Source organism: Bradyrhizobium liaoningense, assembly GCF_018130825.1.
GTDB classification, from domain to species: domain Bacteria; phylum Pseudomonadota; class Alphaproteobacteria; order Rhizobiales; family Xanthobacteraceae; genus Bradyrhizobium; species Bradyrhizobium liaoningense_B.
This window is the reverse complement of sequence record NZ_JAFCJS010000002.1, coordinates 519,045-748,486: the sequence shown is the minus strand read 5'-3', so window position 1 is coordinate 748,486 and position 229,442 is coordinate 519,045. Positions and strand designations below refer to the sequence as shown.

Sequence of the window (229,442 nt, the reverse complement as noted above, 5' to 3'; positions counted from 1 at the left end):
GCACCCCGGCAGCCCGGATGCGGCCTATGCGCAGTACCTGATCGCCGCCTCGCATTACGACCAGATCCCGGACATCAGCCGCGACCAGAGCCGCACCGAGAAGGCGATCGCCTCGCTGGAAGAGGTGGTGCGCAAATATCCGACGTCCGAATATGCGACCTCCGCCAAGGCCAAGATCGAGGGCGCCCGCGACCAGCTCGCCGGCAAGGAAATGAACGTCGGCCGCTACTACGCGCAGAAGCGCGACTACACCGCCGCGATCAACCGCTACAAGGCCGTCGTCACCCAGTACCAGACCACGCGCCATGTCGAGGAGGCGCTCTACCGGCTGACCGAAGCCTATATGGCGATCGGCATCGTCGGGGAGGCACAGACCGCAGCCGCCGTGCTCGGGCACAATTTTCCTGACAGCCGCTGGTACAAGGACGCCTATAATCTTGTAAAATCGGGTGGTCTCGAACCGAGCGAGAATCAGGGGTCCTGGATCAGCAAGACCTTCAAGAAGATGGGCCTCGGCTAGGAAATTTTGGGGTTCCATGCTGGCGCGTCTGTCGATCCGTGACATCGTCCTGATCGAACGGCTCGATATCGAATTCGCCACCGGCCTTGCGGTTTTGACCGGCGAGACCGGGGCGGGCAAATCCATCCTGCTCGATGCCTTTGCGCTGGCGCTCGGCGGCCGCGGCGATGCCGGCCTCGTGCGCCACGGTGCGGAGCAGGGGCAGGTCACCGCCGTCTTCGATGTCCCGAAGAATCACCCCGCGACGAGGATCCTCGCCGAGAACGGGCTGGACGACGCGAGCGTTGCAGATTCTTGCGAGATGATTCTGCGCCGGGTGCAGCTCGCCGATGGCCGCACCCGCGCATTCATCAACGACCAGTCGATCAGCGTGCAGACGCTGAAGGCGGTCGGCGCCGCGCTGGTCGAGATCCATGGCCAGCATGACGAGCGCGCGCTGGTCGATGCCGCCACGCACCGCCGTCTGCTCGACGCCTTCGCCGGTCTGGAGAGGGACGTCGCGGCCGTCGAAGAGCTGTGGGATGCCCGCCGCACCGCCAATACCGCTCTGGAAGAGCATCGCGCCGGCATGGAGCGCGCCGCGCGCGAGGCCGACTATTTGCGCCACGCCTCCGACGAGCTGAAGCGGCTCGCGCCGAAGGAGGGCGAGGAGACGTCGCTGGCCCACCGCCGGACCACGATGATGCAGGGCGAGAAGATCGCCTCCGATTTGCGCGAGGCGCAGGAGGCTGTCGGCGGCAATCATTCGCCGGTTGCGGCACTGTCGGCGGCGGTGCGCCGGCTGGAGCGCCGCGGCGTCAACTCGCCGGCGCTGGTCGAGCCCGCGGTGAAGGCGATCGACGCCGCGATCAATGCGCTGGAGGAAGCCGACCAGCATCTGCAGGCTGCGCTGGCCGCAACCGATTTCGATCCGGCCGAGCTCGAACGCATCGAGGAACGGCTGTTCGCCCTGCGCGCCGCCTCGCGCAAATATTCGACCCCGGTCGACCTGCTGGCGGCGCTGGCCGCCCAATACGCCGCCGACGTCGTGCTGATCGATGCCGGCGCCTCGCGCTTGAAGAAGCTGGAGCAGGCCGCGATCGAGGCCGACGCGCTCTATGCCGCTGCCGCCAAGAAGCTGTCGCTGGCGCGACAAAAGTCGGCGGAAAAGCTCAACAAGGCCGTCAATGCCGAACTCGCGCCGCTCAAGCTCGAACGCGCCAAGTTCATGACCCAGGTTGCGACCGACGAGGCCGCGCCGGGTCCGCAAGGGTTCGACCGCGTCGAGTTCTGGGTGCAGACCAATCCGGGCACCAAGCCGGGGCCGATGATGAAGGTTGCCTCCGGCGGCGAGCTGTCGCGCTTCCTGCTGGCGCTCAAGGTCGTGTTGTCCGACCGCGGCTCGGCGCCGACGCTGGTGTTCGACGAGATCGACACCGGCGTGGGCGGCGCGGTTGCGGATGCCATCGGCGGGCGCCTGGCGCGGCTTGCCGGCAAGGTGCAGGTGATGGCCGTGACCCACGCCCCGCAGGTCGCCGCGCGGGCCGATCAGCATCTGCTCATCTCCAAGGACGCCCTCGACAAGGGCAAACGCGTCGCCACCCGCGTCAATGCGCTCGCCGCCGACCACCGCCGCGAGGAGATCGCCCGCATGCTCGCCGGCGCCGAGATCACCGCCGAGGCGAGGGCGGCGGCGGAGCGGCTGCTCAAGGCGGCGACGGCCTAGACTTCCGTGTCCCGGACGCGCGCAGCGCGAGCCGGGACCCAGAATGCCTCGTCACATGGGCCCCGGCTCTGCAGAGCACCACTTCGCGCTGCGCTGCGTCCGGGGCACGAGATTTCCACACGCCTTTACCGTGCTACCCGCTCCGTCGTATCCAAGCACCATGGCAAGAGCAGCAAAATCGAAACCGCTTCGCGACGTCGCCGATCTCACCAAGGCACAGGCCAAGGTCGAGCACATGCGGCTGTCACTCGAGATCGAGGGGCACAACGAGCGCTACTATCAGGAGGACGCGCCCACCGTCACCGACGCCGAGTATGACGCTCTGCGTCAGCGCCTCAACGCGATCGAAAAGCGCTTTCCGGAATTCGTCAGCGCAGAGTCGCCCTCGCAGAAGGTCGGCGCGGCACCGTCCGGGCGCTTCAGGAAGGTGCGCCACTCCGTGCCCATGCTGTCGCTCGACAACGCCTTCGCCGAAGAAGATGTGCGCGACTTCGTCGGCCGCATCGTGCGTTTCCTGAAGCTCGACGACGACAAGGTCAATTTCTCGGCCGAGCCCAAGATCGACGGCCTCTCGATGTCGCTGCGCTACGAGGGCGGCGAGCTCGTCACCGCGGCGACGCGCGGCGACGGTGCGGAAGGCGAGGACGTCACCGCCAATATCCGCACCCTCGAAGATGTGCCGCAGAAGTTGAAGGGCCGCAACGTCCCCGACATCTGCGAGGTGCGCGGCGAGGTCTATATGACCAAGAAGGCCTTCCTCGCGCTCAACGAGCGGCAGAAGGCTGCCGGCGACACCATCTTCGCAAATCCGCGCAATTCGGCCGCGGGCTCTCTGCGGCAGAAAGATCCGACCATCACCGCCTCGCGCCCGCTCGGCTTCTTCGCCTATGCCTGGGGCCAGATGAGCGCGATGCCGGAAGCAACGCAGAGCGGCATGATCGGCTGGTTCGAGCGCTGCGGCTTCAAGACCAATCCGCTGACCAAGCTGTGCCATTCGGTCGAGGAGCTGATCGCATTCCATCAGCGGATCGAGGAAGAACGCGCCGAACTCGACTACGACATCGACGGCGTCGTCTACAAGGTCGACCGCATCGACTGGCAGGAGCGGCTCGGCTTCGTCTCGCGTACGCCGCGCTGGGGCATCGCGCACAAATTCCCCGCCGAGCGCGCCATGACGGTGCTGCGCGACATCGAGATCCAGGTCGGCCGCACCGGCTCGTTCACGCCGGTCGGCAAGCTCGAGCCGGTCGGTGTCGGCGGCGTGATCGTGCAGAACGTCACGCTGCACAACGAGGACTACATCAAGGGCATCGGCAACAAGGGCGAGGTGCTGCGCGAGGGCCGCGATATCAGAATCGGCGACACCGTCGTGATCCAGCGCGCCGGCGACGTCATCCCGCAGGTGGTCGACGTGGTCCTCGACAAGCGGCCGAAAGGCGCGAAGGAATTCCAGTTCCCGAAGAAGTGTCCGTGCCCGCTGCACACCGACGTCACGCGCGAGGAGACCGCGGCGGGCGAAGAGGGCTCGCGCGCACGCTGCACCGGCGAGTTCGCCTGCCCCTATCAGAAGATCGAGCACCTCAAATTGTTCGTGTCGCGCCGCGCCTTCGACATCGACGGTCTTGGCGAGAAGCAGCTCCAGTATTTCTTCGACGAAGAATGGGTCAGGGAGCCCGCCGACATCTTCACGCTGGAGAAGCGCAATTCGAAGCTCAAGCTCGAGGAGATCGAGGGCTACGGCGCGACCTCGGTGCGCAATCTGTTTGGCGCGATCGAGAGCCGGCGCAAGATCGCGCTGGAGCGTTTCGTCTATGCGCTCGGCATGCGCCATGTCGGCGAGACCACGGCGCTGGCGCTGGCACGCGGCTATGGCTCCTGGGACGCCTTCCATGACGCCTGCCTCAAGGTCGCCAAGGGCGATGAGGAGGCGATGGCGGATATGGACGCGCTCGACCAGATCGGCGACACCGTGATCAAGAGCATCGCCGATTATTTCGGCGAGAGCCACAACCGCGGCATTGTCGAGCGCCTGACCAGGGAGGTCGAGATCGTCGACGCCGAGAAGCCGAAGAGCAACTCGCCCGTCGCCGGCAAGACCGTGGTCTTCACGGGCTCGCTGGAGAAGATGACGCGGGATGAAGCCAAGGCGACCGCGGAGCGGCTGGGTGCGAAAGTGTCAGGCTCGGTGTCGAAGAAGACCGATCTCGTCGTCGCCGGCCCCGGCGCGGGCTCGAAGCTCGCGGAAGCCAACAAGCATGGCGTCAAGGTGCTGACCGAGGACGAGTGGCTGAAGCTGATCGGGGAGTGAGAGGGCGCGCTCTGCGCCATTTACTCCGCTGTCATCGCCCGGCTTGACCGGGCGATCCAGTATTCCAGAGGCCCGCGTTGGAGATCTCGCTGTTACGACTGACGCCGCGGCGTACTGGATGCCCCGGTCAAGCCGGGGCATGACAGCGAGGTTGGGGACGCGCTGTGCCGCGCCCCTCACATCATCCCCGTCTCTTCCTCTTCCGCCTGCTCGATCAGCGCCTCGCTCACCACGATCTCGCGGCGGGGGACGACGAAGATCATCATGCAGGCGCAGAGCAGGGAGATCGCCAGCACCGCGGAGGTCAGCGGCAGCGTCGTTGTGGAATGGCCGCCGAGATAGGCGCCGAATTGCGACATCAACGCACCGATGCCCTGCTGGAGGAAGCCCATCGCTCCCGACGCGGTGCCGGCCGCTTCAGGGCGGATGCTGATGGCGCCGGCGGCGGAGTTCGCCATCACGAAGGCATTGCCGACCATCACGATCATCTGCGTGCCGAACAGCCAGCTTGGGGCCTCGTTCCAGCTGGTGAAACTCCACAGCAGGTTCAAGAGGCTGCCGCCGAGCTGGAGAGCCAGCCCGAACCAGATCAGCTTCTCCAGCGAGTGCCGCGGGGCGAAGCGTACACAGAGCAGATTGCCGACGAGATAGGCGAAGCCCGACGTCGCGAACCAGGCGCCGTATTCGGCGCTGGTCCGGCCCATCTGCGTCACCACGATATAGGGGCCGCCGCCGGCGAAGGTGAAGATGATCTGCGATGCCAGCACCTGGCACATCACATAGCCGATGAAAGCGCGGCTCTTGATCAGGGTGCCGACGTCGCTGCGAAAGCCGCCGCTGCCGACTGCGCGGTCGCGGCGCGTCTCCGGCAATGCGATCGCGATGCCGACCGCGACCGCGATCGCGCCGATCGTGACGGCGTAGAAGATGGCGCGCCAGCCGAACGCGGTCTCGATCAGACCGCCAGTGAGCGGCGAGACCATCTGGCCGATCATCAGGGCAGCAACCACGAGGCTGATCATGGAGGCGACGCGGTCGCGCTCGTAGATGTCGCGGATGATGGCGCGGCTGATCACCATGCCGGAGGCGCCGCCCAGTGCCTGGAAGAAGCGCGCTGCAATCAGTTGCGGCAGAGTCTCGGCGAAGATGCAGGCGATGCTCGCTGCGACCATCAGCGCGAGGCCTCCAAGCAGCACCGGACGCCGGCCGAACTTGTCCGACAGCGGGCCCATGATGAGCTGGGACATCGCGATGCCGACCATGTAGAGCGACACCGTCATCTGCGCGATCGAGATGTCGCGGCCGAACGTCGTCGCCAGCACGGGCAGTGCCGGGACCAGGATGTAGAGCGAGATCGGCGCGATCCCGGTCATGACGACCAGCAGCAGCAACACCACGCGCGAGGTCGCGATGTTCTTCGTCGCCGCGTGCGGCGGCCTGCTGATCATGCCGTGCATAGATGTCCGTCTTTCGAAATCCGAATCGACTGTAGCGTGCTCACGCAAGACGGATATCGGCGTTTCGGAATGCGGCTATTCGGATTTCGGGACTGTTATAATAACAGTGCGCGGGAAGCCGTCGTTTTACGGAGAAGCTGCACAAGGAGTGTGCCAAGGCCGCCGGGATTGCGGACGAAGCGGCCAAGCGTTGCGCTGGTCGCGTAGCGCCATGCGCGCTACGCCTTCAGCTCCGCCGTCGCCTGATCGAGCCAGGCCCCGGTCGCCTCGTCCAGCGCCGGCCGCACCTCGGCCCTCACGCGCGCATGGTAGGCATTGAGCCAGTCGAGCTCGTCCTTGTTCAGCATTGCCACGTCGATCAGCCGGCGGTCGATCGGCGCGAGCGTCAGCGTCTCGAAGGCGTTCATCGGCTTCTCGGCGCCCTTGATGCTGGCTTCGACCACCAGCTCGAGATTCTCGATGCGGATGCCGAAACCGTCGGTCTTGTAGTAGCCGGGCTCGTTGGAGAGGATCATGCCCCGCTTCAGCGGCGTGGTGCCGAGCTTCGAGATCCGGGCCGGCCCTTCATGCACCGAGAGATAGCTGCCGACGCCGTGGCCGGTGCCGTGCTCGAAATCGACGCCGGCGGCCCAGAGATATTGCCGCGCCAACGTGTCGAGCTGTGCGCCATTGGTGCCGTCGGGGAAGACCGCGCGCGCGATCGCGATGTGGCCGCGCAGCACGCGGGTAAAGCGGTCGCGCATTTCAGCGGTCGGCTCGCCGACCGCCATGGTGCGCGTGACGTCGGTGGTGCCGTCCTCATATTGCGCGCCGGAATCGATCAGCAGGAGATCGCCGGGCGCGATCCGCCGGTTGCTCTTGCGGGTGACGCGGTAGTGCACGATGGCGCCGTTCGGCCCCGTTCCCGAGATGGTCGGGAACGAGACATCCTTCAGCGCGCCGGTGTCGCGCCGGAACGTCTCCAGCGCCTCCACCGCGTCGATCTCGGTGAGCTTGCCGCTTGGCGCCTCGCGATCGATCCACGCCAGGAAGCGCGCCAGCGCCACGGCGTCGCGCACGTGGGCCGTCTTGGTGCCCTTGATCTCGGTCGCGTTCTTGACCGCCTTCAGCAATGCAATCGGATCGCTGCCGCGCACCGGCTTGCCGCCGGCGCCCGCGATCAGCCGGCTCAGCGCCTCGGCCGCGGTCGCATTGTCGAGCGCGATCGCCGCGCCGCTTTTGGCGAGCGCCATCAGGGTCGGCGCCATCGCATCGGGCTCGCGCACGTCGGCGGACTGTTCGAGGTGGTCGCGCGAGAGGTTGGAGAGCTTGCGGTGGTCGATGAAGATGGTGGGACGGCCGTCCTTCGGCACCAGCGCGTAGGACAGCGGCAGCGGCGTGTGCGCGACGTCGGCGCCGCGGATGTTGAAGGTCCAGGCCACGGCGTGGCTGTCCGACAGCACCAGCGCATCCGCACCGAGCTTGGCGATCTCGGCCCTGATCTGCGTCAGCTTCTCGGCTTCGGTAACGCCGGCATGCTGGAGGCTGTGCACGGCCACGGGGGCAAGCGGCGGCTGCGGCCGGTCCTGCCAGATCGCATCGACCGGATTGCCGTCGACCGCGACGAGCTCGGCGCCGGCCTTGGCGCAGGCGGCGGACAGGCGCTCGGCTGCCGAAAAAGTGTGCAGCCATGGATCAAATCCGAGGCGATCGCCTGCCTTCAGATGTGCCGTCACCCAGCTTTCCGGCGGCGGATCGATCAGCGATTCCACCGCCCAGGCCTTGGCATCGACCTGCTTGGCCGCCTGCAGCGTATAGCGTCCATCGACGAACAAGGCGGCCTCGCGGGTCAGCACCACCGCGAAGCCCGCCGATCCGGTGAAGCCGGTCAGCCAGGCCAGCCGCTCTTCCGACGGGGGCACATATTCGTTCTGCTGCTGGTCGGCGCGCGGAATGACAAAGCCGGTCAGCTTGCGGCGGGCGAGTTCTTCGCGGAGTGCGGCAAGGCGCGCCGTCAAGGCGACGCCGGCCTCGGGCTCCTCGAATGTCTGGAAGTGCGCTTCGAACATGTGGATCACTCTAGGATCATGGGCATCGGTCCGCAATCTAGACGCATTTGCATCGCATCTGGCATGGACTGTGCTTGAAAATGTTCCATTCGAATTGAGTGGAGTAAAGGATGCAGCAGGTGCGCTTCGTCCGGATAACAGGGAAATTCGAGCAGGTGGTTCATCTCAACGGCGAGGGGACACACGATGCCAGCGTTCACGTTTGAGAAGATCTCGCCGCCGGTGCGCCGCGCCCCGGCCGCCGCAACGGGACCGAAGAAGCCGCGCGGCCTCATCAGCCAGATGATCGACCGTTTCGCCGAGCGCCGTGCGAGGCGTGCCCTGCAGGGCAAGCGCGTCGTGCGCCGGGACGACAAGCCGGCGGAGTAGCGCGGCATCGATCATGCCGTAGGGTGGGCAAAGGCGCTCTTGCGCCGTGCCCACCATCGTCCACGATTATCGATCGTTATGGTGGGCACGCTTGCGCTTTGCCCACCCTACGGCACCTCGTTTACCCCACCTTCCTCAACAACAAACTGCTCCACCCCTCGATCCGCAGATGCCGCAACGGCACGAGGCCGCGCGCACGATAGGCGGCGATCACGGCGGGCGCCTGATGCGTCAACAGGCCGGAGAGGATGACGCGGGCGCCGGGTGCGAGGTGCCGCACCATCGGGCCCGCCAGCTGCCGCAGCGGGTTGGCGAGGATGTTGGCCAGCACCAGGTCGAACGGGCCGGCCTTGGCAAAATCCGGCGCGGCGAAGCCGGTGGCGCGGATCACCCGCACATGGTGACCGACTTCGTTGAGCCGGCCGTTCTCAGCCGCCACCCGCACCGAGGGCGGATCGATGTCGGATGCCAGCACCGCGCGGTGCAGCGCCTTGGCCGCCGCGATGGCCAGCACGCCGGTTCCGGTGCCGAGGTCGAGCACGTTGCGCGGAAGGGAACTCTTCAGGACATGGTCAAGCAGGAGTAAACAGCCGCGCGTGGTGCCGTGATGGCCGGTGCCGAAGGCGAGCGCCGCCTCGATCTCGATTTTGAGCTTGTTCGGCGCCACGCGGTCGCGGTCATGGCTGCCGTGCACGACGAAGCGCCCGGCCGGCACCGGGACCAGATCCTCCAGGCTCGCCTTGACCCAGTCCTTGGCCTCGACGGTGTCGAAGACAAGCGTGTTGGCAATGTCATTTCCTGCTGAAGTTACAATGAATTCGCGCAGCCACGCCTGGTCCGGTGCCTCGGCAAAATGCAGCGTGACGTCCCATTGGCCGTCCGGCCGCTCGAAGGCGGCGACTGCTGCGTCGCCCTCGAAAAACACCTCGGTGAGCACATCGACGACGCGCCTTGCGGCGGTCTCGGTGCCGATCGAGAAGCTGGCGCGGTGGGTGGGGGAAGGCTGCATCTTCAGGGTTCCATCCGGTCAATTTTGGGAACTTTTGCGCGCAATTTTCCGCATAAGTTGAATCTCGAGATTAACTGGACCGAAGGTCGCACCCCGTAGATTTGCGGCTGTTGGGGCTGACCAACACAGCTTGTGATTGAAACGGAGGCACGTCTTGAAGCGCATGGTTTTGAAGTTCTGGTCCGACGAATCCGGTGCGACCGCAATCGAATACGGCCTGATCGCGGCCGGTATCGCTCTGGCGATCATCACCGTGGTGAACAGCCTGGGTACCACGATGAACGAGAAGTTCGGTTCGATTAGCAGCTCCTTGAAGTAATTTCCGCCTCCGATTTCCAGCGGGGGCCACTTTCTTCATAGAAGTCCAGACGAGCGCCCGCGCGAGGAATTGCCCTCGGCGGGCGAGGTCTTTTGGGGGGCTCGGCGATGTCCACGGGCCGTCAGCCCTTTATCAGGGCGCCATCCACCGGCTCATCCCCCGGCTGTCCCGCGGTTATCCACCGCCTTTCCCCCATGATGTCCGGATCAGGTTCTCCTCCTGACCACAGACATCCCGACAGCCTGTCCATAGCCCATCCACAGACCTATCCACGGCTTCCGAACAGCGCGCGATGGTCCCGCAAGATCACGCGGGCGGCGTTGTGGCCGGGGGCGCCGGTGACGCCGCCGCCGGGGTGGGCGCCGGAGCCGCAGTGATAGAGGCCCCTCAGGGGTCCGCGATAATCGGCATGGCCCAGCATCGGCCGCGCCGAGAACAGCTGGTTCAGCGTCAGCGCGCCGTGGAAGATGTCGCCCCCTAACAGGCCGAACTGCCGTTCGAGATCGAGCGGGGAGAGGATCTGGCGGCCGAGCACGCTCGACGCAAAACCCGGCGCGTAAGCATTCACCGTCGCGATCATGAGATCGGCGACCTCGTCGCGGTGGTCGTCCCAGGATTTTCCATCGGGCAGCTCGGGCGCGACGTGCTGGCAGAACAGGCTCGCCACGTGTCTTCCCGCGGGGGCCAGCGTGTCGTCGAGCGTCGAGGGGATCAGCATCTCGACGACAGGCTGTCGGCTCCAGCCCTGCGCCCGCGCATCGAGATAAGCGCGGTCCATATAGGGAAGGCTGGGCGCGAGGATGATGCCGGAGGTGAGGTGATCTCCCTCGCCCGATAGCGCCGTGAAGGAGGGCAGGCGGTCCAGCGCCACGTTCATGCGGAAGGTGCCCGAGCCGTTCTTCCAGTGCCTGATGCGGGCGAGGAACTCCTGCGGCAGCGCGTCCGCCGCGATCAGCCGCGTATACAGCAGCTTTGGATTGACGTTGGCCGCGACATATTTCGCGCGGATCGTCTCGCCGTTCTCCAGCACCACGCCGACCGTGCGGTCGCGCTCGACGATCACCTCGCGGACGCCGGCATCGGTGTCGATCGCAACGCCGCGATCCCTGGCGGCGCGCGCCATCGCCTGCGTGATCGCGCCCATGCCGCCGATGGCATGGCCCCAGACGCCCTTCTTGCCGTTCACCTCGCCGAAGGCGTGATGCAGCATCACGTAGGCCGAGCCGGCGGCGTAGGGACTGGCGTAATTGCCGACGATAGCATCGAAGCCGAACAGCGCCTTGACCAGATCATGCTCGAACCGCTCGTCCAGCATCTCGCCGGCCGAGCGGGTGAAGAGATCGAGCAGGCTGCGGCTTTGCTCCAGCGTCAGGCCGCGCAGGATGTTGGCGCTCTGCAATGCGTTCACGGCCTCGCGGATCGCATTCGTGCCGAAACCGTCGAGCAGATTCGGCGGCGCGCGCAGCACGAATTGCCTGAGCACGTCGGCGATGTCTTCCAGTTCGCGCGAGAAGCCGTCGAGCGCCTCCGCATCGCGCGCGCTGAGCCGTGCGACTGACGCTTTGGTCCGCCCCTCGCCGGTGAGGAGATAGCTACCGTCGGGCGCGGGCAGAAAATTCTGGGCGCGCCGTTCGACCACCCGCAGGCCGTGCTCGGCGAGCTTGAGGTCAGCGATCACCTGCGGATTGAGCAGGCTCACGGTGTAGGCCGCGACCGAATTGCGAAAGCCCGGGTGAAACTCCTCCGTCACGGCGGCCCCGCCGACCACCTTGCGCCGTTCGACCACGCGCACACGCAGGCCCGCCCCCGCGAGATAAGCCGCGCTGGTGAGGCCGTTATGGCCAGCGCCGATGATGACGACGTCGGTTTCGGTCATGATGTCCCTGGCGTCATTCCGGGGCGATGCGCAGCATCGAACCCGGAATCTCGAGGTTCCGGGTTCGCCTTTTCGAGGCGCCCCGGAATGACATCTCTATATCAAGCATTCGTCGCTGCAACATCACGAGCCCCTTTATTGCTCGTTCAGGCGCTGTGTGCTCCATTGCACCCCGTCCGGCGCCCGCCGGGGTTTTGCCGGAGCTTTCATGGATTCGATCGTGCAACCCGCCGCCACGGAGCAGCCTTCGTCGTCGCGCAACCGGCTGCTGCTGACGGTCTACACCGCTGCGATCTTCGTCAGCGCGCTGCTGCTGTTCTCGGTGCAGCCGCTGTTCACGAAGATGGTGCTGCCGCGGCTCGGCGGCTCGCCGGCGGTGTGGTCGGTGGCCATGGTGTTCTTCCAGTCGTTGCTGTTGGCGGGCTATGCCTATGCGCACTTGTTGATGCAGGCGAGGAACCGGATCGTTCCGGTGGCGGTGCATCTGGTGCTGCTGGTCGCGGCCTTCGCCACGCTGCCGCTCGGCATCGCGTCGGCCTATGGCGAGCCGCCGGCCTCGGGCTATGCGTTCTGGCTGCTCGGCCTGTTCGTGGTCTCGATCGGGCTGCCGTTCTTCGCACTGGCCGCCAACAATCCGCTGCTGCAGGCCTGGTTCGTCCGCACCGGCCATCCTGCCGGCCATGATCCTTATTTCCTCTATGCCTCCTCCAACATCGGCAGCTTCCTGGCGCTGCTGTCCTATCCGTTCCTGCTGGAGCCGATGTTCACGCTGCACACGCAGAACCGGTTCTGGACCGCGGGCTATGGCCTGCTGATCCTCCTGATCGCCGCTTGCGGCGTGCTGTTGTTGCGCTCGCCGAAGCTGGTGGTCGCCGATGCGCGAAGCGAGGACGTCAATGCGCCGGCACCAAGCCTGCTGACGCGGCTGCGCTGGATCTTCCTCGCCGCGGTGCCGTCCGGCCTGCTTATCGCGGTGACCGCGCACATCTCGACCGACGTCGCGGCGGCGCCGCTGCTCTGGGTGCTGCCGCTGTCGCTGTATCTGCTCACCTGGGTGGTGGTGTTCCAGTCGCGGCCGCTGCTGCCGCACAAATGGATGCTGATGCTCCAGCCGGTCGCGATCGCCGGCGTCGTTGTCCTCTTGGCTTTCGGCGGCGAGCAGAATCTGCTGCTGACGCTCGGCGGTCATCAATTGTGCTTCTTCGTCATCGCCATGGCCTGTCACGGTGAATTGGCGCGGACGAGGCCGGCCGCCAAATATCTCACCGGCTTCTATGTCGCGCTGTCGTTCGGCGGCATGGTTGGCGGCCTCTTTGCGGGCCTGGTCGCGCCTTTCACCTTCTCGTGGATCGCCGAATACCCGATCCTGATCGCGCTCGCCGCGCTGTGCCGCCCGTCCGCGAACGAGCGTCTCGCCGGCATCGTGAGATGGTACTGGCTGGCGCTCGCCGCGCTCGCGGTGGCGCTGATCGCGCCGTCCACGACCACGGGCAATCTCTCGACCTGGTTCGAGGATCACCGCGTCTGGGTCGCCGGCTCCGTCGGCGTGCTCGCCGCGCTGCTGACACTGGCGCTCAATGCGGGACGCTGGAAGATCTTCGCCACCATCGCGCTGGCGCTGGCCTTGATCCGGATCTATCCGGTGGACGAGGGCCGCGTCACCACGGTGCGCAGCTTCTTCGGCGTGCACAAGATCGTGGAGACGCCCGGCGGCTATTTCCACGTGCTGATGCACGGCACCACCATCCACGGCGCCGAGCGCTTCCGCAACAATGACGGCACGCCGGTCAGCGGCCGGCCCGAGCCGATCACCTACTATCACAAGGACGGCGGCATCGGTCAGGCCGTCACCGCGATCCGCGAACGCAAGGGCTCGCCGCTCAAGGTCGCCGCGATCGGCGTCGGCTCCGGCACGCTCGCCTGCGCCGCCGAACCGGGGGAGGACTGGAAATTCTTCGAGATCGACCAGTCGATGGTGGATGCCGCGCGCGACCCCAAGAATTTCCGCTACATCTCGAGCTGCCTGCCGGACATGAAGCCTGTGATCGGGGACGCGCGCCTCACCTTCGCCAAGGAGCCGGACGGCGCCTACGATCTCATCATCGTCGATGCCTATTCATCCGATGCGATCCCGATCCATCTCGCGACCGAAGAGGCGATGAAGATCTACAAGGATAAGCTCGCGCCCCACGGCGCCGTGGTGATGCACGTCTCCAACCGCCACCTCGATCTCGAGACTGTCGTGGTCGGCATCGCCGACGCCAACGATCTCAAGAGCTGGGTCTTCAACGAGGATTCGGGTCGCGATTCCGATTACATCTTCTCGACCGACGTCGTCATCTCCGCGCGCGAGGAGGAAGATGTCGGCAAGCTCGCCGCCTCCAAATCGTGGGAGCAGACCGAAGCCGATGACAGGGTGCGGGTCTGGACCGACGACTATTCGAACATCCTGGGCGCGCTGTACCGGCGTGTGAGGGACGGGGAGTAGGCCGCTTCGTAGCCCGGATGGAGCGAAGCGCAATCCGGGGCCGTTCTTGCGCGGCGACACTGATCCCGGATTGCGCTGCGCTCCATCCGGGCTACGAGGACAGGCCGAGGCTTACGGCTCCACCGGCGTCCCCGCCGGCAGCGCAATTCCCTTCTCGCCGGCGACCTGCCGCAACAGGACCGGATTGTCCGAGATGATCCCGTCGACGCCGGTCTCGATCATCCGCGCCATATCTTCGCGCTTGTTGACCGTCCAGACCACCACGCGCAATCCGAGCGCGTGGGCTTCGGTGACCAGCGCCGGGGTCACGTCGCCGAAATAGGGTGACCAGATCGCGCCGCCCGCAGCCTTGATGGTTCGCGGCAGCGAGCCGCCGTGATCGGCCGGGCTGAAACCCGCGGTCCAGCCGGTGGCCTTGTCGAGCGCCACCGTCGGAGCCGAGCCGCGCTGGAGCGTCAGGTACACGGTTGGAATCGTCGGCGCCTGCCGCTGCACGAGCTGCAGGGTCCTCCAGTCGAACGACTGGATCATGACGCGATCGGAGAATTTTTCGGCCTCGATCAGTCCGAGCAGCCTGGTGACGAAACCTTGCGGATCGAGGGATTCATCCGGATGGTTCGGATCGATCTTGGTCTCGATGTTGAAGCGCACATTGGCGTTGCCGGACTTGCGCACCAGCGCGAACAGCTGCCCCAGCGTGGGGATGCGCGTCCCCGGCAACGCGCGCTGCTCGGGGAATTGCCTGGCATAGGCACTGTCGGGGCGGATCTGGCCGACGTCATAGGCCCTGAGGTCTTCGAGCCGTAGCTTGACAAAGGGCGTGCCGGGCGCGGCCACATAGGCGCCGCTCGCATCCCGTGCGAGATCGGGATTGAGCCCGCGTTCATGCGAGATGATGACCTCGCCATCGGCGGTCACGCCGACGTCGAGCTCCAGCGTGTCCACGCCCATCGACAGCGCGTTGGCAAAGGCGGGCAGGGTGTTCTCCGGCAGCACCGCCCGCCCGCCGCGATGCGCCTCGATATCGAAGGCCATGGCTTTTCCAGCAATGGCTTGTCCCGCGGCGAGAACCGAGAGCACGGTCAGGATGGTCGTGGCACGTGACGGCATGGTGCCTCGACTGTTAAGGGCGCTCGGTGGCGGCCGCGTCAGTTCTGATAGTAATAGCCGCGCGGCTGATAATACTGGCGAGGCTGCTGCTGCTGATAATAGTAGCCCTGCTGGCCATAGCCCTGGTCGTAGGTTGGCTGCGGCAGTTGCTGATAGGCCTGCGTGCCATAGGGGCGCGTGATCGGACGCGGTGCCGGATAGCGTGCGCCGGTGTCGCTGCCATCGGCCGGATAGATGTAATTGTCGTCCTGCGGCATGTAGCGACGGGCAGGTTGCTGCGGCGGCGTCAGGTTCACTGGATCGCCCGTGGTCGCATACTGCTCCTCTGCCGGCTGCTGGGCGCGGGCCACCGCAGTGTTGGTGCGGCCGCGCGGATTGCGGGCCAGCGCCACCTGCGCCGAGCCGGTCAGCGTCACCGTGGTGTTGAGCACGCCCTGCTGCTGCACCAGCGCATAGAGGGTCGATGCGTTCTGCCGCGACAGGCGCACGCAGCCATGCGACGCCGGCGAGCCGAGCCGGCCGACCGAGTCCGTGCCGTGGATGGCGTGCCCGACCTTGGTGAAGAAGATCGCGTGCGGCATCGGCGCATCGTCGAATTCCTTGGAGTAGTGATCCTCTTCCATGCGGAAGGCGCGGAAGGCGCCGCCCGGCGTCTCGCGCGAAGGGATGCCTGTCGACACCGGCCAGCGGTAGCGCGCGACGCCATCGACGGCGACGGTCATCTGCTGATTGTCCTTGTCGACGGTGATCTCGACCTTGGCCTGCGCGGTGCCCGCGCTCAAAAGCATCAGGGAGGTGAAAGCGATAAAAAATGAACGCATCTGGAAACGCATTTGAGTTCTGGCCTCCGGCCTGTTCACGCTAGAGCATGATCCGGAAAAGTGTGTAGCGGTTTTCCGAAAAGATCATGCCCAAACAATAACACCGCGGCTCTCCGTCCCCCGGCGTGCAATATGCCCGCAATCCGGCTTCCGTTCCAGCGGCCCGCCCGTCCATCGTTAACGTGATGTCTGATGTAAGCAAGGCCGCTTTGTGCCGCGCGGCCAGCGGCGATGCTGACATTTTCGCGAGCGGACATGCGTTCACATCGCCGACAATTCGTCACAAAGGCGCAACCATTTGGCCGCGCGGTGCGTTGATGATGGCCTGCCCAACGGCGGCATTCGCCGCCGTTTACTCTGTACTTCCCTGGGACTGAAGATGAACAAAGCCCGCGTTACCGCCGCCGCCCTGCCGGCCGGCTTCCCCGTCCGCCTGCTGTTCGCGACCGCCGCCATCCTGCTTGCACTGCTCGCATTGCCTCGAGCTGGTCATGCCCAAGGCATCGTGCGCGGCGCCCAGGAAGGGTCCTATGAAGGTCACCGGATCGCCGGTCCCGTGGGAGGCGTGGTCGGTGGTGCGGTCGGCGCCGGTGTCGGCGGCGCCGTGGGTGCGGTGGAGGGCGTGTTCGGCATTCCCCATCGCCACTATCGCCACCGCTGCCACGGGTATTACGATGGCTATCACCGCTTTCATTGCTACCGGTGACGGCTAGTTCTTCAGCCGGTAACCCGTGCGGAAAATCCACCAGATGATGCCGAGGCAGATCACCAGGAACGCCAGCGTCATGCCGATGCTGACGGATACGCTGACGTCGGCGATCTCGTAGAAGCTCCAGCGGAAGCCGGAGATCAGATAGACGACCGGATTGAGCAGCGCGACCGTGCGCCATCCCGCCGGCAGCATGTCGATGGAGTAGAAGCTGCCGCCGAGGAAGGTCAGCGGCGTCACCACCAGCATCGGGATCATCTGCAGCTTCTCGAAGCCGTCGGCCCAGATGCCGATGATGAAGCCGAACAGGCTGAACGTCACCGCCGTCAGCACCAGGAAGGCCAGCATCCAGACCGGGTGGTGGATGTGCAGCGGCACGAACAGGCCGGCGGTGGCAAGGATGATGAGCCCGAGGATGATCGACTTGGTCGCGGCGGCGCCGACATAGCCGAGCACGATCTCGAAGTATGAAATCGGCGCCGACAGGATCTCGTAGATCGTGCCGGTGAATTTCGGGAAGTAGATGCCGAAGGAGGCGTTGGCGATGCTCTGCGTCAGCACCGAGAGCATGATCAGGCCCGGCACGATGAAGGTGCCGTAGCTGACGCCCTCGACCTGGCTGATGCGCGAGCCGATGGCGGCGCCGAACACCACGAAATAGAGCGAGGTCGAAACCACCGGCGAGACGATGCTTTGCAGCAGCGTGCGCCAGGTGCGCGCCATTTCGAACAGATAGATGGCGCGGATGGCGCGGTGGTTCATGACGTCCTCACGAGGTCGACGAAGATATCCTCGAGCGACGACTGCGTCGTATCGAGATCGTTGAAGCGGATGCCGGCGTTGCGCAGGTCGCTGAGCAGGCTGGTGATGCCGGTGCGCTCGCCCTTGGTGTCGTAATCGTAGACCAGCGTCGCGCCGCCGTCGCAGAGGTCGAGCTCGTAATGCGCGAGGCTCTCCGGCAACGATGTGACCTTGCCCTGCAAGTGCACCGTCAGTCGCTTCTTGCCGAGCTTCTGCATCAAGGTCGCCTTGTCCTCGACCAGCACGATCTCGCCCTTGTTGATGACGCCGATGCGGTCGGCCATCTCCTCGGCTTCCTCGATGTAATGCGTGGTGAGGATGATAGTGACGCCGGATTGCTGCAGCGTGCGCACGACTTCCCACATGCCCTTGCGCAGCTCGACGTCGACGCCGGCGGTGGGCTCGTCCAGGAACAGGACCTGCGGCTCGTGCGAGAGCGCCTTGGCGATCATCACGCGGCGCTTCATGCCGCCGGAGAGCGTGATGATCTTGTTGTCCTTCTTGTCCCAGAGCGAGAGGTCCTTCAGCACCTTCTCGATGTGATCAGGATTCTTCGGCTTGCCGAACAGCCCGCGGGAGAAGCTCACGGTGGCCCACACGCTCTCGAAGGCGTCGGTGTGCAATTCCTGCGGCACGAGACCGATCAGCGAGCGCGCCTTGCGGTAGGAGGTCTGGATGTTCTCGCCGCCGACCAGAACCTTGCCTTCGCTCGGGTTGGCGATGCCGCAGATGATCGAGATCAGCGTGGTCTTGCCGGCGCCGTTCGGGCCGAGCAGCGCAAAAATCTCGCCGCGCTTGATATCGAGATTGACGTTCTTGAGCGCCTTGAAGCCGGACCCATAGGTCTTCGACAGGTTGGCGACGGAGATGATGGAGGACATGATGGCCGTAAGGCTGAAGGGCAAAGGCTGGGGAGGGGGCTGGAACCGGCCCGGAAGGGCGGTCAGCGGAGCCCTGAGATAGGAATGCCCTTGCCCGGCCGCAATCGGCTGGAGAAAAATGGTCTCAAAACAGGCCCTTTGGTGGCAGGTTCCGGGTAAGTGTTGCGCAACCGCCACGGGCTGCGGCTAAGATTGTCGCTCACGCGGCTCTTTGTTGCGTCTGCGAGCGGGCCGTGGCTACGATTCCGGCCAATCGCGAAGCGTATTGTCCCCAGGGAAAACATCGATGAGACCGAACGGCCGTCACACCGCCGGCGCCAGCCAATTGCCCGCCCTCCGTGTGTGGGCGATTTGCCTGCTTCTGCTGTCAGTTGTTGCCATCAGCCCGACCACCGCGAGGGCGGCGCCGAGCCAGGCCCAGGTCGCGACCACGCATGTCTACCTGCTCCGCGGCGTGCTCAACATCTTCTCGCTCGGGCTCGACACGATCGGCTCCCGCCTCCAGGCGCAGGGCATCCCGGTGACCGTCGCGAACTTCGTCTCCTGGTCCTCGCTCGCCGATGAAGCCGCGACCGCCTACAGGGCCGGCCGCATCAAGACCATCATCCTGGTCGGCCATTCCTCCGGCGCGACCGCGCTGCCGGACATGATCGCCAAGCTCAACCAGCTCGGCGTGCCCGTGAAGCTCGCGATCGGCCTCGATTCCGTGTTCAAGACCAAGCTCTCGACTGGCGCCGAGCGCTACATCAACATCTATATCGGCGACGGCCCCGGCGAGCCGGTGCGGGCTGCGGCGGGCCTGCGCGGCAAGCTCGACAATGTCGACGTGCGCGGCACCGGCGTCGGCCATATCTCGATCGACAAGAACGAGGCGATCCAGCGCCGCGTCATCGCCGAGATCGACGCCGCGATCATGCGCTCGCGCGCCCCGGCTCCCGTCGCCGAACCCGGCGCGCCGCGGTCCGCGCGCGCCGCGGCGGCAACGGCTCCGGCCAGGAACTGAGCGCGACGCTCATGCCCGGATCGTGTGACGCAGCCTAGGCGGCGGTCACACGCACCGGCATGCTCTCGAGCCCGCGCAGCGAATTGTTGAGCCTGCGCTTCGGCTCGCCCGCGAGCTCGATCGTCTTCACGCGCCGTGCGAGCTCGCCGAAGATCAATTCGCCTTCCAGACGCGCGATCATCTGGCCGACGCAGGCGTGGATGCCGGCGCCGAAGCCGACATGCCCGGTCGCAACCCGCTCGACGTCGAAGCGATCGGGCCCATCCCACCGCGCAGGATCGCGGTTGGCCGAGGCCATGAACAGCAGCACCTTGCGGTGGGCGGGAATCACGCCGCCTGCGATCTCGACCTCGCGTGAGGTGGTGCGAAAGAACGTCTGCACCGGTGAATCGTAGCGCAGGCCTTCCTCGAACGCGTTGCGCGCCAGCTCCGGCTTGTGATGCAGCTTGCGGTATTCGTCCGGATGCGTGGCGAGCGCGAGCAGGGTGTTGCCGATGCCGTTGACGGTGGTGTCGATCCCGGCTGTGAGGAACGGCCGCACCAGATGCGTTGCTTCGTGCTCGGTGATCTCGCCTTCGTCGGCCGCCTGGTAGATCATCATGCCGAGGCTGTCGGGCCGCAGCGCATCCCGGGCGCAGCATTCCATGATCCAGCTCTGCGCCGCGAGTCCTTCCGTCCGTGAAGCCGCGGCTATCTCGTTCTCGGGACCGAAGCTGTTGAACACGAACGTGCTCCAGGCCAGGAGCTTCTCGCGGCCGTCGGGCCGGATGCCGATCGCGTCCGGAAACACCTTCATCGGAAAGGCCTCCGCAAGATCCGTCACGGCATCGAACGTGCCCTTGTCGATCAGCTCCGTGACCTTCTTCTCGGCCTCCCGCTGGAACGTCTCGCGCAGCTTCCTTGCGACGCCCGGCGACAGCGTGCGGCCGAGGACGCGTCGGCCCTTGTCGTGGTCGGGCGGATCGATCTGGAGCGTCAGCGGTTTTGGCAGCGCCGGATTCATGCCGTGGAGTCCGACGCCTTCGCCGCTGATGAAGGTCTTCCAGTCCTTCAGCGCCGGCTCGACCTCGGCATAACCGGCCATCGCCCACACGCCGTAACGCTCCAATTCGAACGCAGGCCCGAGCGCGCGCAGCGCCTGATAGGCGGGATAGGGGTCCATCAGGAAGTCGGGTGCAAACGGGTCGACCGGACTGGAGGCAATGCCGCTCATGGTCAGCTTCCCGCTGCTATTGCTTGCTAAGCGGGCACTGGCCTTCGTTCTCGGCGCGGAATGCGTCCTCGCCCTTGATGGTGGCGACGACCTTCAGCAGATCCCAGGCTGACTTCGATTCCTCCGGTGCCTTGACCTGGAGCAGGTAGAGCGGGTGGATCTTGCGCCCGTCCTTGCGGATATAGCCCTTGCCGAACAGCGGATCGTCGGTCGGCATCTCCTTCATCGCGGCGACGACGGCCTTGCCGTCCTTGGCGCTGCCGATCTTGTCGACCGCCTTGAGGTAGTGGATGACCGAGGCATAGACGCCGGCCTGCATGTCGTTCGGATAGGCCTTCGAGGGAATGCGCTCGGCGAAGCGTTTGGCGAACGCCCGCGTGCCGTCGTTGAGATCCCAGTAGAACGGATTCATGATCTGCGCGCCTTGCGCAAATTTCAGGCCCAGCGCGGGAAGGCCGTTCATGCCAAGGATCAATCCGACCAGCTTGTGGTCCCGGGTCAGGCCGAACTCGGCGGCCTGCTTCATCGAGGTGATGGTGTCGTCACCGGCATTGGCGAAGCCGACGACATTCGCGCCCGATGCCTGGGCCTGGAGAAGGAAGGAGGCGTAGTCGGCCGTTCCCAGCGGATGCCGCACGCTGCCGAGCACCTCGCCGCCGGACGCTTTCACGGCTTCCGCGGCCTGCTTCTCCAGATCATGACCGAAGGCGTAGTCGGCGGTGATGAAGAACCACTTCTTGCCGCCCTGCTGCACGATCGCCTTGCCGAGACCGCGGCCATAGGCATAGGTGTCGTAGGTCCAGTGCACCGTGTTCGGCGTGCACTTCTCGCCGGTCAACAGCACCGTGCCGGCGCCCGATCCGACGAACACCTTGTTCTTCTCGGCGCTCATGCCGGCCACTGCGAGCGCGATCGACGAGTTCGGGATGTCGAAGATCGCATCGACGCTCTCGTTCTCGTACCAGCGCCGGGCGATGCCGATCCCGATATCGGTCTTGTTCTGATGGTCGGCCGCGACGACCTCGACCGGCTTGCCGGCGGCCTTCCCGCCGTAATCCTCGACCGCCATCTTGGCGGCGACGACCGAGCCGATGCCCTGATAGCTCGCGAACGGACCGGATTGGTCGTTGAGGATGCCGATCTTCACCGCGTCCTGGGCGAACGCCGGCGCCGCGGTCAGCATTGCGGCCAACATGCACAATTTGTGCAGGAATTTGCTGTTCATTGTGTCCCTCTCCCATGGGCGGTCTTGGTGCCGCTGAATAATAGTTATATTTTATAGCTATTTTTGAGAGTGTCAATTCGGCCCGCCCAGGGATTGCAAATCATGAGCCCGAAGACCCCGAAATCCGGAGCTAAATCTGCCGAGCAGCAGGAGAAATCGCTGGATCTGAATGCGCTTCAGCGCACGCCCGGCTTCATGCTGCGCCTCGCGCAGCTGAAATTCTTCGAGGGCTTCTACGAGGAGTTCGCCGCCCTGGGTCTGACGCCCGCGACCTACGCGATCTTCGCCGTGATCCGCGACAATCCCGGTGTGCCGCCGAGCAGTCTCGCCAGCCTGCTGCGGCTGCGCCTGCCGAACCTGATCAAGATCCTGAACGAGCTCGAATCGTCCGGCTTCATCAAGCGCAACCGCTCCAAGGCCGACCGCCGTGCGGTCGAGCTCATACTCACGCCAAAGGGCGCAAAGCTGATTGCCGAGGGGGCAAGGCTGACGGAGCCCTATAATCGCAAGATGCTGGCTCCGCTGAGCGAGGCCGAGCAGCGCACGCTGCTCGACCTCTTGAACCGGATGCTGCCGCTTTAGGCCGGCGCGCGCTGTGGCAATCGACGATCGCCACAGCTCACGTCACTTCAGGAACGCGCGAATGCTCTCTGCGATTTGGCGCGCATGCGTCTCGAGCGCGAAATGACCGGTGTCGAAGAACTGCACCACCGCATTGGGATTGTCGCGCTTGAACGCTTCGGCGCCGGGCGGAATGAAGAACGGATCGTTCTTGCCCCAGACCGCGAGGAACGGCGGCTTGCGGTTACGGAAATACTCCTGGAATGACGGATAGAGCGCGACGTTGCTCTTGTAGTCGCCGAACAGGTCGAGCTGCACGTCGTCCGAGCCCGGACGCGCCAGATAGAAATTGTCGAGGTTCTGTCCGTCCGGCGACACGGTCGTCGGATCGGGAACGCCATGGGTATACTGCCAGCGCGTCGCCTCCGGTGTGAGGAAGGCCCGCAGCGCCTCGCGGTTGGCGGGCGAGGGATCCTGCCAATAGGCCTTGATCGGAGACCATCCGTCGCTGAGCCCGTCCTCATAGGCGTTGCCGTTCTGCGAGATGATCGCGGTGATCCGCTCGGGGTGACGCAGCGCGAGCCGGAAGCCGGTCGGCGCGCCGTAGTCGAAGACGTAGATCGCGAAGCGATCGAAGCCGATCACTTCGGTGAAGCGCTCGATCACCTGTGCGAAATTGTCGAAGGTGTAGCGGAAGCTTTCGCGCGAAGGCATGTCGGACTGGCCGAAGCCGGGAAGGTCCGGCGCGACGATGTGGAATTTGTCGGCAAGCAGCGGGATCAGGTCACGGAACATGTGGCCGGCGCTGGGGAAGCCATGGAGCAGCAGCAGCTTCGGCGCTCCTCTGGGGCCGGCCTCGCGATAGAACACCTTGAAGCCATCGACGTCGGCGGTGCGGTACGTGGTCGGGGTCATGCCCGTCTCCATTGCTGATAGTAACCTGTCTAGAGCCTATAATTAGGTTACGTATCCCCTGAGTAACTTGTCAATAGGCTTTTTAGTGGTTACTAAGGTAACGTTGCTTCGACGGCCAAGGACCGTTCATGGACAGACCGCTCGCCATGTTCATCGCCGACTCGCTCGGCCTCGATTTCCTCAACTCGGTCGCAACGCCAGTCGATATGCCTGTCGACTGGATCGACGATGGCGATGGCCTGATCGACTGGCTGTCGCAGGCGAAATTGGTGCCCGCGGAGGAGCTGAACGCGTTGAGGGCGCAGGCAAAGCCCGGCGAGCTCGACAAGGTCGCCGGTAAGGCCCGCGCGTTGCGCGAGTGGTTCAGGGGCTTTGTTCTGGAGCATGCGGGCCGACCGCTTGGCCCGAGCGCTCTGGAGGAGCTCGGTCCGCTGAACAGCATTTTGCAACAAGACGAAATGTTCAGCCATATCGAAGCGCGGCAGGACGACAGCGATCGTGGCCTCGCGCTGCGGATGAAACGGCGCTGGCGATCACCGGAGTCCCTGCTGCTGCCCGTCGGCGAAGCCATGGCGAAGTTCGTCTGCGAGGAAGACTTCACCGATGTGAAGGCGTGCGAAGGCCATAACTGCACGATGCTGTTCGCCGACCATACCCGCAGGCGCGCACGGCGGTGGTGCATCATGGCGGTCTGCGGCAATCGCGCCAAGCAGGCCGCACATCGCAGCCGGCTCAAGGACAGGCAGTGACGGGCCGATCCGGTCACGGAGCCTTGATGCGCGCGGCGGTGCGTCGCGCCCCGGTTCCCGTGCCCCAAAAACCACCCAATCGGTCGTCACTAAGCCGGTTTGGGAGAGGCTCTTGCCTCCCGTGGTGGGACTGCTGGACTGATGATTGATTTGAGGCGGCTAGTCGTGCTGGCAGCGGTGGCGCTGCTCGCCTTGGGCAACGGCATGGCTGTGGCCTCACCGGCCAAGTCGAAGCGCCCGGCCGTGACGGCCACAGCGCCGCCTCCCGCGCCGCCCGCCGAGCCGCTGCCGCCGCCGAAAATCTACCTGTTCCGCGGTGCCATGGGGCCGATCTTCTCGACCGGCATGGACCGGCTCAGCGAGAAACTGACGCAGGCAGGCTTCGCGGCCGACGTTTATGAATTCACGATCTGCCGGCTGATCGGTAACCGCGCCATCGCCAGCTACAAGGAGAGCCCGGCGCCCATCGTGCTGATCGGCCATTCGATGGGCGGGCTGTGCTCGGTCGTCATCTCCGAGATGGCGGCCAAGGAGAACATCCCGATCAGCCTGGTGATCGCCATCGATCCCGCGCACGCGACCGGCGACGTGCCGCTCAATGTCGAGCGCTTCATCAACATCTTCCTGTCCGACAGCGTGCTCGGTGGCGGCGACGTCGTGGCGGTGCCCGGCTATCGCGGCCATTACGCGAGCTACGACCTGAAGGAAAACAGCCGTGTCTCGCACATCAACATCGAGAAGTCCGACGACATCCATCGTCAGATCGTCGAGATGGTGACGCAGCTGCCGCGCATTCCGCCGCAGACCCAGGCCGATGCCGTGCCGCTGCGCTATCTCGTGCCTGCGGATACGCTGGTCGAACTGTGGGACAGCGGCGTGCGGGTGCCGGTGCGCCGCGGCGACACCATGGAAAGCATCGCCGCAGCCAATCGCGTGCCGCTGTGGACGCTCGCGCAGAGCAATTCGCTTGCAGAGAACGCGCAGCTCACCCCGGGCCAGACCATCATCGTCCCGCGCCATCTGGCGCCGCCGGAGCCTGCCGCCGCGATGGCGACACCGCCGCACTCCGGGCGGAAGTAGAGCAAGAGCGGTCTCAGCAGATCGAGCTCACACCAGGAGATCGTGCTGCCCATGAGACCCGCCTGAGCCGCCCATGCCGTGAGCGACATCATCCAGCTGCGGGACCTCGCCCGCTGCCGTGGCGCCACCATGTCCGTAGGCATGTGCCACGCCTTCATGATGATCGGGCGGCGTCGGGAGATCGTCCACAAATGCGATGCTCGACTTCTCGATCGCCGGATTCACGAAGTTGAAGGAATCGCCCGGTCCTGACGAATGGCCCTGCGCGTTTCCGTGTGGACCGTGCGTGTCGTCTGCCGCAGAATGAGGTTGGCCATTGGGCTTGTCGGGCGTCTCCATCGAAGCATGACTGTGTTTGCTGTCTTGAGATTGATTCGAATGAGGGTTGCCGCCGTTCCCGAGGCCTTTCTGTGAGGCGATATCAAGAAGCGCACTGGCGGTATCGGCGAGGCTTGCATGGCCATGAGCCTCGGCAGCCTTGCCGTTGTCTGGATGCTGGTCGATGGCAACGAGCGCATCCGTCATGCTGAAAGCGACGGCATGATTTTGCTCCGTCGTACCGGTTGTGCCGATTCCGTTTGCATGGATGCTGTCGTCGGTCCGGGGCGGTTCGAAGACAAATTTGACGGGCTCCATCGATAGCGAATGGATTTTCGGTTCCGAGAGGCCGGAGAGTGTTGCAGTCTCGTCCGTGGCGGAAGCAATGATCTCGTGGCTCCACACGCTGTGATCCCGCTCGATATCGAAGGGATAGCTCACATCGATTGCGGTCGAGCTTCCGTCCAACGAAACAGAGCCGCTATTATCCGTCGCCTCAGTGGAGGCGTCGGAGGTGCTTGATGTCATGATCGTCGCGTCGCCTTGCGTGGCGGCGGCCGGATCGATTGTGTCGCTCACCGCCTGGACCGGTGCCGCGGCTTGATCCACGATGAAGTCCGAGGAATCGATGGTCGCGACGCCCTGGAGATGAACTTCCAGCAGGCTGGAATCGCCGATCTGGAGGATTTGATCGGTCGGATTGACATACACGATGGTTTCGTTGGCTGAGCTGTCGTAGATCCAGGCGATGGTGTGCGGCGGCACGGACGAGTTTGTCGAGCTCAATGCCAGGATCACGAATCCGAGCGCGCCGATCGCCGTCAAATCGATCTTGTCGCTTCCCGATCTGAAATCGGTGATCGTATCGAACTGGCCGGCCCTGGAATCGACCGCCGACAGATAGACGAAGACGTCATCGCCGTTGCTGCCCGTGAGCTTGTCCGCTCCGAAGCCGCCGATGATGGTGTCGTTCTCGTTGCTGCCGTCGATGGTGTCTTGCCCGGAGCCGCCGTAGATGACGTCGGCCCCGTTGTTGCCCTTGATCGTATCGTTGCCGGATCCGCCGAAGATGGTGTCGTTCACGCCGGTTCCGTTCAGGGTGTCGTCGCCGGCGCCGCCATAGACGATCTGGGGAACGCTGCCGCCACCGGCGACGCTGTCGTGTCCAGGCGTGCCGTAGACGAACGGGGGATCGGAGACGACGGTTGATCCCGTCGCCAGATTATCGAAGTCGTTGGGGTCGGCGTCGCTGGCGCCATGGATGGCGATCGTCACCTCTTGCGTGGTGCCGTCGATCGACGTCACCGTGAAATGATCGGTGAGCGTGTCGCCGACATCCAGCGCGTCGACCACGGCGTTGTTGTTGTCGAGCCTATAAGTCCAAAGCCCGGACGCGGTCATCGTGAAAGTGCCGTAGCCGCCGTCGCTGACCGTGGGCGAGGTCACCGCCGTGAACGTGTTGGCCGGATTGTCGAGGTCGGTATCGGTGAGCGTGCCGGTCGCGATTGGCGTTCCGGAGGCGATGCCGCCGGCTTCGAGCACCGAACCCGTCGTCGTTCCGGAAATCAGAGCGGCGTCGTTCGTGCCGTTGATCGTGATCGACACCAGCTGCGGCGTGCCGTCGACCGTGGTCACGGTGAACTGATCGTGCAGCGTATCGCCGACATTGAGCGCCTGTACCGTGCTGTTGCCGTTGTCGAGCGTGTAGGTCCACGCGCCCAGCGCCGCCATCGTGAAGGTGCCGAAGCCGCCCTCGCTTGTCCTAGGCGCGGTGACCGGGGTGAAGGTGTTGGACGCATTGTCAGGATCGAGATCGGTCAGCGTGCCGGTCGCGGTCGGCGTACCGGGCGTACCATTGGCGACACCTCCGGCCTCGATCACCGAGCCGCTCGTCGTTCCGGAAATGACCGCCCCATCGTTGCTGCCGTTGATGGTGATCGTCACTGTCTGTGCGGTGCCGTCGGCCGAGGTCACCGTGAAGCTGTCTGTCAGCGTGGTGCCATTGTTGAGCGCCTGCACAGCGGTACTGTTATTGTCCAGCGTGTAGGTCCACACGCCCGCCGTGGTGATGGTGAAGCTGCCATAGCTGTGCGCGCTTGCCGTCGGCGTATTGACCGCCGCGAACGTGTTGGCGGGGTTGTCGACATCCGCTGCGAGAAGCGTGCCCGTCGCGACCGGCGTGCCGGGCGAAGTGCCGCCCGCCTCGACGACGGAACCGGTCGCAGTCCCCGAGATGATTGCGGCGTCGTTCGTGCCGTTGATCGTGATCGTCACCAGCTGCGGGGTGCCGTCGATCGTGGTCACGGTGAACCGATCGATCAGCGTATCGCCGGCATTCAGCGACTGCACTGTACCGCTGCTGTCGTCGAGCGTGTAGGTCCACACGCCGCCGGTTGTCATCGTGAACGTGCCGTAGCCGCCCGCGCTCCTGGTCGGCGAGCTGACCGTCGTGAAGGTGTTGGGCGGATTGTCGACGTCGGCGTCTGTCAGCGTTCCGGTTGCACTCGGCGTGCCCGGCGCCGAATTGGCGACGCCGCCGGCCTCCACCACTGCGCCGGCGGCGTTGCCGGAGATGATGGCGGTGTCGTTGACGCCGTGGATGTTGACGACGAAGGTTCGGCTCGTCGAGAACTCGCCGTCCGAGACCGTGATGATGAAGCCCATGGTCGTCGGCGACGACAGGGCATTGATTGCATCCGCGTTCGGAACAAAAGTGTAGGCGCCGGATGCGCTGTTGAGATAGAGGGTGCCATACGCACCGGTCTGCGAGAGATCGTAGGTCTGTCCGTCCAGGACCGTGGTGCCCGCCGTCCCGCCGCTGAGACCGTAGGTGAGGGGGGAATTGAGCGGGCTGCTGGCGGTGAAAGTGCCGGTTGTCGCGGTGAACGTGTCGTCGAATGCGATCGTGTCGATTTCGGTGGGCCCGCCCGGCACGTTCAGTGACGGCGGCGGACGTACGATCAAGGGTATGTCGGCCGGCGACAGTGCCGGAAGCAGGTTCAGCGGCGCCGGCGCGTTATCCGAGTTGAAGTTGATGTGCTGCAGCGAGGGGGCGATGACGCCAGGTGGCGTACTGGATCCCGTCGGGCCGCGCGTGAGATTGGCGAGCACGTCCTGTTGGGCTGCGTGCAGCTCCTCCATGCGAGCAGCGCTGTTGGTAACCTGATTCACGCTGACCGAGGAGCCGATCCTGTTCAGGATGACGGTTTCGCCTGGATCATCGACGATGATGTGCCGCGGTACGCGCTCCTTGGTGATGAGCTCGAAGGCGCCGTGTTGAAGGTCCTTGTAAGTGAGCGTATCGCTGTCGAGAAACGTGGCGTCGGGGTCCGAGCCTTGTGCTTCTTTCACCATCGAGAAAGTCAGCGCCGCCATCGTCAGGATGCCGAAGCCGGTCGCATGCGAGCGGCCGCGAACGCTGCCGAGGGGCGTGTCGACCGTCAGGGTGCCGCTGTTTGCCAGCCGACCGGCCGCGAACGCAAAGCTTCCGCTGGTGACCGCGACGATCGTCGAACGCGAGGTGCAGTCGGAGTCGCAAGCGAACTCGCGCAGTTCGACGCGAGCTCCGCTGGCGACATTGAAGATGGTGTCGTCGAGCAGCCGGATCCCGATCTGCGCATCCGCAGCCGTTTCGATTACGTCATGGCGGCAGACAAGGTCGCCAATGCTGACCTGCGTGGGCGGGCCGTCATCGCGCGTGAGGGTTATGTATCCCAACGTGCTTTGAACGATGCCGATGATCTGGAGGGGAAAAGTCTTGGTGACCCCGTTCTGGGATCCAACGCCAAACGCAACTGACATAGCCGTGGCCTCGCGCGCCGAACAATTCCGGCTCGGCGCGGTGCCGCGGTCTTCTTGTCGGTATTGCTACGCCGCGGGCGCAATTTTTGGCGTTAGCAACCCCAGGCCTGCACGCCGAAAACGTCTGGTATGAAATGCGAACTTTATAGGTATAGCCAAGGTGGTGGCAGGTTCAGCGGAGATGCCTCTCCGCGCTTACAATTTGCGCTCTCAAGAAGTTGACGGTCGAGCTATGCAACATCTAGCTCACTTTCGCTGGCCAGGCAAACGGCTTGGGCCTAAGATTAAGCACGGCAGAATTGCTTTTTCTGGATGACGGGTCCGTCAGGACCGATCCAGGTTGTAGATATTAACAATGCACGCGAGCTTGGTCGAAGCTCACATAGCTCCCATCAAGCGCCACGCAGATCTTCTCGGAAAGGGCGGGTCATGTGCAGGCATACGATTGCGGTTTTGGTGACTGGCTTCTTTTGGGCATCGGCGAGCGTTCTCGCTGCGCCGGCGCAGGCTCAAGTCAATCCCGCGACACGCGGCCCTGAGGACGTTGTGCCGAAACCCATCGGCAAGGTCGTCGCCGTTACAGGTTCGGTCTCGATCGAGCATGCAGGTGCGGTCGTCGTCCAGGCGAAGCTCGGCGATCCGGCCGCGCAAACCAAGGTCGGCGATACCGTCTATCTGCGCGACGTGGTGCGAACCGGGGCGGACAGCCGGGTCAGCATCAATTTCAGCGATGGCTCGTCGTTCAATCTGTCGAGCAACGCGCGCATGGCCCTGGACGAGTACGTGTACGAGCCGGACGGCAAGTCCAACGCAACGTTCTTCAATCTGGCCAAGGGAACGGCGACTTTTGTCGCCGGCCAGATCGCGAAGAGCGGCGATATGAAAGTCGATACGCCCGTTGCAACGATGGGAATCCGGGGCACCACGCCGCATATCGAAATTGCGGATGACGGCGCGGTCAGGTTCTCGACCCTCATCGAAGAGGGCAAGAGCAAATTGATGAAGAAACGCATCACTGCTGCGGCGCCCGAGCAGGGGAGTGGTCCCAGGCCGAACATCTGCAGAGGATGCTGAAGCGACACGGACATGACGATCAGGGCCGCCATCATCGACAGTGTCGCGCCCGTTCTCGTACTGTTGTCGCTCGGTTCGCCGGCGGTCGCGCAGCAGCCGCAGAAGAAAAGTCACCTCCAGAGCATCGAGCAGTGCAACGGGCCGGACAGCATTCCGGCCCAGGTCCGGATCGCCGGCTGTACGGCGCTGATCAATTCCGGTGATGCCAAGCCGGAGTCGCTGGCTGTGGCTTACAACAATCGCGGCAAGGCCTATGCCGCCGCGGCGGAGTACGACCGCGCGATCAGCGACTTCAATCGGGCGAGCGAGCTCGCCACAGGCTATGCCAAGCCGGTCAACAATCGCGGCGTCGCTTATTTGAGGAAGGGGGCGTATGAGGACGCGGTCAAGGCCTTCGACGAGGCAATCAGGCTCAATCCGGACTATGCCAGCGCCTTCGCCAACCGCGCCGAAGCCCACCTGAAGCTGAATCAATATGAGCGGGCCGCGCGGGATTTCGACGAGGCCATCCGCCTCGATCCGAATTTGACGTGGGCATGGAGCGGACGCTGCTGGACCCGGGCGATCATCGGCGACCTGCAGGCCGGGCTCGACGACTGCGACAAGGTGATTCAGTCGGGATCGAACGATGCCGCGACATACGATTCACGCGCACTGATCCACCTGAAGATGGGCCAATTCGCCGCGGCCATCGACGACTACAACTCGGCGCTGCGCCTGGCGCCGAACCTGGCAAGCGCGCTCTACGGACGCGGACTTGCCAGGCTCAGGCAGGGCGACAACGCCGGTGGCGGTCGTGACGTCTCGGCAGCAAAGCTCATCGACCTCAAGATCGCCGACGCGTTCGCCCGCTACGGCGTGCAGTGACGTCGGGATTGAACCGACTGAAACTAGACGTTCGAGCCGTGGATCGCGTCGATCACGGCGTCGGTCACGTCCTTCGTCGTCGCCTTGCCGCCGACGTCGGGGGTCAGCACGCCGGCCGCGCAGACGCGCTCCACCGCCGCCATCAATCTTGCAGCCGCATCCTTCTCGCCGAGATGCTCGAGCATCTGCGCGCCGGTCCAGAACGTCGCGACCGGGTTGGCGATGCCCTTGCCGGTGATGTCGAAGGCCGAGCCGTGGATCGGCTCGAACATCGAGGGAAAGCGGCGCTGCGGGTCGATGTTGCCGGTCGGTGCCACGCCGAGGCTTCCCGCCAGCGCACCGGCGAGGTCGGAGAGGATGTCGGCGTGGAGGTTGGTCGCGACGATGGTGTCGAGGCTCTTCGGATGCAGCGTCATGCGCACCGTCATGGCGTCGACCAGCATCTTGTCCCAGGTCACGTCGGGGAATTCGGTCGCAACTTCAGCTGCGATCTCGTCCCACATCACCATGCCGTGGCGCTGCGCGTTCGACTTGGTCACGACGGTCAGGAATTTGCGCGGACGCGACTGCGCGAGCTGGAAGGCATAGCGCATGATGCGGGTGACGCCGACGCGGGTGAACACCGCGACTTCCGTGCCGACCTCTTCCGGCAAGCCCTTGTGGGCGCGGCCGCCCATGCCGGCATATTCGCCTTCCGAATTCTCGCGCACGATCACCCAGTCGAGATCGCCGACGCCGACATTGCGCAGCGGCGAGGCGACGCCCGGCAAAATTTTTGTCGGCCGTACATTGGCGTATTGGTCAAAGCCCTGACAGATCGGCAGGCGCAGGCCCCACAGCGTGATGTGGTCGGGCACATCGGGGGCGCCGACCGCGCCGAAATAGATCGCGTCGAACTTCTTCAATTCGCTGAGGCCGTCCGCCGGCATCATCACGCCGTGCTTCTTGTAATAATCCGAGCCCCAGTCGAACGTCCTCACGTTGAAGGCGAGGTCGCCGCTGCGTTTTGCGAGAGCCTCCAGCACGCGGACGCCGGCCGAGATGACCTCGGGGCCGATGCCGTCGGCGGGAATGGCTGCGATCGAATGGGTGCGCATGGGAAGGCTCCGTTTGAGAGATCAGTGGGATTGCGGGACGGGTTCGACGGACGCGGTTTTCGCGCGCGACAATAGCAGGGTGAGGGCGGCCGAGAGAACGAGCAGGCCGCTGACGAAATAGAGTCCGCCGACGAAGCTGCCGGTCTGGTCCTTGATCCAGCCGATCATGGCGGGTCCGACGAAGCCGCCGAGATTGCCGATCGAGTTGATCGTGGCGATGCCGGCCGCGGCCGCAGGGCCGGACAGGAACAGCGTCGGCATGCTCCACAGCGGCGGCTTTGCTGAGGAGATGCCGATATTGACCAGCGTCAGCGCGACCAGCACGGCGACGACACTGGCCGCGAGCCCGGCATAGGCGAGCCCGGCTGCGGCGATCAGGCAGGCCCAGACGACATGCCAGGTGCGCTCGCCGGTGCGGTCCGAATGCCGCGCCCACAGGATCATGGCGACGACGGCCGCGGTTGCCGGCAATGCATTGAGGAAGCCGACCTGGAGCGAGGACAGGCCGAACTGCTTGATGATCTGCGGCGCCCAGACGCCGAGCGTGTAGAGGCCGGCCGAGGTGCCGAAATAGATCAGCGACAGCGCCAGCACGCGCGGATCGGCGAGGCCGCGCCAGATGCTGTGGCTCGCGGTCGCGGCCTTGCTGGTGGTCTCGACGTTCATGGTCTCGACCAGCCAGCGCCGCTCGTCATCGGCGAGCCACTTTGCTTTTTCCGGGCGATCGGTGAGGAAGCCTAGCACGACGAAGCCGAGCAGCACGGCCGGCAGCGCCTCCAGCACGAACAGCCATTGCCAACCCCTAAAGCCGAGCAGGCCGTCCATCTCCAGCAGCGCGCCCGAGATCGGCGAGCCCAGCACGGTCGAGAGCGGCGCGGCGGCCATGAACAGCGCGGTCACGGCAGCCCGCTGGCGTGCCGGGAACCAGTAGGAGAGATAGAGGATGATGCCGGGAAAGAAGCCGGCCTCGGCAACGCCGAGCAGGAAGCGCAGGATGTAGAAGCTGGTCGGCCCTTGCACGAAGGCCATCGCGGCCGAGACGAGACCCCAGGTGATCATCACCCGCGCGATCCAGATCCGCGCGCCGATCTTGTGCAGGATAATGTTGGAGGGCACCTCGAACAGGAAATAGCCCCAGAAGAAGATGCCGGCGCCGAAGCCGTAGACCGCGGGCGACAGGCCGATGTCCTTGTTCATCGTCAGCGAGGCGAAGCCGATATTGACGCGGTCGATGAAGGCGACGAAGTACAGCAACATGATGAAGGGAACGATGCGCCAGGTGATCTTGCGCAGCACGCGCGTCTGAATCTCGCTCGTCATCCTCGCCTCCCTCAAGTTCCCGCTTGTTGTTGTGTCGGCGGACCGTGAGAGGTCGACGCCGGCCATGAGCCTAGGCGGGGGCGGGAGGCATACTCAATTGGCGCTGGTTTATACAAAAAAATGATATAATCCTCACGAGCAGAGACGAGAAGGATCCGAATGGAATTGCATCAGCTTCGATGCTTCGTGGCGGCGGCCGAGCAGCTGCATTTCGGCCATGCGGCGCAGCAGCTCCAGATGCTGCCCTCCGCACTCGGCCGGCAGATCAGGCTGCTGGAGGAGGATCTGGGAACGCGGCTGTTCGCGCGAACCACGCGCGCGGTGTCGCTCACCGAGGACGGCACGACGCTGCTGCGTGATGCCCGCGCCATCCTCGCCAAGGTCGAGGCGGTCGAGAGCAACCTTCGCAATCGCTCGCGCGCGGGGGCCGCACGGCGGCTGCGGGTCGGCGCCATCGACAGTGCCGCGGCGGGATTGCTGCCGCCGCTCTTGCGCGACTTTCGCGACAAGCATCCCGACGTCGCCGTGCAGCTGCTCGAGGACAAGACCGTCCGGCTGCTGCCGAAGATTTTGACCGGCGCGCTCGATCTCGCCTTCGTCCGTCCGCCTGATAGCGCGGACAAGCGCCTGGAATTCCGCGACCTGCTCCAGGAGAGCGCCATCGTGGCGTTCCCGCAGCGGCACGCGCTCGCTGCACGCAAATCGGTCACGCTGGCGCAGATCGCCGACGAGGCGATGCTGGTGCCGGACCGCCGCTCGCGGCCGCACAGCCACGACCTCACCATAAAACTGTTCGAGCAGGCCGGCCTCGCGCCGCGCATCGTGCAGGTGGCCGACGAGAAGCAGACCATCATCAATCTGGTGGCGACGAAGCTCGGGGTCGCGATCGTGCCGCGCTGGACCATGCGGATGGCGGTCCCGGGGGTGCGCTTCGTGCCGCTCCGGCCGAAGCAGAGCGGGCCGGTCGGCCGGCTGCCGCTCGCCGCCGCCTGGCTGCGCGGTTCGCGCGATCCGGCACGCGATGCGATGCTGGCGGTGCTGGAGGCACGCCTGCGCAGCTATGCGCGGGAGGCGTGAGCGGCTATGACATTGGCTTGGACAAACGGTGGGAACGATGACTGAACAGAAAGCTTCGGGCGAGTTGAAGGTTGCCATCGCGGGCCTGGGCTCGATCGGCACCAAGGTCGCCAGCGCGCTCGATCAGGGCATCGAGGGATTGGCGCTGTCGGCTGTGGCCGTGCGCGATCCTGCGAAGCATCAGGCCTTCATCAGCGGCTTGCGCCGTCCGCCGAAAATCCTGCCGATCGACCAGCTCGGCGATGCCGCCGACATCGTGGTCGAATGCGTGCCGAGCAGCCAGCTGCGTGCGATCGTCGAGCCCGCGGTGAAGCGCGGCAAGGCCGCGGTCGTCGTCAGCGTCGGCGGATTGCTCGACAATTTCGATCTGGTCGATCTCGCCCGCGCCAATGGCGGCCGCATCATCGTGCCGACCGGCGCGCTGATCGGCCTCGATGCCGTCAACGCCGCCGCGGTCGGCACCATCCATTCGGTGAAGATGGTCACGCGCAAGCCGATCGATGGGCTCAGGGGCGCGCCCTTCATCGTCCAGAACAACATCGACATCGACAATCTGCGCGAGCCGCTCAAACTGTTCGAGGGCAGCGCGCGCGAAGCGGCGAAGGGCTTTCCGGCGAACGTCAATGTCGCCGTTGCGCTGTCGCTGGCCGGCATCGGGCCCGATCGCACCCAGATGCAGGTTTGGGCGGACCCCAGTGTGACGCGCAACGTTCATCGCGTCGAGGTCGAGGCGGATTCGGCGCGCTTCTCGATGTCGATCGAGAACATCCCGTCCGAGAATCCCAAGACCGGCCTGATCACCGCGCTGTCCGTGATCGCGCTGCTGCGCAAGCAGCGCGCCACGCTCTGCGTGGGGACCTAGAGCATGATCCGGAAAAGTGTGAAGCGGTTTTCCGGAAGGATCATGCTCAAACAATAGAGCCTTTACGCGCCCGTCACGCGCCAGATCACGTTGCCGACGTCGTCGGCCATCAGCAGCGACTTCTTGTCGGGGCCGATCACGACGCCGACCGGGCGGCCGTAGGATTCCTTCTCGTCCGGGGACAGGAAGCCCGACAGGATGTCGCGACCGGGGCCGGAGGGCTTTCCGTTCTCGAACGGGATGAACACCAGCTTGTAGCCGGACAGCTTGCTGCGATTCCACGAGCCGTGCTGGCCGATCACCATGCCGTCTCCGAAGCCGGGCAGGGTGCCCGCGGGCATCCAGCACAGGCCGAGCGAGGCGGTATGGCCGCCCAGTGCGTAGTCCGGTTGAAGCGCCTTGGCGACCATCGCCGGATCCTGCGGCACGCGGTCGTCCACCGTCTTGCCCCAATAGCAATAGGGCCAGCCGTAGAAGCCGCCGTCGCGCACCGAGGTGAGATAGTCGGGCGGCGTCTCGTCGCCGAGCCCGTCGCGCTCGTTGACGACGGTCCAGAGCACGCCGGTCGTCGGCTCCCAGGCGAGGCCGACCGGATTGCGCAGGCCGGCACCGAAGATGCGATGCGTGCCCGCGACTAGATCGAGCTCGTAGACTGCAGCGCGGCCTTGCTCGACCTCCATGCCCATCTCGGCGATGTTGCTGAGCGAGCCGACGCCGGCATAGAGCTTCTTGCCGTCGGGGCTTGCGAGCAGGCTGCGCGTCCAGTGCCCGGCCGGCTTGAAGGTGGTCAGCCGCTTGCCCGGCGCGGTGATGCGGTCGGCATTGGCGACGTAAGGGAACGCCATCACGCCGTCGGTGTTGCCGACGTAGAAGGTGTCGCCGACCAGCGCCATGCCGAACGGCTGGTTGAGATTCTCCATGAAGGCGCCGCGCACTTCGGCGACGCCGTCGCCGTCCTTGTCGCGCAAGAGCGTGATGCGGTTGGCGGACACGCCGAGCGCGGCGGCGCGCCGCATCGTCGCCTGCATCGCGTAGTGAAACACGCTGCGCGGGGCGCCTGCGACCTGCGTCGCCTCCGCGATCAGCACGTCGCCATTGGGCAGCACCTCGATCCAGCGCGGATGATCGAGGCCGGTGGCGAACGCATTGACCTTGAGCCCGGGCGCGACGGTCGGCTTATGGCCCTCGCGCCAGCCGCGCGCGGTCGGCATCTTCAGCGTCGGGATCGCGCCCTGCGGCTTGGCTTCGGGAATGGCGGGCGTCTGGCCCCAGGCTGGCGGCGGCTCGGTGCCCGTCATCTTGCGCCATTGCAGCGCGATGCCGCCGATGAACGCGACGAACTGCGCGAAGATACTGGAAAAGGTCATGAGAAGCCCCTGTCGAACCCTGAAGGCACCGTCCAACGCCGGATCGCCAAAAACCCCGCGCGGGCTCAGGCCTGATCGTCGACCTCTCCAGATCCACGATAGAATGTCGTCGTGCCTCGTTGCGCGCGCATCCAACTGGCTGGCGGTAAAAAGGTCAACCGTCGCGGAACTGGACGGACGTCTATTCCCGCGGAATGGCAGATGACCAAATTTGCATGGAGAGAAGATCAGCGGCCGATCTGCCGCTCCAGCCGCCGGGCCGCGCGAAAATCATCGAGATGATGGACGTTCGGCGTCAGCGCAGCTTCTTTGGATAGCAGGTGATAGACCCGCGCCACGGTGCGCTGCTTCTGCTTCGGCCGCCCCGGCGGCATCGCCCGCGCCTTGCGGGCGGCGGCGATCGCGTGCGCGCGAAAATAATCGTAGGCGTCCGACATGGCTCGATGCTCTGCGGGTGGTGCAGATGTCGAGGGGTAACGGGTGTGGGGAGGGGCGGTTCCCCTCGCTGTCGTCCCGGCGGAGGCCGGGACCCATACCGCGGAATCTATCTATTGCGATCGGTCGCAGTACCGAACGACGAGTCTTCGCCAAACTCCTCCCTGGGGTTATGGGTCCCGGCCTTCGCCGGGACGACACCGAGGGTGTGGCCGCTTTCTATGCTAGCGACGACAGAGCCGGAGGACCTGCTACCTCACCGCGGCGAGGTGAACGGGATGATCATCGGCACGCGGCGGCAGTATGCGCCGTAGGCGTCCTCGCCGAGCTCCTTGGACAGAAACACCTCTTCCATCCGGCCCTTCTGCCACATGCCGAGCGAGATCAGGATCGCGCCGAGGATCGTCGTTACGAGGCCGATTGCGATGCCGGTGACGAGCATGCCGAAGATCAAACCGGTGTAGATCGGGTGACGCACGATGCCGTAGGGGCCGGTGTCGATGACCCGGTGGTCTTCCTTGTGGGTGATGGTGTTGGACCAGAATTTTCCGAGATGCAGCCGACCCCACCAGGCAAAGGCGATGCCGGCGGCCGAGAGGACCGCGGCGATGGTGATGCCGGTGTTGCCGAGCACCCAGAGCGGCTTCCAGCCCAGGATCTGTGCAACCCACGGCGTGTACAGGATGCCGCCGACCAAGATCGGAAGGCGATAGCGCTGCGACTCCAGCGTCATGACCTGCTTCTTGGTCCGCCCCTGCCAGAACGAGGCGCCGACCCAGCTGGCGAGAAAGGCGAGCCAGATCAGGGCCAGGAGTTCGGTCGGCCAGGCCGTGGTCCAGCCACCCCAGGCGACAGAGAGAAGCTTGCTGAAATCGAAGGACATGAAGGTTCTTTGCGTTAGGCGGCGGCTTCAGCTCGCGCGCGAGGACAGCGCGTGATGCTCGATGGCGCCGGAGGGCTGCTGGCCGTTGCGGGCGAGCAGATGGGTGATGGTTTCGCGCAGGACCGGCTCGATCGGGCGCGGCGAATAGCCGAGCTCGGTGCGGGCCTTGCCGATCGAGAGGTCGCTCGCGGCAAGCGCGATGCGCACGCCCTCGGCGGTGCCGTTGGGCGGCCGGCGCGTGAAGTTGTCGGCCAGATATTCGAGCATGATGCCGGAGAGCTCGGCGATCTTGCCGGGCACGACGATCGGGAACTGGCGGCGGCCGCTCATCGCCGACATCATCCGCAGGATCCGCCCGAGCGGGACGCAGTCGCCGCCGAGGATGTAGCGCTGGCCGATGCGGCCGCGCTCCATGGTCAGCACGAGGCCCATGGCGACGTCGCGGACGTCGACGAGATTGACCAGGAAGTTGAGATGCGGCTGCACCTTCTTCTGCAGGAAGTACCAGAGCATTGCGGTCGGCGGCGTCAGATTGTGGTCGGCGGCGCCGATCGGCATGGTCGGCGTGCCGATCACCAGCGGAAAGCCCTCGGCCGCGGCCTTGGCGGCGTGATGCTCGGCGAGCGACTTCGACCGCGTATAGGCGCCCGGCATCGCGTCGGCCGGCTGCAACGCCTCTTCGGCGGGAACGCCGTTGAGGTCGGAATAGGGGAACAGGATCGATTCCGTCGAGCAGTGCAGGAAGCGCGACACGCCGCGCTTCATCGCAGCCGCCAGCACCACCTCGGTGCCGCGGCAATTCACGTCGTGAAAGTCCTGCTTGTTGGCGACCCACATGCCGGGCAGGCCTGCGAGGTGATAGACCTGGTCGACGCCGGACAGCGCGGTATCGACCGCGGCGCTATCCAGCACGGAGCCATGAACGTAGTCGACGTCGGCGTTGGCGGCGGCCGCCGGCTGGACATCGAGAACACGCACCCGCTGCCCACGGGCGCGGAGCGCTTCTACGAGATGATGTCCGATGAAACCGCTGCCACCGGTAACCAGTACGAGAGCCATGAAGAAGGTTTGCTGTTTCGCTTCTGGAGCTATCGGGTTGAAAGGGAATTGGTCGGAAGAGGCGCCAGAATCGCGGCAAGGTCGCGACGGAAGCCCAGTGCAATGAATAATTTTGCCATGACAAACATCGGTCCCAGCAAAAGATGCGAGGGAAACGTGAACAACGAGGCCTCGCGGCCCTCAAAAACCTTGTGGCCGATGGTCTGCGCGGCGAAGCCGAGCGCGACCAGGACGGCAAAAATCGCCCACATCGTCACGGTGCTGACCTGCGCCGCAATGGTCGACGCGATCGAGAACAGCACGATGGAGACGGCCAGAATGCCGGCCCCGAGCGCCAGATCGAGCAGCAGCCAGTAGATCAGCACCGGCAAGGCCAGGATCACCGCCAGGCTGACCTCGGACCCGAACAGCGCGACCTTCACCAGCGTCAGCGGCATCACCGCGCCGGTGAACAGCAGAAGGATGCCCACCACATGCATCGCCGTGTTCCGGGGATCACGATGGTACTCGACATAAACGGCAAGTTGGCGTTGAAAAAAGCCACCCATCTTGGTCTCATGCAGAACGGGGTCGGGGAAGGACGAACAGAGGCTATAGCACCGGATAGAGCAGTGCACAAACCGGCACTATTGTCGCGCAAGACCATACCGTCGCGCTGTGGGACAGGTCACAAAACGATCAGGACTTCAAAGGGTTCCGTCGGGCGCTTGGGAGCGTCTGCTTACCGCTTCTTGGCGGGCTTTTTCGCCGCAGGCGCAGTTGCCGCAGCCGGATGCGCGGGCGCGTCCTCGGGCAGCTTGGCGTAGGTCAGGATCTGCAATTGGCCGTTGACGGCCGAGGTCGGTTTGGCCCGGTCGAGAAACTGCTCCTCACCGAGGCCGATCGGATGCAGCCGCTTGGTCGAGATCTTGAACGTGTTCACCAGCACGTCGCGGATCGCATCTGCCCGGCGCTGGCTCAGGATCGCATTGGCCTCGCGCGTCTTCGAATTGGATTCGACATGGCCGACGATCAGGAAGGTGTAGGGCAGCAGCGAGGAATGAACCAGCGCGTCGGCGATGCGGCCGACGGCCTGGTAGGACGCCGGCTGGATGATCGGCGTGTCGGCGTCGAACTGGATTTGCGCGTTGAAGGCGGGCAGCTTGGCGAGGTCGGGCGCGATCAGCAGCCGGTTCACCGGACCCGGATCGTTCTTGATCCTGGCCTTGGCGCGCTCCATCACCTGCTGCTTGAGCGCGGGGAGGTCGACCTCGCCGGCTTCTTCGAAGTGGTTCAGCTTGCCGACGATGTCGTCGCGGGTCGGCGCCGCCGTCTGTGCGCGTGCGGCGCCCGCAAGCACGGCGAGACCGAGCGCGACGCATAGTCCTGCGGCGGAGAGCCTGTTCGCGCGCATCAGCGATACCCCGCGTCGTCGACGGCCTTCAGGCAGTTGTTGCTGATGCCCTTGGGCGTCGAGACCAGGCAGGGGATCGACTTGCTGGTCTCCTTGGTCGAGCCGCCGCAGACCTTGACGATCTCGCGCTGGCAGGCGTTCGCCACCGTGACGCGCGCGGCGACACGCTTCTGGATGGCGTCGAAGACGCCGAGATAATCGCTCTGGCACTGCGGCGAGAGCACGTCGCGGTTGCGCGACAGGCACTCCTTCAGCCGGGTCGAGTCCGGATTGACGCCGCGGCAATTGGCGACGATTTCCGCGCCGCAGCTCGCCGCCAGCTTCCCGATCGAATCGCCAAAGCTCATGGTCTCGGCCGCCGCAAGCGACGGCATAACCAATGCAAGCACGATCAATGTGATGGAGCCCCGGACCATGGGTTTATCTGATACGGGGAAGTTCGCGGTGGTCAAGGGCTGTTCGGGGGAGAACTGTCGAGAGTCCGGCGAGTGCGGCGAACAGTCCTCACTCCGTGGCCTCAGTGAGGGGAGGCCATTCGATCAGGACGGCCGTGTGGTTCCTGAGGTCCTCGGCAAATTCCGGGTCGGCCTCAAGCTCGGCCAGCGTCCTCGGCGGGGGAAGCCGGCCGCCATCCTCTGTCAACTCCTGAGCATAGAACGCGAGCGCTTCGGGCGCGTTCTCCAGGGCCTCGTCAACGTCGTCGCCGCCTGAAATGCAGCCCGGCAGGTCGGGAAACCACAGGCTAACGGCGTCCGGATCTGCGTCCTCGATGATGGCAACGTACTGAGCCACGTCAGGCCTCACGCCCGCTGCACAAAACTGTCCACGACCTTCTTCTCGCCGGCCTTGTCGAAGGCGATGGTGAGCTTGTTGCCGTCGATCTTGGTGACGCGGCCGTAGCCGAATTTCTGGTGGAAGACGCGGTCGTCGAGCGCGAATTCGGAAGTCGTGCCGGTGGATTTGGCGACCAGCTCGCCCTCGATCGTCAGGGGACCGCGGCGGCGCGAGGAGAAGCTGCCGAAATCCGGGCCCGACGACGAGGAGGACGAGAACGTCGCGGCTTCTTCCTCGAACCCGCCGCTTCGGCCACCGCTATTGCGGCCGCCGCCACGATTGCGGTTGGCCTGGGCGCGCTGCCAGCCCGGCGTCGTGTAGCTGGAGCCGAACGCCTCCATGTCGTCGAAGCGCGAGGCGCCGTAGCCGCCGGTGCCGCCCCAGGCCGAGCCGCCCTTGGATTCCGTGATCTCGACATTGGCTGCGGGCAATTCGTCGAGGAAGCGCGAGGGGATCGTGGTCGACCAGGTGCCATGGATGCGGCGGTTGGTCGCGAAATAGATCATGGCGCGGCGGCGGGCGCGGGTCAGGCCGACATGACCGAGCCGGCGCTCTTCCTCCAGGCCGGCGCGGCCCTGTTCGTCCAGCGTGCGCTGGCTCGGGAACAGGCCTTCCTCCCAGCCCGGCAGGAACACGTTGTCGAATTCGAGACCCTTGGCCGAATGCAGCGTCATCAGCGACACCGCGTCCTCCTCGGCGCCGCCGTCACGGTCCATCACCAGCGAGATGTGCTCCAAAAACCCTTGGAGGTTCTCGAACTCCTCCATCGAGCGCACGAGCTCTTTCAGGTTCTCCAGCCGGCCCGCAGCGTCCGCCGAGCGGTCCTTCTGCCACATCTCGGTGTAGCCGCTCTCGTCGAGCACGATCTGGGCCAAGTCAGTATGTGCGGTGACCTCGCGCTGGGCGCGCCAGCGGTCGAACTGCGCGACGAGGTCGCGAAGTGACCCACGCGCCTTCGGCTTCAGCTCGTCGGTCTCGACCACCGCGCGCGCCGCCTCGAACAGCGGAATGCGGCGCTTGCGGGCGTGGTCGTGCAGCATCTGCACGGTGGCATCGCCGAGGCCGCGCTTCGGTGTATTGACGATGCGCTCGAAGGCGAGATCGTCGGCCGGCGAATTGATCACGCGCAGATAAGCCAGTGCGTCGCGGATTTCGGCGCGCTCGTAGAAGCGCGGGCCGCCGATGACGCGATAGGGCAGGCCGAGCGTGACGAAACGGTCTTCGAATTCGCGCATCTGGTAGGAGGCGCGCACGAGAATCGCGATCTCGTTGAGCTTCTCGCCCTGGCGCTGGATCTGCTCGATCTCCTCGCCGATGCCGCGCGCTTCCTCTTCCGAATCCCAGGAGCCCGTGACCGTGACCTTCTCGCCGTCCTGGTCCTCGGTGCGCAGCGTCTTGCCGAGCCGGCCCTCATTGTGCGCGATCAGATGCGAGGCGGCGGCGAGGATGTGGCCGGTGGAGCGGTAGTTGCGCTCGAGGCGGATCACCTTGGCGCCCGGGAAATCGTGCTCGAAACGCAGGATGTTGTCGACCTCGGCGCCGCGCCAGCCATAGATCGACTGGTCGTCGTCGCCGACGCAGCAGATGTTTTTGGTCTTCTCCTTCTCCCCGCTTGCGGGGAGAAGGTCGGGATGAGGGGGAGTCTCCACGAGCTCGGTGCTCGGAGAGTCCCCCTCACCCGCCGCACTGCGTGCGTCGGCCTCTCCCCGCAAGCGGGGAGAGGCGAAGGAAGCAGACGACGGCGCCTGCGACAGCAGCCGCAGCCACAGATATTGCGCGACGTTCGTATCCTGGTACTCGTCGACCAGGATGAACTTGAAGCGCTGCTGGTACTGCCTGAGGATATCCGGGTGCTCGCGGAAGATGCGGATGTTCTCCAGCAGGAGATCGCCGAAATCGGCCGCGTTCAGGATCTTCAGCCGCTCCTGATAGCTCGTATAGAGCTTGCCGCCCTTGCCGTTGGCGAACATCGCGGCCTCGCCCGAGGGCACCTGCGATGGCATCAGGCCGCGGTTCTTCCAGCCGTCGATCAGGCCGGCCAGCATGCGTGCGGGCCAGCGCTTGTCGTCGATGTTCTCGGCCTGCAATAGTTGCTTGAGCAGCCGCACCTGGTCATCGACGTCGAGCACGGTGAAATTCGATTTGAGCTGCGCCAGCTCGGCATGGAAACGCAGGATGCGGCCGCCGATGGAATGGAAGGTGCCGAGCCACGGCATGCCCTCCACGGCGTGGCCGAGCATCTGGCCGAGCCGGTGCTTCATCTCGCGCGCGGCCTTGTTGGTGAAGGTCACCGACAGGATCTCGGCGGGGCGGGCGCGGCCCTGGCTCAGGATATGGGCGATGCGCGTCGTCAGCACACGCGTCTTGCCGGTGCCGGCGCCGGCCAGCACCAGGACCGGACCGTCCAGCGTCTCCACCGCGTCGCGCTGCTCCGGATTGAGCCCGGACAAATATTTCGGGCCCACCGAGGCGCGCGCACGCGCGGCGATGCCGCCGGCTGCGGGCTGGTGGTCGGGGACGCTGTTGATCTTGCTCGGCTCGGTCATGCGAATCATTTGGCCCCACGATGGCACCGCGGGGTGACGGGAGGGAGCCTTCTTAACAGGGATTGGTCCCTATATGGGGCGGCGATGCCAGGTTTTCCACGTACGTGGCGGGCCGATTTGTTCCTGCGGCAGGGGTGAATTTCGCCGTTATACGTCTCGGAACCATCGTTCCCGCGTCGAGATTGTCTGGGCAGGTGGCGCGGCCAGCCGTGCCGAGAGACATCAAGACGAGGGTTTGACCATGCTAGGCTGGGTTGTGACGTTTCTGGTTATCGCACTGATCGCCGGCATCCTGGGCTTCGGCGGCATCGCCGGCGCCTCGATCGAGATCGCCAAGATCATCTTCTTCATCGCGGTCGTGCTGTTCCTGGTCTCGGCCGTGATCGGCTTGGCACGCGGCCGAACCAGGATATAGCGGTGTTATCCTCATGGTGAGGAGCGCGGAACGCGCGTCTCGAACCATGCAGGCCCGACTGTGGCCTTGCATCCTTCGAGACGCCCGCTTCGCGGGCTCCTCAGGATGAGGGGCTAGAGAGGTCGGCTTAGCTACCGCTTCGAGGGCATCGCCACGCTGCGGCCGATGCCCTCGGGGCGCGACAGGGCGCTATGGGCCCTGGCAATGCCTGCGATGCGCTGCTGGATGTCGGGCGGAAACGACGCAACGCGCCGCGCCTTCATGTCCATGTGCAGCGACATGTTTTCCGATGTGGCTGACAGCCAGCCCTCGGTGCCGTGCCTCATCTCCTCGAATGTGTGCAGCCGCTTGTCGTCGGCTGCCAGCAGCCACACCAGGATCTGCACGGGATCGCCGAGATGGATCTCGCGCAAATAGCGCACATGGCATTCGGCAGTGAAGGTCGAGCCGTGGCGCTCTTTCTTGTAGACCGGGCCAATCCCGAGCTCGAGCCAGAACTCGTCGATCGCCCGGTCGAACATCACGTTGTAATAGGCCATGTTGAGATGGCCGTTGTAGTCGATCCATTGCGGCTCGATCTGCATGATCGAGGAGCGGAACGGCTCCGCGTTGGGCGAAGCGGCGGTCTCCGGCATGTGTCCTTCCCAAGCTATGCGTCCGGTCCCTTGACTTGACCGGTTATATGTCCTTTGCCACGGTTGTTCTGTCGGAGGAATTTCCGTGGGTACGACCATCACCAATAATCCGCCGCGGCCTGAGCCGAAAGCCCTCGCGAGCGCGCTGGAACAGCTTGCCGCACGCTTCGGCAACCGCCTCATCACCTCGCAGGCCGTCCGCGAGCAGCACGGCCATACCACCACGTGGATCGTCAACCAGCCGCCGGACGGCGTGGTGATGGCGCAGGAGACCGCCGACATCCAGGACGTGGTGCGGATCTGTGCGAAGAACTGCGTGCCCGTGATCGCCTTCGGCACTGGTACCTCGCTGGAAGGGCAGGTCAACGCGCCCGCCGGCGGCATCTCGATCGATCTGCGCGACATGAACAAGGTGCTCGCGGTGCATGCCGAGGACCTCGATTGCGTGATCCAGCCCGGCGTCACCCGCAAGGCGCTGAACGAGCACCTGCGCGACCAGGGCCTGTTCTTCCCCATCGACCCCGGCGCGGATGCTTCCCTCGGCGGCATGGCCTCGACGCGCGCCTCCGGCACCAATGCGGTGCGCTACGGCACCATGCGCGACAGCGTGCTGGCGCTGAAGGTGGTGCGCGGCGACGGCGAGATCATCACCACGGGTACGCGCGCGAAGAAATCGTCCGCAGGCTACGACCTGACGCATCTGTTCGTCGGCGCCGAAGGCACGCTCGGCATCATCTCGGAACTGACGATCCGCCTGCGCGGCATCCCCGAGACGATCGCAGCCGGCGCGGTGTCATTTGAGTCCGTGCACGGGGCGTGTCAGGCGGTGATCCTGGCGATCCAGACCGGCATTCCCGTGGCGCGCATCGAGCTGCTCAACGCCGCGCAGGTGAAGGCCTGCAACGCCTATTCGAAGCTGACGCTGCCGGAGACGCCGCTGCTCTTGATGGAATTCCACGGCAGCGAGATCGAGGTCGCCGAGCAGTCCAAGGCGTTCGGCGAGATCGCAAAGGACTGCGGCGGCGGCGAATTCTCCTGGACCACCAAGCCCGAGGATCGCACCAAGCTGTGGCAGGCCCGGCACGACGCCTATTGGTCGGTGAAGGCGCTGCGCCCCGGCGACAGCATCGGCGTGGTCGCAACCGACGTCTGCGTGCCGATCTCGCGGCTTGCCGACTGCGTCAGCGAGACCGAGGAAGATCTCAGGCGCCTCAATTTGTTGTCGCCGATCGTCGGCCATGTCGGCGACGGCAATTTCCACTGCTCGCTGGTCTGCGACACCAACGACGCCGCCGAGATGGCGCGCGGCGAGGAATTCATGCACCGCCTGGTCGAGCGCGCGCAGGCGATGGACGGCACCTGCACCGGCGAGCACGGCATCGGCCAGGGCAAGCAGAAATATCTCAAGGCCGAGCTCGGCCCCGAGGCGCTGGACGCGATGCGGGCGCTGAAAAAGGCGCTCGATCCGCTCAATATCTTCAATCCCGGCAAGATCGTGCCGGAGGTGTAACGCAGTCCGGGAACTTTCGGCAGCCGGAGCGGTTCCAATTCCCGACAATTTCCGATGCCTCAATGGCGCGGCTTTGCGGGAGGATGCGATGTTGCGACCGGTCATTGGAATTGCCGTGATGGCGCTTGCCTGCGTGCTGGCGGGGACGGCTCTGGGCAAGGGCGGTGGCGGTCACGGTGGCGGACATGGTGGCGGACATGGCGGTGGTCACGGCGGCGGGCATGGCCATCACGGCGGCGGCCATTTCCGTGGCCACGGCTTCGGGCATGCGCATGGGGGCGGTCATCATCGCGCGATGCGGTTTGCAACGGGCGGCCGACACGGTTCGAATTTCGGTCAGATCCGCAATGCGTCCGTGCGCCCTGCGAATTTCCGCAACGCTCTCAACCTGCATTCCAGCGCCTTCCGCAACGGTCGTCTGATCAGCAACCCGGCGGCGCGCGCCCAGATCACGGCGGCGGCCGCGCTCGCCGGCTGGCATGGCGCAAGCAGCGGATGGTGGCAGCATCCGGGCGGCGGTTATGGCTGGGTCGGACCGCTGTTCTGGCCGTTCGCCTATAACGATCTTTACGACTACACGATCTGGGGCGACGGTCTCGGCTTCTGGGGCTACGGCTATCCGGACATCTATGCCGGCCTCTTCGGACCCTACGGCTATGATGGCCTGTCGGCCTATCTGCCGCAGCGCCCGCAGGGACGGCGGCAAGCGCGAGGCGTTGCGCTGGATCAGCTGTGCGGCAGCGACCGGCGCGCGATCGTCGGTCTTCCGGTCGACCAGATCGCCGCGGCGGTGCAGCCGACCGAGGCGCAAGGCGCCAGTCTCGATGCGCTCGGCAATGCCTCGATCGACGCTGCAGCGCTGATCCGCACGTCCTGTCCGACGCAGGTCGCAGCGACGGCACCCGGCCGGCTGGCGGCGATGCAGCAGCGTATCGAGGCAATGGTGAAAGCCGTCGATCTCGTTCAGCCCGCGCTCGACAGATTCTATGGCTCGCTCACCGACGAGCAGAAGGCACGGTTCAACGCGCTGGCGGAAGATCAGCGTCGCACGACGGCGTCCAACGGCAGCGGGGGATCGCTGGTTCAGACCTGCGGTGCGCCTGCTGGGCTCGATTGGCCCGGCACCGATATCGAGGCCCGGCTTCATCCCAACGACACTCAGCGCGCCGCGCTGCAGGTGCTCCAGGACACCAGTGCCAAGGTCAGCGCATCGCTCAAGGCGGCCTGCCAGCCGAGCGAGGTGATGACGCCGCCGGCGCGGATGGCCGCGGTCCGCAAGCGGCTCGACATGATGCTCGACGGCGTCAAGTCGGTGCGCGCGGCGCTGGAGGATTTCTACGCCACGCTGAATGACGAGCAGAAGGCGCAGTTCGAGGCCATCGGACCACGTCGGACGTCCTGAATGCGCATCGAGATGGAGTGTGACGGAAAAATCGCCTCGCCGATCTCGGTGGGCCTCCCTATGCTCGAGGGAGGCTGAAGCGGCAAGATGACGGCTCGGAGATCGCGGATGGTGGTGCGATGACGTGGTTCGCGCGCGAGACGCGACAGGACATCTGGGACGAAGCCATCGAGGGGCCGCTCGGCGACATCGAGGCCGCCGCGCGCATTCGTGCGATCTGCGAGGCGGCGGCCGCGAGCGCGGCGGGGTCGGCGCGCAACGACAAGCGCGAAAGCGCGCGCTACGAGCGCGCGGCCAAGGTCGCGATGGAGATCGCGATGAAGATCTCGGATGGGTTGATGCGCGATGATGCGGTCCATCGCATCGTCGATCTCTGCATGGCGGCGGGCGATCTCAAGACCGCGCAGATCCTGTTTCGCGCGATCCATGCCAGCTGGATCCGCGAGACGGTGCAGCGGGATCACCCGACGCTGGCGCAGTAAGGGCGACTATTTCGCCAGCTTGCGCACCGCTTCCTCCACGCTGTGGAAGACGCGCTCGCGGGGCAGGGCGTCGTACAATCTGAAGCGCTCGAACGCGTCCTGCGCGCGCACCGATTCCAGCCGTGCCAGCGCGACGGTGACGCCCTGCTCGTTGCACGCCTTGAAGATGTCGAGCAGGATCTGCGCGGCGGTAAAGTCGATCTCGACCATGCCGCTCGCTTCCAGCACCAGGAGTTGCGGCGTCGCGGTGCCGAGCACCTTCGCCACGTCGCTGCGGAAACCCGGTGCGTTGAGGAACGAGAGCGGCGCCTGCAGCCCGATCACGGCAACGCCCTCGATGCGCTCGCCGCTGATGTGCGGATGGGTTGGCCACCAGATCGTGGTGCCCGGGACGCGCTCGAACTCGACCAGCCGTGCCCGCGTCGTGCTCCAGATGCCGTGCAGCAGCGACAGCACGATGCCGAGGAATGCGCCCTGCTGGATCGGCAGCACGATGATCAGCGCCGCGGTCGCGACGATGAGCAGGAATTCGCTTCGAGATTGGCGGTAGATCGTGGCGATCTGCTTCGTGCGGATGATGCGCAGCGCGACGAACAGCAGGATGCCGCCGAGCGCTGCGTCCGGAACGTGCTGCAGCAGTCCCGTGCCGAATACGAGCAGCGCCAGCACGATTGCCGCGGCCGCAAGCCCCGCGAGCTGCGATTGTCCGCCGGTCTCGGCGACGATCCCCGTGCGCGGCGGGCTGGCATTGACCGGAAACGCACCGAACAGGCCGGCCAGCACGCTGCCGGCGCCGGCGCCGAGGAAGTCGCGGTCGACGTCGGCAGGCTTGTCGGGATCGGACGGAAACGAGCGCGTGGTCGCGGCGGTCTGCACCATCACCACGACCGTGATGACGAAGGCGAGCGACACAAGATGCACCCAATGCTCCGGCGCAAGCTCGGGCAGGGTGAGCCGCGGCAGCGTGCCCGGCACGCTGCCGACCACGCTGACACCCTTGCTTTCGAGTCCGAGCGCGATCACGGCCAGCGTCGCGGCGACGAGCCCGATCAGCGCGCCCGGAATTTTCGCGCTGATCTTCTCGGAGATGAAGACCGTTGCGAGCACACCGAGGCCGATGCACAGGGTGAAGGGATTGCTGCGGTTAAGCTCGCCGGCAAGCACGCCGATGCGATCGAGCGTCGGCCCGCTCGGCGACTTCAGTCCCAGCACGCCGGGCAATTGCGACACGATGATGTGGACGGAGATGCCGGCGAGAAAGCCGACCATGACCGGCACCGACAGCAGGTTGGCGATGCCGCCAAGGCGGAAGGCGCCGCCGGCGAGCATCATCGCGCCGACCATCAGCGCCAGCGCGACCGCGTACCCCTGATAGTCCGGCGAGCCGACTGCGGCGAGCGCGGCAAGCCCGCCGGCGAAGATCGGCGTGATCGTGGAATCCGCGCCGCAGGAGAGGAAGCGGTTGCCGCCGAGCAGCGCGAAGCCGAGCGAGCCGGCCATGAACGCGAAGAAGCCGATCTGCGGCGCAAAGCCGCCGAGCCGAGCCGTGGCCATCTGCTCGGGGATCGCAATCGCCGCCAGCGTCAGCCCCGCCATCAGGTCGCCCGGCAGGGAATAGGAGGCGAGCGAGCGGAACAGCGGCCATGCGTGCTCTTTTGAGCTCTTGGCGTCGGCGTCGTGCGGCATTGATCTGGAATCCCGGAAGGGCTGGCGTTGGCCGATCAGACTACAGCATTTTCGGAAGGGGCAGATGGCGGATGTCCGCTGCGCCCGTGTCCCGGACGCGGCGCAGCGCGTAGCGGTGCGACGCAGAGCCGGGACCCAGGAGGCAGTATCACGCGATGTTAGATGGGCCCCGGCTCTGCAGCGCACCGCTGAAGAGCGCTGCGCTGCGTCCGGGGCACTAGAGTCGCATAGGCAGCCTCAGTACCGGCCGCGGTCGTTGTGATAATCGCCGCCGCGGCCGCCGCCACCCGTGCCCATGCCGAGGCCAATTCCGATGCCGATGCCTTGCATCACGGCGGCGGGCGGCGGGCCGCGATCCGGCGGCGGTGCGCGCTCGTAGACCACTACTTCAGGCGGCGGCCGGCGCGGCTTCGGCGGCGTCTCGACCACCTTGCGCTTCGGCGGGGTGTCGTCGACGCGCTTCTTGATCACAGGCGCCACGGCCGGGTTGACCGGGCTCGCCGGAGGCGTCGGCGTCGCGCACGGGCAGGTCGGCGCCATCGCGACCGCGACCGGAGCAGGGCTCGCCGCGACGGCAACCGGCAAGGCATAGTTGCGGTTCTGCACGCGGAGCAGCAGCCTGCGCGCGGTCGCCGCGAGATCGCTATTGTCCCAGTTCGTCAGATACGCCTCGAACGAGGCGCGGGTGTTGATCGCGACCGCGCGCTCCCAGGCCAGCATCTGGCGCCGGCGCTCCACCACCGTGCGCAGGCGCGGCGTGCGGGCGTCCTGCGTGTAGAGCTCGATATACGCCTGATACGCCTCCACGGTGTCGTCAGCGATCACGAGCTCATAGGCGGCCTTCGGCTCCTTGCCCTGTAAATCCCGGCGCCAGTCCGCGACGCTGCGCGAGCCGCTGGCGAGTGCCATGGCGGACGCACCCGGGAGAGCCGGCTGACCGCTGCTCTCGCCGCCGAAGAACTTGAAGTCGGTTGTCAGCGACGAGCTTTCCCAGGGGATCTGCCGTCCGTCGGTCGATTGCGCCACCGCGACGCGGATGCGCTTGAACACTTCCTCGATCGGCAGATTGGGCTGCTTGGCGATGGTCAGCGCGGCCGTGGTGTAGGGGCTGTCGACGCCGTTGCCGTCCTCGGCTTCGGCGCCGGGCGAGGTCGAATAGGAAATGAACGAGCCGGGCGCGCCGGCCTTGGTGTCGACGATCGCAAGCCCGTGGCCGGCGCCGCTGAGCGCGGGGAACGGGTTGTTGCGGCAGGCATCGAGCATGAAGATGCGCGCCCGTGTTGGCAGCGCGCCGAGCGTGTTGAGCATGTCGTTCAGCCGCACGCCCTGGAGCGGAATGTCGGCCTCGCGCTTGGGGTCGAGATCGACGGGCACCAGATAGTTCTCGCCGTCGATCTGCAGGCCGTGGCCGGCATAGAAGACCAGCGCGACGGTGTCGGCGCCGCTGGCGCTGACCTTGCCGGCGAAGTCGGAGATCGCCGCGCGCATCTCGCTCTGGCCGAGATTGGCTGCCGACGTGACGGTGAAGCCGGCGTTGCCGAGCAGCTCGGTCATCCCCTTGGCATCGTTGGCGGCATTGGGCAGTTCCGGCACGGTGCGATAGGCGGACTGGCCGATCACCAGCGCAAGCCGCGCTTCGGCCGCGGCATCTGTCGGCATCGTCAATTGTGTGAGTGCGAGAAGGCCGGACGCAAGCAGCAAATTGGAAAGGAGTGGACGGCGCATGATGTCACCTCCATCGGCAATGCGCGCGATGATGTCACCTTTTCTACGTCCCGGCCATGACACTGTCTGTGCGCTGGCTCACGTTGCGTGTGCGACAAATCGGGCAGGATGTCTGCCCGGCCGGCGCGTCCGGCCGTGCGCCGTCACGGCAGTCCGCGGTCCCAGGGCGCGACAGGCGCAAAACGCGCGGCGAGAAAGTCGATGAAAGCGCGCACCTTGGCCGGCGGACGGCGATCGGGCAGGTAGACCGCATGGACCGCCGACGTCTGGATCTCCGGCTGGTCGAGCGGGAGCGCGACGAGCGCGCCTGAGCGAAGATCGTCGGCGATGATGAAGGTGGGTTGCCGCGAGAGGCCAAGGCCGGCCAGCGTCGCCGCGCGCAGCGCATCGCCGTTGTTGGCACGCAAGGTGCCGCTGACCTGGACGCGGATCTCGCCCTCTGCGCCGAACAGCCATTCCGCCGCGCTCGCCTGCTGCGAGAGCGTGTAGCCGAGGCAATTGTGCCGGGCGAGGTCGGCGACGGTGCGCGGCGTGCCGTGCCTGGCCAGATATGAAGGTGTGGCACAAACCACGAGGCGGTTCGGCGCGAGCTTTCGCGCCACCATGCTGGAGTCGCGCAAGCTGCCGATGCGGATCGCGAGGTCCCAGCCTTCCTCGGCGAGGTCGACGAGGCGATCGTTGAGACCGAGCTCGACGGTGACCTCGGGATGGGCGGCCGAGAACTCCGCGATCGCAGGCGCAATCTGCCTCGTGCCGAACACGACGGGGACGTTGACGCGCAGCAGCCCGCGCGGCTCGACGCGTTCCCGCGCGATCGCGGCGTCGGCGGTCTCCATGTCGGCGAGGATGCGCTCGGCGGATTCCAGATAGCTCCGTCCGGCCTCGGTGATGGAGAGCCGCCGCGTGGTACGGTGGAACAGTTTTGTGCCGAGCCGCGCCTCCAGCGAGGCGACATGCTTGGTCACCATGGTCTGCGACAGGCCCATGGTCCGGGCCGCACCGGAGAGACTGCCGGCCGCGGCGACCTTCGCGAAGACTTCCAGGCTGGTCAGACGGTCGAGCAAAACCTATCTCACTCTATTGGTGTGAAGTATATTTCAAAAATAGCAGATTATCATCGAATCGAGAATAGATCATGTTGCGCCGCAAAGGAGACCGCCATGATCGATTCCCGTACCGCCCCTTACGCCGCACTGGTGCTGCGCGTGACCCTGGGCGCGCTGTTCCTGGCCCATGCCAGCCTGAAGCTGTTCGTGTTCACCCCGGCCGGCACCGCAAAGTTCTTTGGCAGCCTCGGCTTCCCGCCCGAGCTCGCTTATCTCATCATGACCGTGGAAGTGCTCAGCGGCGTCGCGCTGATCCTCGGCGTCTGGACCCGCTATGCGGCGCTGGCCGGCATTCCGATCCTGCTCGGCGCAATCTTCACGGTGCACGGCGCGGCCGGCTTCTTCTTCACCAATCCGAAGGGCGGCTGGGAATTCCCCGCCTTCTGGGCGATCGCGCTCGTGGCGCAGGCCCTGCTCGGCGACGGCGCCTACGCGCTGCGTCCCTCGCGTGATGTCCAGGCTGCGGGCGGCCAGCTCAGCGGCGCGCATTCGCGCTGACGTCACCGCATTCGCTCCAATGTTGCGAGCCGCGGGATCACGATCCCGCGGCTTTCGTTTGTCTGCTTCGTACAATCCAATCGATATGCGTTCGGCATTGATCCATACCTGAATTGGATCGATCCCTCTCAATCCTGCATGGCAGGCCCTGTCGCTGCCATGCGGCATGCGCGAAAACACCAATAAACAAAGGCGTTCCGTCGCGGTTTCTGCAGCGCGCCTGTCGCTCGCGCCGTCGCGGCGCCGCCGGCCGCATCCCTTGCCTGTGTCGTCGCTTTGGCCATACAGTCGAGCCAACACGCCGCGACAACGATTGCGGCTGCAAAAAGAATAATTGGGGAGAGACCGCACCATGACCATCGTGCCCGTGAACCGTCGCGCGTTCATCAAGTCATCGGCGGCGGTCACCGCCGGCCTCGTGCTCTCTCCAGGGATCATCGGCCGTGCCGAAGCTGCGACGCTGAAGCTGAAATGCTCCTCCTCGCTGCCGAACGATCCCAAATACGCCAATGGCCGCGTCTACTACGACAACCTCGTCAAGAATTTGAAGGGCAACGGGCTCGGTGAGCAGGTCGAGGTCGCGTTCTTTCCCGACAACCAGCTCGGCCAGGAAATCGACGTCATCAACTCGGTGAAGCTCGGTGTCATCGACCTCATGGTGTCGGGCTCGTCGATCTCGGCCAACCTGGTGCCGCTGGTCGGCACCTTCGATCTCGGCTTTCTGTTCTCGAGCTTCCCGCAGCAGACCAAGGCGTTCGATTCCGGCGCCGCCAAGCCGATCGAGGACGCACTGCTCAAGGGCGGCAACATCCGCATCATCGCCTGGGCCTATAATTTCGGCTCTCGCAGCGTGCTGGCGAAGAAGCCGGTGAAGACGCCGGAGGATCTCGCCGGCCTCAAGATCCGCACCCTGCCCAATCCCGTCATCACCGAATGCCTGCGCCTGATGGGCGCGGCCGCGACGCCGCTGGCCTTCGGCGAGATCTATACTGCCTTGCAGGCCGGTGTGCTGGATGGCCTCGAGCATGATCCACCGACGATCCTGGCCAGCAAGTTCTTCGAGACGTCAAAGTCCTACGCGCTGACGCAGCACAATTTCTCGCCGCTCGCGATCTATTTCAGCGACATGACCTACAACCGCATGGATCCGAAGCTGCGCGAGGGTTTTCTCGATGCCGCGAAGAAGGCCGCGGTCGACACCCGTGCTCATGGGCTCGCGGTCGAGAAGGAGGCGCTGGCGGCTTTGACCGAGAAGGGCGTGACGGTGGCCGAATGCGACCGTGAAGCGTTCAAGAAGCGCGTCGCGCCGCAGTACGAGAACTTCATCAAGGCGCGGCCGGAATCCAAGCCGGTCATCGACATGATCCGCGCGACGCAAGCCTGATGGCCAAGTCCCAATGGCCAAGTCCGAAATGGCGATGACAGCCGCGGTGCCCTTCTCGGGCGGCCGCCATGGCAGCATGACGCTTCTGCTTCGCCTCAGCGACGCGATCGCGGCCGTGCTGCTGGCCGCCGATCTCGTGGTCGTCTGCGCGTCCGTGCTGCTGCGCTTCTTCTTCAATGCGCCGGTCGAATGGTCCGATGACGTCGCCCGCGGATTGATGGTCGGCTCGGCCTTCTTCGGTGCCGCGAGCGCGCTCGCGCGCGGCGAGAATGTCGGCGTCTCCTTCTTCCGCGATCTCCTGCCGGTGCGGCGGCGCTCGCTGGTCGATGCCGCCAGCGCGCTGCTGATCGTGCTGATCTCCGGCTATGTCGCCTATCACGCCATCAAGCTGGGCTCGCTCACCGCCGGCCAGACCACCGGCTCCGGACTGCCGCTGGAATTGACCTTCTATCCGATGGGCGTCGGCGCGCTATTCATGACGGTGTTCGCGATCGACCATCTCTGCGCAAGGCCGCTTCCGGATATCGTCAGGGGCCTCATTGCGATCATCGTAGTGACCGCGCTTTATCTCGCCTGGGACTATCTGTCGCCGTCCTCGGTGCCGTCGGCAGGCACCTTGATGCTGATCGGCTTCTTCGCAACGCTGTTCGGCGGCTTGCCGATCGGCTTTGCGCTGGCGCTGGCCGCGCTGATCTTCATCTGGGTCGAGGGCGCGCTGCCCGGCGTCATCTTCGCTCAGCAGATGGCGCGCGGCATCGACAATTTCGTGCTGCTCGCGATCCCGTTCTTCATCCTCGTCGGCTACCTCATGGAAGCCAACGGCATGTCGGTGCGTCTGATCGAGCTGTTGCAGCGCGCGGTGGGGCGCATGCGCGGCGGCCTCAACGTCGTGATGGTGGCCTCGATGGTGCTGTTCTCGGGCATATCAGGGTCGAAGATGGCCGATGTCGCCGCGGTCGGCTCGGTGCTGATCCCGGCGGCGCGCCGCTCCAAGCAGAATCCGGGCGGCGCCGTGGCGCTGCTCGCCGCCTCCGCAGTGATGGCGGAAACCATTCCGCCTTGCATCAACCTGATCATCCTCGGCTTCGTCGCCAACCTGTCGATCGGCGGCCTGTTCATGGCCGGCCTGCTGCCGGCAGCGCTGATGGCGCTGGTCCTGATCGCGGTGTCCATCATCTTCGGCAAGCCGCCGGCGGAGGCCGAGGACGTCGCACCACAAGCGCCGGTATCCGGGCTCTGGAGCGGCGCGATCGCCGCGTTCGGCCTGATCTTCATGATCTTCTTCGGCTTCAAGAGCGGCTTTGCCACGGCCACCGAGATCTCGGCGTTCGCAGTCGCCTATGCGCTGGTCGTCGGCAGTGTCGTGTTCCGCGAGCTCAGCTTCAAGACGGCCGCGCACAGCTTTGTGCAGGCCGCGACCAGGGCAGGGCTCGTGCTGTTCATCGTCGCCGCCGCGCAGTCGCTCGCGTTCACGCTGACCCTGCAGCAGGTGCCGCATGCGGTCGGCGATTTCATGCTGGGACTGTCAAAGACCTCGGGCGTCTGGCTGTTCATCCTGCTCGCGATTGTCGTGCTGATCGTGATGGGCTCGGTGCTGGAGGGCGCTGCGGCGCTGATCATCTTCGGGCCGCTGCTGTTGCCGGTGGCGGTGCAACTCGGCGTCGATCCTCTGCATTTCGGCGTCGTGCTCGTCATCGCCATGGGCATCGGCCTGTTCGCGCCGCCGCTCGGGCTCGGGCTCTACGGCGCCTGCCTGATCGGCAACGTGCCGATCGAGCAGACGGTCAAGCCGATCATGGGCTATCTTGGCTTGCTATTCCTCTGCCTGCTCGTTATCGCCTTCGTGCCATGGCTCTCGACCGCGCTGCCGCGGGCATTCGGCTACTGAAGGAGTGAAGTCGTGAAGGTCCTGCTCGCGCACACGCCCGAGATGCGGCGCAACTACTACGGCGATCGCAGCTTGAACGGCCTGCGCGCGGCCGCCGAGGTGATCCTGCACGAGAGCGACGAAACGCTGGACGCCGCCGGCCTCGTGCGTGCCGCCAAGGATGCCGACATCATCGTCGCCGATCGCATGACCGAAGGGCGCGGCGAGATCTTCGCGCAATTGCCGCGCCTGCGGGCCTTCGTTCGCTGCGCCGTCGATATCCGCAACGTCAACGTGGATGCGGCTTCACAAGCCGGCGTGCTCGTGACCCGGGCCGGGCCCGGCTTCGTGCAGGCCGTCGCCGAGCTCGCGCTCGGCTTCATGGTCGATCTCTCTCGCGGCGTGTCGCGGACGACGGCGGACTACCAGGCCGGCCGCACGCCCGAGGCGCGGATGGGCCGCCAGCTCGCCGGCAGTCGCATCGGCATCATCGGCTATGGCAGCATCGGGCGCTATCTCGCCGAGATCGCAAAAGTGCTGCGCATGGAGGTGCTGGTCTCCGATCCCTTCGCGACCATCACCGATGCTGCGATCCGGCAGGTCGGCCTCGACGAGCTCCTCGCCGCATCGGACTATGTCGTGTGCCTCGCCATCGCCAACGAGCAGACCGAGAACCTGATCGGGGAGGCCGCGCTGGCGCGGATGCAGAGGCATGCCGTCTTCATCAATCTCTCCCGCGGCAATCTCGTCGACGAAGCTGCGCTCGCACGCGCGCTGCGCGAGAACCGCATCGCCGGCGCGGCGATGGATGTCGGCCGCGCGCCCGACCAGATGCCGGCGCCGGAGCTCGCAAAGCTGCCGAACGTCATCGCGACCCCGCATGTCGGCGGATTGACGCCGCAGGCGATCGAATACCAGTCGCTGGAAACCGTGCGGCAGGTGGAAGCGATCGTGAAGGGCGAGGTGCCGCCGGGCGCCGTCAACGCCGAGCGCTGGACGCGGCGGCCGTGAACTCCCTGCCTTGAACCTCGTCCGGGCCCGCGACGTCAAAGTTCCGTGCCTGTCGTGAGATGGTTCATTGAGCAGGGTTGAGCAGATGAAGTTTCTGATCACTGCGGTATGCGCGGTCCTGATCGGCGTGTTCCTGAGCGCCTGCCTCACATCTGATCCCGACAACAAGCTGCCTTACGGCCAGGCCAACGGCAGGAAATCTGATCGTTAGGTCCTACAGCCGGTCCACCGCGCTGAACGTTCCGTCCTTCTGGATCACCGTCAAAAACACCTTCGGCGGCGTTTCGATCGCGCGCATGCCGACGGTGACGATGCTGCCGCTGATGTCGAAGCGGCCGACCTCGTTGATGGCGCGTAGCAGGCTCGCGCGCGTCGGTTGCGGGCCGGCCTTCTCCAGCGCCGCGGCGGTGAGGCGGCCGGAGAGATAGCCTTCCAGTGATACGAAGTCCGGCGTCAGCGCCGGGTCGAACGCCTTCAGCGCCGCCTGGTAGTCGGCGACGAGCCTGAGCGAACGATCCCAGGGAAACGGCACCACCTGCGAGACGATGACGCCTTCGCCGTCGGGGCCGAGCTCCTTGGCGAGCGCATTGGCGCCGACGAAGGAGATGTTGACGAAGGTCGGATAGGCGCCGCTGCGGTGCGCCAGCTTGATGAACTCGGCGCAGGGACCATAGGTCCCGACCATGACGATGGCTTCGGGCTCGGCGCGCTTGATCATGCGCCAGGCCGCGCCGACCGCGCGGGTGTTGCGCTCGAAGGTGCCTTCGGCGGCGAGCTCGAGGCCGCGCTTGGCGAGCGCGCGCTTCACGCCGAGGAGACCGTCACGGCCGAATGAATCGTCCTGGTAAAAGATGCCAATGCGGGTGAACTTACGATCCTCGGTGAGATGCGCGACCCAGGCCTCGGCCTCCGCGCTGTAGCTCGCGCGGATGTTGACGACATTGGGAAGCTCGAGGTCGCGCAGGAACTCGGCGCCGCTGAATGGGCCGATGAAGGGGATGTTCCGGGCGCTGGTGATCGGGATCGTCGCCATCGCGGTCGGCGTGCCCACAGCGCCGATCAGCGCGAACACCTTGTCGTCCTCGATCAGCCGCAGCGTCTGCGCGACCGAGCGATCGGGATCGTAGCCGTCGTCACGGCTGATGAGCTGGAGCCTGCGGCCGTAGACGCCGCCCCTCTCGTTGATCTCGGTGAATGCCGCGACGATGCCTTGCCGCATGCGCTGTCCGAGCGCGGAGGAGGGACCCTCGAGCGCGGCCGCCTGGCCGAACAGGATCGCATCGTCGCTGACGCCGACCTCGCCGCCTTTCGCCGGCAGCAGGCTTGCTGCCAGCAAGACGATGGTCAAGGCGAGGCGTGTCGCGGAGCGCGATCGGGTCATGGGGAGGGGTGCCGGATGCAGGATGAGCGTATTGGAATGATAGTTCTGCAGGCTGAACAGCTCGCTAACCGGCGTCGCAACGCCGAACCGTAAGACTCCGGGTAAAAGCGGCAAGTTATTTCCAGTCTGCAGCGGCTTGCAGGGCAGTCGTTAACTAAAGCGCGCAATGCGGGACGCCCTGGTTCCGAAATTGTGCAGTTCTTAACCCCGATCCTTGTCCGATAGAAGTTCCGGTGGCTCAACCACAAGTTCGTGCCGCCGCGCCGAAGGGGGACGTGCGGATCAGGATGGGCGGTCGCGATCAGAACGATCAGGATCGGAAGCGGAAGACCGGATGGTGGCGTGCCGCGCCGCTGCTCGGGCTCTATCGCCCTGCGCTGGTCGCTGTCGCCGTCGGGCTTCTGTTCTCGGTCGTGGGCGCCGCCGCCGTTGCGCGATGGGAGAACCGCGTCAACAAAATCGAGTTCGAGAACGCAGCCGAAACCGAAGCGATCGTCATGCAGAACGGCATGGGCGAGTACATCTCCAGGCTGGTCGCGCTGCGCACGCTGTTCGAATCGACCAACGAGGAAATCAGCCGCAGCGAATTCGAGACCTTCAGCGCGCGCCTGTTCGAGCGCCATCCCGGCATGTTGCGCATCGCCTGGCTGCCGCGCGTGAACCGCAAGGAGCGCGCCGAATACGAGGCCGCCGCGATCACCGACGGCGTGTCCGGCTACCGCATCAAGGTGCCTCAGGGCGATGCCTTCGCGGCCGCGCCGCAGAGCGACGAATATTTCCCGGTGTTCTACTCGACGCAGCCGAAGACGTCGCAGGTCTACGGCATGGATTACGCGAGCATCCCGGAACGCCTCGCGGTGCTGGAGCGTGCCCGCGACAACGATCGGGTGGCGGCCGTCCGTACCCGTCTCTACGAGCCCAAGGAAGGCGGCCGGCTGCCCGACGTCCTCGTCGCCATTCCCGTCTACGCCAAGGGAACGTCGCGCGAGACGGTCGCGGACCGGCGCCGCAATCTGGCCGGCTTCGTGGTCGGCGTCTTCGATCTGCCGCTGCTGATCCAGTCCATTCGCGTGACCACCGGCGCAAGCCCCGCGGTCAGCGTGAACGTCTATCCGCCCTTCACCGGCCAGATCGTCAGCCTCGAGGACATGCTGCCGGACTTTTCGTCCGCCGCCACCGTGCCGCAGTCGATGCGGGACGTCGCGCGGGTTCTGCACTGGTCGGGCGGTCTCAAGATCGGCGATACCGACTGGCAGGTGCGCGCCATGCCGACGGCCGGCGGCGCGCTGGAGACGGCATATGATCGCGCGGTCGCGGTCCTCATCGTCGGCATGCTGCTCACGCTGTCGCTGTCGACCTATCTCATGCTCGCCAGCCGCAATTCGCGGCGGCTGTCGCTGGCGAACCGGCGGGTGCTCGAGCTCGCACAGACCGACATTCTGACCGGCCTGCCGAACCGCGCCTTCTTCCTCGCCCGGCTCGACGAGCTCAACCGCCGGCTTGACGATAGCGGTGCGACCTTCTCGATCCTGATGCTCGATCTCGACCGCTTCAAGAACGTCAACGACTCCCTCGGTCACGGCGCCGGCGACGTGCTCCTGCGTCAGGTCGCGCAGCGGCTGAAATCCGCGCTGCGCGCCACCGACGTGCTGGCGCGGCTCGGCGGCGACGAGTTCGCCATCATCCAGGAGTCTTGCGAGGATCAGCGCGCCTGCTCCACGGAGCTCGCGGCACGGATCGCCAAGCTCGTGGCGCAGCCGTTCCTGCTGCCCGGCCATCGCGTCGAGATCGGCACCAGCATCGGCATTGCGATCGCGCCGGATCACGGCAGCGACCAGGAGCAGCTGCTGAAGAAGGCCGACCTTGCGCTCTACCGCTCGAAATCGGCCGGCCGCAACTGCTTCACCGTCTACGACGAGGCGATGTCGGCCGAGCTCGAGGCACGCAACACGCTGGAAGGGGATTTGCGCGACGCGATCGCGCGCTGCCAGCTCGAGGTGCACTACCAGCCGTTTGTCGATGCCACGAGCGGCGCGCGGCGCGGCTTCGAGGCGCTGGTGCGCTGGCGGCATCCGAGCCGCGGATTGATTCCGCCGGATCAGTTCATTCCACTTGCCGAGGAGACCGGGTTGATCGTTCCGCTCGGCGAATTCGTGCTGCGGCGCGCCTGCGCGGATGCGGCCGGCTGGCCCTCCGACCTCATGGTCGCCGTGAATCTCTCGCCGATCCAGTTCAAGGAAGCCGAGCTGTTCGAGATGATCTGCGCGGCGCTCGCGGATTCCGGCCTGTCGCCCGATCGGCTGGAGATCGAGATCACCGAATCCGTGCTGCTGGAGCGCGGCGTCGAGAACCACGCCTTCATGGAGCGGCTGAAGAGCATCGGCATCGAGCTCGCGCTCGACGATTTCGGCACCGGCTATTCCTCGCTCAGCTATCTCACCGCGTTCCCGTTCGACAAGATCAAGATCGACAAGTCGTTCATCCGCAACCTCACGCACCAGCCGCGCTCTTCCGCCATCATCTCCTCGATCGTGACGCTGGCGCGCGGGCTGGACATGTCGGTCACCGCCGAGGGCGTCGAGACGGGAGAGGAGTTCGAGCGGCTGAGGGCGCTCGGCGTCAACTTTGCCCAGGGCTATCTGTTCGGGCGTCCGCAGCCGGTCAATGAGATTGAGCTGGGTGCGACCGTTGAATCTTCCCAGCTCGACGCCGCCTGAGCTCACCGCCCGACGGGCATGCGCCGAAATCGCTTGACCCGGGCCGCCTCGGATGGTCGGTAGCACCATCCAGGGATGAAATAGAAAAATGCGGCTTCCGTTCTTCTACGGCTGGGTCGTGGTCGCCGTGACCTTCGTCACCATGGCCATCGGCGTCAACGCGCGCACCGCCTTCTCATTGTTCTTTCCGCCGATCATTTCCGAATTCGGCTGGGAGCGCGGCATCACCGCGGGCGCCTTCTCCTTCGGCTTCGTGGCCTCGGGTGTCGCGAGCCCGCTGATCGGCCGTCTGATGGATCGTGCCGGTCCACGTGCGGTGATGGAGCTCGGCGTGGTGCTGATGGGCGGCGGGCTGCTGCTGGCGCCGCTCACCAGCCAGCCCTGGCATCTCTATCTCACCATCGGCGTCATGGTCGGCGCCGGCAGCGTCTGTCTCGGCTATTCCGGCCAGTCATTGTTCCTGCCGAACTGGTTCATCCGCAAGCGTGGCTTTGCCATCGGCATCGCCTTTGCCGGCGTCGGCATCGGCTCGGTGACGCTGCTGCCATGGGTGCAGCACATGATCGAGCAGACCGGCTGGCGCACCGCCTGCACCGCGATGGGCCTGCTCGTCCTGATCGCGCTGGCGCCGATCAATCTGCTGCTGCACAAGCGCCCCGAGGATATCGGCCTTCAGCCGGATGGCGACGCGGCGCATGCCGCAGGCGCGGCGAAGCCGGTCTCCAACATCGTCGATCCGGTCTGGGTCAACACCGACTGGACGCTGAAGCGTGCCGTCCGGACCGCGCGGTTCTGGTGGATCGCAATCGGCTATTTCTCCGGCCTGTATATCTGGTACGCGGTGCAGGTGCACCAGACCAAATTCCTGCTCGATATCGGCTTCAGCCCCGGTGTTGCGGTGTGGGCGCTCGGCATCGTCAGCCTGCTCGGCATTCCCGGCCAGATCGCGCTCGGCTATATCTCGGATCGCATCGGGCGTGAGTGGGTCTGGGCGATCAGCTGCGCAGGCTTTGCGATCTGTTTCGCGGCGCTGATCGCGCTCAAGTTCCAGCCGTCGCTCTGGCTGGTTTACGTCATGGTGTTCACGCAAGGCGCGCTCGGCTACGGCCTCACCTCGATCATGGGCGCGGTGGTGTTCGAGATTTTCCAGGGCCGGCACCAGGGCAGCATCTTCGGCACCATCATGCTCGCCGCACTGGCGGGCGGTGCGGCAGGTCCCTGGCTCACGGGCCTGCTCTATGATCGCACCGGCGACTACACGCTCGCCTTCGCCATTGCGATGGTCGTGAGCGGCTTGTCGGCGCTGTCGGTGTGGCGGGCCTCGCCGGGCAAGGTGCGCGCCGTAGCCGGGCGGCTGCACAAGCTCAAACCGGCATCCGAATAGGTTCCGGACGCATCAATATACCTCTGCCGTTTTCGCCGAACGTTAAGCATGCCGCGTCTTGGCGCGGTGCGGCGGAATTGCAAAAACGTCTTGGACACCGTCGGAGCGTTAACCTCTCGCCGATTGCCGCATTTCCCGATGCCGCCGGTTCAGACGATGTCCGCCTCCGATCGCCTTGTCACAGAAACTCCGGACGTGCTGCGCGCCGCGCTCGAACGCGCCGACGACGGCATCGTCATCGTCGACGAAGCGCGTCGCATCACCCATTTCAACCCCGCCGCGGAGCGGATCTGGAAGCTTGCCGCCACCGAGGTGCTCGGCCGCGATGCCGCCGTTCTCAGCCTCAGATGTCTCGAAGCCGGTACGACCGCCGACGTCCGCGAGGAGATCAGCCTGGTGCGGCGCGACGGCAGCCGTATCAAGGCGCAGGTCGCGATCTCGTCGGCGACGGTCGACGGCGCGCCCCATCGCATCGTGTTCGCGCGCGACGTCACCCTCGATGCCGAACGCCGCGTCAGGATCGGGCTGCTCCACGCGGTCTCCGACCAGACCAACCGCGCGGTGATCATCACCGACGTCGAGCAGAACATCGTCTACGTCAATTCCGCGTTCACGGCGCTGTTCGGCTATACCAGCGAGGAGGCCGAGGGGCGCCGCGCGGGCGAGCTGATCGCCGGTCGCCACACCGATCGCAAGTCCGTCGTGAATCTCGTCAGGCGCCTGATGACTGGCGGCCACCGCGGCGAGGTCGAGGTGCTCGTCTACGACAAGGACGGCGAGGAGATCTGGGTCTGCGCCCGCATCGATGTGTTCCGCGACAGGAAGGGCCGGGTCAAGCATATCTTCGCGCTGATCGAGGACATCACCGAGACCAAGCAGCTGCGCTCGCTCCAGCAACTGATCATGGGCGCGCTCGCCGACGAGGTTCCGATCACCGACATCGCCGACAGGCTGTGTCGCCGGGTCGAGGAAATCGCGCCCGACGTGGTCTGCTCGCTGCTTCACGTCGACGCCGCCGGATTGGTCCATCCGCTCGGCGGCCCGAGCCTGCCGGAGGATTATTCCCGCGCGCTGGACGGCGTCGCGATCGGCCCCAATGTCGGCTCCTGCGGGACCGCGGCCTTCTACGGCGTGCCGGTCCTGGCCGAGGACATCGACACCGACCCGCACTGGCAGCCTTACAAGGCCATGCCGCTCGCGGTCGGCCTGCGCGCCTGCTGGTCGACACCGATCAAGGCCAAGGACGGCCGCGTCATCGCGACCTTCGCCTTTTACTATTGCGAGCCGCGTGCGCCGAGCAACTGGCATCGCCGCATCGTCGAGGCCTGCGTCGACCTCGGCGCCTTCGCGATCGAGCGCAAGGAAGCGCGCGCCGAGATCGCGCGCCTCGCCTATCACGACATCCTCACCGGCCTGCCCAACCGCGCGCAGCTGCGGCACCTGATCACGACGGCGATCGATGCCTGCCCGACCGGCAGCCATGTCGCGCTGGCCTTCCTCGACGTCGATCATTTCAAGGACGTCAACGACACGCTCGGCCACGCCGCCGGCGACGAGCTCTTGATCCAGCTTGCGCAGCGCCTGCGCGAGCATATCGGTCCTGAGGACATGCTGGGACGGCTCGGCGGCGACGAGTTCGTCATCCTGCTGCCGCAGCGCAACGCCGAGGCCGCCGAGCGCATCGCGGCCGGGATCACCGAAGCGCTGGCCGCGCCCTTGCGGCTCGGATCGAAGCTGATGCCGATGTCGGCCAGCATCGGCATCAGCCTCTATCCCGATCACGCGACGGACATCGACACGCTGATGCAGCAGGCCGACGCCGCCATGTACATGGCCAAGCAGGCCGGCCGCTCCACCCATCGCCTGTTCAGCGCCGAGATGAACGGGCTCACCGAGCAGCGTCTGGCACTGATCGCCGCACTGCGCCGCGCCATCGCGGACGGCGCGCTCAGCCTCAGCTACCAGCCGCAGATCCGCAGCTGCGACGGCGCCGTCCACGGCGTGGAGGCACTGGCACGCTGGCACGATGCCGAGCTCGGCGACATCTCGCCGGCAAAATTCATCCCGCTCGCCGAGGAATGCGGCCTGATCGAGCAGATCGGCCTGTGGTCGGTGCGCGAGGCCTGCCGGCAGATGGCGAGCTGGCGCCGCGCCGGGCTCAATATCCCCAGCGTCTCCGTGAACCTGTCGCCGATCAACTTCCGCAACGTCACGCTGGCCGCGCGGCTCAAGGACATCCTCGCCGAATACGACCTGCCGCCGGATGCCCTGATGCTCGAGATCACCGAGGGCGTGTTCATGCAGGACGGCGTCGCCGCGCTCGAGACCATGAACGCAATCCGCGAGCTCGGTGTCGGGCTCTCGGTGGACGATTTCGGCACCGGCTATTCCAGCCTCAGCCGTCTCGCCCATCTGCCGATCCGCGAGCTCAAGATCGATCGCAGTTTCATGCGCGATATCGAGCGTGACGCTGGCGCGCTGGCGATCGCCACCGCCGTGGTGCGCGTCGGCCAGGGCCTCGGCATGACCGTCGTCGCCGAGGGCGTCGAGACCGAGGGCCAGCGCAGGACGCTGGCCGAGCTCGGCTGCGACGTCGTGCAAGGATTCCTCTACGCCCCCGCACTCGCCCCCGTCGCCTTCGAGCGCTGGCTGATCGAGCACTGCGCCGAGCAGGCGAGGGCGATGCTGGGGCGGCTGGATGTTGCGACGGTGGAACGCGAGCCCGTGAAGCGGTCGGCGTAGGCCGTGTACCTATCAACCCGGCGGATGACGACGTCAGCTTGGGATCTGCGCCCTTTGTTGGCCCCATCTATCGTTTGCGTGATGACTGTTCGCCATTGAAGTAGAAGACTTTGGTTGTGATATAGAGCATCGAAACCAAAGTGCACTCTAGAAGAAGCAATGTCGTAACGAACAGCGCAGGCTCTTCAGAGGGAATGATCGTTCTGGTCCATCCGAGCTTGCTCGACCCAATCGTCAATTGTCCTGACAGGTAGAGTTGCAAGGGTCCGGCAATCGCGGCGGCCACAAGCCCCGCTGTCGCGAGCAACCTGCTCCATGTCGGAAAATCTTCCAACAATCGTCTGGTCTGCTCGGCCTTGATTTTTTGCCTTTCGGCATCGCTCATAAGTAAGAATTGGCCGTCAATGATGCCGAGGTAGACGAGCCATCGCTTCCATCTCGGTAATGCCGCAAAGCATTGAGCCTTGGTTTCTTCGGGTTCGGGATCAGTCATAGCAATCGTCGAATGGGAATCGAGATCAAGCCAATCTCGGAAGATATTCCCTAAGATCTAAGAGCACCTGAGCGCGAAGCAGCAAAAGTCCGGTTATCGAGTAGCGATAGCTTAACCCCTTACTTCCGCTTTGGGTTATTTTCGAGGGCTTCAGCAGATATTGTCGGCCGGCTGATGTCCGCTTCTACCTCGTAAGCGTCGAACCGGGGTCTCCGCGGAATGGTGGCCTGTTCTGCTCCCGCAAGCGGAAGAGGAGAACATGTCCGCGGCAATCGAACCTAAAGCCACGCCGCGCTGGCAGCGGCCGCGCGTCACCTCATACGGTCGCGCCCGGCTCGTCCTTTGCGCCGAGCACGCCGAGCCGCTCGGCGATCCTGACCAGTTCGACCACCGATTGGACCTGAAGCTTGTCCATGATCGCGCTCCGATGCGCCTTGATGGTCCGCTCGGTGCTGCCGAGCTCGCGCGCGGCATGCTTGCTCGTCTTGCCCTGGACGATGATCTCGAAGACCTGCCGCTGGCGCGGAGTGAGCGTCGAAAGCCGGCGCCGAAGTGCTTCCAGCTCGCCGTCGAGTTCGCGCGCGTCGCGATGCCGCGCGATCGCGCGTGCGATGGCTCTCAAGAGATCATCCGCGCCGACAGGCTTGATGAAGAAGTCATCCGCCCCCGCCTTGATCGCCTTCACGGTGATGCTGACGTCGGGATAAGCGCTCAGGAAGATGATGGGCAGTGTCGAGCCGCGCTCGGTCAAGCGGTTCTGCAACTCGAGCCCGCTCATGCCCGGCATCCTGACGTCCAGCAGAATGCAGCCCTTGATCTGGTCGAGCCGCTGTTCCAGCAATTGCTGCGCCGATGCATAGGTGGCGACGCGGTATCCGCTTGCCTCTAGAACTTGTTGGATGGCCGATAGGTACGATGCGTCGTCATCCACGACATGGACGATGCCGGGCAATGAATTCTCCTGAACGAAAAGTAGCTGCTTTGCTTGCTTTTCTTGCTGTTGGTGCAGCGCCTTCTCGTCCGGTCATTGCCGGATCACGTCGCTCTTGAGTGGCAGTTACGTCCTGCAATCGCGAGGTGCAAATTAAATTTGCTACAGCATACGGCACCGGACGTTGGGTGTGTCCTTTTGATCGCAAATGCGCGCGGACGCGAGATAGGGCCGAATGAGGGCGCGTCGTCATTTCAACATGGCACCGTCCCGCTTGCTGCAGGTCATCGCCTTGAATGCTGCTGGCCGTAGCGAAAGAGCCCCGCCGGGGAGGCGGGGCTCGGAAGCGTGTGGTCAGCCGCTCTACTTCTGGCTCGGCTGACTGGACGTCGAAGGCGGCGGCGCACTGTTCTGGTTGGTCTGTTCAGTCTGCGTGTTCTGGTTAGTACTGGGCTGACTGGTGGACGGAGTGCTGCTTTGTGCCGGAGCCTGGCCGGTGGTCTGGCCCGACGGCGGTTGCGTGGTGGCCTGACCCGAGGCGGCTGGTTGGTTCTGCTGAGTCTGGCCGGTTGTGGACGGCTGGTTCTGCGGAGCCTGACCGGTGGTCTGGTTCTGCTGCGCCGGCGCGTTGCTCTGGCCGGTGTTTTGGCCGGTCGTGTTTTGCGGCATCGACTGGTTGTTGCCGCCCTGGCCGACTGTGGTCGACTGGCCCTGCGTGGCGCTGATCTGGTTGGACACGCCGAGCGCAGCGACAGTGCGGGTGTCGATCGAGCCGGTGGCCTGGAAGCCTTCCTGTCTCTGGAAGGTCATCAATGCCCTGCGTGTACCCGGCCCGAGGACGCCGTCGGCTTCGCCGGACAGCATGCGGCGTTCGATCAGGACCCGCTGAACAACGCGGATCTCGTCGGGGCTGAGATTCAGCGCAGCGATGCTGCCGCCACCACCGCTCGGGCCACCGCTCCGGGCATAGCGCGTCCGCGGCCCAGCGGGAATGACGTCGACGATCCTGCGGCTGCGGTCGGTGACGATGATCTCGTCGTCGACGACGAAGAAGCTGTCGTCGCGGTAGTCAGGATAGACATCGATCAGCGCGGGATAAGCCGCGACCGAGACCACGGAGATGTTCCGCGGCACGACCACGCCGGCATTGACCCGGAAGTTGATGGCATTGGTGTTGACGCGCACGCGGTCCACATTGCGTGAGTTCAGCACCGACTGCTGCAGCTGCGTCTGCTGCTGCGCATTCACCTGCACGCGGCCGGACATGCTCTGGGTGGCCGCGCCCTGGGTCTGAGCCTGAGCGTTGGCCTGACCTTGCGCGTTGGTCCCTGTCGCAGTGCCCTGACTCTGCTGGGTACTCTGGTTTTGGACGTTACCCTGGGCACTGCCGCCAGTGTTCGCGCCGGTCGTCGTCGTGCGCGGATCCTGTGCGTTCTTGTCTTGTGCGTTCCTGTCTTGGGCGTTCCGGTCTTGGGCGGTGCTCTTGGTGTTCGCGCCGGTGGTCGTCGTGCTCTGACCCTGCGCGTTCTTGCCCTGGGCATTCTTGCCCTGTGCATTCCTATCCTGGGCATTGTCCCTGGTATTGGCGCCCGTCGTGGTACTCTTGTTCTGTTCGGTGCCCTGCGACTGATATGTACGGTCGCGGTCGTTGCGGCTCTGTCCGACCGTCTGCTTGCCGCTCTTGTCGCTCTCGGACTTGGATTGACGCGCCTGGTCCCTGTCGCCACGGCTCTGGCCGACCGTCTGGTCCTTGCCTTGCTTGCTTTGCTCCGATTGCGATTGGCGCGCGCCGTCGCGGCCCTGACCGATGGTCTGCTTGTCGTCCTTGTCCGCGGCCCGGCTGCTGTCGTGCGCTGCAGAGGAACCTTCGGCCCGACCGCCCGCGCGGCCCTGCGTCATCCCTTCGCTGCGTGAGGCACCGGCGGCGCCCTGCGACGTCGCACCGGATCGTCCGCGTTCCGCAGCACCTCCGCTGGCTCCGCCACCGGTGCTCATGCCGCTTCCGCCGGCACCTTCACGTTCACGCATGCCTTGCGCCGATGCCAGACTGACGCCGGCGAGAAGGACTGCCGTGGTCAGCAAAAGCTTGTTCTTTCTCGTGTTCATCTGAGACTCCTTGATTTGATTTGCTCGCTGCAATTGCTCCGGTTCCGTCGTGACGCGACCGCGCGCGTTGAACGTCGCGGTCGAAGCCGGACGGCATTGACCTGAGCGTCATTCTTGAGGGCTCAGCGTTCCGTGCTGAGCCTGTCTTGGCGCTTCACATCACCAGTGATGGTGCCAACGATGGTGATAGAAGTGCCGACGCGGGAACGGTCCGCCGTAATAGGCGTAGGCCGGACGCACGACGCGGCGATAGCCGTACCCGTAATAGGCCGGGGCATAACCAGTGCTGTAGTAGGTCGTGGTGTAGCCGCCCCAGGGATATGGTTCGTAGCCGTCGTAATACGCCGGCGTGTAGCCGCCGCCATAGTAGCCGTAACCCGGCCCATACGCGTAAGCGGAAGAGGCCAGGCCGCCGATCACTGCGCCTGCGATCAATCCACCTGCCAGCGCCGGACCGAAGCCGCCACGCCAGCGGGCTTCCGCGGGCGTTGGCGCTGCCACCGCGCTCACGCCGAGCGTACCGACGGTTGCCAGAACTAGCGCGGTCTTCATGTGCGGTCCTCCTCGATGCCGTTGTGATGCGGTGCCAACATCAACGACGGGCAAAAGTTGCAAGCGCGCAATCAGGAGAGGCAAAGAGTCATGAAGATAAATGCGCGTTCATCTCGACGGTCTCGCGTCTCCTGATGGCGGTCGCCTCAGGACTGATCGCGACGGTTGAAGGGATCTGCCGGCTGTTCCGCGGACGTTTGTTGATCGCGTCGCGCTGTTTGTTCCCGGCTGCGGCGGTTTGGCACATGCGTAGCCGCCCTAGTCCGACGCCAGTCCCGTCCTTCGCCGCAGATCCGTGATGGCGCGTAAGAAGCTGTCGGCTGGCGTCGTTTCCGGATCGATCAGCCGGTGCAGGCGAAAGCCGTCTTCGAGCGCCAGCACGACCGAGGCCATCCAGGGCGGATTCACCGTGTCGTTCTTGCCGTTGCCCTTCAATGTCGCCTCGACGATGTCGGCGACGAGCTTGCGCCGCGCCCGCAGGCGTTTGGCAAGTTCGGGCCGACGCTTCTCGGCGCGCGCGACGTAGAGGATCATCTCCATGTGGAGGAGGGGCGCGCGGCCGAGCGGATCCTGCTTGCTGCGGTCCATCGACTTCAGTGCCGCGATGAAATCGTCGAGATTGTCGTGCTGGGCGAGGATGTCCATGTTGCGGCGGATCGATTGCTCGACATGGTCCTCGAGCATGGCGATGATCAGCTCGTCCTTGCTCTTGAAGTTGGAATAGAACGCGCCGCGGGTGAAGCCCGCGGCGGCCGCGATCGCCTCGATGCTGGCGCCGCCGATGCCGTCCTCCTCGAACACGCGCGCGGCCGCCTCGAACAGTCTGTCGCGCGTATCGTCCCTGGTCGGCCTGGTTCTCACCCTTGACATCGGCGCAGCTTAGGGCAGAATGCAACTCGATACAACAATGTATCGAGTTGATAAAAAAGAGGGATGGTTACGCCGGGCAGGGGCTGCCTTGCGTATGCGTGTCATCGGCAACCGATTGAGGTCACCATGAACGAGCAAGTGCAACCCGCAGGCGGAGATCCGCTGTTCAATCCGCTGTCGCCGGACTTCATCCGCGATCCCTATCCGCATTACGCCCGGCTGCGCGCGATCGACCCGATCCATGTGACGCCGTTCGGTCAGTTCGTCGCCAGCCGCCACGCCGACGTCAGCCTCGTGATGCGCGACAAGCGCTTCGGCAAGGATTTCGTCGAGCGATCCAAGCGCCGTTACAGCGAAAAGATCATGGACGAGCCGGTGTTCCGCAGCATGAGCCACTGGATGCTGCAGTCTGATCCCCCGGATCACACCCGCCTGCGCGGCCTCGTCGTAAAAGCCTTCACCGCGCGCCGGGTCGAGGACATGCGGCCGCGCATCCAGGAGATCGTCGACCAGGCGATCGATGCCGTGATCGCGCGCGGTCACATGGATCTGATCGAGGATTTCGCCTTCCGCCTGCCCGTCACCATCATCTGCGACATGCTCGGCATTCCCGAGGACCATCGCGAGGTCTTCTACAAGAGCTCGCGCGACGGCGGCCGGCTGCTCGACCCCGTGCCGCTCTCGAAGGAGGAGATCGCCAAGGGCAACGCCGGCAACATGATGGCGCAGATGTACTTCCAGCAGCTGTTCGAGCTGCGCCGCAAGAATCCCGGCGACGACCTCATTACGCAACTGGTGCAGGCCGAGGAGGACGGCAACAAGCTCACCAATGAGGAGCTGACCGCCAACATCATCCTCTTGTTCGGCGCCGGTCACGAGACCACCGTCAATCTGATCGGCAATGGCCTGCTGGCGCTGCACCGCAATCCGGACCAGCTCGCGCTGCTCAAGGCGCGGCCGGAGCTGATGGTGGGCGCGATCGAGGAATTTTTGCGCTACGATTCCTCGGTGCAGATGACCGGGCGTGTCGCGCTGGAGGACATCGAGGATCTCGGCGGCAGGCAGATCCCCAAGGGCGAGACCGTGCTCTGCCTGCTCGGCTCGGCCAACCGCGATCCCGCCGTTTACCCCGATCGCCCCGATCGGCTCGACGTCACCAGGCAGAACGTGAAGCCGCTGTCCTTCGGCGGCGGCATCCATTTCTGCCTCGGGGCCCAATTGGCGCGCATCGAGGCTGAGATCGCCATCGCGACGCTGCTCCGGCGGCTGCCCGATTTGCGCATCGACGACGTCGAGAACCCGAAATGGCGGCCGACCTTCGTGCTGCGCGGCCTGACGCAGCTTCCGGCCAGCTGGTGAGGCCGCAGCGTTAACCTCCGCGCGCAACAGTCGCTGTGACTTCGCCACACTTCCCTCTATATAAGGGGCTGTTCCGGCGCGCCTGAAGCCTCAAGGCCAAGGTTTGCAGGGGTCAAGGTTTGGCCCGGGTGCCGGTTTGGCCGAGGGGAGACCCGTGCAGACGACGCTGCTCGGATTGGCGATTGCCTTCATCTTAGCGCTTCTGGCGGCGCTGATCGGGCCTTACTTCATCGACTGGAACCAGTTCAGGCCCCAGTTCGAGGCGGAGGCCGGCCGGATCATCGGCGTGCCGGTGCGGGTGGCGGGCGAGCTGGACGCGCGGCTCCTGCCGGCGCCGACCTTGCGGCTGCGCTCGGTGACATTCGGCGGCAACAACGATCTCGGCCGGCTGCGCGCCGACAAGCTCGACGTCGAGTTCAGCCTGGGCTCCCTGATGCGCGGCGAATGGCGCGCCACCGAGCTGACCGTGGGCGGCATGGCGGTCGATCTCGGCCTCGATGCGCGCGGGCGGGTCGATTTGCCGTCCACCGCGAACGGCAGCTTCAACCTCGCCTCGCTCGCCATCGAGCGGGTGAACCTCACCGGGCGCATCGCCTTGCACGATGCCGCCAGCCGTTCGACGCTGGAGCTGACCGACATCGCGTTCTCCGGCGACGTCCGCTCGCTCGCCGGCTCGGTGCGCGGCGACGGCAGTTTCAAGGTGTCGGGCACGCGCTATCCGTTCCGCATCTCCTCCGGCCCGAGCGCCGACGGCAGCGCCACCCGTCTGCACCTCAACGTCGATCCTGGCGAGCGCGCGATCCTGGCCGATCTCGAAGGCGTGCTCGCTTTCGAAAACCGCCAGCCGAAATTCGACGGCGCGCTGACGCTCGCCGTGCCCGCGGCGAAGAAGCCGGGCGAGGCGGGGCCGACGCCGTGGAAGCTCACGGCAAAGCTCAAGGCCGACCCGGCCGGCGCCAAGCTCGACCAGATCGATGCCAACATTGGCAGTGATGACAACGCGTTGAAAGTTGGCGGCGTCGGCGACCTCAGGTTCGGTACATCGCCGCTGCTGCGCGCGGTGCTGTCGGCCCGCCAGATCGATGCCGACAGGCTGGCGGCCAGGAACGATTCCGAGCCGCTGCGCATCCTGCCGGCGTTGCGCGCGGGCCTTGCCGCGATCCCGCAGGCGCCGATCCCGGCGCAGATCGAGTTCAACTCCGACCAGATCATGCTCGGTGGCCGCCCGCTCCAGAACATCGCGGCGGAGCTTGCGACCGACGGTCGGTCCTGGACCTTCCGGCGGCTCGAGCTGCGCGCGCCCGGCACGACGCAGCTCTCGCTCAACGGCGCAACGCCAGGCGCGGACAGTTTCAGCGGCCGCCTCAACGTCGAATCGTCCGATCCGGATACGCTGGTGGCCTGGCTGCTGGGCCGCAGCGAGATCAACCGCCGCAGCGCGCGGCCGCTGCGCCTTGCCGGCGATGTGACCATCGCCGCCAACCATCTCGCCGTCGACAGGCTGAAGGCCGACATCGAAGGCGGCGCCGTCGAGGGACGGATTGCCTTCGTCCAGAACGGCGCGAGCAAGGGCTCGCGGATCGATGCCGAGCTGAAGGCCGACCGGCTCGATCTCGACGCCGCGGCGAGCTTTGTCCGCGCGCTCGCGGGGCCGCAAGGTGAATGGCCGGAGGAAGCAAAGCTGTCGCTCGATATCGGCCGCGCCATCTCCGCCGGCCAGGAGCTGCGGCCGTTCGCGGCCAAGCTCGGCTACTCGCCGGCGTCGCTGTCGTTGGAGCAGTTGCGGTTCGGCCAGACCAGCGGCGTGACCACGGAAGCGAGCGGCAGTTTCGACCGCACCAGGGCCACCGGCAAGCTCGCGCTGAAATCCTCCGCCGGTTCGCTGCACGAGCTCACCGCGCTGATCGAGCCGTTTGCGCCGTCGGTGCGCGCGCGCTTCGATGCCCTGCCGTCGCTGCCGGGTGCGACGCGCCTGAAGCTCGACCTCAGCCTCGACAAGAATGCCGAGCATGCCGATCGCAGCGACGCCCGCGCCGTGCTCGATCTCGACGCGCCGCAGCTCAAGGCCAATGCGACACTGGCCGCGCAGACACCGGTGGCGGCCGTCAACGGCATCGATATCGACAAATTGCGGAGCAGCGACTTCACGCTGGACTCGAAGGTGTCGACTCCGCAGGCCGGCGCATTGCTGGGCCTGCTCGGGCTCGACCGCATGGTGGCCGCAGGCGAGGGCGCCTCGCAGTTCGAAGGCCGCTTGAGCGGCGCCTGGCGGCGACCACTGCAATTGAGCGCAAAGCTCAGCGGCGGCGGATTGGATGCGGATGCGCAAGGGACCGTCGAACTGTCGGAGCCCAAGGCCAGCGTCAATCTGCGCGTGCGCAACGTCAACCTCGCGCCGCTGTTCGGGACCGGCACGGCCGACAAGTCGGTGCAGGGTGTCAACCTGTCCTCGCGCCTCACGCTGTCAGGCAACCGCCTGACTTTCGACGATCTCGACAGCAGCGCGGCCGGCTCGCATCTGCGCGGGCGTCTCGCGGTCACGCTCGACCCGGAGAAGAGCGTCGACGGCGAGATCGGCCTCGATACGCTCGACCTCGCACCTGCGCTTGCAAAGGCGATCGGCGCGGCCGGACGCGATGCGGGCGAGCCGCTGAGTGCGGGGCTGCTCGGCGGCTGGCGCGGCCGCATCGCCTTCCAGGCGCTGCGCGGCACGATGCCCGGCGGCATCGAGCTGCGCCCGTTCGGCGGCATGATCCGCAGCGACGGCCAGTCGCTCGCGCTCGATGGCCTCAAGGGTGGTCTCGGCGGCGGCGAGGTGTCGGCGAGCTTCGACGCGCGCAATGGCGCGAACGGCCTCGCGCTGAACGCGCGCATCGAGCTCAGCAATGTCGATGCGACCGTGCTGCGCTATCGCGATCTCGCGCTGCCCAAGGGGCGTGCCTCGGTGCAGATGGCGCTGACCAGCCAGGGCCGCAGCGTCGCGGCGCTCACCGGCGCGCTCGCCGGCAACGGCACCGTGACATTGGACTCCGCCGAGATCAGCGGCCTCAATCCGCGCGCCTTCGAGATCGCCATCCGCGCCAGTGACGGCGGCCAGGTCAGTGACGACAACCGGCTGCGGCAGCTGGTCGAGCCCGCGCTGTCGGCAGGCCCGATTGCGGTCGCCTCGGCGCAGATCCCGTTCACCATCCGCGACGGACGGCTGCGCGTCGGTGCGACGCCGCTGGAGGCCAAGAATGCCCGCGCCATCGTCTCCGGCGGCTACGACATTCCTGCCGACCAGGCCGACATCCGCGCCAGCCTGACGCCGATCATGACCGGGCTCTCCGGCGCGCCGCCGGAGATCCAGCTGTTCGCGGCAGGTCCTCCCGATCGCCTCAGCCGCACCGTCGATCTCGCGCCGCTGTCGTCATGGCTTGCGGTGCGCACGATCGACCGCGAGACACGCCGGCTCGACGCGATCGAGCGCGGCGAGCCGCCGCCGGCCACCGCCGCGCTGCCGACGCTGGTCGCTCCGGATGCAGCGCCCGAGCCGGCGCCGGTCAATGTGCCGCTGCCCGGTCAGGATCCGCGCCGGGTGCCGCCGTCCAAGCCGAAGGCCGCGCCGATGCCGAAGGCGCCGCAGGCCGCGCCCGCCGCGCCAAGCCCGCCACTTGCGAGCCCGCCGCTCGCAAGCCAGCAGGTCGCGCCCTTGCCGCCGCCGATCGAGGTGCGGCCGGCGCCGGGCCCCGCGCCCGCAAAGCCCAGGCCGAAACCGCCGCTGGTGCTGGTGCCGCAGAATCCGTAGTCAACGGTGCTCCCGCAGCGCTCGGTGTTCACCGGGCGAGGCGTCGCAGCTTGCCCGGCGGTTAACCCATCCCCTCGCATTTGAATGAATTTTCGTCGGCAAAACTGATTTGCCGATTTTACCGAATTCTCGCGTTTCATCTCTAGCGTCGTTCCCAGAGGAATTCGGCGTCGCGTCCGCACGGGCGGGACGGCTCGCCAAAGACGACCAAGAACTGGGGTATCGAGATGAACGGGGCGAAATCGCTTCTGCAGGATCTGGACGACGCGATCGCGCGCGGCACCGACGAAAGCCGGGCACGCGCGTTGTGGCATGCGACCGACATTCTGATCACCGGCCGCTACAGCGACGACGAGATCAGCATGTTCGGCGAGGTCATCGGCCGCCTCGCCGAAGAGATCGAGGTCGCCGCGCGGGCGCAGCTCTCGGAGCTGATGTCGGCGTGCGATCATGCTCCGCTCAACGTCATCGAGAAGCTCGCCCTGGACGACGAGATCGAGGTTGCCGGTCCCGTGCTGCGCGACTCCAATCGTATCGACGAGAAGATGCTGGTCGAGAGCGCCCTGACCAAGGGCCAGGCGCATCTGCTGGCGATCTCGCAGCGCCAGTCGATCGGCGAGGCCGTGACCGACGTGCTGGTCAAGCGCGGCAACCAGGAGGTCGTGACGTCGGTCGCCAGGAACGAGGGCGCGCGCTTCTCCGGCTCGGGCCTGCTGCACATGGTCCGCCGCGCCGAGGGCGATTCGATCCTCGCCGAGCAGCTTGGCCTCCGCAAGGACGTGCCGCGCCACATCTTCCAGCAGCTGATCGCGAAGGCGTCGGAAGACGTCCGCCGCCGTCTCGGGACCGAACGCCCCGAGATGATGGCGCAGATCCAGAGCTCGGTGACCGAGGTCACCGGCGATCTGCAATCCAAGTTCGGCCCGTCCTCGCGCAGCTATTTCGTCGCCAAGCGCGTGGTCACGACGCAGTACCGCCAGGGCAACCTCAACCAGGACTCGATCGCGAGCTATGCGCGCCAGCACCGCTTCGACGAGGTGCAGATCGGCCTGTCGCTGCTGTCGGCGCTGCCGGTCGACGTGATCGAACGCGCGCTGATGGACCGCAACCGCGAGATGCTGCTGGTGCTGTGCAAGGCGCTCGACTTCTCCTGGGACACGACGATGTCGCTGCTGTTCCTCGGCGCCAAGGATCATCTGATCACCGCGCGCGACCTCCAGGACAATGAGCGCGAATACGGCCGGCTCAAGATCGAGACGTCGCGCAGCATCCTGAAATTCTACCAGTCGCGCAAGAACAGCGCGGGTGCCGATTCCGCCTCGGGCCGTCAGCCCGAGCTCCAGGTCCATTGAACAGGTCAACTGAGCGGGAATTCGAGAGGGGAGTATTTGAGATGTTGCCTCAATTCGGCACCGCAGTTCGCAAGAAGAGCCTCAACAAGGTCGCCGCAGACATCGGCGGCGGAGCACCGGACAAGGCCTCGGTGGACGCCGCCTGGCTCGTGCTCGAAGCCGCCAACGACCTCGGCGACCACGCCGCGATCGAGGCCTGCCGCCGCGTCATCGACGCCGAGCTGAACGGCATGGCAGCCCGCAGCTCGGACGTCGATCTCGTGCTGGGGTATTTCAGGTAAGCTGCTTCCACACCGTCATTGCGAGCGCAGCGAAATCCTCACACGGTAATCAACGTCTTGATCGCGCGCCGCTCGTCCATGGCGCGGTATCCCTCGGCCACCTCCGACAGCGGCAGCTTGAGATCGAACACCTTGCCCGGCTTGATCCTGCCGGCGAGGACGCGCTCGATCAGGTCCGGCAGGAAGCGCCGGACCGGCGCCGGTCCGCCGAGCATGCGCCGCTGCGCGAAGAACATCGCCTCGCCTTCGAAGGTCACCCCGTGAGGCACGCCGACATAGCCGATCGACCCGCCGGGCCGTGAGCAGGCGATCGCCTGCGTCATCGATTGCTGCGTGCCGACGCACTCCGGAATCGGCACCGACGCCGCCGGTGAGGTCCTTGATGCGGGCAATACCCTCTTCGCCGCGCTCGGCCACGATATCGGTCGCCCCGAGCTCGGTGGCGAGCTTCTGCCGCGCAGCGTGACGGCTCATGGCGATGATCCGCCCGGCGCCCATCTCCCTCGCCGCCAGCACGCCCATCAACCCGACCGCGCCGTCACCGACCACGACGACGGTCGAGCCCTCGCGGACATTGGCGGCGTCGGCGGCATACCAGCCGGTGCCGAGCACGTCGGAGGTCGCGAGCAGATGGGGAATGAGATCGGCCGATGGGAGCTCCGCGGTCGCCACCAGCGTGCCGTCGGCCAGCGGCACGCGCGCGTAGGGGGCTTGCGCGCCGGACATGAACTCGCGCTGCACGCAGGAGGAATGGAAGCCGAAGCGGCAATGCGGGCAGGTGTTGTCGGAGATGCAGAACGAGCCGACGACGAACTGGCCGGGTCGCACCGTCTTCACCTCGCTCCCGATCTCGACCACGACGCCGCAATATTCGTGGCCCATATGTGCGGGGCCGTCGGTCGGCTGCAGGCCGCGATAGGGCCACAGGTCCGAGCCGCAGATGCAGGTCGCCGACAGCTTGATGATGGCGTCGGTCGGCTTGAGGATTTTGGGGTCGTCGACCGCTTCGCAGCGAACGTCGCCGGGACCGTACATGAGCGTTGCCAGCATGGTCGTATCCTTTCGGGGTTTGATCGTCAGGAGAGAAGCTCGATCCGCAGCGGATACTTTCCGCGCGTGAGCAGGGGCTGAGCGCCACCGTCGAGACGGCCGAGACGGATCAGCCCGTTGGAGTAGCGGTAGTTGCCGTGGAAGAAGGCGAGATTGCCCCAGGGCGCGAAGTAGCAGAGATCGCCCGGCGCCTCGTCCGTGAACGGCCCGCTGCCGTTCTCGGTCAACTTGCGCGGCAGATAGGCGATCTTCTCGTTGGTCGAATAATCTTCGATGGCAAGGTCGAGCGGCAGCAAAGCGACGAGGTCCCGCGCGGGCGGGATGTCGAGGAGAGTCGCCGTAAAGCTATGGCGGTCGAAGGCGCATCGTATCTGCATGTTTGCTGCTCCCGTCTGACCGGAGGCGTTCGTCGCGGTCAGGCCGGCGACGGAGCCGGGCACTGCGGCGATGGCCACGAGGCCGCCGACAATTGTGCGGCGCGTGGGGCAGTGTCTGGACATGATGCGTGCGCCTGTGGTCGGGACGGCGGCCAGGCTGCGGCCATCCGTGGCAGCTGAAATAGCGCTCCGCTCGCACCCCGATTAGATGGAATAGTCCGCTTGCATTAATCGACCTGCGGCATAAATGGATGGTTTCAGCGGCGGACAGCGATGGCCAGGCACGATTTCAACGACCTCTTGTGGTTTCTCACCGTCGCCAGGGAACGCAGTTTCACCAAGGCGGCCGCCAAGCTCGGCATCGCCCAGTCGACCCTGAGCCACACCATCAAGCGTCTGGAAGACCAGATGGGCATCCGGCTCCTGACGCGCACGACCCGCAGCGTCGGTCTCACCGAAGCCGGTGAGCGCTTGCGGCTGTCGATGGCGCCCCGCATCGCCGAGATCGAGGCCGACATCGCCGACCTCATGGCATTCCGCGACAAGCCCTCGGGGCGGATCCGGATGACGATTTCGGACCATGCGTTTCACAGCGTGGTGTGGCCGAAGCTCCAGCCGATCCTGAAGGACTACCCGGACATCAAGCTCGAGGTCAGCCTCGACAGTGGATTTCGCAACATCGTCGAGGAGGGATTCGACGCCGGCGTCCGCCTCGGCGAGAGCGTCGAGAAGGACATGGTCGCCGTGCGGATCGGGCCGGACTGGCGGCTGGTGGCCGTGGGCTCACCCAGCTACTTCGCCGAGCACGGCGCGCCGACCCACCCTCATGAGCTCGTGCGGCACAATTGCATCAACCTCCGCATGGAACGGGCGGGCGGGCTGTATGCGTGGGAGTTCGCGAAAGGCAGCCAGGAGCTTCGCGTCCGCGTCGACGGACAATTGACGTTCAACAATTCCTACGCCCAGGCCGACGCGGCGTTGAAGGGATACGGCATCGCCTATGTGCCGGAGAACATCGCGCGGCAGCACATCGCCTCGGGTGACCTCATGCTGGTGCTGGACGATTGGTCGCCGACGTTCGACGGTTACCACATCTACTATCCGAGCCGCCGCCAGAACGCGCCCGCCTTCAAGGTCATCGTCGATGCGCTGCGCCATCGCGGCGACTGATCGGGATGCTGCCGGCGGAGGACGAGACGTCGTGGATCGCGCTCGCATTCCGCTGGCTTGCCGGAGGAGTGAGAGCCGGCATTTCCGCAAGGCACCTCTTCGATCCCGAATGGGCACGCGTCCATCTCGCGCAGTCGAAAGCATGCTATCGTACCACTTGGGATAGCGCTCGCTAATCCCTGGATTTGGGAGAGATAGTCATGAAGACCTTCGCGTTTGTCGTCGTCGGGCTCGCTGTCACAACCCTGTCGATGCCGGCAGCCAATGCTCAATACAAGTGCTCCTGGAGCGGCGGCACGATTTCCTCCGTCCCGTGTGCCAAGCGCTACGCCGTCAATTACGAAGCGTGCCGCAAATACGTCATAGAGCATGGCTCGACGTCGGCCGACGCCATGTGGTGGTGCACGAGCCAGGGCTACACGAAGTAGCGGCACAAGTGATTTGATAGGCCACGCAGGGCGATCTGATGCCAGCTAGGAGGCTGCCGTGCCTGGCGGCGTCTTCCGTGCGTCCAATGCAAAAAGCAAAAAGGCCCCGTCCGAGCGGGGCCTCCTTGTTCGATCGTGCTGGCGCGCACTAATCGTCCCAATGATGATAACGACGGATCACGACGCCGCGGTCGTAGTCGCGGTCGTGATGGTACCAGCCACGGTGCCAGCCGCGGTCATGCTGGTAGACCCGCGCGCGGGGGCCGTCATAATAGTCCCTGTCGCCGCCGACATAGACGCCGAATCCGGCCGCATTGGCGATGGTGGGGGTACCGATTGCAAGCGTCGCTAGCGCTGCGAGAGCGTAAGTCAGCTTCTTCATCTGTTCCTCCTTGGTTTGCGTCCGTCGCGAGACAACGACCGCCACCATCGCCTGTTGCAGGAACGGGCAAGAAACTTTCTTGAACGGCTGTTCAGGTCCAGCGTCATCGCAGCCGCATGGACTGCCGTTCGTTGGGTTTCTTTTGTTCCGCTTGTGGCGCTGAATGCCGGTGTCGAAGGGCCGAGCCGGTTCCAGCCCCACAGGCCAACAGAGCCGCAAATCAGCACGTCGGCGGTTTACGGCGGCAAGCTCTCTGAGAGCTCGAAAATGACCGCACGGCGCCTGACGGGATCGCTAACCTGTTCGGCAATCGGGATGGCCGCTGTGACGTCACCGGACCTTGCCGTTGCTACGGCAAGGGCGCGAAGAAGCGATTGGTGAATGTTCGGATCGGTCTCGTCCTTCAGAAAGGTCTGGACCTCACGGGTCTCTTCGAGCCGGCCATGCTCGGCATCCCAAAATGCGATATTCAAGAGGCTGAACGGCCTGTAGCGTTGCGGCGTGGAGTTGGCGATGTCGGCCGCCATCCTGGGATTATCGAGCCGCAACAGCATCACGATGAGTCTTTGATAGCCCGCATTGCGGTTGATCTCGACCCAATTGGACGGCTTGTCCGACACCGCGGGCAATTCCTTCAGCGCGGCCTTGACACCGTCGGTATCGCCGCGCGCCGCTCGCAATATAATCCGATCGAAACGAAGCTCCATGTCGGTGTGGTCCTGAACCACACCGGGCGCTCGCTGCTCCACGACGGATTGCGCTTTGTCGTAGAAGCGCGCGGCCATCTTCTGGTCGCCGCGCTTGGCGTAGGCCACTCCCAGCGCTTCCAGCGTGTCCGCGTCGGGCGCGCCGGCCGGATAAAGGGCGCTGAAGGCCAGGGCCTGCTCGATCTTGCCTTGCTCGGCCAGCATCGTCACGGCCGTTTTGAAGACGTGTCGCGGATCGGCCACCATTGGCCTGCCGAAGACGGGGATGTCGTCCAGCTTGTCGGCTTTGATGAGCGCTCTGATCACCTCACTCAGAGCGTTATTGCGCCACCCTGCATCCAGATCCGATATCAGATCTAGCGCTTCCTGGACCTGGTCGGCTGCGATCAGCCCCGTCGCCGCCACTGCGAAATACTGCCATCGCGACGCCGGCTGCGAGGCGGGCTGGCTCATGAGCTGCCGCTTCGCCTCGTCAATATCCGCGGCCGTCAAATATTGGGGATGGCTCCGGTAGTTGGTCAGAGCAAGGACATCAAGACGTTCCTTGCCGACGAGCGGCCCTTGATCGCCGCGCAGGGCCTCTTCGAGCAGGCAGGTTCGTGTCGGCTTGCTTTGGCAGCTTGCCCAGTCCGCTCTTGCCGTCGATCCCCAGGTAATCCAGCCGACAATGGCTGCGGCCGCCGCGAAGTAAATGCAATCCACTCTCACAGTCGATTTCCCCAACCCTGGTCTCACGAACGTGCGCAACCGGAAGAGCGTACTGGGTGCATGATCGCGAGATAGCACGTAAGGCGAGAAAAGCGCAACATGGCGCTGAACCGGAAATCGGCCACTTTGTTGTCCTGCGCTAGTCGCCAGACGAAGAAAACTCAATCCTCGAAAGAGTCAGGTGCTCCATGGATGAACATAGCGACGGTCGCGCAGGCGCCCGGCAGGCCGGGTTTGCCGGTGTCACACGCAAGGTGCTCGAACGTCTCCCATTGCCCGGCAAGCAGCAGGAGCTCATGGTCGTCGAGGTCACCTATCCGCCCGGCGGCACAGCGCCGCTTCACCGGCATCCCGTGGCGGGTGCGATCTACATCGTCGAAGGTGTCGCCGAATCCGCCTATGGCAGCGACGAGCCGCGACAATACCGGGCGGGCGAGACCTTGCAGGATCGGGCCGATATTCCGCACACCCTGTTTCGCAATTGCGACCCGGACCGTCCGCTCCGCTTCCTGACCATCTACGCGCTCGAACCCGGGCGCTCCTACACGATGGAGCCGTGAGGTTGCTGCGCTCTCACCGCTGGATACGATAGATCACGGCGTCGTTGCCGTAGCGGTTCGTGCTCCGCTCGAACAGGTAATTCGATTTCTCCAGCACGCGGCGGGATGCGCCATTGTCGACATGGACGATGCCGATGAGCGAGGGCAGCGCGAGCTGTGACAGCCCGATGCGCGTCATCGCGCTCGCGATCTCGCTGGCAAATCCCACTCCCCAGGCACTGCGCGTGAACGCGTAGGCGATCTCGATCTCGTCCACGTCATCCACGAGGATGTGCCTGATGCCCGCCCGCCCGGCGAACGCACCGTCCTTCGTTCGCAGCGCCCAGAGGCCGAAACCGTGGTGGTCCCAATGGGCCATGTTGACGTCGAGATAGGTCTTCGTCACCTCCGCCGAGCGAACGCCGCCGAGATAACGCGACACCTCGGCATCGAGATGCAGCGCAACGAGGTCTTCGAGATGACTTTCGTTCAGCCTTTCGGCGGTCAATCTGTTTGAGCTGAAGTGGTCCATGAACTGGATCGTTGCCCTGCTTTGATCGCGTTGTCGCCGGTTATCTCTTCCGGTTTGTGTTCAAGGCCGCGTTCCTGCTGCCGGTGACGCGGCGCACGTGCACTGACACCTCCTTCGGCGGCTTCAGGAAGCGCGACAGCATGGTTCGCAGATGGGCCAGGCTTTGCTCGACGTCCAATGACGGTGTGCGGATCGGCATCGCACGCGCGCCGTCGATGATGGCGAGCAGAATGTTGGCGGTAGCAGCCGGGTCCAGCTCCGGATCGATCTGCCCCTGGCGCTGCGCCATACCGATAAAATCGACCAGAAGATTCCGCGATACGCTGGCGTGTTTCTTGACGATCCCGGCGAATTGCGGATTTCGGGCGGCCTCCGCCAGTGCATCGAGACTGAGGACCTGAGCCGTGCGATGCCGCAGGCTGCCGCGTTCGAGATAGTCGATCAGGGCCTCGATGAAGTCAGGCGCGGCCGATATCTTGCCGAACTCTTCCGTCGCACGCGCGAGGCCGATATCGACCATCGCCTCGACGATCGCCTCCTTGCTCGGAAAGTAGTGATACAGATGCCCGGGACTGATCTTCGCCGCGGCACAGATGTCCGTCGTGCTCGCCCCGTGAAAACCGTCCTTGATGAAGCAACGAAACGCCGCGTCGAGGATGTCCTGGCGCTTTTGTTCGTGTTTGACGGGGTCCACTTTTCGCACGATCGGCGTCTCCAATTCTGACAAGCGCTTACCACAATTTGACCGCGGCTACGCCAAAAATAGAGAGGTAACTCTATTATTCTTGACAAGAGGCCCGGACCGATTATTAGAGAGATAAGTCTAATAATCGTCGCGAGTTCCTGTGGTGCGTATCTCTTCGCGTTTGTGCTGGGCGGACGTGGCCACGATGGCGACGCTGACGCTCGCGGGCTGCGCGACAGCTCCGCTGGATCGCGCGGGTTCACTTCGAAGCTATGACCGCCTGTCGGAGGCCGATGGCCTGATCACCAAGGCGCAGATCCGGGCGAGCAAGAAGGACCTGCTCGCTGCAAAGACCGTTCGGATCGCGCCCGCCACGTTTCCGGCGCGGGCCGGGGTGCCTCTCAACGAGAAGGAGCGAGCCTTGGTCGCGAATGCGATCAGCCGCGAGCTCTGTCTCAGGTTGAGCGAGAAGTTTCGCATCGTCTCGACCGACGACGATGCGGACCTGACGACTCAAGCCACGGTGACCCATGCGACGCCGACCAGCGAGACGGCAGCAGGGGCCTCGAAAGCTGCCGCGGTCGCGAAGACCGTGGCGTTGCCCGGCGTGCCCGTGCCGGTGCCGCGATTGCCGGTCGGCCTCGGCAGCCTGTCCGTCGAGGCCGAGGCACGAGACTTCGCCGGCTTCCAGAAGGCGGCGATGGTCTGGGCGCGTGGCGCCAATTCGATCACCAATTCGCCGCGCATCGCCAACGAGAGCGACGCCTATGACCTTGCATCGGATTTCGGCGCGGATTTCTCCAAGCTCATGCTGACGGGTGAGTCTCCTTTCGGAGGACTGCCTGCATTGCCTCCGGTCGAGAGCGTGGGGCCACGTTTCGGCGGCGCGCCCAAATACGTCGCCTGTGAGCAATTCGGCAGATTTCCCGGTGTGACCGGTTTCGTCGGCCAGCAGCTCGGCATGCCGCCCTCGTGGACGGACTCCGGCGCGAAGCCCTCGCCGACGCCAATTAACGAAGGACAAACGGCCTCACGATGAAGCGCTTTCTTCTGACCATCCTGCTCGCGACGCTCGGGCGCATCCTCACCACGCTCATCGTCTTGTCGATGGCGTCACTTTTTTCCCGCTGACGGGCGCTGGACATGAGCATGGGAAACGATCCCCGACGTCCTCTCTTCGTGGCCGATGCCGCCTGGCATCGCGCGCAACTGCCTGCGAGTCACGAGAGCGGCAAGGCAGAGGCGGTATTCGATACCGATTTCTGGATTTGGATTGCGCTGGCGTTCCTGCCGACAATCCTGGGCTGCCTGTATCTGCTTTTCTTTGCCGAGGTTTGACGTCACCGCACATCAGGTAGCGTAATCGTGCGTATCGAGTTCTGCGCCTTGTTGGCGCGTCATGCCGTCCTGCTCATGCTGTTCGTGCTCGGCGGATGTGCAACGCTTGCCCGGGACGATGTCGCCGACAGCCATGCCGCGCAACGGCAGCCCGCCTCAAGCACCGTGCATGACTATCTTCCAGTCCATGATCTGCCGCCTCAACGTGATGAACCTTTGATCCCCGCGGGGGAGCAGGACAGGATCAAGACGGAATTGACCGCAGCCCAACGTCAGGCGCAGCGCGTCAGCGCCAAACCGAAATAGAAATCCGGAAATAGGAATCCGGATGGCTAGAGCTCTTGCGAAACCCATCATTGCTTCTGAGTGTCTCGAAGCGTGATGGGTTTCGCTTCGCTCCTACGAAGATGCGCAGCACCCAGAGGCCGAAACCGTGCTGGTCCCAATGGGCCATGTTTCGAGACAGGTCTTCGTCGCCTTCGCCGAGCGCACGCCACCAAGATAGCGTGACACTTCGGTATCGAGATGCAGCGCGACGAGGTCGGCGAGGTGGTTTTGGCGCAGTCGCTCGGCGGTCGGTCTGTCGGCGCTGGAATGATCCATGGAAACAGTTCGTCGCCTGGGAGCCGGTCGCGATCTTGATGATGCCATCGTGCCGGTCTGCCCGGCGGGTCAACCGACGCCCGGCTCGCATCCCGGCGCGTCTGGCGCTCGCATGAAAGTGGCCCAGTGGCAGCTTGATCTGAATCAAGCACGCGGAATCATGGCCACACCACAACGCGACCTCAGGGGTTGCTGGCATGTTGGTGTGTGCGCAATGATTCCGACCTGGTACGTCACCTTCGAAGTGCGACAGCGAGGCATTCTGCCGAGACAACGCAGTCCGCGTGAGACGAAGACCTTCGCGACTGAGCATGAGGCGAAGCTGTTTGCGCGCGCCAAGCGCGATGAGGGACTTTCCGTCTTTGCAGGCACGATCAACCCCCACCTCCCGAAGCGGCTGATCCCGTCCTCCGGCATCAACGCCTGGCTTGCCGACGAACAGGACAGCGCCGCTGCACCCGGCGCTTCAGATGACGACTAAGCACCTTTCCGTGCATAGCGATGGGGCCGGAGTGTTGCCATTTTGGTACGGGCCAGGAATCCCCTCGCGCGTAAACTTCAGATGGTTCGCAGCACTTATGCACGCCAGCCTACATAAGGGCTTGTTTCTAACGAACGAGATTTGAGCAAAGGGGATGAGACGATGAATAAGCTTTCGATCGCGGCGATCGGCTTCGCGGCGCTGAGTATGGCGGCTCCGGCCATGGCGGCCGACATGGCCGTCAAGGCGGCACCACCGCCGGTGCCGGTGGTGGCGGTCTACAACTGGACCGGGTTTTACATCGGCGCCAATGGAGGCTGGGGGCAGAGCCATGGCTGCGTGGATTTTCTGACGCCCACAGGGACATTCGCAAGTGGTTGCGCCGATCGCTCCGGAGGCCTCGTTGGCGGACAGATCGGGTACCGCTGGCAGACCAATCAGTTTGTGCTCGGCCTGGAAGCACAGGGCGATTGGGCCGATATCAAGCACACGCGCGTCACCCTGATCGATCCGTTGATCTCGACCACGGGCAAGACAGATGCCATTGGACTCTTCACGGCCCAGGTCGGTTGGGCCTGGAACGCCTCGCTGTTCTACCTGAAGGGCGGCGCCGCCGTGACGCGCAATCGCTTCGACGTCTTCAACAACGTCACCGGCGTCGGCCTCGCCTCGGCAGGTCACACGCGCTGGGGCGGTGCCCTGGGTGTCGGTTGGGAATATGGATTCACGCCGAACTGGTCGTTCGGTATCGAGTACGACCATCTCTGGATGGGGCGTGACAACAGGACCTTCGCAGCCGGCGTGGTCACCCCCAATGGATCTATCCTCACGGGCAGCGGAGTCAGCCAGGACATCGACATGGTCACGCTTCGGGTGAACTACCGCTTCGGTGGCTACGGTGCGCCGGTCACGGCGCGCTATTGAACCAAAGCCTCTCCAGTGAACTCAGGCCCCGGCATCGACCGGGGCCTTTTTCATGGGGAGCCAAGAAAAACGCGAGGATGCGATCGCGTGCCCTCAATAGCAGGGCGGATAGGGGTAATATCCACAAGCCCGGCGATAGCCATAGGCCCCATAGGCGCCATAGGCTGCGGCTCCCGCCGCTGCCGCACCGTAATAGGCCCGCCGATGGACCCTGCGATTGACACCGGCAACGCTTCCGGGCGTAAGGGGACGCCCGACGCGGGCTTCGGCCGTGTCAGCGGACACGGTCAGCGCATCCACCGGCGAGTAGCGGAACGACAGGGGCGTTGCCGTGAACAGCACGGCGGTTACGAACAGTCCAAGCAGCTTGGCATGTCCAGTCATGTGCTCTCTCCCTTTGCAGGACGACGAGAAAACGTGACATGCCGATCAGCCCTGCCATTGACCGAAATCAATGGAGCGCAATTCCGAATGGATCGCAGGGATCCGTTGGTTCCTCCGGGCGACAAGATCACAACATCATTGTTTGCGCGTAAGGCGAGGGGATCTCCCGCGCGGCGTTCTGGGTGACGAACGAGGCGGCTAGCAGCACGAGGCCCACGATTGCGGGCACTGCACCGCCGGACCTCCTGACGCCGAGATAGGCAAGGCCCGCCAGCAGCAGGTGAAACAAGATGCCGGCATAGGCGAGATCGCTGAGCGCGACGCTGGCGCGCAGCAGGATCGCCGCCGGGCCCAGCACTTTCACCACGATCATGCCCGGCACGAGATAGGCGGGATAGCCGAGTTCGGCCAGCGCCTGCCGGACCCAGTCTCCCCTCGTGAGGTACATGTAGGCAGAGGTCAGATACAGCAGGCACAGCAGCGCCGTGCTGATCCAGTAGGTGTAGATGGCAGCCATGAGGTCTCGTTGATCGCCGCTGAACGCGGCAACCTCTCCTTCGTCGCGTTGGTTTCGTGTGGATGCGCAACCTGCATCGGTGCGTCTGCATCACGCATCGAAAATGCTAAGCAAGACCGGATTGCGCAAGTAGGATGAATAATCCGCGCTAAGTATGGAAAACCAGACCATGGCCGATAAGGCGCTCAACATGCACGAGGAGATGCGGCGTGCCTTCGCATTGCTCTCGGGCAAGTGGAAGCTCGAGATCATGTGGCTGCTCAACCAGCGGGTCTACCGCTTCGGCGAGCTGCGCAAGGCGATCCCCGGCATCACGCAGCACATGCTGACCGCGCAGCTGCGCGAGCTCGAGGCGGACGGCCTGGTGCTGCGCACCGTGTTCGCGGAAGTACCGCTCAGGGTCGAATACGAGATCACCGAAAAGGCGCGGGGGCTCGGCCCGACCATGGAGGCCCTGACGGCGTGGTGGACGAAGTATGGAAAGAGCGTGCCGGCGAAAGCGAGTGGGCGGGGCCGCAAGGCCAGGCGCAATTGACTGGTGCGCGCGGATGCGAACGCAGGTCGATGTTGCCATCATGCCAGTGTTTTGCCCGACGGCACAACCGGGGCGGTCCGTAGCCCGGATGGAGCGTAAGCGTAATCCGGGTCCGGTGGCGCTTTGGGCAAGATTCCCGGATTTCGCTGCGCTCCATCCGGGCTACGGACTGGCACATCCGTAAGCCGTTGATTTCACAACCCCCCGCCTACTGTGCATGGGGTTGTTTTCGCAGTTTGAGTTTTGAGAGGGGCTAGCCCGCGCCCAGCGCCACCGCGACGTTGTACGTCACGAGGCTCGCCGCATAGGCCAGCACCAGCATGTAGAAGAAGGTTGCCGCCATCCATCCCCAGCTTCCGGTCTCGCGCCGGATCACGGCGAGCGTCGAGGCGCATTGGGGAGCGAAGATGTACCAGGCCAGCATCGACAGGGCGGTTGCGAGCGACCATTTCGTCGCCAGCACCTGGCCGATCTGCTCGGCCGCTTCCTTGCCGCCTTCGATCGCGTAGACGGTGCCGAGCGCGGCGACCGCGACCTCGCGGGCGGCCATGCCCGGGATCAGCGCGACCGCGATCTGCCACTTGAATCCGACAGGGGCGAGCAGCGGCTCGAGCGCCTTGCCGATGATGGCGGCGAGGCTGAAGTCGATCGCAGGCTCGGTGCTGCCCGCCGGCGGCTGCGGGAACGAGGCCAGGAACCAGATCAGCACCATCATCGAGAAGATGGTGGTGCCGGCGCGCTGCAAAAACATCTTGGCGCGGGTGTAGATGCCGATCGCGATCGATTTCAGCCTGGGCATCTTGTAGTCCGGCAGCTCCAGCATGAACGGCGCCGGCGCGTAGTCGCGGATCATGAAGAACTTGATCACGAACGAGACGGCAAGCGCGCTGACGATGCCGGCCGCGTAGAGGCCGAACATCACGAGGCCTTGCAGGTTGATGAAGCCCCAGACGTCCTTCGCAGGGATGAAGGCCGAGATGATCAGCGTGTAGACCGGGATGCGCGCCGAGCAGGTCATCAGCGGCGCGATCAGGATCGTGGTCAGCCGGTCGCGCTTGTTGTCGATCACGCGCGTCGCCATGATGCCGGGAATGGCGCAGGCAAAGCTCGACAGCAGCGGAATGAAGGCGCGGCCGTGCAGGCCGGCGCCGCCCATGATGCGGTCCATCAGGAACGCGGCGCGCGCCATGTACCCGAAATCTTCCAGCAGCAGGATGAACAGGAAGATGAGGATGATCTGCGGCAGGAACACGATGACGCTGCCGACGCCGGAGATCACGCCGTCCTGAAGGAAGCTCTGGAGCAGGCCGTCGGGCAGGCTGGCTTTCACGAGCTCGCCGAGCGCGTCGAAGCCTGACTTGAGCAGGTCCATCGCCGGCTGCGCCCAGGCGAACACCGCCTGGAACATCACGAACAGGATCAGCGCCAGCACGATCAGGCCGCCGACGGGATGCAGCACGACGGCGTCGATCCGCGCGGTCCAGGTGTCGGGCCTGGCAGGCAGGCTGACGCAATCGGCGATGATGCGGTCGGCCTCGCGCTGGGTGGCGCGCAGCTCGGAGACGCCGAGCGCGCGCCAGCTGTTCTCCTGCGGCTCGGCAGCGAGCTTTGCGGAAATCTCGTCGGTCAGCGCCAGCAGGTCGGCCGTGCCGCCCTTGCGCACCGCGATCGAGGTCACCACGGGCACGCCGAGCTCCTTGGCGAGCCGCTCGACATCGACAGTGATGCCACGGCGGGTGGCGATGTCGAACATGTTCAGAACGAGGATCATCGGCCGCCCGGTGCGCTTCAGCTCCAGCAGCAGGCGGATGGTCAGGCGCAGATTGGTGGAATCGGCGACGCACAGCACGAGATCGGGCACGGTCTCGCCGGAGGCCTTGCCGAGCACGAAGTCGCGGGTGATCTCCTCGTCCGGGCTGCGGCCGCGCAGCGAATAGGTGCCGGGCAGGTCGACCACGGAGACCTGGCGGCCGAGCGGGGTGACGAAGAAGCCTTCCTTGCGCTCGACGGTGACGCCCGGATAGTTCGCGACCTTCTGCCGGCTGCCGGTCAGGGCATTGAACAGCGAGGTCTTGCCGCTGTTGGGCGTGCCGACCAGGGCGAGATGCAGCAGGGGTGCTTCCATGGGATCAAAGGCCTGGGGGCAGTTATCCGGTCGCTGTTCAGGCGACGATGATGGCCATGGCTTCGCGCCGGCGGACCGCGATCGTGATGCTGTCGACCCTGACCGCGATCGGGTCGCGCCCCACCAGCCCCTCGTGCAGGACCTCGACCCGGGCCCCCTCGACGAAGCCGAGCTCGATCAGGCGGCTCTCGAGCTCGATGTCCGAAAGCGCCGAGCCCGTATCCTTGGTGGAAAGGTGCTGAATGACGCCGGTATAGCCGCGCAGGGCCAGACCCAGCGGCATAAGCGGGCGCGTATCATCATGGTCGGTCATGCCCTGTATTTTCAACGCAGGGCATTGAGGTCAAGCGCGCGCAGCGGCCGAAACTGCACCTTAGAGTGATTTTAAAGTGCAGGCGCCCGGGTCGCGTCGGAAAACAGGCCCCCGCGGCTATTGCGCCGGGACCTTGTCCGGCTGGACGGCCATGGCCCGGCTCTTGAAGTAGTCGAGCACGAACAGGCGGATCGCCGAGGACAGATTGCCCTGCTGGCGGTTGCCGTCGATCTCGCCGACGAGCTCGGACAGCGTCATGTTACGCAGACCCGAGATCTCCTTCATGCCGTTCCAGAACGCCTCTTCCAGGCTGACGCTGGTCTTGTGGCCGGCGACGACGATCGACCGTTTCACGACGGGCGACTTCATGGCTGCTCCTCGCGATCGATCCGATGCTGGTCCAGATGCGTCGTCGCCTTGTCCGCGCGCGTCTCCTCCGCCGACCGCTCCGCCTTGGTGCGGCCGAACTTCGCCCGGTTGGCGTCCGCCTGTTTCGCCGACGCTTCCCGTTCGGCGCGTTTCCTGAAACGATTCAGGTTGATGACGTTCCCCATGCCGCGTCTCCATCATTCGATCCTCGGCAGGCAGGATGAAATGTTCAGGGGGCGGCATTGCGCCCCAAAAGACTTGATGTTCATTCGCTTGTCCTCGTCAATCGGCCCTTCGGGCCATCAAACGATGAATTTCGCCCCATCACGGGCGGTGGGGCTGCGTAACACGCCGCCCCGCCGGAACATTGACGGTAATCAAATCCCGCCCCCAAAACTGCATATTTCTGAGCGCCCAGCGTCCGTATCATTACGGATGACTATCGGAATTTGGAAATCTAGCCCGGGCTGGTCATCTTCTCCGGGCGCACCAGGCGGTCGAATTCATCGGCCGAGACGAAACCGAGCCGCAGCGCCTCCTCCTTCAGCGTGGTGCCGTTGGCATGGGCGGTCTTGGCCACCTTGGCGGCGTTGTCGTAGCCGATCTTCGGGGCCAGCGCCGTCACCAGCATCAGCGAGCGCTCCATCAGCTCCCTGATGCGCTTTTCGTCGGCTTGGATGCCGTTGACGCAATGCCCGGTGAAGGAGCGCGCGGCATCCGCCATCAGGCGGATCGAGTGCAGCATGTTGTAGGCCAGCACCGGCTTGTAGACGTTGAGCTCGAAATGGCCCTGGCTGCCGGCGACCGTGATCGCGGTGTGATTGCCGAACACCTGGCAGCACACCATGGTCATCGCCTCGCACTGCGTCGGATTGACCTTGCCGGGCATGATCGAGGAGCCGGGCTCGTTCTCCGGCAGGATCAGCTCGCCCAGTCCCGAGCGCGGGCCCGATCCGAGCAGGCGGATGTCGTTGGCGATCTTGAACAGGCCGGTCGCGACCGAATTGATGGCGCCGTGCGCCAGCACATAGGCATCGTTCGAGGCCAGCGCCTCGAATTTGTTGGCGGCGCTGGTGAAGGGAAGTTTCGTAATCGCCGCGACATGCTTTGCGAACAGCTTCGCAAAGCGCGGCTTCGAGTTGAGGCCGGTGCCGACCGCGGTGCCGCCCTGCGCCAGCGGATAGAGATCCTTCACCGCGACCTTGAGCCGCGCGATGCCGCTTTCGACCTGCGCGGCATAGCCGGAGAATTCCTGGCCGAGCGTCAGCGGCGTCGCATCCTGGGTATGGGTGCGGCCGATCTTCACGATCTTCGAAAACTCCTTTTCTTTCTTGCGCAGCGCTCGGAGCAGCTCGCCGAGGGCCGGGACGAGATCGGCGTTGATGCGGCTCGCGGCCGCGATGTGCATCGCGGTCGGGAAGGAGTCGTTCGACGACTGGCTCATGTTGACGTGATCGTTGGGATGCACCGGCTTCTTGGCGCCGAGCTCGCCGCCGAGCAGCTCATTGGCGCGGTTGGCGATCACCTCGTTGAGGTTCATGTTGCTCTGCGTGCCCGAGCCGGTCTGCCACACAACGAGGGGGAAATGGTCGTCCAGCTTGCCCTCGATCACCTCGCGTGCGGCGCGGATGATGGCATTGGCGCGGCGCTGGTCGAGCAGGCCGAGTTCGAGATTGGACTGTGCGGCCGCGAGCTTGACCATGCCGAGCGCATGCACGAGCGAGATCGGCATGCGGTCGGTGCCGATGCGAAAATTCTGGCGCGACCGCTCGGTCTGCGCCCCCCAATAGCGATCGGCGGGCACTTCGATGGGACCGAAGCTGTCGGTCTCGGTGCGGGTTGCGGGGCGAGCGGTCTTCGAGCGGGAAGCTTTGGCCATGAGCACATCCATTTTGCCGCGCGAAACGCCGCACGGCCTCTTCATGTGCTCTTCTATATAGGCAGTTGAGCGGGCGCGATGGCTCCGCGCCCAACCTAGATCATTTCTTGCGGAAACGATCGAGCCGCACGACCTCGGCACCGCCCTGGCTCGGCGGGGTCGGCTCTTCCGCTGTCTCCGCCTTCTCGGCGGCGGCGGCAGGCACCGCGACGGCCGAAGGGGCAGGGGCCGCCGGCAAATTCTCCGGCGCGACCTCGGCGACATCGGACGTGTCGAACTGGAGGCCGAATTTCACGGAGGGATCGAGGAAGCTCTTGATGGCGCTGAACGGCACCACCAGCCGTTCCGGAATGCCGCCGAAGGACAGGCCGACCTCGAAGCGGTCTTCGAGCACGGTCAGATCCCAGAACTGGTGCTGGAGGATGATGGTCATCTCCTCCGGATATTGCGCCAGCAGCCGCGGCGACAGCTTCACGCCCTCGGCCTTCGATACGAAGGTGATGAAGAAATGGTGCTCGCCCGGCAGGCCATGGACCGCGGCATCGGTCAGCACCTTCCGCAGCACGCCGCGCAGCGCGTCGCGGGCCAGCACATCGTATCGGATATGATCGGTCGCCATGGTGGTCCTGTTGCATTCCAGGAGTTGGGCCCTGCCGGCCCGACTCGCCAAGCCGCAATAGTACCGCGCCTGACGGGTCAGCAGGAGTCCCCGCCGGGGAGGAAATAGAAGGCAAGTGGAGGCTTCTGTTGCCAGGTGCCTCCGAACCCCGCCTAGCGGAGCTTAACCCGCTAGGACTTTAGAGTGGTCTTTCAAACTGCGTTACGCAGCCTGAGCAACCGGAGCAAAGTTGTCGTTGGCAACTATTGCAGTAGCCCGATAACGGCGGAACAATACCGGGAAAAAGCACGCCCTTTACGCCCTCGTCGATCCTATTTCGCCCCCGCCAAAGCCCGCTTTCCAGGCTAGCCCGATGGTGGGCTTTGGTGGAGGCGCCGGGTACCGCCCCCGGGTCCGAATGGTTTATTACGACGACCGTTTATTTCCATAGCCGGCGAACCGGCACCTCCAATATAGGGGGCAAAGGTTTCAAAAAACAGAGGTTTCGAGCAGCGATGTGCTGTTCCTTTTGGATAGCTTCCGGATCGCTGCAGGTCCGATCTTGGCCGCGCCGTGGCCCCCGTTCTAAGCTCCTGAGATGTCCACCGATTCAGTACCGGCCGCCCAAGAGCCGGACCAGCCAGCCTCGCTTGCCGCCCCGCCCAGCCTGACCGGACTGTTTGTGGCCTTCGCCCGGATGTCGCTGGCGGGTTTCGGCGGGGTCCTGGTGTTTGCGCGGCGGGCGATCGTCGAGCAGCACCGCTGGATGACGGCCGACGAGTTCAACGAGACTTTTGCGCTCTGCCATTTCCTGCCCGGCCCCAACATAGTCAATCTGTCGATGGTCTTTGGCGCGCGCCTACGCGGGATCGCCGGAGGTGTCGCCGCTTTTGCCGGGCTGCTGCTGCCGCCGACGCTGATCATGACCGTGCTCGCGATCGCCTACGCCCGGTTCGGCGACCTCGAGGTGCTGCGTCGCATTCTCGCGGGCATCTCCTGCGCCGCAGTCGGCCTCCTGATCGCGGTGGTCTTTCGCATGATGATGCCGCTCCTGAAGCGGATGGAGGCGGTCGCGCTGATCCTGATGCTCGGTGTCTTCCTCGCCATCGGCGTGCTTCGCCTGCCGCTTCAGGCCGTGCTCCTGGTCGCGATCCCCGTGAGCATCGGCGCCACCTTCCTCCTGCGGCGGAAAGTAGCAGCGTGAACACCGAGAACCCGGTCTGGGCGCTGATCTCGACCTTCGGCCTGATGTCGCTGTTCGCGGTCGGCGGCGCCGCCGCGGCGGTGCCCGAGATGCACCGCATCGCGGTCGACGTGCATCACTGGATGACCGACAAGCAGTTCGCCGATGCCTATGCGATCGCGCAGCTCTCGCCAGGTCCGAACGTGCTTATCGTGACGTTAATCGGCTACGCCGTCGCCGGCATCCTCGGTGCGCTCGCGGCCACGCTGGCGATGTGCCTGCCGACCGCGCTGGTTGCCTATTATGTCAGCCGTCTCCTCAACCGGCCCAGCCAGTCGCGCTGGCCGGCCCTGATCCAGGCTGCACTGGTTCCGCTCTCGATCGGATTGATGGCGGCGAGTGCCCTGATCCTGGCCCAGTCGACCGACCGGACGATTGCTGCAGTGCTTCTGACCGCGATGGTTGCGGTGATCGCATCGGTCTCGCGCATCAATCCCCTCTGGCTTCTGCTCGCCGGGGGCCTGTTGGGTTTTGCTGGCATTGTGTGATGAAAATCGCTAGGCAGTGCTGCGGCCCAGGGGATCCCTTTCAAGCCGATTTAGAACAACAGTGCTCGTGACTTACGGGTCGCGGAGGAGACATGCATGGCCGAGACGATGGGCCACTCAGCGACGGCCACCCGAAACACCAAGGTGGTGATCGGTTTCTGCCTGCTGGCGATAGCGCCGCAGATCTTCGAATTCATCTGGTCGATCGGGACCATCTTCGGCTGGGGCGCGGGACGTGGCCCGGCCACCGTCCTGATCAGCCACGCCACCGCGCTGGTCGCCGGCGCTCCCGCGGTCCTGATCGGAGCGGCCGGCGGTGAGACCAAGAAGGCGTCCTCCGATGTGTTGCTGGCGCTGATCTATTCCTATCCGATCCTTGCGGTGGCGATCGTCACGCTGTTCATGACCATCCGGTCGGCGCAGGACTATGTCGGCGGCGTCATTCTGATGGCGGTCGCCTTGTTCGCGCTGTGGGCGTCGAGCGATTTGCAGGGCATGCGCGGCTTCTCCTTCGGCGCGGGCACCGCGCCGCGGATGTTCGGCGGGCTTCTGGTCGCGCTGTCCGCCGGCATCGCCCTGACCGGCCTTCTGGCCGACGGGCCGTCGATGGCGCATTATTCGTGGCGCGGGCCGTTGTTCGTGATGGTCGCGATCCTGTTCTTCGCGTTGGCGATCCGGCCGCTCGGCCTCGTGGTCACGGCCTTCGCGAGCTTCATGATCGCGGCGACAGGGTCGCATGAGACGCGCTGGCTGGAGGCTGCCATCGTCGGCGCCTGCCTGACGCTCGGCTGCGCGATCCTGTTCCCCTACGTGCTCGGGCTGCCGATGCCGATGTTTCCGCGTTTCCTGATCCAGTGAGGGCGTGATGGATATTTTTGCCAACCTCGCTCACGGCTTCGCCGTCGCGCTCTCTCCCATCAATCTGCTGATGTGCCTGATCGGTGCCCTCGTTGGCACGCTGGTCGGTGTTCTCCCTGGTATCGGCACCATCGCGACGGTCGCGATGCTGCTGCCGATCACCTTTGGTCTGCCGCCGGTTGGCGCGCTGATCATGCTCGCCGGCATCTATTACGGCGCGCAATATGGCGGCTCGACCACGTCGATCCTGGTCAATATTCCCGGTGAGGCGACATCGGTCGTCACCGCCATCGACGGTCACCAGATGGCCAAGCAGGGCCGCGCCGGTCCGGCGCTGGCCATCGCGGCGATCGGCTCCTTCTTCGCCGGCTGCGTCGCAACTATCTTGATCGCCGTCCTCGGCGCGCCGCTCACAAAGCTCGCGCTGGCGTTCGGCCCGGCCGAATATTTCTCGCTGATGGTGCTCGGCCTGATCTTCGCGGTGGTGCTGGCCAAGGGCTCGGTGCTGAAGGCGATCGCGATGATCGTGTTCGGCCTGCTGCTGTCGATGGTCGGCTCCGACATCGAGACCGGCGCCTCGCGCATGGCCTTCAATATTCCGGAGCTCGCCGACGGTCTCGGCTTTGCGACGGTGGCGATGGGTGTGTTCGGCTTCGCCGAGATCATCCGCAATCTCGACGCCGGCGCCGAGATGAACCGCGACCTCGTGCAGCAGAAGATCACCGGCCTGATGCCGACCAGGAAGGATCTGGCCGACTCGACGCCGCCGATCCTGCGCGGCACGGTGCTCGGCTCGATCCTCGGCATTCTGCCGGGCGGCGGCGCGGTGATCGCCTCGTTTGCGGCCTATACGCTCGAGAAGAAGCTCGCGAAGGATCCGAAGCGGTTCGGCCGTGGCGCGATCGAAGGCGTGGCGGCGCCGGAAAGCGCCAACAACGCTGCGGCGCAGACCTCCTTCATCCCGCTGCTCACCCTCGGCATCCCGCCGAACGCGGTGATGGCGCTGATGGTGGGCGCGATGACCATCCATGGCATCGTGCCGGGTCCGCAGGTGATGCAGAAGCAGCCGGATCTCGTCTGGGGCATGATCGCCTCGATGTGGATCGGCAACCTGATGCTGATCATCATCAACCTGCCGCTGGTCGGAATCTGGGTCCGCCTGCTGCGCGTGCCTTACCGGCTGATGTTCCCCTCGATCGTGATCTTTTGCGCGATCGGCATCTACTCGGTGAACAACGCGCCGGTCGACGTCATCCTCGCCGGCGTGTTCGGGCTCGTCGGCTATTGGCTGATCAAGCACGATTTCGAGCCGGCGCCGCTGCTGCTCGGTATGGTGCTCGGACCGCTGATGGAGGAGAACCTGCGCCGTGCGCTGCTGATCTCGCGCGGCGACTGGAGCGTGTTCCTGACGCGGCCGTTGTCGGCGGTGCTGCTGGCGATCTCGTTCGGTCTTCTGCTGCTCACGGTGCTGCCTGCGCTGCGTGCCAAGCGCGACGAGGTGTTCACCGAGTCTGAGAACTGACGACGCCGTTCCCTGCGTCGGCACGCCGCATTCGGAAGTCGAATCGACGTGTGTGATGCCTTCGTGACATGAAAATGCCGGCCCTTGTGGCCGGCATTTTTGTTTGTGCCCCGGGGAAACGACATGACTTCCATTCGCGCGCTTGCTACGGGCGCCTGTGCCGCCGCGCTCGCTTCACTGTGCGCCTTTGTTGCACCTGCGAAGGCGCAGACCTATCCGACGCGCAGCATCACCATGATCGTGCCGTTCGCAGCGGGCGGCCCGACCGATGTCATCTCGCGCATCGTCACCGCGCACATGGCGCAGACGCTCGGCCAGAGCATCATCATCGAAAACGTGGTCGGGGCCGGCGGCACCACCGCGACCACGCGTGCGGCGCGGGCTGCCAATGACGGCTATACGCTCATCACCGGGCATATGGGCACGCATGCGGCGTCCGTGCCGCTCTATCCGAAGCTCGCCTATCATCCCGAGAAGGATTTCGAGCCGATCGCGCTGCTCGCGGGCACGCCGATCCTGATCCTCGCGCGCAAGGACTTTCCGCCGAAGGACCTCAAGGAGTTCGTCGCTTACGTGAAGGCCAATGCCGAGAAGGTGAACGCGGCGCATGCCGGCGTCGGCTCGGTCTCGCACGTCTCTTGCGAGCTCTTGCACTCCATCCTCGACGTCAAGCCGGTCGGCGTGCCCTTCAACGGCACCGGCCCCGCGATGAATGCGTTGGTAGGGGGGCAGGTCGACTACATGTGCGATCAGATCGTCAACGCCGTGCCGCAGATCAACGCCGGCACCATCAAGGCCTATGCGATCGCAACGCCGGAGCGCAATCCGTCGCTGCCGAACGTGCCGACCACCACGGAAGCGGGCCTGCCTGCGTTCCAGGCCCAGGCCTGGAACGCGATGTTCGCGCCCAAGGGAACTTCGCTCGCGATCATTGCAAGCCTGAACGCGGCCGCCCTCAAGGCACTCGACGACGAGACCGTGAAGAAGCGCCTGCTCGAGCTCGGCAGCGTCATCCCGGCGCCCAAGGACCGGACGCCGGAGGCCTTGGCCGCTCTGGTCAAGAACGAGATCGCGAAGTGGACCCCGGTGCTCAAGCCGGCAACTTAAGCAGTATTTTCAAGCCGATAGGCGAGGGGCGGGACGCGAGTTCCGCCCCTTGTCGTTTGCCGCGGGAACGCTCACCTTTTCCGGGTATAATCTGTGGGAGCAGCGAATCGCTGCTGTCGCAGCGCGGGGGCGGCCGTTAAGTTCGCCGCCTTCCCAAAGGCTCAGTCGTACATGCACCAATATCAGGACCTGCTCGAGCGGATTCTTTCAGACGGCGCCGAGAAGACCGATCGGACCGGCACCGGCACGCTGTCGGTGTTCGGCCATCAGATGCGCTTCAACCTGTCGGCCGGCTTCCCGATGCTGACCACCAAGCGACTGCCGCTGAAGGCCATCGTGCACGAGCTGCTGTGGTTCCTGAAGGGCGACACCAACATCAAATATCTGCGCGACAACGGCGTCACCATCTGGGACGAGTGGGCCGACGCCAATGGTGATCTCGGCCCGGTGTACGGCCATCAGTGGCGGTCCTGGCCCACGGCTGACGGGCGCAGCATCGACCAGATCGCCAATGTCATCGACATGATCAAGCGCACCCCGGACTCCCGCCGGCTGATCGTCACTGCCTGGAATCCGGCCGACGTCGAGAAGATGGCGCTGCCGCCCTGCCACCTGCTGTTCCAGTTCTATGTCGCGAACGGCAAGCTGTCGTGCCAGCTCTATCAGCGCTCGGCCGACGTCTTCCTCGGTGTGCCCTTCAACATCGCATCCTATGCGCTGCTCACCATGATGGTCGCGCAGGTCACCGGCCTGAAGCCCGGCGACTTCGTGCACTCGCTCGGCGACACCCATCTCTACTCCAACCATCTGGAGCAGGCGCGGCTGCAGCTCACGCGCGCGCCGCGCGCGCTGCCGGTGATGCGGATCAATCCCGATGTGAAGGACATCTTCTCCTTCCGTTACGAGGATTTCGAACTCGTCGGCTACGATCCGCATCCGCACATCAAGGCGGAAGTCGCGGTCTAGATGTCACTGAATATTCGCCGCGCGCGCCCGGGGGAGGCCGGTCTCGTTCTCGCCTTCATCCGCGAGCTCGCCGAATACGAAAAGCTCTCGCACGAGGTCGAGGCGACCGAGGCTGACATCGCGCAGGCGCTGTTCGGCGCGAGGCCGCAGCTCTATTGCGCGATCGCCGAGTGGAACGGCGAGCCGGTCGGCTTTGCGGTCTGGTTCGCCAATTTCTCCACATTCAGCGGCCGCCACGGCATCTATCTCGAGGACCTCTATGTGCGGCCGTCGCATCGGGGCAGGGGCCTCGGCAAAGCGCTGCTGGTTTATCTCGCCAGGGAGTGCGTCGAGAACGGCTGGTCGCGCCTGCAATGGGCGGTGCTCGACTGGAACTCGCCGTCGATCGCATTCTACAAATCGCTCGGCGCCGTGATGATGGACGACTGGACGCTGTGCCGCGTCACCGGTCCCGCGCTGAGGCAGCTCGCCGGGAGCACGTCCTGATGGAGATCGTCTTTGTCGTCGCGATCGCGGAGAACGGCGTCATCGGCGCCGGCAACGCGATCCCGTGGCGATTGAAATCGGACATGGCGCGCTTCAAGGCGCTGACGATCGGCAAGCCCGTGATCATGGGGCGCAGGACCTTCGAATCCCTGCCCCGCCGTCCCCTGCCGGGCCGCACCAATATCGTCATCACGCGCGATGCGGACTATCGCGCCGCGGGCGCCATCGTCACGACATCGGCGGCGGACGCGGACGCGGTTGCGCGTGGCGATGCCCTGCGGCGTTCGGTCACTGAGGTCGCGGTGATCGGCGGCGCCGAGATCTTTCGGCAATGGCTCGATCGCGCCGATCGCCTCGAAATCACCGAAGTGCATGCGCGACCCGAGGGCGATACGCATTTCGACATCGACAAGGCAGAGTGGGATGAGGTGGCGCGCATCCGTCATCCTGCCGGGCCGGACGACAGCGCCGACTTCTCCTATGTGACATATCGTCGGCGGCCGCCCCATTAACCGCATTCCCCAATGTTTACATTGACTTTTTCGTGCCCGAGCATAGCTCGAAAGGCAGCCAAGGCTGCGTTGTAAGGGACCTGCCTGTCCCCTATAAAGCCGGACCGGACAAAGCGGGCGGGGGCAATTCCACCCTGCCGAGGAGAGCGTCGAATGCCGTGGAAGAATCAGGGCGGTGGCCCATGGGGCTCGGGTCCGAAGGGACCGTGGGGCTCAGGCCCGCAACCGGTCGGGCCGAGACCGCCGGATCTGGAAGACCTTCTGCGGCGCGGCCAGGACCGCCTTCAGCAGATCATGCCGGGCGGCTATTTCTCCGGCGTCGGCATCACGCTGATCATCCTGCTCATCATCGCATTCTGGCTGCTGTCGGGCTTCTTCCGCGTGCAGTCCGAAGAGCGCGGTGTCGTGCTGCGGTTCGGCAAGCATGTCCGCACCGTGGATCCCGGCCTGAATTATCATCTGCCCTATCCGATCGAGACCGTGCTGCTGCCGAAGGCGCTGCGCGTCAACACCACCTCCATCGGCATGACCCTGATCGACGATCCGGCGCGGCGCGGCCGCTCCATCCGTGACGTGCCGGAAGAGAGCCTGATGCTCACCGGTGACGAGAACATCGTCGATGTCGACTTCACCGTGCTGTGGCGCATCAAGCCCGATGCCGGCGGCGTCGGCGACTTCCTGTTCAACATTCAGAACCCCGAAGGCACCGTGAAGGCAGTCGCCGAGAGCGCGATGCGCGAGGTGATCGGCCGCTCGCAGATCCAGCCGATCCTGACCGGCGCCCGCAACACGATTGAGCAGGGCGTGCAGGAGCTGATCCAGAGGACCCTCGACAGCTATGGCGCCGGCATTCTCGTCACCCAGGTGCAGATGCAGAAGGTCGACCCGCCCGCGCAGGTGATCGACGCGTTCCGCGACGTGCAGGCGGCGCGCGCCAATCTCGAGCAGTTGCAGAACGAAGCGCAGACCTACGCCAACCAGGTGGTGCCGCAGGCCCGCGGTCGTGCGGCGCAGATCCAGCAGGCCGCCGAAGGCTACAGGGAGCAGGCGATCGCCGAGGCCAAGGGCCAGAGCGCGCGCTTCCTGAAAGTTTACGAGGAATACAAGAAGGCGCCCGACGTGACGCGTGAACGGATCTATCTCGAGACGATGGAGCGCGTGCTCGGCGGTGCCGACAAGCTCGTCTATGACGGCGGTCCCTCGGGCCAGGGTGTCGTGCCCTTCCTGCCGCTCAACGAATTGACGACCAAGCGGCCGCCTACCACCGGTCAGACCTCGAGCGGAGGCAGCCGATGAGGTCTCCGGTCACAGGTATCGTCACGCTGCTCGGCCTCCTGCTCGTCGTGATCGTCGGCTACATGTCGCTGTTCACGGTGCAACAGACCGAACAGACCATCGTGCTGCAGTTCGGCAAGCCCGTCGACGTCGTCACCGCTCCCGGCCTGCATTTCAAGGCGCCGTGGAATTCGGTGATCAACATCGACAAGCGGATCCTCGATCTGGAGAACCCGTCGCAGGAAGCGATCGCGTCCGACCAGAAGCGGCTCGTGGTCGACGCCTTCGCGCGTTACCGCATCAAGGACGCGCTGCGCTTCTATCAGAGCGTCGGCTCGATCCAGGCCGCCAACATCCAGCTCACCACGCTCCTGAACGCGGCGCTGCGCCGCGTGCTCGGCGAGGTCACCTTCATCAACGTGGTGCGCGACGACCGCGAGAAGCTGATGCTGCGCATCCGCGACCAGCTCGATCGCGAGGCCGACGGTTACGGCATCCAGGTGGTCGACGTCCGTATCCGGCGCGCAGACCTGCCGGAGCAGAACAGCCAGGCGGTCTATCTGCGCATGAAGACCGAGCGCGAGCGCGAGGCGGCTGAGTTCCGCGCGCAGGGCGGCCAGAAGGCGCAGGAGATCCGCTCCAAGGCCGACCGCGAGGCGACCGTGATCATCGCGGAAGCCAATTCGCAGGCCGAGCAGACCCGCGGCGCGGGCGATGCCGAGCGCAACCGCCTGTTCGCCGAGGCCTACAGCAAGGATGCCGACTTCTTCTACTTCTACCGGTCGATGACGGCATACGAGAACGGGCTGCGTGCGAACGACACCCGCTTCCTGCTGCGGCCGGAGTCGGATTTCTTCCGGTATTTCGGTAACCCGACCGGCAAGAGGGCGGCCGAGACGCCGGCGAAGCCTTAAGCTAGACAGGGGCGGCGGTTCTGCCGCCCTTCGTCCAGACAAGAACAGCACCACGGGAGGTTCCAATCCGATGAGGTCCATTGCGTTCGCCGACTTCCTCATCGGCTTGGGCATCCTGTTCGTGCTGGAAGGCTTGATGTTTGCGGCAAGTCCAAACTGGATGCGCAAGGCCATGAAGAGTGCGATGGCCACTCCCGACCACATCCTGCGAGCGGTCGGGATCGGTTCGGCCGTCGTCGGCCTGATCCTGATCTGGGTGATGCGGCGTCCGGTTTAACCGCAGAGCCAACGCCAAAGTGAAGGCGCAAGGCCGGTTTTCGCCATATTATCCGGGTCTTGAGGCCCGTTAAGGTCCGTGCTTGCGCCGCGCCCCCGTTCGAGCGCAGTCTGGCGCCGAATCCTATTTTCTCTGGAGATCACCATGACCGCTGCCACCATTGCCCCGACCCGCTTGCGCCATGCTGTGCGCATTGGGCTGGCGGCGCTCGCCATCAGTGCTTTCGGTGCGCTCGGCAACCCGGCTCAGGCGCGCGGACCGGAGGGCATCGCCGACGTCGCCGAGAAGGTGATCGACGCGGTCGTCAACATCTCGACCTCGCAGACGGTCGAGGCCAAGGGCGGCGCCAACACCATGCCGCAACTGCCACCCGGCTCACCCTTCGAGGAGTTCTTCGACGACTTCTTCAAGAACCGCAGGGGCCCCGGTGGCGGCAGCAAGGGCGGCGACAGCGGCAGCGGCCCGCCGCGCAAGACCAACTCGCTCGGAAGCGGCTTCATCATCGACACGGCGGGTGTCGTCGTCACCAACAACCACGTCATCGCGGACGCCGACGAGATCAACGTCATCCTCAACGACGGCACCAAGATCAAGGCGGAGCTGGTCGGCGTCGACAAGAAGACCGACCTCGCGGTGCTGAAGTTCAAGCCGACCAAGCCGCTGGTCGCGGTGAAGTTCGGCGACAGCGACAAGCTGCGCCTCGGCGACTGGGTGGTCGCGATCGGCAACCCGTTCAGCCTGGGGGGAACGGTGACCGCCGGCATCGTCTCGGCCAAGAACCGCGACATCTCTTCCGGTCCCTATGACAGCTACATCCAGACCGACGCCGCCATCAACCGCGGCAATTCCGGCGGCCCGCTGTTCAACCTCGAAGGCGATGTCATCGGCGTCAACACCCTGATCATCTCGCCCTCCGGCGGCTCGATCGGCATCGGCTTCGCCGTGCCGTCGAAGACGGTCGCGGGCGTCGTTGACCAGCTCCGCCAGTTCGGCGAGCTGCGTCGCGGCTGGCTGGGCGTGCGCATCCAGAGCGTCACCGACGAGATTGCCGAGAGCCTCAACATCAAGCCGCCGCGCGGCGCGCTGGTTGCCGGCGTCGATGACAAGGGCCCGGCCAAGCCGGCCGGCATCGAGCCCGGCGACGTCGTCGTCAAGTTCGACGGCAAGGACGTCAAGGACCCGAAGGACCTGTCCCGCGTCGTCGCCGACACCGCGGTCGGCAAGGAGGTCGATGTCGTCATCATCCGCAAGGGCCAGGAAGAGACCAAGAAGGTCACGCTCGGCCGCCTGCAGGATCCGGAGAAGGTGCAGGCCGCGGTGAAGACCGACGAGCCGGCGCCCGAGAAGCCGGTGACGCAGAAGGCGCTCGGTCTCGATCTCGCTGCGCTGAACAAGGATCTGCGCGCGCGCTACAAGATCAAGGACAGCGTCAAGGGCGTGGTCGTCACCAATGTCGACGCCAATTCGGATGCCGCCGAAAAGCGCCTCTCGGCCGGCGACGTCATCGTCGAGGTCGCGCAGGAAGCCGTCTCCAGCGGAGCCGACATCCAGAAGCGCGTCGACCAGCTCAAGAAGGACGGCAAGAAGTCGGTGCTGCTGCTGGTCTCGAATGCCGACGGCGAGCTGCGGTTTGTTGCGCTGAGCGTGCAGTAGTCGCGGCAGAGTCTCGCACCGCGGCACGGTCTCGTAGGGTGGGCAAGGCGAAGCGTGCTCACCATCTTTCTGCCGTCTCAACGAGTGGTGGGCACGGCGCAAGCGCGCCTTTGCCCACCCTACGGCTGCGGAGCGCGCAGCAAGTGCTGACGACGAAAGAGGCTACCCCTCCACGAACTCGTCGCGCCGATACCCCTGCGCATAGAGCAGCGCGGTAAGATCGCCGTGGTCGATCCGCGCAGCTGCCGCGGCGGCCACAGCCGGCTTGGCGTGATAGGCCACGCCTAGCCCCGCGGCCTGGATCATCGCGAGATCATTGGCGCCGTCGCCGACCACGACCGAGTCGACGTCGTCGAGATCGAACGATTCCATCAGATCCACCAGCGTGGCCAGCTTGGCGGCGCGGCCCAAGATCGGCTCCTTCACCTCGCCGGTGAACTTGCCGTCGCGCACGATCAATTCGTTGGCGCGGTTCTCCTGGAAGCCGATCCTGGCGGCGACGGCGCTCGTGAACAGCGTGAAACCGCCGGAGACGAGGCAGGTATAGGCGCCGTGCGCGCGCATGGTCGCGACCAGCGCGCGGCCGCCCGGCGTCAGCGTGATGCGCTTGTCCAGCACCTCGTCGACGACGCTGGCGGGGAGGCCCTTCAGCAGCGCGACGCGCTCGCGCAGCGCCGGCTCGAACTCGATCTCGCCGCGCATCGCGCGTTCGGTGATCGCGGCGACATGGGCCTTCATCCCGACCAGATCGGCGAGCTCGTCGATGCATTCCTGGCCGATCATGGTGGAATCCATGTCGGCGAGAAAAAGCTTCTTGCGCCGGAAGCCGGCAGGCTGCACGACGATGTCGATCGGCAGGTCGCCGCGAAGCTCGCGGAGCCGCTGCTCGATGGCGTGACGGTCGCCTTCGAGGTTACTGTCGGCACCGAAGGGGATGTCGACCGCAACCCCGTCGAACAGCCAGTGCGCGGGAGCTGCCTTCGGCAGCACGGCGCGGGCGCCGTCGACGATGGTAGAGTCGAGCGCGGGGTTGTCAGGGTTGCAGATCAGCGTGGCGACGAGGGACATTTGAGGTTTTCGTGAGCGAGAGGCATTCGAGCAAGGCCGTGCTTATCGCAGGCCCGACCGCCAGCGGCAAGTCGGCGCTGGCGCTCGAGCTTGCGCTCAGCGCCGGCGGCACGGTCATTAACGCCGATTCCATGCAGGTCTATCGCGACCTCCGCATCATCACGGCGCGCCCCACACATGGCGAGGAGGCGCGAGCGCCGCACCGTCTCTACGGCCATGTCGATGCCGCCGTGAATTTCTCCGCCGGCGCCTGGGTCGTGGATGCTGCAAAGGCGCTCGAGGAGGCGCGCGCCGAAGGCCGGCTGCCGATCTTCATCGGCGGCACGGGGCTCTATTTCAAGGCGCTGACGGCGGGCCTTTCCGTGGTGCCGCCTGTCCCCGCCGAGCTGCGCGAGGACGTGCGGGCGCGGCTGGAGCGGAACGGCGTCGAGGCGCTGCATGCGGAACTCGCTGCCCGCGATCCGCGCGCGGCCGGGCGATTGAACCTGCACGACCGCACCCGCATCGCGCGCGCGCTCGAAGTGGTCGAAGCGACCGGTCGTTCGCTGCTGGATTGGCACCACGAGGGCCAGCCGCCGTTGCTGCCCAGGGACAGTTTTCGCGCGGTATTCCTCGCCCCCGCGCGCGACGATCTCTATGCCCGCATCGACGCCCGCTTCGATGCCATGCTGGGTGCCGGCGCCTTGAGAGAGATCGAGCGGCTCGCTGCCCGCGGTCTTGATCCGCTGCTGCCGGCAATGAAGGCCCACGGCGTGCCGGCCCTGATCCGGCATCTGCGCGGGGAGCTCAGCCTGGACGAGGCCGCTACGATCGGCCGCGCCGACACCCGCCACTACGCCAAGCGCCAGTTCACCTGGTTCCGGCATCAATTGCCGGAATTCGAGTGGGTGAAGCCGGAGGAGGCGAGGGGATGGCTCGCGGCGGCCGTGAGCGCGGAGCGGGACCCGGGCTGACGCGCATTTGTGCCGGGTTCCCGAATTTTACCTCTCGCCGAACCCGGGGAACACCGCTACACTGCCAAAATCGCGCGGGAACGGCCGCATTGCCTTGACATCCGGGCTTTGGCCGCTATGTTTCGCGCAACCTTTGGGAAGCCGGGCGCCTGCCATGCGTAACATTATTACCAAACTCCTTATCGCCGTCGTACCCAGGCACACCGCCGGGGATGGCTAGCTGCCATCCACAAGACAGGCGGTGTGCATGGGCCCTCTTCGGGGCCTTTTTTATTTCCCGAACCCGACACGAACGAAGCCGCTGACAACAGCGCATCCGGAGCAAGCCAATGAGCGACAAGAGCCACGATCCGAACCAGATGACCGGCGCCGCGATGATCGTCCGCGCGCTCATCGATCATGGCGTGACCGACATTTTCGGCTATCCCGGCGGCGCGGTGCTTCCGATCTACGACGAGATCTTCCAGCAGAGCGAGGTCCAGCACATTCTGGTCCGCCACGAGCAAGGCGCGGGCCACGCCGCCGAGGGCTATGCGCGCTCGACCGGCAAGCCGGGTGTTGCGCTGGTGACCTCCGGTCCCGGTGCCACCAACATGGTGACGCCGCTGACCGACGCTCTGATGGACTCGATCCCGCTGGTCTGCATCTCCGGCCAGGTGCCGACGCATCTGATCGGCAACGACGCCTTCCAGGAATGCGACACCGTCGGCATCACGCGGCCCTGCACCAAGCACAACTGGCTGGTGCGCGACGTCAACGATCTCGCCAAGGTGCTGCACGAGGCCTTCTATGTCGCGACCTCGGGCCGTCCGGGCCCGGTGCTGGTCGACGTGCCCAAGGACGTGCAGTTCGCGACCGGCACCTATCATCCGCCGCGCAAGTCCGACGTGCACCGCTCCTACGCGCCGCGCGTGAAGGGCGATGCGACGCAGATCCGCAAAGCCGTGGCGCTGCTCGCGAACGCCAAGCGTCCCGTGATCTACAGCGGCGGCGGCGTGATCAATTCCGGCCCCGAGGCAACCAAGCTGCTGCGCGAGCTGGTCGAGGTCACTGGCTTTCCGATCACCTCGACGCTGATGGGCCTCGGCGCCTATCCGGCCTCGGGCAAAAACTGGCTCGGCATGCTCGGCATGCACGGCACCTACGAGGCCAACATGACGATGCATGATTGCGACGTCATGCTGTGCGTCGGCGCGCGCTTCGACGACCGCATCACCGGCCGCGTCGATGCGTTCTCGCCGGGCTCGAAGAAGATCCACATCGACATCGATCCGTCCTCGATCAACAAGAACATCCGCGTCGACGTGCCGATCATCGGCGACTGCGGCAACATCCTCGGCGACATCCTCCAGGTGTTCAAGGCGGAGGCGAAGAAGCCCGACGTCAAGTCGTGGTGGCAGCAGATCGCGCAGTGGCGCGCGCGCAACTCGCTGTTCTACAAGAAGAGCAACGACGTGATCCTGCCGCAGCACGCGATCCAGAGCCTGTTCGAGGCGACGCGCGGCAAGGACACCTACATCACGACCGAGGTCGGCCAACATCAGATGTGGGCGGCGCAGTTCTACGGCTTCGAGGAGCCGCATCGCTGGATGACGTCGGGTGGTCTCGGCACCATGGGCTACGGCCTGCCGGCCGCGGTCGGCGTGCAGGTGGCGCACCCGGACAGCCTCGTCATCGACATCGCGGGCGATGCCTCGGTGCAGATGACGATGCAGGAGATGTCGACGGCGGTTCAGTACGAGCTGCCGATCAAGATCTTCATCCTCAACAACCAGTACATGGGCATGGTGCGCCAGTGGCAGCAGCTGCTGCATGGCAACCGGCTGTCGCATTCCTACTCCGAGGCGCTGCCGGATTTCGTGAAGCTGGCGGAAGCCTATGGCGCCGTCGGCCTCCAGGTGCACAAGCCGGGCGATCTCGATGGCGCGATCCAGGAGATGATCTCGGTCAAGCGCCCGGTGCTGTTCGACTGCCGCGTCGCCGCGCTCGAGAACTGCTTCCCGATGATCCCATCCGGCAAGGCGCATAACGAGATGCTGCTGCCGGAGCAGGCCAACGACGAAGCAACCGCCAAGGCGTTCGCCGCCGGCAAGGCGCTGGTGTGAGGCCATGTTCGACCTGAGGGAGCTCGAGCGCGCACATGCGATCGTGGGGCAGGCGGTGCCGGCAACGCCGGCGCATGCCTGGCCGCTGCTCGCCGCTCGCCTCGGCACCGAGGTCGTGGTCAAGCACGAGAACCACACACCGATCGGCGCCTTCAAGGTGCGCGGCGGCCTCGTCTATCTCGAACGGCTGAAGCGCGAGCGGCCGACCACGCCCGGCATCATCTCGGCGACGCGCGGCAACCACGGTCAGAGCCTGGCCTTTGCCGCGGCGCGCCACGGCGTGCCGGCCGTGATCTATGTGCCGCGCGGCAACTCGGTCGAGAAGAACCGCGCGATGAAGGCCTTTGGTGCCGACCTGGTCGAACATGGCGAGGACTTCCAGGCTGCGCGTGAGGAAGCCGAGCGCCGCGCGCAGTTCGCCGGGCTCCATATGGTGCCGTCATTCCATCCGGACCTCGTGCTGGGTGTCGCGACCTACGCACTGGAGCTGTTCAGATCCGCGCCCGACCTCGACGTCCTCTATGTGCCGATCGGGCAGGGCTCCGGCATCTGCGGCTGCATCATGGCGCGTGACCTTCTGGGCCTGAAGACCGAGATCGTCGGCGTGCAGTCGACGGAGGCGCCGTCCTATGCGCTGTCGTTCGCGGCCGGCAAGATCGTGACGACCGAGACCAGCAACACGCGCGCCGACGGCATGGCGACGCGCATTCCGGACGCGGATGCGTTCGCGCTGATCCGCAAGGGCGCCTCGCGCATCGTAGAGGTCACCGACGACGAGGTCGCCGCCGCGATCCGCGCCTACTGGACCGATACGCACAATCTGGCCGAAGGCGCGGGCGCAGCTGCGCTCGCCGCGGCATTGCAAGAGAAGAGCAAGCTGAAGGGCAAGCGCGTCGGTCTCGTGCTGTCCGGAGGCAACATCGATTTCGATCTGTTCCACCGTTGGGTCGGAACGGACGCGCCAGCAATGGCGTGATGGAGAGACAAGAGGGGACGACAATGAACCAGCCCGCATCCGCCTACTTCATCGAGGACCGCCACGATCCCAACGAGACGCACACGCTCGCGGTGCTCGTGCAGAACGAGCCGGGTGTGCTGGCGCGCGTCATCGGCCTGTTCTCGGGGCGCGGCTACAACATCGAGAGCCTCACGGTCTCGGAGACCGAGGCCCAGAAGCATCTGTCGCGCATCACCATTGTCACCACGGGCACGCCAATGGTGATCGCGCAGATCAAGAACCAGCTCGACCGCATGATCCCGGTCTACCAGGTCGTCGACATGACCCAGACCAAGCGTTCGATCGAGCGCGAGCTGGCGATGGTGAAGGTGCGCGGGCAAGGCGAGCATCGGGTCGAGGCGCTCAGGCTGGCGGACGCGTTCCGCGCCCGCGTGATCGACGCCACCACCGAGAGCTTTGTGTTCGAGATCACAGGCAATACGGACAAGATCAATCAATATATCGATCTGATGCGCCCGCTCGGCCTTGTCGAGGTGTCGCGCACGGGTGTTGCCGCGATCGGTCGCGGGCCTGAAGGGATGTGAGCCATGCTGGCGCGCGACTGGTACTACAACGAGCGGAACCGGATGGGGATCGAGCCCGCGGTGGCGTCGATCTACGACAACCATGACGATGCCGATCTGCGGGCGCGCGCCGCGCTGAAAATGCTCGGGGTCCAGCGCGGCTGGCGCATCGCCGACATCGGCTGCGGCAACGGCGTGCTCGCCACCGAAGCGGCGCTGATGGGCGCCGAGGTCGACGCCATCGACATCTCGCCGGCGATGCTGGCGCTCGCCGAGATCTACGCACGCGACCGCAAGGCGCCGGTGCGTACCCAGTCCGCTGGCCTGCTCAGCTTCGCCTATCGGCCGGAATCCTATGATCTCATCGTCAGCGAATTCACGCTGCACCATTTGCCGGATTTCTGGAAGGTGGTGGCGATGTCGCGGATCTATCGCGCGCTGAAGCCGGGTGCGAGCTTCTACTTGCGCGACATTGTCTATGCGTCGATGCCAGACGCGGTCGAGCGCGACGTCGAGCAATGGGCCGACTTCCAGATCAAGAACCACGATTTCTCGCGCGAGGGAGTGGTGACGCATATGCGCGACGAATACTCCACCTTCGGCTGGGTGATGGAGCGGATGCTGACCGATGTCGGCTTCACGCTGGTCTCGGCCGACTACCACGCACCGATGCACGGCACCTATCTGCTGCGGAAACCGAAAGCCGGCGAGCAAGGCTAGACAAGAACAACAAACAGGGCTGCACGACAAAGCAGAACCGGAAACAACAATGAAGCCGGCCGACATCCTCATCGCCGTCATGGTGGCGATCATCTGGGGGCTTGCCTTCGTGGCGAGCCGGATCGCGCTCGACGAGCTTTCGCCGGAGCTGATGACGGCGTTGCGCTTTACGATCGCCGCGGTGCCGTGCCTGTTCATTCCCAAGCCGAAGGTCGCCTGGTCGCTGCTCATCGCGATGAGCTTCACGCTGTTCCTCGGCCAGTTCCTGTCTCAGGCCTATGGCATCGCCCACGGCGTGCCGGTGGGCCTGACCAGTGTCGTCGTGCAGAGCCAGGCGCTGTTCACGATCGGCTTTGCCGCGCTCGCATTCGGCGAGCGGCCGACGCCGATGCAGACGCTGGGCATCGGCGTTGCCGCGGCCGGCCTTTTGATGATCTGCGGCACCGTCGGCTATGATTTCAGCGTCAGTGCCTTTGCGGTGCTGATGATTTCGCCGGTCAGCTTTGCCGTCGGCAATCTGCTGCTGCGCGGCGCCCGCGGCGTGCCGATGTTCGACCTGTTCGCCTGGCTGTGCCTCGTCTCGGCCGTGCCGCTGTTCGTGCTGGCGCTGATCGCCAACGGACCGGCGTCGACCTGGACGTCGCTGACACACATGTCGCTCACATCGGCGCTCTGTATGCTGATGCTCGGCGGCATTTCCACCAGCATCGCCTATTGGCTGTGGGGCCGCCTCTTGCGCGACTATCCCGCGGCGCAGGTGGTGCCCTTCGCGCTGCTGGTGCCGTTCGTCGGCTCCGCCGCCTCCAGCATCGTGTTCGGCGAACGGTTCGGCCCGCTGCGCCTCGCCGGCATGCTGACCGTGATCGGCGGCATCGCGGTGATGGTGCTGGCGAAGCGCCCGCAAGTCCTGCCGAAGACCGCGTGAGGTGAGCATGACCTACTCGCTGTTCTACGCTTTCCTCGCCTTCATGGTGGTGATGTACTTCACGCCCGGTCCGAACAACATCATGCTGCTGTCCTCGGGCCTGACCTACGGTTTCCGCCGCACCATCCCGCACATCGTCGGCATCGTCATCGGTTTCGCCTTCATGGTCGCCACCGTCGGTCTCGGGCTCGGCACCGTGTTCCTGGCCTATCCGATCCTCCAGACCATTCTGAAATATGCCGGTGCGGTCTACCTGATCTATCTTGCCGCGGTGATCGGCATGTCCGGTCCGACCACGCCGGGTGGCGACAGCAGCCGCGGCCCGATGACCTTCTGGGGCGCGGCCATGTTCCAGTGGATCAACGCCAAGGGCTGGGTGATCGTGATCGGCACCATCACCGCCTACGCGGCGATTGCCCAGTTTCCCATCAACATCGTGATCCAGACCCTGATCAGCCTGCTCGTCGGCACGGTCTCGACCGTGGTCTGGGCGCTGTTCGGCACCGCGTTGCGGCCGATCCTGACCTCCGAGCGGCTGGTCCGCGCCTTCAATATCCTGATGGCGATCCTGCTGCTGGCCTCCCTCTACCCCGTTTTCATGGATGCATGATGTCGCGGATTTCCATGCAGAAACGGGTTTCCCTCAGGGCTGAAAATGCTCTAGACAGCCCCCGAAATCCGCAAATTTCACCCTTCGGACACTGACCATCGGCCGATTTCGGCCCTGAACGAGGAAACGACCTATGCGTGTTTATTACGATCGCGACGCCGACCTGAACCTGATCAAGGGCAAGAAGGTCGCCATCGTCGGCTACGGCAGCCAGGGCCACGCCCATGCGCTCAACCTGAAGGATTCCGGCGTCAAGGAAGTCGCCATTGCGCTGCGCAAGGACTCGAGCTCGGTCAAGAAGGCGGAAGCCGCCGGCTTCAAGGTGATGGAAGTCGCCGAAGCCGCCAAATGGGCCGACCTCGTCATGATGCTGACCCCGGACGAGCTCCAGGGCGACATCTATCGCGAGCACCTGCACGACAACATGAAGAAGGGCGCCGCCCTCGTGTTCGCGCACGGCCTCAACGTCCACTTCAACCTGCTCGATCCGCGCGCCGACCTCGACGTGCTGATGATCGCGCCGAAGGGCCCCGGCCACACTGTCCGCTCGGAGTATCAGCGCGGCGGCGGCGTGCCCTGCCTGATCGCGATCGCCAAGGACGTCTCGGGCAACGCCCATGACCTCGGCCTGTCCTACGCGTCGGCAGTCGGCGGTGGCCGCGCCGGCATCATCGAGACCACCTTCAAGGAAGAGTGCGAGACCGACCTGTTCGGCGAGCAGGTGGTGCTCTGCGGCGGCCTGGTCGAACTGATCAAGGGCGGTTACGAGACCCTGGTCGAAGCCGGCTACGCGCCCGAGATGGCCTATTTCGAGTGCCTGCACGAAGTGAAGCTGATCGTCGACCTGATCTATGAAGGCGGCATCGCCAACATGAACTACTCGATCTCCAACACCGCCGAGTACGGAGAGTATGTCACCGGTCCGCGCATCATCACGGACGAGACCAAGAAGGAGATGCGCAAGGTTCTGGCCGACATCCAGGGCGGCAAGTTCGCCCGCGACTGGATGCTCGAGAACAAGGTCAACCAGACCTCGTTCAAGGCGACCCGCGCCAAGCTCGCCGCCCACCCGATCGAGGAAGTCGGTGCCAAGCTGCGCGACATGATGCCCTGGATCAAGAAGGGCGCGCTGGTCGACAAGTCGAAGAACTGACGGCTACGCCGTCATTCCGGGTTCGCGCGAACGACACCCGGAATGACGAGCGAAGCGCAAGCTTCGCTCGCCAAACCAAATCTTAAAACCTTCGCGGGTATGGTGGAGCGAGATCGTAGACAGCGGTCTCGCTCTTTCCTTCTCGCGCGAAGCATTGTTGCTTCATTCAAATTCTTCGCGAGTTGACGCGCTCCTTGAGCACCAAGAACTGACGCTTAAACCACATTCTTGGCAGCGCGTCGTTTTCAGAATTTTTTCAGAAGTCCGAGTTCGTCAAAAGCCGTGCGTCTTCAGGGCCAAGGATTCGGCTCTTGATCCGCTTGTTTAAGGCGCCTTCGACCTCCTGTCGCAACGTTCGCACACCGCCTCATCTTAAGAACCGACACTGGCCGCACCTTCTTGAGAGTTGGACGGCATTGCGCGACCGCGCCTTCCTCCGACATGATCGCGGGAACTCGAGGGGAGAGGACCATGCGATCCGTCGTCATCACCGGCGCGTCCACCGGCATCGGCTGGGCCATTGCGAAATATCTGGTCGCGCGCGGCTATCGCGTTTTCGGCAGTGTCCGGAAGCAGGCCGATGCCGACCGGCTCAAGGGTGAGTTTGGTCCGAACTTCACGCCGTTGCTGTTCGACGTCACGGATGAGGCCGCCGTGCTTGCGGCTGCGCGAAGCGTTCGCGAGGCGCTGGGCGGGGAGACGCTGGCCGGCCTCGTCAACAATGCCGGCATTGCGGTCGCCGGCCCGGTGCTCGAATTGTCGGCCGATGATTTCCGCCGCCAGATGGACATCAACGTCATCGGCCCTGTGATCGCGACGCAGGCGTTCGGGCCGCTGCTCGGCGCCGACCCGTCGCTGAAGGGGCCGAAGGGCCGGATCGTGATGATCAGCTCGGTCGCGGGCAAGAACGGCAATCCGCTGTCGGCGCCTTACTGCACCTCCAAGCACGCCGTCGAGGGCTTGTCGGAAAGCCTGCGCCGCGAGCTGATGCTGTTCGGCATCGACGTCATCATCGTCGCCCCCGGCGCGGTCAAGACGCCGATCTGGAGCAAGGCCGAAGAGATCGATCTCACTGTTTACAAGAACTCGCCCTATCTGCCCGCGCTGAACAAGGTCATGGCGTTCATGATGGAGCTCGGCGCCAAGGGCCTGCCGGCCGAGCGCATCGCCGAAATCGTGTTCGAGGCGCTGACTGCGGCGAGCCCCAAGGTGCGCTACCAGATCACGCCCGATCCGCTGCGCCATTTGATTACGGCGCTGCTGCCGAAACGGACACTCGACCGCATCATTGCCAAACGGCTCGGGTTGCTGCCGCAAGGGTAACCGTCATTCAGCTCGCCTCGGCCGTCTGCCCACGTGGATGGGCGGCCATCGCGATCAGCCGCAGCGCCATCACGACGAGCAGCGGAAGCAGGAAGGCGGCATAGAGCGGCATCGCCGGTACGCGCTTGCCGAACGACACCATGAACTGGAGCCAGAGGTAATAGCCGCCGACAAGATGCAACGCGCGCCAGGCGCGCGGTCCAAGCAACGCGGCGGTGCGGTCGAACGAGGTCGCGCTCATGACTATGATAACGGCATAGCCGATGCCGCCGAAGATGTAGGAGGCCGCCGAGGTGGCCTCCGCAAAGCCGGCTGGATCCATCCTGGCGAAGGCAACGATGGCCACTGCGTGGATGGCGTGCGAGGCGGCGAAGCTGAGGCCGAGATAGCGGCGATTGCGCCGCTGCCAGCGCGTCCAGGCATTCGGCCACAGCCGCGCCAGCGCCGCGGCACTGAAGGCGAGGCAGAACAGCGTGAGCGAGCTTCGCGCGGTGAAGCGGATTACCATCCGCGCGCCCTCGACCTCGAACTGCCGCATCGCGGCGATCCACAGGCTAAGTGCGATCAGGCTGAGGGTGAGCCCGGCAAGCAGCCGCCAGCCTTCGAACCAGCCTTGACGTTGCGACATGGCAATCTCCTCCGTTATGTAATCATCGATTACATTTAGGGATCGTGCATCCGTCAATGGTGTAATCGCTGCTTACATTCACGATGGAGTGATGCTAGAAGGCGCCATGCCCGCCCGTCCGACCTCCAAGCCGCGCGCCCGCCGCCAGAAGCCTGAAGCTCGGCCGTACCATCACGGCGACCTTCGCCGCGTGCTGATCGATGCTGCGTTGCAGCTCGCCGCGGAAGGCGCCGAGGTCTCGGTACGGGAGGCCGCGCGCCGGGCTGCGGTGTCCCCGGGGGCGCCGTTCCGACACTTCCCCAACCGCGACGCGCTGATGGCGGCGGCGGCCGAGGAGGCGCAGCGGCGCTTCCGAGCCGAGATCGAGGCGGCGCTGGGCGAGGCCAAAGGCGCGGAAGCGGCCGCCGACCCGCTTCTCCGCTTCCGCGCCTTTGGCCTGGCCTATCTGCGCTGGGCCATGCGCAACCCCGCGCATTTCGAGATCATCTCGACGGGGCGATACTTCGCCCATGGCAGCTCGCCGGAGCTGACGCGCGACAACGCCGAACTGATCGCGCTGACGGAGCAGATGCTGGCTGATGCGGCAGAGCAAGGCCTGCTGCGGTCGGCCGACCTCAAGCGCATCCAGATCGCCGGCCGGGCCCTGGTCTACGGCTTTGCCCGGATGAATCTCGACGGCCATTTTCCGCGCTGGGGCGTCGGGAAGGGCGAGGTCGAGCGGATGGCTGAAGGGGTGATCGATCTTTTCATCTCCGGGATCGCCACGACCGATTAGCCACGAGCCGACATTAAGCGAAGGTCGGATCGCGGCGCGCGTTGCCTGTCCTTGACTGTTCCGTTACAGTTTTATGACACGGTGCAGGTTTCCGGCTGCGCCGGACGCCCTAGCCGTCTTGGGACCGGCCAGACGGCTTTGCATACCCGCGCCGGACCAGAGTTGCGTGCCGTCGATGGCGTCCGCGCCCAATCCAGGTCCTTCTGCCACCACCGCCGTGCTGGCGAGCGTCGCCGCGCTCGGCATCTGGCGGCTGCTCGCGGTCGCCGCGCCGCATCTGGCGGCGCTCGCGCTGATGTACGAGACCGAGACCGATTTCGGCTCGCGCCTGTCCTTCGCCCTGGCCTGGGGCATCCTCAACTTCTTCTGGATCACGCTGTTGCGCCGGCCGGCGCTGTCGGGCGCGCTGTCGCTGACCATGGTCGTCGTGCTGGTGCTGCTGTCGCGTCTCAAGCACGACGTCGTGCAGATGACGGTCAACTTCATCGACCTGATGATGATCGACCGCGACACCGTCGCGTTCCTGTTCACGATCTTCCCGAATTTGCGCTGGTCGGTGATCCTGGCCGGCCTCGTCACGCTGCCGCTGATGTATGCGCTGTGGTGGCTCGATCCGTTCCGCATCCGCCGCCTGCCGGCACTCGCCTGCAAGCTCGCCTGCCTCGCCGCCCTGGTCAGCTATTCGCTCTATCATCCTGACGAGGCCTGGCGCGGCTATTACGACGACGGCTATCTCTCAAAATTCTTCCGCTCGGGCGTCAGCGCCGTCTCCGACTTTGCGCAGTACGGCTTCATGGAGTCGGCGGCTTCGACCAACGAGCGGCTCAGCATGCCGCTGGTCGATGCCTGCCACCCTGCGGGCCGCCGGCCGAACATCATCATGATCCATGATGAATCCAGCTTCGACATCCGCGCCGCGCAGGGCATCAAGGTGCCGCCGCGCTATGGCGATCACTTCAAATCGTGGGACGGCAAGCAGCGTACCTTCCTCGCCGAGAGCAATGGCGGGCCGAGCTGGTTCACCGAATACAACGTGCTCGCAGGGCTCTCCTCGCGCTCGTTCGGTCGCTTCGCCTATTTCGTGACACGCATTGCCTCGAGCCGCGTCGAGCGCGGCCTGCCGCTGGCGCTGCGCCGCTGCGGCTACGACACGCTGTCGCTCTATCCCGCTAATGGCGGCTTCATGGGCGCACGCAGCTTCCAGATGACGACCGGCATCGAGCGCTTCCTCGACTCGAAGGACCTCGGCGCCAAGGACGTTGAGCCCGACAGCTTCTTCTACGACAAGGCGCTCCAGCTGATGGGCCAGCAGCCGCCGAACAAGCCGCTGTTCACCTTCATCTATCTCGGTGCCAATCATTTCCCCTGGGAGACGCGCTTCCGACCGGACCTGCTGCCGAACTGGCGCGCGCCGGGCAATGTGGCGTCCATCGACGAATATCTGCGCCGGCAGGCGATGAGCGCCGAGCAGTACAAGGCGTTCGTCGCCGGCCTGAAGAAGACCTTTCCCGGCGAGCCCTTCCTGATCGTGCGCTATGGCGATCATCAGCCGGAATTCGCGCCGAACCTGCTCGAGCCCGGACTCGACGAGGGCGCCATCGGCAAGAAGTTAGATGCCTACGATCCGCGCCTCTACGCGACCTATTATGCCATCGACGCCGTCAATTTCGAGCCGGTCAAGAGCGATGCCGTGATGGACACGATCGACGGCCCCTATCTGCCGCTGGTGATCCAGGAAGCCGCCGGCATCCCGCTCGACCCGTCCTTCGCCGAGCAGAAGGCGATCATGCTCCGCTGCAAGGGCCTCTTCTACGGCTGCAAGGACGGCGCGGAGGCGCGGCGGCTGAACCGGCTGCTGATCAACGCGGGGATGATCCGGGGATTGTAGTCGCTCGCTTGGGTCGCGGACCGGTGCTCACCAAGCGGCGTGAGATCGTAGGGTGGGCAGAAGCGAAGCGTGCCCACCAATCCTGTCGCGCGTGTCCAGAGACGGTGGGCACGGCGCTTATGCGCCTTTGCCCACCCTACGAGATCCCGGCCTACTGCGTGCCCACCTTCCCCCACAGCCATTTGGCCACCGCATCCGGCGACGAGTTCGCATCGTTGCCGCTGGCGCGCAAATTCGCTTCGCGCATGGTGGCGATGTCGATCTTGCCGAGCAGGGGTTTGAGCGCCGCCTGCAATCGCTCGTCGCCGGCGCGTTTCGGCGCCAGCAGCAGGATGGCGTCGTAGGGCGGGATCGCGCGTTTGGGATCGTCGAGCGTGACAAGGTCGTATTTGGCGATCAGGCCGTCGCTGGTGTAGCCGGCGATGACGTCGACCTCGCCGCTGGCAACCGCCGCATACATGAAGTCCGGCTGCATCTGGCGCTGAGTGCGGAACTGCAACCCATAGGCCTTTTGCAGCGCGGCCCATTCGGGACGCGAGAAGAATTCGTAGTCGCCGGCAATCGATAGCGTCGAGGCATGTGCGGTGAGGTCGGCGATGGTGCGGATGCCAAGCGCTTCGGCGCGCTTCTTCGGCATCACCAGCGCATAGGCATTCTCGAAGCCGAGTTCGCCGAGCAGGGTGATGTTCTCCTTTGCGAGCTCCGTCTTCAATTCTGCGACCAGCTCCGCGCGCGGCTTGATGTCGGTGCGATGCAGCTGGTTGGCCCAGAGCGTGCCGGAATAATCGACATAGAGATCGATGTCGCCCGCCTTCAGTGCCTCGAAGATCACGCTGGAGCCGAGCCCCGACCGCGCCGTGGCCGAGAGGCCCGCCGCCTGGAGGCGGTCCCTCATCAACGCCGACAGCACATATTGCTCGGCGAAGGTTTTGGCGCCGACCACATAGCCTGACGACGAGCGTCCCATGGTCGGCACCAGCGTTGCTGCGACCAGCGCCGCGATCCCGATCGCGCCGAGGCCGGTGCGCAGACGGCCGCGACGGCGCAAGCCGCTTTCGATCAGCCCAAGCAGCTGATCGACCGCGAGCGCGAGCAGGGCCGAGGCGAGGCAGCCGAACAGCACGAACACCCAGTTCTGGGTCTGGAGGCCCGCAAAAATGTAATTGCCGAGGCTGGTCTGCCCGATCGGCGTCGAGAGCGTCGCGGTGCCGATCACCCACACCGCGGCGGTGCGGATGCCCGCCATCATCACCGGCAGCGCCAGCGGGAGCTCAACCATGACAAGCGACTGCCGTGCGGTCATGCCGACGCCCTTGGCCGCCTCGATCAGCGCGGGATCGATGCCGTTGAGGCCGGTGATGCCGTTGCGCAGCACCGGCAGCATCGAATAGAGCGCCAGCGCCAGCATCGCCGGCAGGAAGCCGAAGGCGGAGAAGGACACGCCGAACCAGGCGAGCGTGACCGAGGCCGCCAGCAGCAGCAGCGGGTAGAAGAGCGCGAGCAGCGCCAGTCCCGGCACGGTCTGCACGATGCTGGCGAGCGCGAGCAGGATGCCGCGCGGTGCCGGACGGTTGCGCGTCAGGATCGCCAGCGGCAAGCTGACGGCGAGGCCAAGTGCGAGCGCGGCGAGGCTCACCCGCACATGGTTGCCGAGATAATCGGGCAGATGCGACAGCGCCTCGCCCCAGCGCGGATCGGAGAGGAGGCTCATGCCGCACCGCTCTGCGGCAGCAGTGCATTCAGCCGCTCGACCTGGCGCCGCGGTGTGCGCAACAGCTCGAGCACGTAAGCGTCGCTGCTGCTGGAGAGCTCCGCGGGCGTGCCTTGCGCCAGCACCTTTCCGCCGCGCATCACCGCGATACGATCGGCGAGCAGGATCGCCTCGGTCATGTCGTGCGTGATCATCACGGTGGTCAGGCCGAGCTTGCGGTGCAGGTCGCGAAAATCCTCGCCGAGTGCATCGCGGGTGAGGGGATCGAGCGCGCCGAACGGCTCGTCCATCAGCACGATGCGTGGCTTTGCGGCGAGCGCCCGCGCCACGCCGACGCGCTGGCGCTGGCCGCCGGAGAGTGCCTCGGGCAGACGGTCGCGATGCGATGCGCGGTCGAGCTGCACGAGCTCCAGCAGCTCGTCGACACGCCCAGCGATGGCCGCTGCCGGCTCGCCCAGCAGCTTTGGCGTGATCCCGATATTGTCAGCGACGCTTAAGTGCGGAAACAGCCCGCCGCTCTGGAAGACGTAGCCGATCCGGCGCCGCAGGGCGACCGGATCGACATTCCGCACGTCCTCGCCCTCGACCATGATCGTGCCGGCATCGGCCTCGATCAGCCGGTTGGCGAGTCGCAGCAGCGTGGTCTTGCCCGAGCCGGAGCCGCCGACGATGGCCAGAAACTCGCCCTCGGCAATGTCGAGCAACACGTCGTCCACAGCCCTGAGGGAGCCGAAGCTCTTGCTGACCGTTTGGTAGCTGATCGCTGCTTTGGAAGTCATCCGACGTGGCTCATTCTTCCTTACCCTCCCCTGGAGGGGGAGGGTCGCTCGCGCGAAAGCGCGGGCGGGGTGGGGTGATCTTTCAACACGGGTAGTGTTGGACGTGGAAAGACCGTCACCCCACCCCGCTGTGCATTTCGCTTCGCTGCATGCCCAGCGACCCTCCCCCTCCAGGGGAGGGTAAGAGCCTCGACACTGCATGCGTAGCACGCTTGGCGGCTTGATTGAACTTGGCCGCGCGAGAGGCTAAGGCATCGGCCTGAGTTCGGAGGAAACATATGACAACGCCAACGGCAGTGGCGCTGGAAGATGCCAAGGTTGCGTTCCGGCTGGGGGATGGTCGGGTCTATACGGCGGTGGAGAAGGCGCATCTGACAGTCGCGCAGGGCGAGTTCGTCGCCATCGTCGGTCCGACCGGCTGCGGGAAATCGACGCTGCTCAATGTTGCCGCGGGCCTGCTCAAGCCGGCCGCCGGCAGCGTCAAGATCTTCGACCGGCCGCTGGCGGGGCTCAACCGGGAGGCCGGCTACCTGTTCCAGGCCGACGCGCTGTTCCCCTGGAAGACCGCGCTCGACAATGTCGCGATCGGGCTCGAGATCAAGGGCACGTCGCGCGCTGAAGCCCTGCCTCAGGCGCAGAAATGGCTGACCTCCGTGGGCCTCGGCGCCTTCGCCAATCGCTATCCGCACATGCTCTCCGGCGGCCAGCGCAAGCGCGTGGCGCTGGCGCAGGTGCTGATCCGCGATCCCAAGATCCTGCTGATGGACGAGCCGTTCGGGCCGCTCGATGCGCAGACGCGACAGGTGATGGGCAACCTGCTGCTCGACTTGTGGAACGCCGACCGCAAGGCCGTGCTGTTCGTCACCCACGATCTGGAAGAGGCGATCGCGCTCGCCGACCGCGTGGTGATCATGTCGGCGGGACCGTCCTCGCGCATCATCGGCGACTGGCGCGTCAGCTTGCCGCGCCCGCGCGACATCTTCGAGGTGCGCCTCGACAAGGAGTTCCATGCGCTCCATCGCGAGATCTGGAGCGTGCTGAAGGACGAGGTGATGAAGGGCTACGCACAATCCACTCACGCAGCGGAGGCGGTCTGATGTCGCGCCCGACGCTGTTTGCGCTGCAGGTTCTGGTCGCGGTCGTCTGCATCGTGATGTGGCAGGTGCTGTCGACCGTCCCCGTGTTCGGCAAGATCCTGCTGCCGCCGTTCTTCTTCTCCAATCCGTTCGACGTGTTCAGCCAGATCGTGAAATGGTTCTCCTCCGGCGTGATCTGGAAGCACCTCGGCATCACGCTGGCGGAATCGATCCTCGCCTTCGTGATCGGATCGGCCGGCGGTGTGCTGGTCGGCTTCTGGTTCGCGCGCCAGCCGCTGGTGGCGGCGGTGTTCGACCCCTACGTCAAGATGGTCAACGCACTGCCGCGCGTGGTGCTGGCGCCGATCTTCGCGCTGTGGCTCGGGCTCGGCATCTGGTCGAAGGTCGCGCTCGGCGTGACCCTGGTGTTCTTCATCGTGTTCTTCAACGTCTATCAGGGCGTCAAGGAAGTCAGCCGCACCGTGCTCGACAACGGCCGCATGCTCGGCATGAGCGAGCGGCAGCTGATGCAGCACGTCTATTGGCCGTCGGCATTGTCGTGGATGTTCTCCTCGCTGCACACCTCCGTCGGCTTCGCCGTGGTCGGCGCGGTCGTCGGCGAATATCTGGGATCGGCGGCGGGGCTCGGCTATCTGATCCAGCAGGCTGAAGGCGTGTTCGACGTCGCCGGCGTGTTCGCCGGCATGTTCGTGCTGTCGGCCTTCGTCATCCTGATCGACTACGGCGTGACGCTGGTCGAGCGGCGCCTTCTGGTGTGGCGGCCGACCGCGTCGGATGGGCGCGGCTAGGCGCGAGGTGGGGCCCGCATCGGCGCGAGCCCCATTTCCGTAGGCTCAGTCCAGCAGCTTGGTATCATCGGGTGCCTGCGGTGGCGTCTTGATGGCGATCGCCTTGACCTGACCGCTGATCGGCTTGGTGCCGCCATGCGGCGTGCCCTTGGGGATGATGACGAGGTCGCCCGGCTTGACCGTGACCTCCTTGTCGCCGAGCCAGATCGTCCCGGTCCCGTCCAGGATGTACTGAATCTCGTTGGTGTTGGGGTGCATGTGCTTGGGCACGTTGCCGACCTGGATCGAGACGGTGGCGCCGTCGGCGCTTGCAAACATTTTTGAGCGGTAGCCGACATTGTTGGCGGGGCCGAGCGCATCGCCCTCCATCTCGCCGGTATGGATGAGCTGCGCGGTGATGTTCTCGGCAGCCAGCGCCGGCCGGAGCAGCTGGTTGGCGCCGCATCCGGCGGCAAAGGCGGCGGCGAGCGACAGCCCGGCAATAAGGCGATTCATGGATCATTCTCCCCATCTGGAATTGTTCTTGTTCAGGCATGCTATTGCGCCGAAAGGCAGATGGCCAGCCCACTTAGGCAGTGCTTCTCAAGCCAGTCCCGCTGCTCTATGGTGCCGCCGGCCGAACGGAGGAAACCAATGAAGAACACGATTGCCAGGCTCGCCGGCGCGCTGCTCGCGCTGACGCTCACCACCTCGCTTGCCGCAGCCCAGAGCAAGGTGACCGTCGCGGTCGGCGGCGGGGCCTGCCTGTGCTACCTGCCGACGGTGCTGGCCAAGCAGCTCGGCGAGTACGAGAAGGCCGGCCTCAACGTCGAACTGGTCGACCTCAAGGGCGGCTCGGACGCGCTCAAGGCCGTGCTCGGCGGCAGCGCCGACGTCGTCTCCGGCTATTTCGACCATTGCGTCAACCTCGCGGCCAAGAAGCAGGAGCTGCAGTCCTTCGTGGTCTATGACCGCTATCCCGGCCTCGTGCTGGTGGTCGCGCCGTCGCGCACCAATGACATCAAGTCGGTCAAGGACCTCGCCGGCAAGAAGGTCGGCGTCAGCGCGCCCGGCTCCTCCACCGACTTCTTCCTGAAATACATGCTGAAGAAGAACGGGCTCGACCCCACCAGCGCTGCCGTGATCGGCGTCGGCCTCGGCGCTACGGCCGTGGCCGCGATGGAGCAGGGGCAGATCGACGCGGCCGTGATGCTCGATCCGTCCGTCACCGTGCTGCAGGGTAGCCACAAGGATTTGCGCATCCTCAGCGACACCCGTACGCAGAAGGATACGCTCGAGACCTTTGGCGGCGAATATCCCGGTGGTGCGCTGTACTCGACGGCGGCCTGGGTCAATAGCCACGAGAAGGAAACGCAGGCGCTGACCAATGCGATCCTGGCCACGCTCGCCTGGATCCATTCGCACTCGCCCGAGGAGATCATGGCGAAGATGCCGGAAGAGACCGTCGGCAAGAACAAGGACCTCTATCTCGCCGCGCTGAAGAACACGATTCCCATGTTCTCCGAGACCGGCAAGATGGACCCGAAGGGGGCCGACGCTGTGCTTGCGGTGTTCAGTGTCGGTTCGCCCGAGGTGGCGAACGCCAAGATCGACGTCAGCAAGACCTTCACCAACAAATTCGTCGACCAGGCCAAGAAGACCACGGGGAGCGCCAAATAGCTGACGCGAAGGCGTGGTAACCAGGCGTCATGACGTCACCGGTCATTCATCGCGTCACGACGCTTGACCTTGCGGTGCGGCCGATCGTGTGGCCGTTCGCGGAGGAACGGCGCGCCGAGATCGCGGCGCATTTCGCCGAGAAGCAGCGTGAGCGGCCGAAGATCTGGAACGGCCGCGTCCTGCTCGGGCGCGATGCCGTGTTCAGCGACGGTCATCTTGCCGCGACCTATTTCGAGACAGATTTCGCAAGCTTCCTCGCCTGGCGCGACTGGGGCTTTCCCGACAAGGCCGTGTTCAACGGCTTTGGCATGGGCGCGCTGCGCGCCTCCGACGGCGCCTTCATCATGGGTGAGATGGCACCCCACACCGCCAATGCGGGTCGCGTCTATTTCCCCTCGGGCACGCCGGACCTCGACGACGTCAGGGACGGCACGCTCGACATTCCCGGCAGTGTCGTCCGCGAGCTCGGCGAGGAGACCGGTCTGACCGCGGCCGACTACCGGGTCGAGCCGGGCTGGCATTGCGTGGTCACCGGCCCCTCGATTGCAATGCTGCAGGTCATCAACCTGGATGTGCCGGGCGATGTGGCCCGCGCCCGGATCGAAGCCAATCTTGCACGCGAGACCGAGCCGGAACTGTCGGCCATTCATATCGTGCGCGGGATGAGTGATCTCACGCCGGCCATGCCGCGATTTGTCACGGCCTTCGTCGAGCAGCAGTTCGCCTCGCGCTGAGCGCGAGGCTTGACATCGCCGCGCGCAGCCCATGTGATGGGCAAAAAAGCAAAAGCAAGAAGAATGCAATGCACAATCGTCCAGGGAGGTTTAGATGCGCCTGCGCATGGCTGCCCGGTTGGTACGTGGGCTGTTGGTCGCGATGTCAGCGACGGGCTTGATGGCTTCGGCCGAGGCCCAGGAGAAGAAGATCAAGATTGGCGTCGTTTTCGACCTGACCGGGCCTCTCGCGGGCGGCGGTTCTGAACTGAACTATGTCGGCACCAAGATCATCCTCGACCATTTCGCCAAGACCGGCGTCGAGGGCTACAAGATCGAGGCGGTCTACGCCGACGCACAGAGCAAGCCCGACATCGCCATCAATGAATCCGTCCGCCTGCTCGAGCAGGAGAAGGTCGACATGGTGCTCGGCTTCTTCTCCTCGGCGCAATGCGTGCCGGTGGCCTCGCGCGTCGAGCAGCTCAAGAAGTTCATGTGGATGACGACCTGCATCTCGTCGGCCGTGTTCAACGACAAGGGCTACAAATACGTCTTCCGCCCGCAGGCGAGCGGCGACCAGTTCGGCATGATGACGATGGATTTCATCGCCCAGAATGCCAAGGAGAAGCTCGGCAAGGAGCCGAAGGATCTGCGGGTCGCCATCATCCACGAGGACGGCGCCTATGGCGTCGATGTCTCCAAGGGCAACGAGGCCGGCGCGAAGAAGGCGGGCTTCAACGTCGTGCTGAAGGAAGGCTATTCGGCCACCGCGCCGGATCTGTCGGCGCTGGTGACCAAGCTGAAGCGTGCCAAGCCCGATGTGATCTTCCACACCGGCTACAATCCAGACATCACCTTGCTGCTGCGCCAGGCCCGCGAGCAGGGCCTGAAATTTGCCGCGCTGATGGGGCATGGCGCCGGCTACGGCGTGTATGAGAAGCTGAAGGAGGGCATGGGCGCGGACGCGACCTACATCTTCAACGCCGATCCGATCTCGATCTGGCTCTCCAACCAGAAGACCATGGATCCGAAACTCCCGGCCGTCATCAAGATGGTCGGCGAGGAGTTCGACAGGATCAAGCCTGGTGTCGCCATCCGCTCGGCGCATGTCGGCATCGGCGCCTCCAACACCTATGTGTTCATGAGCGAGGTGCTGCCGCGCGCAATCAAGAAGTATGGCGGGGTCGATCCTGATGCGCTGCGCAAGGCCGCGCTCGACACCGACATCCCCGAAGGCGGCACCATGCTCGGCTTCGGCGTCAAGTTTTACGGCGAGGGCACGCCGATGGCGGGCCAGAACGAGCGCTCCTTCCCGGTCGTGATCCAGTATCTCGACGACAAGTCCCATGTGGTGTGGCCCAAGAGCCAGGCGCAGCGCGAAGCCGTGCTGCCGCTGCCCAAGGGCACCACCTACAGCAACCAGTAGCGGAGTGATCCGGTGTTGGAAGTCAGCGGGCTGGTGAAGCGGTTTGGCGGCTTCACCGCCGTGAACAACGTGTCGTTTCGGGTCGAGCAGGGCGAGATCCTCGGCCTGATCGGCCCCAACGGCTCTGGCAAGAGCACGATCTTCAACATGCTCTCAGGCACGCTGGCCCCGACCTCGGGCTCGATCCTGTTTGCCGGCCACGAGATCGCGGGCCTTGCGCCGCACCGGATCATCAATGGCGGCATCGGGCGGACTTTCCAGATTCCGCGGCCGTTCCGTCGCCTCTCCATTTTCGAGAACGTCGCGCTCGCCGGCTTCTACGGCCAGGGCCGCCACAGCCGCGCCAAGGCCGAGGAGGCGGCCGAGCGCGCGCTGGCGATGGTCGGCCTGCCGACCGATCGGCACGCCAGCGTCGATGGCCTCGGCGCAGCGGGGCTGAAGAAGCTCGAGCTTGCCAAGGCCCTCGCCACCGCGCCAAAGCTGCTGCTCGCCGACGAGAGCCTCGGCGGTCTCGATGAGGCCGAGATGGACCAGGCCGCGGACATGCTGCGCAACATCCGCGACGAGCTTGGCATCACCATCATCTGGGTCGAGCACATCATGGGCGTTCTGATGCGCGTCGTCGACCGCGTCATGGTGCTCGATCACGGCGAGAAGATCTCGGAAGGCCTGCCGAGCGCGGTCGCCGGCGATCCGCGCGTCATCGAGGTCTATCTCGGCACCGATGCCGAGACCACGCAAGCCGCGGCCGCCGAAGCGCGCCGCCGCGCGGGAGGCTAGCCGATGCTGGAGCTCCGCGGCGTCAATGCCGGCTATGGCACCTTCCAGGCGCTGTTCGACGTCAATCTCGACGTGAAGGCTGGCGAAGCCGTCGGCGTCATCGGCCCGAACGGTGCCGGCAAGACCACGTTGATGCGCGTCATCTCCGGCCTGATCCGGCCCTCGCGCGGCTCGATCAAAATGGAAGGCGTCGACGTCGTCGCGACGCCGCCGCACAAGATCGTCAGCCTCGGCATTGCGCATGTGCCGGAGAACCGGCGGTTGTTTCCGCAGCTCACGGTCGACGACAATCTCAAGATGGGCGCCTTCATGAAGGAGGCGCGGGGACAATATGCCGAGCGGCTGGAGGTCGTGTTCGACCTGTTCCCGCGCCTGAAGGAGCGGCGCCACCAGATGGCCGGGACGATGTCCGGCGGCGAGCAGCAGATGTGCGCGATCGGCCGCGCAATGATGTCCAATCCAAAGCTGCTGCTGCTCGACGAGCCGTCGGCCGGACTTGCGCCGGTCGTGGTGCAGCAGGTGTTCGAGCTGGTGAAGCGGATCCGCGCCAGCGGGCTGACCGTGCTGATCGTCGAGCAGAACGTGCAGCAGGTGCTCAAGGTGGTCGACCGCGCATATCTGATCGAGGCGGGCACGATCCGCGCGTCCGGCACTTCGGCCGAGATGCTGGCGAGCGACACGGTCAAGGAAGCTTATCTCGGGGTGTGATGGGCATGCAGGCGTTCCTGGACATTTTCGATATCTACCTGCTGGAGGCCGTGATCAACGGCATCCTGCTCGGCGGCGTGCTGGCGCTGCTCGCGCTCGGGCTCAATTTGATCTTCGGCGTCATCGACGTGACCTGGATCTGCTATGCCGAACTGGTGATGATCGGCATGTATGCCATGTATTTCACGGTGCAGTATTACGGCGTCAGCTATTTCGTCGCGGCCCCGCTCACCATCCTGCTGGTCGCCATGCTTGGCGCGGCGCTGCATTACCTCGTGATCGCGCCGCTATTGACCGCACCGCCGATCAACCAGCTGCTCGCGACCGGCGGCGTGCTGTTCGTGCTGCAGAGCTTTGCCACGGTCGCCTTCGGCATCGACTTTCGCAATCTTGGCATCCGCCTGCCGGTGCTCGCCTTCGGCGACATGAACTTCAGCTACGCGCGGCTGCTGTCCTTCGTGGCCGCGCTGGTCGGCATGGTCGCCGTCTATCTGTTCATGACGCGCACCTTCACTGGCACCGCGATCCGCGCCATCTCGCAGGATCGGCAGATCATGGCGCTGATGGGCGTCGACACCAAGCGCATCTATCTCATCACCTCCGCGCTCGGCGGCGCGCTCGCCGGCCTCGCCGCCTGCCTGCTGGTGCTGCAATATGACGTGCATCCCTTCGTCGGCCTCTCATTCGGGCCGATCACCTTCCTGATCTGCGTGCTGGGGGGCCTCGGCAATTTCATCGGCGGCTTCATCGCGGCCTTCCTGTTCGCCGAGATCATCTCGCTCGGCGGCCTGTTCTCCGATCTCGAATGGGGCTATGTGCTCGCCTTCGCCTTCTTCATCGTCATGATGTTCATCCGGCCCGCGGGCCTGCTTGCGAGGCGCCGATGATGGGGCAGGGACGTCTTGCGGCATGGGCGATAGGGCTGGCGGCGCTGGTGGCGCTGCCCTTCGTCTATCGCGATCCCTATCATCTGCACATCCTGGTGCTGATCCTGATCTGGTCGTTCGCCTATACGTCGTGGTCGATGATGGGGCGGTTTGGCCTCGTCTCGCTCGGACATGGCGGCTTCATGGGCATTGGTGCTTACGTCACCGCGCTGTTGTGGAATCACCTCGGACTGTCGCCCTGGATCGGCATTCCCATCAGCATGGCGGCGGCCGGCGCGCTGGCGATGATCGTCGGCTATCCCTGCTTCCGCTTCCGCATCACCGGGCATTATTTCGTGCTGGTGACGTTGGCGCTCTCAGGCATCGTGCTCCAGGTCATCACCGCGACGCGCGACTATACCGGCGGCTCGCTCGGCTATACGCCGAACCGCGCGTCCGGCAACAAGCTGCTGGCGCTGCAATTCGACGACAAGACCACCTGGTACCTGATCGCGCTCGCGGTCTGGCTGTTCGGCATCGTGGTCTGGCACTGGGTCGACCGCAGCATGGCCCGCTATGCGCTGGAGGCGATCTCGGAAGACGAGGACGCCGCCGCTGCCGCCGGCGTCGACGTCACCGCCGAGAAGCTGAAGATCACGCTGCTCAGCGCGCTGATGACGGCGCTCGCCGGCGCGATCTACTGCCAGTACCAGATGTTCATCACCCCCGACACGGTCAGCGGCATCGCGGTGTCGCTGCAGATGGTGTTCGCGGCGATCGTCGGCGGCCTGTTCGTCTCGCTCGGGCCGACCGTTGGCGCCATCATCACCATCCTCCTGGCCGAGACCCTGCGCATCGGCTTCGGTACCAAGGCGGTCGGTTGGGACAATCTCGTCTACGGCGTGCTGCTCGTGCTCTTCATCATATTCCTTCCCAAGGGCATCCTTGGTAGCTTGCTCGACCGACTGAAGCCGCAACGCAAGGTATCCCGCGCTCATGAGCAAGAAGCCGTCCAAATCGCTCGCCCAGGAGCTTGACCGCTACATCACGCCATTCCGCTACGATGGCTCGGGCAAGTTTCACCTCAAGGCGCACAAGACCAACGAGAAGGGCGATCTCGACAAGGAGAAGGCGCAGGCGATTCTCGACGCCAACAAGAAGCGGCTGATCGAGTTTCAGGAGAAGCTCTACGCCCAGGACCGCTGGTCGCTGCTGATCGTGTTCCAGGCCATGGACGCGGGCGGCAAGGACTCTGCGATCAAGGCGATCTTCGAGGGCATCAATCCGCAGGGCTGCGAGGTCACGGCCTTCAAGGCGCCGAGCAGCAAGGAGCTCGACCACGACTTCCTCTGGCGCCACGTCGTCGCGCTGCCCGAGCGCGGTCATATCGGCATCTTCAACCGTTCCCATTACGAAGAGTGCCTGGTCACGCGCGTGCATCCGGATATCCTCGCCAAGGAGAAGCTGCCGCAAAAGCTGGTCACCAAGAACATCTGGAAGGAGCGGTTCGAGGACATCTCCGCCTTCGAGCGCTATCTCTGCCGCAACGGCACCGTGGTGCTGAAGTTCTTCCTCAACGTCTCCAAGGACGAGCAGCGCGTGCGCTTCCTCGACCGGCTGGAGGATCCGGCCAAGCAGTGGAAGTTCTCCATGGGCGACATCACGGAGCGCGCGCTGTGGCCGCGCTACCAGGCGGTCTACCAGGACATCGTCCGCCATACGTCCACGCCGCACGCGCCCTGGTACGTCGTGCCCGCCGATCACAAATGGTTCGCCCGCGTCGTGATCGGCTCGGTGATCAATGCCGCGCTCGAAAAGCTCGACTTGCGCTTTCCCCGTGCCGACAAGGCCTCGCTGGAGGAGTTCGAGCAGGTGCGCAAGGCGCTGGAGAAAGAGGGGACGGGAGGCAAGAAGAAAGCAAAGTGACAGCCAACGGGACCGCCGACCGCAAGACCGTCAACTTCGCGCTCCAGGGCGGCGGCGCGCACGGCGCCTTCGTCTGGGGCGTGCTCGACCAGGTGCTCGAAGACGGCAGGCTCGCGATCGAGGCGGTCAGCGCGACCAGTGCCGGCGCCATGAATGCGGTCGTGATGGCCTCCGGCATGGCGCACGGGGGTGCGGAGGCCGCGCGGGAGAGCCTGCACGCATTCTGGTACGAAGTGTCGCGCATGGACATGGCGTACGATTTGATGTCGCCGCTGAACCAGTGGATCCAGGCCCTGAGACTGCCGCCGGAATATCATCCGGTTCACGCCGTCATCCACACGCTGACGCACACGCTGCCGCCGGGCCTGCTCAATCCCTTTCATTTCAATCCGCTTCGCTCGCTGCTGCTGCGCGTGGTCGATTTCGACCGGCTCAATTCCTCGCCCGAGGCGCCGCAGCTGTTTCTCAACGCCACCAACGTCCGCACCGGCAAGATCAAGGTGTTCCAGAGCCCGCTTCTCACGGCCGAAACCGTGCTCGCCTCGGCCTGCCTGCCGCCCTATTTCCAGGCCGTCGAGATCGACGGCGAGCATTATTGGGACGGCGGCTATCTCGGCAATCCCGCGATCTATCCGTTGATCTACCGCAAGGGCAGTCATGACGTCATCATCGTGCAGGTCACCGCGATCCGGCGCGACGAGCTGCCGACCAGCGCAGCCGATGTCCTCCACCGCATCAACGAGATCAGCTTCAATTCGTCCCTGATGCGCGAGATGCGCGCGATCGCCTTCGCCACGCGGCTGATCGACGACGGCGAGCTCGACAGCGACAGGCATAGCCGCATGTACATGCACTGGATCGGCAACGACCAGCTGATGTCGCAGCTCGGCACGGCCACGCAGTTCCATCCCGAATGGAGCCTGTTGTGTCGCCTGCGCGACGAGGGCCGCGAGGCGGCGCGAGGCTGGCTGGCGCAGAACTTCGACCAGATCGGAAAATCCTCGACGGTCGACCTCGCAGGCATGTTTCTCTAGGCCGCTGCCGGGACATCGACAAAAAAGTGCGAAAACAACCCCATGCACAGTAGCCGGTGCCAGAGGAATCAATGGCTTGGCGGGTAGGTCGATGTTGTTCGGATTTAAAGAAGTCCGTTTGACCCGTCGGGCAAAACAGGGGTATGATGTCAACATCGCCGCGGACCGGGCAGGGTGGGCCGAGCGACGTGTCCGCCGTCGCTCATAGCCGCGATCACTGACCTCGTAGGGTGGGCAAAGCGAAGCGTGCCCACCGATCTTCGACCGGATAGAGGTGGTGGGCACGGCGCAAGGGCGCCTTTGCCCACCCTACGAGTTCTGTGCACGCGGCTGTCAATACCCGCGTCCTCAGCGCGAGCGAAGCTCGTCGCGTCTGAGCGAGCCGACTCTCAATATCCGCGTCCCCACCAGTAGCAGAAGCGCTCGATATTGGCGGGAAGGCTCGCCTCGTAATTCGCCCACTTCTCGTATTTCGGCAGCTTCACCTCCTTCATCGCGGTGTCGAAGCATTTGCCGGCGTCCGCCGCCTTCTTCACTTCAGTGGAGAGGTCCTCCATGTAGGCGATGTCGTCCTCGACGTCCTTCTTGGTGCCGAAGCGTCCGCCGGCATAGGGATGGCCGGGGATCATCCGCTCCCAGTCGAGCGAAGCCAGCTTCTTCAGCGAGGCGATGTACTCCAGCGGCGAGGCATTGTCGGGAATGTTGCGGAACTGGACGCTCTCGATCGGTGCGAAGTCGACCACGAAGACGATCTTCTCCTTCGGCAGCCGCATCACCAGCGAATTGTCGGAATGATTGCGGCCGACATAGTTCAGCTCCAGCGTGGTGCCGCCGAGCGTGATGTTCTTCTTGTCGTCCACCACCTGGTCCGGCATCACGACGTCGGCGAGCAGGGATTTCTGCTTCTTCAGCTCGAGCAGGCGCTCCTTGGTTCGCCGGTGCGCGATGAAGGTGGCGCCGAGATCCTTGAACGGCTGGCCGCCGGCGATGTGGTCGTAGTGATGGTGGCTGTAGATGACGTATTTGATCGGCTTGTCGGTGACCGCCTTGATCGCGTCGATATAGGGCTTTGCGGGTCGCAGATACGAGATCGGATCGGTCGCGATCACGCCCTGCGGCGTCACCACGAACATCGACTGATGGCCGCCATAGCGGAAGACGTAGACATTGTCGGTGCCGTCGACCTTCCTGGTCGAGGTCTGCGGCGGGGTCTGCGCGAAGGCCGATCCGGTCGCGAGGGCCACGAGAATGGGGATGCAAAATAATGCTTTCATCTCTGGGCTTTCTGGAAACGAAGAAGATGTGGGAGAGGGAATATCCCTTCGACACAAACGCTGCGTCGAGGGATTTATTCCGCTGTTTTACACGGCCAGTCTGTCGCGGAACAATGTGGAACGCAGTGCCAAATGTGATCTGAAAGCCATCGATCCTGCTTGACAGTTTTGTGTCTCGGGAGGAGCATCGCTGTGGTCGCAAACAAGCGACGCGTAACGTCCACCTCATGAGCAAGGGGAGGTCTATGACGCCACCTCCGCAAATCCAGCCGCGTTAAATGCGATGGAGCTCGTTCGGACTATCGCATAGCGGCGAAAACCGCGAACGGCACGCCGGGTCAAGGTTTAGCGGGCTGCATCAGTGAGGCATAGCCCCTACCTTCCCGGCGCTGTATTTTGCATCACATCGATCATCGGATGGCCGCGCTGAGGCCACCTCGACGAATGCATTTCCATACACTGCTCACTCTCCTCCTCCTCGCCGTCATTCCGGGCCGAATCCCGGAATGACGGGCGAAGTTTTGGCGTGAGCATCGTGTTCCATCGATGCATGCCGGCATTTCGCCGGGCGTAGGCGGAGATTCTGCCTCCTGCATTGCGGCAAATGCCAAGAGAATGTCGCCTCAATGGCCAACTTCCGACACAGGGTCGGGGCGAATTGCGGTCATCCGACATGACGCATGTGCTTCGGCGGTGACGCTCCCGTCGCCGCCGGCGCATTCATTTTATCCAGGGAATCCGCGTGTCGCACAAGCTTGTCCCGGCGCTTCTCGCAGCGCTCTTCCTTGCCATCTCGTCTTTCGCCCCGGCTCGCGCCGAGACGCCCGCGCCGGCCGCCAATCAGGCGACCGCGCTGTCGCCCGACGAGGCGAAGCGCGCACTCGACACACTGCAGGACGACAAGAAGCGCGCGCAGATGATCGACACGCTGCGCGCAATCGCCAATACGTCCGGTCCGCCGCAGCCTGCACCCGAACCGAAATCGCCGATCCCGCTTGCGGCCGACGGCCTGGGCGCGCAGCTCATGCTCACGGTGTCCGAGCAGATCGGCGAGATCTCGAGCGAGATCGCCAGCATGGCGCGGACGATCACGCATTTCCCGGCCTTCTACTACTGGATCATGCGAACCGCGAACGATCCGGCGGCCTACAATCTCCTGATCGAGATCGCCTGGAAGCTCGCGCTGGTGCTCGGCTGTGCGCTCGCGGCAGAATGGGTGATCTTCCGCCTGATCCGCCGCCCGGTCGCATTCCTGGAAGGACGCGTGCCGGAGACCGCCCGCCTGCCGGTGCAGGCGCTGCCGATCGCCGATCCGCCATCGTCAGTGGCTGACGTCACGCCGGCCCCTGAATTGCAGAAGCGCCGCCACAGTCTGGCGCGGATCTGGCAGGTCATGCTGCGGCTGCCCTTCGTGCTTGGACGCTTCGCGCTCGAGCTGCTGCCCGTGCTCGTCTTGGTCGGCGTCGCCACCGCGCTGCTGGGGACGGAGATCGGAGAACCGACCACCGTCCGCCTCGTGATCCTCGCGGTCGTCAACGCCTATGCGTTCTCGCGCGGGCTGATCTGCCTGGTCCGGGCGCTGGCGGGGCCGTTCGGCCTGTTTCCGGTGCGGGCCGAGACGGCGGCCTATATCGAGATTTGGGCGCGCCGCATCGTCGGCGTCGGCGTCACCGGTATCGCCTTCGCCAATGTGGCGCTGCTGCTCGGCCTGCATCGCGCCGGCTATGCCGCGCTGCTGCGTATGGTGATGCTGGTCGTGCACCTCTTCATCGTCGTCATCATCCTGCAATGCCGCCGTCAGGTCGCCGAAGCCATTCGCGCGCCGGCCGATAGGCAGGGCATCGCGGCCGGCATGCGCAACCGCATCGCCGGTGGCTGGCATTACCTCGCCATTGCGCTTGACCTGGCGCTGTGGGCGGTGTGGGCGCTCAACATCCGCAACGGCTATTCGCTGCTGCTGCAATATTTCGTCGGCACCGTCGTGGTGGCGCTGATCACGCGCGTTGCCATCATGCTGACGCTGGGCCTGATCGACCGCGGCTTCCGCATCAAGCCGGAGATCCTGCAGCGCTTTCCGGGGCTGGAGGTCAGGGCCAACCGCTATCTGCCGATGCTGCGCAAGATCGTCTCCGGCGTGATCGCCTTCATCGGCTTCGTGGCCGTGCTCGAGGTCTGGGGCGTGGACGCTATCGTCTGGTTCTATGGCGGCCAGATCGGCGGCCGGCTGATCTCGGCGGTGGTGACGATCGGCATTGCCGTGTCTATCGCTGCGGCCATCTGGGAAATCAGCAATGCGCTGCTGGACCGCCAGATCAATGCGCTGTCCCGGGACGGGCACTACGCCCGCGCGGCGCGCCTGCGCACCTTCCAGCCGATGCTGCGAACCGCGCTGCTCTGCCTGATTGCCACCGTCGTCGGCCTCACGGCGCTGAGCGAGATCGGCGTCAATGTCGCCCCGCTGCTGGCGGGCGCCGGCATCGTCGGCATCGCGATCGGCTTCGGTTCGCAGAAGCTGGTGCAGGATCTCATCACCGGCCTGTTCCTGCTGCTGGAGAATACGGTGCAGGTCGGCGACAATGTCAGTGTCTCCGGGCTCTCGGGCGTCGTCGAGAACGTCTCGATCCGGACCATCCGCCTGCGCGCTGGCGACGGCGCCGTGCACATCGTGCCGTTCAGCGCGGTCACCACCATCACCAATGCCAGCCGCGGCGCCGGCAACGCCTCCGTCAGCGTCAACGTCGCCTACAGGGAAGACACCGATCGCGCCGGCCAGATCCTCAAGGACATCGTCGACGAGATGCGACGCGAAACGGACTTCCGCGCGCTGATCCGCGGCGATCTCGAGCTCTGGGGCGTCGACAAGGTCGATGGCGCGATGGTCTCGATCGTCGGCCAGATCCGCTGCACCGAGGCCGGCCGCTGGCCGGTGCAGCGCGAATTCAACCGCCGCATGAAGCAGCGCTTCCAGCAGCATGGCATCGAGGTTGCCTCCGCGACCCAGACCATTCTGATGCATGTCGCGCCGCCGGCGGAGGGGACCACCAATCTGACGCCGCGGCGGGCGGCCGGATAGCGGCTCCGCAAAATTCCAGCTTGCCTGCGCTCGCCCGGCAGCGTTCACTCCAGCCTCAGCCCGCTGACAACAAGCGGGCGGCAAAAAGGGGGAGACGATGATGCGGGGGCTGTGGGCCGGATGTCGTGGTCATGTGTTCGTCATTTGCGCGCTGATCGGAGGCGCGGTGTGGGTTGCTCCCGGCAACGCGCAGCCGTTTCCGTCGCGTCCCATCACCCTCGTCGTGCCGTTTGCCGCGGGCGGCCCGACCGACACGCTGGCGCGGATCCTGTCCGAGCGGATCGCGGCCGAGCTGCACACGACGGTCGTGGTCGAGAACGTGGCGGGTGCGTCCGGCAGCATCGCCGGCGCCCGCGTCGCACGCGCGGCGCCTGACGGCACCACCATCACCATCGGCCATTGGGGCACGCATGTGCTGAACGGCGCGATCTTCAAGCTGCCTTATGACGTGATTGCCGATTTCGAGCCGGTGGCGACCATCGCGATGGGCACGCAGCTCATCGTCGGCCGGAAGTCGCTCGAGGCCAACACCCTGAAGGAGATGATCGCGTGGCTGAAGGCCCACCCCGGCAAGGCGACTGCCGGGACGGCCGGCGCGGGCACCGGCGCCCATGTCGCTGGCGTGTTCTTCAAGGAGAAGACCGGGACCGATTTCCAGTTCGTGCCCTATCGCGGTGCGGGCCCGGCGATGATCGATCTGGTCGCCGGCCAGATCGACATCATGTTCGACCAGGCCTCGAACTCGCTGCCGCAATACAAGAACGGCGCCATCAAGGCGTTCGCCGTGACCTCGCCGACACGGCTCGCCTCCGCGCCCGATATTCCGACGGTCGACGAGGCGGGCCTGCCCGGGCTCTATATTTCCTACTGGCACGGCATCTGGGCGCCGAAGAACACGCCGAAGGACATCGTCTCCAAACTCAACGCCGCCATCGTCGCCGTGCTTGCGGATGCTTCCGTCAAGCAGCGTTTTGCCGAACTCGGGCAGGAGATACCGCCTGTAGCCCAGCAAACGCCCGCAGCGCTCGCCGCCTTCCAGAAGGCCGAAACCGAGAAATGGTGGCCGATCGTGAAGGCCGCCGACATCAAGCCTGAGTAGTTTCGGGGCACCACAAGCACTGCTCCTCATCCTGAGGAGCCCGCGCGAGCGGGCGTCTCGAAGGATGGCCGCGGGCGAGATCGGGGCCTGCATGGTTCGAGACGGCGCTGGCGCGCCTCCTCACCATGAGGAGTGCGAGATTGCCGCGTTAACCTTTTCGCGTGCGCAATTGCCGGTTTACGCGCCATTCTCGCTGCGGTGCGAGATCACAATCGATACTGCAATGGCAACGTCCTTGATCTCAGGGGAACGCTGGCCGACAATGGTTGCCCTTCAATAAGAAACTCCCTGGGGGAATTCGTGAATAGACCTGCTCGGGTCAGCGCCCATTCGACATCATCCGACGCCGCGCACGGCATGACGCTGCTGCGCGATCCCTTGCTCAACAAGGGTACCGCCTTCACGGAAGAGGAGCGCGCGGCGCTCGGCCTGCGCGGCTTGCTGCCGCCTTGTGTGCTGACGATGGAGACCCAGGCGGAGCGCGTGCTCACCAATCTGCGTACGCTGCCGACCGACCTTGAAAAATACGTCGCGCTGAACGCGCTGCACGACCGCAACGAGGCGCTGTTCTTCCGTGTCGTCGTCGACAATATCGACGAGATCCAGCCGATCATCTACACGCCGACCGTCGGGCTCGCCTGCCAGAAATACGGGCTGATCTTCCAGCGACCGCGCGGCATGTTCATCTCCTCGCGCGATCGCGGCCAGATCGCCGAGATCCTGAAGAACTGGCCTTATCCCGCCAAGCTGATCGTCGTCACCGACGGCGAGCGCATTTTGGGACTTGGCGATCTCGGCGCCAACGGCATGGGCATTCCGGTCGGAAAACTCTCGCTCTATTCGGCCTGCGCCGGCGTGCATCCCGTGCATTGCCTGCCTGTTGTGCTCGACGTCGGCACCAACAACGAAGAGCTCCTGAACGATCCCTATTATCTGGGCTTACGCGAGCGCCGGCTGACGGGCGAAGCTTATGACAGCTTGGTCGACGAGTTCATGCAGGCGGCGCGGAAGACCTTCCCGGGCGTGCTGATCCAGTTCGAGGATTTCGCCAATCATTCGGCGTTCAAGCTGCTGCACAAATACCGCGACGAGGCCTGCGTCTTCAACGACGACATCCAGGGCACCGCGGCGGTGGCGCTCGCCGGTCTGTTCTCGGCCCTGCGCGTCTCCGGCGGCAAGCTGAAGGATCAGAAGATCTTGTTCCTCGGCGCGGGCGAGGCGGCGACCGGCATCGCCGATCTCGTCGTCTCCGCCATGATGGCGGAGGGCGCCACGGAGGCCGAAGCGCTCCGGCGCAACTGGCTGGTGGATTCCCGCGGCCTCGTCGTCGGCGGCCGTGAGGGGCTCTCCGGCCACAAGCTGCGCTATGCCCATACCGGCCAGGCCCCGATTGCCGATTTCCTCACCGCGATCAAAACGCTGAAGCCGACGGCGATCATCGGGGTCGCCGCGGTCGGCGGCGCCTTCACGCCCGAGGTGCTGAAGACGATGGCCGAGCTCAACCAGCAGCCGATCGTGTTCGCGCTGTCCAATCCGACCTCGAAGGCGGAATGCTCGGCGGAGGATGCCTATCGCTACACCGACGGCCGCGCGCTGTTCGCCTGCGGCAGCCCGTACGATCCGGTCACGCTCAGCGGCCGCACCTTCGTGCCGCGCCAGGGCAACAACTCCTACATCTTCCCCGGCGTTGGCCTCGGCGTCATCGCCAGCGGCTCCAAGCTGGTGACGGACGAGATGTTCATGGCGGCCGCGCATACGCTCGCCAATAGCGTCGGGAAGGAAGATCTCGCGCAAGGCAGCCTCTATCCGGCGCTGCCCCGCATCCGTGAGGTCTCGGCCAGCATCGCCGCCGCGGTGGCCGATGTCGCCTATCAGCGCGGGCTGGCGGACGGACCTGCGCCGAATGACGTGAAGGCCCTGGTCCAGTCGCAGATGTACGAGCCGAAGTACTAAGCGCCACAATTCGGTCCGAACTTGTTGAGGCAGCCCCTCACCCCAACTCTCTCCCCGTAAGAACGGGGCGAGGGGGCGAGAGAGTGGCGCGTCCCTAACCTCTCCCCGCTCTTCTGCGGGGAGAGGTCGGATCGGTCCGGCGATGCGAAGCATCGTCGGGCGATCCGGGTGAGGGGCGGGGCACCCCGCCAATCGCGTCGGAGGTCACATCCGACTCCTGAGACGTTTCTAGATCGGCGTTAGGTCAGCCCCACGCCACCATTTCAGGTGGAATGGCCGTTGCCCGGCGCGGCGGTATATGCGACAGTCTGTAGCGTTACAAGAATACTCAATCCGCAAGGTCAGATGCCATGGACGATCGTTTGCCTGAACTGGGCGACCTCGAGCGTGAGGTCATGCAATTGGTTTGGGCCCATGGTCCCGTCACGGCCGAAATCGTGCGTGAGCGGTTGTCGCGGCGCCTGAAGGAATCCACGGTGCGCACGGTGCTGCGCCGGCTGGAAGAAAAGGGCTATGTCAATCACACGGTGGACGGCCGCACCTACGTGTACCACGCTGCCGAGCCACGCGCGCGGGTTGCGGCGAAGGCGGTGCAGCGCATCGTCGACTGGTTCTGCAACGGCTCGATCGAGGAGGTCCTCGTCGGCATGGTGGACAACAAGATGCTCGACCAGCAGCAATTGCGCTCGCTGGCCGACCAGGTGGCCAAGGCGAAGAAAGCGAGGGGAGTGAAGAAAGAATGATCGCAACTCTGGCGGAGGCGGCGCTGCGCTCCTTTGTGCTGGGAGGCGTCGTCTGGTTCGGTCTCACCCTGTTTCGCGTGCGCAATCCGCACGTCCACATGACGGCCTGGGTCGTCGTGCTCGTGGCTTCGCTCGCGATGCCGTTCGTGATGCATTGGCCGACGCTCACCATCGACCGGTTGCCCGCGTCCGTGCCGGTGCCGGGCGAATTGTGGCCGGCCGATATCGCGATGCTGGAGACGCCGCAGCCGGCGCTGCCGATTGCGCCGGGCGTCGTCGCTGCGCCGCCGGCGCGAAGCGGCGTCTCGATCGACTGGTGGCTGGTGGCGACGATCGTTTATGCCGGCGTCGCCGGCCTGTTGCTGCTGCGGCTCGCCATCGGCCTCGGCCTGACCTGGCGCCTGGCGCGCGCGGCGAAGCCGGTGAAGGGTGCGCAGCTGATCGATGCCGACATCCGCGTCAGCCGCGACGTCGGCGGTCCCGTCACCTTCGGCTCGACCATTCTGGTGCCGCCGCAATTTGCGGGATGGGATGCGAAGAAGCGCCTCGCGGTGCTTGCGCATGAAAGCGCGCATGTCGCCAACCGCGATTTCTACATCCTCCTGCTTGCCTCGCTCAATCGCGCGGTGTTCTGGTTCAGCCCGTTCTCCTGGTGGCAGCTCGCGCGCCTCGCCGAGCTCGCCGAGATCATCAGCGACGCGCAGGCGATCGAGGTGATCGACGACCGGCTGTCCTATGCGGAGATCCTGCTCGATTTTGCCAGCAGCGTGAAACCGCGCCCCGTCGAGCTCGCGATGGCGCGGGCATCGACCGTGCGCGCCCGCGTCGAGCGCATCATCGCGGCCGCCGCGCGGCCGGTCGCGGTCGGCTGGCGCAAGCGGCTGTGGATCGCGGCCGCGATCGTGCCGGCGCTGATCGTGTCGACCGGCATGATCGCCTATCGCACGCCCGACCCTGCGCCCGCTGTTGCGGATAGCGGCGAGGTGCCGGCCGAGCATTACCGCCCCTTCGTCAATTTCTACGCCATGGGGCCGGCCTCGGTGTTCGCCATCTTCCGCGAGGACGACGAGCTCTATGGACAGCTGACCGGGCAGCGCAAATTGCGCCTGACGGTCGGCAGTGACGGCACCGCATCCTACGCGGCCTCGTCCGGCGAGATCACGTTTCCGCTCGATGCGGAGCGCCGCTCGGCCGAGCTGGTGCTGCGCATGAACGGCCGCGACATCCGCGCGGTCCGCATCGCCGAGGTGCCGGCGGCGGCAACCGGACCCGCGCCACTCGATCAATATGTCGGCTGGTACAAGGTTGCGCCGAACCGCGTGCTCACCGTGCGCCGCGACGGCGATCGGCTTCAGGTGCAGGAGACCGTGCAGGGCCGGGCGGCACTTCTCACTGAGGGCGCCGACGTCTTCTCGATCCATGGCGACAATCTCCTGGTCTTCCTGCGCGACGAGCAGGCCAGGGTCTCGCGCGTGCTGGTCCAGAATGCGGTGTTCGGCGCCCGTCTGGCGCCGCGGATCGATGCGGCCGCTGCGCAGGCGATCGAGGTCGACTTCGCGCGCCGTGTCGCGGAGGTGCCGGATCGTTTCCGCGAGCAGGTCCCCGTCGCCGGCGGCAAGGAGATGATCCTGCGCGGGATCGAGGACCTGCGCCGGGGCACGCCGAACTACGATCGCATGAGCGCGCCGCTGGCTGCGAAGATTCATCGTCAGCTCAACGAGACGCAGGCGACGTTCGTGGCGCTCGGCGCGCTCGAGTCGATCTTCTTCCGCGGCGTCGGGCCCGGCGGCTACGACATCTATGGCGCCAAGTTCGAGAACGGCACGGCGGAATTCCGCCTGCTGCTCGAGCCCGACGGCAAAGCCGGCGACGTGATCTTCCGGGCCGACGGCAATGACGAGCTCGGTGGTATCCTGCCTTGCTCGGAAGAAGCAAATGTGCGCGGCCGCGCCGGCACCTCGCCGATCCGGATCATGGTCTACAACGAGCTGGGCGACGACATCCGCGTCTTCAATCTCGATGCCGACGGCAATCGCAGGAGCCAGAGCGTGGTCAGATCCAACATGAGCTGGGCTGCCACGACCACCGTGAACAATGCCTGGGTGATCGCCGACAAGTCGGGACGGTGTCTCGAGGTCCTGATGCCGGGCCGGCAAACGCGCTTCCACAATGTCGAAGCGTCAAGCCTCGGCGCAAAGCCGGGGCGTGCCGCGCGCCGCGCCGTTCCGATCGCCAATGGCGAGGAGATGCTGCGCCGTTACATCGAGGGCGTCGGGAAGGGACAGCCCGATTACGAGCACATGACGCCCGAGGTCGCCGACATCACGCGCCAGCAGCTTCCGTTCGACCAGGCCATCCTGGCGCGGCTCGGCGCACTGCGCGCGGTGTCGTTCCGCGGCGTCACCGCGCTCGACAGCGACATCTACATCGCCCAGTTCGCCAACGGCTCGGCGGAATGGCGGATCGGTGTCAGGAACGGCACGATCACCAAGATCGCGCTTGGGCCGAATTTTTAGGGAGCGTTGCGGGGGCCCGTCCGTCGCATCGGATGGGCGTCTCCCGATTTCTTGATGCCAACGGCTCAATCTCCGCTTGCTGGCGCATGCCACGAATGCTACGGTTTGTAGCATTACGGTTCGTAGCCTCGTACGGCGCGATGTCGGCAGGCTCGAGAGAATTGGGCGTTCGCCATGAGCAATTCTGCAAAGGCCGAGGCCGAGGCCGTGCTGGCGCTGCATCGCTTCGGCATGGGGCCGCGGCCGGGATCGATCGCCGCAATGGGTACGGACCCGCGCGGCGCGCTGATCGCCGAGCTCGACCGGCCGCTTACGCTGACCGCCGCGGCTGTGCTTCCCACCAGCGCCAAGGCCTTCCGCACCGTTGCCGATGCCAATGCGCGGCGGACGGCGCGGGTCAAGCAGGCGCAGCAGCAGGCCAAGAAGCAGCAGATGGCGGCCGCGCAGGCGATGTCGGAAGACCAGGCGCAAGCGCAAGGCCAAGGTCAAGCCCAGGACAAGGACGCCGCCGAGATGGCGGCCAAGCAGGCCGCCGAAGCCGTTCCCGATCCCGGACGTCCGATGTATCTGCAGGAAGCCAAGCTGCGCACGGAAGCTGCGCTTGCCGCCGAGATCGGCTTTGCCGAGCGGCTGGTGTGGTTCTGGTCCAACCATTTCTGCGTTTCGGCCAACAAGATCCAGAGCATGTCCGGGGCCTATGAGCGCGAGGCGGTTCGCGCCAATGCGCTCGGCCGCTTCGTCGATCTCCTGCTGGCCGTCGAAGGCCATCCGGCGATGCTGTTCTATCTCGACAATCTGGAATCGATGGGCGCGAACTCGATCGCGGGCATCAATCGCAGCCGCGGCCTCAACGAGAACATCGCGCGCGAGATCATGGAGCTGCATACGCTCGGTGTGCGCACCGGCTACACCCAGGACGACGTGATCAGCTTCGCCAACGTCATGACCGGCTGGACGCTGGTGCCGCCGGGCGCCGATCCCCAGCACGGCGGCGAGTTCACCTTCAATCCGCGGCTGCACGAGCCCGGCGGGCAGACCGTGCTCGGCAAGCGCTACGAGCAGGAGGACGCCGAGCAGGGCCGCGCCGTGCTGCGCGACCTCGCCGCGCATCCGGCTACCTCGGCCCATGTCGCGACCAAGCTGGCGCGGCACTTCGTGGCCGACGAGCCGCCGCCGGCGCTGATCGAGCAGATGGCGAAGACCTTTCGCGACACCGAGGGCGACCTCAAGCAGGTCGCGATCGCGATGGTGTCGTCGGACGAGGCGTGGCGTGGGCCGCCCTCAAAGCTCAAGCGTCCCGGCGAATGGGTCGCCGGCATGGTGCGCGCGACCGGCATCACGACTGTCGATCCCGTCCGTTACACCGGCGGCCAGGAGCTGCTCGGCGAGGCGCTGTGGCGTCCGTCCGCGCCGAAGGGCTATCCGGACGATGAGGCGAGCTGGATCGACGGGGTCGGGCGGCGGCTCGACATCGCCAACAACTTTGCCGAACGCATCACCGGCATGGCCGATCCGCAAGTCATCATCGAGGACGTGTTCGCGTCCGAGATCGCACAAGAGGTGAAGCAGGCGGTCGGCCGCGCCGAGAGCCGGCAGCAGGCGCTCGCGCTCCTGTTCATGTCGGCGGATTTTCAGAGGAGGTGAGCATGGGCTTCGATCGTCATCTGCCCACGCGGCGCGAGCTTCTGGCCGGCTCCGGCGCGCTGTTCGCATGGAGCCAGATGCCGCGGATCGCGCGCGCCGAAGGGCGCGATCCGCGCCTGCTCGTCGTCATCCTGCGCGGCGCGCTCGACGGCCTCGGCGCAGTCGCGCCGGTCGGCGATCCCGACTGGATCTCCTTGCGCGGCGATCGCGCGCTGCTGCTCGACGGCAAGCCGCCGGCGCTGCCGCTCGATGCCTTCTTCGCGCTCAATCCCGCGATGCCGAACCTGCATCGGCTCTACAAGAGCGGCAAGGCCGCGATCGTCCATGCCACGGCCACGCCCTATCGCGAGCGCTCGCATTTCGACGGCCAGGACGTGCTGGAGAGCGGGTTCACCAGGCCCGGCGCGACCGCTTCGGGATGGCTCAACCGCGCGCTGCTCGCGATGGAGTCCGGTGGCCGCGTCGATCCGCGCGGCAGCCGCGCGCTCGGCATCGGCTCGGTGACGCCGCTGGTGGTGCGCGGCTCGGCGCCGGTCATGACATGGGTGCCGCAGAAACTCCTGCCGGCGAGCCAGGATACGCAGAACCGCCTGCTCGATCTCTACCAGCACACCGATCCGAAGCTTGCGACCGTGCTCCAGGCGCGCATGAAGCTCGCCTCGCTCGACGGCGCGATGGGCACGGGCGATCCGATGTCGGACGATCCGACGCTGGCACCGCCCGGCATCGCGCGCGTGCGCGCCTATTTCGCCGAAGCGGCCGGTACCGCCGCGCGCTATCTCGCCAAGCCGGACGGCCCGCGCGTCGGCGCGATGGGTTTTGTCGGCTGGGACACGCACATCGCCGAAGGCGCTGCTTCGGGCCAGCTCTACAATCTGCTCGGCGCGCTCGACGGCGCGTTCGCAGCGATCGAAAGCAACATGGGCGAGGTGTGGCACGAGACCGTGGTCGCCGTCGTCACCGAGTTCGGCCGCACCGCGCGCATCAACGGCACCCAAGGCACCGATCACGGTACCGGCACGGTCGCCTTCCTCATCGGCGGCGGGCTGGCCGGCGGCCGCGTGATCGCGGACTGGCCGGGCCTCAAGTCTGCACAACTGCTCGAGGACCGCGATCTCAAGCCGACCACTGACTTACGCGCCGTGCTGAAGGGCCTACTGAGGGATCATCTGCGCGTCGAGGAGCAGATCCTCGCCGAGACGGTCTTCCCAGGCAGCGTCGACATCAAACCGATGGGAGGCCTCGTCGGCTGACGGCGCGGCTCTCGCAACCGGATCGGGTTCATGTGCACACTGACGCAATTGGAGCTCGACTTTCTCGCCAGCCTCAAAACCGGCTGGCGTCGGCTCTATCGGCGCGAGCTGATGCGGCTGTTGCGTCGGGACGCCGGTACCGATGAGGCCCGACCGGATGCGCGCCCGATCATCTTGCGCACTGTATCGGGCTGATAGTTCCGCCGATCTGTCCCGATTCAGGACATTAACTGTGATGGAATCATCACAGCCGCCGCGAAACGATGGCGGCCTCAGGTCCGCTTTTGTTCCGACAAGGTTCTGCCCTCATTGCCCACCGAAACTTGGGGTTGTTCGGAGGGCGCATCATGTCTCGCATTGCACGTGCCGAAACTGCCCGAATGTCGCTGGCAACCTCGAGCCGGCTGCTGCTCGCCATCATCGGTGCCGCATCGCTCGCTGCCTGCGCGCAGTCGCCGGTCGGCCGCCAGAAGGCCGATCTGGCCGGCACGAGCCGGCAGGCCGCGGTCGAGCGGCCGCACAGGGTGGCGGCGCTGCACCCGCGGCCGATCAGCCGGGCGCGTGTCCAGGACGCAAAGCGAACGGCCTCGCATGGCCTCGCCAGCTTCTACTCGGACACCGAGACCGCGAGCGGCGAGAAGTTCGACAAGAACGAACTGACCGCGGCGCATCGCACCTTGCCGTTCGGCACCAAGCTGCGCGTCACCGACGTGTCCTCCGGCCGCTTCGTCACCGTCAGGGTCAACGATCGCGGCCCCTTCGTTCGCGGGCGCGTGGTCGACATCTCGCCGTCCGCGGCCGAGGCGCTCGGCATGGTCGACAAGGGCCTCGCCAATGTCCGGCTCGACGTCGTGCGATAAAGCGCGTTTCGTCGAGGTGAAGCTCAGCGCTTAACGAGCTGTTAGGCGGTTCTCACGCACCATGGCTGCCCAAACAAATTGGGGCTTTTGGGGAGGCGGACGCTTGACCACGATCCAGTATCTCGAAGATCAGGCCGCGCGCGCCGAGCGGCTCGCCAAGAGGATCACGGATACGCTGACGATCGAAAAGCTCCTGACCTTCGCCGGCGAACGCCGCCGCGAGATCGAGGTCATCGCCGGCAAGTATCGGCGCGTATAACTCCCGCAACCCATGCCGCGAGCGCATTCGTGCTTCCTGCGAAGCGCGGAACTTCCGCTCGCCTCCTGCGTCAATTGGGCGTGAGAGAGGAGGAGGACATCATGGGTTTTGGACGAGGTGCTTTGCTTTGGTTGCTTGGCGTGCCGCTGCCGATCATTCTGCTGCTGGCATTGTTCTGGCACCATTGATGTTGCCACACGAAAAGCGCCGCGGACGCGGCGCTTTTTTGTTGAGCGCGATTTGCAACGTCTGAGATGCGATGCGCCCTCAGCTATGGCTCTCGACGAAGTCGCTGAGATAATCGGGCAGCTCTATGCCATAGATGTCGCAGCGTGCCTTTATCGCACCGGCGACGTCGGTCGAGATGTCCTTCATCCAGTGTTCGAGCGTGTTGAACGAGATCACCTTGACGGGATCGTTGAAGCAGCCGGCGACGAACTCGCCGATCGTGGCTTCGAGATCGCTGCGCTCGATGCGGATTTCAGTCGCTATGTCGAGACGGTCGACGACGACGAAGAGGGTTTGGTCCGCGCCATAGGGCACGACGGGAGATGCAACGCCAGCTTCAAGCATGTGAGGCGCTCACGGTTTGACTTCCGATCTCCAATAACGGGAAAAACCGGAAGAAGGTTCCTACGCACGTGCTTGTGAAAGGCCGTCAGAGAAATTCCCGCCAGCGTGATAGCTCGATGACGTGTTCGGGTGAGAGAACGGCGGTAACCAGCGGTGGCTGCGGCGCGGTGCGGATCTCATAGAGATGTCGAGTCGCCGCCGGCTTCTGCATGAAGGCCGAGATACATTCGTCGAGCGTGCCTTCGCTCACCTGGTAGGGCTCGCGGTCCGGGCGGCGCTGGTTGGCTAGCGACGGCCATTTATGCAGCGCCGCAAGCGCGCCGAAATCGACTTTTGACTCCGCAACAACGTCCCCCATCGTCCCGCCTCACGCAAGAAGAACCCCAGCGCGCGGACTTGCGCGCCGGGGCCTACACCTATCGCTGCATCTCAATGCCACGGCCAGACAACGCGGCAGCCGGGAATTGGTTCCCGGCTGCTCCGTCGCAAGGCCTCTGTCGCAGGGATTGGCGCTCAATCGCCGGGAGTTTTTGGAAGCTGCAATATCCAATTGACGAACGCCTTCACCCGGGCGTCATTCGCCATGGCCGGGGCCCAGTGGACAATTTGGGTCTTGCTTGATGGCAAATCCCACGACGGCGGAAGCACGCGCAGCAGCCTGCCATCCCTGATCGCATCCCGAACCAGCAGCGAGCGCGCGAGCACGATCCCGTTACCCGCCAGGGCGGCGGCTATGGCGGTGGCTATTGTCGCAAACCGTATCTCCGCAGGCGGGGGACGGCCGAGGCCCAATCGTTCGAACCAGGTCGTCCATGACCACTCGGCTCCGCTGTCTTCGCCGGCTCGGCCCTTGTGCAGGAGCGGCAATGATCTCAGTCGCGTCACGTCGGTCAGTGGCCTCCGACCCGGCAGCAGGCGCGGGTGGCAGACAGGGTACACTTGTTCGCGGAATAGCAGGCGCTGTGTAGACGTTGGCCTCAGGCCGGCCGCCGGCTGCCACAGCACCTTCACATCGAGATCGGCCGACCTCACGTGTCCATCGCCTTGGATAATGACCAATTCGACCGGTATGCCGGGACAGGCTTCCGCAAACTCGGGCAAGCGACGCACGAGCCAGTAATCGGCGAGCGCTGCGCCGACGCCCACTCTCAAGGCCGGAGGCGGCGCGGCGGCGCGGCACAGCGCACGAAAATCGGCCATCCTGTCGAGCAGGCCCGCCAACTCGTTCGACAGGGCTATGCCGGCGGGTGTGGCGCTCAAGCCGCTCGGCTGCCGAACGAGCAGGGGCATGCCGACAAAATCCTCGAGCTTGCGGAGGCGATGGCTGACCGCGCTCTGCGTGAGCCCGAGCTCCGCCGAGGCACGAGTGACACTCGCATGTCGCAGCGCAGCCTCGAAAGCAATCAGGCCGTCGAATGGAGGAAATGAGCGCATTGCATCATTATGAATTATTTTCATGGTGATGTGAACACGTCGCATTGGCGCGGAGCACCCGCGCGCGCGCATATCGGGCAGACGCCTTCACGATGGGACAACGATGGCCGAATCCGACCTCCATAAGCAGCAGCGCCGCTGGCGCGACCTGTTGCCTGCCTCGGCGCTCGGCATGGCGGCTTTCTTGACGCAATTCGACGTAACGGGGGTTGTCGTTGCGATGCCGGCCATGGCGGCTGAACTCGGTTTTGGCGCTGCCGCCTATGCATGGATCATGGACGCCTATAGCCTGGCTTTCACCGGCGGATTGCTCGCTGCAGGCGCGCTGGCCGACAAGTATGGACGACGACGAGCCCTGCTTGGCGGCAACATCTTGTTCCTGGCCGGCTCGATCGCTTGCGGTGTTGCAGCGGGAGGTCCGGAGCTATGGGCGGCCCGCGCAGTCCAGGGCCTTGGTGCAGCGTTCGTCATTACCGGAGGCATCGCGCTGCTCGCGAGCACCTATGCCAGGCCTGACGAGCGCGCCCGTGCATTTGCGATCATGGGCGTGATCTCGGGTATCGCCATGGCGCTGGGGCCGACGCTCGGCGGGCTGGTGTCGAGCTGGATCGGGTGGCGCTGGATCTTCCTGGCCAACATCCCGCTTTGCTTGCTCGTCATTCTCGCCGTTCCAAGGTTGGTCGCAGAGTCGCGCGATCCCGCCGGCCGTCCGTTGGATTGGAGCGGCGTCGTTCTTCTCACGCTCGCTCTTGGTATTGCGATCGAGAGCCTGCTGATGGGGCGTGCAGCACCGGCCTGGATTGCGGTTGGTCTCGGGGGAAGTGTGTGCCTGTTCGTCATCTTCGGGATCCAGCAGCGGCGCCGGCCAGCGCCGATTTTCGACCCGGCTGTATTTGGTCGGCCGGTCATGGCCGGCATTTCGTTGGTGCTGGTTGCCTTATCCATCGGATACTGGGCTGTCCTCGTCTACCTGCCGCCGTTCCTGCGTGCGGCGTTCGGCTGGACGGGTCCGTCGGTTGGCGTCGCATTGCTGTCCGCGACATTGCCGATGCTCGTGCTGCCGCCCTATGGCGCCCGCCTGGCGAAGCGCTGGGGCTGGCGCGGGCTGTTCGCAACAGCGATGCTGGTGCTGCTGGCAGGCGATCTCGTTCTGGTGCTGGCGGCGAGCGGTTGGCTCCCGAACATGGGCGTCATTCTCGCCGCGGCAGCCATCGGCATGCTGCTGATCGGCCTTGGCGCAGTACTCGCGCATCCGCAACTGTCGGGCGCCATCGTCGCGTTGGTGCCTCCGGCGCAGACGGGCATGGCCTCGGCGGTCACCGTGGTCATGCGCCAGGGCGGATTTGCACTGGGTATCGCGGCGCTTGGCGCAACGCTGCCGGACGAAGGAACGGCTGCCGGCTACATGTGGCCTTGGCTCCTTGCGGCATTTGGATCGGCGGGCGGCCTCATCGCGGCTTCGCTGTTGTTGCCGGAGCACCAGCCCTAAAGCGCGATGATCGCGCTTTAGGTTGTTGTTGGAGCATGATCTTTTCGGAAAACCGCTGCGCACTTTTCCGGATCATGCTTTAGCCCGCCGATCCGTTGCAGCTCAGCTCGCAGCCGCCGCGATCTTGTGCCCCGGGCTCGTGTGACCGTGGCTGCGCTCGTCGGTGCTGCTGACCTCCGGCGGAAGTCCGGCGAACCGCCGCAAGGCTTCGGCCATCTGCCCGCGGCCCGGCGCGCCCGTGATCACCACGTCGACCATCGTGAAGGACGAGTGGAAATGGCCGCGCGCCTTGAGTTGCTCGACTGGGACGCCGGCAGCCTGCATCGCCTCGGCATAGGCGATGCCCTCGTCGCGCAGCGGATCGAACTCGCAGGTGACGACGAAGGCCGGTGGCAAGCCTTCGACCTTGCCGCGCAGCGGCGAGACGCGCGGATCGGTGCGGTCCGCCGGCGAGCAATAGAGGTCCCAGAACCAGTTCATCAGCGAGCGCGTCAGGAAATAGGCGGTCGCATTGTCGTTGTAGGAGGGGCGATCGAAGCTGCAGTCGGTGACCGGGCAGATCAGCAACTGGCCCGCAATCTCGGGCCCGCCGCGGTCGCGCGCGAGCTGGCAGGTGACGGCGGCGATGTTGCCACCGGCGCTCCAGCCGGCGACCAGCACCGGCCCCGGCCTGCCGCCGAGCTCGGCGGCGTGCTCGGCGATCCAGCGCGTGGCCGCATAGCCGTCTTCCGCCGCAGCCGGGAAGCGATGCTCCGGCGCGTGACGATAGCCGACGCTGACGAACATCATGCCCGTCCTGCGCGCCATGTCGCGGCAGAACGGCTCGTCCGACTGCTCGTCGCCGAGCACCCAGCCGCCGCCGTGGAAATAGACCACGACCGGATGCGGTCCTGCTGTTGCGGGCTTGTAGACACGATAGGGCAGCGGACCATCGGCACCGGGCAGGGTGCCGTCGACGATCTCGCCGATCGGCCGTCCGGCGGGACGGCTCTTGTTGAACTCGTTGACGAAGGCGCGCGCCCCTCCCGCGCCCATCGACTCGATCGGCGGCAGGTTGAGCGTTGCCAGCAGGTTCAGTACCAGCCGTACGTCCGGCTGCAGGCGCACCACCTCGCCGTCATTGCATTGCGCGGTGCCATCGGGGCCGGTGAGCCTGAAGCCGAGCATGCCGCGGCTGACCACCTCGTCGCAGATGCTGCGATAGGGGCCGACGCCGCCTGTATATGGCATCAGGCCCTGCACCTTGCCGGGCACGTTGGCGCCCGTGTACCAGGTGTTGGCGAGCCGGTGCAGCGTCAGCATCGAGCAGTCGGCCATGTGCCGGCCCCAGGCGGCCTGCGCCGTCTCTGTCGGCTCCATCGTCGAGAAGCCGGCGTCGCGCAATGCGGCCAGCCTGTCGACGACCCAGTCGACATGCTGCTCGATCGACACCGCCATGTTCGACAGCACCGACGGGCTGCCGGGCCCGGTGATCATGAAGAAGTTCGGGAAGCCTTCCACCGTGAGCCCGAGATAGGTCTGCGGCCCCTGCGCCCAGACGTCGGTGAGCGACTTGCCGCCGCGCCCGCTGATCGGATGCACGGCGCGGATCGCGCCGGTCATGGCGTCGAAGCCGGTCGCGAACACGATGACGTCGACGTCGAAACTGCGGCCGTTCGTGAAGATGCCGCTCGCGGTGATCGCCTTGATCGGCTCCTGCCGCAGATTGACCAGCGTGACGTTCGGCCGGTTGTAGGTGGCGTAGTAATTGGTGTCGAGACAGGGACGCTTGGCGCCGAAGGGATGATCGTGCGGCGTGAGCGCCGCGGCGGTCTCGGGATCCTTGACGGCGGCGCGGATCTTCTCGCGGATCAGGTCCTGGACGATCTTGTTGCCGTCGACATCGACGGCCTGGTCGGCCCAGAGCTGCGTCAGGATGTGGACGAGGTCGCCGGCGGCCCAGGCCCGTTCGAACCGCTCACGACGCTCGGCATCGCTCAACTGCCAGCTCACGACCGTCTGCTGCGGATAGGGCACGCCGGCCATCGATTGGCGCGCCTGCTCGCGATAGGCCGCGCGGTCGCCTTGCAGCAGGCCCATGCGGTCTGCCGGCGCCGGACCGTTGTGCGCCGGCAGCGCAAAATTCGGCGTGCGCTGGAACACGGTGAGATGCGCGGCCTGCTCGGCGATCAGCGGGATCGACTGGATCGCCGACGAGCCCGTGCCGATCACGGCGACGCGTTTGCCCGCGAGATTGACGCCGTCATGCGGCCAGCGCCCGGTAAAATAGACCTCGCCCTTGAAATCCTTGACGCCGTCGATCTCCGGCGGCTTGGGCGCGGAGAGACAGCCGGTGGCCATGATGTAATGGCGGCAGGAGACGGGCGCGCCGTTGTCGGTGGTGAGCTGCCAGCGTTCGGCCGCCTCGTCCCATCTGGCTTCGGTGACTTTTGTCTTGAAGCGGATGTCGCGGCGCAGATCGTAGCGGTCGGCGACGAAGCCGAGATAGCGCAGGATCTCGGGCTGGGTCGCGTATTTCTCCGACCAGGTCCAGGCCGCCTCGAGGTCGGGATCGAAGGTGTAGCTGTAGTCGATGGTCTGGATATCGCAGCGCGCGCCGGGATACCGGTTCCAGTACCAGGTTCCCCCGACATCGCCGGCTTCTTCGAGGGCGACGGCCGAGAGGCCTGCCTTGCGCAGGCGATGGAGAAGATAAAGACCGGCAAACCCGGCGCCGACCACGGCGACGTCGACCTGCTCTGCTGTTCCACTTGCCGCTTTGGACTCACGCGCAGCAACCATAGCTTCAGGCATGGCATTTCCTCCCGTGCGTTTTGTTTTGCCGGCAGGCTAGTCCTGCAGGCTCGGCTTGTCATCAGACCAAGTGCAATCCTCGGTAGTCGTTTGCGGCTTCACCGTGGCGGCGCGAACGTTGCTCCACTGCACGCATCGCGATGCACAATGGCCGTGATTGTCCGGGCTAATCATGCCTGATCCCTCTGTGTATGCTTGCGGTTACAAGCCACGCGTGCCGGCCGGGCGTCATGACAGAGTTGAGTGAGCGGACCAAAGCCAACATGGACGTCGTCCTGGAAGAGACGTGCCGTCAATTGCCGCATGGCGGCGATCATGACAGCCGCAGGTTCATCGCCGAGCGCCTGATCGAGGCGGCGCAGTCGGGACACTCCACCCTCGGTGAACTCGGCATCATCGCGCGGCGGGCACTGGCGGAGATCATTGCGAAGGGCGGTTAGCTGCGATCCGTGAGGCTTGCCTCGGCGGTGTGCGCGGACATAACTTTGCAGGAAATCTCCCGCGCATCGAGATCCCAAGATGCGGTCCCTGCTTGCGCTCGTTACGGCTTCCGGATTCCTTTGCCTCGCTGACCCGGCCGCAGCCCAGCCGGTCGGGCAGTTTCCGTTCGCGCTGACGCGCGAGGGCCAGATGCTCGGCGGCGTCGAAGGCGAGGTGGCCTTCTTCAAGGGACTGGCTTATGCGGCCCCGCCGGTCGGTCCGCTGCGCTGGCGTCCGCCGGCGGCGACCGTGGAAAGTTCGGAGATGCGCACGGCCTATGAGTACGGTGCACCGTGCCTTCAACCGTCGCTCTCCGGGGCGCGCGAGGATTGCCTCACGCTCAACGTGTTTCGTCCGTTCGGCGTCGACGGCCCGCTGCCGGTGATGGTGTTCATCCATGACGGCGCCTTTGTCGGCGGCACCGCCAACGATCCGCTGTTCGATGGCGCGAGGCTCGCGCAGGCCGGCCTCATCGTGGTCACCGTGAACTATCGTCTCGGCGTGTTCGGCTGGCTCACCCATTCCGCGCTGTCGGAAGGCGGCTCCGGAAATTACGGACTGATGGACCAGATCGCGGCGCTGCGCTGGGTGCACGACAACATCGCGGCGTTCGGTGGCGATGCCGGCAACGTCACGCTGTTCGGAAGTGGCGCGGGTGCGACATCGATCGCGTTGTTGATGCTGTGCGGCGAGGCGCGTGACCTGTTTCAGAAAGCCATCCTGCAATCGCTGCCCGGCCGCGTGCGCTTGCGCTCCCGGCAGGAGGCAGAGGCCTGGGGCCTGCAGTTGGTCGCGACGCTCGGGCAGGATGGCACCGACCCGCGCGGAAGCGCGCCGGCGCGGCTGCTTGCGGCCGAAAGCAAGCTGCTCGCAAAATCTCCGCACGGCTTCGCGCCCGCGATCGATGGAAGCCTCGTGACGGAGGACATTGCCGCAGGCTTTGCGGCGGGACATGAAGGGCGGATTCCCCTGATCATCGGCTCCAACGATGACGAGACGGGTTTCGACAGTGAGCCGGAGGTCGCGGAGGCGCTTACATCGTCAGGCGCGACACCCGAGCAGCTGCGCAAGCTCTATCCCGACCTCGACAAGCCGTCGGACCTTGCAGCCCAAGTCTACACCGACAAGGTCTTCTCCGAGCCGGTGAGGCTGCTGGCGCGCCTGCATGCCGCGACCGGCGCGCCGACCTATCGCTATCGCTTCGCCTATGTGCCGGAGGCGCGGCGAACCAATCCCGAGGGCGGTCACGGACGCGAGCTGCAATTCATCTTCGGCGCGGAAGGCGTGCCCGGTGCGGGTATCCTGTCGCGGCGCGATCGCGAGGTCGTAAGCCGCGTGCGCGCCTACTGGATCAATTTCGCAAAGAGCGGCGATCCCAACGGCCCGGACCTGCCGCATTGGGACGCGGCCGCAGACCGCGACCGCCTGCTGCTGATCGCGAACGATCGCACCGCGAGCGGAGACGACCCCTTCGCGGAGCGCCTCGACCGGTTCGCCGATGAGAGTAAGAAATGAGTTGGAGTTAAGCCGCGAGTTCGACGCGCGGCGCCGGGCTTAGCCGGTTTTCCTCGAGATAGTCCATCGCGCCGTCCTTCTCGACGGCATAGAACTGCTGGCCTTCGCGCGACTTGAAGGCGGCGCGAACGACGCCGCGGCGGCCCTTGTCACTGTTGACGACGTCCCCCAGCGCAAACTTCCTCATCTCACGTCCTCGTCTTCTGGCCGACTCCTTCGGCCACGGCGGGGATTTTGGAAGGCAAATCGTTAACGACTTGCTAACCATACGGGTTTGCCTATGCTCGCCGCCGGTCGCGTGGGACCGCCACGCGCATATGTTGCCTTTGAGCCGAGCCTTTGCCCAGGACGTGATTCTCATGACGCGATTTCCGACCCTCTTCCTGTCGCATGGCGGCGGCCCCTGGCCGTTCATGGAGGACCGGCGGGTGCAATATGCCAGGACCGCCGAGGAGTTCGGCCGCCTGCCGCAGCTTCTGGCGGAACGGCCGAAGGCCGTGCTCGTCATCACCGGGCATTGGGAGGCCGACGCCTTCACCGTGTCGACCTCGGCGCATCCGCCGATGGTCTATGACTATTACGGTTTCCCCGAGCATACCTATCACATCAAATATCCGGCGCCGGGCAAGCCGGAGCTTGCCGCGGAAGTGAGGGCGCTGCTCAAGCACGTGGGCCTCGATTGCCGGGAAGATCCCAATCAGGGTTTTGACCACGGCACGTTCGTGCCGCTCGGCCTGATGTATCCGAACGCCGACATGCCGATCGTGCTCTTGTCGCTGAAGTCGAGCTACGATGCGGCCGAGCACATCAAGGCCGGGGAGGCGATCGCATCGCTGCGCGACGAGGGCATTTTGATCGTCGGCAGCGGGCTCACCTATCACAACATGCGCGGCTTCAACCGGCCGGAGTCCAAGCCCGCCTCGTACGATTTCGAGGCCTATCTGAACGAGGCGATCAGCAATCCCGATGCGGCGCGCCGCAACGCGATGCTGGTCGATTGGGAGAACGCACCGAGCGCACGCCTTGCGCATCCGCGCGAGGACCATCTGCTGCCGCTGATGGTGGCCGCCGGCGCCGCCGGCAAGGATATCGGCAAGCGCGTCTTCGTCGACGAGGTCGCGAACGTCGCGATGGCGTCGTATGTGTTTGGATGAATAGTAGGGTGGATTAGCGCAGCGTAATCCACCATCGGGCGGCAATGAAGGTGGTGGATTACGCCCACGCACTGCGCTTTGCGCAGCCCGTGGGCTAATCCACCCTACGCATCCTAACCGTATCGCAGCTTCATCACCAGAATGCCGCCGGCGAGCAGCATGGTGACGGCGTTCGAGGCGATCAGCGGGCCATCGCCCGAGAGCAGGCCGTAGATGAGCCAGAGCGCCAGGCCCAGCACCATGACCAGGAACATGCCGAGCGAGATGTCGCCGGTGGAGCGGGTCTTCCACACCTTGATGGCTTGCGGCGCGTAGGCCACGGTGGTGCAGGTGGCGGCGGCAAAGCCGATCAGCTTGATCAATAGCGGGTCCATGCGCGCTCTATAGCATGGATTCGACGTCATGCCTCAAGCGCGGGCCGCCACGAGATCGCGATAGAGCGCGGCATAGTCGCCGGCGCGGTTGCGCCAGGAGACGTCGGTCGCAAGCCCGCTTCGCTGCAGCCGCCGCCAGGTCGTCTTGTCGTGGAAGGTGGTGTTGGCCTTGCGCAGCGTGCCGGCGAAGGCATCCGCCGTCACCGGGCCGAACTTGAAGCCGGTCGCATCGCGTCCCGATCTGTCGGCTTCGCCGATATCGACGATGGTATCCTCGAGGCCGCCGACGCGTGACACGATCGGCACCGCGCCATAGCGCAGCGCGCAGAGCTGGGTCAGGCCGCACGGCTCGAACCGCGACGGCACCAGAAGCGCGTCCGAGCCGGCCTGGATCAGATGCGCCAAAATCTCGTCATAGCCGATCACGACGCCGATCCGGCCGGGATTGGCGCGGGCCGCGGCCTGATAGCGGTCCTGGAGATCGCGGTCGCCGCTGCCGAGCAGCGCGAGCTGCATGCCTTCACGCAAGATGGTCGGAATGGCCTCGAGCAGGAGATCGAGCCCCTTCTGCCAGGACAGGCGGCTGATGACGCCGAGCAGCGGCGCTTCGTCCGAGGAATCGAGATTGAACTGCTGCTGCAGCACCGCCTTGTTCGCCGCGCGGAACGTCAGGTCCTCCGCGCCGAAGCGATAGGCGATGTGCGGATCGGTTTGCGGATTCCACACCTCGGTGTCGATGCCGTTGAGGATGCCGCTCAATGCGCCCGCGCGTGCGCGCAACAGGCCGCCGAGCCCCATGCCGCCTTCGTCGCTCTGGATTTCATGGGCGTAGGTCGGCGACACCGTGGTGATGCGATCGGCGAATTGCAGGCCGGCCTTGAGGAAGCTGATGCCGCCGAAATATTCGAGGCCGTTGACGTCGAAGGAGCTCCACGGCAGGCCGATCGCGCCGATCAGCTCGCGCGCGAACTTGCCTTGATAGGCCATGTTGTGGATGGTCATCACGGTGCCCGGACGCGGGCGGTTGTCATAGTGGAGGTAGGCCGGCGCGAGCCCGGCCTGCCAGTCATGGGCATGCACGACATCAGGCAGGAACGCCGGCACGAGGCCATAGCCGATATCGGCCGCGACGCGCGACAGCGCCGCAAAGCGCACGCCGTTGTCCGGCCAGTCGACGCCCTCGGCGGTGACGTAAGGGTTGCCCGGCCGCGCGTAGAGATGCGGCACGTCGAGCACGAACAGGTCGAGCCCGTCATGGGAGCCGGCGAGCAGCCGGCCCGGTCCGCCGAAATAGTCCGGCCAGCGCCGGACTTCCTCTGCGCTCGCAAGCAGCCGCATCACGCCGGGATAGCCCGGCATCAAGGTGCGCATCTCGACGCCATGCGCCTTCAGCGCAAGCGGCAGCGCACCGGCGACATCCGCGAGGCCGCCGGTCTTGACGATGGGGTAGACTTCAGAGGCGACCGCGAGGACGCGAACAGGCGTCATGTATTGAGCCTGTCGATCATCGGCTGGGTGATCAGCGAGATGCCCTGCTCGGTGGTGCGGAAACGCTTGGCATCGATCTCGGGATCCTCGCCGACGACGAGGCCCTCGGGAATCTCGACGCCGCGGTCGATCACGACATTCTTCAGTCGTGCGCCGCGCCCGACATTGACATAAGGCATGATCACGGCGTTCTCGACATTGGCGTAGGAGTTGATGCGCACGCCGGTGAACAGCAGCGAGCGGCGCAGCGAGGCGCCGGAGATGATGCAGCCGCCGGAGACCAGCGAGCTCACGGCCTGGCCGCGCCGGCTCTCCTCGTCATGGACGAATTTCGCCGGCGGGGTGATCTCCGCATAGGACCAGATCGGCCAGGCGCGGTCGAACAGGTCGAGCTCCGGTACCACGTCGGTGAGGTCGATATTGGCGGCCCAATAGGCGTCGACCGTGCCGACGTCGCGCCAGTAGGCGCGCTCGTCGCTGCCGGAGCGGACGCATGACGTCGAGAACTGGTGCGCGATCGCGCGGCCGTTCTTGACGATGTAGGGAATGATGTCCTTGCCGAAATCGTGGTTCGAGTTCGGGTCTTCGGCGTCGCGCTTGAGCTGGTCGAACAGGAATTTCGAGTCGAACACGTAGATGCCCATGCTGGCGAGCGAGACGTCCGGCTTGCCCGGCATCGGGGGCGGATCTTTCGGCTTCTCGAGGAATTGCTGGATCCAGCCGTTCTCGTCGATGTGCATGATGCCGAAGCCCGAGGATTCCGCGCGCGGCATTTCCAGGCAGCCGACGGTGACGTCGGCGCCGCTGTCGACGTGCTGGCGCAGCATCACCTCGTAATCCATCTTGTAGATGTGGTCGCCGGCCAGCACGACGATGAAGCGGGCATTGTGCGACTCGATGATGTCGATGTTCTGGTAGATCGCGTCCGCCGTGCCGACATACCACATGTTCTCGGAGACGCGCTGGCTCGCGGGCAGGATGTCAAAACTCTCGTTGCGCTCGGGGCGGAAGAAATTCCAGCCCATCTGGAGGTGCCGGATCAGGCTGTGCGCCTTGTACTGGGTGGCGACCGCGATGCGGCGGATGCCGGAATTCACGGCGTTCGACAGCGCGAAATCGATGATGCGGGACTTGCCGCCGAAATAGACCGCGGGCTTGGCGCGCCGATCGGTCAGCTCCAGCAGCCGGCTGCCGCGTCCACCAGCCAGGACGAACGCCAGCGCCTGACGCGCGAGCGGCTCATTACCCACGGCACTCATGTCATCCTCCCCACACGTCTCTGCCGCGTCGCGAGATGCCTCCCGGCCGCGCACCATTGGAACCGATAGTAACGGTACGAATAGTAAATCAGGAAGATGGTTGTTGGTTGCGAACGCGCGGGAAGCTTAATGCTTTGCCGTGGTCGCCGGGACCCGGCGCCGTCGCATCGGTGTCATATCGTCGCGATCCCGCTGACCACAATTGAGGCATGCACCCGCTCTCTTGTGCGCCGCACGCAAAATCGAGGCTTTGACTTGGCGCAACGTTGCCCGATCATGGGCCTGCGATCCTTTTCCAAGCGAAACGTCAGACAGGGAGCAAGACGATGAGGATCTGGACAACGGCAATTGTCTGTTCACTGGCGGGCGCGGTCATGGCCGGCCAAATCGGCCAAGCCGCAGCAGCCCCGCTGCCGACCAATGTCGCGGCCATGAAAGCGGCCGTCGGCGATGATGTCACGCAGGTCTATTGGCGCGGCCGCGGCTGGGGTGGCGGCTGGGGCTTTGGTATCGGCGCCCTCGCGGCCGGCGCGATCATCGGCGGCGCCATCGCCAGCAGCGCGCCCTACGGCTACGGCTATTATGGCGGCGGACCGTATTATGGCGGCTATGGATATCCGGGCTACGGCTATGGTTACGCGCCGGCCTATTACGGCGGCTACGGCTATGGACCGAGCTACGGCTATGGCGGCTACTACGCGCGTCCCCGCTATTATGGCTATCGGGTCTATCGTCCGTATTATGGCCCTCGCTATGGCTACTACCGGCCCTATTACCGCGGATATTGGTGAGCGCCTCGCGGAGCTAAAGCGAGAGCCACACGATCAAGCTCATGCAGGTGAAATGCGCGAGCACGATCGCGGCGAGATGCAGTGGGCCGGCCTTGAGGCGAGGCCTGCGCATCCCGCCGCTCCGCGCTAGTTCGATCCGGCCGCCGCAGCGGTGAAGCTGCGGTCGACGGCTTTGCTCACGTCGAGCGTCTTCGGCAGGATGCCGTAGCGCGTCGAGCGGTCCGAGGCGGCCTGGATTTCCTTCACCACGTTCTCATCGATCACGATCGGGCTGGTGCGCTGGGCGGTGTAGGCCGCCAGCAGCACGTCCTCCGGCAGTTTTGTCAGGTCGGCCGTGCTCTTAGCGTATTCGGCAACATGATCGAGCGACCAGAGTCGCGCCTTGTTCAGCCGCTGCACCAGGTCCTGCACCGCCGCGCGCTTGGTGGCGATGGCGTTGTCGGAGGCGACGATGAAGGTGATGGTCGGCGTCAGGCCTTCGCCGTCGGCGATCACGCGCGCCTTGTCCTTCAAGGTTGCGAACGAGACATAGGGCTCCCACACCGCCCAGGCGTCGATCGAGCCGGCGACCAGCGCGATCTTGGCATCGACCGGGCCGAGCGGCGCGAAGGTCGCATCCTCGAGCTTGATCTGCGCCTTCTCCAGCGTTGCGTCGATCAGGAACTGGCCCCAGCCGCCGCGCGTGCCGGCGAGACGCTTGCCCTTGAGGTCGGCGGCCGATTTGATCGGCGAATCCTGGCGCACGAGGATCGCCTGCGTCTTCGCATCGGAGCGCGTGCCGCCGATCGCCTTGATCGGCGCGCCCGCCGCATAGACCGAGAGGAAGGAGAGATCGCCGGTATAGCCGACATCGAGGGCGCCGGCGTTGAGCGCTTCGAGGATCGGCGCGGCCGCAGGGAATTCCGACCATTCGATCTTGTAGGGCAGGTCCTTCGCATAGCCGGAGATCTCCAGCAGCGAGCGGTTGCCGCCTTTCTGGTCGCCGACGCGCAGCACGACGGTGTCGGCGGCGAGCGATGCTGCCGCTGTCGACAGGGTGATGGCGGCGGCCAGCAACGAAGTGGCGAGCCGGCGCGTGATGGAATTGTCGTTCGAGTTGATGCTCATTGGATCCGTCTTGTTGCGTCGCTCACGATGCGGGAGCGGACGATGCAGCGAGACGATCAAGTCTATGAGTGCGCGATCCGCAGTCAATGAAATGGCCAACCGTATTGCGTGTGCGATCGGCAAGGACGTTTCAACGAAGTGCTGCTTTCGAGAACGCGCGGCGTTCACGGCGGAAGATGCGCACGGATGAAGCAGGCGCCGGAGCCGCGGTGCGCTTTGCAAGGCGATGCGGCAGCGAAAATCCTTTCATCGTTCCCGCACGTGCCGATGGAGAGAATGACTTCGCTTCGCGTCACATTCGAAATTCCATTTCATTGACGATGCCGCGAACGCGCCGCATGATTTGCGCATCGCATCAAAGCCGCGTGTGAAGCGACGGCGAAGAATATTCTCCCAACGCATCTCCGTGCGGAACATGCGCAACGCAATGTGCTGCGCGAACGGCGGAGCTGTGCCAACTCAGGAGCGGGGCTGATGGACAACGACAACAAGCGCGGATCGAGCCTCGACCGGCGTCATCTACTCCAGGCAGGGTTGGCCGCGGCGTTCGCCGCGCCGCTGGGTGCCTTCGGTGCAGCGCAGGCGTTTGCGCCACAGGCGATCGCGCCCGGTGTCGATCTCTCGCAATTCCCGCTGTGCCGCACGGCCTCCGACGCGCCCGCGCTCACGGGCGCGCCGCGCAAACTGAAACTGTCGTGGAATGCCGGCGCGGTCTGCCTCGCGCCGGTGCCTGTTGCCATCGAGCACGGCTTCTTCCACAAGCACAATCTCGACATCGAGCTCATCAACTATTCCGGCTCGACCGACCAGCTGCTCGAGGCGATCGCGACGGGTAAGAGCGATGCCGGGCTCGGCATGGCGCTGCGCTGGCTGAAGCCGTTGGAGCAGGGCTTTGACGTCAAGATCGCCGCCGGTACCCATGGCGGCTGCATGCGCGTCCTCACTCGGACGGATTCCGGCGTGAACAAGCTCGCCGATCTCAAGGGCAAGATCGTCGCGGTCGGCGATCTCGGCGGCCCCGACAAGAACTTCTTCTCCGTCCAGCTCGCCAAGCTCGGGATCGACCCGAACAAGGATGTCGACTGGCGCGCCTATCCCGGCAACCTGCTCAACGTCGCCGTGGAGAAGGGTGAGGTGCAGGCCTTCCTGTCGTCCGATCCGCTCGGCTATCTCTGGCTCAAGGACAGCCAGTACAAGGAAGTCGCCTCCAACCTCGACGGCGAATATCGCGACAAGAGCTGCTGCATCCTCGGCCTGCGCGGCAGCCTGGTGCGCGAGGAGCCGCAGGTCGCGCGCGCCCTCACGCAGGCGCTGCTCGATGCTGCGATGTTCACCGCGCAGAACCCGGCCGTGACGGCAAAGTCGTTCCAGCCTTACGCGCCGAAGACGGCATCGCTCGCCGATATCGAGGGCATGGTGCGCTACCACAGCCATCATCACCATCCCGTGGGTGAAGTGCTCAAGCGCGAGCTCAAGGCTTACGCCGACGACCTGAAGACCGTGCAGGTCTTCAAGCAGAGCACCGATACCGCCAAATTCGCGGAGCGTATCTATGTCGACGTATTCGCTGTCTGACGGCCTCGCCTCCGGCGCGCCGCGCTCCTCGCGCGCGCCGCTGCTGGCGAGCTGGCTCCGGGACTCCGGCGTCGGCGTGCTCGCCAGCATCGCCTGGATCGCCTTCGGCCTGTCCTGCCTGTGGTGGGAGGATGTCGGCGACTGGTCGCGCACGCACTCGCTCGGCATCGCCGCCTTCGTCATCGCGGCCGTCGCGCTGTTCGGAACCGTCGGGGCCGACTATCTCGGCTCGGCAGGGAAGGCCTTGCACAAGCGTGCGCCCTGGCTGGTCGCGCTCGGTGCCTTCCTGACGGTGTGGGAAGTTGCGACCGCGAAATTCGCCTGGCTGCCGTTGCCGTTCTTTCCGCCGCCGCAATCGATCATCGAGGTCTATACCGACGATCTGCCAAAACTGCTCGACAGCGTGTTCGCCTCGGTCAAGCTGCAGCTCGGCGGCTATCTGATCGGCGCGACGGTCGGCTTTTTGACTGGTGTCTCGATCGGCTGGTCGCGCGCGGTCGGCTATTGGGTGCATCCGGTGCTGCGCTTCATCGGCCCGCTGCCGGCGACGGCCTGGCTGCCGATCGCCTTCTTCACATTCCCGTCGAGCTGGAGCGCCTCGACCTTCCTGATCGCGCTGGCGACGGGCTTTCCGGTGACCGTGCTGACCTGGTCGGGTGTCGCGAGCGTCAGCAACGCCTATTACGATGTCGCGCGCACGCTGGGTGCAAAGCCGTCTTTCCTTGTGCTGAAGGTCGCGATCCCAGCCGCGCTGCCGCACGTCTTTGTCGGCCTGTTCATGGGGCTCGGCTCGTCCTTTGCCGTGCTCGTCGTGGCCGAGATGATCGGGGTCAAGGCCGGGCTCGGCTGGTACCTGCAATGGGCGCAGGGCTGGGCCGCCTACGCCAACATGTACGCGGCGCTGATCGTGATGTCGTTGCTCTGCTCCGGCGCGATCACGCTGCTGTTTTCGATCCGGGATCGATTGCTGGTCTGGCAGAAGGGGACCGTCAAATGGTAGCCGCAGCTCTTGCCGAAGCCGCGACGCACCCCGCCGCCGGCGCCGCGCTCGACATCGAGCAGGTCAGCCACGCCTTCGATATCGACGGCACCGAACTGCCTGTTCTCAGCGACGTCAGCTTCTCCGTCGAGCCTGGCGAATTCGTCGCGCTGCTTGGCCCCTCCGGCTGCGGCAAGTCGACCTTGCTGCGGCTCGTTGCCGGGCTCGACAAGCCCAAGGCGGGAAGCTTGCGGGAAGACGAGAGCCGCATCACCCGGCCGCATCCCTCGCGCGTCGTCGTGTTCCAGGATCCGACCCTGTTTCCCTGGCGGTCGGTCTGGGACAACGTCGCCCTGGGCCTCGAGGCCCAGGGCATTTTGAAGAGCCAGCGGCAGCGTGTCGACGATGCGCTCGATCTCGTTGGGCTTGCCTCGTTCCGCAATGCCTATCCGCACCAGCTCTCCGGCGGCATGGCGCAGCGCGTCGCGCTGGCGCGGGCGCTGGTCAACGATCCCAAGATCCTGATCCTCGACGAGCCGTTGGGAAAACTGGATTCGCTGACCCGCATCACCATGCAGGCCGAGCTCGTCTCGCTCTGGCAGCGCAAGGGGTTTACGACGCTTCTGGTCACGCATGATGCCGAGGAAGCGCTCGTGCTCGCCAACCGCGTCATCGTCTTCAGCGATCGTCCGGCGCGGGTGAAGGCCGATATCCGCGTCGACCGTTCCTATCCGCGCCATCGCGGCGATCCGTATCTCGCCGATCTGCGCCGCCAGATCCTCGGCCTCCTGGGATTAGATGCCACATGGTGACTTCTGTAGCCAAAGGGCGCACGGCCCATAGCGAACCCGACTACATCGCTCGCGCCGAGGCGCTGGCCGAAACCTTCGCCACGCGCGCGGCCGAGCACGACCGCACCGGCAGCTTTCCTTTCGAGAATTTTCGCGAACTCTCGGAAGCTGGCCTGCTGTCGTTGACGGTACCGGCCGCCTTCGGCGGGGCCGGCGCTGGTGCGAGATACGCCGCACGCGTGCTCGGCATCGTCGGCAAGGCCTGCTCGTCGACCGCACTGGTGCTGTCGATGCACTACATCAACCATCTGGTGATGGCGCGAAGTCCGACCTGGCCGGTGCGATTGTCGCGCAAGCTCGCCCATGAGACTGTCGAAGGTCTTGCGCTGATCAATGCGCTCCGCGTTGAGCCGGAGCTCGGCTCGCCCGCGCGTGGCGGCCTGCCGGCGACGATCGCGCGGCGCACGGAGACCGGCTGGCGCCTCTCAGGCCACAAGGTCTATTCGACGGGCTCGCCGATCCTGAAATGGTATCTGGTCTGGGCGCGCACCGACGAGGCCGAGCCGCGCGTCGGCCAGTTCCTGGTGCCGGCGGGGCTGCCGGGCACGCGCATCGTCGAGACCTGGGATCATCACGGCCTGCGCGCCAGCGGCAGTCACGATGTCATCTTCGACGACGTGGTGATCCCGCTCGATGCCGAGGTCGATATTCGCAAGCCCGCGGATTGGCGGGCGCCAGATCCGACCCAGTCGACCGTCCACACCGTCTTCGTCGCCGCGATCTATGACGGCATCGCGCGCGCGGCACGCGACTGGCTGGTGACCTTCCTGAAGACGCGGGTGCCGGGCAGTCTCGGCGCGCCGCTGGCGACCTTGCCGCGCGCCCAGGAAATCCTCGGCGGCATCGAGGCGCGGCTGGCGGTCAACGCACGTTTGATCGACAGTTTCGCCTCTGATTTTGACAACGGCTTGCAGCTGAGCGCGATCGAGTCCAACATCGTCAAGCTCACGGTGACCAATAACGCCGTGGCCGCAGTGGAGGACGCCTTGTCGCTGACCAGCAATCACGGTCTGTCGCGCAAAAATCCGCTGGAGCGGCATTACCGCGACGTGCTCTGCGGTCGCGTCCACACCCCCCAGGACGACACCACCAAGATCACTGCCGGGCGCGCAGCGCTGGGCGTCTGACCCTATCATCCCAAGGAGTTCCCCGATGTCGGTCGAGTTCATCGGCTTTATCGCCAACAGCAATGCTTCCGAGACCATCGTGCGGCAGGGACCGGTGCTCGATCCCGCCTATATCGAGACGGTCGCGAAGGCGCATGAGCTCGCCGGCTTCGACCGCGCGCTGCTGGCGTTCCATTCAACCACGCCGGATGCGCTCCAGATCGCCCAGCATGTGCTGACCATTACAAAGAAGCTCAAGGTGATGATCGCGCAGCGCCCGGGTTTCACTGCGCCGACGCTTTTGGCGCGCCAGCTCGCCACGCTCGACCAGCTCTATGGCGGCCGCGTCTCGCTGCACGTCATCACCGGCGGCAACGCCATCGAGCTCCGGCAGGACGGCAACACGGTCGACGACAAGGACGAGCGCTACGCACGCACCAGCGAGTTCCTCGACGTCGTGCGGCTGGAATGGACCAGCGAGAAGCCGTTCAACTACAGCGGCAAGCACTACACCGTCGAGAACGGCTTTTCGCAAGTGAAGCCGCTCCAGCAGGGCGGCATCTACACCTTCGTCGGCGGCGGCTCCGATGCCGCGATCGAGGTTTCGGGCAAGCATGCCGACACTTTTGCGCTGTGGGGCGAATCCTACGCGCAGGTGCGCGACGTCACCGCGCGGGTGCGTGCGGCGGCGGCCAAGCATGGGCGGCCGAGCCCGCGTTTCAGCCTGTCGGTGCGACCGATCCTCGCCGATACCGAGGAGAAGGCCTGGCAGAAGGCGGAGCACATCCTCGAACGCGCCACCGCGCTTCAGGACCAGACCGGCTATCGCCGGCCCAATCATGCCACCGAGGGCGCCAAGCGGCTGCTGGCGGCGGCCGACCAGGGCGCGCGCATCGACAAGCGGCTGTGGACCGAGATCGCAAAGCTCACCGGCGCCAACAGCAACACCACCGCGCTGGTCGGCACGCCGGAGCAGGTCGCCGAGGTCTTCGGCGACTACTACGACCTCGGGGTCAGCCACTTCCTGATCCGCGGCTTCGATCCGCTCCCTGACGCCATCGACTATGGCCGCGAGCTGATCCCGCTGACGCGCGAGCTGATCGCCAAGCGTCAGGCCGTGCGCGGTGAGGCCGCGGAATGATCCGCCTCATGCTGGCCGGCGCGCTGCTGTTCGGTTCATTCGAGCTGGCGGCGGCGCAAACCACTTTGCGCGTCGGCGACCAGAAGGGCAATTCGCAGGCCGTGATGGAAGCGGCCGGCGTGCTCAAGGACGTCCCCTACAAGATCGAATGGAAGGAGTTTCCGGCGGCAGCCCCACTGCTGGAAGCGCTCAGCGCCGGCGCGATCGAGACCGGCCTCGTTGGCGACGCGCCCTTCACCTTCGCTGCCGCCTCCGGCGCGCCGGTGAAGGCGATTGCCGCGATCCGGCAGACGCGCGAGGGGCTTGCGATCCTCGTGCCCGAGAATTCGCCGATCAAGAGCTTTGCCGATCTGCGCGGCAAGAAGATCGCAACCGGCCGCGGCTCGATCGGCCATCAGCTGATCCTCGCCGCGCTGGAGAAGAACGGCTGGAGTGCCAGCGACATGCAGATCGCGTTCCTGGCGCCCTCCGATGCCAAGATCGCCTACACGCAAGGCTCGGTCGATGCGTGGTCCACCTGGGAGCCCTATGTCAGCCAGGAGGAGGTTCTGTTCAAATCGCGCCGCATCATCACCTCCGAAGGGCTCACGCCAGGCCTGAGCTTCCAGGTGGCGCGGCCCGAGGCCATCCGCGACAAGCGCGCGGAGCTGACCGACTTCGTGCGGCGTCTCACCGCGGCGCGGGCGTGGTCGCTGAACAATGTCGACAGCTACGCCGCGACCTGGGGCAGGCTGATGAACATCCCGACCGCCGTGCCGCAAAACTGGCTGTCGCGCGCCAAGATCCGCATCGCGCCGATCGATGACGGCGTGATCGCGGACGAGCAGAGCACGATCGACCTGTATTTCCGCTGGGGGCTGATCAAGCAGAAGCTGGATGCAGCCGAGATCGTGGATCGCTCGTTTGCCGATGCGATCGCGAAGGCGGGGTTGTAGCGCAGCTCTGCTTGCGACGGCCGGCTTACCCTCCCCTGGAGGGGGAGGGTCGGCTCACGTTGAGCGCAGCGAAACGCGAGACGGGGTGGGGTGACAGTCTCTCCACGCCCACGCTGCCCGAGAGGAGAGATCACCCCACCCCGCTCGCGCTGCGCGCGATCGACCCTCCCCCTCCAGGGGAGGGTAAGAGTTCGCGCCACCTTCTCCCACAAGGGAGGAGGAAGAAGCGCTCTCACGGACGCTTCAAGGACTCGTGAGGAAGGAGGAGGTTTCCAGCGCAATCGGCTTGCTCGACACATTCCTTCTGCGCTTTGCACTGACGACAACACCTCCATTGCTATTTGCTTCCCCTCCCTTGCGCCACGTCGCGCCCCGTCAAAAATCAATTCGACGACCACATCGGGAGACCGGCCATGGGCCTGCAAGAAACAAAAATCGAATCGCTTCCCTTCGTCACCGCCGAACTCAACTATCTCGCGCCGACATCAGGCAAGCCGCGTACCTACGCCTTCGATCCGCCGCCGGGTGAGCCCAAAAGCACGTCGCTGCCGGAGCCGCATCAGGTGCCGATCTTCGATGCGCGGCTGATCGCGCAAAACTTCTCGCTCGATCGCGAGGGCTTTGCACTGGTGCGTCACCCGACGCAGGTGAAGGATTTTTACAACGACGAGGAAATCCGCAGCGTCTACTATCCCGCGGTCGAGGCGTTCCTGCGCGCCACGCTGAAGGCCGATCGCGTCGTCATCTTCGACCACACCGTGCGCAAGCGTGTCGAAGGCGCGCCGGATATCCGCGACGGCGGCCCGCGTCAGCCGGCAACGCGCGTGCATGTCGACCAGACCGCCGTCTCCGGCGCCAACCGCGTGCGAGAGCATCTGCCTGACGAGGCCGAGGAGCTGCTGAAGGGACGCGTGCAGGTGATCAATCTCTGGCGGCCGATCCGCGGGCCCTTGCGCGATTCACCGCTCGCCATGGCCGACGGCACCACGGTGGCGCCCGACGATCTCGTGGCCTCCGACCTGATCTATCCCAATCGTCGCGGCGAGACCTATTCGGTGAAATACAATCCGAACCACCGCTGGTTCTATGTCCCCGAGATGACGCCGGACGAGGCGCTGCTGCTGAAGTGCTACGATTCCGCAACCGACGGCCGCACCCGCTTCGGACCGCATACCGCGTTCATCGATCCGACCACGCCGGCCGACGCGGCGCCGCGCGAAAGCATCGAGGTCCGCACGCTGGTATTTCACCGGCAGTAACAAACTGTGATAGCCCTGCCGGCATTTGCCGGCAGGGTTCCCGGAACCCAGGGGAACAAAGGACGTTTGCAGCGCCGGGCAGGGCCAACCGGGAGCGGTGCCGTGCGCGCGCAGACGACCCTTTTGCTTTGTTTGATGACTTCATTCCTCGCCTTCGTGTCCGTCGCTAAAGCCGAAAGCGGTCTTGCTTCGTACTACGGATATGGAAGGGCGGGCAAAGGCGGCGAGTTGACTTGCGCCCACCGCACGCGCCCGTTCGGCAGCGTGCTCAGGGTGTCCTATAGCGGACGCTCGATCCAGTGCCGGGTCAATGATCGCGGTCCCTTCATCCGCGGCCGTATCGTCGATCTCTCGGTGCCCGCCGCCCGTGCGCTCGGCATGATGAGCGCGGGCGTGGTGCGCGTCTCGGTGGATTAGGTCTCCGAGCGCGCTATAGTGCCGCCCGAAGCAAGGGGGGGCGCTATGACTGGGATCAGGGTGGGACTCGTCGGCTGCGGCTTCGTGTCGGAGCTGCACATGTACGCGTTCCGGCGCGTCTATGGCGTGGACGTCGAGGTCGCGGCGGTCGCCGCGCGCGGCGACAAGGTTGTCGCGTTCGCCCAGCATCACAATATCCCGCGTGTTTACCGGAGCTTCGCCGAGCTGATCGCGGACGGCGAGCTCGATGTCATCGATATCTGCACGCCGCCCAACCTCCATGCGGAGATGATCGTCGCCAGCATGCAGGCCGGCAAGCACGTGATCTGCGAAAAGCCGTTCGCCGGCTATTTCGGCCGGGAAGGCGACCAGAAGCCGATCGGCAAGCACGTGCCGAAGGCGCTGATGTATGAGCGCGTGATCGAAGAGATGGACAGGACGCGCACCGCGATCGAGCGCACCGGAAAACTCTTCATGTATGCCGAGGACTGGATCTACGCGCCTGCGGTGACCAAGACTGCGGAGATCATCAGGGCGACGAAAGACAAGATCCTGTTCATGAAGGGAGAGGAGAGCCATTCCGGCTCGCACGCCGCGCATGCCGCGCAATGGGCGATGACCGGCGGCGGCTCGCTGATCCGGATGGGCTGCCATCCGCTCTCGGCCGTGCTGTATCTCAAGCAGGTCGAGGCCAAGGCGCGCGGCGAGAGCATCCACGTCGCCAGCGTCACGGGCGATGTCGGCAACGTCACCGCCGTGCTCAAGCCGGAGGAGCGCGCCTACATCAAGGCCAATCCCGTCGACGTCGAGGATTGGGGCACGCTGACGGCGACATTCTCCGACGGCACCAAGGCGACCGTGTTCTCCGGCGACATGATCATGGGCGGCGTGCGCAATCTGATCGAGACCTACACGTCCGGCGGTTCGCTGTTCGCCAACATCACGCCGAACAATCATCTGATGAGCTATCAGACCAGCGAGGAGAAGCTCGCGAGCGTCTACATCACCGAAAAGGTCGACCGCAAGACCGGCTGGCAATATGTCTGCCTCGAGGAGGAATGGACGCGCGGCTATCTCCAGGAGATCCAGGATTTCATGGAATGCGCCGCGACCGGACGCCAGCCGCTATCGGACCTCGCGCTGGCCTACGAGACGATCAAGGTGAACTACGCCGGGTATTGGGCGGCGGAGGAGGGGCGGCGGGTGGTGTTGTAGGCGAGATGCTCACCGCGACGGGACTGTGCTCTCTCGCCCCGCTTGCGGGGAGAGGGTTGGGGTGAGGGGGACTCTCCGCGGGGACGGTGAGAGTCGGACTCGCGGAGAGTCCCCCTCACCCGGATTGCTTCGCAATCCGGCCTCTCCCCGCAAGCGGGGAGAGGCGAAGAACCTCACGTCCCGTAGGTCGAGCCCTTCGGCAGCGGGAATACCGGGTCCTGCGTCTTGATGTTGGTCGGCCACACCACCGAGATGTGCTCGCCTGCGTTCTGCATCACCACCGGCGTCGAGCGTTCGTTCTGGCCGGAGAGCGGCGTGCCCGGCGGGAAGAATTTCACGCCATAGCCCTGGATGGTGCCGCCGGCGGGGATGTCGACGTCGAGCGCGGCCTTGCGGATCGCCTCGGGCTCGAAGCTGCCGTACTTCTCCTTGGCGACCGGCAGCACGTTGTTGAGCAGCACCCAGGTCTGGTTGAAGCCCATCGAGCAGTGCGGCGGCACGTCGGTGGCGCCGGTCTTGGTTTGATAGCGGCTGACCATGGTCTTGATCAGATCGCCCATGCCGGGCGCGAGCTTGGCGGGATCGAGCAGCTGCGCCGGCACCGGATCGATGTTGCAGAAATTGTCGATGTCGGCGCCGAAGGTCGCGCGCAGCTTGTCGAGCTGGCTGTAGCCGGCACCTGCCCCGAACAGCATCTTGAAGCGTAATCCGCTCTCGCGGGCCTGCCGCAGGAACAGGGTGATGTCGGGGTTGTAGCCGGCATGCGAGATCACGTCGGCCTTGGCGCGCTTGATTTTCGTGACCAGCACCGAGAGGTCGGGCGCGGCGGCCGAATAGCCCTCGCGCAACACCACCTGGATGCCGGCCTGCTTGGCATAGGCCTCGTCGGCGGCGGCGACGCCGACGCCGTAGGGGCCGTCCTCGTGGATCAGCGCAACCTTCACCTCGCCCGGCTCCATGCCGAGCTTGGCCTTGGCGTGCTCGGTGAGGAAGGCAGCGAAGGCCTGCCCGTATTGATCGGAATGAATCTGCGCGCGAAACACGTATTGCAGGTTCTTGTCCTTGAACACGGCGGTCGAGACCGCGGTCGTGATCCAGAGGATCTTCTTCTGCTGCTCGACCTTGGCCGCGAGCGGCACCGCATGCGAGCTCGCATAGACGCCGTTGAGGATGTCGATCTTCTCCTGGCTGATCAGGCGTTCGGCCTCGTTGATCGCGACGTCGGGCTTGCTCTGGGAATCCGCGGCGACCGGCACGATCTTGGTCTTGCCGCCGATACCGCCTTTCTCGTTGACGAGATCGATCGCGATCTGCGCGCCGATCGACGAGGCGACCGAGCCGCCGGCGGCGAACGGGCCGGTGAGGTCGTAGATCAGGCCGATGCGCAATGTCTCGGCTTGCGCCTGGGCCCTGGTCCAATCGAGGCTGAGTGCGGCGGCGGCAGCCGCCGAGGTCTTCAGCAGCTGCCTGCGTGAAGTCGGCATCCTATCCTCCCTCAAAACCCGTCTTATGTTTGGTTGTATTTTTTTGCGAAGTATGGGGAGGGGGGCGGCGGAAAGTCAACATCGCGAAAGTCGGAGTCTATCCTCGCCGCGTAGAACGCAATTGCGAGATGAGTGACGACGAGACCGCGAGATCGCGTCCGTCACTGCCTCAGGCGGCGGGCCAAATAGTGTGCGGTCTTCCCTCCCGCCTTGGCGACCTGATGCGGTGTCCCCGCTGCGACGACAAGGCCACCCTCGTCGCCGGCCCCGGGGCCGAGATCGATGATCCAGTCGCTGTGCGAGACGACATCCATGTCATGCTCGACCACGACCACGCTGTTGCCGGCATCCACGATCCGATCGAGCTGGGCGATCAGCCGCTCGACGTCCCGGGGATGAAGACCTGTGGTCGGCTCGTCCAGGACATAGAGCGTGTGCCCGCGCTGCGGACGCATCAGTTCGGTCGCGAGCTTGATGCGCTGGGCTTCGCCGCCAGACAGCTCGGTCGCGGACTGGCCGAGGCGGATATAGCCGAGGCCGACTTCGCGCACGACGGATAGCGACCGGTTCAGGGTGGCATCGCCCTCGAAGAAGTCGAAGGCTTCGTCAACCCGCATCGCCAGCACGTCCGCGATGGATTTGCCGTCGATCTTCACCTCGAGCGTCTTGTCGTTGTAACGCGCGCCCTTGCAGGTCGGGCAGGGCGCGTAGACGCTGGGCAGGAACAACAGCTCGACGCAGACGAAGCCTTCACCCTCGCAGGTCGCGCAACGGCCCTTGGAGACATTGAACGAAAAGCGCCCGGCATCGTAGCGGCGGGCCTTGGCCTGCGGCGTTGCTGCGAACAGCTTGCGCACATGGTCGAACAGGCCGGTATAGGTCGCAAGGTTGGATCGCGGCGTGCGGCCGATCGGCTTCTGGTCGACGACGACGAGGCGATCGATCCGGTCGAGGCCGGCGACGATCCTGCCGCCCAGCGTCTCGACGGTGGGAGCAAGGCTGTCGTCATCCGCATCGGTGGCCAACGTATGGCCGAGATGTCCGGCCACGGCCTCGACCAGGAACTGGCTGATCAGGCTCGATTTGCCGGAGCCCGACACGCCGGTGATGCCAGCGATCACGCCGAGCGGAATATCGACGTCGAGGCCGCGGAGATTGTTGCGCACCACGCCCCTGATCTTCAGGTGCCCCTTCGGCTCGCGACGGGCCGTCGGCAGCGGTTTTCTCGGTTGCGACAGATAATCGGCGGTTCGCGATTGCTCGATGTCGCCGAGCCCTGCCGGTGGCCCGCTATAGAGGATGCGTCCGCCGCCGTCGCCGGCATCGGGCCCGACATCCACCAGCCAGTCGGCTTGCCTGATCACCTCGATCTCGTGCTCGACCACGAAGATCGAGTTGCCCGCGTGCTTCAGCCGGTCGAGCGCACGCAGCAGCGCCTCGGTGTCGGCGGGGTGCAGGCCTGCCGACGGCTCGTCGAGCACGTAGACGACGCCGAACAGGTTGGAGCGGACCTGGGTCGCCAGCCGCAGCCGCTGCAGCTCGCCCGGCGACAACGTCGGCGTGCTGCGCTCGCAGGCGAGATAGCCGAGGCCGAGGTCGAGCAGGACGGCGAGGCGCGCCGACAGATCCTCGCAGATGCGCCGGGCGACGACAGCCTTCTCCGACCTGTCCGTTGAAGCTTTTGCGAATGGCTTGATCAACTCCTGCAACTGCTTGAGCGGCAGGTGCGAGATCTCGGCGATATTGCGGCCGGCGAACTTGACCTTGAGCGCCTCGGGCTTCAGCCGCGTGCCATGGCAGGTCGGGCAGTCCTGCGTGATCATGAACTGCGCGACGCGGCGCTTCATCATCGCGCTCTCGGACTTGGCGTAGGTCTGCATCACGTAGCGCTTGGCGCCGGTGAACGTGCCCTGATAGCTCGGCTCCTCCTTGCGGCGCAGCGCGCGCTTGACTTCGGCTGCGTCGTAGCCGGCATAGACCGGAACAGTCGGCTGTTCCTCCGTGAACAGGATCCAGTCGCGGTCCTTCTTCGGCAGCTCGCGCCAGGGCTTGTCGACGTCGTAGCCCAGCGTCGTCAGGATGTCCCGGAGGTTCTGTCCCTGCCAGGCGCTCGGCCAGGCCGCGATGGCGCGCTCGCGGATCGTCTTGGTGTCGTCAGGCACCATGGATTTTTCGGTGACGTCGAGCATCCTGCCGATGCCGTGACAGGTCGGGCAGGCGCCCTCCGGCGTGTTCGGCGAAAACGCTTCCGCATAGAGCATCGGCTGCCCCCGCGGATAGTCGCCGGCGCGGGAATAGAGCATCCTGAGCAGGTTCGAGATGGTCGTCACGCTGCCGACGGACGATCTTGTCGTCGGCGCGCCGCGCTGCTGCTGGAGCGCGACGGCGGGCGGCAGGCCCTCGATGTCGTCGACTTCAGGGATCTGCATCTGGTGGAAGAGGCGTCGCGCATAGGGTGACACCGATTCCAGATAGCGCCGCTGCGCCTCGGCGTAGATCGTCCCGAAGGCGAGCGAGGATTTGCCGGAGCCCGAGACGCCCGTGAACACGACCAGGGCGTTGCGCGGAATTTTGACGTCGATGTTCTTGAGGTTGTGCTCGCGCGCGCCCCGGACCCGGACGAAGCCATCGTCCTGCATCAGGCTCTCGGGTGGTCTCGGTCGGTCGTCCATCTGGCTCCTCCAGTCCCCATCCGGGCACTAACGGCAAGATCGCAGGATGGGTCCTTTGATGCCAGCGGGCCAGTTACGTTCTGCACAAAGCGAAGGCCCGCCGCGGTCATGCGACGGGCCTTGCAGGGGTGTTTGGCTGCCGGCAGCGCGCCGGTGCCGGACCGATTACTGCGACAGCTTCACGAAGTTCGGAAACTTCATCTTGCCTTCGGCGATCTTCTCGGGCCAGACCACGACCTGCTTACCGTCCTGCCACTGGAAGACGAGGCCGGTGATCGTGCCCGGGCCGGACTTGATCCCATGGGTGAACTCGTCGTTCTTGCCGTAGAACTGGATCTGGCCGATCGTGCCCTCGTAGTCGGTCTTCTCGAGTTCAGTGACCATCTTGTCGGGATCGGTCGAGCCGGCGCGCTTGATGGCGTCGGTGATGATGTAGACCTCATCATAGGCGGTGTAGCCGGTATAGGCCGGCGGCGTGCCGAACTTGGCCTTGAAGGCGGCCGCGAACGGTTTTGTCTTGGAGGTCACGGCGACATCCGGAGTGGCCACCGCCAGCGACGGCACGCCGTCGGCAGCGCCATTGGTGTCCTTCCAGAAGGTCGGGCTCAATGCCTGCGCACTGATGCCGAACATCGGGATCGGCACCTGCTGGTTCTTCCACTGCACGGTCGGTTGCACGCCGACATGCGAGATGCCTGTCACGATCACGTCGGGCTTCTTGCCCTCGATGTTGTTGAAGATCGGCGTGAAGTCGGTGGTATCGGGCGAGAAGCGGACATGCTCGACCACCTTGAGGCCGGCCTTGGGCAGGCACGCCTCGTAGCCGACGTCGAGCGGCTTGGTCCAGGCGGCGTCCTCGCTCATGATCGCGACCGTCTTGAACTTGAGCTTGTCGACCAGGAGATCCTTGGCGGCGTCGCAGACGAGCTGGGCCTGCGCGGCCGAGGTCAAATAGCCGTGGAAGGTGTACTTGTTCTTCTCGTAGTCGTTGTGGATCGCCTTGGTGATCTCGTTCGAGGCCGCACCCGGCGTGATCAGCGGCATCTTCAGCCGGGCCGCCCAAGGCTCCAGCGCCAGCACGACTTCGGAGATGTAGCTGGCGATCACCGCGGAGACCTTGTCCTCGCTCACCGCGCGCTGGAAGGCGCGCACGGAATCGGCCGACGAGCTCTTGTTGTCATAGGTGACGATCTCGATCTTGCGGCCGAGGATGCCGCCCTTGGCGTTGATCTCGTCGGCGGCGATCTGCGCGCCGCCCGGCGTCGCCGCGCCCGCGATCGACTGGACCTCGGCGATGACGCCGATCTTGATCGGATCGTTCGACTGCGCGTAGGCGGGGGTGGCGAGGCACAATGCCAGCGCGGAGGCGAGGAAGCTGCCGCCGAGAACTGAAGGTCGCATGGTCGTTTCCTTTCTATGTTTTTTGTTGATGTCGAGGACTTACAGAAAATCGGCGCCGGCTTCGCTGGCGAAGCGGCCGGGATCGCCCTCCCAGACGATCCTGGCATGCTCCAGCACATAGACGCGGTCGGCGTGCGGTAGCGCGAAGGTGACGTTCTGCTCGCCGAGCAGCACCGTGATCGCCGTGGTCTGCCGCAGCTTGGTCAGCGCCTTGGACAATTGCTCGAGGATGACGGGCGCAAGGCCGAGCGTCGGCTCGTCCAGGATCAGGATCTGCGGCTGCATCATCAGCGCGCGGCCGATCGCGAGCATCTGCTGCTCGCCGCCGGAGAGCGTCTGCGCCATCTGGCCCTGACGTTCTTTCAGGATCGGGAACAGCTCGAACAGCCATGCGAGCTGCGCGGCGCGCTTGTCGTCGGCGAGGTGCTGGCCGCCGAGATCGAGGTTCTCCCGGACCGTCATCTCGCCGAACAGCTCGCGCGATTCCGGGCACTGCACGAGGCCGCTGCGGGCGATCTTCGCCGGGCTGGTGCCGCGCAGCTTCTCGCCACCGCGTATGATCTCGCCGCTATAGGGCAGGAAGCCGGAGATGGTGTTGAACAGCGTGGTCTTGCCGGCGCCATTGAGGCCGACCACGGAAACGAACTCGCCCTCGTGGACGTGGATCGAGACGTTCTCCAGCGCCTGCGCCTTGCCGTAGAACACGCTGACATTCTCGACCTGGAGCAGCGGCACCTTGTCCTTGAAGCTGGTCTCGGGACGCGCATGGGTCTCGATGGCGCCGCCGAGATAGACCCGGCGCACGGTCTCGTTTCGCATGACGTCCTCGGCCTTGCCGGTGACGATCTCCTCGCCGAGATACATCGCGAGGACGCGGTCGACGAGCGCGGCGACGCTCTTGACGTTGTGGTCCACCAGCATCACGGCGCGGCCGTCATCGCGGAAGCTGCGGATCAGGTCGGAGAAGATGTCGACCTCGGCCCGTGTCAGGCCGGCAAAGGGCTCGTCCACCAGCACGACCTTGGGATCGCGCGCAATGGCTTTGGCGAGTTCGAGCCGGCGGAGGTCGGCGAAGGGCAGCGTCGGCGGGCGGCGGTTCATGACATTGCCCAAGCCCACGCGTTCGGCGATCCATTTGGCGCGCTCGACCAGCGCCTTGTCCGGAAACAGCATGAACAGGCTGTCCGGCAGCAGCGCCACCATGATGTTCTCCAGCACAGTCTGCCGGTTCAGCGGCCGCGAATGCTGGAACACCATGCCAAAGCCCCTGCGCGCGATCTTGTGCGCGGGCAGGCCGGCGACGTCCTCGCCCTCGAAGATCACTTCGCCCGAGGTCGGGCGCTCGATGCCCATCACGCTCTTCATCGCGGTCGACTTGCCCGAGCCGTTCGGCCCGATCAGGCCAAAAATCTCGCCGCTGTTGACCTCGAAGCCGAGGTTCTTCACCGCGGTCAGGCCGCCGAAACGCTTGGTCAGGCCGCGGACTTCGAGCACGGCCCGGTTTGAAAGCCTCATATCCATCACGAGCGAGCCTCGCGCGAGAGGGCCGCCCCTAAGAAGCCGCCGGGGAAGAACAGCACGACGAGCAGGGCGACCGCCGAGACGATGAAGGTCGCGAGCTCGCCGGTCGGGCGCAGGAACTCGCCGGCGACGATCAGGAAGATCGCGCCCAGCGCCGCGCCGAGCACGGTGCGCCGGCCGCCGAGCACGGCCGAGACGATCACGTTGACGCCGACCGCGACGTCGACGACGGTGCCGACCGAGGCGGTGCCGAAATAGAACACCAGCAGCGCCCCTGATAACCCAGAGAAGAACGCGCTGACGATGAAGGCGGCGAGCTTGTGCTTGACGATGTTGAAGCCGAGCGCGCCGGCCTGTACCGGGTCCTGGCCGCTGGCCTGCAGCACGAGTCCAACCGGCGATTGCGAGAGGCCGTAGAGGATCGTGGCCGAGATGGTCATGAAGCCGAGCGCGATCCAGTAATTGGTGCCGGCATTGATGCTGATGACGTCGGGGATGGTGAGCCCGATCTCGCCGCCGGTGAGATCGGCGAACACGACGATGAAGTTCTGCAGCATCAACACCGCGACCAGCGTGGTCAGGCCGAAATAGGGCCCGCGCACCCTGAGCGCCGGCAGCGCCAGCACCAGGCCGGCGACGACCGAGGCGAGGGCGCCGAGGACGATGCAAGGGTAAACCGACCAGCCGAACTGGGCGTTGAGGATGCCGGCGGTGTAGGCGCCGACGCCGATCAGAAAGGTCGGGCCGAAATTGACCTCGCCGGCGAAGCCGAACAGCAGGTCCCAGGCCATCGCGAACACGCCGAAATAGAAGGCGACGGTGAGCAGGCCGAGCACGTAGCCGGAGACATAGAGCGGCAGCGTGGCCGCGATGATGACGAGCGCCAGCGAGATGAAGAACAGGCGCGAGGTGAAGAAGTTGGACATCTCAGCGCCTCCCCAGAAGGCCCTGGGGCCGGATGTACATCACGAAGACGAGCAGCAGCAGCGCCGGGATGGTGCGGTAGGCCGGCGAGACCAGATAGGCCGTCAGCGTTTCGAGATAACCGACCACGAAGGCCGCGATCAGCGAGCCGGAGACACTGCCGAGGCCGCCGAGCACGACGATCGAGAACGCGCTCGCGGTCAGCGGTCCGACGCTGTAGGAGCTGACGCCCAGGAACATGCCGAGCAGCACGCCGGCGATGCCGGCAAGGATGCCGTAGATCGCCCAGACCACGATGTAGATGTTGGTGAGCTCGAGGCCGAGCAGCGTCACGCCACGCGGGTTCATCGAGGCCGCCAGCACCGCCTTGCCGGTGCGGGTGCGGTTCACCAGAAGCCACAGCAGCGCGATCACGAGGCAGCAGACGATTGCCGTAAATATCTCATTGCGCGGCGTGCGGACGCCGAGGATCTCGACCACGCCCTCGACGATCGGCAGCACGGTCTTGGCGTTGTTGGTGAAGAAATAGGCGATCAGCTCCTGGATCATGATGCCCCAGAGCAGTGTTCCCGTGAGGACGAAGATCTCCTTCTCCTCGTTCGGGATGCGCCGGGAATCCTGGATCGGTTTCACCACGGCGAAATAGGTGGCAAACGCCGTGAGGAGGGCGACCGCGACGCCGATCAGCGCGCCGGCATAGGTGCCGACCCCGAGGATGCTCGCAGCGGCCCAGGCGGCGACGGCTGCCGCCACCATAATGGCACCGTGAGAAAGGTTGAGGACGCCCGAGACGCCGAAGATCAGCGTGAAGCCGGTGGCACCGAGAGCGTAGAGTGCGCTGATGGCAAAGCCATCGATCAAGATCTGGAAAGCTCGCATAGATGATTGGCCAGGCAGACGAGCTGCCTCCTTGAGGGAAGGTGCTGTGTGGAGCGCATGTGAACGCTTCCGAGCTTCATGCCCGGAGAGCAGTCCCGATCAGCCTGTGATGGGTTCGATGAGGCTCGGAGGCCAGACGTTGGCCTTTGCGCCGGCCTTCGCGACGTGCTTCGGCACGCCGGTCGCGGTCATGCCGCACGCTATACGCAACGCAACAGAGAGTCGTTTCTTCATGTTGTTCTCTCCCTTTGAACAGGCCTCTTGTGAGCCATTGTGTCGCGACTATACCGGCGGAGAGTTTCTCGGCAAGTGAAACTGCATTCAGGATTGTGAGAGGCGGACTAAAGTCTAGCGCTTGCGCGTTTTGTGGGCGGGAAAAGATGCGCGACGCTCATTGCGCGCACAGGCATGCAGATTCCGTCGATGGGCATGCGTGAGCATCAACGGCTGCGAGCGATCGCCGATTGGCGAGCCGCGACGTCGTCGAGAGCTTCAGCGTGCTTGCAGCTTCCGTAGCCCGGATGGAGCGAAGCGCAATCCGGGGTTCTCACCAACGGGCACTGAGGTCCCGGATTTCGCTTCGCTCCATCCGGGCTACAAGAAAGCGAAATGTGGGCGTTTCAGCGTGCTTGCAGCAGGGATGGATCGAGCGGCGCAAGCCGGGCCGGATCGAATGGCGACAAATCAACCTCGCGCGTTGCGCCTTCAGTGATCAACTCCGCCAGCGCTTCTCCGGTGGCGGGTGCGTTGAGAATGCCCCAGACATTGTGTCCGGTCGCAACATAGAGACCTTCGCTGTGCGGCACCTTGCCGATCAGCGGCAAGCCGTCCTCCGTCACGGGGCGGAAACAGGCCTGCTGCGCGATGATCCTTTCGGGACGGAACAGCGGCGACAGCCGCTCCGACATGCTCTGCAGCCGCCCGATCGCATCAACGTCCGGTGTCACGGCGGCGGGATCGAGCGGCAGCGGCGCGATGTCGGACAGGGCGGTGATGTGCGTGCTGCCGTCGGCGCGCGGGAAGACCTCGATCGAGACCGTGCTGCCGTCTTCCTCATACTCCAGGAATAACGCATCGGCCGGCACCTCGGAGACGGTGTCGTACACGATGCTCGGGCTGCGCTGGCCGTAGACGGCCGGCAGGCTCATCCACTGCGCCGCGAGCAGCGACCATGGCCCCATCGCGATCACGACGGCATCCGCCGCGACGACGCGACCTTCGACCTCGACACCCCTCGCACGATCGCCGTCGCGCACGATGCCGGTGATGCGTCCAGCGCGAAGCGTGGCTCCTTGCGCGAGCGCAGCGTCCATCACGGCCGACGTGAACTTGCGGGGATGGACGATCGCGGTCGTCTTCGCCGTGCCGATGCGTTGTGTGATGACGACACCGTCGCGGAGCCAGCCGAGTGCGGATGGTGCACGCCGCCGCGCGTCGCCGTCGGAAGCAACGAAACCGCTATAGGCGGTCATCGGTCGATAGCCCCAATTGCCCGCGATCTCCTCCGGCAATTGCGCGTGAAGCGCAAAGCTGCGCCGCGCGAGCGCGTCGAGCGGCGTGCCGGCGCACCAGTCCCGGGCCAGGAAGCCGCCGGCCTTGCCGGAGGCGGCGGCCGCGACCTCGGTTCGCTCCACGACGGTCACGTCGATGCCGCGGCGGCGCAGGAAATAAGCGGTACAGGCCCCGATCACGCCGCCGCCGCAGATCACAACGCGCATGGTGTCTTCCCTGGCTCGCGTCAATTCCTGGAGCGCTTAGCTCCCGAGCGGAAACAACCTAGCTCGCGTAACCCCGTTCCAGCGATTGACGCTGCCGGTGCCGGTCCAGCGCCAGCTCGACGAGGCGGGTCAGCAGCTCGCCATACGGCACGCCCGAGGCTTCCATCATCTTCGGGTACATGCTGATGGAGGTGAAGCCGGGCAGGGTGTTGATCTCGTTGAAGCAGAACTCGCCGCCCTGCCGGTCGAGGAAAAAGTCGACGCGCGCGAAGCCGCTGCATTCGAGCGCCGCGAACACCTGCGTTGCCAGCGACCGGACGCGCTCCATCTGTGCTGCGTCGAGGTTGGCGGGAAGGTCGACCCGGGCGCCGTCGGGATCGAGATACTTGGCCTCGTAGGAATAGAACTCGTGATGGGCATTGGGATTCAGCTCGCTGGCGAGGCTCGCGAACAGCGTCTCGCCCTCGAGCACGGCGACCTCGATCTCGCGTGCGTCGATGCCCTGCTCGACCAGCACCTTGACGTCATAGCGAAACGCATCGTCGAGCGCCGCTCCGAGCGCCTCCCAAGTCTTCACCTTGTGAATGCCGACGCTGGAGCCCATGTTGCACGGCTTGACGAACACCGGGAGGCTCAGTCCTTCGGCCGCCTTCGCAAGAGACGTGGACCGGTCCTGGACGAAGGCCTTGCGGGTGAGCACGCGATAGGGCGCGACCGGAATGCCCGCGAATTCGGCGAGCCGCTTGGCGACGTCCTTGTCCATGCTGACGGCGGAGGCGAGAACGCCGGATCCGACATAGGCGACGTCGGCCAACTCCAGCAGGCCCTGCACGGTGCCGTCCTCGCAAAGCGGTCCGTGGATGACCGGAAAGACGACATCGATATCGAGCGGGTCCATTGTTCCGGCGTAAATCGGCACGAGAGCGACGCGTCCATCAGGTTCTCTGGCGAGCCGTACCTCCGGCGCCTCATGCAGGATCGGCAAAGACACCGTATGCGCCTGATCGAGCGTGTGAAGGTCGTTCCATTGCCACCGACCCTCCTTGTCGATGGAGACCGGGATCACCTCGAAGCGGGTGCGGTCGAGATGCCTGAATACGGAGGCCGCCGATTTCAGCGAGACCTCATGCTCACCGGACCTGCCGCCATAGAGAACCACAACGCGAATTTTTTCTGCCATGGCTCAATTATCACGCGCCCGGTCTGGAAGTCACCTCTGTTGCCCCGGTTGGTGCGTCGATCATAACAGTTCGGCGCCGGCGAGGCCCGCCGGCGCCGTGTCGTGAAGCCCGCTGCGCTTCAGCCCGGCCCCGCGCCCTGCGTCGCCGTATACACCGCATAGAGCGACTGGCTCGCGGCCATGAACAGGCGGTTGCGCTTGGGCCCGCCGAAGCAGACGTTGCCGCAGACTTCCGGCAGGCGGATGCGTCCGAGCAGCTTGCCTTCCGGCGACCACACCGTCACGCCGCTGTAGCCGACGGCGCGGCCGGCATTGCTGGAAGCCCAGAGATTGCCGTTGACGTCGCAGCGCAGGCCATCGGGCCCGCACTTCACGCCGTCGATCACGCAATCGCTGAACTTCTTCAGGTTCGAGAGCTTGTTGTCCGTGCCGACGTCGAACACGAAGATCTCGCCTTTGCCGCCGGGGCCGGCGTCGCCGGGTCCCTTGCCCGTCGAGGCGATGTAGAGCTTCTTGTAGTCGGGCGAGAAGCACAGCCCGTTCGGATCGGGCACCTGGTCCTCGGTGACGACGAGATCGATGCGGCCGGAGGGATCGATGCGATAGCAATTGGTCGGCAGCTCGCGCTTGCCCGGTGTGAAGCCGGCCGGCTGTCCGATGCGCGGATTGAGCTTGCCGCCCGCATTGCTCGGGCCGCCCGCGACGTCAGGCTCGCCTTCGTAGAGCTGTCCGCCATAGGGCGGATCGGTGAACCAGTAACTGCCGTCGGGATGCGCCGCGATGTCGTTCGGCGAGTTCAGCCGCTTGCCTTGATAGGAATCCGCCAGCACCGTGGCGGTGCCGTCATGCTCATAGCGCGTCACCCGGCGCGTCAGGTGCTCGCAGGAGAGCTGGCGGCCCTGGAAGTCGAAGGAGTTGCCGTTGGAGTTGTTGGAGGGCGAGCGGAATACGCTGACGCGGCCGTCGTCCTCGGTCCAGCGCATTTGCCGGTTGTTGGGAATGTCGCTCCACAGCAGATACCGGCCCTGTGCGCTCCAGGCCGGGCCCTCGGCCCAGAGCAGGCCGGTATAGAGGCGCTTGATCGCGGTGTTGGGCTGCGCGAGATCTTCGAAGGACGGATCGACCGCGATGATGTCGGGGTCCCAGAAATAGGTGGTCGGCGCGCCATTGGGGCCGAAATCGCGCGGCGGCGTGGTGATCGTCGTCGGCGGTGCGGCAGGGCCGGTCTGGGCCAGCGCGGGGCCGGCTATCGTGGCCGCGGCGCCGAGCGCCAGTCCCCGGACAAGTGTTCGTCGTGAAAGCGCAGCATCCTGCTCCTGCTCAGGAGCCTCCTGGCGTGTCATCGCGTCCTCCCGGTCATGTTTGGCTGGCCGGTTGATCCGGCCGAGCGAGGCGAAGGTTAGTCCGGTCCGCGTCCGGTTGCGAGGGGCAGGTTCGCAGCCTCCGCGCGATGCCGCGAGATCGCCGCAACATCGCCGCATTGCGGGCTGTTCGAGCTGCAAGGCGACAATTCGCCTCGCCCGCGAGCTGTTAACCGGGGCCGGTTTTGGGACCTGTCAAGCCTTGACCTCGCGCGCGATGCTGGCAGAACGTCCCCGGGGTCAACGCCGGAGTTCATTGTGTTAGCCGTTGTTGCACTGGTCATTGCGCTCGCCGTCGCGTTCGCCGCGGGCTATTTCACCCGCGATCGTGTCTCCCGCCAACGTCGGGCGGAGGCGCAGCGCTGGCGCGAATATAGCGAGCCGGGCTGGTTGCGCGCCGCCGCGCCCGCGAACACCAATGAGGCTGCGAATTCCAACGCAGTCGCGAAGGTGGCCACCGGCGAACTCGGCCAGATGCTGGATCGCTGGGAGAGCAGGGCCCGCGCCCGCCGCGCGGGATAGTTTGACATTGCTCCCAGTTCGGATCGGGCGAAGCATGATCCGGGGGCGTTGCATCAGGACGCGGACGCTACCGCGAACTCTCCTACATCACCGTCACCCCGAGGTGCGCGGCCCCTGCGGCGCGACAGAGCGCAGGGCAAGCCTCGAAGGATAACGGGGCTAATAAGGACGCTTGCTGAAGGGACGCGATCTGAGGCGGCGCGATCGACCTCCAACCAGGTCAGCCTTCCTGACCATCTTTTGGCGTTGCAGTTGCGGCCATTTCTCGTCTAGAAACAGGCCGATCGAGCCTCCCGGCAACCAACCGTCAACGGTTTTGACCGAGGATTTGAGGGCTCAAAAGGGTCTGGCAATGCTGATTCGCGGCCAAATCGATGGGATTTCGAAGGAGGTGGCTCCGGCCGCCGCCACGATCCCGGCCGCGCTGCCCACCCTCCTTCTTGGCGGGCTTCTTCTTAGCTGCCCCTGAGGGCCGGCTGGGCGCAACGCGCCTGGGCGCTCAGGGGCTGGTCGAGATCACCGGACACCTCAGGCGCCCTGCAGATTGAACGGCGCTAAAGCTCAAAAGGAATTTGAAATGGCCACCGTGAACAAGTCCGAGAAGGACCGCGTCATTATTTTCGACACCACGCTGCGCGACGGCGAGCAGTGCCCCGGCGCCACCATGACCTTCGAGGAGAAGCTCGAGGTCGCCGAGCTGCTGGACGATATGGGCGTCGACGTCATCGAAGCCGGCTTCCCGATCACCTCGGAGGGCGACTTCCAGGCGGTCAGCGAGATCGCCCGCCGCTCCAAGAACGCCGTGATCGCCGGGCTGTCCCGTGCGCACCCGGCCGATATCGATCGCTGCGCCGAAGCCGTGAAATTCGCCAAGCGCGGCCGCGTCCACACCGTGATCGCGACCTCGCCGCTGCATATGCGGGTGAAGCTGAACAAGACCCCGGAGCAGGTGATCGAGACTTCGGTCGCGATGGTCGCGCGCGCCCGCAACCAGATCGACGACGTCGAATGGTCGGCCGAGGACGGCACCCGCAGCGAGATGGATTTTCTCTGCCGCATCGTCGAAGCCGTGATCAAGGCCGGCGCCACCACGGTGAACATTCCCGACACCGTCGGCTACACGGTGCCGGAGGAATACACCCACTTCATGAAGACGCTGATCGAGCGCGTGCCGAACTCCGACAAGGCGGTGTTCTCGGTCCATTGCCATAACGACCTCGGCATGGCCGTGGCGAACTCGCTGGCCGGCATCACCGGCGGCGCGCGCCAGGTCGAGTGCACCATCAACGGCATCGGCGAGCGCGCCGGCAACGCTGCGCTCGAAGAGATCGTGATGGCGATCAACGTCCGCAACGACAAATTCCCGTACTGGAACAAGATCGACACCACGCAGCTGACCCGCGCCTCGAAGGTGGTGTCGGCGGCGACCTCGTTCCCGGTCCAGTACAACAAGGCGATCGTCGGACGGAACGCGTTCGCGCATGAGAGCGGCATCCACCAGGATGGCGTGCTGAAGGACGCGTCCACCTACGAGATCATGCGGCCCGAGATGGTCGGCCTGAAGCAGTCCTCGCTGGTGCTCGGCAAGCACTCCGGCCGCCACGCTTTCGTGCACAAGCTGGAGGAGATGGGCTACAAGCTCGGCCCGAACCAGCTGGAAGATGCGTTCACGCGGATGAAGGCGCTCGCCGACCGCAAGAAGGACATCTACGACGAGGACATCGAGGCGCTGGTCGACGAGGAGATGGCGGCTTCGCACGACCGCATCAAGCTGACCTCGCTGACCGTGATCGCCGGCACCCATGGCCCGCAGCGCGCGACCATGAAGCTGGACGTCGACGGCCAGATCAAGATCGAGGAAGCCGAGGGCAATGGTCCGGTCGATGCGGTGTTCAACTGCATCAAGCGCCTGGTGCCGCACGAGGCCAAGCTCGAGCTGTACCAGGTCCACGCGGTGACCGAAGGCACCGACGCGCAAGCGGAGGTCTCGGTGCGGCTGTCGCATGACGGCCGTTCGATGACGGCGCGCGCGGCGGACCCGGATACGCTGGTGGCCTCGGCCAAGGCCTATCTCGGTGCGCTCAACAAGATCGTCATGAAGCGCCAGCGCGACACGGTGACGACGGCGGCGGCGAGCTGAAGGTCACGTTCCGGATGAAACGGTGGAAACGCGGTGCCCTCGGCACCGCGTTTTTCGTTGAGCGCCGCGGCTTCTTCCCGGATACCGCATTTTTGCAGGGAGACCCCTGCTAAGGGGCAATGGCGCCCCAGCCTGCTTCCCTATAATGCTGCCTCCAAAGAATTTAAGGCTTGGGGCCGGCGGTCCGCGCCCCACAAAAGCGTAGTGGAGGAAGCATGCGGAAACTCATTTGGGCTGCAGCATCGATTGCGGCTTTGGCGCTGACCGGGCCGGCAACGGCGCAATCGCCGATCATCATCAAGTTCAGCCACGTCGTCGCCACCGACACGCCGAAGGGCAAGGGCGCGGAGAAATTCAAGGAACTCGCCGAGAAGTACACCGGCGGCAAGGTCAAGGTCGAGGTCTACCCGAACTCGACGCTCTACAAGGACAAGGAAGAGCTCGAGGCGCTCCAGCTCGGCAGCGTGCAGATGCTGGCGCCGTCCAACTCCAAGTTCGGCCCGCTCGGCATCCGCGAGTTCGAGGTGTTCGATCTGCCCTACATCCTGCCCGACCTGAAGACGCTGCGGAAGGTGACGGAAGGCCCGCTCGGCGCGCGCCTGCTCAAGCAGCTCGAGCCCAAGGGCATCACCGGACTTGCCTATTGGGACAACGGCTTCAAGCAGATGAGCGCCAACAAGAAGCTGGTGACGCCCGCCGACTATCAGGGCGTCAAGTTCCGCATCCAGTCCTCGCGCGTGCTGCAGGCCCAGTTCAAGACGCTCGGCTCGCTGCCGCAGGTGATGGCTTTCGGCGAGGTCTACCAGGCACTGCAGACCGGCGTGGTCGACGGCCAGGAGAACACCTGGTCGAACATCTATACCCAGAAGATGCACGAGGTGCAGAAGTACATCACCGAGACCAATCACGGTTACATCGGCTACGTCGTGATCGTGAACAAGAAGTTCTGGGACGATTTGCCGGCCGATATCCGCGACCAGTTGTCGAAGGCGATGAAGGAAGCCACCGACTTCAACAACGCGCAGTCGCAGAAAGAGAACGACGACGCGCTCGCGGAGATCAAGAAGAGCGGCAAGAGCGAGATCATCAAGCTCACGGGCGAGCAGGACGAGGCGATGCGCAAGGCGATGGAGCCGGTCTACAAGGACGCCGCGAGCCGCGTCGGCCAGCCGCTGATCGACGAATTCCTGAAGGAAGCGAAGAGCACGACGAACTGACTGGCGTGACGCGTGGATATATAATGCATGAACAAAGGGCTTCCGTGCCGGCACGGAAGCCCTTTCTGTTGCAAATCGTTTCAGTATGCATCTGAACAGGCGTTCACGGCAGTTACATCTCTGTTAGAACGGCTTCCCTGTCCAAGTTGTAAGTTGCGCGTCAGCCTCCTCGCGCTCATCCTCACGGCATCCTTCCAGAGGAGGTACGTCATGAGGAAGTTCACCATCGCCGCCATCGCCGTGCTCAGCATCGCCGGCTCGGGCGCGGTCTATGCCCAATATCATCGTCCGTGGATGGAGCACTTCCGCCACATCCGCATGAACCCGGAGGATCGCGCCGCTTTCGTCGATGCGCGGATCGCCGCCGTCCATGCCGGGCTGAAGCTCAACGCCGATCAGGAGAAGCTGTGGCCGCCGGTCGAGGCCGCCGTGCGCGACTTCGCCAAGCTGCGCATCGATCGCGCCAATGCGCGCATGAATGCCGGCCCGGGTGACGCAAGCAGGGATGCCGACAAACCGGACGATCCGATCGCCCGCCTGCGCCAGCGCGCCGAGGACATGGGCGCCAGTTCCGCGGCCCTGAAGAAGATCGCCGATGCCGCCGATCCGCTCTACAAGACCCTCGACGAGGGCCAGAAGCGGCGCCTCGCCGTGCTGACCCGCCACCGCGGCCCGTTCGGCGGCGGCGAGGACGGCCCGCCCCGTCACTTCATGGAACGGGGCATGGACCGGATGATGGAGAGGGGCATGGAGCACTTCCGCCGCGACCGTTTCGACCGCGATGGCGGCCCGGACCGGGACCGCGAGGGCCGGCTCTGAGCGAGTACGGGATTTCCCGGGGATTAATCTTGGCGAAGCCGCTGGAATCCAGCGGCTTTTCGCTTCTTGTGGACTGTGGAAGAACCTTGGAAAACATGCGCCACATCGCTTGCCATCCCCGGATCGCTTTGCTAAACGACCGGCCTCGCAAGGCTTTGACTGGCCTTTCGGGCGCATAGCTCAGTTGGTAGAGCAGCTGACTCTTAATCAGCGGGTCCCAGGTTCGAGCCCTGGTGCGCCCACCAAGTCTTTCAATGACTTACCCTCGCGAACCGTTTGAGACGACCGAACTAAAACGGTTTTTCAAACGGTGTTTTTAGCGGCCGACCTGCGAGTCCACTCGCGGCATTGTGAACTACTCTACTAGTCACGGCGGAGGCGAGGGCGACGTGAAGAGCGGCCGACAGAACCGCTTCCTTGTTGTTTCTGGGTCAGAGCCGCCCGACATAGCCGGCATTTTCCCACTTCTGTTCGATGTCATCGGCGACGCATTGGGGCGGTTGCGTAGAGCTTCCGTCGAAGTAATGCTTGAAGTCGACGTGTATCCGCATGTTGTCCGGCCTATAGGCGGCCTTGCGGTCGTAGAGCAGAACCGATCCTGCTTCAAAGCGCCGATAGACCGATTTATGCATCGGTGATCTCGACTCCTCAGTCTCGGGATCGACGGGAAGATCGCGAAATCCCGCCTTGAGGAAGCCACCCGCCTGCTCATTGTGCTGGGGGCCGGCGGGATCGGGTGACAGCCGTAGGACACTGCCGTCGTGTTTCAGGCCGGCCGGGATGAGCGAAGCTCCGGCGAGCAGCCAGTTCAGCGCCACATCCGACAAGCGGGCCTCGTTTTCCAGATAGCCGCCGCCGACATCAGCATGCACGCCCGGAAACCAGACCTGCTCGAAATAGAGGTTGCCGTGCGCGTCGCGTACGTCCTGCTTCTCGGCCGTGGGCGACCAACCGACGCGCTTGAAGTCCGCGCGGTTCTCGTCGATCGAGATCGCATGCTTGGCATAGCCGACATTTGGATTCAACGTCGTGTCGTAGAACTTGTGCTTAGGCGGGGCGAAATGCGCGGTCCGGAGGCGCTTCAAGAACCCGTAGCCAGGCAAGGATGGCGCGATCTTGAGATAGTTCATGAGAAAAACGATCAGGGCTGTGGCGACGCCGAGGTAACTCAGAATCCAAGCTCCCCATCCCGCCCATGGAAAGATCGGCTCAAGGAAGCCACCGAGCCAGTGCAGCCCGATCAGCAGCGCAATGCCGGAGGTCACGAGCGCCGTGCCGAGATATTTGTGGCCGAGGGCAGCGACCGTATCGAACACGCCGATGAAGTATGGAAGGACGTTCGCCCGCTCGGTGCCGTTGATGGTGGTTGCGCTACCGTACTGCCGTCTGAATTGTGCGGCGATCGCGTCTCGAGTCTCCAACAGAAACTGCCGGTACCCAAGGATCTTGCGCGAGTAGGATGGGCAGAATTGATAGACATCCTTGACGGCATGCTCGGCCAGCTTGTGGATGCTCTTTGGATCGCTGCGCAGGGGCGAGCCATCGGGCATATGGCGCGGGATGCCGCAATAGGTCATGACGCCGGAAACCGATCGCACAGTGTAGGCCCCGCGGCTGAAACCGATCAGAAAGACGCGGTCGCCTTCCTCATACAGAGCGATGATCGCGGCGTAGCAATCGACAATGTTCCGGGTGATCCCGAGGCCTGTCGCCATGCTGGCGAGGTTGTAGAGCCAGCGCATCCAGCCAATCTTGAAATGACCGCCGTCCGACGCCGAACCGAGACCGGCATCGTAGAAGGCGACCTGTTCGGATGGTTCGACCTTCGTGTCCGGGCCGACGCGGCAGGCGCGGTAGAGCTTGTAAACGTTCGTCCGCACTTCGTCGAAATTGATGCCGCCGGCCTGGCCTGTACCGTCGGAAAAGATCACAATATTCTTCGGCATTGCACACCGTCCCCCAAAGTGCGCCAAAGGCTAGTTAATATCATAGATTGCAGGTGCCGAAATGTGAGCTGGCCCACTTGCGCACAGTCCACAGGTAGTAATTGCCGCCGCATTTTGAGTCATCTAAGGCTCAACTCGCCGCGGTCGCGTAAACGGCTCGGTCGGTTTTGTGGCCTATCTTGAGGCTTGAGTGGCCCTGACCGATCCGTGGCGAGGTGCTGTCGTGTCCTACGAGATACCGATTGCATCCGGTCGTTCTATGCTGCCAACGCGGGCGGCGCAGTATGTCCGCATGTCCCGGGACAGTCAGCGCTATTCGACGGCAAACCAGGCCGAGGTGATCGCGACCTACGCCCGAGATCGCAACATTACCATCGTTTGTACCTATGCCGATGAAGGCCTCAGCGGCCTTGCCATTCACTGGCGCGATGGCCTCAAAGCATTGATTGCCGATGTCGAGTCTGGGCATGCGGAATTTGACTGCGTGCTCGTCTACGACGTCACCCGCTGGGGCCGTTTTCAGAATCTCGACGAAAGCGCCTATTACGAGTTCATGTGCCAGCGGGCCGGCATTACCGTGCACTACTGTGCCGATGAATTCGAGAATGATGGCAGCCTCGCTTCGTTCATGCTCAAGAACAATAAGCGGTTCAATGCCGCCGACTTCAGCCGGCAACTTTCCAAGAAGGTCTTCCTCGGCCAATCGCGCGTCACCCGCATGGGCTTCTGGCGCGGCGGCATGCCCGGTTACGGTCTCAGACGCCAGTTGCTTGATGAGACCGGGGTCGTAAGAACGACGCTCGAATACGGTCAGAAGAAATATCTCCAGACTGACCGCATCAAGATCATTCATGGCCCGGACCGGGAGGTCGAAACCGTTAGGCGCATCTTCACGTCCTTCGTGTCGGAAGGAAAATACCTTGGAGAGATCGCCTCGGAGCTGAATGCCGAGCAGATCAGGACGACGCGTGGTCTGCGCTGGAACGGTGAGACCGTCGGCAAGATCCTGGGGAACGAAGCCTACATCGGCAGCCTCATCTACAACCGGTCATCCTACAAGCTGAAACAGCGCCGCGTCGTCAACCCGCGCGATATGTGGATTAGGCACGACAAGGCCTTTCCGCCCGTGATCGCGCCCGAGCTCTTCACCAAGGCACAGGAGATGATGCGCACGCGCCGTCAGCAACGGACCGATCAGGAGGCCATTGATCGCCTTGCCGCCCTTGGGCGCGAGAAAGGACACCTGACGACCGCCATCATCGCCGCCGCCGACGATATCCTCTCGGCGGAAAGCTACCGGCGGCGCTTTGGCTCCCTAGTGGCTGCCTACGAACTAGCCGGCTATCAGCCCGAGCCACGCCAGCGCCTAGCCGAAACGGCAGATAAGTATCGGACACTTCTTGCCCGGCTTGCCGAAAAAATTGTCGAGCAGGTCAACAGGCTGGGTGGCCGAGCGATGATCGGCCCGGACCGGCTTCTATGCGTAAACGATGAATGCCGTATCTCGCTTGGCTCAGCGCGGGCGGTGAATTACTTCTCGGACCGGGTTCGCTGGCGGATCCACGCCGACCGCAAGGCGAATTCCGACCTGTCGCTCATCGTCCGAATGGATGCGTCCAACACAGAGATCGTTGCCTATTACCTGCTTCCGAGTAGCGACCTTGCCGAGACGAAGGTGAGGGTGCTCCGGCTGTCGAATCCGGTGTTTGCGCAGGCCTGCCGTTATGATGGCCTCGAGGCGCTGTGCCGCGTTTGTGCCGGATGGGACGAGAGGAGCTCGGCGTGAAACGCAGCCGCAAGGTCGTTTCGGTCCCGATCTCCACCATCAAGGTGTTGAATTCGCGCGACCGCAATCGTGCGCGATTCAAAGAGCTTGTGCGAAGCATTGGCGCGCTGGGCCTCAAGCGCCCCATCACGGTGAGCAAGCGGGGAGGTGCCTACGACCTCGCATGCGGCGAGGGTCGGTTGGAGGCCTTCACGGTCCTGAAGCAAACCAACATTCCGACTATCCTGACCGAGGCCTCGGTTGAGGACTGTATCCTGATGAGCTTGATTGAGAATATCGCCCGGCGCCGACATTCACCCGTTGAGCTCGTCAATGAAATCGGCCGGCTGGCAAAGCAGTATACGGCGGCGGACATCGCGGCAAAACTCGACGTCAGCCCGGACTACGTCCGGGGCATCACCTATCTGCTCAAGCATGGCGAAGAACGTCTCGTAAGTGCTGTCGAACGTGGCATCATCCCGCCCACGCTCGCCGTCCAGATCGCCAAGGCCAAGACTACGAAGCTGCAAGGCGCACTTCTCGAGGCTTACGTCAGCGAACACCATACCAGCCATCAGATTGCAAAAATGCGTAAGCTGGTTGAGCAGCGTCACCGAGGCGCAATGAAGGAGCAATATGCCGACGAGCAGATCAATTCGGCAGCCCTCGTTCGGGCCTACAGGCAGGAAGTCGGCCGCCAGCAGCTCGTTTCTCGGAAGGCCGACCTTGCCCACGGACGGCTTACTTTCATCGTCAATGCACTGAAGAAGCTTCTGAGTGAGCGCATGTTCGCGTCGCTTCTGCGTCAGGAGTCATTGGACAAGCTTCCGTTGCCTGTCTTGCGGCGGATTTCTTCGGTGGAGAAGTCATGACCGAGAATAGGGTCCGTTCAGCCTTCGAGGACGACCTGCTGATCCTTCCGCTTGCATCCCTGCTGCCGACCAGACAAGTAACGGATGTCATCCGCAATTCGCCGAAATACAAAGCGATCGCTTGTTCCATCGAAGAAGTCGGTGTCATTGAACCGCTCGTCGTCTATCGCAATCCTGATGAGTGCCGCCGATATCTGCTGCTAGACGGCAGCCTGAAGCGGGACATTCTGCTCGCTAGGGGAGTGAGGGAAGCCGAGTGCCTGCTCGCGACTGACGATGAGGGGTTTACCTATAACAAGCGCGTCTCCAGGCTTGCGATTGTACAGGAGCATTTCATGATCCTGCGGGCCATCCAGCGCGGCGTTTCGGAGCAGAGGATTGCTAAGGCATTAAACGTCGATATCGCACATATCAAACGCCGCCGACTTATGCTGAGGGGCATCTGCCCGCTAGCCGTCGATCTGTTGCGCGACAAGTCGGTCAACCCGGTCACGTTCGATACGTTGCGCAAGATGAAGCCCGTCCGCCAAGCCGAGGCCTGCCAGTTGATGGTTTCCGCATCGAACTATTCGTCCGCCTATGCTAAGGCCCTGCTCGCTGCCACGAAGGATGCCGAACGCGTCAGACCCGCGCGACCCGTACAACCAGCCGTGATCACTTCGGCGGATCTCGCCCTGATGGAGCGCGAATTGAAGAGTGTGCAGAACTCAATGAAGGCCGTCGAAGCATCTTATGGCCGGGACATGCTCGATCTGGTGGTTGCGGCGCGATACGTGGCGCGCCTGCTCGCGAACCGAAAGATTGCCAAGTATCTCGACGATAACCATCCCGAAATCACGAAGGAGTTTGAGGCCGTCGCGTCGGCGGTCCTCTCGGATTCCGTTCATCATCCGGCCTCACGAATGAAGAGTTCCTCCCATGAGGAAACGATCGCGGGCTAGAGTGGAAGCGTAAGCCGTCTGTGCATTGTCAAGCAGGTGTCGTTTACAGTGCAAGCGATCTTTGAGGCAATTATTGAAGGCAATCTTCGTTTGCCTTGCTCCTGATAGGGAAGATCGATCGTTCATCTAACTCGCTCCACAGCGGTGGAAGGGTGTTTTATGTGGTTTTCGCTAGGCGGCTTTGCCTTCTAACATCGGCGGCTCATCAATGGCGGCAATCTCGGGCATTGCCTGACCCATAATGCCTTGTAGATCGCCAACCATGCCGACCGTTGACTCGATCATTGCGCTGACCTGGGCCTCGCGCTTGGCCCAGTTCTTCATCATAAACTTTCGCTCTTTGTCGATATCCTCGCGCATATCCTTGAAACGCTCAACAACGGCTTCAATTCGCTGTTTGAACCGCGGGCCTGTCAAATATTGATAGACCTGTTCAGCTTTGGATTGTTGACCAGCTTGTGACGTACGCGCGTTTGTGACTTCCAAAAGCCCATGGCGAAGAGTCAACGCTACTGGTATAGCACAGCGGGGATGGGCGACGTAGACACCATCGATCAAGTCGAAAGTCTCGACTCCTTTGGGCAGAGCCGTAGAGATTATCAGCGCGACATCGGCATTAGCTGCGCGCTTGTTGTCGCGCAGTTTCGGAAGCCAGCCGTCAGACCAGTTCTTCGTGTTCTTGAGCTCCCAAAGAATAATGCCGGCGGGTGAGCCGATCTGCCCGTTGATTGTGTGAACGATGTCTCCGCCTGTCTCACCCTTCGCGACAGGTTCAATTAGGTCGAGCGGAAACCTACCTCGGAGAAGGCCCTCAAGCTCAAGCTCAAAGGCTTCGCCCTGCGTCTGTTGCGAGCCTTGTTCAAGCTTGCGTTTCAGTTCCTCAACGGTACGCCCTAGCGAGTCGATCTGCGCGTCCTTTTGCGAGACCTGCGACTTTAGCTCATCGGTCACGTCTTGGCGCGCTTTCGCGACAAGGTCGGCCTGGCTCGCTTGCACGCGCTTCTCGATGGTGACCTCCAGCTCGCGTGCCTTTTCGTCCAATTCCCGCTGTTTACGGAGAGCCCCTGCCTGGGCCTGTTGAGCCTCGGCCAACTTGGCGTTCCGTGCTTCAAGCAGCTGCTCGCTTTCAGCTAGCCGCTGCTTCATCGCGTTCAGATCTTCTGCGACTTGCTCTCGTGCCTTCTTGGCCTCGGCGGCGACAACCTGCTTCCGCTCGACCTCAAGACGCCGATTGATCTGCTCATCGATGCTCTCTCGTTCCTTCGCAAGCTCATCCTGTTGCTGCCTCAACTGGTCGGCCTTACGGGCAAACTCGGCTTCCAGCGCAACGAGCTTCTCGTGAAATCCGCGTCGTTGAGCCTCAAGCAGGGGAGCCGCAATAGACTCCGTCAGCGCAATCTGATGGCTGCACTTGGGGCAAACGATGTGAGGCTCCTGGACGTGGCCGCTCATGCCGAATATTATCCTGTTCGCTGTTTGTTCCATTGTGGATCAAGGCAATCCGATGGTCAACGGTCTCGCGAGGTGATCCCCAGAAATGAAGCGTCAAGCAGGGCGGCCGAGCGCTGAAGTCCTTCAAAAATAAGCGTTTCTCGAACCGCTGGCCTGTGGACGGTGGAACGCTGCGGTGGAGGACCCCGCGAGTGAACTTGCCATCGCTCGAGTTGTGGATCGCAACCGGCGGTAGGGATTCTCCCTCTTGAACGCGACACGCGAAAAGCCCGATAAAGCAGGATCTCTGCGGCTTTCCGGATCCAACAAATGGCAGCAAGAAGAAGTAGCTCGAAGTCGTTCTTGGGCGCGTACCGCATCGAGCGCGATCCGCTGCTCGGTTCGAAACCGACTCTCGGTAGGCCAGGTCTTCAGCCTGCGCTAGATCCCGACGGCCGAAGCGTACTTGTCAAGTTCTGGGACCGCGCCGGCAAAGGACGCGATGCTGACTTGGAACAAATCTGGCGGAGCGAGATCCGCCAGTTGCAGCGCCTGGCTGCTGTCCCTCGCGCAGAAGAACTCTTCGTACCGATGGTGGCCAGTGGAGAGGACGACGAAGGCTTTTATCTGGTTCTCGATCCGGGCCAGACCGGTCCTCTCGAAATCTACCGAAGAGCGGCTTCGCAGCCCTCGGTGATGACGCAGTATCGTCTCCCTCGCAATCGACGACGTCTATGGGCCAATGCGAAACGTGCCGCGGAGGGGTTAGAGCTCCTCCACTCTCAAGGAGTGATTCACCGCAACGTCGACCCATGGGCGATCATGACGGCATTCGGGGACCAGCCTGATTTCCGACTGACCGGTTTCGAGTGGTCGATGAGACTCGCCGCTGCCGATCTACCGCTCTCGGGCCGCGAAACCACCGACGGCAGGGAGAACGTGGCCTCGTTCGGCAGAGATTGGACCAACTTGGGCATCTTGGTTGCCGAATTGGTTGGAGCGCCACTGGATCGGGTATCTGACCTCAGGCTCGTGCCGTCCGACATAGCCGAGCATCTTTCGGCCGCCGAAGGCAAACTTCTTCGCAGCATGATGAGGCTCGAGACCGCCGAGCGGCTCGACGGCGAAGAGATATGTCGACGCATGGACGACGTCGTTCTCGCGATCACCGCAGAGGCTGCGGGCAGGGAGGCAAAATCCGCAATCGCGCTGAGGCTGGGGCGGGGCTCGAAAATCGCTGAGATCATTCGTGGCGTTTCCGACAACGAAATCGAAATGGCCGACGAGCAATCGCAAATGGAATTCATCCAAGCGGACCTCTCGGCGGAGCCGTACTTCGTTCGAGTTCGACAGAAGCCAGGCGACGAACCTTCCTATGCCCTACTTGGCCAGGCGATGACCTATTGGCTAACGCCGTTCCGCGTAGCCGAATCCTCCGACGCCGCGGACTGGGAATTCGCGACCTGCGAGCGCGCTCAACGGGGTCGTTTGCCCTCCGACTGGATCGAAGGAAGCGTTGCCTTGGAGTGGAGTAGCTTGGATCTCGTCGATTCTCGTGCCGCTCGGGAAAGCTTTCCCCGCCGCAGGGGGAAGGTGGCCAGATGGAGTGATTACATCGGCCAGGCGGAGCCGAAGCAGTCCAAGAAGACCGATCTCGATCGGATGCACGGGGCCTTCTCGCTGCTGCTCGCCCTCGAGATGGCCTATGCGGCCGCGGATGTGTTTCCCGTCGAAGTGCCGGCGAGATCGGCGCGCGCACCGAGCGGCGAATCTTACACCCTCACAGTGTCGTCCAGATACGACCGTGCTCGCGCCGAGCTTTCGGATGCTCTGGCTCTTGAAGCGCCAGCGGTTCGGTTGACGAAGATGCTCGAGTCCGACGATCTGGTCCAACAGGAGGGCAGCTGGATCCTTACCGAGACCGGCGAACTTGGAGATCATACCGACGAGACGGAATGGCGCTTCTTGGATCGCAGCGAGGCGGAAGCGAGAGAGCGCTTGCGCTTCGACGGAGCGTCCCCCGCGGAGGCCACATCGGTTGCCTATCTTTCTCCGCCGGGTATGGCCGGACAGCTCGCCCAGTTCCGACGCCGGAGAAAGGCTCTAAAGGTCTTACGCGAGCACACTGAATTGCTTCGGATGCTGACCGACCCAAGATCGCGTATCGACGATAGCCACGATCCGCTGAACGAAAAAGAGGCTCGATTCAAGGAGCTCGACGAGTCCAAGAAAGGCGCGTTGCGCGAGATACTCTCGACGGTCCCGCTGTTCTTTCTTCAGGGACCGCCCGGCGTTGGCAAGACCTTTCTCGTCGGCGACATCGTCAAGCGACGGTTCGAGGATGACCCCTCGACGAGGATGCTCCTTTCCGCCCAAAGCAATGCGGCGATCGACCATCTGATGAAGGAGATCCAGTCCATCTTCGGGGATGGATCAGGCGTAGCGCCAGTGATGGTGCGAGCCCGCCCGGCGGACGATGATCCGTCCGACACCGATTTGGAAATCGATAGGCAAGCCGACCGGCACCTCCAGGCGCTTGCAAAGAGCCAGCTGGTCGCCGAAGCGAGCAGCGGCCTGCAGGAAAAGGTAATAGCACTTGCTCGCGCGAGAGAGGAACAGCAGGGCGGCCGCTCAAAGCGCCGCAATCGCATGAACGCGGAAGGGCGGGCTTTCGAGGGCATGATCCTACGATCCGCCAACCTGGTGTTCGCGACTACGAACTCAGCAGCCGTCGAACGTCTGATCGAGGAGCGGAGTCTATTCGATTGGACCATCGTAGAGGAGGCCGGCAAAGCGACGGGCGGCGAATTGCTGTCGCCGCTTCTGCTCTCTTACCGCCGCTTGATGATCGGAGACCACAAGCAGCTGCCTCCGTATAATGTCGAGCGGATGACACGCTTGCTCTCCGCGCCCGACAAGGTGAAGGCGGCTGTCGGAGCCGCACAGGAGTTGATTTCGCGCCATCTCAGGGACGCAGGGCTAGACGAACTCTTCGACGAGATCGAGGACGATAGCGACGATTTCGGTCGTCTCTGTTCTCAGACCCTCTCGATCCTCACGATGTTCGAATCGATGGTGGAAGAAGAATTCGCACGAAAGGCCAAAGCGCGTCGCGAATTCCGTCCTATCGCCAGGCGACTCGAAGAGCAGTACCGGATGCATCCGGCGATCGCGAAGATAGTCTCGGACTGCTTCTACGGCGGGGATCTTTCGACGAATACGAAGAAGGCCGAAGAATATCGGACCAAGAAGCCTCCGCTATCACTGAGCACGGGTGGATCGATACCGGACGCGCCGATTGTGTTCGTCGATATGCCCTTCGTGAGGGCCGCAAAAGGATACAGGGGCGGAGAGAAGGCGCCGCCTTGGTCAAATCCGGACGAAGTGAAGGCTGCTTTGGCGGTGCTGACCAACCTGCGAGCTCAGGAGGGATCGAAGCCGTCTCTAGCAGTACTTTCTCCTTATCGCGAACAAGTCCGTTCGCTGCGTGATGCGATCAACGCAAAGACGGCAGGGCTGGCGCATTTATCGTCGTTCAAGCCGGCCGTCGGCGACGGCGAGTTCTGCGGAACAGTCGATTCCTTCCAAGGCGATCAAGCCGACATCGTCCTTATCTCGCTGGTACGAAACAATGGCCATGGCGCGCCCGCGAAGGCCTTAGGCTTTCTCCGCGACGATCGGCGGATGAACGTGCTGCTGAGCCGCGCGAAGTGGAGGCTCGTTATGATTGGGAGCTTGGAGTTCTACCGAAATGTGGTGGACGTCGCTGAAGGCCTGCCGGAGTCGGATATTGGATTCATGAAGAAATTCCTCGCGGCGTTGGATGCAGCCAAGGACGACGGCGACGCGCAGATCGTGTCGTGGTCCGAATTACGCGGGGCTTCAGCATGAGCGTCGTGCAGGTTGCGATCCCGGTGCTTCGCGGCAGGCGCCGCTTCCATGTCGAAAAGGGAAAGCGTTGGAGCCTCATCGAGCATCTGATGCTCGAATCCGTCGCGCGGACGCCTGCGACAGCCGCCGATCTAGCTCAACGCTCGAGTCTTCCGCGACGGGTCGTCGTCGAGGCTTTCATCCGGCTCATGCGGGTGGGTTGGGTAGAATTGGCGGCGGGCAGCGATGGCCTTTCGTTCGTTGCGACCGAGAGTGGCCAAGCGCAGATCAAAAGTGGATCGCTGCAGGCGCCTACGGTAACCACGCCCCGCTGGATGGGTTTCCTCATCGATCAGGTCTCCGGCAGCGTCTTCAGGCGGTCCGAAATCGCCGCGCGCCATAAAAATGAACTCGCGAAGCTTGGCGAGAACTTGGTCTATCTTCAAAAGTCTCCCGATCACGACAAGGAGGACTTGGCCGAGCTATTCGCAGCCTTGGAGGGGGAGGACGAAGTCATCGTCCGCGTCGAAGCGAGCCCCGATCGTTTTCTCGAACGATTTGCCGTCGTGACGGTTGTGAACGACACGATCGAGGGCTTACCTGCGCGAGCAAACCCTGCTCTGCGAGAGGTGATTAGGTCGGCGGCTGCTCAGTCCCTGAAGAAGAGCGAGGCGAAGACGACAGTTTCCGTCGCTCCCGAACCCTTGCGCCCGTCTCCGGCCGCGGCGACTACGACCGCCCTGTTCGACCAGAATGATCTTTTGATCGACGCGCAGGATCACGCGTCCGCGCTCGACAGGGCCCTCGCGCAAGCTCGCGAGGAGGTCATAATTCACTCGACCTTCATCTCCGAAAAGTCCATCCCCGCGATATTGCCGAAGCTGGTCAGCGCTGCGTCGAAGGGAACACTTGTACGCGTCATGTGGGGACAGGATGACGACGGAACGAGCGTTTCCAGCTCGAGACGCGCCGTCTCGGCCCTCCAGCGCGCTATCGACGAGGCGGGGTGGGGCGGTCAAATCAGAATTCATTCGTTCACGACGAGATCGCATGCCAAGTTGCTCATCGCAGATGACGGAAGAGGGCAATGGTCGGCGATCGTCGGATCGTGCAACTGGTTGTCTTCCGACTTCGACAGCTTCGAATCATCCATCCGGGTCCGCGAACCTGCGCTGGTCGGTCAGTTGGTGCGACATCTCGCTTCAATGTCGCTCGGATCACCTGGCGTGTGGCATGAGTTTGCAACCGATCTAACGATCCTCGGCCGACGAATAGAGCTAATTCGGCGTCCGCCAGGTCGCACTGCGCGCATGAAGATACTGCTGGCTCCGGACCATGGCGCGCTCGTGCTCGAAGCGCGTGATTCCGCTGCGAGGAGAATCTTCGTCACTAGCCATCGCATTGGCATTGCAGGTCGGCCGATGATCATAATACCTGCTCTGGCCGCTGTCAGAGAGAGTCGTATCGAGGTTGGCCTATTCTACGGCCGGCCAACCGGGCCACTTTCTGGAATTGATGCCGCCGGCCTTACGCGTGAGCTCGCGAAACAAGGCATCGGTTTTCGACCGATTCACCAGCCGCGACTGCACGCAAAGATACTGGCTTGGGATGACGATAATCTGGCCGTTACAAGTCAAAACTGGTTGTCGGCGGATCCCTCGGATGTCGCTCGCCTGAGCGAGATCGGTGTATTCGTGGAGTCGAATCAGATCGCCGACTACCTCATCCGGCGATTTGAGCATGCGAGGAATGGTTGAAGTCGGTTCACTTTTCAATCAAATGGGGCATGTGCGCGCGAGCCAAGCACATGGTCAGTTGCTCGCCTCGTAGACTCAGCCGGTCGATCCACTCCTTCGACATCGCGTTGAAATCGGTCGGATAAGCGTGAGCCTCCTCGCGACGCACGAGGGTGCGAGGCGGATCCGGCAAGGATTTATCGAGTTGGCCGAGATAGGGAAAAATGAAGTGCTTGATCTGCCCGGAGCGTTGCGCCTCGTGCAGTCGGTGGATCGAGGCATTCTGTGCGCGGTCGAACAGCGCGCCGAAGACACTCGACATCCGCGCGAGCATGAACTGGCTCGGAGGCTCCTGCCGCAGGCCGTATCCCGCCGAGCAACAGATAATCGTATCGACCGGCGTCACGTTGAGGCTGACGTCCGGCGAGCGGTCTGGCCAGAGACAGCCGAGACCGAGATTATCGTAGATCCCGCCGTCCGTCAGGGCCACGCGCGCGGCTCGTAGTGCGCCCTTGTTGTCGAACGTGAATGTTTCGTCGAAGGCCGGAAGAAACAGCGGGTAGGCGGCCGATGCGGCGACGGCGTGCGCGACCGACACGTCGTTTCGATGCAACTTCCCCCAACGCCACGAGCCCGATTCCTTGGTTCCGAACCGGAAGGCCGAACCGGTTCTAAGCTCGGTGGCATTGATGACAAGATGAGGCTTGGGCCGCAGGTCGCTCATCGAAGCACCGCCGAAAAGAAGTTCGTCTAACACCGCTTCGAGCAGGCTGGTTCGGCTCGCGAAGCGATGAACAGGTGACCTGACGTCGAAAGATTCGAAATGCCGCGCGAGCGATGAAGGCGTTATCAGTTCGAGTACGCCTACCATCGTCCTGATCAGCGCTACAACGACGGCCACGGCGCCGATCAGTACGAAGGCTGCGGCCACCTTCAGGCCGAGCGGGCTGAGCAGTTTCCGGCACATGCGCCTGGCAAGGCCTTGAGACAGAATCTCGCGCATCTTCGTTTCGAACGACGCAAAGTCGCCGTCGTGCGCGTGGAAGAATGCGCCAATGACGCTGCCGCCCGATACGGTCGAGAGGACGTCGATCCGACGCAGCAGCCCGAGCTGGTCGAGCGCTCTCAGGCAACCAAGATGGAATGCCATTGCCCTGGAGCCGCCCCCTGAGAGAGCCAATCCGATTTTAGGCGAGATCGCTTCCTCCATCCGAAAACTCAATCGTGCCCACGGTGAATGGCAACCCTGAGGATGCGCCCTTCCTCCCGGCAGAGCGACGGGTCGAAGCTGAGAAGCGAGAAGTCGCCGTGGTGGGCCGCGATGGCCATCAGGCCGGGCAACCCGTCCGCCGCGAGCTCGCCGCCCAGATAAGCGAGTTGGGCGATGTCGGTGTCGCTCGGACGTGCATTCGCATAGCGCGGATGGGAGTGCCATTCGCCGAGGTACCGCACCTGGTGCATCGACCGGCGGGCGACGTCGTCGATGGATTGGGCCAGGCCGACCACGCCACGTTCGAACCGTGTCGGACTGCCGAGACTGTCCTCCGGCTGGGGAAACGCATGGGCAAGGTGGAGAGCCTGACGGCTGAAATCGGCGATGCCGACGATGGCTCCGCCGGTCTCATTGGGCAAACGCTCATCGCGTAGCGCGGAAAGCTGATCCAAGAACCCGCGATCGTAGCTTACTTGCCAGGCGCCGATCTCGGCGCGCGTAACGGGTTCGCCGTTTCGCTGCACGACGGAGACCGAGCCGTCCGCGCCGAGCGTCCAGATCGTCACCTTAGCATCATCGCTCGAAAGCGAGTCGGCGATGCCCCTTGCGGCCAGCGCGCTCAGGAGCGCGGCTCGGGTCGCAGGGATCCTGTTGGTCAGCGAGCGGCACGAGCCGCTGTAGCGCACGCCGCCTTGCGAAGCGTCGAGATGATCTGCCAGCGACGGCTCGGTCAGGATCAGGCGGTGATATTGCGCCTCGAGATCGCGCAGCGTGATATCGCGCCGTGCATCTTCCGTGAGAAGTACGACGGCGGTGCCCGAAGGATTGAAGAAGGCACAGGCGCGTCTTGCGGCAAAGGGCAGATCGCTCAAATGGCGGGCGACGCCGACCGACGCCGATGCGTCGATGATGACGGAGGCGGCTGCATAGGCGGCATCCAGCGCCTTTTGCTGATCCGCGTTCGGCGCGAGCACGCCGGTGACGATCGCTGATTGGGCCTCGTTGAGCAGTGCCGAAATCTGCCTGGCCAACGCGTTGGCCTTTGGCGCACCGATCTCGTCGGCCAACAGCGCATGGCGAGCCATGTTGTGCGGCAACAGCGCGTCACTGTCCACAATGGTCCACTCAAAAGTGCCCTCGCGCGCGAGATCCATGCCGAGTTGGGAGCCAAGCGAACCGGCGCCGATCATGACGGCCTTCCTTCGGTCCGCGACCGTGTTGCCGGCGATCGAAGCCGCGAGGTCTCGATCGAAAGCGAAATGAACCTGCGCCGGCACGACAGGTAACGAAGCTCCCGCGATCGGCACTTCGGGGAACGCCCGGACGTAACCCTTGCCGACGTTGCTGTTGTTGGCGTGCAATACGCCCAGAAGGACCCCGATCTCGCCGGCGGTGTTAGTGGTGATGAAGGCGCGGAAGTCGTCGGCGCCGCGACCTCCTTCGGTGGTAATAGGGAGACCGACGACGATGGCGATCCGGCCGGCCATCCGCCTGGCGCCGTCGCCGGCGATACCGGTCCACGCCTTCAATCTCTCCTTGATCTCGTCGAGCAGCCTAAGGCCGGTCGGCGCGAGTTCTGCGGCCAGACTTTCCAGCGTCCGAGGTAGGCGCCGGATCGAGGTGATGATTTGCGGCGGGAGCGCGAAAGCCATCACCGTCAGCGCGATACCGCCTGGCGGGGCCTGCTTGGATGGAATGGCGAACACCAGGCCCTGGTTATCGGCACGCACGAAGCCAGCGAATTCGGAGGTCGCAGAGCCGGCATCGAAGACGCTGCGCGGCAAGACCATAGCCATGTCCGCGCCGTAAAATAGCGGATCCGGCGGTTGCGCCGGATCGTGGAGCTCGCCGCGCGCCGCCTTGGCGAGCCAAAGCTGGATGAGCCGCGAGAATTCGGTTGGCGTGTAGGTCAGGCGGGCTTCCGGCCACGGCCGATCGTCGACGCACAGTGAGAACGGCATTTCTTCGGGCACGCCATTCTGATGCATGGTGTGCGGGAAGTCGCTCCGCAGCGCCAGCACCGCGGGACGCACGTGCGGCGACGAGAAGAGAATGCCGATCGGCTCCCGAGCGCGGATCGGGTAGGCGAGGTCCTGAGGGCGTTCTACGTCGATCTCGACATGGACGCCGACATACCCGGTCGTCATGTCATCCTTGATCTCGACCAGCGTGGTCGCCGGCAGCCCGGCGAGCGCGGCTTCCACGAACGAACGCGCCGGACCGGAAGCGACGCCGTCGATCGTCGCCGCCTCGCCGAAGGCGGTCCACCACGTGTGGATCGTCATGCCTAGCCTGCCCGCACCGGGGTCGCCGCGACGCTCACCGCGCCAGCGGCGGTTGCGGAAACGAGCAACAACTGGGCCCCCCGGTCGGTGATCTCGATGGTGCTCGGCTTGGGCTTGCTCTTCGAAGGCAGGTCCATGGTGACCTTGAACTGGCCGTCCTTGAGATCGGCGACCGACCGGTAGTAGGCGGCGGCCTGGCGGTGCGGCGGCTGCGGATCGAGGTCCTCGTCGCTGCCCTTGGACGGGATCGACCAGCTGGTGGATATCATGATGGACCGCTCGCGCCCCTGAGTCTCGCACAGCCACTTGACCTCGTCTGTCGGCTTGGTGACGTCGACGCCCTTTTCCGGCCCGATCGAAAGGTAGGAGCAGTGGTGCGGGATCTTGAAGATATCCCACAGCAGCCGGTCCTGGTTGCCGTGGCGCTTGGACGTGATCACGATCTGGTTGATCGAGTCGTAGTTGATGTCCGACATGAACAGCGCGCAGGTCTCGCGGCGTCCCTCCAGGAACGTCGCCTGAAAGACCACGCTGTGCTGGTTGCGGTCAATGATCTCGCTCTCGTTCTGATGCCAGCCGAAGGGGCTATGGATGAAGAACTGGACGCGCTCGGGACCGAACATCGAGAAGCCGGGCACATACTGGCCCGCGTCGGTGATGAGGTGCGCGCGCGATTCCAGCGTCAGACCCTGCTTCTCCAGCCATTCCTTGAGCTTGGTCGGGCGCGAAAAGACGCGGATGCCCTTGCCGACGCGCAACCGGTGCCGCGCCTCCTGACGGATGATGCGAGCGCTATCCTCACAACCGTCCTCCAGGATCGCTGCGGCCGGCACCCACAACTCGTCGATCTTGATCCGGCCGTCGCCCTGGTACTTCGCGGCATGTTCGAGCCAGAAGAAGTCGCCGGAACCACAGCAGTGGTCGTCGTCGAGATGAGTGAAGCAGACCACGTCATAATAGTCGCGCTTGGCGGCGCGCAGGTCGGCCTTGAGCACCTCGGGCAGGTCGATGCGGGCGTCCCACATGTCGGCGGGATTGCGCATGTCGGCGTAATCGACCAGCATCTTGCGGCCGTTGGCCATGTCGATGCGGGTGCAGTCGGCATTGCCGAGGGGATGAAAGGTCAGTTTGGCTGTCATATCCGTCTTTCTGAATGGTATTTCGGCTCGAAGTGAGCCCCTACCTTCTAAAGCTCGCCACCGGCGCGAAGTCGGACGCGAAAATTCGCTAAATGTTATTTCCGACTTCGCTCGATTCGCGAGCTATGGCTTTCGGAGGAAGCCGATTGACCGATCAATCTCCCAAAGCGGCGGCATTGCTGACGCTCACTGCGGACCAGCGGAAGAAGCTGGCCGCCTTGGCGCGGGTGAAAGCGCGTGGCACTGCCTTGGAAGCGGATGACCTGCTGCAGGGCGCCAAGGCGCGCTGGCTGAATCCGGATTCGACGGCCGGAAGCGATGCATTCGAAGTTCTGTCGGGCGCGGTGAACAGCATCGCATCCAATGATCGGCGCCGAAGCGCCACGGTCCGTCGTGTTGAAGGGAAAAGGCTCGTCGCCGTGTCCGTCGATGCGTCCGACCCGATCGAGCTCGCGCGGGATCTGGGCCCTACCCAGGATGACGCGTACCTCCGCGAGCAGATCTACCGGATCTGCGACGACGAGGAGGTCAAAACGCTGCTGCTCCTCCTGGACGACAATGCGACGCGGGCCGAAATCCTCGCCGAAACAGGGTGGGACGTAACGAACTATGAAACCGTCAGGAAGAGAATGAAGAAGTGGGGTGCCTCCCTCTACAAGGAAGGGAAACTGTGATGGAGACCGATCGTGAACTCACGTTTCGCGAAGAGCTCCTGGAAGAAATACAGCAGGAGATTCTTTCGCTCGAGGGATCCGCGTTGGACGAGTACCTGCTCAGTTTGGGCATGGATCCGAACGATCTGTTGGAAAGCTTCGACGCGGTTTTCCAAGATCCGGAAATCGCCGCGAAACGTCGGAAATTCGCGGCCGCCCGGCAGCGTTCGCGCGAATCTCAAGCCCCCCTCAGCGCTTCGGTCCTATCGTTCGATCCGGCGAAGAAGCGCGAGATCCACTCTGCCGTCAAGAAGAAGGTCGATGCTACCGGCGACATGACTATAGCGGCGCGAAATCGACGCATCGAATCCGACGACGATCTCGACAGCTTCCTCGAAGCTTGTCTGCGGCTCGGACTTATCGACGAGTCCGGCAAGCTAAAGGAATGACCTCTTGCGCCCGGCCGAACAACTCCTCGTCGAACTCGGCATTTCCGAGGCCAAGGAAATCGACCTCCTCGCCATCGCCGATTGCGTCGGCGCGCAAGTCCTGTACAGGCGGCTCGTCGGCTGCGAAGCTCAAATCATCGGCTTCAAGGACCGAGCGATCATCTATGTGAGCGACGGAGCGAAACCGAACAGGAAAAGGTTCAGCACCGGTCACGAGCTCGGGCATTGGCATCACCACCGAGGCCAGTCGTTCGTCTGCCGTTCCGACGACATCGGTCGCCCCTTGGACGAGCGCTCGCGAAATGCAGAGCGAATGGCCGACGTATATTCTGCCGACCTCATCCTTCCGCCATACCTCATCAAACCAAAGCTTCAAGCGATCGGAGAGATTTCGCTCGACGCGATAATCGGACTTTCTCAAGATTTCAAGGCCAGCCTAGCTGCGACTGGCATCCGGATCATGCGGATGACACGCGAGCCCTTAATCCTGATCGCACAGGATCTGGCCGGCAAGAAATGGCAGTGGCCAGGTATCACGGCCGGAGGACTGAAGGTTCGGGACGATATCGATCTGCGATCGAGCGCGAGCGTGTCGCTCGCCGGCGTGAATCGGGTAGGACCCGTCAAGAAAGAGCCAGCGAGCTATTGGTTCGATCGCCGACATATCGAGCAATTCGACGTCCGGGTCCAAAGCGTCCGGACGATAGAGGGCGAAGCGCTGACGCTTTTGCGGATCGTGGATCCCAAGATGATCGATATTTACGGGTGATGCGAACGCTTTCGCGAGTTGCTCCGGTTCTCTTCAACAACCCCGATCGGGACCCGCCGGTAATGCCAGCATCTGGCGTCGAAGAACGCTCACTCCGTATTGAGCATCCATCTGTCGTTGAAATAGATCGAACAGGGCCTGGACGTTTTCGGTCAAGGCGGCGCCATCGATCGATGATGGAGTGGTCTGGTGCTCCCGAGGCGTGCCCCAGAGCCATCTTTGAAAACGATCGAGGTTTGCGTCGCCCACGAAGATCGTGGCGGCCACCCGCAAACCCATCGTCCAGTCATAGAATGCACGCGCCACTTTCGGGTCGAGAAGACGGAAAAGGAGTTTCATCGCGATCCTCCGTCGGCCTCCGGCAAACCGCTACAATGTAGCCGATTCGGCGAAGCGTGATCCTGTGAATATCGGGGATCGCCGAGGTAGAAGAGCGGGAATGTGTTGGTGAGAGATGGGTTATTGTCCGATCTGCAAGAAGCCGTCGAACCTCGAGCAGCCCACCGGCGGTGACTACAGGCGCGTGGAATGCCGAAAGTGCGGCAAGTACCAGATCACAGGTTCGGCATTGGCGATGCTGGACGCGCGATTGAAAGACGCCAAGAGCGTCGCGCGTTTAAGCCATGCGACGCGTTCGATGTCGTTGAAGTCGGAGATCGAATGGCCCGAGATTAATTCGTTCAACCTGGACGACATGATCAAGCAGCCGCTCCCTACGGTCGATCGCCAAATGACGAATCTGCTCGCGTGGGCCGCGGCGAATCTGGACGATGACCAGCTCGGCGCGGTCGAGTTGCCCGACGAGGAGGATCTCACCGCGGTCATCGGCACCCTCGACGGGCAGCGGGTCGACGATCTTATCTCCGAGACGGCCAAGGTTAAATTGATCCGACTCGTGCCTGATCGTGCGATCTCGATCACGCCGGCCGGGTGGGAGCGACTTCGACCGGCGGCGAAGTCGGTAGTGCGATCGGAAGCTTTGGCGTCGACACCGGTCTCTACGAAAGCGGATGTGACCGTAAAGGCGTACTGCGGCGTTTGCTACGGCGAGAAGAATTCCTGGCTCCGCGCCGAGTACACCGAGAAGGGCGGCGATGGCGCCGACGCTTGGAGCGAGGCCTATCAGACGGTGCAATGCTGCGGATGCGACAAGCTTTCCGTTCGACACGAGATCTGGCGATCGGAGTGGGACGAGGCCGACTTCGACGAGCAAGGTCGCCCGGTGACGCGCCGGGTCGCCAAGGTGACGTATTATCCGGCGCAGACCGTCCGGGCAAAACCACCCTGGGCCGAAGCCCTCGGTGACGAAGTCCTTCGGGATGTTATCGACGAATCCTATCTTGCCCTTAATAGTGGGCTGCGGACGCTCGCATCGGTTGGGGCTCGCACTCTGCTCGACAGGGCCGGAAACATTCTCGTTGGCGACGTGAAGGGTGGATTCGAAGGCAAGCTTTCAGCGCTGGCAACCGCGGGGCGCATCAGCCAGTCGGATAAGGAGGCGCTTGACGCGGTCGCAGACGCGGGCAATGCGTCGGCGCATCGTGGCTACGCCCCCGAAGCCGAACGTCTGAACCACATCTTCAACATCATAGAGAACTTCCTGGAGCGCGCGTTCATCCTTACGCCGGCAGCCGTCGAAATCCGCAAGACCACCCCGCCACGTCCGAAGAGGCTGTGACGACAATCGCGCGCCGGATGCCGTCCCGCGTTGGAGTGAGGATCGGAACCTCGCCGACGGCAACGTCCTGTTCGGAGGACACCGTCCTGTTCCAGGTTGACCGTCGATGATGTATGTTCGTATTTTGTTCTCATGGAGTCAAGCCGCCGTTTCAAGCCGCCCTGGACCTTGGTCCGGGAAAATTCCGAGTGCTACGTGGTCAGGGACGCCAATGGCGTGACCCTTGCGTGGCTGTATTGTCGCGACGACGCGCAGCGCTACAGCTTTGGCGTCGGCAAGCTTTCGTCGGACGAGGCGCGCCGGATCGGCAAGGCGATCGCGCGCATTCCCGAATTCCTGATGCCGCGCCAGGGTTTCTATCCGCGTGGCGGCGGCCCGCGCTGGCGTGCCGACCGGCCATATCACGTGGCCCTGGAAGACCGCTATATCCGCGAGCACTGGGATGAGATCTGTGCGCTCTGCAAGCTCAACAGCCTGCCCTTCAACGCGACTGGTGAAGTCATAAAGAGCGACGGCGTTTGGAAGGTCTATGAGTTTACCTGGCAGATGGATGCGATCCTGTTCTGGAACCGTTTCGAGGGCAGATGGCTGCGTGGCACGGAGTTTCATTATCCCGAGCGGCCAGAGAACCTGCCAGTGCTGAAGCCGCTCGAGAACTGGCCGAAATCCAATCCCCGCAATCTGCGGTAATCCCTGGTACCCAACGCCATGAGCAAACGCCGAGTCCTTGTATCGATGCTCCTGCTGCTTTCGAGCGCGGCTCTGGCCGACAATTTTGTCGGTCAGGCCAGCGTGATTGACGGCGACACGTTGGAAATTCATGGAACGCGGATCCGGCTTTGGGGGGTGGATGCTCCAGAAAGCACTCAGCTATGTCGCGGTGAGGACAGTTTGCAGTACCGCTGTGGTTCGCAGGCGGCGAATGATCTCGACGCTTACATTGCCCGGCGTCCCGTCAACTGTGTCCCCCTCAGCCTCGACCGGTATGGCCGCACGGTCGCGACCTGTTCGGTTGCGGGCAAGGATCTTGGGGAATGGCTTGTGCGCAACGGTCTCGCGCTGGATTGGCCCCAATACTCGAAGGGCAGATATCACGAAGCGCAGCGTGAAGCGGAGCGCGCCGGCCAAGGGATGTGGAAGGGCAGCTACGTCGAGCCGTGGCTCTATCGTGCATGCATCCGCGCAAGCGGCAACCCGACTGCCTGTTCGGACGATGCAAATGCCCATCCTTGATGGGATCCAATGCGAGACGGCAATCCACCGCGTGCGATGACCGGTCACCGCGTTTTTGCGGGTGGCTCCGGTCTAGCGTGGCTCAGGCGACTCACGCTACCCATCATTCCGAGCCACCTCACTGCAAAATGGGAATGAAATGGTTGCAGCCATCGGTGAACTTCCGACCTCTGGTTATGCGCTTGAAGTAGACGGCCGACTCAAAGCCGAATTTGCAACCAGAGACGGCGCCAGGGCAGGTGGAGTAGAACTAAAGAAACGTTTTCCCATGCTTCAAATCAGGATCTATGACGCGCAGACGCATGCGCGCGAGGAAATCTAGATCCTGGGACCAGCGAATTTTTCCGCTTCGCGCGTGCGGCTTTCGCCGCACCGGGCTCTCGTGAACCGAGCCGCTTCGCGTCTCGGCCATCCGGCTTCGATCCCTCGCGCAAGGGCTGCGGAGCTCCTCGCCGGGGGCACTCGGGAAAGGGGCCCGCCGTCATGAAGTATGCCGGCGTCGCTATCACTGCCCCGTTCCCGGGTGCCCTTTTAACCGGTCTCGTCGCTGCACTCGGTCCCGCGTGCCGCCTTCGGCGTCGCTATGCTCACGCTCCTGCGGGTGCCATTTTCCGTTGAGGCGATGCGCCTTTGGCGCACGCCTGTCGGGCCTGCGGCCCTAGGCACCTCGATGCCAATTGCCAAAGAATGCAAGGCGCGCCGTGTCGCAGATTTTGCATTCTCGCACTGTGTATGTGCGGCAAGGGCCAAACCCGGGCTCTCGCAAGCCGACCTACGCGGCCCCTTAGTCACACGGTGTCGATTCTTTGCGAAAGAGGTTGAGAGTAAGAGTGTCGGCCGGGTTTGCCGTGACGGGTTACAGGCTGCGAGAGAGGCTCGCGGTGCCCGTCGCGGAGACCCGCGATGTCCAGACACAATCTTCGGGCGCGCGCCGGCGAGGACCGGACAAGCCTTTACGACGAAATCACCAAGAAGATCATCGGTGAACTTGAGGCCGGCCGGGTGCCGTGGGTACAGCCCTGGGGTACCGCGGCGGGGACGGCGTCGTTGGCCATGCCGAAGAGCGCCGCGACTGGCCGTCAATACAGCGGCATCAACGTTCTAATCCTCTGGGGCGCTGCTACCGAACGCGCATTCACAGGTCAGAGCTGGCTTACCTTCCGCCAGGCATTGTCGCTCGGCGGTCACGTCCGCAAGGGCGAGCGCGGTACCACCGTCGTCTATGCCGATCGCTTTGTGCCCGTCGAAGAAAAGCGGCGTGCTAGCGAAACAGGCGACGAAGCACAGGCCATCCCGTTCCTCAAGCGCTTTACGGTCTTCAACACCGATCAGTGCGACGACTTGCCCTCGGAGATCGCAACGACGGCGCCGCCTCCGCCGCCAGGCCTGATCGAGCCAAAGGTAGAATACCTGATCAAGGCGACCGGGATCGACTTCCGCATTCGCGGCAATCGCGCCTTCTACGTGCCAGCCGCAGACTATGTGCAGGTGCCTCCACCGCAAGCCTATTTCGAGCCCATCAATTGGCATCGGACGGCCCTGCATGAACTGGCACATGCCAGCGGCCATGCATCGCGTCTGAACCGCGATTTGTCAGGCGCCTACGGCACCAAGAAGTACGCCTTCGAGGAACTCATCGCCGAAATATCGTCTGCGTTCGGTTGCGCATCGCTTGGCATTGCGCCGACAGTGCGGCACGCTGACTATATCGGCTCCTGGCTTGAAGTGCTGCGAGAGGACAATCGCGCGATAGTGCGGGCGGCTTCGCAGGCCAGCAAATCTGCGGATGCATCAACTGGGTGACCGCCGTGGCTGTGTCGAGGCGAGGGCAGTGAAAGCCTGCCTTCGGAGTATGCGAGCCAATCGTTGAGCGTATGGGTGTCACGTATCAGCCAGAAGGGCATCGCCCAGCCAGCTCGTGCGCGCGCAGTTGCAAACCATCCGAGCTTTTGGGAAACGGTGTTGGTGGATGTTCCCCGGCACCAATAGCCGCATTTGGTACCGGTCATGTCGGCCCATTGCGCGTCGGCTTCGACGACGGCCCCACAGTGCTGGGTGACGTAGTCGTCCTCGCGGGCGCGATTACGGTCAGCATAGGCTATGTCGCGGGCGCGCGGCTGTTGGCCCGAATCGGCTTGTTCGCCGCCACCACGTGGTCGCTTCTTATCGCCGCGGCCCGCGCTGGCAAACAGTCTTGCTCAGATTACTTGGGTCGGTTGGACGGCTCTCGCCTTTCTGGCCCTACTCTGCGCGCTCATCGGACTCGCGGTATGGTTTTGGGCGTTGGACCAAGGCGGGGTCGCTTCAATCGCACCGCTTCAATTCGGGCAACCGATTGTCAGCCTCATTATCGCGGTTACGCTCCTTTCCGTGGGCCTTTGCGCGACGATCGTTCTGGCGCTGTGCCTGATCTCCTGTGGAGTCTACCTTTCGCGCCGCGCGCCGTGAAGCCAGTTGTTGCGGAAATCCGGAAATCGACGACTTTAGCGACGTAAGGTCAGGATGGCAGGCAATGGGGGCGTCAAAAGGGACAGAGGTTGGGAAGCGCCCGGTTATTTAACCTAAAAGAGAAGTTTTGCGCAGCGCCATTGAAGAATTCGAGAGCATCCTCGGCGGAACGGAAAAAGCGCCTCGGCAGGCTCAATGGGCAGAATTTTTAGCAGATCTGGAACGGTGCGGACGCTCAGCCGATGCGAGCCAGCACCACCTGGGAGGATCCTCGGGGGTTTACAAGAGCTCCAAATCCACCAGCATGCAGCGCAGCGATGCGGAAGCGGCAAAGACAGCGGCCGGGCAAACTCCCGCGGTCTCTATTCAGGTCTCAATCGCGCGAGGATCAGTATCCGTATGGCTGATTTGCGCCATGTCGTTGAAGAAGGGGACTCTTTCGGTCGTCCGCCCATCGAATGACCACGCCAAATCGCTCTACGCTGATCACAACGCCAATCTCTGTGGCGCGCGCTCGAATCCAACAAACATAATCGCCGGTTTCAACTTGCGCGCCTGCTCACCCATCATAAGACGTAACCTCGATAGTGGCCGGGCTGACGAGTGCGCTTGCAACTTGAAATCAGCATTGGGCGTGCAACTGGTTTCGCGATCAAAATCCTGGTGCCCAACGCTCGCGGCAACTGGGAAAGAGAAGACTTCGATGTCGCGCAGAATGTCTATCCTAAGACTCTCTCCAGCGACGGTACATTTTGGTAAGAGAAAAGGACCGCCGCCAGGCGTTTTGGTAACGTCCGGGGCTGGGGCGGCGGTCCATTGTGGCGCTAGGACCTGCGTAAGAGTCCTGAGCCACGCAACCGAGGCTAGCGCGGTTGATGTGAATCCACAAAGCAGAGAAAAATTTCATTATATTTTCATTCTAGCCAACGCGACCGGCAAGGGCGAGGCATCGATGTGCGTCCCTACCGCGGACAAGCGGTTATCAGATGTGCGATCGGACCGGGCCGTCCTGTTCATGAGCGGACACCCCCAATTGGACGGAGGTTCTCGCCTGGCTCGTAAACGTTGTCGGTGCGGGTCAATTCCGCTTACGAAGGATCGGTGATCAATCGAATGTTTCAGCCGTTGCAACATGCAATCAAATCGAACTTGGCGGTCGACCGATCGCGCGATACCCTCCGCTTATGCCAACGAGCAAGACGTTCCGACTTGTTCTCATCAAGCCCTCGCACTACGACAGCGATGGGTACGTGATCCGCTGGTGGCGCGGCGGCCTTCCTTCCAATTCCCTGGCGTGCCTTCACGGCATCGCGCTCGATTGCCGCGAGCGCCAGGTGCTTGGCGCGGAATTCGACATCGACATTGAAGCGATCGACGAGACCAACCGGAAAGTGCGAGTCGGCGCCCTGGCGCGCGCGATCAAGACGGCCAATGCCGGGATGGTGATGCTGGTCGGCGTACAGTCCAACCAATTTCCACGAGCGATTGATATCGCGCGAGAATTTCGAAGCCGGGGCATCCAGGTCGCGGTCGGCGGCTTCCATGTTTCAGGAACGCTGGCGATGCTGCCGAATTGCGACCCGGATGTTCGCAAGATATTGGATCTCGGCGTGTCGGTATTTGCCGGAGAGGCTGAGGGGCGTCTCGAGCATGTCCTGAAGGATGCCGTCGCCGCGCAGCTTCAGCCGCAATACAATTTCCTCAGAGACCTCCCGCACCTCGAAGGCCAGCCACTGCCGATCATACCGCGCGAGCAGCTCGAGCGGGTGATGGGTCGGACCACCAGCTTCGACGCAGGCCGTGGCTGTCCCTTTCAGTGCTCGTTCTGCACGATCATCAATGTGCAAGGCCGCAAGTCACGACGCCGAACCCCTGATGACATCGAGGCCCTTATCCGCGTGAACGTCGCGCAAGGCATTCATGCCTTCTTCATCACCGACGACAACTTCGCCCGCAACAAAGACTGGGAGGTGCTGCTAGACCGCATCATCGAGCTTCGCGAGAAGGAAGGATGGAAGCTGAGTTTCACGATCCAGGTCGATACCCTCTGCCACAAGCTGCCGAACTTCGTCGAAAAATGCGCAAGGGCCGGCGTACGAAGGTGCTTCATCGGCCTGGAAAACATCAATCCGGACAGTTTGTTCGGCGCCAAGAAGCGCCAGAACAAGATCACCGATTACCGCGAGATGATGCTGGCCTGGAAGCAGGCCAAGATCGTGACCGTCGGCGGCTATATCCTGGGTTTCCCGGGCGACACGCTGGCGTCGATCGTCCGTGACATCAAGATCATCCAGGACGAGCTGCCGATCGACATGTTGGAGTTCTTCTTCCTAACGCCGCTGCCCGGGTCAGAGGACCACAAGACTCTGTACTCCAAGGGCGTCGCGATGGATCCGGATCTCAACAAGTACGATCTGGACCATGTCACGGTCGGGCACGCGACGATGTCCCAGGACGAATGGGAAAATGCCTATGCGATGGCCTGGACCACCTACTATAGCTGGACGCATATCGAAACCATCATGCGTCGGGCCGCGGCAACCGGCAACAGTGTCAACAGGATCAAGACCTTTGTTCTCTATTTCAAGGGTTACCATCCGATCGAGCACGTCCACCCGCTTGAGGGCGGCGTGCTACGCCTAAAGAGCCGGTGTGAGCGCCGACCACATCTGCCGACGGAGCCGGTCTGGCTGTTTTATCCGCGCCTCGTTATCGAAACGATGACCAAGGCGGCTCGCTGGGCGACGCTCGCGATCCGTCTTGAGTGGCTTGCGCGCAGGGTCAAGGGCGATCCGCATCGGCTCGAACATGCTGACAAGGCGCTGACGTGTTCGCCCTCTCAAACCGAGGGCCTCGAATTGTTCAAGACGAGGTCAAGCCAAGCCTTTCTCGATCACCGGCGACACATCGAGGAAGCGCAGAGGCGGAAAAGTCCCGTTTCGTGAGATGCTCCGGCTTCCAAGCGAAGCGACGGCTGCTTGATAGGGGGCAACGAGTGCGCCGCGGCCATTGTACCAAGACGAGAATGACGTTGTCTCCGACTTCTGTTTCCTGGCGTTCCGAGTGTATCGCCGCCTACAGATTTGTTTCAGTTGTTTCCGGGGGCGCCCGACGTCACGTCTCGGATCGTTCTAGCAGGCGTCGCTGGGGAGCGGAGCTAATGCTGGAGCTGTCGGAATGCGTCAAGGACATCACAGGAGCCGTATCGAAAGGCGGTCGTCATGGATTTGGCACTGCTGGCTGTCGATCATCCTTGTATTTGCGGCCCTCTTGGGTGAGAGACCGTTCGGGGCTATCGCTGCCGACGGACGCAATCTTCAATCGGCAGACGCAACGTCCCAGCTGCACTTTCAATTCCTATCGCTTGGCGTGGGCAAATCGGTTGTGGTCGACCTTCCACGGGATGCCAAGGATATCCTGGTCGCCGATCCCAAGATCGCTAACGCCGTTGTTCGCTCCGCACAGCGGGCCTATATCATCGGTGGAGCAATTGGCCAGACCAGTGTCGTTTTCTTCGATTCCGCCGGCCAGCAAATCATGGCCTACGACATTGCGGTCACGCGAGACCTCAACGGTGCTCGCGCAACCTTGCAACAGATTTTTCCCCGCTCTAAGATTCAGATCGAGGGGCTCGGCGACGGGGTGATCCTTACGGGCACGGCCGCGAGCCCGGTCGAAGCTCAGCAGGCAAATGACATAGCCGCTCGCTTAGTGGGCTCTGCGGACAAGGTTGTAAACTCGATCGTTGTGCAAGCGCGTGATCAAGTCATGTTGAAAGTGACGGTTGCGGAGGTGTCGCGCTCGATCGTCAAGCAACTCGGTATCGATCTCAGCACCAGCGTCAGTTCCGGCAGCACTGCCGTGAGCCTGACCAACTCGAATCCATTCACCGCTTACGGCCAAAATCTGGTGTCGGGAAACAACGCGACGCTGTCGGCCGGCGGGACGACGGCGACGCTGCGGGCGATGGAAACGGCCGGCATCATGCGCACCTTGGCTGAACCAACATTGACGGCGATCTCAGGAGAGTCGGCGACTTTCGTGTCTGGCGGCGAGTTTCCCGTTCCTGCGGGTTATTCCTGCGATCCGTCCACGCACGTATGCAACACACAGATAAGTTTCAAGAAGTTTGGGCTCTCACTCAATTTCAGTCCCGTTGTTCTCTCTGAAGGACGCATCAGTCTGCATCTGATGACCGAGGTCTCCGAGCTGTCCAACGAACATTCGATTACCCTGTCTCAAGCAGTGAGCGATACGACTACAAACTCGTTGACTGTTCCGTCTATAAAAACACGGCGGGCGGAAAGTACTCTCGAGATTCCCTCCGGGGGATCCATGGCTATCGCGGGGCTTATTCAGGATCAAACCAAGCGAGCCGTGAATGGATTACCCGGCTTGATGCAACTGCCCGTTCTCGGCGCTCTGTTCCGGAGTCAGGACTTCGTGAACAACCAGACTGAGTTGATGGTCCTTGTGACCCCCTATATCGTCCGCGCGACAAGCCCGAAGAACTTGTCCAGACCGGATGACGGCTTCGTTAGCGTGAGCGATCCGCAGGCCAGTCTCTTGGGTTCCATCAATCGCCTCTACGGCACCAACGCAAATCAACGGAAACTGCGTCGCCGATCCGACGATATCGGCTTTATCAACGACTGATGCGTTGGCGTGATAAACTTCCGACATGACTGCGTCTGCAGTTCCGCCGCCAGTCTTCTTCACGACATCTCAAGAGTCGCGCGTTGAGCAACGCGGGAAAATCTGTCCCCCGCTTGACCGGACGAGAGTGCACCTTTACCGCGTGAATTCACGACTCCTAAAGAGAGAGCTAAGCGTCATCGCCACCTTTGTTTGCCCGCGATGAAAATCGAGCGCAGCAGGCGATCCGCGAGCGGCAGATGCTCCTCGATCACGAAATCCTGGAAGCTGCGGCCGTTTTCTTGCAACAAGGTCTGGACCGTGCGCGGCGGAGTCAGTTCGCCGACTGATAAGCTTTTCGCAGAAAGCTTATCAGTCTCCACTATTGGTTGTTGGTTTGCATGTTGCGACATCATTTAGGTGTTTTCGCAAGTGACCTGAGGCGCCGAAGCGGTCCCTCGCATCAGGCAGCCGCGCCGATGGGGTGATCTGATGCAGATCTGCGCTTGCCAGAAGCGTGAAGCGTTCGCGCCAGCGTACGCCGACGAGGATAGCGTCCTCATCCTCCAGGAGATTTTGCGCTACGGCAGTTCGCTGCACATCAGTGCAACCGTCACATCTCAGACCGCAATCCGGCGAGCCGCAATCACGGTCATCTCGAGTTTAACGCCCGAGCCGAGATCGGCGACGCCGATCACAGCCCGAGCCGGCAGGTGGGCCTTTGAAAAATGCACCTTCCAGGCCGAATCGAATTCGGCTTTCTCGCCAAGATTCGTAACGTAGATGGTCGCCTGCAAGACATTGGAGAAGTCGGATCCGAGGGATCCCAGCAAACGCGACAATTGGCCGAGCACATCATTTGCCTGGCCAGTCATGTCAAGGCTCGTGTCCTCAGCGACGATCCCGCCTATGTAAAGCAACCCATCATGCTCGACGACTTCGTGAAGTAGTCCCTCATAGGGTAGGGCGCGCTTGATCATGATGTCACCGTTGCGGGAACTGGCGCGCCGTAGGGCACATTCTTTCCTCCATAACGCCGGACCCGAATGTTTGCTTGCTCAGCGTGGCCGACAAATCCCTCGAGGGTGCACAGACGCGAGCAGTACGCGCCCACCTCTGCCGCGGCTTTGTCGGTGACGACACGCTGGTACGTTACGGTCTTCAGAAACTTTCCGACCCAGAGGCCGCCAGTATACCGTGCTGCGGTCCGTGTCGGAAGCGTGTGGTTCGTCCCGATGACCTTGTCCCCGAACGCCACGTTGGTGCGCGGCCCGAGGAAGAGCGAGCCATAATTGGTGAGGTTCTCGAGGAAGTAATCGGGATCGTGCGTCATGACCTGGACGTGCTCGGACGCGATGCGATTGGCCTCCCGCACCATCTCGGCGTCGTCCGCGCAAACGATGACCTCGCCGTGCGCTTCCCAGGCTTTCCGGGCAATCGCCGCCGTCGGCAGAATGCCGAGCAGTCTTTCGATTTCGGCAAGCGTGTCCTTTGCGAGCTTCTCGGATGTCGTCAGCAGGATCGCCGGAGAGTCGGGCCCATGCTCGGCCTGGCCAAGCAGGTCGGTGGCGCACATCTCGCCGTCGGTCGAATCGTCGGCGACCACCAGGGTCTCGGTCGGACCGGCAAAAAGGTCGATGCCGACCTGACCGAACAACTGCCGTTTGGCTTCGGCGACGTAGGCATTGCCCGGGCCGACCAGCATGTCGACCGCCGGGATGGTCTTGGTGCCGAGCGCCATCGCGCCGACTGCCTGAACGCCACCGAGACAGAAGATCTCGTCAGCGCCTGCCAGCTTCTGAGCCGCGACGATCGCCGGAGCCGGGCGGCCTTGATAGGGGGGGGCGCAAGTCAAGACTCGCTTCACGCCCGCGACCTTCGCCGTGATGACCGACATGTGCGCCGATGCGAGTAGGGGATATTTTCCGCCCGGAACGTAGCAACCGACAGAATCGACCGGGATGTTCTTGTGGCCAAGGATGACGCCAGGAAGCGTCTCGGCTTCGACGTCCTTGAGCGCGGAGCGCTGAATTTCGGCGAAGTTGCGGACCTGGTCCTGCGCGAACCGAATATCGTCGAGATCCTGACGCGACAGCTGGCTGATGCAGTCCGCAACTTCCTTGTCCGTGAGCCTGAAATCGACACGGTCCCAGCCGTCGAACTTGCGCGATGCGTCGCGTACGGCAGCATCGCCCCGCGAGGCAATATCGGCCAACAGGGATTCCACTGTCGCCCGGATGCCTGCATCCTCAGCGGCCTGCGCGCCAGCGTCTCGTCCTGACTTCACAATTTTCGGCATATCGGCTATCCTTTCTCCGAAGTATCTGACATGTCACATCTGACATGTCAATAGAACGAGAGGACTCGCCTTGGACGAAGCGATCGAAGGTCAGATCAAGGATCAGTTTTACGAGACGCTGAAGCTTGCGATCATTTCCTGCGAGCTGCCGCCGGGCGAGGAGCTGTCCGAGGGCTATCTCGCAGCCCACTATGGTGTCGGCAAGGCTTCGGTGCGCCACGCCCTGTCGCGGCTTGGCCAGGATGGTTGGGTCACGAGCAGGCCGCGTAGCGGACATGTCGTGGCACCGATGACAATGGAAGATGTGGTGGATATCTTCGCCATGCGCGAGATCGTCGAACCTGAGTCCGCTGCGCGTGCGGCCGGCAACATTTCCGAGGCGAAGCTTAAGCGCCTGAACAAGGCCTGCGCGAATCCCTATCGGGTCAGCGACATCACGGCGAAGAGGCGGTTTCTGCTCGCCAACCGCGACTTTCATGTCGCGATCGCGGACGCAAGTGGAAGCCCCAGGCTCGCGAAATCGGTGGCAAAGCTGCACGACGAGTCGCTCCGCATCCTGTATCTGACGGCCAGTGAATCTGAGCTGTCAGACGACTGGTCGCGCGGTCACGGCCCGATGATCGAGGCCATTGTTGCAGGCGATCGAGCTACGGCGCACAAAACGACGCTCGATGGGATCAGGCGCAGTCAGGATCGGGTCATGGCCGTCTTTGCGGCTGCGCCTGAACTCATTACCGGTCGACGGACCTTAAGGATCCCGGCGCGCCTGGCCGCAGCGAGATCCTGACAGGTCATCAGTCGATGGCGGCGGTGACCTTGATCTCGACGAGGTGCCGTTCCGAGGCGAGTGGCGCGCCGACCGTGGCGCGCGCCGGCGCCTGATCTTTCGGCATCCATTCTTCCCAAGCCGCATTCATCTTCGGCGCGTCGCCCATCGATGCGAGCCAGATCTGCGCCGACAGGATCTTTGTCTTGTCGGTGCCGGCCTCCTTGAGCAGTGCATCAATTTTCGCGAGTGTTTCCTTGGTTTGCACCTCGACTGGGGCGTTCAGATTGTCGGCAACCTGTCCCGCCAGGTACGCAATTCCGCGGTGAATGACGAGCTTGCTAAGACGCTTGTTGGTGCCGCTGCGGTGGATCGTCATGGCGCATTCTCCCTCGATTTTGCCAAGCTGGAAAAGTGAAAGCCCATTGACATGTCAGAACTGACATGTCAACGATGTGGAGGTTAGGGTTCGACGGGAAGGAAAGGGAGGTCATGAGCAAGAAGCAAACGATCGCGCTATCGCGCCGCGCATTCCTGGGGACTGCCGCAATCGCCGGTGGATCAGTGTTCGCGCCCGCGATCTGGGGACTGAGGGCTCAGGAGAGTCGTCGCATCGTTCTGCGCGATCCTGGTGGTCCCTACACTCCCGGCTTCACTGTCGCGTTCTACGAACCCTTCAAGAAGGCCACAGGCATCGAAGTGGCCGGCGTCGTCGGCCAGCATGATCCGATCGCCTACATCAAGAGCATGGTTGAGACAAAGAGCTACGTCTGGGACGGCGCTCTGCTGAACAACATGTCCCATGATGTGCTGATGGACCCGAAATCCGGCATGTTCCTCGATGAGCACAGGGCCTCGGCCGGCGGCATCCCGGAGCGCTACGTCACGCCGAGCTTCATGCCCGTTCTCGCTCTTCAGACGGTGTTCGCCTATCGCGACGACGCCTTCACCGGCAAAAAAACTCCGGGTTCGTGGACGGATTTCTGGAACGTGAAGGATTTCCCGGGCCGGCGTGCATTACGCAAGGCGCCGCAAGACACGCTCGAGCAGGCGCTCCTTGCTGATGGTGTTCCTGCTGATCAGCTGTACCCATTGGACCTAGATCGCGCCTTCAAGAGCTTGGATCGTCTGAAGAAGGACGTACAGATTTGGTGGACGGGCGGTGCCCAGACTTCGCAAATGCTCAAAACGCGGGAAGTGGATCTTTGCCCGACGTGGAACGCGCGCGCCCAGGCGGCCATCGACGAGGGGGCGCCGGCAAAGGTGGTCTTCAACCAGGGTCTTCTTGGTACCGAGGGCTTCTGCGTCATCAAGGGCGGACCGAAGGCCGATCTCGTGCGGGAGTTCATCGCGTTCACGCGGGATCCGCAGCGTCAGGCGGCGTTCACCAAGAACCTGTCCTACGGCCCCGTTCACCCCGACGCCTACAAATATATCGACGCCGAGCGTGCGAAGGTGCTTCCGACCTCGCCGGACAACTTGAAGACTGCTGTCCAGATCAACACCAAATACTGGGCCGGATCGCAGAGCGCCGTTCAGGAGCGCTTCAACGCGTGGCTGCTGGGATGACGGGAGCTAATTTGGCAAAGCCGATCAAGCTCGCGACGCGCAACGTCGGAAAGACCTATGGTCCGGTCGTTGCGCTCCAGGGGGCATCCTTCGATCTCGCGGAAGGCGAGTTCCTGACGCTGCTGGGGCCGTCCGGTTCGGGAAAGACGACCCTGCTCATGATCGTTGCAGGCTTGGTCATGCCGACGTCGGGACAGGTGATGATCGACGGTCGCCCGGCGACGAATGCGCCGAGTTACGATCGGGACATCGGCATGGTGTTCCAGAGCTACGCGCTTTTTCCGCATCTGACCGTCGCAGAGAACGTGGCATTTCCGCTTGAGATGCGGCGCCTGCCGAAGGCGGAAATCGAACTGCGGGTGCGTGCGACGCTTGATCTGGTCCGCCTTGGCCATCTCGCGGACCGTTTGCCTGCGCGACTGTCGGGGGGGCAGCAACAGCGCGTGGCGCTCGCTCGCGCCATGGTCTATCGGCCGTCGATCATCCTGATGGATGAACCGCTCGGCGCACTCGACAAGAAGCTGCGCGAGCAAATGCAGGAGGAAATTCGTCGCCTCCACAGGGAGCTCGGCATCACGGTGCTTTATGTGACGCACGATCAGGATGAGGCGATGGGTCTTTCTGACCGAATTTGTCTCATGAACAACGCGCAGATCGAGCAGATCGGTACGCCCGATGAACTGTATTTCCGGCCCCAGACGGCTTTTGCAGCAAACTTCATCGGCGAGTCCAACCTGCTGCCGGTCTCGATCACCGGCTCCGTGGGCGACAAGCGAGAGCTCAAAACCACGGTTGGGACGATGTTTCATGGATGCGCGCTGGACGGTAGCCCTGCCGAAGGCGAAGCCCTTCTCGGGATTCGTCCGGAGCGCCTGAGGTTGCTTGCGGGCGGCGATGTCGCCGACAACCAGCTGACCGGCAAGATTCGCGAGTGCGTGATGCTTGGCGCGCTGACACGCGTCACGATCGATACCGAGGAGGGCAGTCGGCTGACGGCTCTTCTGCTGACTGCGGGGAATGATCGGCTTATGCCTGGTGAACCTGTTCGCATCGGCTGGGAGACCGGTGCAGGAATTGTGCTTCCAAGAGCAGCGTGAGGTCGACGAAGCTAGTGACCATCGTATCTGAAACGAGGCCATCCGGGCCCCTCATGATGTCGCCGAATCGCCAGAACGTCGGTGGGTGGGCGCTTCTGATTCCAATCGCGGTTCTGCTTGGCGGCTTTTTCCTCTATCCGGTCGCCAGGCTCCTGGGCCTCAGCCTGTTTGATGGTTCAGGCCATTTCACGCTGCTCCAGTATAGCCGGTTGTTCGGATCGCCGGTGTATGTCTCGGTGCTGTGGACGACACTGCAGATTGCGTTCTGGACCACGATCGTTTCACTGATTGCTGGCTATCCGGTCGCCTATGCCATCTCGCGCGCAGACGGACAAAGTCGCGCGCGTTTGATGCTTTGGGTCCTTCTGCCGTTCTGGACGAGCTTCCTCGTTCGCACCTTTGCCTGGATCGTGCTGTTGGGGCGAACCGGCGTCGTCAACGACACGCTCCTGAAGCTCGGGCTCACGAAAGCGCCCTTGGACCTGATCTTCAATATGGCGGGCGTCCTGGTCGGCATGGTTCACGCGTTGATGCCGCTAGCGATTCTGACGCTCGTGCCCGTGATGGAGAAGATCAACCGCGATCTGGAACGGGCGGCGTCCATCATGGGGGCGCGCGGAGGGGCAACGTTCTGGCGTGTCTATTTTCCGTTGTCTTTCCCCGGCGTCGCCGCCGCTGGACTGCTCGTTTTCATCTCCGCCCTGGGCTTTTTCATCACACCGGCCCTTCTCGGCTCGCCAAAGCAGACGATGATCGGGCAGCTCATCATCCAGCAGATCCAGGAGATGATGAACTGGCCGTTCGCTGGCGCCATCTCCGCCCTGCTGATCACCGCGACCGTGATCATCTTCCTGGCCTATGACCGGCTTGTCGGCATGTCGACGCTGGCCGGCGAGGCGAGCGACAGGTCCGGATCCTCGAGCGGCTCGACCAAGATCGGCAAGGCGTGTCTGGCGCTGGCCGGCCGCTTGTCGGATAGCGTGTCTTCTTCGTTCGGTGCGATCGGCATCAGCGGAGGACCCTTTGCGGTTGGGTGGGCGTCGCGGGTCTTCGTTCTGTTGTTTCTTTCGGTTCCGGCCCTGTTCCTGATCCCGGTCTCGTTTTCGAAGGGGGCATTCATCGAATGGCCGCCCACTCTCATCTCCTCCCAATGGTACCTTGCTATCGCCGAGTCTCCGCAATGGCTGCAGGCGGGTACACGATCCTTCGTGGTTGCGGGACTGTCTGCATTGCTGGCGCTCCTGATAGGGACACCTGCGGCGTTCGCGCTGAACCGGTTCGATCTGCCCGGCAAGTCGGGTGTGCTCGCGTTGATCCTGGCGCCCTTGATCGTGCCTCGCATTGTCACGGCGGTTGGGCTCTTCTACCTGTTCGCGCAGCTTGGTCTGATCGGAACGACTCTGGGGCTAGTCATTGGGCATGCGGTTCTTTCTGTACCCTACGTGACCATCACCGTGATGGCCGTGCTCCGGCATCATGACTGGCGCCTCGAGCAGGCTGCATCGACGATGGGAGCCCGGCGCATCGCCACGCTCCGCCGCATCACGCTCCCCCTCATCCGGAACGGTCTGATAGCCGCCTATCTGTTCGCATTCGTGACCTCGTTTGACGAGTTGACGGTAGCTCTCTTCGTCACCGGCGGCCTGTTCGGAACGCTTCCAAAGCAAATGTGGGATGACGCCCTGTTGAAGGTGAGTCCGACGCTGGCCGCCGTTTCGGTCGTCTTGCTGATCTTGATCACGGCATTCGTCGTGATTGCCGAGCGTCTCTCGCGCGCCCGTAAAGTTTAAGGCAATACCGGTGCCAGAAAATAAGTACGTAGAACAGGTGGCCTTCGTCATCGGGGCTGGGGCTGTCGGGCTAAGTGCTGCGATCCAGCTCAAGCGCCGTGGTTTGGCCGTCACCGTCGTGGAGGAGGGGCAACCCGCGGCGGGCGCGTCCTACGGCAATTCGGGCATGCTGGTGGCCGACACCGCGATTCCGACTTCGCAGCCGGGCATGATCTGGAAGGTGCCGGGCTGGCTTGCTGATCCGCTGGGGCCATTGACGGTGAAGGGGCGTTATTTGCCGAGGGCTTTACCTTGGCTATGGCGCTATCTGCGCTCGGGCACGCGCAGCCACGTTTTCCATGCCTCGACGGCCTTGCGGGCCCTTCATCAGTCAACCTTCGAAGGGTGGCGAGAAAACGTTGGGGCAAATGCGATGGATCGCCTTACGCGCCGCGATGGTCAGGTCTATCTGTGGGAAGGCTTGACCGAGCCGCCGCCCCAAAGCCTCGAAGACGAGGTGCGATCTTATCTGGGCATCGAAGCCGAAACGCTGGGAAACGACCAGATCCGACAGTACTTCCCGGGGATCTCGTCGGGTGTGTCGTACGGTCTGCTCATTCGTGGCAACGGTCACACAGTCGATCCGGGAGCCTTGGTCCGTGCGCTCGCAAGTCAGTTCCTGAATGAGGGCGGTGAACTGATTCAGGAACGTGTCGTCAAGCTCTGGCGTAACGAGACCCGCCGCTGGACGGTCATGACGAACCTCAACAATTACCAGGCGGATGTGGTCGTCGTCGCCGCTGGCGCCTGGTCCGCGCGATTGCTCGATCCCCTTGGCGTGAAAATTCCGCTGGAAAGCGAACGCGGCTATCATGTGATGCTGCGCAATCCGTCGGTTCGTCTCAGTATGCCGATCTTGAACAAGACGAGCTATTTTGGGATCAGTTCAATGTCGGAAGGATTGCGCGTATCGGGAACCGTCGAGATCGGCGGATTGGATGCGCCGCCAACGCTCCCGCGCGCGGAAAATCTCATCAAGCTGGCAAAGCGCTTGTTCCCGCAACTGACGTATGACGAGACGAGCTTCTGGATGGGCCACCGTCCTTCAACCCCGGACGGCCTTCCGGTGATCGGCCCAATCAACGAACACCGAGGCCTACACGTATGTTTCGGACATGGACACTCCGGATTAACCGGAGCGCCCATGAGCGGCCAACTGCTTGCCCAACTCGCGACAGGCGAAAAGCCAGCGATCGACCCCACACCATACGCGCCAGCGCGGTTCACCTGACCGAAGCGCAAAAGTCGCGACGACAGGACTTACCAATTCGAGGGAGAAAACGAATGGCCGTCCAAGAAGCGGATGAAAGGAAACTGGTTTGGCCAGAGCATTCGCATTCCAATCGCCAGCCGATCGAAAGCCGCTTTGAGAGGGGATCGGCCTATGTTGACGGAGAGTTCTGCCCCATCGAGGAGGCGAGGCTGCCGCTGCTAGACTGGGGCTTTTTGCGATCAGACGCCTGTCAGGAAACGATCTCGACTTGGAATGGACAGTTCTTTCGCCTGCAAGATCATCTCGATCGGTTTGAGCGCTCTCTCAAGCGGTTGCGGATGCAATCGCCGGAGACCATCGGTCGCATCCGCGAAATCACGCACGAGCTCGTGGCCATTTGTGGTTACTCGGATGCCTACGTTCAGATCATCATGACGCGAGGGCGGCCGCCGATCGGTAGCCGTGATATTCGGCTCTGTAAGAACCGCTTTCAGGCCTTCTGCATGCCGTACATGTGGCTCGCGAAGCCCAAGGATCAACAAAAGGGACTGTCGCTGTTTATCAGCAAGCGTGTTCGCGTTCCCTCAGCCTCGGTCGATCCATTCGTCAAGCACTATCACTGGCTCGACTTCGAAATGAGCTTACTCGACGGCTTTGACGCCGGATCAGACACCGTTGTTCTCGTCGATCTCAATGGCAATATTACGGAGGGGCCTGGGTTCAACCTTTTCACTGACGTCGACGGCCGGCTTGTGACGCCATCAACCGGTGTGCTGGATGGCATGACCCGTCGGACGACGCTGGAAGTCTGTGAGGATTTGGGGATCGACGCGGCCGCAGGCATCGTGACCGAGAGGCAGCTGAGGCAAGCGAATGAAATCTTCCTCACCAGTACGGCAGGCGGAATCATTCCGATCACCTCGATCGGTAAGCAGCCGGTCGGGAACGGCAGGCTTGGTCCCAAGACGCTTCAGATTCACACGGCGTATTGGTCGCGACGGGCTGAAGGTTGGCTTGGCGAACCAGTGAAGTACGAACTCGCGCGGCGGCCGTAGCCCGAACAACCCAGGGCCGACCGGCCGACTTGGAAAGTGGCCGCAACGCAGTAAGGATATTGTGAGTCCTAAGCCGCGGGGCCTGGTATTCTGGAACGCAGGACCCTTGAGCGCGCTCCATCGTGACGCGGCAGGAATGAACTTGTCTAGGGATATCGCAGGCTCATTACCGAGAAACCCTTTTTGCCTTCTGTTCAACAAGGCATGGCCTCTTAGTGCTCGGTTGTTACCTCGATACTGTCGCTGACGTTTGGTCAATGGCCGCGCCGGCACTCAGACTGATGTCCCGTCCTGCTCCTACATCCATGATGGAGTCCCAATTTCCACCGCTATGGGAGAATGCATTGTGAGCTTCAGTCATTCCTATGATAAGGAATGCGCGAGCGCTAGGAACAGACAAGTGCAGTCTGCTGATAAGAACCAGTCAAAACGGGCCTCCGGCTGGGTATGCCGTGGTCCGATCCTTAAATTCCCTGTCGGCGGTGCTGCAGAGAAAAGAGTCGCCCCTCGCTGGTCTCGACTGGCTGGATGCGTTTCATGGCGCGAGATGCCTTGTCGAGGGAGAGATGCGTGGAGAATTTGGCAGAGCGATGATGGACACCATCCAGGAAGGGCGTGCGCTGTACTGGGCGACGTTCGATGCTCTGGATGACGGCGGTCACATTGCATCATGGAAGTCGAGCCCCGTGAGGTTGCCATGGCAAAATGCCCTGGTAGAGGAAAGTGTCATAGAAACTAACTGTCGATCTCCGTACTCATCGTTGACGGCCAGCGCCGCTTTTCCTCGCCACGTTTCAACAGTGCTGCGCTTCGTCGGCCAGCGTGGTCAGGCCAAAAACCAACTCAGCGCACCGGTCGCAAATGCACCTCGCCCGCATTACGATATCTTTCGGAGAAAACCGCGGTCCTCAGTTGACACCACCGCGCCGGCATGCGGCAAGAAAGAGGACGACGCTCCGCACTACGTGCGACTCGATCTCGGCGGGCAGGGATTTGAGCTTCTCTCCAAATAGCGCGCGCGTCATCAGGGGCAGGAAGACTAGATCAAGGAAAAATTGAGCCGTTGCTGTGAGGCACTCCGGGGTAAACGCCGGTGCCTTGCCCAGCGCGTCGGATTGCGTGGCCTCTTTTAGCAGACGGGCCACGCCTTCCGTACCTCTCTCCCGCGCCATGCGATGAACGCTGCCCGCCAAATCCGGAAACCGGCGCGCCTCGGCAATGGCCAGC

206 protein-coding genes, 1 tRNA gene, 1 other RNA gene and 2 pseudogenes (2 of these 210 cut by a window edge) are annotated in these 229,442 nt (G+C 64.3%); 125 read left to right on the top strand and 85 right to left on the bottom strand.

All coding sequences use genetic code 11. The features are described 5' to 3' along the window. From JQ603_RS11910 to ligA, 3 genes are all read left to right on the top strand, one after another. Window positions 1-520 carry the 3' portion of an outer membrane protein assembly factor BamD gene (locus tag JQ603_RS11910; protein WP_212339655.1) on the top strand. Its footprint begins 383 nt before the window's first position, so the window shows 520 of its 903 coding nt (coding positions 384-903); its start codon lies off the left edge, out of view; the stop codon is at window positions 518-520. Window positions 521-536: 16 nt separating this feature from the next. Further along, window positions 537-2,225: a DNA repair protein RecN gene (gene recN / locus JQ603_RS11905; protein ID WP_212339654.1), complete on the top strand. Its 1,689-nt coding sequence runs from the start codon at window positions 537-539 to the stop codon at window positions 2,223-2,225. Between the two features lie 160 nt (window positions 2,226-2,385). After that, window positions 2,386-4,533 (top strand): NAD-dependent DNA ligase LigA, encoded by a 2,148-nt coding sequence (gene ligA, locus JQ603_RS11900; protein ID WP_212339653.1) that lies wholly within the window; start codon window positions 2,386-2,388, stop codon window positions 4,531-4,533. Window positions 4,534-4,709: 176 nt separating this feature from the next. Here the strand turns inward: ligA and JQ603_RS11895 are convergent, their stop codons facing one another. Further along, a complete protein-coding gene (locus JQ603_RS11895; RefSeq protein WP_212339652.1) occupies window positions 4,710-5,990 on the bottom strand; it encodes a multidrug effflux MFS transporter in 1,281 nt (426 codons plus the stop codon). 218 nt (window positions 5,991-6,208) lie between these two features. Beyond that, entirely contained in the window at window positions 6,209-8,038 is a 1,830-nt protein-coding gene (locus JQ603_RS11890) for an aminopeptidase P family protein (RefSeq protein WP_212339651.1), read from the bottom strand. 186 nt (window positions 8,039-8,224) lie between these two features. On the opposite strand from JQ603_RS11890, the gene JQ603_RS11885 reads away from it, so the two are divergent. Continuing rightward, window positions 8,225-8,407, top strand: a complete 183-nt coding sequence (locus JQ603_RS11885; protein ID WP_212339650.1) for a hypothetical protein — start codon at window positions 8,225-8,227, stop codon at window positions 8,405-8,407. A gap of 121 nt (window positions 8,408-8,528) precedes the next feature. On the opposite strand, the gene JQ603_RS11880 is transcribed toward JQ603_RS11885, so the two are convergent. Continuing rightward, window positions 8,529-9,416: a 50S ribosomal protein L11 methyltransferase gene (locus JQ603_RS11880; protein WP_212339649.1), complete on the bottom strand. Its 888-nt coding sequence runs from the start codon at window positions 9,414-9,416 to the stop codon at window positions 8,529-8,531. A gap of 163 nt (window positions 9,417-9,579) precedes the next feature. On the opposite strand from JQ603_RS11880, the gene JQ603_RS11875 reads away from it, so the two are divergent. Next, a complete protein-coding gene (locus tag JQ603_RS11875; protein ID WP_144441701.1) occupies window positions 9,580-9,735 on the top strand; it encodes a Flp family type IVb pilin in 156 nt (51 codons plus the stop codon). A 265-nt stretch (window positions 9,736-10,000) separates the two neighbouring features. On the opposite strand, the gene JQ603_RS11870 is transcribed toward JQ603_RS11875, so the two are convergent. Further along, window positions 10,001-11,611 (bottom strand): phytoene desaturase family protein, encoded by a 1,611-nt coding sequence (locus JQ603_RS11870; RefSeq protein WP_212339648.1) that lies wholly within the window; start codon window positions 11,609-11,611, stop codon window positions 10,001-10,003. Between the two features lie 208 nt (window positions 11,612-11,819). On the opposite strand from JQ603_RS11870, the gene JQ603_RS11865 reads away from it, so the two are divergent. Next, window positions 11,820-14,099, top strand: a complete 2,280-nt coding sequence (locus tag JQ603_RS11865) for a fused MFS/spermidine synthase (protein ID WP_212339647.1) — start codon at window positions 11,820-11,822, stop codon at window positions 14,097-14,099. Window positions 14,100-14,210: 111 nt separating this feature from the next. On the opposite strand, the gene JQ603_RS11860 is transcribed toward JQ603_RS11865, so the two are convergent. Both JQ603_RS11860 and JQ603_RS11855 read right to left on the bottom strand, forming a co-directional pair. Next, the gene (locus JQ603_RS11860) at window positions 14,211-15,209 is read right to left on the bottom strand and encodes a glycerophosphodiester phosphodiesterase (protein WP_212339646.1); all 999 of its coding nucleotides are present in this window, start codon (window positions 15,207-15,209) and stop codon (window positions 14,211-14,213) included. A gap of 38 nt (window positions 15,210-15,247) precedes the next feature. Beyond that, window positions 15,248-16,030, bottom strand: coding sequence for a L,D-transpeptidase (locus tag JQ603_RS11855; protein ID WP_245003554.1), 783 nt, complete (start codon window positions 16,028-16,030; stop codon window positions 15,248-15,250). Window positions 16,031-16,409: 379 nt separating this feature from the next. On the opposite strand from JQ603_RS11855, the gene JQ603_RS11850 reads away from it, so the two are divergent. Further along, window positions 16,410-16,736, top strand: coding sequence for a hypothetical protein (locus tag JQ603_RS11850; protein WP_212339644.1), 327 nt, complete (start codon window positions 16,410-16,412; stop codon window positions 16,734-16,736). A gap of 3 nt (window positions 16,737-16,739) precedes the next feature. Here the strand turns inward: JQ603_RS11850 and JQ603_RS11845 are convergent, their stop codons facing one another. Then, window positions 16,740-17,501 carry an ABC transporter permease gene (locus tag JQ603_RS11845; protein WP_212339643.1) on the bottom strand — a complete coding sequence of 254 codons (762 nt, stop codon included), beginning with the start codon at window positions 17,499-17,501 and terminating at the stop codon, window positions 16,740-16,742. Next, on the bottom strand, window positions 17,498-18,421 hold the full coding sequence (locus tag JQ603_RS11840; RefSeq protein ID WP_212339642.1) for an ABC transporter ATP-binding protein: 924 nt from the start codon (window positions 18,419-18,421) through the stop codon (window positions 17,498-17,500). Before JQ603_RS11840 ends, JQ603_RS11845 begins: the two co-directional genes overlap by 4 nt. 286 nt (window positions 18,422-18,707) lie before the next feature. On the opposite strand from JQ603_RS11840, the gene JQ603_RS11835 reads away from it, so the two are divergent. Beyond that, complete coding sequence (locus tag JQ603_RS11835; protein WP_212339641.1) at window positions 18,708-19,424, top strand: hypothetical protein; 717 nt, start codon at window positions 18,708-18,710, stop codon at window positions 19,422-19,424. Window positions 19,425-19,458: 34 nt separating this feature from the next. Here JQ603_RS11835 and JQ603_RS11830 read toward each other — a convergent pair whose 3' ends face one another. Together JQ603_RS11830 and JQ603_RS11825 are read right to left on the bottom strand one after the other, a co-directional pair. Next, complete coding sequence (locus JQ603_RS11830) at window positions 19,459-20,637, bottom strand: cytochrome P450 (RefSeq protein ID WP_212339640.1); 1,179 nt, start codon at window positions 20,635-20,637, stop codon at window positions 19,459-19,461. 16 nt (window positions 20,638-20,653) lie between these two features. Continuing rightward, entirely contained in the window at window positions 20,654-21,862 is a 1,209-nt protein-coding gene (locus tag JQ603_RS11825) for an ABC transporter substrate-binding protein (protein ID WP_212339639.1), read from the bottom strand. A 102-nt stretch (window positions 21,863-21,964) separates the two neighbouring features. Here JQ603_RS11825 and JQ603_RS11820 point away from each other — a divergent pair, with 102 nt between their 5' ends. Then, entirely contained in the window at window positions 21,965-22,444 is a 480-nt protein-coding gene (locus JQ603_RS11820) for a MarR family winged helix-turn-helix transcriptional regulator (protein WP_212339638.1), read from the top strand. A 42-nt stretch (window positions 22,445-22,486) separates the two neighbouring features. Here JQ603_RS11820 and JQ603_RS11815 read toward each other — a convergent pair whose 3' ends face one another. Next, window positions 22,487-23,338, bottom strand: a complete 852-nt coding sequence (locus tag JQ603_RS11815; protein WP_212339637.1) for an alpha/beta fold hydrolase — start codon at window positions 23,336-23,338, stop codon at window positions 22,487-22,489. Between the two features lie 128 nt (window positions 23,339-23,466). Here JQ603_RS11815 and JQ603_RS11810 point away from each other — a divergent pair, with 128 nt between their 5' ends. Then, complete coding sequence (locus JQ603_RS11810; protein ID WP_212339636.1) at window positions 23,467-24,087, top strand: CGNR zinc finger domain-containing protein; 621 nt, start codon at window positions 23,467-23,469, stop codon at window positions 24,085-24,087. A 141-nt stretch (window positions 24,088-24,228) separates the two neighbouring features. Beyond that, on the top strand, window positions 24,229-25,167 hold the full coding sequence (locus JQ603_RS11805; RefSeq protein WP_212339635.1) for a LysM peptidoglycan-binding domain-containing protein: 939 nt from the start codon (window positions 24,229-24,231) through the stop codon (window positions 25,165-25,167). A gap of 27 nt (window positions 25,168-25,194) precedes the next feature. On the opposite strand, the gene JQ603_RS11800 is transcribed toward JQ603_RS11805, so the two are convergent. Further along, window positions 25,195-29,286, bottom strand: a complete 4,092-nt coding sequence (locus JQ603_RS11800) for a VCBS domain-containing protein (RefSeq protein ID WP_245003553.1) — start codon at window positions 29,284-29,286, stop codon at window positions 25,195-25,197. A gap of 429 nt (window positions 29,287-29,715) precedes the next feature. On the opposite strand from JQ603_RS11800, the gene JQ603_RS11795 reads away from it, so the two are divergent. Both JQ603_RS11795 and JQ603_RS11790 read left to right on the top strand, forming a co-directional pair. Beyond that, entirely contained in the window at window positions 29,716-30,360 is a 645-nt protein-coding gene (locus JQ603_RS11795) for a FecR family protein (protein ID WP_212339634.1), read from the top strand. Window positions 30,361-30,372: 12 nt separating this feature from the next. After that, window positions 30,373-31,227, top strand: coding sequence for a tetratricopeptide repeat protein (locus JQ603_RS11790; RefSeq protein ID WP_212339633.1), 855 nt, complete (start codon window positions 30,373-30,375; stop codon window positions 31,225-31,227). A 23-nt stretch (window positions 31,228-31,250) separates the two neighbouring features. Here the strand turns inward: JQ603_RS11790 and JQ603_RS11785 are convergent, their stop codons facing one another. Both JQ603_RS11785 and JQ603_RS11780 read right to left on the bottom strand, forming a co-directional pair. Further along, a complete protein-coding gene (locus tag JQ603_RS11785; protein WP_212339632.1) occupies window positions 31,251-32,324 on the bottom strand; it encodes a tartrate dehydrogenase in 1,074 nt (357 codons plus the stop codon). A 21-nt stretch (window positions 32,325-32,345) separates the two neighbouring features. After that, a complete protein-coding gene (locus tag JQ603_RS11780) occupies window positions 32,346-33,644 on the bottom strand; it encodes an MFS transporter (RefSeq protein ID WP_212339631.1) in 1,299 nt (432 codons plus the stop codon). 159 nt (window positions 33,645-33,803) lie between these two features. Here JQ603_RS11780 and JQ603_RS11775 point away from each other — a divergent pair, with 159 nt between their 5' ends. Beyond that, window positions 33,804-34,721: a LysR family transcriptional regulator gene (locus JQ603_RS11775; RefSeq protein ID WP_212339630.1), complete on the top strand. Its 918-nt coding sequence runs from the start codon at window positions 33,804-33,806 to the stop codon at window positions 34,719-34,721. 37 nt (window positions 34,722-34,758) lie between these two features. Continuing rightward, a complete protein-coding gene (locus tag JQ603_RS11770; protein ID WP_212339629.1) occupies window positions 34,759-35,583 on the top strand; it encodes an aspartate dehydrogenase in 825 nt (274 codons plus the stop codon). 62 nt (window positions 35,584-35,645) lie between these two features. Here the strand turns inward: JQ603_RS11770 and JQ603_RS11765 are convergent, their stop codons facing one another. The 9 genes from JQ603_RS11765 to JQ603_RS11725 form a co-directional block, all read right to left on the bottom strand. Then, window positions 35,646-36,950, bottom strand: coding sequence for a PQQ-dependent sugar dehydrogenase (locus JQ603_RS11765; protein WP_212339628.1), 1,305 nt, complete (start codon window positions 36,948-36,950; stop codon window positions 35,646-35,648). 227 nt (window positions 36,951-37,177) lie between these two features. Continuing rightward, window positions 37,178-37,387, bottom strand: a complete 210-nt coding sequence (locus JQ603_RS11760) for a hypothetical protein (protein ID WP_212339627.1) — start codon at window positions 37,385-37,387, stop codon at window positions 37,178-37,180. 254 nt (window positions 37,388-37,641) lie between these two features. Further along, on the bottom strand, window positions 37,642-38,268 hold the full coding sequence (locus tag JQ603_RS11755; protein WP_212339626.1) for a methyltransferase family protein: 627 nt from the start codon (window positions 38,266-38,268) through the stop codon (window positions 37,642-37,644). Window positions 38,269-38,295: 27 nt separating this feature from the next. Further along, on the bottom strand, window positions 38,296-39,327 hold the full coding sequence (locus JQ603_RS11750; protein WP_212339625.1) for an NAD-dependent epimerase/dehydratase family protein: 1,032 nt from the start codon (window positions 39,325-39,327) through the stop codon (window positions 38,296-38,298). A 29-nt stretch (window positions 39,328-39,356) separates the two neighbouring features. After that, entirely contained in the window at window positions 39,357-39,875 is a 519-nt protein-coding gene (locus tag JQ603_RS11745) for a DUF962 domain-containing protein (protein WP_212339624.1), read from the bottom strand. A gap of 173 nt (window positions 39,876-40,048) precedes the next feature. Beyond that, the gene (locus JQ603_RS11740; RefSeq protein ID WP_212339623.1) at window positions 40,049-40,720 is read right to left on the bottom strand and encodes an OmpA family protein; all 672 of its coding nucleotides are present in this window, start codon (window positions 40,718-40,720) and stop codon (window positions 40,049-40,051) included. After that, window positions 40,720-41,136 carry a hypothetical protein gene (locus JQ603_RS11735; RefSeq protein ID WP_018640896.1) on the bottom strand — a complete coding sequence of 139 codons (417 nt, stop codon included), beginning with the start codon at window positions 41,134-41,136 and terminating at the stop codon, window positions 40,720-40,722. The genes JQ603_RS11740 and JQ603_RS11735 overlap by 1 nt, the downstream gene beginning before the upstream one ends. Window positions 41,137-41,224: 88 nt before the next feature. Further along, complete coding sequence (locus tag JQ603_RS11730) at window positions 41,225-41,512, bottom strand: type II toxin-antitoxin system HicB family antitoxin (RefSeq protein ID WP_212339622.1); 288 nt, start codon at window positions 41,510-41,512, stop codon at window positions 41,225-41,227. A gap of 8 nt (window positions 41,513-41,520) precedes the next feature. Further along, window positions 41,521-44,109, bottom strand: coding sequence for an ATP-dependent helicase (locus tag JQ603_RS11725; protein ID WP_212339621.1), 2,589 nt, complete (start codon window positions 44,107-44,109; stop codon window positions 41,521-41,523). A 232-nt stretch (window positions 44,110-44,341) separates the two neighbouring features. Between JQ603_RS11725 and JQ603_RS11720 the strand changes: the two genes are divergently transcribed. Continuing rightward, window positions 44,342-44,515: a DUF1328 domain-containing protein gene (locus JQ603_RS11720; protein WP_212339620.1), complete on the top strand. Its 174-nt coding sequence runs from the start codon at window positions 44,342-44,344 to the stop codon at window positions 44,513-44,515. Window positions 44,516-44,646: 131 nt separating this feature from the next. Here JQ603_RS11720 and JQ603_RS11715 read toward each other — a convergent pair whose 3' ends face one another. Continuing rightward, window positions 44,647-45,150 (bottom strand): thioesterase family protein, encoded by a 504-nt coding sequence (locus JQ603_RS11715; RefSeq protein WP_212339619.1) that lies wholly within the window; start codon window positions 45,148-45,150, stop codon window positions 44,647-44,649. A gap of 85 nt (window positions 45,151-45,235) precedes the next feature. Here JQ603_RS11715 and JQ603_RS11710 point away from each other — a divergent pair, with 85 nt between their 5' ends. From JQ603_RS11710 to JQ603_RS11700, 3 genes are all read left to right on the top strand, one after another. Further along, a complete protein-coding gene (locus JQ603_RS11710; protein WP_212339618.1) occupies window positions 45,236-46,660 on the top strand; it encodes an FAD-binding oxidoreductase in 1,425 nt (474 codons plus the stop codon). Between the two features lie 88 nt (window positions 46,661-46,748). Further along, on the top strand, window positions 46,749-48,062 hold the full coding sequence (locus JQ603_RS11705; RefSeq protein ID WP_212339617.1) for a Spy/CpxP family protein refolding chaperone: 1,314 nt from the start codon (window positions 46,749-46,751) through the stop codon (window positions 48,060-48,062). 119 nt (window positions 48,063-48,181) lie between these two features. Then, on the top strand, window positions 48,182-48,544 hold the full coding sequence (locus tag JQ603_RS11700) for a hypothetical protein (protein ID WP_212339616.1): 363 nt from the start codon (window positions 48,182-48,184) through the stop codon (window positions 48,542-48,544). 6 nt (window positions 48,545-48,550) lie between these two features. Here the strand turns inward: JQ603_RS11700 and JQ603_RS11695 are convergent, their stop codons facing one another. The 3 genes from JQ603_RS11695 to JQ603_RS11685 all read right to left on the bottom strand — a co-directional run bounded on the left by JQ603_RS11695 (window position 48,551) and on the right by JQ603_RS11685 (window position 53,019). Next, complete coding sequence (locus JQ603_RS11695; RefSeq protein WP_212339615.1) at window positions 48,551-50,230, bottom strand: SulP family inorganic anion transporter; 1,680 nt, start codon at window positions 50,228-50,230, stop codon at window positions 48,551-48,553. Window positions 50,231-50,467: 237 nt separating this feature from the next. Continuing rightward, the gene (locus JQ603_RS11690; RefSeq protein WP_212339614.1) at window positions 50,468-51,955 is read right to left on the bottom strand and encodes a caspase family protein; all 1,488 of its coding nucleotides are present in this window, start codon (window positions 51,953-51,955) and stop codon (window positions 50,468-50,470) included. 143 nt (window positions 51,956-52,098) lie between these two features. Then, window positions 52,099-53,019 carry a LysR family transcriptional regulator gene (locus tag JQ603_RS11685; RefSeq protein ID WP_212339613.1) on the bottom strand — a complete coding sequence of 307 codons (921 nt, stop codon included), beginning with the start codon at window positions 53,017-53,019 and terminating at the stop codon, window positions 52,099-52,101. Window positions 53,020-53,115: 96 nt separating this feature from the next. Between JQ603_RS11685 and JQ603_RS11680 the strand changes: the two genes are divergently transcribed. From JQ603_RS11680 to JQ603_RS38290, 5 genes are all read left to right on the top strand, one after another. After that, window positions 53,116-53,559: a DoxX family protein gene (locus tag JQ603_RS11680; protein ID WP_212339612.1), complete on the top strand. Its 444-nt coding sequence runs from the start codon at window positions 53,116-53,118 to the stop codon at window positions 53,557-53,559. Window positions 53,560-53,911: 352 nt separating this feature from the next. After that, window positions 53,912-54,943, top strand: coding sequence for a TRAP transporter substrate-binding protein (locus JQ603_RS11675; protein ID WP_212339611.1), 1,032 nt, complete (start codon window positions 53,912-53,914; stop codon window positions 54,941-54,943). A gap of 34 nt (window positions 54,944-54,977) precedes the next feature. Next, window positions 54,978-56,831 (top strand): TRAP transporter large permease, encoded by a 1,854-nt coding sequence (locus tag JQ603_RS11670; RefSeq protein WP_212339986.1) that lies wholly within the window; start codon window positions 54,978-54,980, stop codon window positions 56,829-56,831. A 12-nt stretch (window positions 56,832-56,843) separates the two neighbouring features. Continuing rightward, window positions 56,844-57,821 (top strand): hydroxyacid dehydrogenase, encoded by a 978-nt coding sequence (locus JQ603_RS11665; protein WP_212339610.1) that lies wholly within the window; start codon window positions 56,844-56,846, stop codon window positions 57,819-57,821. 85 nt (window positions 57,822-57,906) lie between these two features. Beyond that, window positions 57,907-58,032 carry a hypothetical protein gene (locus tag JQ603_RS38290; RefSeq protein ID WP_283817423.1) on the top strand — a complete coding sequence of 42 codons (126 nt, stop codon included), beginning with the start codon at window positions 57,907-57,909 and terminating at the stop codon, window positions 58,030-58,032. Window positions 58,033-58,035: 3 nt separating this feature from the next. Here the strand turns inward: JQ603_RS38290 and JQ603_RS11660 are convergent, their stop codons facing one another. Continuing rightward, complete coding sequence (locus tag JQ603_RS11660) at window positions 58,036-59,202, bottom strand: ABC transporter substrate-binding protein (RefSeq protein WP_212339609.1); 1,167 nt, start codon at window positions 59,200-59,202, stop codon at window positions 58,036-58,038. A 287-nt stretch (window positions 59,203-59,489) separates the two neighbouring features. On the opposite strand from JQ603_RS11660, the gene JQ603_RS11655 reads away from it, so the two are divergent. The 3 genes from JQ603_RS11655 (at window position 59,490) to JQ603_RS11645 (ending at window position 66,045) form a co-directional block, all read left to right on the top strand. Beyond that, window positions 59,490-61,919 carry a bifunctional diguanylate cyclase/phosphodiesterase gene (locus JQ603_RS11655; RefSeq protein ID WP_212339985.1) on the top strand — a complete coding sequence of 810 codons (2,430 nt, stop codon included), beginning with the start codon at window positions 59,490-59,492 and terminating at the stop codon, window positions 61,917-61,919. Window positions 61,920-62,007: 88 nt separating this feature from the next. Continuing rightward, entirely contained in the window at window positions 62,008-63,303 is a 1,296-nt protein-coding gene (locus tag JQ603_RS11650) for an MFS transporter (protein WP_212339608.1), read from the top strand. Between the two features lie 156 nt (window positions 63,304-63,459). Next, window positions 63,460-66,045, top strand: coding sequence for an EAL domain-containing protein (locus JQ603_RS11645; protein ID WP_212339607.1), 2,586 nt, complete (start codon window positions 63,460-63,462; stop codon window positions 66,043-66,045). Between the two features lie 67 nt (window positions 66,046-66,112). Here JQ603_RS11645 and JQ603_RS11640 read toward each other — a convergent pair whose 3' ends face one another. The 5 genes from JQ603_RS11640 to JQ603_RS11620 form a co-directional block, all read right to left on the bottom strand. Further along, complete coding sequence (locus tag JQ603_RS11640) at window positions 66,113-66,538, bottom strand: hypothetical protein (protein ID WP_212339606.1); 426 nt, start codon at window positions 66,536-66,538, stop codon at window positions 66,113-66,115. 316 nt (window positions 66,539-66,854) lie between these two features. After that, window positions 66,855-67,490, bottom strand: a complete 636-nt coding sequence (locus tag JQ603_RS11635) for a response regulator transcription factor (RefSeq protein WP_212339605.1) — start codon at window positions 67,488-67,490, stop codon at window positions 66,855-66,857. Window positions 67,491-67,832: 342 nt separating this feature from the next. Beyond that, a complete protein-coding gene (locus JQ603_RS11630; protein WP_212339604.1) occupies window positions 67,833-69,575 on the bottom strand; it encodes a peptidoglycan-binding protein in 1,743 nt (580 codons plus the stop codon). Window positions 69,576-69,734: 159 nt separating this feature from the next. Then, window positions 69,735-70,127 carry a hypothetical protein gene (locus JQ603_RS11625; protein ID WP_212339603.1) on the bottom strand — a complete coding sequence of 131 codons (393 nt, stop codon included), beginning with the start codon at window positions 70,125-70,127 and terminating at the stop codon, window positions 69,735-69,737. A 258-nt stretch (window positions 70,128-70,385) separates the two neighbouring features. After that, entirely contained in the window at window positions 70,386-70,997 is a 612-nt protein-coding gene (locus JQ603_RS11620) for a TetR/AcrR family transcriptional regulator (RefSeq protein WP_212339602.1), read from the bottom strand. Between the two features lie 126 nt (window positions 70,998-71,123). On the opposite strand from JQ603_RS11620, the gene JQ603_RS11615 reads away from it, so the two are divergent. The 4 genes from JQ603_RS11615 (at window position 71,124) to JQ603_RS11600 (ending at window position 77,776) form a co-directional block, all read left to right on the top strand. Beyond that, complete coding sequence (locus JQ603_RS11615; protein WP_212339601.1) at window positions 71,124-72,356, top strand: cytochrome P450; 1,233 nt, start codon at window positions 71,124-71,126, stop codon at window positions 72,354-72,356. A gap of 154 nt (window positions 72,357-72,510) precedes the next feature. Further along, a complete protein-coding gene (locus JQ603_RS11610; protein WP_212339600.1) occupies window positions 72,511-76,143 on the top strand; it encodes an AsmA family protein in 3,633 nt (1,210 codons plus the stop codon). 227 nt (window positions 76,144-76,370) lie between these two features. After that, window positions 76,371-77,495: a DUF2336 domain-containing protein gene (locus tag JQ603_RS11605; RefSeq protein WP_212339598.1), complete on the top strand. Its 1,125-nt coding sequence runs from the start codon at window positions 76,371-76,373 to the stop codon at window positions 77,493-77,495. Between the two features lie 41 nt (window positions 77,496-77,536). After that, window positions 77,537-77,776 carry a hypothetical protein gene (locus tag JQ603_RS11600; RefSeq protein WP_212339596.1) on the top strand — a complete coding sequence of 80 codons (240 nt, stop codon included), beginning with the start codon at window positions 77,537-77,539 and terminating at the stop codon, window positions 77,774-77,776. Window positions 77,777-77,814: 38 nt separating this feature from the next. Here JQ603_RS11600 and JQ603_RS11595 read toward each other — a convergent pair. Together JQ603_RS11595 and JQ603_RS11590 are read right to left on the bottom strand one after the other, a co-directional pair. Next, window positions 77,815-78,826 (bottom strand): annotated as a pseudogene (locus tag JQ603_RS11595) (zinc-dependent alcohol dehydrogenase family protein). Window positions 78,827-78,852: 26 nt separating this feature from the next. Next, window positions 78,853-79,326 (bottom strand): cyclophilin-like fold protein, encoded by a 474-nt coding sequence (locus tag JQ603_RS11590; RefSeq protein ID WP_245003551.1) that lies wholly within the window; start codon window positions 79,324-79,326, stop codon window positions 78,853-78,855. A gap of 150 nt (window positions 79,327-79,476) precedes the next feature. Between JQ603_RS11590 and JQ603_RS11585 the strand changes: the two genes are divergently transcribed. Together JQ603_RS11585 and JQ603_RS11580 are read left to right on the top strand one after the other, a co-directional pair. Then, window positions 79,477-80,373: a LysR family transcriptional regulator gene (locus tag JQ603_RS11585; protein WP_212339594.1), complete on the top strand. Its 897-nt coding sequence runs from the start codon at window positions 79,477-79,479 to the stop codon at window positions 80,371-80,373. Between the two features lie 200 nt (window positions 80,374-80,573). After that, the gene (locus JQ603_RS11580) at window positions 80,574-80,801 is read left to right on the top strand and encodes a hypothetical protein (RefSeq protein WP_212339586.1); all 228 of its coding nucleotides are present in this window, start codon (window positions 80,574-80,576) and stop codon (window positions 80,799-80,801) included. Window positions 80,802-80,949: 148 nt separating this feature from the next. Here JQ603_RS11580 and JQ603_RS11575 read toward each other — a convergent pair whose 3' ends face one another. Both JQ603_RS11575 and JQ603_RS11570 read right to left on the bottom strand, forming a co-directional pair. Further along, entirely contained in the window at window positions 80,950-81,183 is a 234-nt protein-coding gene (locus JQ603_RS11575) for a hypothetical protein (RefSeq protein ID WP_212339585.1), read from the bottom strand. Between the two features lie 236 nt (window positions 81,184-81,419). Next, window positions 81,420-82,592, bottom strand: coding sequence for a hypothetical protein (locus JQ603_RS11570; protein WP_212339584.1), 1,173 nt, complete (start codon window positions 82,590-82,592; stop codon window positions 81,420-81,422). Between the two features lie 194 nt (window positions 82,593-82,786). Between JQ603_RS11570 and JQ603_RS11565 the strand changes: the two genes are divergently transcribed. After that, window positions 82,787-83,158 carry a cupin domain-containing protein gene (locus JQ603_RS11565; RefSeq protein ID WP_212339583.1) on the top strand — a complete coding sequence of 124 codons (372 nt, stop codon included), beginning with the start codon at window positions 82,787-82,789 and terminating at the stop codon, window positions 83,156-83,158. A gap of 13 nt (window positions 83,159-83,171) precedes the next feature. Here the strand turns inward: JQ603_RS11565 and JQ603_RS11560 are convergent, their stop codons facing one another. Then, window positions 83,172-83,669: a GNAT family N-acetyltransferase gene (locus JQ603_RS11560; RefSeq protein WP_212339582.1), complete on the bottom strand. Its 498-nt coding sequence runs from the start codon at window positions 83,667-83,669 to the stop codon at window positions 83,172-83,174. 40 nt (window positions 83,670-83,709) lie between these two features. Beyond that, a complete protein-coding gene (locus JQ603_RS11555; RefSeq protein WP_212339581.1) occupies window positions 83,710-84,372 on the bottom strand; it encodes a TetR/AcrR family transcriptional regulator in 663 nt (220 codons plus the stop codon). A 187-nt stretch (window positions 84,373-84,559) separates the two neighbouring features. Here JQ603_RS11555 and JQ603_RS11550 point away from each other — a divergent pair, with 187 nt between their 5' ends. The 3 genes from JQ603_RS11550 (at window position 84,560) to JQ603_RS11540 (ending at window position 85,998) form a co-directional block, all read left to right on the top strand. Further along, window positions 84,560-85,393 (top strand): DUF3313 domain-containing protein, encoded by an 834-nt coding sequence (locus JQ603_RS11550; protein ID WP_212339580.1) that lies wholly within the window; start codon window positions 84,560-84,562, stop codon window positions 85,391-85,393. 110 nt (window positions 85,394-85,503) lie between these two features. After that, entirely contained in the window at window positions 85,504-85,692 is a 189-nt protein-coding gene (locus JQ603_RS11545; RefSeq protein WP_212339578.1) for a hypothetical protein, read from the top strand. Window positions 85,693-85,719: 27 nt separating this feature from the next. Next, window positions 85,720-85,998: a hypothetical protein gene (locus JQ603_RS11540; RefSeq protein WP_212339576.1), complete on the top strand. Its 279-nt coding sequence runs from the start codon at window positions 85,720-85,722 to the stop codon at window positions 85,996-85,998. A gap of 88 nt (window positions 85,999-86,086) precedes the next feature. Here the strand turns inward: JQ603_RS11540 and JQ603_RS38030 are convergent. Continuing rightward, window positions 86,087-86,295, bottom strand: a pseudogene (locus JQ603_RS38030) (GNAT family N-acetyltransferase); the annotation flags it as partial. On the opposite strand from JQ603_RS38030, the gene JQ603_RS38505 reads away from it, so the two are divergent. Then, window positions 86,294-86,776, top strand: coding sequence for a hypothetical protein (locus JQ603_RS38505; RefSeq protein WP_433996637.1), 483 nt, complete (start codon window positions 86,294-86,296; stop codon window positions 86,774-86,776). The pseudogene JQ603_RS38030 and the gene JQ603_RS38505 overlap by 2 nt on opposite strands. Before the next feature lie 162 nt (window positions 86,777-86,938). Then, window positions 86,939-87,700 (top strand): outer membrane protein, encoded by a 762-nt coding sequence (locus JQ603_RS11530; RefSeq protein WP_212339575.1) that lies wholly within the window; start codon window positions 86,939-86,941, stop codon window positions 87,698-87,700. 93 nt (window positions 87,701-87,793) lie between these two features. Here the strand turns inward: JQ603_RS11530 and JQ603_RS11525 are convergent, their stop codons facing one another. Beyond that, window positions 87,794-88,084, bottom strand: coding sequence for a hypothetical protein (locus JQ603_RS11525; protein ID WP_212339574.1), 291 nt, complete (start codon window positions 88,082-88,084; stop codon window positions 87,794-87,796). 127 nt (window positions 88,085-88,211) lie between these two features. Next, window positions 88,212-88,601 carry a DoxX family protein gene (locus JQ603_RS11520; protein ID WP_212339573.1) on the bottom strand — a complete coding sequence of 130 codons (390 nt, stop codon included), beginning with the start codon at window positions 88,599-88,601 and terminating at the stop codon, window positions 88,212-88,214. Between the two features lie 154 nt (window positions 88,602-88,755). On the opposite strand from JQ603_RS11520, the gene JQ603_RS11515 reads away from it, so the two are divergent. Further along, complete coding sequence (locus JQ603_RS11515; protein ID WP_212339572.1) at window positions 88,756-89,136, top strand: winged helix-turn-helix transcriptional regulator; 381 nt, start codon at window positions 88,756-88,758, stop codon at window positions 89,134-89,136. Between the two features lie 253 nt (window positions 89,137-89,389). Here the strand turns inward: JQ603_RS11515 and feoB are convergent, their stop codons facing one another. The 7 genes from feoB to ssrA form a co-directional block, all read right to left on the bottom strand. Next, window positions 89,390-91,261, bottom strand: a complete 1,872-nt coding sequence (feoB, locus tag JQ603_RS11510; protein ID WP_212339570.1) for a ferrous iron transporter B — start codon at window positions 91,259-91,261, stop codon at window positions 89,390-89,392. Window positions 91,262-91,298: 37 nt separating this feature from the next. Next, window positions 91,299-91,574 (bottom strand): FeoA family protein, encoded by a 276-nt coding sequence (locus JQ603_RS11505; RefSeq protein ID WP_212339569.1) that lies wholly within the window; start codon window positions 91,572-91,574, stop codon window positions 91,299-91,301. Between the two features lie 117 nt (window positions 91,575-91,691). Next, the gene (locus tag JQ603_RS11500) at window positions 91,692-91,943 is read right to left on the bottom strand and encodes a ribbon-helix-helix domain-containing protein (protein ID WP_011089261.1); all 252 of its coding nucleotides are present in this window, start codon (window positions 91,941-91,943) and stop codon (window positions 91,692-91,694) included. Beyond that, window positions 91,940-92,128, bottom strand: a complete 189-nt coding sequence (locus tag JQ603_RS11495; RefSeq protein ID WP_212339568.1) for a DUF4169 family protein — start codon at window positions 92,126-92,128, stop codon at window positions 91,940-91,942. Before JQ603_RS11495 ends, JQ603_RS11500 begins: the two co-directional genes overlap by 4 nt. Before the next feature lie 272 nt (window positions 92,129-92,400). After that, complete coding sequence (gene fumC, locus JQ603_RS11490) at window positions 92,401-93,834, bottom strand: class II fumarate hydratase (protein WP_212339567.1); 1,434 nt, start codon at window positions 93,832-93,834, stop codon at window positions 92,401-92,403. Between the two features lie 88 nt (window positions 93,835-93,922). Continuing rightward, window positions 93,923-94,441 carry an SspB family protein gene (locus JQ603_RS11485; protein WP_212339563.1) on the bottom strand — a complete coding sequence of 173 codons (519 nt, stop codon included), beginning with the start codon at window positions 94,439-94,441 and terminating at the stop codon, window positions 93,923-93,925. Between the two features lie 114 nt (window positions 94,442-94,555). Continuing rightward, window positions 94,556-94,923: a transfer-messenger RNA gene (gene ssrA / locus JQ603_RS11480) on the bottom strand. A gap of 95 nt (window positions 94,924-95,018) precedes the next feature. Here ssrA and JQ603_RS11475 point away from each other — a divergent pair. From JQ603_RS11475 to JQ603_RS11420, 12 genes are all read left to right on the top strand, one after another. Beyond that, window positions 95,019-95,624, top strand: coding sequence for a chromate transporter (locus JQ603_RS11475; RefSeq protein ID WP_212339561.1), 606 nt, complete (start codon window positions 95,019-95,021; stop codon window positions 95,622-95,624). Beyond that, window positions 95,621-96,151, top strand: a complete 531-nt coding sequence (locus tag JQ603_RS11470) for a chromate transporter (RefSeq protein WP_212339559.1) — start codon at window positions 95,621-95,623, stop codon at window positions 96,149-96,151. The genes JQ603_RS11475 and JQ603_RS11470 overlap by 4 nt, the downstream gene beginning before the upstream one ends. A gap of 96 nt (window positions 96,152-96,247) precedes the next feature. Continuing rightward, window positions 96,248-97,009, top strand: coding sequence for a tripartite tricarboxylate transporter TctB family protein (locus tag JQ603_RS11465; RefSeq protein ID WP_212339557.1), 762 nt, complete (start codon window positions 96,248-96,250; stop codon window positions 97,007-97,009). A gap of 7 nt (window positions 97,010-97,016) precedes the next feature. Next, a complete protein-coding gene (locus JQ603_RS11460; protein ID WP_232954462.1) occupies window positions 97,017-98,531 on the top strand; it encodes a tripartite tricarboxylate transporter permease in 1,515 nt (504 codons plus the stop codon). 123 nt (window positions 98,532-98,654) lie between these two features. Then, the gene (locus tag JQ603_RS11455) at window positions 98,655-99,638 is read left to right on the top strand and encodes a tripartite tricarboxylate transporter substrate binding protein BugD (RefSeq protein WP_212339553.1); all 984 of its coding nucleotides are present in this window, start codon (window positions 98,655-98,657) and stop codon (window positions 99,636-99,638) included. A gap of 171 nt (window positions 99,639-99,809) precedes the next feature. Continuing rightward, window positions 99,810-100,604, top strand: a complete 795-nt coding sequence (locus JQ603_RS11450; protein ID WP_014493053.1) for a thymidylate synthase — start codon at window positions 99,810-99,812, stop codon at window positions 100,602-100,604. Further along, window positions 100,605-101,090 (top strand): GNAT family N-acetyltransferase, encoded by a 486-nt coding sequence (locus JQ603_RS11445; RefSeq protein WP_212339551.1) that lies wholly within the window; start codon window positions 100,605-100,607, stop codon window positions 101,088-101,090. It begins immediately after the preceding gene. Then, window positions 101,090-101,602, top strand: coding sequence for a dihydrofolate reductase (locus tag JQ603_RS11440; protein WP_212339549.1), 513 nt, complete (start codon window positions 101,090-101,092; stop codon window positions 101,600-101,602). The genes JQ603_RS11445 and JQ603_RS11440 overlap by 1 nt, the downstream gene beginning before the upstream one ends. A 153-nt stretch (window positions 101,603-101,755) precedes the next feature. Next, on the top strand, window positions 101,756-102,898 hold the full coding sequence (gene hflK, locus JQ603_RS11435) for an FtsH protease activity modulator HflK (protein ID WP_212339547.1): 1,143 nt from the start codon (window positions 101,756-101,758) through the stop codon (window positions 102,896-102,898). Then, entirely contained in the window at window positions 102,895-103,791 is an 897-nt protein-coding gene (gene hflC / locus JQ603_RS11430; RefSeq protein WP_212339545.1) for a protease modulator HflC, read from the top strand. The genes hflK and hflC overlap by 4 nt, the downstream gene beginning before the upstream one ends. Window positions 103,792-103,861: 70 nt before the next feature. Then, the gene (locus tag JQ603_RS11425) at window positions 103,862-104,068 is read left to right on the top strand and encodes a DUF2065 domain-containing protein (RefSeq protein WP_212339542.1); all 207 of its coding nucleotides are present in this window, start codon (window positions 103,862-103,864) and stop codon (window positions 104,066-104,068) included. Between the two features lie 144 nt (window positions 104,069-104,212). Beyond that, entirely contained in the window at window positions 104,213-105,721 is a 1,509-nt protein-coding gene (locus JQ603_RS11420; RefSeq protein ID WP_212339540.1) for a Do family serine endopeptidase, read from the top strand. A gap of 162 nt (window positions 105,722-105,883) precedes the next feature. Here the strand turns inward: JQ603_RS11420 and serB are convergent, their stop codons facing one another. Next, window positions 105,884-106,789 carry a phosphoserine phosphatase SerB gene (gene serB / locus JQ603_RS11415; protein ID WP_212339538.1) on the bottom strand — a complete coding sequence of 302 codons (906 nt, stop codon included), beginning with the start codon at window positions 106,787-106,789 and terminating at the stop codon, window positions 105,884-105,886. Window positions 106,790-106,800: 11 nt separating this feature from the next. On the opposite strand from serB, the gene miaA reads away from it, so the two are divergent. From miaA to JQ603_RS11370, 9 genes are all read left to right on the top strand, one after another. Continuing rightward, window positions 106,801-107,742 carry a tRNA (adenosine(37)-N6)-dimethylallyltransferase MiaA gene (gene miaA, locus JQ603_RS11410; RefSeq protein ID WP_212339536.1) on the top strand — a complete coding sequence of 314 codons (942 nt, stop codon included), beginning with the start codon at window positions 106,801-106,803 and terminating at the stop codon, window positions 107,740-107,742. Between the two features lie 329 nt (window positions 107,743-108,071). Next, the gene (locus tag JQ603_RS11405) at window positions 108,072-109,847 is read left to right on the top strand and encodes an acetolactate synthase 3 large subunit (RefSeq protein ID WP_212339534.1); all 1,776 of its coding nucleotides are present in this window, start codon (window positions 108,072-108,074) and stop codon (window positions 109,845-109,847) included. Window positions 109,848-109,851: 4 nt separating this feature from the next. After that, window positions 109,852-110,823: a threonine dehydratase gene (locus JQ603_RS11400; RefSeq protein ID WP_212339532.1), complete on the top strand. Its 972-nt coding sequence runs from the start codon at window positions 109,852-109,854 to the stop codon at window positions 110,821-110,823. Between the two features lie 23 nt (window positions 110,824-110,846). Then, window positions 110,847-111,389: an acetolactate synthase small subunit gene (gene ilvN / locus JQ603_RS11395; RefSeq protein ID WP_018640841.1), complete on the top strand. Its 543-nt coding sequence runs from the start codon at window positions 110,847-110,849 to the stop codon at window positions 111,387-111,389. 3 nt (window positions 111,390-111,392) lie between these two features. After that, window positions 111,393-112,088, top strand: a complete 696-nt coding sequence (locus tag JQ603_RS11390) for a class I SAM-dependent methyltransferase (RefSeq protein ID WP_212339530.1) — start codon at window positions 111,393-111,395, stop codon at window positions 112,086-112,088. A gap of 49 nt (window positions 112,089-112,137) precedes the next feature. Next, on the top strand, window positions 112,138-113,013 hold the full coding sequence (locus JQ603_RS11385; protein ID WP_212339529.1) for an EamA family transporter: 876 nt from the start codon (window positions 112,138-112,140) through the stop codon (window positions 113,011-113,013). A 7-nt stretch (window positions 113,014-113,020) separates the two neighbouring features. After that, window positions 113,021-113,623 carry a LysE family translocator gene (locus tag JQ603_RS11380; RefSeq protein ID WP_212339528.1) on the top strand — a complete coding sequence of 201 codons (603 nt, stop codon included), beginning with the start codon at window positions 113,021-113,023 and terminating at the stop codon, window positions 113,621-113,623. Between the two features lie 133 nt (window positions 113,624-113,756). After that, window positions 113,757-114,776 (top strand): ketol-acid reductoisomerase, encoded by a 1,020-nt coding sequence (gene ilvC / locus JQ603_RS11375; protein ID WP_018640837.1) that lies wholly within the window; start codon window positions 113,757-113,759, stop codon window positions 114,774-114,776. A gap of 471 nt (window positions 114,777-115,247) precedes the next feature. Continuing rightward, complete coding sequence (locus JQ603_RS11370; protein ID WP_212339527.1) at window positions 115,248-116,099, top strand: SDR family oxidoreductase; 852 nt, start codon at window positions 115,248-115,250, stop codon at window positions 116,097-116,099. 7 nt (window positions 116,100-116,106) lie between these two features. Here the strand turns inward: JQ603_RS11370 and JQ603_RS11365 are convergent, their stop codons facing one another. Beyond that, window positions 116,107-116,727, bottom strand: coding sequence for a hypothetical protein (locus JQ603_RS11365; protein WP_212339526.1), 621 nt, complete (start codon window positions 116,725-116,727; stop codon window positions 116,107-116,109). 106 nt (window positions 116,728-116,833) lie between these two features. Between JQ603_RS11365 and JQ603_RS11360 the strand changes: the two genes are divergently transcribed. Further along, window positions 116,834-117,502: a TetR/AcrR family transcriptional regulator gene (locus tag JQ603_RS11360; RefSeq protein ID WP_245003550.1), complete on the top strand. Its 669-nt coding sequence runs from the start codon at window positions 116,834-116,836 to the stop codon at window positions 117,500-117,502. 175 nt (window positions 117,503-117,677) lie between these two features. Next, complete coding sequence (locus JQ603_RS11355) at window positions 117,678-119,390, top strand: sulfatase-like hydrolase/transferase (protein ID WP_212339522.1); 1,713 nt, start codon at window positions 117,678-117,680, stop codon at window positions 119,388-119,390. 151 nt (window positions 119,391-119,541) lie between these two features. Here the strand turns inward: JQ603_RS11355 and JQ603_RS11350 are convergent, their stop codons facing one another. Next, on the bottom strand, window positions 119,542-121,101 hold the full coding sequence (locus JQ603_RS11350; RefSeq protein ID WP_212339520.1) for a glycine betaine ABC transporter substrate-binding protein: 1,560 nt from the start codon (window positions 121,099-121,101) through the stop codon (window positions 119,542-119,544). Beyond that, window positions 121,098-121,880 carry an ATP-binding cassette domain-containing protein gene (locus JQ603_RS11345; RefSeq protein ID WP_212339518.1) on the bottom strand — a complete coding sequence of 261 codons (783 nt, stop codon included), beginning with the start codon at window positions 121,878-121,880 and terminating at the stop codon, window positions 121,098-121,100. Before JQ603_RS11345 ends, JQ603_RS11350 begins: the two co-directional genes overlap by 4 nt. 278 nt (window positions 121,881-122,158) lie before the next feature. On the opposite strand from JQ603_RS11345, the gene JQ603_RS11340 reads away from it, so the two are divergent. Beyond that, window positions 122,159-122,977, top strand: a complete 819-nt coding sequence (locus JQ603_RS11340) for an ABC transporter ATP-binding protein (RefSeq protein WP_212339516.1) — start codon at window positions 122,159-122,161, stop codon at window positions 122,975-122,977. Continuing rightward, entirely contained in the window at window positions 122,977-123,765 is a 789-nt protein-coding gene (locus JQ603_RS11335; RefSeq protein WP_212339514.1) for an ABC transporter permease, read from the top strand. Before JQ603_RS11340 ends, JQ603_RS11335 begins: the two co-directional genes overlap by 1 nt. 45 nt (window positions 123,766-123,810) lie before the next feature. Here JQ603_RS11335 and JQ603_RS11330 read toward each other — a convergent pair whose 3' ends face one another. Then, complete coding sequence (locus JQ603_RS11330) at window positions 123,811-124,260, bottom strand: cupin domain-containing protein (RefSeq protein ID WP_212339512.1); 450 nt, start codon at window positions 124,258-124,260, stop codon at window positions 123,811-123,813. A 138-nt stretch (window positions 124,261-124,398) separates the two neighbouring features. Between JQ603_RS11330 and JQ603_RS11325 the strand changes: the two genes are divergently transcribed. The 9 genes from JQ603_RS11325 to JQ603_RS11285 all read left to right on the top strand — a co-directional run bounded on the left by JQ603_RS11325 (window position 124,399) and on the right by JQ603_RS11285 (window position 132,877). After that, window positions 124,399-125,424: an ABC transporter substrate-binding protein gene (locus JQ603_RS11325; RefSeq protein ID WP_212339510.1), complete on the top strand. Its 1,026-nt coding sequence runs from the start codon at window positions 124,399-124,401 to the stop codon at window positions 125,422-125,424. Between the two features lie 29 nt (window positions 125,425-125,453). After that, window positions 125,454-126,158: an NUDIX hydrolase gene (locus tag JQ603_RS11320; protein ID WP_212339507.1), complete on the top strand. Its 705-nt coding sequence runs from the start codon at window positions 125,454-125,456 to the stop codon at window positions 126,156-126,158. 94 nt (window positions 126,159-126,252) lie between these two features. Further along, window positions 126,253-127,563, top strand: a complete 1,311-nt coding sequence (locus JQ603_RS11315) for an ABC transporter substrate-binding protein (RefSeq protein WP_212339505.1) — start codon at window positions 126,253-126,255, stop codon at window positions 127,561-127,563. A gap of 12 nt (window positions 127,564-127,575) precedes the next feature. Further along, window positions 127,576-128,343: an ABC transporter ATP-binding protein gene (locus JQ603_RS11310; RefSeq protein ID WP_212339503.1), complete on the top strand. Its 768-nt coding sequence runs from the start codon at window positions 127,576-127,578 to the stop codon at window positions 128,341-128,343. 3 nt (window positions 128,344-128,346) lie between these two features. After that, the gene (locus tag JQ603_RS11305; protein WP_212339501.1) at window positions 128,347-129,051 is read left to right on the top strand and encodes an ABC transporter ATP-binding protein; all 705 of its coding nucleotides are present in this window, start codon (window positions 128,347-128,349) and stop codon (window positions 129,049-129,051) included. Window positions 129,052-129,056: 5 nt separating this feature from the next. Further along, the gene (locus tag JQ603_RS11300; protein WP_212339499.1) at window positions 129,057-129,938 is read left to right on the top strand and encodes a branched-chain amino acid ABC transporter permease; all 882 of its coding nucleotides are present in this window, start codon (window positions 129,057-129,059) and stop codon (window positions 129,936-129,938) included. Then, window positions 129,935-130,954 carry a branched-chain amino acid ABC transporter permease gene (locus JQ603_RS11295; RefSeq protein WP_212339498.1) on the top strand — a complete coding sequence of 340 codons (1,020 nt, stop codon included), beginning with the start codon at window positions 129,935-129,937 and terminating at the stop codon, window positions 130,952-130,954. The genes JQ603_RS11300 and JQ603_RS11295 overlap by 4 nt, the downstream gene beginning before the upstream one ends. After that, a complete protein-coding gene (locus JQ603_RS11290; protein WP_212339496.1) occupies window positions 130,914-131,843 on the top strand; it encodes a polyphosphate kinase 2 family protein in 930 nt (309 codons plus the stop codon). Before JQ603_RS11295 ends, JQ603_RS11290 begins: the two co-directional genes overlap by 41 nt. Further along, window positions 131,840-132,877 carry a patatin-like phospholipase family protein gene (locus JQ603_RS11285; protein ID WP_212339494.1) on the top strand — a complete coding sequence of 346 codons (1,038 nt, stop codon included), beginning with the start codon at window positions 131,840-131,842 and terminating at the stop codon, window positions 132,875-132,877. Before JQ603_RS11290 ends, JQ603_RS11285 begins: the two co-directional genes overlap by 4 nt. A 389-nt stretch (window positions 132,878-133,266) precedes the next feature. On the opposite strand, the gene JQ603_RS11280 is transcribed toward JQ603_RS11285, so the two are convergent. Next, window positions 133,267-134,151, bottom strand: coding sequence for an MBL fold metallo-hydrolase (locus JQ603_RS11280; RefSeq protein WP_212339492.1), 885 nt, complete (start codon window positions 134,149-134,151; stop codon window positions 133,267-133,269). 742 nt (window positions 134,152-134,893) lie between these two features. Here JQ603_RS11280 and JQ603_RS11275 point away from each other — a divergent pair. From JQ603_RS11275 to JQ603_RS11230, 10 genes are all read left to right on the top strand, one after another. Beyond that, window positions 134,894-137,224, top strand: a complete 2,331-nt coding sequence (locus JQ603_RS11275; protein WP_212339490.1) for a mechanosensitive ion channel domain-containing protein — start codon at window positions 134,894-134,896, stop codon at window positions 137,222-137,224. A 100-nt stretch (window positions 137,225-137,324) separates the two neighbouring features. Further along, the gene (locus JQ603_RS11270) at window positions 137,325-138,323 is read left to right on the top strand and encodes a Bug family tripartite tricarboxylate transporter substrate binding protein (RefSeq protein ID WP_212339982.1); all 999 of its coding nucleotides are present in this window, start codon (window positions 137,325-137,327) and stop codon (window positions 138,321-138,323) included. A 300-nt stretch (window positions 138,324-138,623) separates the two neighbouring features. Next, window positions 138,624-140,276, top strand: a complete 1,653-nt coding sequence (locus tag JQ603_RS11265; protein WP_212339481.1) for an NAD-dependent malic enzyme — start codon at window positions 138,624-138,626, stop codon at window positions 140,274-140,276. Window positions 140,277-140,626: 350 nt separating this feature from the next. Next, window positions 140,627-141,019: a BlaI/MecI/CopY family transcriptional regulator gene (locus JQ603_RS11260; RefSeq protein WP_212339479.1), complete on the top strand. Its 393-nt coding sequence runs from the start codon at window positions 140,627-140,629 to the stop codon at window positions 141,017-141,019. Next, complete coding sequence (locus tag JQ603_RS11255) at window positions 141,016-143,535, top strand: M56 family metallopeptidase (RefSeq protein WP_212339477.1); 2,520 nt, start codon at window positions 141,016-141,018, stop codon at window positions 143,533-143,535. Before JQ603_RS11260 ends, JQ603_RS11255 begins: the two co-directional genes overlap by 4 nt. A gap of 174 nt (window positions 143,536-143,709) precedes the next feature. Further along, window positions 143,710-145,179, top strand: a complete 1,470-nt coding sequence (locus JQ603_RS11250) for a DUF1800 domain-containing protein (protein WP_212339475.1) — start codon at window positions 143,710-143,712, stop codon at window positions 145,177-145,179. A gap of 2 nt (window positions 145,180-145,181) precedes the next feature. Continuing rightward, on the top strand, window positions 145,182-146,432 hold the full coding sequence (locus JQ603_RS11245; RefSeq protein ID WP_212339473.1) for a DUF1501 domain-containing protein: 1,251 nt from the start codon (window positions 145,182-145,184) through the stop codon (window positions 146,430-146,432). A 30-nt stretch (window positions 146,433-146,462) separates the two neighbouring features. Continuing rightward, window positions 146,463-146,627 carry a hypothetical protein gene (locus JQ603_RS11240; RefSeq protein ID WP_212339472.1) on the top strand — a complete coding sequence of 55 codons (165 nt, stop codon included), beginning with the start codon at window positions 146,463-146,465 and terminating at the stop codon, window positions 146,625-146,627. A gap of 152 nt (window positions 146,628-146,779) precedes the next feature. After that, complete coding sequence (locus JQ603_RS11235; protein ID WP_212339471.1) at window positions 146,780-147,292, top strand: septal ring lytic transglycosylase RlpA family protein; 513 nt, start codon at window positions 146,780-146,782, stop codon at window positions 147,290-147,292. 103 nt (window positions 147,293-147,395) lie between these two features. After that, a complete protein-coding gene (locus JQ603_RS11230) occupies window positions 147,396-147,551 on the top strand; it encodes a hypothetical protein (RefSeq protein ID WP_212339470.1) in 156 nt (51 codons plus the stop codon). A 267-nt stretch (window positions 147,552-147,818) separates the two neighbouring features. Here the strand turns inward: JQ603_RS11230 and JQ603_RS11225 are convergent, their stop codons facing one another. From JQ603_RS11225 to JQ603_RS11215, 3 genes are all read right to left on the bottom strand, one after another. Next, entirely contained in the window at window positions 147,819-148,124 is a 306-nt protein-coding gene (locus JQ603_RS11225; protein ID WP_018640807.1) for a hypothetical protein, read from the bottom strand. Between the two features lie 85 nt (window positions 148,125-148,209). Further along, entirely contained in the window at window positions 148,210-148,482 is a 273-nt protein-coding gene (locus tag JQ603_RS11220; protein ID WP_018640806.1) for a hypothetical protein, read from the bottom strand. 155 nt (window positions 148,483-148,637) lie between these two features. Further along, window positions 148,638-149,603: a LysR substrate-binding domain-containing protein gene (locus JQ603_RS11215; RefSeq protein ID WP_245003549.1), complete on the bottom strand. Its 966-nt coding sequence runs from the start codon at window positions 149,601-149,603 to the stop codon at window positions 148,638-148,640. A 58-nt stretch (window positions 149,604-149,661) separates the two neighbouring features. On the opposite strand from JQ603_RS11215, the gene JQ603_RS11210 reads away from it, so the two are divergent. Then, window positions 149,662-151,047 (top strand): MFS transporter, encoded by a 1,386-nt coding sequence (locus JQ603_RS11210; RefSeq protein ID WP_212339469.1) that lies wholly within the window; start codon window positions 149,662-149,664, stop codon window positions 151,045-151,047. A gap of 102 nt (window positions 151,048-151,149) precedes the next feature. On the opposite strand, the gene JQ603_RS11205 is transcribed toward JQ603_RS11210, so the two are convergent. Further along, window positions 151,150-153,840: a flavin-containing monooxygenase gene (locus JQ603_RS11205; RefSeq protein ID WP_212339467.1), complete on the bottom strand. Its 2,691-nt coding sequence runs from the start codon at window positions 153,838-153,840 to the stop codon at window positions 151,150-151,152. 191 nt (window positions 153,841-154,031) lie between these two features. On the opposite strand from JQ603_RS11205, the gene JQ603_RS11200 reads away from it, so the two are divergent. After that, window positions 154,032-154,280, top strand: a complete 249-nt coding sequence (locus JQ603_RS11200; protein ID WP_212339463.1) for a hypothetical protein — start codon at window positions 154,032-154,034, stop codon at window positions 154,278-154,280. Between the two features lie 79 nt (window positions 154,281-154,359). Further along, entirely contained in the window at window positions 154,360-155,835 is a 1,476-nt protein-coding gene (locus JQ603_RS11195; protein WP_212339461.1) for a carboxylesterase/lipase family protein, read from the top strand. 7 nt (window positions 155,836-155,842) lie between these two features. On the opposite strand, the gene JQ603_RS11190 is transcribed toward JQ603_RS11195, so the two are convergent. Next, complete coding sequence (locus JQ603_RS11190) at window positions 155,843-156,022, bottom strand: hypothetical protein (RefSeq protein WP_212339460.1); 180 nt, start codon at window positions 156,020-156,022, stop codon at window positions 155,843-155,845. Between the two features lie 172 nt (window positions 156,023-156,194). On the opposite strand from JQ603_RS11190, the gene JQ603_RS11185 reads away from it, so the two are divergent. Further along, window positions 156,195-156,989 carry a DODA-type extradiol aromatic ring-opening family dioxygenase gene (locus tag JQ603_RS11185; RefSeq protein ID WP_212339459.1) on the top strand — a complete coding sequence of 265 codons (795 nt, stop codon included), beginning with the start codon at window positions 156,195-156,197 and terminating at the stop codon, window positions 156,987-156,989. Between the two features lie 113 nt (window positions 156,990-157,102). Here JQ603_RS11185 and JQ603_RS11180 read toward each other — a convergent pair whose 3' ends face one another. Genes JQ603_RS11180 through glgC form a run of 3 tightly spaced genes read right to left on the bottom strand, consistent with a single transcriptional unit; the run spans window position 157,103 to window position 160,110 of the window. Then, window positions 157,103-157,363, bottom strand: coding sequence for a SemiSWEET transporter (locus tag JQ603_RS11180; protein ID WP_018640800.1), 261 nt, complete (start codon window positions 157,361-157,363; stop codon window positions 157,103-157,105). Window positions 157,364-157,396: 33 nt separating this feature from the next. After that, on the bottom strand, window positions 157,397-158,851 hold the full coding sequence (gene glgA / locus JQ603_RS11175) for a glycogen synthase GlgA (protein ID WP_212339458.1): 1,455 nt from the start codon (window positions 158,849-158,851) through the stop codon (window positions 157,397-157,399). After that, the gene (glgC, locus tag JQ603_RS11170; protein WP_212339454.1) at window positions 158,848-160,110 is read right to left on the bottom strand and encodes a glucose-1-phosphate adenylyltransferase; all 1,263 of its coding nucleotides are present in this window, start codon (window positions 160,108-160,110) and stop codon (window positions 158,848-158,850) included. Before glgC ends, glgA begins: the two co-directional genes overlap by 4 nt. Before the next feature lie 326 nt (window positions 160,111-160,436). On the opposite strand from glgC, the gene JQ603_RS11165 reads away from it, so the two are divergent. Continuing rightward, window positions 160,437-160,901 carry a hypothetical protein gene (locus JQ603_RS11165; RefSeq protein ID WP_212339451.1) on the top strand — a complete coding sequence of 155 codons (465 nt, stop codon included), beginning with the start codon at window positions 160,437-160,439 and terminating at the stop codon, window positions 160,899-160,901. Between the two features lie 126 nt (window positions 160,902-161,027). On the opposite strand, the gene JQ603_RS11160 is transcribed toward JQ603_RS11165, so the two are convergent. Then, a complete protein-coding gene (locus JQ603_RS11160; RefSeq protein ID WP_212339450.1) occupies window positions 161,028-162,008 on the bottom strand; it encodes an ABC transporter substrate-binding protein in 981 nt (326 codons plus the stop codon). 474 nt (window positions 162,009-162,482) lie between these two features. Here JQ603_RS11160 and JQ603_RS11155 point away from each other — a divergent pair, with 474 nt between their 5' ends. The 9 genes from JQ603_RS11155 (at window position 162,483) to JQ603_RS11115 (ending at window position 171,486) form a co-directional block, all read left to right on the top strand. Beyond that, entirely contained in the window at window positions 162,483-163,583 is a 1,101-nt protein-coding gene (locus JQ603_RS11155; protein ID WP_212339449.1) for an ABC transporter substrate-binding protein, read from the top strand. After that, window positions 163,561-164,583 carry an ABC transporter permease gene (locus JQ603_RS11150; RefSeq protein WP_212339448.1) on the top strand — a complete coding sequence of 341 codons (1,023 nt, stop codon included), beginning with the start codon at window positions 163,561-163,563 and terminating at the stop codon, window positions 164,581-164,583. Before JQ603_RS11155 ends, JQ603_RS11150 begins: the two co-directional genes overlap by 23 nt. Continuing rightward, window positions 164,577-165,374 carry an ABC transporter ATP-binding protein gene (locus JQ603_RS11145; protein ID WP_212339446.1) on the top strand — a complete coding sequence of 266 codons (798 nt, stop codon included), beginning with the start codon at window positions 164,577-164,579 and terminating at the stop codon, window positions 165,372-165,374. The genes JQ603_RS11150 and JQ603_RS11145 overlap by 7 nt, the downstream gene beginning before the upstream one ends. Then, a complete protein-coding gene (locus JQ603_RS11140) occupies window positions 165,368-166,540 on the top strand; it encodes an acyl-CoA dehydrogenase family protein (protein ID WP_212339444.1) in 1,173 nt (390 codons plus the stop codon). The genes JQ603_RS11145 and JQ603_RS11140 overlap by 7 nt, the downstream gene beginning before the upstream one ends. Window positions 166,541-166,565: 25 nt before the next feature. Next, on the top strand, window positions 166,566-167,660 hold the full coding sequence (locus JQ603_RS11135; RefSeq protein ID WP_212339442.1) for an LLM class flavin-dependent oxidoreductase: 1,095 nt from the start codon (window positions 166,566-166,568) through the stop codon (window positions 167,658-167,660). Further along, window positions 167,657-168,595, top strand: coding sequence for an ABC transporter substrate-binding protein (locus JQ603_RS11130; RefSeq protein WP_212339440.1), 939 nt, complete (start codon window positions 167,657-167,659; stop codon window positions 168,593-168,595). The genes JQ603_RS11135 and JQ603_RS11130 overlap by 4 nt, the downstream gene beginning before the upstream one ends. Before the next feature lie 413 nt (window positions 168,596-169,008). Then, window positions 169,009-169,854: a CmcJ/NvfI family oxidoreductase gene (locus JQ603_RS11125; protein ID WP_212339438.1), complete on the top strand. Its 846-nt coding sequence runs from the start codon at window positions 169,009-169,011 to the stop codon at window positions 169,852-169,854. Between the two features lie 102 nt (window positions 169,855-169,956). Then, a complete protein-coding gene (locus JQ603_RS11120) occupies window positions 169,957-170,271 on the top strand; it encodes a septal ring lytic transglycosylase RlpA family protein (protein ID WP_212339436.1) in 315 nt (104 codons plus the stop codon). A 45-nt stretch (window positions 170,272-170,316) separates the two neighbouring features. After that, on the top strand, window positions 170,317-171,486 hold the full coding sequence (locus tag JQ603_RS11115; protein ID WP_212339426.1) for a Gfo/Idh/MocA family protein: 1,170 nt from the start codon (window positions 170,317-170,319) through the stop codon (window positions 171,484-171,486). Window positions 171,487-171,659: 173 nt separating this feature from the next. Here the strand turns inward: JQ603_RS11115 and JQ603_RS11110 are convergent, their stop codons facing one another. From JQ603_RS11110 to JQ603_RS11070, 10 genes are all read right to left on the bottom strand, one after another. After that, window positions 171,660-172,970, bottom strand: coding sequence for an ABC transporter substrate-binding protein (locus tag JQ603_RS11110; RefSeq protein ID WP_212339421.1), 1,311 nt, complete (start codon window positions 172,968-172,970; stop codon window positions 171,660-171,662). Window positions 172,971-173,131: 161 nt separating this feature from the next. Beyond that, window positions 173,132-175,642, bottom strand: a complete 2,511-nt coding sequence (gene uvrA / locus JQ603_RS11105) for an excinuclease ABC subunit UvrA (protein ID WP_212339420.1) — start codon at window positions 175,640-175,642, stop codon at window positions 173,132-173,134. A 165-nt stretch (window positions 175,643-175,807) separates the two neighbouring features. Further along, window positions 175,808-177,043 carry an ABC transporter substrate-binding protein gene (locus tag JQ603_RS11100; protein WP_212339418.1) on the bottom strand — a complete coding sequence of 412 codons (1,236 nt, stop codon included), beginning with the start codon at window positions 177,041-177,043 and terminating at the stop codon, window positions 175,808-175,810. Window positions 177,044-177,082: 39 nt separating this feature from the next. Further along, a complete protein-coding gene (locus JQ603_RS11095) occupies window positions 177,083-178,564 on the bottom strand; it encodes an ATP-binding cassette domain-containing protein (RefSeq protein ID WP_212339417.1) in 1,482 nt (493 codons plus the stop codon). Beyond that, a complete protein-coding gene (locus tag JQ603_RS11090; protein ID WP_212339416.1) occupies window positions 178,564-179,490 on the bottom strand; it encodes a branched-chain amino acid ABC transporter permease in 927 nt (308 codons plus the stop codon). Before JQ603_RS11090 ends, JQ603_RS11095 begins: the two co-directional genes overlap by 1 nt. 1 nt (window position 179,491) lies before the next feature. After that, entirely contained in the window at window positions 179,492-180,367 is an 876-nt protein-coding gene (locus tag JQ603_RS11085) for a branched-chain amino acid ABC transporter permease (protein WP_212339415.1), read from the bottom strand. Window positions 180,368-180,466: 99 nt separating this feature from the next. Beyond that, the gene (locus tag JQ603_RS38285; protein ID WP_283817422.1) at window positions 180,467-180,601 is read right to left on the bottom strand and encodes a hypothetical protein; all 135 of its coding nucleotides are present in this window, start codon (window positions 180,599-180,601) and stop codon (window positions 180,467-180,469) included. Window positions 180,602-180,987: 386 nt separating this feature from the next. After that, window positions 180,988-182,085 (bottom strand): NAD(P)/FAD-dependent oxidoreductase, encoded by a 1,098-nt coding sequence (locus tag JQ603_RS11080; RefSeq protein WP_212339414.1) that lies wholly within the window; start codon window positions 182,083-182,085, stop codon window positions 180,988-180,990. 58 nt (window positions 182,086-182,143) lie between these two features. Beyond that, window positions 182,144-183,265: a D-alanine--D-alanine ligase family protein gene (locus tag JQ603_RS11075; RefSeq protein WP_245003548.1), complete on the bottom strand. Its 1,122-nt coding sequence runs from the start codon at window positions 183,263-183,265 to the stop codon at window positions 182,144-182,146. Window positions 183,266-183,384: 119 nt separating this feature from the next. Further along, window positions 183,385-184,608 (bottom strand): SMP-30/gluconolactonase/LRE family protein, encoded by a 1,224-nt coding sequence (locus JQ603_RS11070; RefSeq protein WP_212339413.1) that lies wholly within the window; start codon window positions 184,606-184,608, stop codon window positions 183,385-183,387. Window positions 184,609-184,884: 276 nt separating this feature from the next. On the opposite strand from JQ603_RS11070, the gene JQ603_RS11065 reads away from it, so the two are divergent. The 5 genes from JQ603_RS11065 to JQ603_RS11045 all read left to right on the top strand — a co-directional run bounded on the left by JQ603_RS11065 (window position 184,885) and on the right by JQ603_RS11045 (window position 189,569). Beyond that, a complete protein-coding gene (locus tag JQ603_RS11065) occupies window positions 184,885-185,148 on the top strand; it encodes a hypothetical protein (protein ID WP_212339412.1) in 264 nt (87 codons plus the stop codon). A 577-nt stretch (window positions 185,149-185,725) separates the two neighbouring features. Beyond that, window positions 185,726-187,288, top strand: coding sequence for a 2-isopropylmalate synthase (locus JQ603_RS11060; protein ID WP_212339411.1), 1,563 nt, complete (start codon window positions 185,726-185,728; stop codon window positions 187,286-187,288). A gap of 215 nt (window positions 187,289-187,503) precedes the next feature. Next, window positions 187,504-188,505 (top strand): TRAP transporter substrate-binding protein, encoded by a 1,002-nt coding sequence (locus JQ603_RS11055; protein WP_212339409.1) that lies wholly within the window; start codon window positions 187,504-187,506, stop codon window positions 188,503-188,505. 210 nt (window positions 188,506-188,715) lie between these two features. Beyond that, on the top strand, window positions 188,716-189,324 hold the full coding sequence (locus tag JQ603_RS11050; protein WP_212339408.1) for a Spy/CpxP family protein refolding chaperone: 609 nt from the start codon (window positions 188,716-188,718) through the stop codon (window positions 189,322-189,324). A gap of 169 nt (window positions 189,325-189,493) precedes the next feature. Then, a tRNA-Lys gene (locus JQ603_RS11045) sits at window positions 189,494-189,569 on the top strand. 186 nt (window positions 189,570-189,755) lie between these two features. On the opposite strand, the gene JQ603_RS11040 is transcribed toward JQ603_RS11045, so the two are convergent. Next, a complete protein-coding gene (locus JQ603_RS11040; protein ID WP_212339407.1) occupies window positions 189,756-191,270 on the bottom strand; it encodes a DUF2235 domain-containing protein in 1,515 nt (504 codons plus the stop codon). A 190-nt stretch (window positions 191,271-191,460) separates the two neighbouring features. On the opposite strand from JQ603_RS11040, the gene JQ603_RS11035 reads away from it, so the two are divergent. Genes JQ603_RS11035 through JQ603_RS11025 form a run of 3 tightly spaced genes read left to right on the top strand, consistent with a single transcriptional unit; the run spans window position 191,461 to window position 194,848 of the window. Then, window positions 191,461-193,056: a recombinase family protein gene (locus JQ603_RS11035; RefSeq protein ID WP_212339406.1), complete on the top strand. Its 1,596-nt coding sequence runs from the start codon at window positions 191,461-191,463 to the stop codon at window positions 193,054-193,056. After that, window positions 193,053-193,907, top strand: coding sequence for a ParB/RepB/Spo0J family partition protein (locus JQ603_RS11030; RefSeq protein WP_349630731.1), 855 nt, complete (start codon window positions 193,053-193,055; stop codon window positions 193,905-193,907). The genes JQ603_RS11035 and JQ603_RS11030 overlap by 4 nt, the downstream gene beginning before the upstream one ends. Further along, window positions 193,904-194,848, top strand: coding sequence for a plasmid partitioning protein RepB C-terminal domain-containing protein (locus JQ603_RS11025; protein ID WP_212339404.1), 945 nt, complete (start codon window positions 193,904-193,906; stop codon window positions 194,846-194,848). Before JQ603_RS11030 ends, JQ603_RS11025 begins: the two co-directional genes overlap by 4 nt. Window positions 194,849-195,019: 171 nt before the next feature. Here JQ603_RS11025 and JQ603_RS11020 read toward each other — a convergent pair whose 3' ends face one another. Then, window positions 195,020-196,300 (bottom strand): DUF2130 domain-containing protein, encoded by a 1,281-nt coding sequence (locus JQ603_RS11020; RefSeq protein WP_212339403.1) that lies wholly within the window; start codon window positions 196,298-196,300, stop codon window positions 195,020-195,022. Window positions 196,301-196,609: 309 nt separating this feature from the next. Here JQ603_RS11020 and JQ603_RS11015 point away from each other — a divergent pair, with 309 nt between their 5' ends. Then, entirely contained in the window at window positions 196,610-200,170 is a 3,561-nt protein-coding gene (locus tag JQ603_RS11015; protein ID WP_212339402.1) for an AAA domain-containing protein, read from the top strand. Continuing rightward, window positions 200,167-201,906, top strand: a complete 1,740-nt coding sequence (locus JQ603_RS11010; protein ID WP_212339399.1) for a phospholipase D-like domain-containing protein — start codon at window positions 200,167-200,169, stop codon at window positions 201,904-201,906. Before JQ603_RS11015 ends, JQ603_RS11010 begins: the two co-directional genes overlap by 4 nt. 7 nt (window positions 201,907-201,913) lie before the next feature. Here JQ603_RS11010 and JQ603_RS11005 read toward each other — a convergent pair whose 3' ends face one another. From JQ603_RS11005 to JQ603_RS10995, 3 genes are read right to left on the bottom strand one after another with little or no spacing between them, the layout of a single operon-like run. Then, entirely contained in the window at window positions 201,914-203,095 is a 1,182-nt protein-coding gene (locus tag JQ603_RS11005) for a patatin-like phospholipase family protein (RefSeq protein ID WP_212339396.1), read from the bottom strand. A gap of 8 nt (window positions 203,096-203,103) precedes the next feature. Then, the gene (locus tag JQ603_RS11000; protein WP_212339393.1) at window positions 203,104-205,383 is read right to left on the bottom strand and encodes a Mov34/MPN/PAD-1 family protein; all 2,280 of its coding nucleotides are present in this window, start codon (window positions 205,381-205,383) and stop codon (window positions 203,104-203,106) included. A 2-nt stretch (window positions 205,384-205,385) separates the two neighbouring features. Next, window positions 205,386-206,522, bottom strand: a complete 1,137-nt coding sequence (locus tag JQ603_RS10995; protein WP_212339390.1) for a hypothetical protein — start codon at window positions 206,520-206,522, stop codon at window positions 205,386-205,388. A 146-nt stretch (window positions 206,523-206,668) separates the two neighbouring features. Between JQ603_RS10995 and JQ603_RS10990 the strand changes: the two genes are divergently transcribed. The 3 genes from JQ603_RS10990 to JQ603_RS10980 are packed head-to-tail and all read left to right on the top strand — an operon-like array spanning window position 206,669 to window position 208,393. Next, window positions 206,669-207,196, top strand: coding sequence for a hypothetical protein (locus JQ603_RS10990; protein WP_212339387.1), 528 nt, complete (start codon window positions 206,669-206,671; stop codon window positions 207,194-207,196). Further along, on the top strand, window positions 207,196-207,624 hold the full coding sequence (locus JQ603_RS10985) for a hypothetical protein (protein ID WP_212339384.1): 429 nt from the start codon (window positions 207,196-207,198) through the stop codon (window positions 207,622-207,624). The genes JQ603_RS10990 and JQ603_RS10985 overlap by 1 nt, the downstream gene beginning before the upstream one ends. A 4-nt stretch (window positions 207,625-207,628) precedes the next feature. After that, window positions 207,629-208,393, top strand: coding sequence for an ImmA/IrrE family metallo-endopeptidase (locus JQ603_RS10980; protein ID WP_212339382.1), 765 nt, complete (start codon window positions 207,629-207,631; stop codon window positions 208,391-208,393). Window positions 208,394-208,426: 33 nt separating this feature from the next. Here the strand turns inward: JQ603_RS10980 and JQ603_RS10975 are convergent, their stop codons facing one another. Further along, complete coding sequence (locus JQ603_RS10975) at window positions 208,427-208,732, bottom strand: hypothetical protein (RefSeq protein WP_212339380.1); 306 nt, start codon at window positions 208,730-208,732, stop codon at window positions 208,427-208,429. 115 nt (window positions 208,733-208,847) lie between these two features. On the opposite strand from JQ603_RS10975, the gene JQ603_RS10970 reads away from it, so the two are divergent. From JQ603_RS10970 to JQ603_RS10935, 8 genes are all read left to right on the top strand, one after another. After that, entirely contained in the window at window positions 208,848-210,071 is a 1,224-nt protein-coding gene (locus tag JQ603_RS10970) for a DUF4145 domain-containing protein (RefSeq protein WP_212339377.1), read from the top strand. Window positions 210,072-210,266: 195 nt separating this feature from the next. Continuing rightward, on the top strand, window positions 210,267-210,761 hold the full coding sequence (locus JQ603_RS10965) for a hypothetical protein (RefSeq protein ID WP_349630730.1): 495 nt from the start codon (window positions 210,267-210,269) through the stop codon (window positions 210,759-210,761). Window positions 210,762-210,806: 45 nt separating this feature from the next. Then, window positions 210,807-211,304: a thermonuclease family protein gene (locus JQ603_RS10960; protein WP_245003547.1), complete on the top strand. Its 498-nt coding sequence runs from the start codon at window positions 210,807-210,809 to the stop codon at window positions 211,302-211,304. 139 nt (window positions 211,305-211,443) lie between these two features. After that, complete coding sequence (locus JQ603_RS10955) at window positions 211,444-211,626, top strand: hypothetical protein (RefSeq protein ID WP_212339372.1); 183 nt, start codon at window positions 211,444-211,446, stop codon at window positions 211,624-211,626. 581 nt (window positions 211,627-212,207) lie between these two features. Continuing rightward, window positions 212,208-213,107 (top strand): ArdC family protein, encoded by a 900-nt coding sequence (locus tag JQ603_RS10950; protein ID WP_212339370.1) that lies wholly within the window; start codon window positions 212,208-212,210, stop codon window positions 213,105-213,107. A 297-nt stretch (window positions 213,108-213,404) separates the two neighbouring features. Beyond that, window positions 213,405-213,752 carry an EamA family transporter gene (locus JQ603_RS38500; protein ID WP_212339368.1) on the top strand — a complete coding sequence of 116 codons (348 nt, stop codon included), beginning with the start codon at window positions 213,405-213,407 and terminating at the stop codon, window positions 213,750-213,752. Between the two features lie 1,184 nt (window positions 213,753-214,936). After that, window positions 214,937-216,697, top strand: coding sequence for a B12-binding domain-containing radical SAM protein (locus JQ603_RS10940; protein WP_212339366.1), 1,761 nt, complete (start codon window positions 214,937-214,939; stop codon window positions 216,695-216,697). Window positions 216,698-216,929: 232 nt separating this feature from the next. Next, entirely contained in the window at window positions 216,930-218,408 is a 1,479-nt protein-coding gene (locus JQ603_RS10935) for a type II and III secretion system protein family protein (protein ID WP_212339363.1), read from the top strand. Window positions 218,409-218,584: 176 nt separating this feature from the next. On the opposite strand, the gene JQ603_RS10930 is transcribed toward JQ603_RS10935, so the two are convergent. The 3 genes from JQ603_RS10930 to hisD all read right to left on the bottom strand — a co-directional run bounded on the left by JQ603_RS10930 (window position 218,585) and on the right by hisD (window position 220,686). After that, window positions 218,585-218,803 carry a hypothetical protein gene (locus tag JQ603_RS10930; protein ID WP_212339361.1) on the bottom strand — a complete coding sequence of 73 codons (219 nt, stop codon included), beginning with the start codon at window positions 218,801-218,803 and terminating at the stop codon, window positions 218,585-218,587. A 204-nt stretch (window positions 218,804-219,007) separates the two neighbouring features. Then, window positions 219,008-219,367 carry a RidA family protein gene (locus JQ603_RS10925; protein ID WP_212339359.1) on the bottom strand — a complete coding sequence of 120 codons (360 nt, stop codon included), beginning with the start codon at window positions 219,365-219,367 and terminating at the stop codon, window positions 219,008-219,010. Then, window positions 219,364-220,686, bottom strand: a complete 1,323-nt coding sequence (gene hisD / locus JQ603_RS10920; protein WP_212339357.1) for a histidinol dehydrogenase — start codon at window positions 220,684-220,686, stop codon at window positions 219,364-219,366. Before hisD ends, JQ603_RS10925 begins: the two co-directional genes overlap by 4 nt. Before the next feature lie 70 nt (window positions 220,687-220,756). Between hisD and JQ603_RS10915 the strand changes: the two genes are divergently transcribed. Then, window positions 220,757-221,473 (top strand): GntR family transcriptional regulator, encoded by a 717-nt coding sequence (locus JQ603_RS10915; RefSeq protein WP_212339355.1) that lies wholly within the window; start codon window positions 220,757-220,759, stop codon window positions 221,471-221,473. A 7-nt stretch (window positions 221,474-221,480) separates the two neighbouring features. Here JQ603_RS10915 and JQ603_RS10910 read toward each other — a convergent pair whose 3' ends face one another. Continuing rightward, the gene (locus tag JQ603_RS10910; RefSeq protein ID WP_212339353.1) at window positions 221,481-221,831 is read right to left on the bottom strand and encodes a RidA family protein; all 351 of its coding nucleotides are present in this window, start codon (window positions 221,829-221,831) and stop codon (window positions 221,481-221,483) included. 113 nt (window positions 221,832-221,944) lie between these two features. Between JQ603_RS10910 and JQ603_RS10905 the strand changes: the two genes are divergently transcribed. The 5 genes from JQ603_RS10905 to JQ603_RS10885 are packed head-to-tail and all read left to right on the top strand — an operon-like array spanning window position 221,945 to window position 228,215. Then, window positions 221,945-223,021, top strand: coding sequence for an ABC transporter substrate-binding protein (locus tag JQ603_RS10905; protein ID WP_212339350.1), 1,077 nt, complete (start codon window positions 221,945-221,947; stop codon window positions 223,019-223,021). Window positions 223,022-223,032: 11 nt separating this feature from the next. Continuing rightward, window positions 223,033-224,118, top strand: a complete 1,086-nt coding sequence (locus JQ603_RS10900) for an ABC transporter ATP-binding protein (RefSeq protein WP_245003546.1) — start codon at window positions 223,033-223,035, stop codon at window positions 224,116-224,118. A gap of 53 nt (window positions 224,119-224,171) precedes the next feature. Then, on the top strand, window positions 224,172-225,908 hold the full coding sequence (locus tag JQ603_RS10895) for an ABC transporter permease subunit (RefSeq protein ID WP_212339347.1): 1,737 nt from the start codon (window positions 224,172-224,174) through the stop codon (window positions 225,906-225,908). 10 nt (window positions 225,909-225,918) lie between these two features. After that, on the top strand, window positions 225,919-227,178 hold the full coding sequence (locus tag JQ603_RS10890) for an NAD(P)/FAD-dependent oxidoreductase (protein ID WP_349630728.1): 1,260 nt from the start codon (window positions 225,919-225,921) through the stop codon (window positions 227,176-227,178). 53 nt (window positions 227,179-227,231) lie between these two features. Continuing rightward, entirely contained in the window at window positions 227,232-228,215 is a 984-nt protein-coding gene (locus tag JQ603_RS10885; protein ID WP_212339342.1) for an aminotransferase class IV, read from the top strand. A gap of 908 nt (window positions 228,216-229,123) precedes the next feature. On the opposite strand, the gene JQ603_RS10880 is transcribed toward JQ603_RS10885, so the two are convergent. Next, on the bottom strand, window positions 229,124-229,442 hold the 3' end of the coding sequence (locus tag JQ603_RS10880; protein WP_212339330.1) for a TetR/AcrR family transcriptional regulator. 383 nt of this gene lie beyond the right edge of the window; only the last 319 of its 702 coding nucleotides appear in the window; its start codon lies off the right edge, out of view; its stop codon occupies window positions 229,124-229,126.

Coding starts and splice junctions, on each gene's coding strand:
- recN (WP_212339654.1), top strand. CDS start 537: ATGCTGGCGCGTCTGTCGATCCGTGACATCGTCCTGATCGAACGGCTC.
- ligA (WP_212339653.1), top strand. CDS start 2,386: ATGGCAAGAGCAGCAAAATCGAAACCGCTTCGCGACGTCGCCGATCTC.
- JQ603_RS11895 (WP_212339652.1), bottom strand. CDS start 5,990: ATGCACGGCATGATCAGCAGGCCGCCGCACGCGGCGACGAAGAACATC.
- JQ603_RS11890 (WP_212339651.1), bottom strand. CDS start 8,038: ATGTTCGAAGCGCACTTCCAGACATTCGAGGAGCCCGAGGCCGGCGTC.
- JQ603_RS11885 (WP_212339650.1), top strand. CDS start 8,225: ATGCCAGCGTTCACGTTTGAGAAGATCTCGCCGCCGGTGCGCCGCGCC.
- JQ603_RS11880 (WP_212339649.1), bottom strand. CDS start 9,416: ATGCAGCCTTCCCCCACCCACCGCGCCAGCTTCTCGATCGGCACCGAG.
- JQ603_RS11875 (WP_144441701.1), top strand. CDS start 9,580: ATGGTTTTGAAGTTCTGGTCCGACGAATCCGGTGCGACCGCAATCGAA.
- JQ603_RS11870 (WP_212339648.1), bottom strand. CDS start 11,611: ATGACCGAAACCGACGTCGTCATCATCGGCGCTGGCCATAACGGCCTC.
- JQ603_RS11865 (WP_212339647.1), top strand. CDS start 11,820: ATGGATTCGATCGTGCAACCCGCCGCCACGGAGCAGCCTTCGTCGTCG.
- JQ603_RS11860 (WP_212339646.1), bottom strand. CDS start 15,209: ATGCCGTCACGTGCCACGACCATCCTGACCGTGCTCTCGGTTCTCGCC.
- JQ603_RS11855 (WP_245003554.1), bottom strand. CDS start 16,030: ATGCGTTCATTTTTTATCGCTTTCACCTCCCTGATGCTTTTGAGCGCG.
- JQ603_RS11850 (WP_212339644.1), top strand. CDS start 16,410: ATGAACAAAGCCCGCGTTACCGCCGCCGCCCTGCCGGCCGGCTTCCCC.
- JQ603_RS11845 (WP_212339643.1), bottom strand. CDS start 17,501: ATGAACCACCGCGCCATCCGCGCCATCTATCTGTTCGAAATGGCGCGC.
- JQ603_RS11840 (WP_212339642.1), bottom strand. CDS start 18,421: ATGTCCTCCATCATCTCCGTCGCCAACCTGTCGAAGACCTATGGGTCC.
- JQ603_RS11835 (WP_212339641.1), top strand. CDS start 18,708: ATGAGACCGAACGGCCGTCACACCGCCGGCGCCAGCCAATTGCCCGCC.
- JQ603_RS11830 (WP_212339640.1), bottom strand. CDS start 20,637: ATGAGCGGCATTGCCTCCAGTCCGGTCGACCCGTTTGCACCCGACTTC.
- JQ603_RS11825 (WP_212339639.1), bottom strand. CDS start 21,862: ATGAACAGCAAATTCCTGCACAAATTGTGCATGTTGGCCGCAATGCTG.
- JQ603_RS11820 (WP_212339638.1), top strand. CDS start 21,965: ATGAGCCCGAAGACCCCGAAATCCGGAGCTAAATCTGCCGAGCAGCAG.
- JQ603_RS11815 (WP_212339637.1), bottom strand. CDS start 23,338: ATGACCCCGACCACGTACCGCACCGCCGACGTCGATGGCTTCAAGGTG.
- JQ603_RS11810 (WP_212339636.1), top strand. CDS start 23,467: ATGGACAGACCGCTCGCCATGTTCATCGCCGACTCGCTCGGCCTCGAT.
- JQ603_RS11805 (WP_212339635.1), top strand. CDS start 24,229: ATGATTGATTTGAGGCGGCTAGTCGTGCTGGCAGCGGTGGCGCTGCTC.
- JQ603_RS11800 (WP_245003553.1), bottom strand. CDS start 29,286: ATGTCAGTTGCGTTTGGCGTTGGATCCCAGAACGGGGTCACCAAGACT.
- JQ603_RS11795 (WP_212339634.1), top strand. CDS start 29,716: ATGTGCAGGCATACGATTGCGGTTTTGGTGACTGGCTTCTTTTGGGCA.
- JQ603_RS11790 (WP_212339633.1), top strand. CDS start 30,373: ATGACGATCAGGGCCGCCATCATCGACAGTGTCGCGCCCGTTCTCGTA.
- JQ603_RS11785 (WP_212339632.1), bottom strand. CDS start 32,324: ATGCGCACCCATTCGATCGCAGCCATTCCCGCCGACGGCATCGGCCCC.
- JQ603_RS11780 (WP_212339631.1), bottom strand. CDS start 33,644: ATGACGAGCGAGATTCAGACGCGCGTGCTGCGCAAGATCACCTGGCGC.
- JQ603_RS11775 (WP_212339630.1), top strand. CDS start 33,804: ATGGAATTGCATCAGCTTCGATGCTTCGTGGCGGCGGCCGAGCAGCTG.
- JQ603_RS11770 (WP_212339629.1), top strand. CDS start 34,759: ATGACTGAACAGAAAGCTTCGGGCGAGTTGAAGGTTGCCATCGCGGGC.
- JQ603_RS11765 (WP_212339628.1), bottom strand. CDS start 36,950: ATGACCTTTTCCAGTATCTTCGCGCAGTTCGTCGCGTTCATCGGCGGC.
- JQ603_RS11760 (WP_212339627.1), bottom strand. CDS start 37,387: ATGTCGGACGCCTACGATTATTTTCGCGCGCACGCGATCGCCGCCGCC.
- JQ603_RS11755 (WP_212339626.1), bottom strand. CDS start 38,268: ATGTCCTTCGATTTCAGCAAGCTTCTCTCTGTCGCCTGGGGTGGCTGG.
- JQ603_RS11750 (WP_212339625.1), bottom strand. CDS start 39,327: ATGGCTCTCGTACTGGTTACCGGTGGCAGCGGTTTCATCGGACATCAT.
- JQ603_RS11745 (WP_212339624.1), bottom strand. CDS start 39,875: ATGGGTGGCTTTTTTCAACGCCAACTTGCCGTTTATGTCGAGTACCAT.
- JQ603_RS11740 (WP_212339623.1), bottom strand. CDS start 40,720: ATGCGCGCGAACAGGCTCTCCGCCGCAGGACTATGCGTCGCGCTCGGT.
- JQ603_RS11735 (WP_018640896.1), bottom strand. CDS start 41,136: ATGGTCCGGGGCTCCATCACATTGATCGTGCTTGCATTGGTTATGCCG.
- JQ603_RS11725 (WP_212339621.1), bottom strand. CDS start 44,109: ATGATTCGCATGACCGAGCCGAGCAAGATCAACAGCGTCCCCGACCAC.
- JQ603_RS11720 (WP_212339620.1), top strand. CDS start 44,342: ATGCTAGGCTGGGTTGTGACGTTTCTGGTTATCGCACTGATCGCCGGC.
- JQ603_RS11715 (WP_212339619.1), bottom strand. CDS start 45,150: ATGCCGGAGACCGCCGCTTCGCCCAACGCGGAGCCGTTCCGCTCCTCG.
- JQ603_RS11705 (WP_212339617.1), top strand. CDS start 46,749: ATGTTGCGACCGGTCATTGGAATTGCCGTGATGGCGCTTGCCTGCGTG.
- JQ603_RS11700 (WP_212339616.1), top strand. CDS start 48,182: ATGACGTGGTTCGCGCGCGAGACGCGACAGGACATCTGGGACGAAGCC.
- JQ603_RS11695 (WP_212339615.1), bottom strand. CDS start 50,230: ATGCCGCACGACGCCGACGCCAAGAGCTCAAAAGAGCACGCATGGCCG.
- JQ603_RS11690 (WP_212339614.1), bottom strand. CDS start 51,955: ATGCGCCGTCCACTCCTTTCCAATTTGCTGCTTGCGTCCGGCCTTCTC.
- JQ603_RS11680 (WP_212339612.1), top strand. CDS start 53,116: ATGATCGATTCCCGTACCGCCCCTTACGCCGCACTGGTGCTGCGCGTG.
- JQ603_RS11675 (WP_212339611.1), top strand. CDS start 53,912: ATGACCATCGTGCCCGTGAACCGTCGCGCGTTCATCAAGTCATCGGCG.
- JQ603_RS11670 (WP_212339986.1), top strand. CDS start 54,978: ATGACAGCCGCGGTGCCCTTCTCGGGCGGCCGCCATGGCAGCATGACG.
- JQ603_RS38290 (WP_283817423.1), top strand. CDS start 57,907: ATGAAGTTTCTGATCACTGCGGTATGCGCGGTCCTGATCGGCGTGTTC.
- JQ603_RS11660 (WP_212339609.1), bottom strand. CDS start 59,202: ATGACCCGATCGCGCTCCGCGACACGCCTCGCCTTGACCATCGTCTTG.
- JQ603_RS11655 (WP_212339985.1), top strand. CDS start 59,490: ATGGGCGGTCGCGATCAGAACGATCAGGATCGGAAGCGGAAGACCGGA.
- JQ603_RS11650 (WP_212339608.1), top strand. CDS start 62,008: ATGCGGCTTCCGTTCTTCTACGGCTGGGTCGTGGTCGCCGTGACCTTC.
- JQ603_RS11645 (WP_212339607.1), top strand. CDS start 63,460: ATGTCCGCCTCCGATCGCCTTGTCACAGAAACTCCGGACGTGCTGCGC.
- JQ603_RS11640 (WP_212339606.1), bottom strand. CDS start 66,538: ATGACTGATCCCGAACCCGAAGAAACCAAGGCTCAATGCTTTGCGGCA.
- JQ603_RS11630 (WP_212339604.1), bottom strand. CDS start 69,575: ATGAACACGAGAAAGAACAAGCTTTTGCTGACCACGGCAGTCCTTCTC.
- JQ603_RS11625 (WP_212339603.1), bottom strand. CDS start 70,127: ATGAAGACCGCGCTAGTTCTGGCAACCGTCGGTACGCTCGGCGTGAGC.
- JQ603_RS11620 (WP_212339602.1), bottom strand. CDS start 70,997: ATGTCAAGGGTGAGAACCAGGCCGACCAGGGACGATACGCGCGACAGA.
- JQ603_RS11615 (WP_212339601.1), top strand. CDS start 71,124: ATGAACGAGCAAGTGCAACCCGCAGGCGGAGATCCGCTGTTCAATCCG.
- JQ603_RS11605 (WP_212339598.1), top strand. CDS start 76,371: ATGAACGGGGCGAAATCGCTTCTGCAGGATCTGGACGACGCGATCGCG.
- JQ603_RS11600 (WP_212339596.1), top strand. CDS start 77,537: ATGTTGCCTCAATTCGGCACCGCAGTTCGCAAGAAGAGCCTCAACAAG.
- JQ603_RS11590 (WP_245003551.1), bottom strand. CDS start 79,326: ATGTCCAGACACTGCCCCACGCGCCGCACAATTGTCGGCGGCCTCGTG.
- JQ603_RS11585 (WP_212339594.1), top strand. CDS start 79,477: ATGGCCAGGCACGATTTCAACGACCTCTTGTGGTTTCTCACCGTCGCC.
- JQ603_RS11580 (WP_212339586.1), top strand. CDS start 80,574: ATGAAGACCTTCGCGTTTGTCGTCGTCGGGCTCGCTGTCACAACCCTG.
- JQ603_RS11575 (WP_212339585.1), bottom strand. CDS start 81,183: ATGAAGAAGCTGACTTACGCTCTCGCAGCGCTAGCGACGCTTGCAATC.
- JQ603_RS11565 (WP_212339583.1), top strand. CDS start 82,787: ATGGATGAACATAGCGACGGTCGCGCAGGCGCCCGGCAGGCCGGGTTT.
- JQ603_RS11560 (WP_212339582.1), bottom strand. CDS start 83,669: ATGGACCACTTCAGCTCAAACAGATTGACCGCCGAAAGGCTGAACGAA.
- JQ603_RS11550 (WP_212339580.1), top strand. CDS start 84,560: ATGGCGACGCTGACGCTCGCGGGCTGCGCGACAGCTCCGCTGGATCGC.
- JQ603_RS11545 (WP_212339578.1), top strand. CDS start 85,504: ATGGGAAACGATCCCCGACGTCCTCTCTTCGTGGCCGATGCCGCCTGG.
- JQ603_RS38505 (WP_433996637.1), top strand. CDS start 86,294: ATGGAAACAGTTCGTCGCCTGGGAGCCGGTCGCGATCTTGATGATGCC.
- JQ603_RS11530 (WP_212339575.1), top strand. CDS start 86,939: ATGAATAAGCTTTCGATCGCGGCGATCGGCTTCGCGGCGCTGAGTATG.
- JQ603_RS11525 (WP_212339574.1), bottom strand. CDS start 88,084: ATGACTGGACATGCCAAGCTGCTTGGACTGTTCGTAACCGCCGTGCTG.
- JQ603_RS11520 (WP_212339573.1), bottom strand. CDS start 88,601: ATGGCTGCCATCTACACCTACTGGATCAGCACGGCGCTGCTGTGCCTG.
- JQ603_RS11515 (WP_212339572.1), top strand. CDS start 88,756: ATGGAAAACCAGACCATGGCCGATAAGGCGCTCAACATGCACGAGGAG.
- feoB (WP_212339570.1), bottom strand. CDS start 91,261: ATGGAAGCACCCCTGCTGCATCTCGCCCTGGTCGGCACGCCCAACAGC.
- JQ603_RS11505 (WP_212339569.1), bottom strand. CDS start 91,574: ATGACCGACCATGATGATACGCGCCCGCTTATGCCGCTGGGTCTGGCC.
- JQ603_RS11500 (WP_011089261.1), bottom strand. CDS start 91,943: ATGAAGTCGCCCGTCGTGAAACGGTCGATCGTCGTCGCCGGCCACAAG.
- JQ603_RS11495 (WP_212339568.1), bottom strand. CDS start 92,128: ATGGGGAACGTCATCAACCTGAATCGTTTCAGGAAACGCGCCGAACGG.
- fumC (WP_212339567.1), bottom strand. CDS start 93,834: ATGGATGTGCTCATGGCCAAAGCTTCCCGCTCGAAGACCGCTCGCCCC.
- JQ603_RS11485 (WP_212339563.1), bottom strand. CDS start 94,441: ATGGCGACCGATCATATCCGATACGATGTGCTGGCCCGCGACGCGCTG.
- JQ603_RS11475 (WP_212339561.1), top strand. CDS start 95,019: ATGTCCACCGATTCAGTACCGGCCGCCCAAGAGCCGGACCAGCCAGCC.
- JQ603_RS11465 (WP_212339557.1), top strand. CDS start 96,248: ATGGCCGAGACGATGGGCCACTCAGCGACGGCCACCCGAAACACCAAG.
- JQ603_RS11460 (WP_232954462.1), top strand. CDS start 97,017: ATGGATATTTTTGCCAACCTCGCTCACGGCTTCGCCGTCGCGCTCTCT.
- JQ603_RS11455 (WP_212339553.1), top strand. CDS start 98,655: ATGACTTCCATTCGCGCGCTTGCTACGGGCGCCTGTGCCGCCGCGCTC.
- JQ603_RS11450 (WP_014493053.1), top strand. CDS start 99,810: ATGCACCAATATCAGGACCTGCTCGAGCGGATTCTTTCAGACGGCGCC.
- JQ603_RS11445 (WP_212339551.1), top strand. CDS start 100,605: ATGTCACTGAATATTCGCCGCGCGCGCCCGGGGGAGGCCGGTCTCGTT.
- JQ603_RS11440 (WP_212339549.1), top strand. CDS start 101,090: ATGGAGATCGTCTTTGTCGTCGCGATCGCGGAGAACGGCGTCATCGGC.
- hflK (WP_212339547.1), top strand. CDS start 101,756: ATGCCGTGGAAGAATCAGGGCGGTGGCCCATGGGGCTCGGGTCCGAAG.
- hflC (WP_212339545.1), top strand. CDS start 102,895: ATGAGGTCTCCGGTCACAGGTATCGTCACGCTGCTCGGCCTCCTGCTC.
- JQ603_RS11425 (WP_212339542.1), top strand. CDS start 103,862: ATGAGGTCCATTGCGTTCGCCGACTTCCTCATCGGCTTGGGCATCCTG.
- JQ603_RS11420 (WP_212339540.1), top strand. CDS start 104,213: ATGACCGCTGCCACCATTGCCCCGACCCGCTTGCGCCATGCTGTGCGC.
- serB (WP_212339538.1), bottom strand. CDS start 106,789: ATGTCCCTCGTCGCCACGCTGATCTGCAACCCTGACAACCCCGCGCTC.
- JQ603_RS11405 (WP_212339534.1), top strand. CDS start 108,072: ATGAGCGACAAGAGCCACGATCCGAACCAGATGACCGGCGCCGCGATG.
- JQ603_RS11400 (WP_212339532.1), top strand. CDS start 109,852: ATGTTCGACCTGAGGGAGCTCGAGCGCGCACATGCGATCGTGGGGCAG.
- ilvN (WP_018640841.1), top strand. CDS start 110,847: ATGAACCAGCCCGCATCCGCCTACTTCATCGAGGACCGCCACGATCCC.
- JQ603_RS11390 (WP_212339530.1), top strand. CDS start 111,393: ATGCTGGCGCGCGACTGGTACTACAACGAGCGGAACCGGATGGGGATC.
- JQ603_RS11385 (WP_212339529.1), top strand. CDS start 112,138: ATGAAGCCGGCCGACATCCTCATCGCCGTCATGGTGGCGATCATCTGG.
- JQ603_RS11380 (WP_212339528.1), top strand. CDS start 113,021: ATGACCTACTCGCTGTTCTACGCTTTCCTCGCCTTCATGGTGGTGATG.
- ilvC (WP_018640837.1), top strand. CDS start 113,757: ATGCGTGTTTATTACGATCGCGACGCCGACCTGAACCTGATCAAGGGC.
- JQ603_RS11370 (WP_212339527.1), top strand. CDS start 115,248: ATGCGATCCGTCGTCATCACCGGCGCGTCCACCGGCATCGGCTGGGCC.
- JQ603_RS11365 (WP_212339526.1), bottom strand. CDS start 116,727: ATGTCGCAACGTCAAGGCTGGTTCGAAGGCTGGCGGCTGCTTGCCGGG.
- JQ603_RS11360 (WP_245003550.1), top strand. CDS start 116,834: ATGCCCGCCCGTCCGACCTCCAAGCCGCGCGCCCGCCGCCAGAAGCCT.
- JQ603_RS11355 (WP_212339522.1), top strand. CDS start 117,678: ATGGCGTCCGCGCCCAATCCAGGTCCTTCTGCCACCACCGCCGTGCTG.
- JQ603_RS11350 (WP_212339520.1), bottom strand. CDS start 121,101: ATGAGCCTCCTCTCCGATCCGCGCTGGGGCGAGGCGCTGTCGCATCTG.
- JQ603_RS11345 (WP_212339518.1), bottom strand. CDS start 121,880: ATGACTTCCAAAGCAGCGATCAGCTACCAAACGGTCAGCAAGAGCTTC.
- JQ603_RS11340 (WP_212339516.1), top strand. CDS start 122,159: ATGACAACGCCAACGGCAGTGGCGCTGGAAGATGCCAAGGTTGCGTTC.
- JQ603_RS11335 (WP_212339514.1), top strand. CDS start 122,977: ATGTCGCGCCCGACGCTGTTTGCGCTGCAGGTTCTGGTCGCGGTCGTC.
- JQ603_RS11330 (WP_212339512.1), bottom strand. CDS start 124,260: ATGAATCGCCTTATTGCCGGGCTGTCGCTCGCCGCCGCCTTTGCCGCC.
- JQ603_RS11325 (WP_212339510.1), top strand. CDS start 124,399: ATGAAGAACACGATTGCCAGGCTCGCCGGCGCGCTGCTCGCGCTGACG.
- JQ603_RS11320 (WP_212339507.1), top strand. CDS start 125,454: ATGACGTCACCGGTCATTCATCGCGTCACGACGCTTGACCTTGCGGTG.
- JQ603_RS11315 (WP_212339505.1), top strand. CDS start 126,253: ATGCGCCTGCGCATGGCTGCCCGGTTGGTACGTGGGCTGTTGGTCGCG.
- JQ603_RS11305 (WP_212339501.1), top strand. CDS start 128,347: ATGCTGGAGCTCCGCGGCGTCAATGCCGGCTATGGCACCTTCCAGGCG.
- JQ603_RS11300 (WP_212339499.1), top strand. CDS start 129,057: ATGCAGGCGTTCCTGGACATTTTCGATATCTACCTGCTGGAGGCCGTG.
- JQ603_RS11295 (WP_212339498.1), top strand. CDS start 129,935: ATGATGGGGCAGGGACGTCTTGCGGCATGGGCGATAGGGCTGGCGGCG.
- JQ603_RS11290 (WP_212339496.1), top strand. CDS start 130,914: ATGAGCAAGAAGCCGTCCAAATCGCTCGCCCAGGAGCTTGACCGCTAC.
- JQ603_RS11280 (WP_212339492.1), bottom strand. CDS start 134,151: ATGAAAGCATTATTTTGCATCCCCATTCTCGTGGCCCTCGCGACCGGA.
- JQ603_RS11270 (WP_212339982.1), top strand. CDS start 137,325: ATGCGGGGGCTGTGGGCCGGATGTCGTGGTCATGTGTTCGTCATTTGC.
- JQ603_RS11260 (WP_212339479.1), top strand. CDS start 140,627: ATGGACGATCGTTTGCCTGAACTGGGCGACCTCGAGCGTGAGGTCATG.
- JQ603_RS11255 (WP_212339477.1), top strand. CDS start 141,016: ATGATCGCAACTCTGGCGGAGGCGGCGCTGCGCTCCTTTGTGCTGGGA.
- JQ603_RS11250 (WP_212339475.1), top strand. CDS start 143,710: ATGAGCAATTCTGCAAAGGCCGAGGCCGAGGCCGTGCTGGCGCTGCAT.
- JQ603_RS11245 (WP_212339473.1), top strand. CDS start 145,182: ATGGGCTTCGATCGTCATCTGCCCACGCGGCGCGAGCTTCTGGCCGGC.
- JQ603_RS11240 (WP_212339472.1), top strand. CDS start 146,463: ATGTGCACACTGACGCAATTGGAGCTCGACTTTCTCGCCAGCCTCAAA.
- JQ603_RS11235 (WP_212339471.1), top strand. CDS start 146,780: ATGTCTCGCATTGCACGTGCCGAAACTGCCCGAATGTCGCTGGCAACC.
- JQ603_RS11225 (WP_018640807.1), bottom strand. CDS start 148,124: ATGCTTGAAGCTGGCGTTGCATCTCCCGTCGTGCCCTATGGCGCGGAC.
- JQ603_RS11220 (WP_018640806.1), bottom strand. CDS start 148,482: ATGGGGGACGTTGTTGCGGAGTCAAAAGTCGATTTCGGCGCGCTTGCG.
- JQ603_RS11215 (WP_245003549.1), bottom strand. CDS start 149,603: ATGCGACGTGTTCACATCACCATGAAAATAATTCATAATGATGCAATG.
- JQ603_RS11210 (WP_212339469.1), top strand. CDS start 149,662: ATGGCCGAATCCGACCTCCATAAGCAGCAGCGCCGCTGGCGCGACCTG.
- JQ603_RS11205 (WP_212339467.1), bottom strand. CDS start 153,840: ATGCCTGAAGCTATGGTTGCTGCGCGTGAGTCCAAAGCGGCAAGTGGA.
- JQ603_RS11200 (WP_212339463.1), top strand. CDS start 154,032: ATGCTTGCGGTTACAAGCCACGCGTGCCGGCCGGGCGTCATGACAGAG.
- JQ603_RS11195 (WP_212339461.1), top strand. CDS start 154,360: ATGCGGTCCCTGCTTGCGCTCGTTACGGCTTCCGGATTCCTTTGCCTC.
- JQ603_RS11190 (WP_212339460.1), bottom strand. CDS start 156,022: ATGAGGAAGTTTGCGCTGGGGGACGTCGTCAACAGTGACAAGGGCCGC.
- JQ603_RS11185 (WP_212339459.1), top strand. CDS start 156,195: ATGACGCGATTTCCGACCCTCTTCCTGTCGCATGGCGGCGGCCCCTGG.
- JQ603_RS11180 (WP_018640800.1), bottom strand. CDS start 157,363: ATGGACCCGCTATTGATCAAGCTGATCGGCTTTGCCGCCGCCACCTGC.
- glgA (WP_212339458.1), bottom strand. CDS start 158,851: ATGACGCCTGTTCGCGTCCTCGCGGTCGCCTCTGAAGTCTACCCCATC.
- glgC (WP_212339454.1), bottom strand. CDS start 160,110: ATGAGTGCCGTGGGTAATGAGCCGCTCGCGCGTCAGGCGCTGGCGTTC.
- JQ603_RS11165 (WP_212339451.1), top strand. CDS start 160,437: ATGAGGATCTGGACAACGGCAATTGTCTGTTCACTGGCGGGCGCGGTC.
- JQ603_RS11160 (WP_212339450.1), bottom strand. CDS start 162,008: ATGAGCATCAACTCGAACGACAATTCCATCACGCGCCGGCTCGCCACT.
- JQ603_RS11155 (WP_212339449.1), top strand. CDS start 162,483: ATGGACAACGACAACAAGCGCGGATCGAGCCTCGACCGGCGTCATCTA.
- JQ603_RS11150 (WP_212339448.1), top strand. CDS start 163,561: ATGTCGACGTATTCGCTGTCTGACGGCCTCGCCTCCGGCGCGCCGCGC.
- JQ603_RS11145 (WP_212339446.1), top strand. CDS start 164,577: ATGGTAGCCGCAGCTCTTGCCGAAGCCGCGACGCACCCCGCCGCCGGC.
- JQ603_RS11140 (WP_212339444.1), top strand. CDS start 165,368: ATGGTGACTTCTGTAGCCAAAGGGCGCACGGCCCATAGCGAACCCGAC.
- JQ603_RS11135 (WP_212339442.1), top strand. CDS start 166,566: ATGTCGGTCGAGTTCATCGGCTTTATCGCCAACAGCAATGCTTCCGAG.
- JQ603_RS11130 (WP_212339440.1), top strand. CDS start 167,657: ATGATCCGCCTCATGCTGGCCGGCGCGCTGCTGTTCGGTTCATTCGAG.
- JQ603_RS11125 (WP_212339438.1), top strand. CDS start 169,009: ATGGGCCTGCAAGAAACAAAAATCGAATCGCTTCCCTTCGTCACCGCC.
- JQ603_RS11115 (WP_212339426.1), top strand. CDS start 170,317: ATGACTGGGATCAGGGTGGGACTCGTCGGCTGCGGCTTCGTGTCGGAG.
- JQ603_RS11110 (WP_212339421.1), bottom strand. CDS start 172,970: ATGCCGACTTCACGCAGGCAGCTGCTGAAGACCTCGGCGGCTGCCGCC.
- uvrA (WP_212339420.1), bottom strand. CDS start 175,642: ATGGACGACCGACCGAGACCACCCGAGAGCCTGATGCAGGACGATGGC.
- JQ603_RS11100 (WP_212339418.1), bottom strand. CDS start 177,043: ATGCGACCTTCAGTTCTCGGCGGCAGCTTCCTCGCCTCCGCGCTGGCA.
- JQ603_RS11095 (WP_212339417.1), bottom strand. CDS start 178,564: ATGGATATGAGGCTTTCAAACCGGGCCGTGCTCGAAGTCCGCGGCCTG.
- JQ603_RS11090 (WP_212339416.1), bottom strand. CDS start 179,490: ATGTCCAACTTCTTCACCTCGCGCCTGTTCTTCATCTCGCTGGCGCTC.
- JQ603_RS11085 (WP_212339415.1), bottom strand. CDS start 180,367: ATGCGAGCTTTCCAGATCTTGATCGATGGCTTTGCCATCAGCGCACTC.
- JQ603_RS38285 (WP_283817422.1), bottom strand. CDS start 180,601: ATGAAGAAACGACTCTCTGTTGCGTTGCGTATAGCGTGCGGCATGACC.
- JQ603_RS11080 (WP_212339414.1), bottom strand. CDS start 182,085: ATGCGCGTTGTGATCTGCGGCGGCGGCGTGATCGGGGCCTGTACCGCT.
- JQ603_RS11075 (WP_245003548.1), bottom strand. CDS start 183,265: ATGGCAGAAAAAATTCGCGTTGTGGTTCTCTATGGCGGCAGGTCCGGT.
- JQ603_RS11070 (WP_212339413.1), bottom strand. CDS start 184,608: ATGACACGCCAGGAGGCTCCTGAGCAGGAGCAGGATGCTGCGCTTTCA.
- JQ603_RS11060 (WP_212339411.1), top strand. CDS start 185,726: ATGGCCACCGTGAACAAGTCCGAGAAGGACCGCGTCATTATTTTCGAC.
- JQ603_RS11055 (WP_212339409.1), top strand. CDS start 187,504: ATGCGGAAACTCATTTGGGCTGCAGCATCGATTGCGGCTTTGGCGCTG.
- JQ603_RS11050 (WP_212339408.1), top strand. CDS start 188,716: ATGAGGAAGTTCACCATCGCCGCCATCGCCGTGCTCAGCATCGCCGGC.
- JQ603_RS11040 (WP_212339407.1), bottom strand. CDS start 191,270: ATGCCGAAGAATATTGTGATCTTTTCCGACGGTACAGGCCAGGCCGGC.
- JQ603_RS11025 (WP_212339404.1), top strand. CDS start 193,904: ATGACCGAGAATAGGGTCCGTTCAGCCTTCGAGGACGACCTGCTGATC.
- JQ603_RS11020 (WP_212339403.1), bottom strand. CDS start 196,300: ATGAGCGGCCACGTCCAGGAGCCTCACATCGTTTGCCCCAAGTGCAGC.
- JQ603_RS11015 (WP_212339402.1), top strand. CDS start 196,610: ATGGCAGCAAGAAGAAGTAGCTCGAAGTCGTTCTTGGGCGCGTACCGC.
- JQ603_RS11010 (WP_212339399.1), top strand. CDS start 200,167: ATGAGCGTCGTGCAGGTTGCGATCCCGGTGCTTCGCGGCAGGCGCCGC.
- JQ603_RS11005 (WP_212339396.1), bottom strand. CDS start 203,095: ATGGAGGAAGCGATCTCGCCTAAAATCGGATTGGCTCTCTCAGGGGGC.
- JQ603_RS11000 (WP_212339393.1), bottom strand. CDS start 205,383: ATGACGATCCACACGTGGTGGACCGCCTTCGGCGAGGCGGCGACGATC.
- JQ603_RS10995 (WP_212339390.1), bottom strand. CDS start 206,522: ATGACAGCCAAACTGACCTTTCATCCCCTCGGCAATGCCGACTGCACC.
- JQ603_RS10985 (WP_212339384.1), top strand. CDS start 207,196: ATGGAGACCGATCGTGAACTCACGTTTCGCGAAGAGCTCCTGGAAGAA.
- JQ603_RS10975 (WP_212339380.1), bottom strand. CDS start 208,732: ATGAAACTCCTTTTCCGTCTTCTCGACCCGAAAGTGGCGCGTGCATTC.
- JQ603_RS10970 (WP_212339377.1), top strand. CDS start 208,848: ATGGGTTATTGTCCGATCTGCAAGAAGCCGTCGAACCTCGAGCAGCCC.
- JQ603_RS10960 (WP_245003547.1), top strand. CDS start 210,807: ATGCTCCTGCTGCTTTCGAGCGCGGCTCTGGCCGACAATTTTGTCGGT.
- JQ603_RS10955 (WP_212339372.1), top strand. CDS start 211,444: ATGGTTGCAGCCATCGGTGAACTTCCGACCTCTGGTTATGCGCTTGAA.
- JQ603_RS10950 (WP_212339370.1), top strand. CDS start 212,208: ATGTCCAGACACAATCTTCGGGCGCGCGCCGGCGAGGACCGGACAAGC.
- JQ603_RS38500 (WP_212339368.1), top strand. CDS start 213,405: ATGTCGCGGGCGCGCGGCTGTTGGCCCGAATCGGCTTGTTCGCCGCCA.
- JQ603_RS10940 (WP_212339366.1), top strand. CDS start 214,937: ATGCCAACGAGCAAGACGTTCCGACTTGTTCTCATCAAGCCCTCGCAC.
- JQ603_RS10935 (WP_212339363.1), top strand. CDS start 216,930: ATGCGTCAAGGACATCACAGGAGCCGTATCGAAAGGCGGTCGTCATGG.
- JQ603_RS10930 (WP_212339361.1), bottom strand. CDS start 218,803: ATGATGTCGCAACATGCAAACCAACAACCAATAGTGGAGACTGATAAG.
- JQ603_RS10925 (WP_212339359.1), bottom strand. CDS start 219,367: ATGATCAAGCGCGCCCTACCCTATGAGGGACTACTTCACGAAGTCGTC.
- hisD (WP_212339357.1), bottom strand. CDS start 220,686: ATGCCGAAAATTGTGAAGTCAGGACGAGACGCTGGCGCGCAGGCCGCT.
- JQ603_RS10910 (WP_212339353.1), bottom strand. CDS start 221,831: ATGACGATCCACCGCAGCGGCACCAACAAGCGTCTTAGCAAGCTCGTC.
- JQ603_RS10905 (WP_212339350.1), top strand. CDS start 221,945: ATGAGCAAGAAGCAAACGATCGCGCTATCGCGCCGCGCATTCCTGGGG.
- JQ603_RS10895 (WP_212339347.1), top strand. CDS start 224,172: ATGATGTCGCCGAATCGCCAGAACGTCGGTGGGTGGGCGCTTCTGATT.
- JQ603_RS10885 (WP_212339342.1), top strand. CDS start 227,232: ATGGCCGTCCAAGAAGCGGATGAAAGGAAACTGGTTTGGCCAGAGCAT.